Raw genomic sequence first — 173,797 nt, forward strand, 5'->3', positions numbered from 1 at the left:
GAAAATTTCATATGTTCTTCACATTTAGCAATCTGCCACAATGGTTTTGCATGGAACAGCGCGTCCCTTTCCCGCGGATTTCGGTGAGTATGCCCATTGTATTTTGCCGCCGGCTATATTATACTTTAGCCATCCCATAAAGGAGGTATGATTTATGGTTTTCGATATCAAGTTTGACTCCATCGCGGAGCTGGCCACGTTCCAGCAGCTGGCCCTCCAGGCGGATAAGCCCGTATATATTGCCAATGAGGACGACACCATCCGGGTGGACGCCCGCTCTTTCCTGGGGCTTTTCACGCTGGACTTCTCCAAGCCGCTGAAGGTGGTCACCGATTCCCTGTACGTGATGCGCCGCCTGGAAATCCGGCAGCGCGAGCGGGAGAACACCACTGCTTCGATCCGCTGAACTTCAGAGAACGGGAACCCGGGGGCCATCCGACGGAGGGCCCCCTTAGTCATGTCCGGCGCCGGAGTGTGCCGGCGGAGCAAAAAGGAGGATCCCCGGCCTGTACATACAGGCCGGGGATCCTCCTTTTTGTAATCCGGTTCGGCCGGGCCGTCCCTCCGGCCTCAGCGATCCCACTTTTCGATGAGGGCGCGCAGCTGGTCGGCGAACTTGCCCAGATCCTTGTTGGTGCCGCCCTTGTTGTGGGCGATGACCTCCATGAGCCTGCGGCCCACCTCCTCCAGGCGCTGGTACGCCGGGGAGCCTGCGGCCGGGGCGGCCTGCTTCTTCTCCGGGGGCAGGCCGGGGGAGAGCATCCGGTTGGTCAGCAGGTCGTAGACCTCCTCGTAGTTGGGGGCGTGGGCGTCCAGCCCACGCTGGCGCAGGGTGTTGGCGTAGACCTCGGTGACCTCCTGGTCGCCGTGAACCACGAAGACCTGCCGGGGCCTGGGGTTGTAGGCCTCGATCCACCGCAGCAGGCCGTCCCGGTCGGCGTGGGAGGACAGGCCGTGGAAGCGGACGATCTTCGCCCGGACGGCGATCTCCTCGCCGAAGAGCTTGACCGTGCTGACGCCGTTGAGGAGCCGCCGGCCCAGGCTGCCCTCCGCCTGATAGCCCACAAAGACGATGGCGCACTCCGGCCGCCACAGGTTGTGCTTCAGGTGGTGGCGGATGCGGCCGGCGTCGCACATGCCGGAGGCGGAGATGATCACCTTGGGGGCGGGGTCGGCGTTGAGGGCCTTGGACTCCTCGCTGCTCTCGGTGATGGTGAGGCCGGGGAACTGGAACAGGGCCCCGCCCTTCAGGGCGGCGATGGCCTCCTCGTCCAGGTAGCCGTGGAGATCGCCGGAGAAGATGCGGGTGGCCTCGCCGGCCAGGGGGGAGTCCACCACCACGGTGAAGTTGGGCACGCTCTTCACCAGGTTCTGCTCCTTCATCTCCCGGATGAAGTAGAGCAGCTCCTGGGTGCGGCCCACGGCGAAGGAGGGGATGATCACGTTGCCCCCCTGGCCCAGGGTCTCGTCGATGATGGCGGCCAGGTCGGCGGTGTAGTCCGGCTTCTGGCTCATGTCGTGGAGCCGGTCACCGTAGGTGCTCTCGGTGAGGACGTAGTCGGCGTCCCCGATGTACTGGGGATCCCGGATGATGGGCTGATCCCGGTTGCCAATGTCGCCGGAGAACACCACCTTCCGGGTCTCTCCCCCCTCGGTGAGCCACATCTCCACGCTGGAGGAGCCCAGCAGGTGGCCCGCGTCCACAAAGCGGATCTTCACCCCGTCGGCGATCTGGAGGGTGGTGCCGTACTCACAGGTGACCACGTGCCGGACAGCCTCCTCCGCGTCCGCCACGGTGTACAGGGGCTCCACCGGCTCCTCCCCGGCGCGCCGGCCCTTCTGGTTGGCCCACTGGGCATCGCTCTCCTGGATGTGGGCGGAGTCCCGCAGCATGATGCTCAGCAGCTGGCCCGTCAGGCGGGTGCAGTAGATGTTGCCGGCGAAGCCCTGCTTCACCAGCAGGGGGATGCGGCCGGAGTGGTCGATGTGGGCGTGGGTCACCACCACCGCGTCGATGTACCCGGCGTTGAAGTCCAGGGCCTGGTTGTCCTTTTCATCCCGGCCCTGCTGCAATCCGCAGTCCACCAGGATCTTCTTGCCGCCGCACTCCACGCAGTGGCAGCTGCCGGTGACGGCATGGGCCGCGCCGAAAAAGGTCAGTTTCATGGGGCACCTCCTTTTGTATCTTTGGTTCCGTAAGCTCATTGTAACCCCAAAACGGCCCGGTGTAAATACTCATTCAGCACCCGGTAGGAGGGGCAGAGGATCCGCCGCCCCAGGGCGGCGGAGAGGGCCTCGTTCCACTCGGGCAGGGTGTAGGTGTCCAGAGGCAGCACCGTGAACAGGGTGAGCAGCCACGTCACGTCGGGCTGCGCCCCCAGCCGCCCCTCCAGGCGGCGGAGAATCCGGTTTTCCATCTCCATCCCTCCACCTCCATGGTATGCGCGGATGAAAAGGGCGGCCCGGCTTTTCAGCCGGGCCGCCTTAGACTGGCGCAACGGTGGCTTCGCCACCTTTTTGAATGACTTAGAGGCCCTCCTCCACGATCTGGGCCTTGATGAGGTTGGTGGTGCCGGACTGGCCCAGGGGCACGCCGGCGGTGATGACCACCGTGTCGCCCGGCTTGATGGCGCCCTCCTTGCGGGCCACATCCACGGCCAGGGAGAACATCCGGTCGGTGGAGTCCACCTCGCCGGACAGGAAGGGATGCACGCCCCAGGAGACGGCCAGCTGCCGCCGGGTGGACTCGCTCTGGCACAGGGCCACAATGGGGCAGGCCGGACGGAAGCGGGAGATGACCTTGGCGGTGTAGCCGGAGCGGGTGGGCGCCAGGATGCACGTGGCGTTGAGATCCATGGCGGTCAGGCAGCAGGTGTGGGTGATGGCGTCGCTGATGGTGGAGATGGCGGGCAGCAGGCTCCGCTCCCGGAACCGGCCCCAGTAGTCGATGGCCTCCTCCGCCGCCACCACGGTGTCCACCATGGTGGCCAGGGCCTCGATGGGGTACTTGCCGGAGGCGGTCTCACCGGAGAGCATGACGCAGGAGGTGCCGTCGAACACGGCGTTGGCCACGTCGGACACCTCGGCCCGGGTGGGACGGGGGTTGCGGATCATGGAGTCCAGCATCTGAGTGGCGGTGATGACGGGCAGACCGGCGCGGGTGCCCGCCTTGATCATCTTCTTCTGGAGGATGGGCACCTCGTGGGCGGGGATCTCCACGCCCAGGTCGCCCCGGGCCACCATGATGCCGTCGGAGGCGGCGATGATGGCGTCCAGGTTCTCCACGCCCTCCCGGTTCTCGATCTTGGCGATGATGCGGATGTTGTCGCCGCCGTGCTTGTGCAGCTCGGCCCGGATGTCCTCCACATCGCTGGCCTTGCGGACAAAGGAGGCGGCGATGAAGTCGAACTCGTTCTCCACCGCGAACTTCAGATCCTCCCGATCCTTGTCGGTGAGGGAGGGCAGCAGGATGTGCACGTCGGGGATGTTGATGGACTTGTTGCTGGACAGGGAGCCGCCGTTCTCCACCTCGCAGTGGATGGCGTGGCCCTCCACCTTCTGAACCCGCAGCTCGATGAGGCCGTCATCCACCAGGATGCGGCAGCCGGGGCCCACCTCGTTGTGCAGGTTCTCGTAGGTGACGGACACCTGGTGCTCGTCACCGGGCACGTCGTCGGTGGTAAGGGTAAAGGACTGCCCCTGAGCCAGGTTGATGGGGCCGTCGGCAAAGGTTCTGATGCGGATCTCCGGGCCCTTGGTGTCCAGAATGGTGGCCACCGGGGCGCCCAGGGTGTCCCGCACCTTCTTGAACATGGTCAGCCGGGCCAGCTGCTCGGCGTGGGAGCCGTGGGAGAAGTTGAAGCGGGCGGCGTTCATGCCGTTTCGGATGAGCTTCTGCATGGTCTCCGGATTGTCCACCGCGGGGCCCAGGGTGCAGATAATCTTGGTCTTTCTCAGGTTCATATCCATACCTCCGTTGGGTATTTGATCGTCTCTTGCTTTAAGCCGAAATACGGTGCTATCATACACCATCCGGCCCGATTTTGGAAGTGCGATTTTGTAAAAATTTCAGGGCTTGTCTGAAAATTGGCAATGTGCCCAGCAGGGGGGATTTTGGGCCGCCGGCAGGCCGTTTTTTTGCAGAAATCCCGACGGATTTCAAGGAAAAATTGCGCCGTCCAGGGGGCAAAAGGCCCGCCGATTGGGCATGTTGACATGTTTCAAACAAGCCCTAGCCGCTCCGGCCCCTCTTCCTGGGAAGGGCCAGCAGGCAGAGCAGGACGCTGACGCAGCCGCAGGCCACGCACCCGGCCAGCATCCAGTTGGCGCCCCCCAGATCCAGGGTGAAGCCGGCCAGCATGCCGCCCAGCATGCCGCCCAGGCCGTTGGAGGCCACCATCATGATGGTCTGGCCCCGCACCCGGTCGGCAGGGGGCACCGACTCGTTGACGAAGTACACCGACGCGGGGGTGAACAGGCCGTAGCCCAGCATCTGCAGCGGCTGGCACAGCAGCACCCCGGCCAGGTTCCAGGTGAGCAGCAGGGCTACCCCCTTCAGGGTGCAGAACGCCATGCTCAGCACCAGGATCCGCCCGCTGCCCAGCCTCCGCAGCAGCTTGGGGAACAGGAAGGCGGCGGGCAGCTCGAAGCCGCCCATGAGGAACATGGCCAGGCCCAGATCCGCGGCGGTGCCGCCCCGGCTGAGGATCACGTTCACCAGGAAGTTGGACAGAGGGAGCACGGCGGTGAGGCCGAAGAGCACCCCCGCCAGCATGAGGGTGAACCGGGGGTTGCTCCGCAGCAGGGAGAGGGCCGACTGGGGCCGCTCCGCCGCGGCCCGGCCCTCCGCCGGGGCCTTGGGATGCCAGGTGGGGTAGGTGAACACCAGGGCGATCTCCGCCGCGGTCAGGAGCAGGAAGGTGACCAGGGTGGTCTCCACCCCCCACTGCCCCACCTGCAGGCCCAGCAGCACGCACACCACCGCATAGGCCAGGGAGCCCAGCCCCCGGCCCAGGCTGTACCGGATGGGCACGCCGTCGTTGATGAACTGCACGGCCATGGCGTCCATCAGGGGGTAGGAGGACACGCCCAGCCCGCCGATGACCACCCACACCAGGGCGGTCTGGGCCAGGCCCATGGCCGGCTCGGCCCAGTACCACACTCCGGCGGCCAGGGAGAGGGCCAGGGACACGCCCACGATGCCCTTGAGGGGCACGCCGGGGTGCCGGTCGGCAAAGCCGCCCAGCAGGGGCTGGAACACGATGCCCGCCAGGCAGCGCACCGAGGTCATCAGCCCCGCCTCGCCGTTGGTAAAGCCCCGCTCCAGCAGCAAGGCGGTCTGGTAGGCCACGATGGCGGCGAACATGGCCCAGAAGCCCATCTGCATGGCGATGTAGTGCCAGTCCAGCCGCCGCAGGGAGGGGGATTTCACGGTATGCAACAGTTATCCCTCCGTCTTGTCAAACTGGAACATGTTCTCCAGGCCGGTGGTGCTGGCCGTGTAGAGGGTGAGCACCAGGTCGGGGTCGTATGCCCCGATGGTCTCCATCAGATCTCCGTCAAAATGGCGCAGATCGATGGTAATCAGCTCCGAGCAGGACAGGGACAGGAAGGGGGCCAGGGCACAGGCGAAGGAGTCCCGCAGCATGACGATCCGGGGCCCGTCCGGGTTGTTGTGGTTGGTGATGGCGGCGATGGGGTAGTCGCCCCCGGAATAGTAGGTGTAGGGGTTGCCGTTGAACCAGTCCCGCTCCGCCACCCGCTCCGGGAAGCACACGGAGGTCTCGAAGGGGCCGGTGCGGGAGAAGCCGTAGGCCTCACAGGCGTAGGTCAGGTTGGTGTCGAACAGGGGGGTGTAGAGGGTGATGTCGTCCGCCCCGGCATAGAGGGAGCCCACCCGCTTGCCCTGGCTGCCCAGGAAGAAGTCCTCCAGCACCTGGGTGCTCCAGCTGGCGGGGTCGGTCAGGCCCGGGCTGGTGCGGAAGCCGTAGCAGTCCTCCAGCACGCCGGCCAGCTCCTGCCAGGCGAAGAAGGCCGCCTCCGGCTTCCAGTGGTGGTCGGTCTTGAAAAACCAGCTGGAGTAGATGCCGTTGTTCTCAAAGAGGGGGCGGAGATCCAGATAGTCCGTCCCCTGCCTGTCCAGCTCCTCCAGAAAGGCGTCGGCGCTGGCGTTGCCGCTCTCCGCCAGGGGGGCGGGCAGCAGCTGCACCCCCCGCTGGAGCTTCTGGGGGGCACACAGGTAGAGGTAGGGGATGCCCAGCTCCTCCAGCTCCCGGGCAAACGCCGCGGTATTGGCGGCATTTTCCGTGGTCTGGGGGCCCACCCACACGTGGGTGCCCATGTTCACAAAGTTCAGCGCTCCGTTGGACAGCTTTGCCACCGTGTTCTCGCTCACCGCGTCCTCCACGATCCGCCGGCCGGACAGACGCTGGACGCCCCCGTAGAGCTGGATGAACCAGTGCTCCCGATCCAGATCCTGGTTGACGGCGCTCTCCGCCCCGTCCACAAAGGTCATCACGTCCCGCTCCCGGACGAAGCTCTTGAGCAGGGTCTCAAACTTTCCCTCCCCGCCGAAGAAGGAGGTGAGCAGCAGGACAAAGCCCGCCGCCACCGCCAGCAGGAACACCACAGCGGTGATGGTATTGCGTCGTCTCATGGCTCACACTCCTTTAGAAATTGAAGTAGATAAAGGGGTTGTAGGTGCCCTTGATGATGAAGGCGGCGGACACCAGGAACACCGCGGCCGCCCCCACGGCGTAGAGCAGATCCGTCAGGGGCCAGCCCTTTTTGGCCAGCCAGTCCCGCAGCCTGGGGGCCGCCGGCGCGGCGAACACCACCCCGGCCAGCAGCACCGTCCAGTTCTCCCGCAGATACAGCAGGGCCAGGCCCGCCCCGTCGCCGCTGGAAAAGCCGAACATGGCCTGGATATAGTGCCAGGCGGCAGGCAGGCTGTCCGCCCGGAAGATCACCCAGGCGAAGTTCACCATCAGGAGGGTGAACAGCCAGTTCAGCCACACCGGCCAGCCACGGCCCAGATGCCCGTATTTCTCCAGCACCAGCAGCACGAAGTAGAGCAGGCCCCAGGCGATGAAAGTCCAGTTGGCCCCGTGCCACACGCCGGTGAGCAGCCACACCACGAACAGGTTGCGGATGTGCTTCCATTTGGAGCTCACCCGGCTGCCCCCCAGGGGGAAGTACACATAGTCCCGGAAGCAGGTGGACAGGGAGATGTGCCACCGCCGCCAGAACTCGGTGATGGATTTGGAGATGTAGGGGTAGTTGAAGTTCTCCAGGAAGTGGAAGCCGAACATCTTGCCAAGGCCGATGGCCATGTCGGAGTAGCCGGAGAAGTCGTAGTAGATCTGCAGGGTGTAGCAGATGGCCCCCAGCCAGGCAAAACCGGCGGTGAGCCCCGTGTCCCCCCTGCCGAAGGCCCGGTCGGCCACCACGGCCACCTGGTTGGCGATGAGCACCTTCTTGCCCAGGCCGGCGATGAACCGGGCGCAGCCGGCGGCGAAGTCGTCCCAGCTCTCCTGCCGGTGGTCGATCTGCTCGGCCACCGTCTCATACTTGACGATGGGGCCGGCGATGAGCTGGGGAAAGAAGGAGATGTACAGCCCCACCTTCAGGGGGGATTTCTGCACCTGGCCCCGATCCCGGTGGACGTCCAGCACATAGCTCAGGGCCTGGAAGGTAAAGAAGGAGATGCCGATGGGCAGCTCGATGCCGGGGATGACGAAGTGTGCCCCCAGGCTGTTGAGAATCCCCAGGGTAAAGGTCAGGTATTTGAATACAAAGAGGATACCCAGATTGGCCGTCACCGCCGCCACGATGGGGGGCCGGCAGGAGCGGCCCGCCCGCTTGCAGGCGTCCACCCACAGGCCGAAGCCGTAGTTGGCCAGGATGGAGGCGATCATCACCAGCACGAACCAGGGCTCCCCCCAGGCATAGAAGCCCAGGGAGGCCAGCAGGAGGAACACGTTCTGTCCCTGCCGCCACCGCCGCAGGGGCAGGTAGTAGATCAGCAGAACCAGGGGGAGAAACAGGAAGAGGAATACGGAACTGGAAAAGAGCACAGCGACACCGCCTTACATGAGATAGGGCCCCAGCAGGGGGATTTTGGACACCAGCCACGCCGCCGCCAGGGATACCAGCAGCAGCCCCAGCCCCCACGCCAGGGGGGACAGGGCGGCGGGCAGGGAAAACGCCGTCACGCCGAAGTGGTTCAGCAGCAGCCGGAGCAGCCCGGCGAACAGATAGGCGCCCAGGGCAGCCCGGGCCGCGCCGGACATCCGCTGCCGGCGGGAGCGCTCATCGCTCACCCCCAGCACATAGCGGAAGAGCACGCACACCGCCAAAGCGGTGAGGGCCACGCAGGGGCTGGTGAAGCCGCACAGGGCGGTCACCGTCTCCCCCCGCCGGAGGGAGAGGGCCCAGGTGCCCCCCACGGTCACCGCCGCGCCCAGCGCGCCCAGCAGGTAGACCAGATACTCCGCCGGACGGCTCAGGGTGTAGGCCTTCAGATAGTAGCCCAGCACGTAGTAGCCCGCAAAGCCCAGCACCAGGTGGATGTCCAGCTTGTCCAGCCACCGGCTGACCTCCCCGTTGGGCCACAGCTCCAGCAGGGTGGGCAGCAGGAAGGCGATAACAAACACCAGCAGGAAGAACACGTGGAAATCCCCGCGGCCGGCCCCCCGGACAAAGGCCCGGAGCACCGGCGTCACCAGGTAGAGGCCCAGGATGACATAGAGGAACCACAGCCATTCGTGGGTGTCCGCCCTCAGGGCGGCGGACAGGGCGGAGGCCGCCAGCCCCCAGCCGAACCGCCCGCCGGAAAGCAGGCCGTCCGCCAGCCGGTAGACGGCGCCCCACAGCACAATGGCAATCAGCACCCGCAGCACCCGGCCCAGCAGCAGCCGGGGCAGGGTGAGCCCTGTCCTGGGCTCCAGCAGGAACATGCCCGAGAGCATGGCAAAGACGGGCACGCACCAGCGCAGCAGGCTGTTATAAAGCTGATAGGCCTGCCAGGATGCGGAACCCAATGCGCTCCCCGCCAGCCCCTCCTCCGCCAGCCACACCATCAGGCAGGCCAGCAGGGCCGCCATGCGGAGGAGATCCGCCCAGGCCAGGCGGCCGCCTGCCGTCTTACCCATGGCTCACGCCCGCTCCGGGACGATCTCAATCCAGTAGCCGTCCGGATCCTCGATGAAGTAGATGCCCATATCCGGGTTCTCAAAGCAGACGCAGCCCATGGCCCTGTGGCGCGCCAGCAGCTCGTCAAACCGGTCGGTGAGAAAGGCCAGGTGGAACTCCCCCTCCCCCAGGTCGTAGGGCTCGGTGCGGTCTCTCAGCCAGGTCAGCTCCAGGCGGAAGCCGGTCTCCCCGTCCCCCAGATACACCAGCTTGAAGGAGCCGTCGGCGGCGGTCTTCTCCTCCACCGCCTCCAGCTCCAGGGCCTGCCTGTAAAAGGCCAGGGAGCGGTCGAGATCCAGCACGTTGAAATTGAAATGGTTGAATTGCAGCATGGTTTTTTTCTCCTTTTCGCTTCTGCCAAAACGGGCGGCGCGTCAGGGATGCCGCGCCCTACATCTGCTCCGCGATCCTTCTCCCCGTGGGGGTGGCGGCCAGGCCGCCGCCGCCGGTCTCCCGCAGGGAGGCGGGCAGGGCGTCGTTCCCCATGGAACCGTGGGTTCCATGGGGGCCCCGGGCTCTGAATTTGCGCGGCGGAAGTGAATTCCGCCTTGCGCCAAGGTTTTTGCCAGGGCAAAAACGCTTGTTGTGGGCTCCGCCTGCCCGCCCTACATCTGTTCCGCGATTCTTCTGCCCGTGGGGGTTGCAGCCAGGCCGCCGCCGCCGGTCTCCCGCAGGGAGGCGGGCAGGGCGTCGCCCACGGCGCGCATGGCGTCGATCACCTCGTCGCAGGGGATGGCGCTCTCCACCCCGGACAGGGCCATCTCGGCACAGGACAGGGCGTTCACCGCCCCCATCACGTTGCGGTTGACGCAGGGCACCTCCACCAGCCCGGCCACCGGGTCGCACACCAGGCCCAGGGTGTTGGACAGGGCCATGGCGCAGGCGTGGGCCATCTGCTCCGGCGTGCCGCCCATCACAGCCGCCAGTGCGGCGGCCGCCATGCCGGAGGCGGAGCCCACCTCCGCCTGGCAGCCCCCCTCCGCCCCGGAGATGGAGGCCCGGGTGGCGATCACCTGTCCGAAACCGGCGGAGACATAGAGGGCCTGTACCATGGCCTCGTCCTCCAGGCCGTCCCTGGCCTGGAGGGGAATCAGCACCGCGGGCAGCACCCCGCTGGCCCCCGCCGTGGGGGCGGCCACGATGCGGCGCATGCAGGCGTTGCACTCGCCGGTTTTGAGGGCGGCGGCGATCACCTGCCGCAGGAAGGGCGGGCACAGGCCGGGGCCCGGGCCGTCCAGCCTGGCCCCCGCGCCGCCGGTGAGGCCGCTGCGGGAGCGGGCGGCTGGGTCGTACTCCGCCACCGGGGCCTTCATGGCCGTCCACAGGGCGGACATCTGCCTCCAGGAGCGGGCCTCGTCCACCCCCCGATCCCGCAGATCGTCCTCCAGCACCGCCCGCCACAGAGGCTTGTCCCTGGCCGCCTCCAGCAGGCCGGCCACCGAGGAAAAGGCCATGTCACTCTCCCCCTTCCGCCATGTTGAGATAGGTCACCCGTTCAATGCCCGGGCAGGCGCGCAGCTCCTCCACCGCAGCCGCCCAGATGGGCTGGTCGCTCTCGATGACCATCACCGCCAAGCCGCCCCGGGTGTTGCGGTAGAGCTGCATGGTGGCGATGTTCACGCTCCGGCGGGACAGCACCCCGGTGACCTCCGCCACCATGCCGGGCCGATCCTGGTTGCGGATGATGAGGGTGGGCAGCTCGCCGGTGAACCGGGCCTCCAGCCCATCGATGGCGCACACCTGCACCCGGCCGCCCCCCAGGGAGGAGGCGGTGACCTCCAGGCGCTTGCCCGCCTCGTCCTCCACCTTCAGCAGCACCGTGTTGGGGTGGGCCCCCCGCAGCACGGTCTTGCCCAGCTTCAGCTCCATCCCCGCCGCCTCCGCCAGCTCGAAGGAGCGGGGCAGCCGGGCGTCGTCGGGCCGCATGCCCAGCAGGCCGGCCGCCAGGGCCCGGTCGGTGCCGTGGCCCGCCCCGGTGGCGGCAAAGGAGCCGTGGAGCAGCAGCTCCGCCCGCCTGGGCTGGCTCCCCAGCAGCTTCCGGGTCAGATACCCGATGCGGGCCGCCCCCGCCGTGTGGGACGACGACGGCCCGACCATGATGGGCCCCATGATGTCGAAGATGTTCATAGCCGGTCAAGGTTCCTTTCGTATATTCAGGCTTCCGTGGGGCCGTCGTCGGGCGCGGGAGCGCCCCGCGCCTGTGGCGCGTGCGAGCGTTTTGCCAGAGGCAAAACCTCGGCGCAGGCGGAATTCATTTCCGCCGAGCATGTGAAAGTATCTCAGGGAACCCATGGAGCGCCTGCGCTCCATGGAACCGGCCCGACCATGATGGGCCCCATGATGTCGAAGATGTTCATAGCCGGTCAAGGTTCCTTTCGTATATTCAGGCTTCCGTGGGGCCGTCGTCGGGCGCGGGAGCGCCCCGCGCCTGTGGCGCGTGCGAGCGTTTTGCCAGAGGCAAAACCTCGGCGCAGGCGGAATTCATTTCCGCCGAGCATGTGAAAGTATCTCAGGGAACCCATGGAGCGCCTGCGCTCCATGGAACCGGCCCGACCATGATGGGCCCCATGATGTCGAAGATGTTCATAGCCGGTCAAGGTTCCTTTCGTATATTCAGGCTTCCATAGGGCCGTCGTCGGGCGCGGGAGCGCCCCGCGCCAATCGAAGGTGTCCATTTTATGCGGATTTCCCTCCCCTGTCAAGTCCTGGGGAAGCGGCCCGGGCCGGCACGGCGGGGGGCAGGCCCCCGCCTTACTCGTCCTCGTTGGCCTTCTTGTTGATGAACTCCGGCCGGAGCTTGCTGTAGAGGATCTTCTGCTCGCTGTAGAGGCCGTAATAGCCGGAGAGCATGTAGGACACGGCGATGCACACGGCGAAGAGCCCCAGGCTCTGGCCGGTGAACATGCCGTAGCTGTCCCCGGCGAAGAGCTCCAGGGAGAGGAGCAGGGCCGTCAGGGGGCAGTTGGTGACGCCGCAGAACACGCTCACCATGCCCAGCCCGGCGCCAAAGGAGGGGTGGAGGCCCAGCAGGGGGGCCGCGGTGCAGCCGAAGGTGGCGCCGGTGAAGAACACGGGGACGATCTCGCCCCCCTTGAAGCCCGCCCCCAGGGTGATGGTGGTGAAGAGCATTTTCAGCAGGAAGGCCTCCGGCCGGGCCTGCCCCTCAATGGCGGCGTGGAGCACCGCCTCGCCGGCGCCGTTGTAGTCGTAAGTACCCGGGTTCCACAGCCACACCAGGAAGGTGAGGGCGATCACCACTCCGCCGCCCACGGCGGCCCGCACCAGGTGGTTGGGCAGGTACTTGTCGTACAGGTGGGGCGCGGCGTGCATCAGACGGCAGAAGAACACCGACAGCAGGGCGAACAGGATGCCCAGGCCGATGACCTGCACCAGGGTGAGGGGGGTCAGGTTGGGCACCCCGTCCAGGGAGAACTGGGTGGGGGGGACGTGGAAGGCCTGGGCCATCCACAGCCCCACGATGGAGGACAGGACGCAGGGGACGATGGCGGCGTAGTAGAGCACCCCCACGCTGGTGACTTCCATGGAGAACATGGCGGCGGTGAGGGGGGTGCCGAACAGGGCGGAGAAGGCGGCGGACATGCCGCACATGGTGATGATGCGCCGGTCCTTGTCGTCCAGGCGCATCCACCGCCCCACCTTGGAGGAGATGGAGCCGCCGATCTGGAGGATGGCCCCCTCCCGGCCGGAGGAGCCGCCGCACAGGTGGGTGATCATGGTGGCGGCAAAGACCAGGGGGGCGGTGCGCAGGCGGAGGGGCTGATCCTCCCGCACGGCCACCAGCACGAAGTTGGTGCCCCGATCCCCCTCCATGCCGCACACGCGGTAGAGCAGCACGATGGCCACGCCCCCCAGGGGCAGCAGCCACAGCAGCCAGGGGTTGGCGTGCCGCAGGCCGGTAACGGCGTCAAAGGCGTAGTAAAACGCCGTGGCCACCCCGCCGCACAGCACGCCGCTGATGCCGGCAAAAACCAGCCATTTGACAAAGGTGCCCGGCTGCTCCAGAAGCTGCCGCAGGCGCGCGCTCCGATCCATCATCTCTCGCCTCCCCGGGGATAGTCGGAGATATTATAGCATGAAGCGCAACTTTTTTCCTCCCCTATATGGATTTTTTTCAGAAACATGTTATACTACTACTTAGTATGGCATCCGCCATGCAATCTATTTTTTGAGGAGGAATCACCTTGCAACCCCCTTTATGGCCTCAGATATTACTCCAGGTCATACTCATCGCGCTCAACGCCTACTTTGCCGCCACGGAAATCGCGGTCATCTCCCTGAATGAGGCGGTGCTCCGCCGGCAGGCCGAGGACGGCGACAAAAAGGCCGCCCTGCTGCTGAAAATCACCGAGCAGCCCACCGGCTTTCTCTCCACCATCCAGATCGGCATCACCCTGGCCGGCTTCCTGGGCGCGGCCTTCGGCGCCGACAACCTGGCCGGCCGCCTGTCCCAGTGGCTCATCACCGAGTACCACCTGACCGCCGCGGCGGCGGAGGCGGTGCACACCCTGTCGGTGATCCTGATTACCCTGATCCTCTCCTATTTTACCCTGATTTTCGGCGAGCTGGTGCCCAAGCGGGTGGCTATGAAGAAAAGCGACGCCGTGGCCCGCTTCACCTGCCGGGTGGTGGCCTTCCTGGCCGCCGTCATGCGCCCGGTGATCTGGCTGCTGACTGTCTCCACAAACGGCGTGCTCCGGCTGCTACATATCGACCCCAATGAGGAGGACGATGAGGTATCCGAGGAGGGCATCCGCATGATGGTGGACATCGGTGAGGAGAAGGGCGCCATCCAGGCCGGCGAGAAGGAGATGATCGAGAACATCTTCGAGTTTGACAACATGACCGCCGAGGACGTGATGGTTCACCGCACCGACATGGAGATGCTGTGGGTGGACGACACGCCCGAGGAGATCGAGGCCACCATAGAGTCCACCGGCCTGTCCCGGTTCCCGGTGTATGAGAAGGACGCCGACGATATCATCGGCCTGCTCAGCACCCGGGAGTGGCTCATCAATTCCCGCAGGCCGGAGCCCAAGCCGGTGCGGGAGCTGCTCCGGCCGGCCTACTTCGTGCCCGAGTCGGTGCGCGCCGACAAGCTCTTCCGGGATATGCAGAGCCGGAAGGTTCACCTGGCCATCGTCATTGACGAGTACGGCGGCACCGCCGGCCTGGTGACCATGGAGGATCTGCTGGAGGAGATCGTGGGCAACATCTACGACGAATTCGACCCCCTGGAGGATCAGGAGATTGTCCCCCTGGGTGAAAATACCTGGCGCATCGCCGGCTCGGCGGATCTGGACGATGTGGCCGAGGCCCTGGACGTGGACTTCCCCGAAGACGAGGAGTCCGAGACCCTGGGTGGGCTGGTCTTCGCCCAGCTCAACGTGATCCCCGAGGACGGCAGCCACCCCGAGGTGGAGGTCTACGGCCTGCACATCCGGGTGGAGGTGCTCACCGACCGCCGGGTGGAGTGGGCCACCGTCACCAAGCTGCCGCCGGCGGACGCCCCCGGGACGGAGCAGGCGTAATCCAGACATATCACAGAGGCCCCGGAGCCCATTGGGCTCCGGGGCCTTTCCGCCTTTTTGGCAAGCTGCTCAGAATTGGAATACCGCCCCAGCCACCGCCGAGGCGGCGATAAACACGATGGGGTGCAGCTTTTTCAGCGGCCCCGCCTGGAGGCAAAGGAACACGATCACGGCCAGCAGGATGCCCTTCCACTGGAACAGGGCGGCCATGCCCCCGCCGCCGGAGAAGGCGTTCAGGTTGAGCAGGGCGATGGAGCACACCTCCGCCAGGGCGGCGGCGATGAGGGCGGTGGAGGCGGGCCGGATGCCGTAGAACACCGCGTCCACCCCCCGGCTCTCCCGGAACTTTTTCAGAAAGCCGGCAATGATCAGGATGACAAGGATGGAGGGGCAGATCAGGCCCAGGGTGGCGGTGACGCCGCCGGGGATGCCCCGCAGGTGAAAGCCCACATAGGTGGCCATGTTGACCCCCATGGGGCCGGGGGTGGACTCGGAGATGGCGATCATGTTGGCCAGCTCCCCGGAGGTGAACCAGCCGGTGCGGCTGCCCAGGTCGGTGAGGAAGGGGATGGTGGCCAGCCCGCCGCCGATGGAGAACAGGCCCACCTTGAAAAACTCAAAGAACAGGCGCAGGTAGATCATTTCCGCAGTCCCCCCTTCGCCGCCCGGACGCACAGTCCGGCCACGCCGGCGGCCACCACCAGCACAATGGGGGAGGTGATGAAGCCAAGCACGGCCCCCGCCGCACCCTCCGGCACGGTGACAAAGTTCCCCACCACCGCCAGCACCAGCACCGCCGCAAAGATGGCGGTGGTGGGGCCGTCCACCACGCTGGACTTCCGCAGCTTGAGGATGCTGGACAGGATCAGGGCGCACACGCAGGCCCGCACGCCGTTGAAGGCGTGGATCACCACCGGCAGCTCCGCGAAGTTCTGGAGGAAGGCGGCCACAATCATGATGATCACCAGGCAGGGGAACACCAGCCCCAGGGTGGCCGTCACGCCCCCGGCCGCCCCCCGCTGCTTGTGGCCCGCAAAGGTGGCGGTATTGACGGCGATGATGCCGGGGGTGCACTGGCCGATGGCGAAGTAGTCGGACAGCTCCTCCTCCGTGGCCCAGCCCCGCTTCTCCACCAGCTCACGCTGGAGGATGGGCAGCATGGCGTACCCTCCGCCGAAGGTGCACGCGCCGATCTTGGAAAACGTCCAGAATAGATCCAGATAGATGTTCACTTACTCCAATCCCTCCAGTTCCTCCAGCCACAGGGAGGCCACCGCGTCGGAGGGCATTCTCCAGTCGCCCCGGGGGGAGAGGGTGACGGAGCCCACCTTGGGCCCGTCGGGCAGGCAGGAGCGCTTGAACTGCTGGGCGAAGAAGCGGCGGTAGAAGGTGCGCAGCCACTTGAGGATGGTGGCCCGGTCATAGCTGCGGCCAAAGGCGTGCTCCGCCAGGCGGAGCACCTTCCGGGGCGGGAAGGCCCAGCGGATGGCGTAGTAGAGGAAGAAGTCGTGGAGCTCGTAGGGCCCCACCAGATCCTCCGTCTTCTGGGCGATCTGCCCGCCCACGGCGGGGAGCAGCTCGGGGGAGACGGGGGTGTCCAGGATGTCCTCCAGCACGCTGGACAGGGCCTGATCCTCCTCCGCCTTGTCCCCGGCCACGTAGGACACCAGGTGGCGCACCAGGGTCTTGGGTATGCTGGCGTTGACGCCGTACATGCTCATGTGGTCGCCGTTGTAGGTGGCCCAGCCCAGGGCCAGCTCGGAGAGATCCCCGGTGCCCACCACCAGGCCGCCGTACTGGTTGGCGATGTCCATGAGCACCTGGGTGCGCTCTCTGGCCTGGCTGTTCTCAAAGGTCACGTCGTGGTTGTCCATGGACTGGCCGATGTCCCGGAAGTGCTGCTTCACCGCCGCGCCGATGTCGATGCGCTTGAGGGTGGCCCCCAGCCGCCCGGCCAGCTCCACGGCGTTGTCCCGGGTGCGGTCGGTGGTGCCGAAGCAGGGCATGGTGACGGCGATGATGTCGCTGGCCGGCCGATCCAGCAGCTTCATGGCCACGGCGGTGATCAAAATCGCCAGGGTGGAGTCCAGCCCGCCGGACAGGCCCACCACCGCCGCCTTGGCGCCGGTGTGCTCCAGCCGTTTTTTCAGGCCCAGGGCGGACAGGAGGATGATCTCCTCGCAGCGATCCCGCCGCTCCCCCGCGTCCTCCGGGATGAAGGGCAGGGGGCTCACCGGCCTGGTCAGGGTGGTGGTGCACGGCTCCAGGGAGAAGTGAGCCCGGCAGATCCCCAGGCAGTGGGCCTCCCCCATGGGATCCCGCTCCGGGGGGGTGAAGGTGTTCATCCGCCTCCGCTCGTAGGCCAGGCGGCCGACGTCGATCTCACTGACGGTGAGGCCGGAGGCAAACCGCCGCTCGGCCAGGAGGGCGCCGTTCTCGGCGATCAGATTGTGGCCGGAGAACACCAGGTCGGTGGTGGACTCCCCCTCCCCGGCGTTGGCATAGACGTAGCCGCACAGCAGCCGGGCGGACTGGCCGGTGACCAGGGTGCGGCGGTAATCCGCCTTGCCCACCACCTCGTCGGATGCGGACAGGTTAAGGATCACGGTGGCCCCCGCCTGGGCCAGGGCCACGGAGGGGGGCGTGGAGGCCCACAGATCCTCACAGATCTCCACCCCCACCACCAGGTCGGGCATGGTGTCGCAGGCCCAGATCTCCCTGTCCCATATGCTGACCTGCTGGCCGCACAGATTCAAGAGGACATCCAGGTTCTTGCCGGAGGTGAACCAGCGCCCCTCGTAGAACTCCCCATAGTTGGGGACATAGGTCTTGGGCACCAGGCCCAGGATCTCCCCCTTGTGGATGACCGCCGCGCAGTTGTAGAGCTTGCCGTCCCACGGATTTTTCACCGGCAGGCCCAGGGCGGTGAGCATATCCAGGTTCTTGGTGGCCTCCAGAATGGTGGCCAGGCCCTCCTCGGCCCCCTTGAGCAGAGTGTCCTGGAGGAAGAGATCCCCGCAGGTGTACCCGGTGAGGCACAGCTCGGGCAGGGCCAGCACCCGCACCCCCTGCTTGTCCGCCTCCCGCATGAGGGTGAAAATCTGTTCGGCGTTATAGCGGCAGTCGGCCACCCGGATCTCCGGGGTGCCGGCGGCCACTTTGACAAATCCATCGCGCATAGAAAACCGCGCCTCCTTTTTTGCGTATTCATCGGAATCGTATCGGTGTATATGATACTCCAAAACGCCGCTGATTGCAACGATTACAGAGGAAAGAGCGAGGCCGCCGGGCATTGCCCGGCGGCCTCGCTCTCGTGTATTTGCGGTATGGAGTTCAGCCCAGCTGCCTGGCGAAGTCGGCCAGGGCCTCGGAGATTTTCAGCTGCTGGGGACACACCCGTTCGCAGCTGCGGCAGCCGATGCAGGCGGAGGGCCGCTTGTCCTCGGGCAGGGCGCCCACCGCCATGGGGGCGATGAAGCCGCCGCCGGTGAAGGTGTGCTCGTTGTAGAGGGCGAGCAGGTTGGGAATGTCCAGGCCCCTGGGGCAGTGATCCACGCAGTAGCGGCAGGCGGTGCAGGGGAGCGTCCGGCTGTTCACCATGCCGCCGGCCACTTTCAGGAGGGCGTCCATCTCGGCGTCGGTGAGGGGCGTTTCCGTCTCAAAGAGGTTCAGGTTGTCCTCCAGCTGCTCCTGGCTGGACATGCCGGAGAGGATCACCGTCACGCCGGGCACGCTCTGGAGGAAGCGGAAGGCCCAGCCCACGGGGCTCTCGCCGGGCCGCAGGGCGCGGAGCTTCTCCGCCTCCTCCTCGGTCAGCCGGGCCAGGCGGCCGCCCCGCAGGGGCTCCATGACCCAGATGGGGATGTTCCGGCGGTTGAGTTCGGCCGCCTTGTCCCTGGCCTGCTGAAAGTCCCAGTCCAGATAGTTGAGCTGGAGCTGGCCAAACTCCATGTGCTCCCCCACCGCGTCCAGGAACTTCCGGATCACCGGCAGGGCGCCGTGGGCGGAAAAGCCCAGGTGGCGGATGCGGCCGTTCCTCTTCTGCTCCAGCAGATACTCCACCACCCGGTTCTCGGGGTCGAGGTATGGCTCCACGTTGCGCTCGTACACATTGTGGAACAGATAGAAGTCGAAGTATTCCACACCGCAGCGGCGCAGCTGCTCCTCAAAAATGGCCTCCACCTTGTCGGCCCGGATGTTGTCCACATCGTAGCCGGGGAACTTGTCTGCCAGGAAGAAGCTCTCCCGGGGATAGCGGGACAGGGCCTTCCCTATCACCACCTCGGACTTGCCGCCGTGGTAGCCGTAGGCGGTGTCGAAGTAGTTGGCCCCCCGGGCCATGGCGGTGTCCACCATCCTGTCCACCGCGGCCTGGTCTGCATCCTCGTCCCCGCCGCCGGGCAGCAGGGGCAGGCGCATGCTGCCAAAGCCCAGCTGGGGCAGGGTCAGGTTCTGAAATTGCTTGGTAATCACAGGCATACACTCCTCTGGTTTTGTTGTCCCCATTTTACTACATGAAGTTGACTTTAGGTCAAGACCTTTTTGCAGGCAAAATGCCGAAACGCCCCGGCCTTCCGGCCGGGGCGTTTCGGGTGTGTGTGTTGTGCAAAGGTGTTGGAGAGGGATAAGAGAGGAATTGGTTTGGGAGGATGGTCTCACGTTCGATTCATCTCTGAATCTGGGTATATCATACCCAGTAAATAAGGCTAAATCGTGTCTTTAATGTGAATAAACTGTAAATATCAGTTTTGGTGGGAAATTTCCCGGCGCCGCCGGCGGAAACTGGCCCCTTGACTTTCCCCGCCGGGGGTGATATAGTACCTCTGTCAAACCGGCAAAGACGGAGACGAACCCGCACAGCGGCGGACAGAGAGGGGCGCGCACGGTGGAAGCGCCCCACGACACGCGGCGGCTGTACCACTCCCGAGCCGCCCGGGACAACCGGGCCGGGGCTTTCCCGTTACAGAAAGACACAAAGCGGCAAGTGATCACGTTTCGCCTGCTCGCGACGCGCGGCTTCCCTCCGACTCGGGCTGGTGTCCGGGCCTTGCGGCCCTCCCCTCGCCCTCGCTTCGGTCCATCCGCGCTGCTCGCGACGGCTCAAACGCTTCTTGCAAGCAGGGTGGAACCGTGGGACGTATGACGACGCCTCACCCCTGACACACTCAGGGGTGAGGCGTTTTTTGACTTCTTACCCCTCCCGCATCCCCTTTCCGGGCCGCCGAGGGCGGCGGCCCCTACTCTATCAGGAGGTATCACCATGAGCGAAGAGAACAAAAACAACGAATTTTCCTTTGAGAACCCCGAATACCGCCAGACCTACTGGCACACCTGCTCCCACATCATGGCCCAGGCGGTGAAGCGCCTGTGGCCGGAGGTGAAGCTGGCCATCGGCCCCTCCATCGACGAGGGCTGGTACTACGACATGGACGCCCCCTTCGCCTTCACGCCGGAGCACCTGGAGCAGATCGAGGCGGAGATGCGCAAGATCTGCAAGGAGAAGCTGAAGCTGGAGCGGTTTGAGCTGCCCCGGGACGAGGCCCTGAAGTTCATGGAGGAGAAGGGCGAGCCCTTCAAGGTGGAGCTGATCAACGACCTACCCGAGGACGCCCACATCTCCTTCTACAAGCAGGGGGAGTTCACCGACCTGTGCGCCGGCCCCCATCTGGACTCCACCGGCCGGGTGAAGGGCAACGCCCTGAAGCTCACCGCCTGCAACGCCGCCTACTGGCGGGGCGACTCCAACCGGGAGACCCTGCAGCGCATCTACGGCATCGCCTTCCCCAAGAAGGACGAGCTGGACGCGTACCTCCAGCGCATTGAGGAGGCCAAGAAGCGGGATCACCGCAAGCTGGGCCGTGAACTGGGCCTGTTCATGCTGCGGGACGAGGGCCCCGGCTTCCCCTTCTTCCTGCCCAAGGGCATGGTGCTGAAGAACACCCTGCTGGACTACTGGCGGCAGGTGCACAAGAAGTACGGCTATGTGGAGATCTCCACCCCCATCATCCTCAACCGCCAGCTGTGGGAGCGCTCCGGCCACTGGGATCACTATAAGCAGAACATGTACACCACCGTCATTGACGACGAGGACTACGCCATCAAGCCCATGAACTGCCCCGGCGGCATGCTGGTCTACGCCAGCGAGCCCCACTCCTACCGGGAGCTGCCCCTGCGGGTGGGCGAGATCGGCCTGGTTCACCGGCACGAGCTGTCCGGCGCCCTCCACGGCCTGTTCCGGGTGCGCTGCTTCAACCAGGACGACGCCCACATCTTCATGACCCCGGATCAGCTGAAAGACGTGATCCAGGAGACCGTCCGCCTGTTTGACGAGGTGTACTCCACCTTCGGCCTGACCTACACCATTGAGCTGTCCACCATGCCCGAGGATCACATCGGCACTGTGGAGCAGTGGGAGCACAACCAGGACATCCTGAAGAACGCCATCACCGACATGGGCAAGGAGTTCGTCATCAACGAGGGCGACGGCGCCTTCTACGGCCCCAAGCTGGACTTCCATCTGGCCGACTCCCTGGGCCGCACCTGGCAGTGCGGCACCATTCAGCTGGACTCCCAGCTGCCCGAGCGGTTCGAGCTGGAGTACACCGGCGAGGACGGCGAGAAGCACCGCCCCGTCATGATCCACCGGGTGGTGCTGGGCTCCATCGAGCGGTTCATCGGCGTGATCACCGAGCACTTCGCCGGCGCCTTCCCCGCCTGGCTGGCCCCCGTGCAGGTGAAGGTGCTCCCCGTCACTGACCGGGCCGCTGAGTACGCCGACTCCGTGGCCGCCCAGCTGGACGCGCAGGGCTTCCGGGTGGAGGTGGATCACCGCAGCGAGAAGATCGGCAAGAAGATCCGCGAGGCCACCCTGGAGAAGATCCCCTACATGCTGGTGGTGGGCGACCGGGACATGGAGAACGGCACCGTCTCCCCCCGCCGCCGCTCCGGCGAGGATCTGGGCGCCATGGCCCTGGCCGACTTCGCCGCCATGCTGAAGGAAGAAGTGGACACCAAGGCCATCCGGTAATCCATTGTTGCAGAGCCTGGGCCGCCCTGTTGGGCGGCCCAGGCTTTTCTGCATTTCATGGGGGAAAGCCGGCTCAGGCATACATTTCGACAAACTTCTAAATATCTGATTGACAGGCTCCCGGCCGTATGCTATCCTTTATTTAGATAAATATCTAAATGAAAGGAGGGCGGCCGCTGTGGGCTTTCAGGAGACCTTCAAGGCCCTCAGCGACCCCACCCGCCGGGAGATCCTCCGGCTGCTGCGGGACCGGGCCAAGACCGCCGGGGAGATCGGCTCCCATTTCGATATGACCGGGGCCACCATCTCCCACCACCTGTCTGTACTGCGGGAGGCGGGGCTCATCTCCGACCGGCGGCAGGGGAAATATATCTATTACGAACTCAACCTGTCCGTGCTGGATGAGCTCACCGGCTGGATCGCCAGCCTGCGGGGAGGCCCACCTGGCGGCGGGGACCCAGGCGGTCCGCCTGGCATGACGTGAAAGGAGGCTGCGCCTATGAAACGGAGAAAGTATCCACTCCCGCTGTGGCTCCTGGCCCTGTGGCCCCTGGTGCTGGTGGCGATGTACTATCACCTTTCCCTCCGCTGGGGCAGCGGGGAAACGGGCGTCAATGCCTGGCTGTGGCTCCTGGCGGTCCCGGGGCCGATGCTGGCCCTGCTGCCCCGGCTTGGCCGGGGCAGGCTCCGCAGCCGCCTTGAGACCGCCGCCCTGGTTCTCCTGCTCCTCCTGGACGTGTGCACTACTGCCCTGACCGCGGGCCTGTTCCGGCCCGACGAGATCGCCTGGGCCCGGATGGGCATTGCCCTGATCGGCCTGCTGTACCTGTCCCTAGGCTGCGAGGAGGGCAAGTGGAAGCCCAACGAGTACATGGGCATCCGAACCCGCTGGACCCTGACCGACCCGGACGTGTGGAACCGCACCCAGCGGCTGTCGGGCAGGCTGTCCTTCGTCTCGGGCCTGCTGATCCTCCTCTCCTCCCTCCTGATGGGGGCGATCGTCATCATCTTCCTGTTGTTCCTCTGTTCCGTCCTCTGCATTGCGGTGCCTGCGGTCATGAGCCGGGTGTGGTACAAGCGCCTGCATCCCCCCGGCGGCCCGCCGCCCGACGCCTGAAAAATTTCCTCTGTCCTGGGGGGCGCCTGCGCAGGCGCCCCTATTTTTCAAAGAAAAAGGAGGGGGAAAGGGTACCGGGGGTTGCTTTTCCACCGGCCCCCCTAAACGGGAGTTCATGGCGGCGGTGCCCTGCCTCTGAAATACCAAGACAGCCGCAGCATCCGTTTATGGGGCGCACCGAGTCGTCGTGCCCCGCGCCTCTTGCAGCACCTTCCAAAAAGTGCTATGATTCGTGTTTGGATTTTGTGTTGTGAGGTGGCGCGTGTGAAGCTGAGAAACGCCGTGTGGAGCGTGCTGAAATTCGAACTGCTGTGGAAGCTGGTGACCCTGGTGGTCATCAGCCCGCTGCTGCGGGAGATCTACCAGACCTATGTGTCGTCGGTGGGGATCTCCTTCAACGCGGATGTGCTGGGTACCTTCCTGAACCTGAAGGGCGCCTTGATCTTCCTGGCCCTGTTCTTCGCCGCCGGGCTGCTGGCCTTCTATGAGCTGAGCGTGGTCATCCGCCTGGTGGCCCTCGCCCGCCAGGGGGAGGAGGTCGCCGTGCGCCGGGTGATGAAGCAGGCCCTGTGGGCCCTGGGTGCCATGAAGGGCTGGTCTGTGGTGCCAAGCTCCCTGTACTATCTGCTGCTCCTCCCCCTGGCCCAAACGGTGTACCTCCACTCCCTGGTGCCCGCCATCACCATTCCCTGGTTCATCCTGGGGGAGATGATCAACACCGCCGTCGGCACGGCGGGGGTCATCGCCATCTACGCCGCCTATTACGGGGCCCACTTCCTGCTGTTCTTCGTCCCCATCTTTATGGCCCTGCGGCGGGAGAGGTTCGGGCAGGCGGCCCGGAGCAGCGTGGGCTGCCTGCGGCGCATGGGCTGGAAGCGGCTGGCGGTGCTGGCGGGAGGGCTTCTCCTGTGGATGCAGGCCGACTCGGAGCTGGCCCGGTACTGGCGGCGCAACGTACTGGAGCCCGGGGACTTTGACCGGTTTTTCCTGAAATATCTGGTGTACTCCGAGGCCTTCCGCATCGATCTGCTCTACTGGCTGGTCACCACGCTGCTCCACACCGTGCTGATGGCCGCCTTCCTCTATCTGGTTCTGTCCTGGATCCTGTCCCGGGAGAACCTGGCGATTCCGGCGGAGGCCCCGTGGAGCGAGGACAGCCGCACCATCCTGGCCATCTGGTCGAAGCGGTGGGCCCGCTTCAAGGCGGCTGTCCGGGCCCGCTGGGCCAAACGGCGCTGGAAGGCCGTGTCCGCTGCGGTGTGCGCCCTGCTGGCCGGCTACCTGGTCATCAACTGCTACCAGCCGCCGCTGCTCCACGCCCCCATCGTCATGGGCCACCGGGGCAGCATCTACGGCGTGGAGAACACCCTGCCGGCGGTGGAGGCGGCGGCGGACATGGGGGCCGACTACGCGGAGGTGGACATCCAGCTTACCGCCGACGGCGTGCCCGTGGCCTTCCACGACGGAAGCCTCCTGCGGCTGGCGGGGCGGATGGAGAGCGTGTCCGCCCTGACCTGGGAGGAGCTGCGCGCCCTGCCCCTCCACGACGCCTCCAGCTATCAGGACACCGGATACATCGCCTCCCTGGAGGAGCTCATCCGGTTCTGCCAGGCCGATGAGAGCGGCATGGGCCTGCTCATCGAGCTCAAGCCGGAGGCCGGCCAGGGGGAGGCCCTGGCCCGGGCCATCCTGGAGGTGGTGGAGGCCCATGACTTCGGGGAGCGGGCCATCTTCATGTCCCTGGACTACCCCTGCCTCACCACCATCCACGAGACCCACCCGGAGTGGTGGGTGGGCTACTGCGCCTACGCCAGCGCCGGGGATCTGGACGAGACCATCTGGCAGTACGACATCGACTTCCTGGCGGTGGAGGAGAGCCTGGTGAGCAACCGCCTGGTGGCCCAGGCCCGGGAGCTGGGCCTGCCGGTCTACGTGTGGACGGTATACGATACGGATAAGATGGAGCAGTATCTGCAGATGGGCGTCACCGGCCTCATCAGCGACTGGCCGGATCTGGCCGCCGGGGTGGTGGAGGAATACAACGCCTCCCACGGCACCGGCCGGTACCTCTGGCAGGGGGAGGGCCTCCCCGCAGGGGAGATGGCCGCCGCCTGAGGCTCCGCAGGGGGTGGACTTTTCCACCTGCCCATGCTACAATGTGGAGGCCCCTAATTATCATAAAAAAGGATGGATCACTATGGGAACTACCCTCGGCACCCTGAGCAATCTGGCGATCTACATCGGTCTTGTTGTCCTCGGCGCGTTTCTGGGCTCCCGGAAGGCCCTGCGCAGCCGCCCCCTGGTGTGGGTGAGCAAGCTCCAGTTCGTGGCCCTCATGATCCTGATTGTCACCCTGGGCGTGAACCTGGGCGCCAATGACGAGGTGGTCTCCTCCCTGGGGGAGATCGGCCTGTCCGCCCTGGTGATCACCGTGTTCGCCATGGCGGGCTCCCTGGTCGCCCTCACCCTGCTGCGGCGGTTTGTCCTCAAGCTGGATCGCTACGGCCTGCCCCGGGGCAGCGAGGCGGCCCGGGAGGAGGAGGCCCACCAGGCCGGCAAGGCGGACAACTCCCTGACCCTGTGGATCGTCATCGCCGTGGTGCTGGGCATGCTGGCCGGCCGCTTCGTCCTGCCCGCCGCCGTCACCGTCCACTGCGGCACGATCATCAACTTCGGCCTCTACCTGCTGCTGTTCATGGTGGGCATGGACATGGGCAAGCAGGGCACCTTCCTCAGCGACGTGAAGACCGCCGGGTTCCAGGTGCTGCTGGTGCCCGTTGCGGTCTGCCTGGGCTCCCTGGTGTGCGCGGCCATTGCGGGGCTCTTCCTCCCCCTGGGGATCAAGGACTCCATGGCCGCCGCCTCCGGCATGGGGTGGTACTCCCTGGCCCCCACCCTGCTGGCCCCCTACTCCCTGTCGGTGTCCGCCGTGGCCTTCCTGTCCAATGTGATGCGGGAGATCTTCTCCATCATCTCCATCCCCTTTGTGGCCAAGTACATCGGCTATGTGGAGTGCGCCTCCCTCCCTGGCGCGGCGGCCATGGACACGGTGCTCCCCGTGGTGGTGGGCGCCACCCATGAGCGCATCACCATCTACTCCTTCACCTCCGGCGTGGTGCTCTCCCTGGCGGTGCCCATCCTGGTGCCCGCCATCGTGGCCATCCCCTTCTGAGGCGGCGCCCATGGAGATTGAACGCCGCTGGCTGGTAAACGGCTGGCCGGAGGGAACCCCCGCCCAAGTCTGGCACATGGCTCAGGGCTATTTCGCCGTCTGCCCCGCCGTGCGCATCCGCCGGGAGGCCCTGGCGGGCGGGCCGGTACAGTATGTCCTCTGCTTCAAGGGCAAGGGCGGCCTGGTGCGTGAGGAGATTGAGCTGCCGGTGGAGGAGAAGGAATACGCCCGGCTGATCACCCTGCTCTCCGGCCCCATGATCGAAAAAGAGCAGCGCCGCTATCCCCTCCCCGGCGGCCTCACCCTGGAGGTCAACTCGGTGGATCCGGCACTGGAGACCGGCTTCTTCTACGCCGAGGTGGAGTTCCCCGACGAGGACGCCGCCCGCTCCTGGGCCCCGCCTGGGGCGTGGGCCGCCTACCTGTCCCGCGAGACCACCGGGCAGCCCGGCGAGAGCATGGCCGCCTACTGGGCCCGCACCCGGCCACAGCCGTGAGCGGGGCCCGTCCGGCCTGCGCAGAAACTTGACCGACTCTTTACACGAACACGGTGGAGCGCCCCGGCCGCCGCCTTTATACTGGAGGCAGATGCCGCGGTGCATCGGTTGGGAGCGGTTGGATGGAGCGGAGCAGCGGACGGCCCGGAACAGAATATTATGTCCTTTTCATCAGCGCCGGCTTGCGCCCTTACAGGGCGGGCCGGCGCTGATTTTCCGTCCTCCCGCCCACACCAAACAGAAAGGCTGGAGCGATCATGCAGAAAACCTATGTGCTGGACACCAACGTACTCACCCAGGCCCCCTACGCCCTGGAGTCCTTTGAGGACAACCACATTGTGCTGCCCCTGGTGGTGCTGAAGGAGCTTGACCGCCTGAAGGGGGCGGAGGGCGAGCAGGGCGGCAACGCCCGGCAGGTGATCCGCTTTCTGGAGGGGCTGCGCCTGCGGGGCAGCCTGGTGGACGGGGTGCCCCTGGCCGGGGGCGGCACGCTGCGGCTGGAGGTCAACCACGTGGACGTCCCGCTCCCCCGGGGGCTGTCGCCCTACAGCCGGGAGGGCCGTATCCTGAAGGTGTGCCGGGGCCTGCTGGATGAGGGGATCCCCGCCGTCCTGGTCACCCGGGACATCGTCTCCCGCATCCAGGCCCAGATGATGGGGGTGCCGGCGGAGGACTTTACCACCGACCGCATGCCTGACGACGGGCGGCCCTACACCGGCCGGGCGGACGCCTACGTGCCCGACGCCCTGTTCTCCGGCTTCAAGAAAAAGGGGATCCCGGCGCAGGCGCTCTATGCCGCGGACGAGTCCGGGCGGCAGCTCCCCCTGGCCCTGACGGAAAACCAGTTTGTGGTTCTGCACTCGGACACCGCGGAAAAGAAGACCCTGCTGGGCCGGATCCGGGACGGCATGGCCGTGCCGCTGCGCCGCGGCGGCGCGCGCCCCTTTGGCGTCCGGCCCCGCAGCGTGGGGCAGCAGTTCCTGCAGGAGGCCCTGCTCCTCCCCGCCGAAGAGGCACCCCTCACCATCGTCCAGGGGCCGGCCGGCACGGCCAAGACCTTTTACGCCCTGGCCGCGGGGCTGGAGCTGGTGCTGGAGGCGGAGGAGCGGCAGTACCGGAAGATTCTGGTGTGCCGGCCCAACGCCCAGTTTGACCAGGACATCGGCTTCCTCCCGGGCAGTGAGCAGGACAAGATTTCCCCCCTCCTGCGGCCCGTGGTGGATAACCTGGAGATCCTCCTGGATCTGGAGGGCCGGAAGGAAAAGCGCAGCGAGGAGGAGCTGCGCGGCCGCATCGACTATCTCTTTGACACCGGCGTGATCACCGCAGAGGCCATGAACTTCATGCGGGGCCGCTCCATCACCGACACCTGGCTTATCATCGACGAGGCCCAGAACCTCACCCCCCGCCAGGTGAAGGGCATTGTCACCCGGGTGGGGAGGGGAACCAAGGTGGTGCTGCTGGGGGATCCGGCCCAGATCGACCATCCGCTGCTGGATGAGCGCAGCAACGGCCTGACCTACGCCAGCCAGCGCATGAAGGGCAGCCCGCTGTGCGTCCAGCTCACCATGCTTCCGGACGAGTGTGAGCGCTCCGCCCTGGCCCTGGACGCGGCCATGCGGATGTAGGACGGGACGGCCCGGGCGCCGCCGGGCGCGGACAAAAGCCTGCCGGCGTCCGGGGACGCCGGCAGGCCTGTGTCCGAGATATACGGGGCGGGCCTATGCTCTCCGGGGCTGCCGCCGGGCGAGGATGTGATCCAGCAGGGCGTGGGCGGCCTCCTCCTTGTCCAGGATGGGCAGCTCCACGGTCTCATCCCGGGCGATGAGGGTAAGCAGGTTGGTGGAGGTGCCGAAGCCCGCCCCGGGATCCCGCAGGTTGTTGGCGGCGATCAGATCCAGGTGCTTTTTCTCCAGCTTCTTCCGGGAGTTTTCCACCAGATCCCGCGTCTCCATGGAAAACCCGCACAGGAACTGCCCCGGCACCCTGTGCTCCCCCAGCCAGGCCAGAATGTCCCTGGTGCGGGCCAGGGGCAGGGCGGGCACCGAGTCGTCCCCGTCCTTTTTCAGCTTGTCCTCCGAGCAGACCGCGGGCCGGTAGTCGGCCACGGCGGCGGCCTTGATGATGATGTCCTGTCCGGCGGCCCGGGCGGTGACCGCCTCAAACATGTCCTGGGCGGATACCACATCCACCGTGTCCACGCAGACGGGCTTTCTCAGGCCGGTGGGGCCGGACACCAGCGTGACCTCCGCCCCGCGGGCGGCGGCGGCCCGGGCGATGGCGTAGCCCATGCGCCCGGTGGAGTGGTTGGTGAGATAGCGCACCGGATCCAGCGCCTCCTGGGTGGGGCCGGCGGTGACCAGAACCCGCAGGCCCTCCATGTCCCGCCCGTGGCCTATGGCGTGCTCCACGTACTCCAGAAGCTCCTCCGGCTCCGGCATCTTGCCCTTGCCCACCGCGCCGCAGGCCAGCCGGCCGCTGGCCGGCTCAATCAGCTGCCAGCCGTACCGCCGCAGGAGGGCCAGGTTGTCCTGGGTCACCGGGTTCTCATACATGCGGGTGTTCATGGCGGGGGCCGCCAGCTTGGGGCAGTCGCAGGCCAGGATGGTGGTGGTGAGCATATCGTCCGCCAGCCCGTGGGCCAGCTTGGCCAGCACATTGGCCGTGGCGGGGGCCACCAGCACCGCGTCCGCCTGGTCGGCCAGGGCGATGTGCTCCACCTGGAACGGATAGTTCCGGTCGAAGGTGTCCACGCTCACGCGGTTGCCGGTCAGGGACTCAAAGGTGTGGGGGCCGATGAACTCGGTGGCGTTCCGGGTCATCAGCACATGGACATTGGCGCCCCGCTTCACCAGGGCGGAGGCCAGGCCGGCGGATTTATAGCAGGCGATGCCGCCGGTGACGGCCAGCAGCACGGTTTTCCCCTTCAGCATAAAAAAGCACTCCTTTGCCCGGGGCGGGCGCCCCGGCGTCTGGGTTTGTCCAGCATTATAGCAGAAATCCCGGCGGCTTTCCACAATGCCGTTGCATTTTGTGGGCGGATTGCCTATAATGGCTTTGACTGCTTCGGACAGAGGATCTCTGTACTCGGACGCGAGACGGAAGATCCCGCCCCTGCCCGCGGCGGCCGCATAAAATTTTGCGCTGTATCCCGCAGGACGGGAACGGCAGCAGGAGGAAATTGCATATGAAACACACGCAGACCCGCGCGCAGCGCACCCGGCAGGTGCAGAGCCTGGCCATCCTGGCCATGTTCACCGCCATCCTTTTCCTGCTCACCTTCACCCCGCTGGGCCTCATTGATCTGCCGGTCATCAAGGCCACGGTGCTCCACGTGCCGGTGATCATCGGCTCCATCCTGCTTGGGCCGAAGAAGGGGGCGTTTCTCGGCGGCATGTTCGGGCTGGCCAGCCTGCTGAAGAACACCCTGGTGCCCGGCCTGTCCTCCTTCGTCTTTACCCCTCTCATCCCGGCCCCCGGCCTGGATCGGGGCAGCCCCTGGGCCCTGTTCATCTGCTTTGTGCCGCGCATCCTGGTGGGGGTGACGCCCTGGCTGGTGTACGCCCTGTTCCGCCGCCTGCCCGGCAGGCGCGGCGCCGGGGTGCAGGCCGGCACCATGGCCCTGGCCGGCGTGGTGGGGGCCTTCACCAACACCGCCCTGGTGATGGGCTCCATCTGCGTCCTCTTTACCGAGGCCTACGCCGCGGCCCAGGGCATCCCGGCGGAGGCCGTCACCGGCTTTGCCATGGGCATCGTGGCCGCCAACGGCATCCCGGAGGCCGCCGTGGCCGCCGTGGTCACCCCCGCCGTGTGCGTGCCCCTGGTCAAGGCCCTCAAGCTGGAGCGGCGGGTGCTCCCCGCCGCCGGGCAGCCGGTCTGACATGCTGCTGACAGTGGATATCGGCAACACCACCGTGGCCGTGGCCGGCTTTGTGGGGGAGCGGCCGGCCTTCCTGCGCCGCCTGCCCGCCGGCCGGGAGGAGGGGCCCCGGGACTGGGCCGCCGCCCTGAGGGCCCTGCTGGCCGGGGCGGGCCCCTTCCGCGGGGCGGCGCTGTCCTCGGTGGTGCCGGCCCTCACCGGCCCGGTGGCCGATGCCCTCGCCTGCGTCACGGGCGGGCGCGTGCTGACGGTGGGCAGGGATACCCCCACCGGCCTGCCCCTGGGGGACTATGACGGGGCGGCCCTGGGCATGGATCGGGTGGTGGACTGTGTGGCCGCCCTGGCCCGGTACGCCCCGCCCCTGGCCGTGTTTGACATGGGCACCGCCACCACCCTGTCGGTGGTGGACAGGGAGGGGGTGTTCCGGGGCGGCATGATCCTCGCCGGCCTGTCCCTCTCCCTGGACGCCCTCAGCGCCAGGGCGGCCCAGCTTCCCCCGGTCACCCTCTCCCCGCCGGAGGGGCTTGTGGGCACCGATACGGAGCGCTGCATGCGATACGGCGCCATCTACGGCGCCGCCGGGGCCGTGGAGGGGATTGCGGCCCGGCTGGAGGAGCAGTTCGGCCCACTTACGGTGGTGCTCACAGGGGGGAACGGCGCCTATGTGCGCCCCCTGCTGCGCATCCCGGTGGTGTGGGAGCCCATGCTCACCCACCTGGGTCTGCGGGAGCTGTGGCTGCGGCAGGAGCCGTGACGGCCGGCCGGAGGCGCGCGGCCCCTTTGCCGGGTCGGACATGACGGGATTTTGGAAAGGCGGGAGCAGCATGGACGGTTACATATCCATCCGGGAGGCGGCGGAAAAATGGGGCGTATCAGAGCGCCTGGTTCAGAAGCTGTGCACAGAGGGCCGCATCCCCGGGGCCCAGAAATTCAGCGGCTCCTGGGCCGTCCCTGCGGATGCCGGGAAGCCGGAGGATCAGCGGCGGGCCAGGCACAGGGCGGCAGCCCCGCAGGAGGCGCCGGCGGCCACGCCCCACCCGGCGGCCCAGACCGCCGGGCGGACGCTCATGCCCCTGATGAACACCCCCTTTGCGCCCGGCCAGTGCCTTGCCGCCGTGGAGGCCATGGAGGAGGGGCCCCGGCGGGACATCGCCCTGGCGGAGTACCACTATTTCAGCGGGCACCCGGAGGAGGCGGCCAGGGAGGTGAAGGGCTACTTTACCAGCCCGGATCTGGGGACGCGGCTGTCCGCCTGCCTGATTTTCGCCTTTGCCAGCCTGTCCCTGGGGGACATCCCGCAGGCCCGTTCCGCCCTGGGGGAGGTGGAGCGCACCCTGTACGCCGCCGGCGAGGCGTCCCCCACATACCGGGCGGCGGCGGGCTTTGTGGCGGCCACGGCCGCGGTGCTCCTCCACCTGCCCATGCCGGACAGGCTGCCCCCCGCGGAGGACTTCATGTCCCTGCTGCCGCCGGGCCTGCGGGCCTTTGCCCTGTATGTCCATTCCCACTATCTCTATCTCCAGAAGGACTACGGCCGGAGCGCCGGCATGGCGGAGGCCACCCTGGCCATGGGGGCCGCCCAATACCCCATTCCCGCCATCTATCTGAACCTGGTGGCGGTAATGGACTATATGAGCCTGAAGCAGACCGACCGGGCGGAGAGCCATCTGCTGGCCGCCTGGGAGCTGGCCCGGCCCGATGATCTCATCGAGGGCTTCGGGGAGCACCACGGCCTGCTGGGCGGGATGCTGGAGTCCGTGCTCAAGAAGGAGTGGCCGGAGGAGTTCAGGCGGATCATTTCCATCACCTACCGGTTCTCCTGGGGCTGGCGGCGGATCCACAACCCGGACACCGGCCACCAGGTGGCCGACAACCTGACCACCACCGAGTTTGCGGTCGCCATGCTGGCGGCCCGGGGCTGGACGAACGAGGAGATTGCAGGGCACATGGGCATTTCCTCCCATACGGTCAAGCGCCACCTGGCGGAGGCCAAGCGGAAGCTGCAGATCAATACCCGGCAGGAGCTGGGGAAATATATGCTGCAATAGCGCCTCCTCCGCCCGGACTGTCCCGAACAGTTCGCTTTGCCGCACACTGCGGGCGCAGCTTCCGGCCCCGAGCCCTGCTGTTTCCGGGGAACCGGGCCGGCCGCGGAAATCTGTGTTCTCCGGCGGCGGGCCGCCGCGGCGGGGCTGAAAAATGGTCTGATTTTCTCAATTTTATGAAATATGATACTTTTTTGGAAAAAGACGATTTGCGAAAGCCGACAATGTCCCAGGGCGGGACTTCAAAAAGAAAGGAAGGGCCATATCTGTACACACGTGCAGATATGGCCCTTTTTTGGGGGGAAAATGGGCAATAGAACAGGAAAACCCGCTGTATTATAATAAAAGTAAATATAATCTTGCCAAAACCACATTGCGCGGCTGTCCTGGGCCATGACGCCGACCGTACGGAGGAGGATGGGTTCCATGCAGTTTACCATACATATGGGAGATCCCGCGGAGCGCACAGCCCTTCTCCGCATGCTGGAGACCTGGAGAGGGCTCACCTGCGCTTCGGTGGAATTTGCGGACTGGACGCCGGAGCACCGGCCGGAGCCCGGCGGGATCCTCTTCTGGGATCTGGACGACTGCCCCCCGCCGGTCGCCGCCGTCGGGAAGTGCGCGCTGTTTCTCTGCTCCTCCAGCAGCGGGGCGGCCATCGCCAGCTATCCGCTCCATCCCGCCGGCCTTCTGCGGAAGCCCGTCGGGATGGATAAGCTCTGGGCCGCCCTGCACCGCAGCGTCAAGCTCTGGTGGGACTCCCTGGAGCGGCTGGAGATCACCAGCGACCGCTGCCGGATCCGGCTCCCGCTCTGCGACCTGGTCTGGGTGGAGAGCACCCGGCGGAACAGCCTTGTCCACAGCACGCAGGGGCCCATCGCCACCCGGGAGGCCCTGACCGCCCTGGAGGGGCGGTTGCCCAGGGGGCTCTTTCTCCGCTGCCAGCGGAGCTTCCTGGTCAACCTGCGCCATGTCCGGCGCCTGGACAGCGAGGGCCTGTGCATGTCCGACGGGGCCGTCGTCCCGCTGAGCCGGAGCAGCCGGAGCGAGGTTGCGGAGGCGTACCGGCAGTTCTGCCTGCTCTGGGACGGCGGAAAGGGAGACGGGGAGACGCGCTATGGATGAGCTGTGGATCGCCGTCTGTGACGATCTGGAGGAGGAGCGCCGATCCCTGGCCCGGATGATCCACAGCTATGCCCAGCGGCGGAACCGCACGGTGCGGTTTCGCTTCTACTCCAGCGGGGAGGAGCTGCTGGCGTCCGGGCAGCAGGTTGCGGCCTGCCGGATCCTCTTTCTGGACATCTATATGCCCGGCCTGTCCGGCGTGGAGGCGGCCCGCCGGCTCCGCGCCGCCGGCTGCGGCACGGCCATTGTCTTTGCCACCACCAGCCTGGATCACGGACTGGAGAGCTTCGATGTCTGGGCCGCCGACTACCTGACGAAGCCCTTCCGGCAGGAGGATATCGACCGCGCCCTGGACTGGTGCCTGGAGCACCTGCCGGAACCGATGCAGGTTCTGCCCGTCTATACCGAGGGGGAGACCCAGGAGCTTCCCCTGGCCTCTGTCTGCTACCTGGAGGTATATGGACACCATACCCACATCCACACCCTCCAGAGGATTGTGGTGGTGCGGCGGAGCCTGGACGATCTGGAGGCCGCCATCGACAGCCCGGATTTTCTCCGCTGCCACCGCAGCTTCCTGATCAATATGAACCACGTGCAGGGCCTGGAGGGCAGCGATTTCCGCATGTCCGACAGGGCACTGATTCCCATCAGCATCGCCAATCAGCGCCAGATCCGCGGCGCCTTCATTGACTGGACTTACCGCAAGGCTTGGGAGAAGCAATGAACGAATCCTCTCTGATCATGGCGGCCCTGGCAGTCCTGCTGGCCTGGGCGGCAGTTGCCCTGCACCGCCTGCGCCGCGCCCTGCACCGGGAGCGGGCGGAGAACCGCCGCCTGCGGGAGCTGATCCGGACGGGCTCCCGGGAGGCGGACGCAGAGCTGGAACGGGCGAGGCGGCTCCGCCACGATCTGCGCCACTATCTCCAGATTGTGGGCGGAGGGACTCCGCCCGAGGCCCTTCTGCCCGAACTGTCGGCCGGGCAGGAGCGGTCTGCGGCCGACTGGGGAGGCAGCTGGGCGGTCTCCAGCCTGGTCTGCTATTACCAGGCCCAGGCGGAGGCCGAGGGCTTCCTGGCAGATCTCCAGCTGGAACACACCCCTGTCCCGGAGGCGCTGCTCCCCGATGTGTGCCTGGTTCTGAGCAATCTGCTGGAAAACGCGGTGGAGGCCCTCCGGCGGGAGGGAGGCGGCTGGCTCCGGGCCAGAAGCGCCTCCGCCGAGGGGTATCTCACCATTGTGGTGGGCAACGCCTCCTCCGCCAGGCTCCGGTGGGTCAACGGCCGGTGCCTCTCCAGCAAGGCGGAGGGGCGTTTTGGCGTCGGCCTGGCTACCGTTCAGGACATCGCGCGCAAATACGGCGGCCGTGCGGAGTTCTCCGCTGACGGGAAGGAGTTCCGGGCCTCAGTATTTCTGTCCTGCCCGGCTCCGGCGGCGCAGGAGGCCGCCCCCACCCGCGCGGACTACATAGACAGATGATGGGAACAGGGTGGAGCACTCCCTTGGGAGTGTCTCCACCCTGTTGTTTCCAGAACCTATGCCGGCCTTACTTCCAGAACTGCCACCACTTCTTCTGTCCTCTTTTCTTGATCATCTCGTCGTATTGGAGATTGGCGCCCTCCTCCGGCCCATTTTTCCCGGCCATCAGATCCATGTAGGACTTATCCATCCGCCCCGCGATCCCCATGGCCCTCTGCATGTCCTTTCCCTTTTTGGCGGAGGTCACCTGTTTCTGCGCAAACTCCACCGGATCAATGCCGAGCTGGCTGAGCGCCCGGCCCTGAATATCGAAATTGGGTGGGAGGTGCGGTTTCATCTGATGCCGCATGTCACCCAGAGTATTCAACCGCCCCACCAGCTCGTTGTTTTCCAGATAATGCTGGCGGACGCTGGCCTCGTCGGTTCCCAGCGTATCCATATCCAGAGCCATGAGCTGCTGGAAGATGGGGGCGGCCAGGGCGGTATAGCGGTTCATTAACTCGTCCTGACTCTGCCCGGGCCGCAGGCCCTGATCGGGGGTCCAGAACTGTTCCAGCGTCTGGTTATACTGGTCGTCCCCCGGCCGGAACGCGCTGAGATACTGCCGCCCGCCGCTCGTGTCCGTAATGCGGCCATCTCCGGCCATGCTGCCCGTGGATCTGGCGTATGCCTTAGCGGCTGCGCCCTGCTGCTCCCTGGCCTGGTGGGTAGCCATGATCATGTCCCTGCGGGCCCCGATGGCCGGGAAATATTTTTTCTGCTCCTGGAGCTCCCTGTCCGCCTTCTGGCTCTCGCTGGGCTGGAAGAAGGATTTGATGCGGCTCCCGGCGGCCTTTGCCGCCTGTGCGACGCTGTGGCCGAACGCCTTCAGGCGCTTGGGCAGCATCTGCACCTGCCCCGCGGGGGCGGAGACGGTGGGCGCGCTGCTCTCCACCTGCCCCTGCTGGACGGTGTGAACCAGCTCGTGGGCGGCCACGGCGGGGTCAAAGCCCCCCTGGCCGAAGTAGATATCCCGCCCTGTGGCGTAGGCCCGGGCCCCCATATCCTCGGCGGTGCGGAGGGCGCCGGAATCGGCGTGGAAGCGGACGCCGGAGAAGTCGGCCCCCAGCCGCTGGCCCATCCTGGCCTTGACCTCCTCCGGGGTGCGGGCCCCCTGGGCGGCGAAGGCGAGCCGGTCGGCCTCCCGCTCCGCCTCCGGGATCTGGTTGTCCAGAAAATGCTGCCGCATTTTCTCCTGCATCAGTTCGTCCAGCCGGGAGCCCATGCCGCCCCCGTCCAGGCTCAGGCTGCCCTGGTTGACTTCCGGCTGCCGTGCCTTGCTGGATGGGGCGGCCGGCTCCGCGCTGTTCGGCGCTGCCCGGCGGCGCGTCGTATATACCTGAGACATCCGTATTCCTCCTGTCTTCGTACGTGGCGGGCAGGATTCTGCACCGTCTCTGCCGGTTTCGGGTGTCTGGTGCCTGTTTGGAAGATATCAACATGCCTGATCGACGGGCCGTCTGCCCCCTGGACGGTGCAATCTTTCCTTGAAATCCGCCAGGATTCCCGCGGAAAATCCCTCGCCGCCGGGTACATTTCCCGGTTTCAAACAAGGCCTAGGCGGGGTAGTTCCGCCGCATGTGCTTCAGCTTGGCCAGCAGGGCCTCATTTTCCTCTCCGGCCAGCATCTGGCCCAGCAGGGCGTTCATGGAGTCCGCGTCCATCCGCTTTCCGGAAATCCGCTCCAGCAGGTCGTTGTAGGCGCCCTCATCCTCGTCCCGCAGACGGCTGAAATGGCTGGTAAACGCATGCAGCGTGGCCACCATCTCCTGGTTGGTCAGGCCGCTGAGATCCACCGTCCGCCCGCCGTATTTGTTGCCCTGAATGTCCGTCTTGAGTCCGCCGGTGCTGGAGCCCTCCTCGGCCTGGGCGGCCGCGTTGTGCATGTGGCCGGTCTGGTTCATGCGATAGGGGGAGTCCGACTCCAGCCCCACCAGCAGGCCGCCCTTTCGGGAGGCCGTCCCCATTCTCCGGCCGATGTACATATGGCCGCTCCGGCCGTCCGCGTTGATCATCTGGCCCTGGCCGCCCGCTCCGGCGGTTCCCAGGTTGCCCACTCCGCCGATGCCCATGTCCATGCCGAAGTGCTGGTAGTCGGGGTCTGCTTTCGACCCCAGCGCAGCGCCGATGCCGCCCTTTTCCTTGTAGCCGGCCATCCCCTTCCCCGCCTTGGGGGTGTTCATGTGGTGGGTTCCGGCGGCGCGCACATGGACGCCGGCGCCGGCACCGCCCTGGCCGCCGAATACTGCGTCGAAAACCGCGTCGGTTCCCGTTCCGCCTGCCTCCTCGGTGTCCTTCCCGGCAAAGACAAATCCGGTGCGCCCGCCGTGGGAGAAGGCGTTGGCCATGGTCTGATCCCAGGCCCGGCTCGTCTTGGCCTTTTTGGAGCCGTCGGTTCGCTGGAAATTCCCCAGCTGCATCATGAACATCAGCCGCAGCATGGCGTCGCCGGAATTCTGCGCCCGGTCGATATCCGACTGGGCCAGGGCCTGCGCCTCCTGGATAGAGCGGGTGTTCTGCTGCTCCACGTTGGCCAGAGCCTGTTCCCGCGCCGCCACCGCCCCCAGCAGAGTGCCGTCGCCCTCGCCGCCCAGGTAGGTCTTGCCGTGTTTGCTGCGCGCATACTCCTGGGCCAGGCGCTTCTGGTCATCCATGTTCTGGTAATGCTGAACCATCCGCTGTGCCTGCCCGTCGGACACCTTTTTCATGGTGTTCACAATCATCCGCTGATCCATGACCTCTCCGGCCTCCCGGAACTGCCGGCGCTGCGTATCCGGAATCTGAAGCTTTTCATCCCCGGCTATCTGGCTCATGGCCTTTCGGGTGACCGGATTCAGCATCTCCGTTGTGCTGAGCTGCTTCGGATCGGGCATGCCGTTGGCGAGGAACTCGGCCTTTTTTGCGTCCACCATCGCCTGCGCGTCGGCTTTGCGCAGGATGGCAAACTGGCTGTAGTCCCCCTGCTGCGCCTTCGCCAGCGCCTGATCCCGCTGCTCCTCGCTGGGCTTGAGCAGGCCGGCCTTTCCACCCACAAACTCCCCGATTCCGGTTCCAACCTTGGCGAACGAGTGGCCGACGATTTTCAGGGCATGCGCAAGACCGCTCCCGACTGTCCTGGCTCCCTGGGCGATGCCGTTCCCGGCGGCCTTCGCCACCCGCGCAATGCCGCCGCCGACCGTCTTCGCCGCCTGTGCGACGCTGTGGCCAAACGCCTTCAGGCGCTTGGGCAGCATCTGCACCTGCCCCGCGGGGGCGGAGACGGTGGGCGCGCTGCTCTCCACCTGCCCCTGCTGGACGGTGTGAACCAGCTCGTGGGCGGCCACGGCGGGGTCAAAGCCCCCCTGGCCGAAGTAGATATCCCGCCCTGTGGCGTAGGCCCGGGCCCCCATATCCTCGGCGGTGCGGAGGGCGCCGGAATCGGCGTGGAAGCGGACGCCGGAGAAGTCGGCCCCCAGCCGCTGGCCCATCCTGGCCTTGACCTCCTCCGGGGTGCGGGCCCCCTGGGCGGCGAAGGCGAGCCGGTCGGCCTCCCGCTCCGCCTCCGGGATCTGGTTGTCCAGAAAATGCTGCCGCATTTTCTCCTGCATCAGTTCGTCCAGCCGGGAGCCCATGCCGCCCCCGTCCAGGCTCAGGCTGCCCTGGTTGACTTCCGGCTGCTGTGTCTTGCTGGATGGGGCGGCCGGCTCCGCGCCGTTTGGCGCTGCCCGGCGGCGCGTCGTATATACCTGAGACATCCGTACTCCTCCTGTTCCTGTCCGTTAGAGGCGGGATCCTGCGCCGGTCTATGGCCTGGGCTTCTGTAAAAATGCTGAAGGATAGGTCTCCACACAGTATTTCTTTTTACCTATTATACCATGCCGCAGGTTTTCTGGATCTGCCGTATGTCCCTGTTGGTCAATGTTTGGGACAGCACGGCCTTCATTCTGCGCAGATTCAGGAGCTGCGGCTCAGAGACAGAAGTCCCCGCCGGAATCGGCTGATTCCGGCGGGGGCGAAACTGACAGGCAGCTCCAGGCATTTTCTCCAGGAAAATTCCGGTGGCAGCACCCCGGAATAGCAAGAGAGATACAGTTCATGTTCGACACGGTAAGCTAAGATACAGGGGGATTTGAGGGCGTATGCGGAGTCGAATTGACGGGGGACGCGCTTCAAGTGCCTGTTCAGGGCAAGGTATTGCCATGCACTATGATTGACTATAGCACACATTAGATATTTGTTATAGCTTTTACAGATTAACCGCAGCAGAGTTACTTGGAAGCCTTGACGGCGCGGATGGCCTCGATGAGCATGGGGGTGACCTTGTAGAGGTCGCCCACGATGCCGTAGGAGGCAACGTCGAAGATGGGGGCGGTCTCGTTCTTGTTCACCGCGATGATGCACTCGGAGTCCTGCATGCCCGCCAGGTGCTGGATGGCGCCGGAGATGCCCAGGGCCACATAGATGCGGGGGTGCACGGTCTTGCCGGTCTGGCCCACCTGGTGGTCGGCGGAGATCCAGCCCGCGTCAACCACGGCACGGCTGGAGCCAACCACGCCGCCCAGGACGCCGGCCAGCTCCTCGGCCAGCTTGATGCCGCCCTCCACGTCCTTGGAGATGCCGCGGCCCACGGAAACCACCACGTCGGCGCCGATCAGATCCACCATCTTCTTGGCGGCCTTCACGACCTCCACGACCTCCACGTGGATGTCCTCCTTGGACAGCTTCACATCCACGTTCTCGATCACGGTCTTGGCAGCGCCGGCCTCGTCATAGGGCTGGGTCTGCATCACGCCGGGACGCACGGTGGACATCTGGGGACGGAACCGGGGGCAGATGATGGTGGCCATCAGGTGACCGCCGAAGGCCGGACGGGTCATCTTCAGGTTGGTGTTCTCCTCGAACTTGGTGTTGTCCACGTCGATGGTGGAGGTGGTCTTCAGGAAGGCCTTGTACTTCTCCACATCCACATCCAGGTGGGTGCAGTCGGCGGTCAGGCCGGTGTGCAGACGGGCCGCGCAGCGGGGGCCCAGGTCACGGCCGATGTTGGTGGCGCCAATCAGGAAGATCTCCGGCTTCTTGTCCTCCACCAGGTCGCAGATGACCTTGGTGTAGGCGTCGGTGGTGTACACGTCCAGCAGCTCGTGGTTGCAGTAGTAGACCTTGTCCGCGCCGTAGCCGCCCAGCGCCTTCAGGTAGTCCTCCTTGATGTCCTTGCCCAGCACCACGCCGCACAGCTCCACGCCCAGGTCGTTGGCCAGCTTCCGGCCCTCGCTCAGCAGCTGGTAGCTGGTGGACATGATCACGCCCTCGCGCTGCTCACAGAATACCCATACGCCCTTGAAGGCGGCGGTGTCTTTACTATCAAAAGCCATTGTGTTGCTCTCCTTTCAATTAGATGATGTGCTTGTCGTTGAGGATGGAGACCAGCTTTTCCACGGTCGCCTTGTCAGCGCCCTCCATCATCATTCCGGCGCCCTTCACCGGGGGAGAGAAGGACTTGTACACATTCGTGGGAGAGCCCTTCAGACCGATGGTGTCCACATCGATCAGGGGATCGTCCTTCAGCGTCTCGTAGTTGTAGATCTCCAGAGGCTTCTGATAGCACTCCATGATGCCGCCCACGCTCATGTAACGGGCGGTGTTCAGCTCCTTCACGCAGGTGATCAGGCAGGGAGTCTGCACCTTGATGGTCATGTAGCCGTCCTCCAGCAGGCGCTTCACGGTGACGGTCTTGCCCTCCACCTTGATCTCGGCGGCGTAGGACACCTGGGGCAGGTGCAGCTTCTCGGCGATCTGGGGGCCCACCTGGGCGGTATCGCCGTCGATGGCCTGACGGCCGCAGAAGATGATGTCGTCATCCTCCACGCCGATCTTCTTCACAGCGGCGGCGAGGATCTGAGAGGTGGCGTAGGTATCGGAGCCGCCGAACTCACGGGCGGACACCAGCACGGCCTCGTCCGCGCCCATGGCCAGCAGCTCGCGCAGCATGCCCTCGGCGGGCGGGGGGCCCATGGACACCACGACCACCTTGCAGCCGGTGGCGTCCTTGATCCGCAGGGCGGCCTCAACTGCCGCCAGGTCGTCGTGGTTGGTGATGGTCGCCATGGCGGCACGATCCATGGTGCCGTCTTCCTTCACCGCCACCACGCCGGACGTATCCGGAACCTGCTTCACACAAACAATGCATTTCATATTCTTTCGCTCCCCCGTTCTTTACTTCAGGCCCATGTTGCTGGAGATGACGATGCGCTGCACCTCAGAGGTGCCCTCATAGATCTCGGTGATCTTGGCGTCACGCATCATGCGCTCCATGGGATAGTCCTTGGTGTAGCCGTAGCCGCCGAACATCTGGAGGGCCTTGGTGGTGATCTGCATGGCGTTTTCCGAGGTGAACAGCTTGGCCATGGCGGCCTCCACGGTGAAGGGCTTTCCGGCGGTCTTGAGCTCGGCGGCCTGATAGGTCAGCAAGCGGCCGGCCTCCACGGCCACCTTCATGTCCGCGAACACGAACTGGGTGTTCTGGAAGCGGGAAATGGGCTTGCCGAACTGGACGCGGCCCTTGGTGTAGCCGATGGCCTCCTCCATGGCGCCCTCGGTGATGCCCAGGGCCTGGGCCGCAATGCCGATGCGGCCGCCGTCCAGGGTCTGCATGGCGATCTTGAAGCCCTTGCCCTCCTGGCCCAGCAGGTTCTCTTTGGGCACAATGCAGTCGGTGAACACCAGCTCGGCGGTGGGGGAGCCGTGGAGGCCCATCTTCTCCTCGTGCTTGCCCACGGAGTAGCCGGGGAAGCCGCTCTCCACGATGAAGGCGGAGATACCGCGGGTGCCCTTGCTGGGGTCGGTCATGGCGAACACCACGGCCACATCGGCCACATAGCCGTTGGTGATGAAGATCTTGGAGCCGTTGAGGACATAGTGATCCCCGTCCAGCACCGCCGTGGTGGTGCCCTTGGAGGCGTCGGAGCCCGCGTTGGGCTCGGTGAGGGCGAAGGCCCCCACCTTGTGCCCCTCGGTGAGCATCCGCAAGTACTTCTGCTTCTGCTCCTCGGTGCCGTTGCGCAGGATGGGGTCGCAGCACAGGCCGTTGTGGGTGGCCACGATATCGCCGGTGGAGGCGCAGGCCTTGCTCAGCTCCTCAATGGCCAGCGCGGAGGACAGATCGTCCGCGCCGGAGCCGCCATACTCCTTGGGCACGCACATGCCCATAATGCCGTAGCGGAACAGCTTCTCGATGTTCTCCCGGGGATACTCGCAGGACTTGTCCGTCTCGGCCGCGATGGGCTTTACCTCGTTCTCCGTAAAAGCGCGAACCATTTTTTGAATCAGCGTCTGCTCTCTTGTCAGATTAAAATCCACTGTGGTACTACTCCTTTCCTGCAACTCCAGCAACAATCAATTTCCTGTGCATGGTTTTAGTGGTATGTATGAGATTTCACGCATGGGTCTTGCCGGGCGGAATGGTTCAAAGGACACCTCCGGGAAGCAGGCCTCCAGGCTTTGTACCAACGCCGACCGGTCATAGCGGGGATTGCATCCGCCGCAATAGCGGACACCGACAACACAGTTATCCGGCATGCCGCGCCCGGGCCCGCGGCAGCGGTTCTCCGGCATGCCCGGGCGTCCCGCTGCGGCCGCGCAGCCGGGAGCGCACAGCCTCCGCACCTCTGCGATTCATACCGTTTCCCTCCTTGTCCAGATGAGAAAGGGGCGGCGGTCTCCCGCCGCCCCGGGGCTGTGGCTGTTTACTCCTTGATGTGGGCGATGGCCTTGGCCAGTTCTTTTTTGTGCTCCAGGTTGCCCTGGCGTGCGATCATGATGCGCTGGGCCTGGGGAGAGCCGGCGCCGTGCATGGACTCGGTGCGGTAACCCACCGCCGCCGTGCCCAGGGCCAGGTTCTCAATCAGCCGCAGAACCCGCAGACGGTTTTCGGTGGACACGGAGGCCACGCCCCGCAGATACTTGTCGATCACAGGGCCCAGCTTGGGATCGCGGAAGTCCGCCTCGGAGGGGGCGGTGACCACCAGGCCGCCGGCGATGTCCTCGGCCAGGCGGACGATCTCATAGGGGAATCGGGTGACGTTCTGCTTGCACACATTGGCCAGCAGCAGGTCGATGATGTAGTTGCCGCTCTCGGTGGGATGGCCCTCGGCGGAACAGGCGATGCCGCAGCAGTACAGGGTCTCGTTCAGGTGGGTCATCTCGATGAGCTTGTCCTTGATGTGGCTGGCCTTGGCCGCACCGTTGTAGTCGGCGGCCAGGGCGGCGGCGCCGATGAGCACGTCGCCCACGCCCACCTTGCAGCCGCCGTAGCTCTGCCGGTGGTAGCCGGCGAACCGCTCCACCAGCATGCCGGCAAACTCGGCCTCGCCGTTCAGGAAGATTCGCTCATTGGGCACAAACACGTGGTCGAAGACGGTCAGGGCCTCCACCCCGCCGAACTCACTGTTGCCCACGTCCAGCTCGCTGCCCTCCAGCTTGCGGGTGTCGCAGCTCTGGCGGCCGACGATCATGTAGATGCCCGGGGTGTCCGCCGGCACGGCGAAGGAGACGGCGTAATCCCTGTCATCCGGCCCCATGGACTGGGTGGGCATGACAATGACCTCATGGCTGTTGATGATGCCGGTCTGGTGGGCCTTGGCCCCGCACACCACCACGCCGTCAGGGCGGCGCTCCACCACGCGGAGGAACAGATCGGGGTCATCCTGGGCATGAGGCGCCTTGGAGCGGTCGCCCTTGGGGTCGGTCATGGCGCCGTCCACGGTCAGGTCGTTCTCCTGCACGTAGGCGGCAAATTTCCGGAAGTTCTCGTGGTAGCCGGTGCCGTACTTCTGATCCACCTCATAGGTGGTGGAGAACACCGCGTTGAAGGCGTCCATGCCCACGCAGCGCTGGAAGCAGGCGGCGGTCTTCTGCCCCAGCAGCCGCTGCATCTTTACCTTCTTCACCAGATCCTCGGTGGACTGGTGGATGTGGGTGAAGCGGTTGACCCGCTTCCCGGTCAGGGGGGATACCGCGGTCATCAGATCCTGGTACTCCGGCTTCTGCGCCAGATCATAGGTCATGCGCACGCTGTTCAGCGCGGGGCGCAGGATGGGATCGTCCACGGGGTTGTCGATCTTCTTGCCGAACATGTACACCTGCATGTTCAGCTTACGGATGCTCTCGATGTACTGTTCTCCAGTCATAAGGGGCATGGTATCTCGTCCTTTCTGTGCAGAAATTATGGCGGTGACGGCTCAGATGAACGCGGCGAAGGGAGAGAGGGCCGACTCCTCCAGTTCCTCCTTGGTGTACAGGCGGTCAAATCCGCAGATGATCCGGCCAGCAAAGGACTGGCCCGCCGCCAGAGAGAGCCCGTCCTGCAGGAAAGGCCTGACCTCTACGCCGTTCAGGTCGGGCTGAGGGGACACCTGCATGGCGGTCATGGTGCTATACGCGGAGACGGTCAGGGCTGCCTCGACGTGGGATAGCTCCGCCATGGGTTTAATCTCCTCCTTGTCAAAGACAAAGGTCTGGGGGCGGTTCGCCAGGGGGACGAAGGCCAGCTCTCCATAGGAGGTCTGGGCAACGGGAACTTTCTGCCCGCCCAGGAGGACCTCCGGACAGAAGGTGCGCAGCGTATAACCGGCGAATGACGGGGACTCTTGTAGCCGAAGAACTAAGGCGGAGGTGAGGGAGATGCAGGCATCCTGTTCCGGGGTAGCGAACAGGTCAATGACGATCCGGTTCAGGTTGACCCACATGACCCGCGCGCCCAGGGCACAGGCAATGCCCGCCGGGGTGCTCTCTGCCGGGAGGCGGCAGGAGAGAAACAGATGGTTCTCCCCGACTTCCTCCACGTTCCAGTGCCGGTGGGCCGTGGGGAGTGGGTGGCCGTTCAGCGTGCCGGTTACCGCCCCCAGATCCAACCGGCCGGTCTGGTACTCTTCCAGGGTGTCATACCCGCACAGGACGTTGTGCATCTGCCCATCCCTGCCGTGGATGTGGATTCCCTTTATGGTGCATCCATAATCGGAGACCTCAATATAGTCGTTGGTGTTGTTCGGGATCCGGAAGATGGACACCTCCGCCCCGTCGACTGTCCCAAAGTGAGCCGTCACAATCTTCTGCTCCACTGGTACACTCATTCCTTTCTGTCGTTGTGAATTATCTGCGAAAAACCAGCTGTCAATTGAACAAGCATATTTCATGCCAACTATGAAAAGCTGCCGGAAGCAAAAGTTGGCACGAAATGTGCTTATTTCATGAGCAAAGACGCAGGGCAGCCCGCCCACCTCCACGAGGCGGCTGTTCCACCCGGGGGGAAAGCCGGCTGCCTGCTGCGGCTGTGAAAACAGAAAGGATGCGTGACTATGGCTAAAATCATGTACGGGAACTACAACGACCTGCCCTGGATGCCCAACCACAAGAAAGACGTGGATGGCAAGGTGATGTGCTACATGAAGTGTTTCGCCATGGAGGCCGCCAACATGCACATGTGCATCGGCAAGATGTACAACGGCATGCCCATCGGCCCCCACACCCACCCCAACGAGCAGATCGCCACGGTGGTGAAGGGCGAGTGCGACTACTGGGTGGACGGCGTGCCCTACCGTCTGGCCCCCGGCTGCTGGGTCAACGTTCCCCCCCACTATGTCCACTATGCCCACGTCTATCGCTCCCAGGGCCCCTGCTACCAGATGGACATCATGTCCCCTAAGCGCTCTTCTAGCTGCGACGAGTACAAGGCCTGGCTGAAGGCGGAGTTTGACATCGACTGGGACGCCGGTGGACGGGAAGTGCCCGACCTGACCGCGCCCCAGGATCCCAAGGCGGAGGTCAGGGCGTAAATTCCGGCGGGCCCCGCCGCCGGGGCCCGCCTTTTCCCTCATTTTATCCGGCTGCCGGCCGGGAAAGAAAGGAATCTCGTCCGCTATGAAAATGCGTAACTTTGTCAAGGAAAAAATCGCCGCAAACGGGTATGCTTTGGGAGCCTTTGTGGCCTCCGGATCCCCCACCAACTGCGAATTGCTGGGTCTCAACGGCCTGGACTTCATCATCATCGACTGCGAGCACGCCGAGACCAACACCGAGACCATCGTGCAGATGTGCCGGGCCGCTGAGATGTACGGCACCGCCCCCCTGGTGCGGGTGTATGACCCGGACGATGGCCCCATGATGAGCCGGATGCTGGACGTGGGCCTTCACGGGGTCATGGCTCCCCTCATCGGCACCCCGGAGCAAGCACAAAACCTGGTGAATTTCACCAAATACGCCCCCCTGGGCAAGCGGGGCGCCAACGGCGGCCGCGGCCCCCGCTGGGGCCTCTATGAGGACTATATCCACGTCGCCAACGACAACTGCCTGGCCATCGCTCAGTGCGAGTCCATCGAGGGGCTGGAGAATGTGGAGAAGATTGCCGCCACGCCCGGCCTGGATGCCATTTTCATTGGTACGGGTGACCTGTCTCTGGAGATGGGCATCGCCTTCAAGGCCGACTCCTCCGCCAGCCACACGGTGGACGCCCCTCAGATCGTGGCTGCTATTGACCGGGTGCTGGCCGCCTGCCGGAAGAATCATGTCATCCCCGGCATCGTCACCGCCAGCGCAGAAGATGCTGCCCGCCGCATTCGCCAGGGTTTCCAGTTTGTCACCTGCATGAACGATCTGGGATTTTTCCGGAGCCGCAGTGCCCAGCATATCAACACCGTGCGGGAACTGGCCGGAAAATAGACCGCCCTGTTCGGCCGAAACAGCCAAAAAACAGGCGGAAAAAGCCGCCTGTTTTTTGTGTTTTGTGATTTGATTTTGAATTATAGCAATAAAACTGAATTACAGCGGAAAAAACCTGATAGCATTGGAATTTTCCTCGCCGGAGCTGAATTTTGATTCACAATTAAATTATTTGTCGGTTTTCCACAGAAGACTGCGTGATAGGTGAGTATGGGCTCAACAAATCCACAGAACCCTTATATTGCGGGGTTTGCAGAGAACATCCATGTAAAAATTGGATATTGGCACGTTCTTTGCTTCCTTTTATGGTGTCTGTTATAATAACAGTATACATAACAACGTAGCACCGGCGCCGTTCAGTGCCGGGCACGGAGTATGAGAAAGGGAGTGAGAGTCTGTATGGGCCTCAAAGTAGACTACCTCGGGTGGGCGGCCTTTATCCTGACAGGTCCAACTGGGACACGTCTGGTTACCGATCCATATCTGAGTGGGAATCCACAGACCAAGGTGCCGCCCAGCCCTGTGAGGCCGGAGGATGTCCATGTGGATCTGGTCGTCGTTTCACACTGCGCAGGTGATCATTTCGGACAAGCTCTGGAGATTTTGGCCAACTCTGATACCACAAAACTGTTAGGTGACCACAGTACCCTGTGTTTGGCGGAGCGTGCAGGATATGGCGGTACATGGGATCCACGCATGGAATTGACCACCAGCGGTGCTACCTATGTCCAAGGAGATTTTACCATCCACGCCGTGGATGCCCGACACATCGCCTTCAAGCATTTTTCGGATGGCTCCTACATGACCGGCGAACCGCTTTGTTACATCATCCGGGCAAAGGACGGCCCAACCTGCTTCTTCGGCGGTGATACATCACTGACTTACGATATGAAGCTCTGGGGTGAGCTCTTCCATCCGGATGTGGCGTTCCTGGGTATCGGAGGAGTTGATCTGCAAGGAAGAAGCCTGGATGAGATGGATCCCCCTGCCGCCGCGATCTGCGCGGAAATGCTGGGTGTCAAAACAGTCATCCCGATGCACTACCGCACGCAGGAATACCTGGAGCAGTTCCAACAGCATCTCTCAGTGCGCTGCCCCGGGTGCCGCTGCCTCGCTATGAGGGCAGGAGATTCGGTCACTTTATAAGATGCTCAATCCCGTTGACCGCTTTGTCCTGTTTCAGGGCGAAGTGAGAAAAATTATGGAGGAGAAGAACACATGAAAAAAAGATTTGGAAGGATCTTGGCACTGGTCTCTGTTTTCAGCCTGTTGTGTACCAGCTGTTTGGGAGGCGGCGGCACCACAGCCGCTAATGAGACCGACAGCGGCAGCAGTGAGGAACCCAGCGGCAATAGCGAGGTCACAGTAGGCCTGGAGCGCGATGTTTACGCCATTCCCGACTATACCAACGTGGGGGACGACGTGCGGGTGATCCGGATGTCCGTCTCCATGAGTGCCTCTGACTATGGCACCTCTGCCTCCGGCGTGATGGTCAAGACCTTTGTGGACCGGGTGGAGGAACTCTCCGGCGGCAAGATGGTGGTTCAGGTGTTTCCGGCCAACCAGCTGGCCTCCACCACCGACGATATCGTCAACGGCCTGATCACCGGCGCCTTCGAAATGTCTGAGGTCGGTCAGGCCAACTGGGGCGATTACACCACCGCGTTTACCGCTCTGAATGTTCCCTTCCTGTATCCCGATGAACAGACCGCCTATAACATCATGAACAGCGAGATCGGCGATGGCATGCGGGAACAGCTGCTGACCGACACGGGCCTGCGGGCGGTTGGCTTTATGCACCTGGGTATGCGTACCCTCACCAATAATACGAAGGAGATCCACTCCCCCAGCGACATGGCAAACATGAAGCTCCGTGTACAGAGTGATCCCACTCAGATCGCAGCCTTTGAGGAACTTGGCGCTTCTGTCATGACGACCTCCTTCTCCGAGCTGTTCACCGCCCTGCAGCAGGGCCTGTGCGATGGCCAGGACAACCCCATCATCACCATCGTGTCCCAGAAGTTCTATGAGGTGCAGAACTACATCACCATGCTCAACCACCTGCCCAACCTCTCCATGGTGGTCATCAGCGACGCTTATTATCAGTCTCTGTCCGCTGACGAGCAGAGCTGGGTCGACCAGGCCGGCCAGGAGGCCACCGAGGCATGCTACCAGACCATGCTGGACACCACCCAGACCCTGATCGACCAGCTGACGGAGTATGGCATCAATATTACCTACCTCACCGACGAGGAGTATCAGGTCTTCGTCGACTCCGTACCCAACACCTGGGCCCTGTGTGAGGAAACCATGGGTACTGATGCCTGGAACGAGCTGCTGGCCGCCGTGGAGGCCGCCCAGAGCGAGGCATAAGAGATCACTGAACGGCAGGACGGCCGCCCGGGGGGGTAGCTGCCCCGCCTAAAAATCAGAAAGGAAAGGAGTTTGCAAGGTGCGTACAGAGAAAAACTGGGCCAAAGAAATGCTGATGCACTTTGAGACCTATATCGGCTTGGCCGCCTTCCTCTTTATTACCGTAATTCTCACGGTACAGGTGGTGGGCCGGTACATCTTCGGCCATTCCTGGGCCTGGATCGAGGAGACCAGTGTCATCGCATTTGTCATCATGATCTACTGCGGCGTGTCCGGTGCCGTCACCACCCGGCAGAACATGCGCATCGACATGGTGCTCACCGTGGTGCCCTTCATGGCCAAAAAGGTGCTCATGATCCTGGACACCATCATCAACGCCGTCTTTGTGGGTTGGCTGACCTACTACCTGTATGAGATCGTCCTGAACATGCTGGAGTTGAACCAGGTGTACTCCGTCACCCGCATCCCCCGCGTGTCCGTCTATATTTTTATTGTTGTCATGATGGTCCTGGGCATCATCCGCTCTGTCCAGGAGGTCATCAAGCTGTCCAAAGAGAAGGAGAAGGAGCTGGGCAAGGCAGAGCCTGCCTTTGACCTGGACGCCATCTGGGAGAAGGGCAAGGCCGCCCGCGACGCCTACTTCGCCCAGCAGAAACTGAAAGGAACGGAGGGATCTGATAAATGAACGGTACTATGGTCGCGTTCGCGTTCGTCCTGCTGTTCATCCTGCTGTTCATGGGCGTGCCCATCGGCACCTCCCTGGGCATCCCGGTGGCCATCCTGGTGGCCGCCACGCAGATCACCAGCTTTGAGTACATCGCCCAGTTCCTCTACACCAAAATCGCCGACTTCACCATGCTGAGCCTGCCCTTCTTCCTGCTGGCCGGCGACATCATGGATGTGGGAGGCCTGTCAAAACGATTGGTCGCCGTGGCAAACTCCCTCATCGGCAACGTCACCGGCGCCCTGGGCACCGTGACGGTCATCGCCTGCATGTTCTTCGGCGCCGTCTCCGGCTCTGCCCCTGCCACTGTGGCCGCCATAGGCACCATCATGATCCCCCAGATGGTGTACGACGGCTATGACAAGGGTTACGCCGTGGGCCTGGTCTGCGTGGCCGGCGGCCTGGGCATTATCGTGCCCCCCTCCTTCCCCATGGTGCTCTACGGCGTGACCAACGGCGTGTCCATCGGCGACATGTTCCTGGCCGGCTGGGGCCCCTCCTTCGTGGTGGGCGGCGTGCTCATCCTCATCAACTACATCATCTGCAAGAAGCGCGGCTACAAGAGCCCCATCCCCAAGGAGACCAGCCTGAAGCTGTTCGGCAAGGCCCTGTGGGACGGCAAGTGGGCCCTGCTGATGCCCATCATCGTCCTGGGCGGCATCTACACCGGCGCCTTCTCCCCCACCGAGGCCGGCGTGGTCTCCTGTGTGTACGGCCTGATCGTGGGCCTGTTCCTGTACAAGGAACTGGACTATAAGCGAATCCTTCCCATGTTCAAGTCCAAGGTCAACTTCCTGGGCGGCATGATGTTCTGCTTCGCTCCCGCAGGCGCCCTGGGTGCGGTGTTCGCCTACCTGGGCTATACCACCGTCATCAAAAACTTCTTCCTGAACATCTCCAGCAACCCCTACATCATCGTGCTGCTGATCTATGCCTTCCTGTTTGTGGCCGGCATGTTCGTGCAGACCGCCCCCATCATCGTCATCATCTCTCCCCTGCTGCTGCCTGTGGCGGAGGCGGTGGGCATCGACCCCGTCCACTTCGGCATCATCATCACTCTGGCCCTGGCCGTGGCCTTTGTTACCCCGCCCGTGGCCTACAACCTGTTTGTGGGGGCCTCCATGTCGGGCATGAGCATAAACAAGATCTCCCAAGCGGCACTCCCGTTCTTGGGTGGCCTGGTTCTGGCAGAGATTATCGTGGGCTTTATCCCCCAGATCAGTATGTTTACCGTCAACCTGTTTGGTTAGAGGCCGCAGAGACAAACTTGGAGAAGGCCCGGCCGGGCCTTCTCCAAGTATTCCAAGGAGAGCGTTTTGACTTGCGGCCGTTCGTCCGCCCGCTGTTTCTGGCAGACCACCGGAGCTGCGTGTCGCTGTGAACGAGTTTGGGAAAGGAACGTGAGGCCTACGAAAATTGTAGAACCGGAAAAGAAATATGACTTCTGGCTGAGAGGGGGCCATGTGATCGATCCTGCACGGAATCTGGATGATGAGATGGATGTTCTGATTTCAGGATGCAGGATCGTGCCCGTACCCGAAAACGGCCATATCGACCCCGCGGATGTGAAGGAGCTTATTGACTGCTCCGGCTGTTATGTGTTTCCCGGCCTGATCGACCACCATGTCCACTTTTCCTGGAATACCTCTGGGATTACACCGGATCTGTTCTGCCTTCCCAACGGAGTTACCGCAGCCTGCGACGCGGGGAGCATAGGCACCAATGCCTTTGAGAACTTTGTTCGCTTCCGCATCCTGCCGGCCATCACCACCCTGCAGGCCTCGGTCAACGTGACCACCGGAGGTATGGCCGGGGCTGGGTATATGGAGAACATCGACCCGGCTCTCTATGACGAGCGGGCCATGACCTATCTGTTTGACCAATACCGGCCCTATCTCTATGGGTTCAAGCTGCGCATTGGTAAGGACATCTCCGAGGGTATGGGGCTGAAGCCCCTGGAGGAGAGCGTGAAACTGGCCCGCAAGTTTCATACCCGGCTTTCCCTCCACGCCACGTGCCCTCTGGAACCTGTCCCGGAGATCGTGAACTGTCTGGGCCGGGGGGACGTGCTATGCCACACTTTCCAGGCAAAGGGCCCCTACAGTATTCTGGACGAGAACGGCAGCATCTATCCGGAAGTTTGGAGCGCCCGGGAGCGGGGCGTCCTCTTCGACAGCGCCCAGGGCCGCATTCACTGTTCCTTCCGCGTGGCCAGGGCTGCCGTTGAGCAGGGTTTCCTCCCCGATGTGATCAGCACCGACCTGACCACCTTCAGCGTTTATCAGGAGCGTCTGTTCTCTCTGCCTGTCACCATGGCCCGCTTCTTGGCGCTGGGCATGAGCTTATACGATGTGGTTCGCTGCTGTACCGCCACTCCCGCCGAGCTCATGGGGATGGAGGAGAAGATCGGTACCCTTCGCCCGGGGGCTATGGCAGATGTAGCCATCATGAAGCTGGAAACAAGAAAATTTGAATTCCAAGACTCTTATGGCAACCATCTGCCCGCAGCCCAGCTCCTGCTGCCCCAGATGACCATCAAAGCCGGGCGGTGCTGCTGGCGGAACACTGCGTTTGCCGCCTTCTGACGGTGATGGCCTACCACTCCAGTCCGTAAAGCTTGGCCTTCCGGGCCACGGTGGGCTGGGAGGTGTTCAGCGCCTGGGCCGCCTTATAGGTGGTGCCGTAGCGGGTGAGGGCCTCCTTGAGCAGCTTCTTTTCGTAGTCGGCCACCATATCCTTCAAGGAGGAGCCAGAGGGCTCCAGTCGGAGCGCTGCTCCATCTCCGTTCTCCAGGATCGCCATCAAGCGGGAGGCAGTGAGCCAGTGTTCTTCCCCGATGATCACAAGGCGCTCCAGCAGGTTTTCCATCTCCCGGATGTTTCCGGGCCACTGGTATTCCTTCATGATCTGCAGAGCCTCTTCGGTAAACTTCTTCTCTCTGCCGTATTTGGCGTTGAATTTCTCTAGAAAGTGCGTGGCCAGCAGAGGGATGTCGTCCCCCCGCTCCCGCAGCGGCGGGATATGGAGGGGAACCAGGTTGAGACGGTAGTACAGATCCCGGCGGAAGCTGCCCTCCTCCACCATAGACTCCAGGTTCTGGTTGGTGGCGGCGATAAGACGCACGTCAATGGGAATGGTGTTGGTTCCGCCCACCCGGATGATCTCCCGCTCCTGCAGAGCACGGAGCAGCTTGGGCTGGAGTGCACGGGGCAATTCCCCTACCTCGTCCAGCAGCAGGGTGCCGTGGTTGGCCAACTCGAACATACCGGGCTTACTCTTCACTGCCCCGGTGAACGCGCCCCGTTCATAGCCGAACAGCTCGCTCTCCATCAGGGATTCTGGGATGGAGGCACAATTCACCCGGATAAAGGGCTTGCCCTTCCGGTTGCTGCGCTGGTAGATTTCGTTGGTGAGAACCTCCTTGCCCACGCCAGACTCCCCTGTGATAAGCACGGTGACATCCGTACCTGCCACATATTCCACGGTATTCATCAAAGCCAGCATCTGCGGGCAGTTGCCGATCACGTTCTGGGATGCGGCCATCTTGCTGCGGTAGAATTCCAGTTCCTCAGAGATCAGCTTGTTTTTCTCTATGGCGCTTTGCAGATCATCGCACAGCTGGGAAAAGTTGGTCAGATCCCGGCACCAGGTGAGGATGTACTGCAGCCTCCCCTCCTGAAAGAGAGGGATACTGGTGAGCATGAACCGATTTTTAGTAGAAGAATAGGCGAACATGGACACCCGTTTCTGCTTCTGCAGGGCGGTAAGAGCAATGGAGTCGAACATTTTCTGGTCAAAGTGGGTGAACTGGGCGGCTCGGTTGTCCGCATCCTTCTCGATGGAGAAGTAGAAGCCCTGGTTTCCCTTACTGATGGCGTCGTTGATGTAGAGGCCAACAGCGTTTTCCCGGGGCAAACCGATGAGCTGCTCCCAAGCTCGGTTGGCAAATACCAGGATCCCGTCGGTGTTGATGATGTGGATGGGATCCTCCAGCGCGTCCAGAATGGCATACAGGTCGATATTCAGACCGTCAAAATCCATTTCCATCCTCCTGCACATTTTTGTTTAAATTTAATTATAACATTTCTACCCGGGCCTGTCTATGAAATAATTCAATTTTAAATCAAATGCCGCGCCCGGTGCCAATGGCGCGCCGCTGCCCGGCATCTTGCCAAGGAGGTAATTTCTATGGACAGAGAAAAGCTTTTGAAAGGCGTCATCGATATCCACGTGCATGCGGGTCCCTCTGTGGCCGCACGTGAACTGGACGCCGCCGACATGCTGAAGGAGGCGGAGGCTGCCGGTTACCGTGGCTTTCTGGTGAAGGATCACTACTTTCCCAGCATGATGGGCTGCCAAATGGTACAGAACCACCTGGGCAACGGCAGCGTGCAGGTATTCGGCAGCATGTGCCTAAACAACGCCATGGGACTGTTCAACCTGAACGCCGTGGACGTGGCCTACGGCATGGGCGCCAAGATGATCTACTTTCCCACTGTGTCCAGTAAGAATCACATCGATGCCCACAAAGGCCATTTCGCCGGTGCGGGGAAGATGTCCGTGCCTGAGACCCCGGTGGTCTATGTGGACGAGAACGGTCAGTTGGATCCCGCCGCTGTGCGGGTTCTGGAGTACATGGCCGAGAAAGACATGGCCCTGGGCACCGGCCACGGCAGCGCCCGGGAGGTGGACGTCTTGGTTCGGAAAGCGGTGGAAGTTGGCGTGAAGAAGATCCTGGTCAACCACCCTCACTTCCACATCGGCGCTACTTATGAGCAGATGCGCCAGTGGGCCGCTCTGGGTGCCTACATCGAGCTGAACGTGTGTGTGTTCTCCGAGGGCTCCAAGATGGGCCCCCTGCCCACCTCTATCCTGGAGGAAATGCTCTTGGAGGTGCCCCACGACCGGATGGTACTGGACTCTGATATGGGCCAGAAGGGCAATGGCTCCCCCGTGGAGGGCATGTACAACTTTATGTGCCTGATGATGGAGCGTTTCGGGATCACTGAAGAGGAACTGGAGATTATGGCCAAGAAGAACCCAGCCATCCTGATGGGGCTGGAATAGGCCCGCAGACGTGGAGGTGGAGTCCAGATGTCTCAGACTTTCCGCCTGTGGCAGAACGCATGGAGGGACGACCCGGAGGCCTCCGTTATCCTAGAGCTGCCGGAGGACTGGATTGTCACAGAGTACCGGATGCCGGCGGATAACCGCAAACCGCTGACCGGGGAGGAACTGGCTGACCGCATCCGGCATCCAGTGGGCATGCCATCCATTCGATCCTTGGCGGCTGGCGGCCGGGAGGCCGCAATTGTGTTCGACGACCTGAGCCGCGGCACGCCGGCAGGCGTGCTGGTGCGGCTGGTCATTGAGGAACTCCTGACCGGGGGTCTGGGCCGGGAGCACATCCGCCTGCTCTGTGCTCTGGGAAACCATGCACCGCTGACCAGGGCCGACTTCGTACAGAAGCTGGGGGAGGAGCTGGTGGAGCAGTTCCCCATCTATAACCACAACCCCTATGAGAACCTGGTCTGCGTCGGCACGGATCGCTTTGGAGACGAGGTTCTGGTAAACCGAGAGTTCATGCAGTGCGATGTGCGCATCGGCGTAGGCTCGGTTTCCCCTCACCCCATGAACGGCTTCGGCGGCGGAGGAAAGCTGATCTTTCCCGGCCTGGCCGGTATCCGTACCACCCATGCCAACCACACTCGCCGAGAGTTTCGGCCCTTCTCCCCGGAGCCCTGCGGGCTGCGCCGGGATATTGAGACCATGACGGAGATGGTGATGCCCTTCTTCAAGATCGATGCCATTCTCAACTCCCGGCTGGAGATCGTGGAACTCAGGGCGGGCGAGCCCCGACAGGAACACCGACAGGCAGTGGCCCTCTCCATGGAACTGAACGGAATGCACCGGGCGGAGGGCACACGGGATGTGGTTTTTGTCAACGCCAATGCCAAATACAACGAAGCACTGATTGCGATCCGTATTGCTGCCATGGATCTGAAACCCGGGGGTGACGTCGTGCTCGTCAACCACTGCCCGGCAGGGCAGGTGGTCCATTACCTGTACAGCGCCTTCGGCAGCGATTACGGCGGTGGCTGCTGGCAGCCATACGACAGGCGGCCTCGGTCGGAGATCGGGCGGATCATCTACTACACTCCCTACCCGGACGTGGCCAGCCGGATGAGTCTGAGCGAACCTGATAAAGTGGTGTTCGCGAAAACCTGGAACCAGGTAATGTCCCTGTTGAGGGCGCATGGGCCGGAGACGCGGGCCTCCGTCATCACTGACGGAACGATCTCCTGCTTTCTGCCCTCCTGATACCAACCTTAAAAGCAACCGATTCTGAACAAAGGAGCGATTGACATGAAAATTACCAGCATTGACGTGTTCCTTGTCACCATTGGCCAACCCTCCGTCCCTGGAAGCCCTTGGAACCCGGTGGTCGTGCGCATCAACACAGAGGACGGCATCAGCGGCTACGGCGAGGTGGGTCTGGCCTACGGCGACACCAAAGAGTCCGCAGTGGGCATGTGCCGGGATTTTGCCAAGCTGATCATCGGCATGGATGCCATGAACAATGAGGCCATTTGGGCCCGCCTGCACAACACCTTCTGGGGCCTGGGCGGCGGCCCGGTGGTCTACGGCGCCATGAGTGCCATTGACATTGCCCTGTGGGATATCAAAGGCAAGGCGTTTAATACCCCTGTCTACAATCTGCTGGGCGGCAAGACCAATCAGAAGCTGCGGGCCTATGCCAGCCAGATTCAGTTTGACTGGGGCAAGGTGGCCAAGCCTCTTATCTACCCCGAGGAGTATGGCGAGGCCTGCATCAAGGCCAAGGAGGATGGCTATGACTGCGTCAAGGTAGACCCCCTGTGCTTCAACATGCAGGGCAAGTACAAGGGGTGGCCCTGCAGCGGCATCCTCCAGCAGAACCAACTGAAAATCGCCTATGAGCGCGTCAAGGCCATCCGCGATGCTGGCGGCCCTGACATGGACATTATCATAGAGCTCCATTCTCTCACTGATGCCAACTCTGCCGTGCAGCTGGCACGGGCCGTGGAGGAGCTGGGTATCTACTACTACGAGGAGCCCACCATGCCCATGAATGTGGGCAATATGAAGGAGATCGCCCAGCGTATTAACATCCCTGTGGCCAGTGGTGAGCGCATCTACACACGTTGGGGCTACCGGCCCTTCCTTGAGGAGCACGCCCTCCATGTCATCCAGCCGGATCTGGGCAACATGGGCGGCCTCACCGAGGGCAAGAAGGTGTGCGACATGGCCCGCGTGTATGACGTTGGCGTCCAGGTTCACGTGTGCGGCGGTCCCCAGGCTACGGCAGCGGCCCTCCAGCTGGAGGCGGTCATTCCCAACTTCCTGATCCATGAGCACCACCAGGCAGCCCTGCTGGAGGCCAATATCCTTACTGGCACACACGATTACCAGCCTGTCAACGGCTACTTCACTGTACCCGACCTACCCGGCCTCGGCCAGGAGCTGAGTCAGAAGGCGATGGATACCGCCATCAAAGTCACCGTGAAATAGAAAACACCGCGCACATGCCCGGCCGCGCTGCGGGTCACGCAGGGCGGCCGGGCGTTCCAGAAGGAGATTCAGTCATGAAAAAAGTAATTATCACGGCCGCCGTGGTGGGTACCGCTCATATGGCCAGCATGAGTCCGTATTTCCCGGTCAAGCCGGAGGATATCATCCAGCAGGCTGTGGACGCCTGTGCCGCCGGTGCTGCATCCATCCACATCCATGGTCGAGATCGGGAAACGGGGGAGCCAACCTCTGACATCGGCCTGATTCGGGAGGTGGTCAGCGGGATCAAGGAGCGATGTGACGCCATCATCTGCATCACTACGGGTGGAAGCCAGATGATGACGGTGGAGGAGCGTATCTCCGTCGTCCCTGCCCTTAAGCCGGAGTTGGCCTCCTGCAACGCCGGTTCCATGAATTTTGTGCTCTCTGATCTTGTGTCCCACCTGAAGCCGGACGATCCGGAGTGGGAATACGAGTACCTGGGCGGTACCTACGATAATGTATTTGCCAATACCTACTACGGCATTGAGACCTATATCAGAACCATGCAGGAGAACAGCACTGTCCCGGAATTTGAGGTCTACGATGCGGGCATGATCAACAACATCGCCTATTTCCGGAATAAGGGTATCCTTACTGGCCCTGTGTACATCCAGTTTGTCATGGGGATCCAAGGCGGCATCCCCGCTACGGTGGACAACTTGGTTTTCCTGCGAGCCACAGCGGAGCGCCTGCTGGGGGACAGTTTCACCTGGTCTGTGGCCGCCGCAGGGAAGCATCAGATGCCCATTGCCGCAGCAGCGCTTGCCATGGGCGGCAACGTGCGCGTGGGACTTGAGGACAATCTGTATATCCGCCCCCACCAGTTGGCCCGCTCCAACGCCGAGCAGGTGCGCGCGGTTGCCACGATGGCTGGGATTTTGGGACGCGAAGTAGCCACACCGGATGAGGCGAGAGCAATCCTGGGCCTGAAGGGCAAGGATCAGGTCAACTATTAAGGGGGAGTTACCATGGAAAAATACGATTGGACTGACATAACAGGCCGTCTTGCCCGGCTGCTACGGCCCCAGACCACCCCAGTGGGTATGAAGTGGATACGCACGGAGGAGGAACTCGACGCCATCCCCAAGGTGCGTATCCACGACAAGCATCTGCCCCCCTGCACCATCGTCAGCCATGCGGCCCAGTTCAACTGGACCAGTGCGTGCAGGGCTGAAAACGTCCACGCAAACTATTGCCGGGGCATCAACGGCATGTTCGCTCCTGACGAGAAGTGGTATTCCGGCAAGATGTTTGAGAACGTGTGGTACGACAATCTGGAGGCGTCCAGGGCCCACAACCGGGCTTTGGATTGCGTGCCGCCGGAGTACGTGGCCTTGGTGGCCTCCCCTCTGACAGCGGGGCGTATCCAGCCCGACGTATGCGTACTCTATCTCTCGCCCGCCCAGGCATTCCTATTTCTGGCCGGGTACCAGTACCACGAGTACGAGAAGCTGGAGTTCACATTTGTGGGAGAGTCCACCTGCTCGGACTCCTGGGTGCGCACCTTCCTCACCGGCAAGCCCGCCATGGCTCTGCCCTGCTACGCGGACAAGAAGTTCGCCGGCGTGGGAGAGAACGACCTGCGTATCACCGTCACCCCGGCGGGCCTGGTGCGGGCTGTGGAAGGGCTGGAGGGCCTTTACAAAAGCGGACTGCGCTATCCCATTGGCTCTTATAGCCTGACCAGCGACATTCTTGCCGGCCTGCCTGAGCATTATCTGGAATTCTAAATATGCGGGACGGCGTACTTGCTGCGTTCTGTGGGTGAGGATATTAGCCTTATCCTCCTTTTGTGGAAGTGGTATACCTTGTTTTTATGCAAGCCACCTGCCAACTGAAGTATATTTCTGCAGAAAAGAGCAGAGCCTGCAAAAATACAGGTATAACAAGCTTGACGGGCGAGTCCTTCCCGATAGATTTGGGTATTTTTGCACTCAAACGTCCGGAATATTCACTGTGTCCTCAAAGCAAAATGGGATAAACGGGATATCAAATCCCGTTTATCCCATTTTGCTTTGTTTGCCTGAAGGCCCTGACAGTTATCTGTTTGTTCGCTGTAAGAAATCCTCGCCCTGCTGTGTAATGACCGTGCCCGCCCGGCCAGAATTGAGCTGTACAAGTTTTCGAGCGGACAGCGCTATCAGCATTGTGCGCAATTCGTGTTCTGTGAAATAGTATCCCCAGCGCTCCAGGCTCTGGCATAGGCTTCTCCGACCCAGACGGCGATGCTGATGTTTGGCCTCCAGCAGAGCCAGCAAAATAGCCTGTTCCGGCTGCTCGGCCTTTGAAGCTCCGTCCTTGGCTGGCAGTGAAGCCTCCTGAGCCATATAATCGGGCAAATCCGCTGCAGAGATAACAGGTTGGTATAGGTTGCCAAGGTAGTCCACACAGTTGATCAGCTCCCGAACATTTCCATACCATGGATAGTGTAGCAGAAAAGACACGGCATCTGGTGCCAGGACAAAGTGGTATCCACGCTCCTCCTGAAAATGAGCCGTCAACATCGGGATGTCCTCCGGATGTGCACGCAAAGGTGCTAAATGAAGGGGGAGGGCATTGAGACGGTAATAGAGATCTGCCCGAAAGCGATTCTTCTGTACCATTGTAAACAGATCCTTGTTTGTGGCAGCAATAATTCTACAGTCTGTATGGATCACCCGCTCTCCACCTAAACGGACAATTTCCTTTTCCTGAATAGCCCGCAGGAGACGGCCCTGCAGATGAAAAGGGAGATCTCCGATTTCGTCTAGAAACAGGGTACCGTTGTCAGCTAATTCAAACTTTCCTGCTTTGCCCTCCTTGGAGGCACCGGTAAATGCCCCCCGCTCATAGCCGAAAAGTTCGCTCTCTAACAGATTTTGCGGCACAGCGGCACAGTTGATGGCCACAAAATTCTGACTGCGCCGGGCAGACAGATTGTGGATGGCCTGAGCTGCGACCTCTTTCCCTGTACCGGTTTCCCCGGTGATCAGGACAGGTACCGCCGAGAGAGAAAAACGGTGGATCATGCGGCGCTGATCCACCATGACCTGACTGTCTCCCAGCATATTGTCAAGCCCATAGCGTGGCCGATAGATGTTATTGACAAGCTGACTCTTTAACCGGTTCTGCCTGCGTTCGTTTTGAACAAAATCTTCCGTTAAAAGCAGGGCTCCCACGTACTCGCCATTCCGGTACAGAGGGTGGACGGAGACTGAATAATAAAGGCCATTGACCTGTAAAAGATGATTGGAGAGTTCCCGATGTTCCAGCAGACATTGACAGAGATCCGCATCCTGAATCAGGTCTGTGAGCTTTTTCCCTACAATCTCCTGCCTGTTCCGTCCGAGACAGACTTCCTCTGCGCCGTTGATACGGATGACAGTAAAATCTTTGTCTGCAAAAATGACTCCTTTCTCAATCAACTGCATTAACTCGTCTAACTGTCGCTCCATGAACCCTGAGCGGTCCAACAGGGACTCCAACCCAGATTCGCAAACCATAACCGACCGGAAGTAGGCCTGAATATGCTCTTCTTGAAGCAGATCCCGGCGGTTCAGTTTTGTCAGTAGTTCCACCACTGTCTGTGGGGAGATTTCTCTGTGTCCCAGATCGATGACCCGCTCCGCACCCGGCGGTGCATACTGGCTCTCTCCATTTGTGATGATGGTTTTTGCCCTCGGGTAGTGCTTCTTTCCCGGATAATAGAGAGCATAATCCAGATGAGTCAGTCCTAGGTTCTGAAACAGCAGAATGGAGTCCATGGCCATGGCCCGGTTGAGATTGACGTACAGAACTTTTGAATGGTCTTTTACACGCTTTAGAGTCTGATAGGCTTCACAGCTGATTGTGAGATCAATAATAATAATCTGTGTCTGGGAGGGGATTCGACTGGAGACCATCCGATAGTGGGAGTAAACATTGAACATGGCGGCATCCAGCGCTACATTGGGCGGCTGATAAAGGAATTCATCCAGGGAATACTCTGCAAAGTCAAACCACGCTCCGAGAAGACGATCCAATTTATCTTTGTAAAAATTCCGAACGGCGCCGGGGGCTCTTTTTTGCTGGGTTTATGGCCGCGGCCGGCTCCAGAATCCCCGCCGGAGTGTGGAACAGCGGTCTCGGCGGGGAGAGGAGGAGCGGCGGACTGAGGGAGTTCCGCCGTCGACGGCCTCGAAGGGGCTGGAGATTATAGGGCGTTACGGGGACTGCGGCCTGACATCGGCCCGGGGCGCGCAGGGAGACGGCATTGCGGACGAGGACGAGACGGAAAAAGCTCCCGATTCCCAGAAGGAATCGGGAGCTTTTGGCTGACAAGCAGCTCAGGCGGCGGCCTCAGTGCTCTCGGCGGGAGTCTCAGCCGCGGGAGTCTCGGGAACCGCAGCGGCCTCACCACTCTCGGTGGTCAGGTCGCCGAAGTTCACCAGCACCTGGGCGAACTCGGCGCGGGTCAGCTGGCCGTTGGGGTTCAGGTTGCCCTTCTGGTCGCCGGTCATGACGTCGGCGTAGAAGCAGAAGGTCATGCCGTCCAGGCTCTCGGCGGGGATGGAGGCGTAGTCGGGCGCGCTCTCCATGGAGCCGTCGGCCTCAGGGGCGGTGATGCCCTTGTAGGCGGCGTAGTCGGCGATGATGCCGGCGATGCCGGCGCGGGTGATCACGGCGTCGTCGCCGAACTCGGTGCCCTCGAACAGGCCCGCCTGGGCGGCCCAGTTGACGGCGTCGGCATACCACTTGCCGTCTACGTCGGTGACGGTGGAGTTGGCCTCGGGCTGGCCCTCCATGTTGTACAGGGTCTGGTACACAGTGGCGCGGGTGACGGTGCCGCTGGCCTCAAAGCCCTTGTTGGTGCCGTTCATGATGCCGGCGTCCAGAACCTCAACAGCGGCGTTGTAGTACCAGGCGCTCTCGTCCAGGTCGGCGGGATACTGGGTCTCGGGGGTCTCGGGAGTCTCGGCGGAGCCGTCCACGATGGTGATGCGGCCGGCGGGCTCGGCATAGCCGGTGACCACGCCGTTCTCGAAGGACTGGACGTAGTTGGCCAGGACCATGTAGTCCTCCATCACGTAGTCCAGCACGTTGACGGCGCCCTCGAACATGGCGAAGCCGTCGCCCAGGTCGCGCAGGGTGTAGTTGTAGCCGGCCAGGTTGTAGCTGGCGGTCAGATCCAGGGGCTCATAGGCGCCGGTCTCGTTGTTGAGCACCTGCACGTCGGTGACGCGGTACTCGCCGGTGGGGCCGCCGGTCCAAACGCCGATGTCGTCCTGCTGGACGGTGGAGGGGATGGAGGTGTCGATGGTGTAGGTCAGGCCGGAGACCTGGAGGAAGCCGCCGTTCTCCACGGCGCCGTCAGCGGTGACGTCCTTGGCGCCCCACTCCAGGGCGTCCAGGATCTGCTGGCCGGTGACGGTCTGCAGGCAGGCCACGTTGCCGAAGGTGTGGATCTCCTTGCAGGTCAGGTAGGAGATGTCGCCGGTGATGGCCCCGTTGCGGATGCCGCCGCCGTTCATGACGGCCACGTCCACATCCAGGCCCATGTTGTCAAAGAGGTAGTACAGGGCGTCGGCGGCGAAGTCGCCGGTGTTGGTCTCCTGCTTGCGCACCAGGCGGTTGCCCTCGGCGTCATAGTTGTCCAGGGTGTCGGCGGTGGAGCCGATGACCTGGCCCAGCTCGGTGTTGATCTCGGCGATCCAGGCATCCTCAATGGCCTTCACGTCGGCGTCGGGGGTCACGCCGGCCAGATCCTCGCCGGTGAGCAGCTGGGTGGTGATGGTGCCGTCGGCGGAGATGGTCATCTGGCCCAGGGCGTTCAGGTACTCGCCGGTCTGGGTGAGGACCACGGTGTTGCCCTCGGCGTCGGCCACCTCCTGCATCTCCATGGTGGTCTGGGAGTGGCCGTCGATGAAGGCGTCCAGGCCGGTGGTGTTGGCGATGACCTCCTCAGAGGTCCAGGGCTTGGAGGAGGGGTCCACGCCCAGGTGGCCCAGGCCGATGACGTAGTCGGCCTCGGCAGAGGCGGCGTCGATGGCGGCCTGCACGGCCTCGTACAGCTCGGAGCCGTCCTCACCGCCGGCGATGCCGTAGATGTAGTTGCCCGCGTCGTCCTGGAAGTAGGCGGGGGTGGACTTGGTGAAGGACTCGGGGGTGGTGATGCCCACGAAGGCGATCTTCACGCCGTTCACCTCAAACACCACGTAGCTGTCCAGCACGTTGTCGCCCTTCACACCATTCTCCTCGTGGTAGAAGTTGCAGGACACATAGGGGAAGTCGGCGGCCTCGATGGCGGCCAGAGCGCCCTCCATGTCGTAGTCGAACTCATGGTTGCCCAGGGTGGCCACGTCGTAACCGGCGGCGTTCATCAGCTCGATGATGGTGGCGCCCTTGTCCATGGAGCCGTAGGCGGTGCCCTGGATGTGGTCGCCGGCGTCCACCAGCAGAGCGTTGTCCAGGGAGTCCTTATAAGCGGCTACCTTGGAGTAGGTCAGGCCGTTCTCGTTGCCCTCGCCCACATTGTTGTCAATGTAGGTGTGCACGTCGTTGGTGTAGAGCACCACGACGTCGCCGTCGGCCTGCGTCGTTCCCTCCGCCGCCATCGCGGTCCCGAACAGGGAGCACACCATGGCAAGCACCAGGAACAGGGACAGGAATTTGCTTGCGCGTTTTCTCATGGGTTTCTTTCCACCTTTCCTATTTGCCTCTCTCGGAATAAGGCATATTTGGGACAAGCTAATGGTAACAAAATGGTAACAAAATTGCAAGGCCGCGAGGCAAAAAAGTATGCAAAAAAACACACACTTCTGCGGATATTTCCGCAAAAGTGTGTGAATGGAAATTCCTGTTTATTTTTCGGCCCAGACTCCGGTGGCCTCGGCCTTCAGATAGGCGTTGATAAAGCCGTCCAGATCCCCGTCCATGACGGCGTTGATGTTGCTGGTCTCATAGCCGGTGCGGTTGTCCTTCACCAGCTGGTAGGGCATGAATACGTAGGAGCGGATCTGGCTGCCCCACTCGATTTTGAGCTGCACGCCCTTCAGATCGGAGATCTTCTCGGCGTGCTGCTGCATCTTCAGCTCCACCAGGCGGGAGCGGAGCATCTTCATACAGGTGTCCCGGTTCTGGAACTGGCTGCGCTCGGTCTGGCAGGAAACCACGATGCCGGTGGGCTTGTGGATCAGGCGGACGGCAGAGGAGGTCTTGTTGATGTGCTGGCCGCCGGCGCCGGAGGAGCGGAACACCTGCATCTCGATGTCCTCGGGGCGGATATCCACCTCCACGTCGTCGGGGATCTCGGGCATGACCTCCAGCGCGGCGAAGGAGGTCTGCCGCCGGGCGTTGGCGTCAAAGGGGGACACCCGCACCAGCCGGTGGACGCCGTGCTCCCCCTTCAGGTGTCCGTAGGCGTTCTCCCCCTCCACCATGATGGTGGCGCTCTTGATGCCCGCCTCGTCCCCGTCCAGGTAGTCCAGTACCTTGTAGCTGTAACCGTGGCGCTCGGCCCAGCGGGTGTACATGCGGTAGAGCATCTGGGCCCAGTCCTGGGCCTCGGTGCCGCCGGCGCCGGCGTGGAAGGTGAGGATGGCGTTGGAGGCGTCGTACTCCCCGGTGAGCAGGGTGGACAGCTTGGCCTCCTCGATCTCCGCCTCCAGCTTGGCGAAGCCCTCCTCCACCTCGGGCACCAGGCTCTCGTCCTCCATCTCATTGCCCAGCTCGCACAGGGTCATGAGATCGTCCCACTGGGTGCGGCGCTTCTGCTGCCCCTCCAGCTTGTCCCGCAGGTGCTTCACCCGCTGCTGCACCTTCTGGGCCTTCTCCAGGTTGTCCCAGAAGCCGTCGGAGGCGCTCTCCGACTCCAGCATCTCCGCCTCCCGCTGGGCGGCCTCCAGGCCCAGGGCCTGCTCCAGCTCGTCCAGTTCTGGCTTGAGATTGTTGAGTTTTACCTTGTATTCGTCAAATTGAAGCATGATCATTCACTCGTTTCCTCAAATTAGCCCTACTATTATATCCAAGGAAGAGACGCTTGTAAAGGGAAGGAGAGGAAAAAACCGCCCGGAGGCGGGCGGTTTTCTGGATGTCGATAAACCATCCGGCTAAAGGATTCGGAGGGAAGGATAGTGTGAAAGGCTGCCCCCGCAGGGCGTTTCGGAGCGCAACCGCCGCAAAGCGGCGGCACTTGGCGCGGAGATGAACCGTCAGGGTTCCCTTTCGCGTTGGATCAAACAACTTTTTGAAACTTTTTTGAAGTTTCAAAAAGTTCAGCAGCCTGTCGAAAAGACTTTTTCGACAGGCTGAAACCGCCCGGAGGCGGGCGGTTTTATCGTTCGCTGACCGTCCGGCCGGAGTCGGCGCGGAAGATCAGATCGTCAATATCCCCCTTGGGCTTGCCGCCCGGGGCGGTTTCAATGGGCTTGGTCTGCTGCATGCTGTCAGCCTCCTTCGTAAGCGATGTACACACCAGTATATGCAAAAGAGGGCGGCGGATGTGACCGATCCCTGTCGCCGGAAAGCAAAAAATTTCCAGAACAATCCGCCCCTTGCAGGGCGACCGGCGGCCTGCTATACTGAAAAGACCGATACTGTGCAGAAAAGGGAGGAAATGACGATGCAGGTGTCGCCCAAACAGATCCTCAGAATGGCGCCCAACAAGGTGGACTATCTGATCCCCGGGGGCGAGATGATCAACGAGTTCCTGGGGGACGGGCCGGGGGAGAAGGTTTGCTCCCAGCTGTGGCTGGCCTCCCTGGTGACCTCGGCCCTGGCGCCGGGCACCACCACCGGCCTGTCCCGCATCGCGGGGACGGACGAGTTCCTGAAGGACTGCCTGGAGGCCGCCCCGGCGGAGTGGCTGGGGGAGGCCCATGCCGCCCGGTGGGGGGCCAGCCTGGGCTTCCTGCTCAAGCTGCTCAACTCCCGGGACAGGCTGCTCATTCAGACCCACCCGGACGGGGAGCGGGCCCGGAAATACTTCGGTCTGCCCTGCGGCAAGGACGAGGCGTGGTACGTGCTGGCCGCCCGGCCGGAGGCCTGCATCTGGCTGGGCTTCCGCCCCGGCGTCACGCCGGAGCGGTTCCGCGCCCTGATCGAGAAGCAGGATACCGCCGGCCTGCTGGACTGCCTCCACCGGGTGCCCATTCACCCGGGAGAGGTGTACTTCATCCCGGCGGGCACCGTCCACGCCATGGGCAGCGGCTCTCTGGTGGCGGAGATCCAGGAGCCGGTGGACATCACCCTGCGGGCGGAGTACATCCGGCCCGACGGCTCCCGCCTGCCGGTGGAGAGCATGTACGGCCCGGCGGGGATGGACGGCCTGCTGGACTGCTTCAACTTCGACTGCCTGTCCCGGGAGGAGATGCTGTCTGCCCACCTGTCCCGGCCTGAGGAGGAGCCCGGCCAGCCCTGGCGCCGGCGGCTGATCTCCCGGCGGCAGACCGGCCGCTTCTGCATGGATGAGCTCACCGCCCGGGCCGCGGCCCCGGCGGACTGTCCCAACCGGAGCTTCCAGGTGGTGCTGGTGCTGGAGGGGGAGGGCACCCTCCGCTGGGAGGGCGGCAGCCTGCCCGTCAAGCGGGGGGACGAGCTCTTCGTCCCCCACGGCGTGGAAGCCTACCGCTGCGAGACAGAGGGGAGCTGCCGCCTGCTGGCGTGCGGCGTGCCGGAGGAGGGCTAGAAGGTGGAGCCGCTGAGCATCGCGCTGCTGCAGCTCTCGCCCGCCGGCACCGTGGCGGGGAATCTGGAGAAGGGGCTGGCGGCCTGCCGCCGGGCCAGAGCCCTGGGGGCGGACATCGCCCTGTTTCCCGAGATGTGGAGCAGCGGCTACAACATCTGCGGCCGCCCGCCGGAGGTGTGGAAGAGGGAGGCGGTGCCCGCCGGCGGGGACTTCGTCCGCGCCTTTCAGGCCCTGGCGGCGGAGCTGGGCATGGCAATCGGCATCACCTTTCTGGAGGCGTACCAGGGCGGGCCCCGCAACACCCTGACCCTCTTTGACCGGTTTGGCAGAGAGGCGTTCACCTATGCCAAGGTACACACCTGCGACTTCGGGGAGGAGCGGTACCTGACCCCGGGGGATGATTTTTATGTGGCGGAGCTGGACACCGCCAGGGGCCCCGTGCGGGTGGGGGCCATGATCTGCTATGACCGGGAATTTCCGGAGAGCGCCCGGATCCTCATGCTCAAGGGGGCGGAGCTGATCCTGGTGCCCAACGCCTGCCCCATGGAGCTCAACCGGCTCTCCCAGCTGCGGGGCCGGGCCTTTGAGAACATGACGGCCATCGCCACCTGCAACTACCCGGACACGGTGCCCGACTGCAACGGCCGCTCCACCGTCTTTGACGGGGTGGCCTATCTCCCGGATCAGGAGGACTCCCGGGACACCTGCATCCTCCGGGCCGGCGGGGAGGAGGGGATCTGCCTGGCCGCCCTGGATCTGGAGCAGCTGCGGGCCTACCGCGCCAGCGAAGTCCACGGAAACGCCTACCGCCGCCCCGGCAGGTACGGCCTGCTGACCGAGTGTGCAATCGAGCCGCCCTTTGTGCGGCCGGACTACCGGCCCTCCTAGGGCTTGTTTGAAACATGTCAGCATGCCTAATCGGCGGGCCTTTTGCCCCCTGGACGGCGCAATTTTTCCTTGAAATCCGTCAGGATTCCTGCGAAAAAATTGCTTGCCAGCGGCCCAAAATCCCTCGCCGCTGGACACATCGCCAATTTTCAAACAAGCCTTAGGGAAACATGAGGCCGGGAGCGGAACATAGTTCCGCTCCCGGCCTTTTTGTGCCTTGCTTGGGGGCGCTCAACCGCCCAGATATGCCTTTTTGACGGCCTCGTCGGCCAGCAGTTCCTTACCCGGGCCGGTGAGGGTGACCCGGCCGGTTTCCAGCACGTAGCCCCGGTCGGCCACGCTGAGGGCCATCTGGGCGTTCTGCTCCACCAGCAGGATGGTGGTGCCCTTCTGGTGCAGGCGCTGGATGATCTCAAAGATCTGCTCCACCAGGATGGGGGCCAGGCCCATGGACGGCTCATCCAGCATGAGCAGCTTGGGGTTGGACATGAGGGCGCGGCCCATAGCCAGCATCTGCTGCTCGCCGCCGGACAGGGTGCCCGCCACCTGGCGGCGCCGCTCCTTCAGGCGGGGAAACTGGTCGTATACCCGCTCCAGATTGGGGGCGATGGTGGAATTGGGCTGGGTGAAGCCGCCCATCTCCAGGTTCTCCTCCACCGTCATATGCTGGAACACCCGGCGGCCCTCCGGCACCTGGGCCAGGCCCTGGCCCACCAGCTTGGCGGCGGGGACGGACTGGATGGGCTGGCCCAGAAACTCGATGGAGCCGGTGCGGGAGTGGAGCAGGCCGGACACGGTCTGCAGGGTGGTGGTCTTGCCGGCGCCGTTGGCGCCGATGAGGGTGACAATCTCCCCCTCGTCCACGTGGAAGGAGATGTCCTTGACGGCGTGGATGGCGCCGTAATATACATTGATGTTCTTCACATCCAGCATCACAGCCATGCCGTCACACCTCCTTTCCGTTGCCCAGGTAGGCCTTGATGACCTCCGGGTTGTTCTGGATCTCCGTGGGGGTGCCCTTGGCGATGATCTGGCCGAAGTTGAGCACGCAGATGCCCTCGCAGATGCCCATGACCAGGCTCATGTCGTGCTCAATGAGCAGGATGGCAATCTGGAAGGTGTCGCGGATCTTGACGATGTTCTCCATCAGCTCCGCCGTCTCGGACGGGTTCATGCCCGCCGCCGGCTCGTCCAGCAGCAGCAGGGAGGGGTTGGTGCCCAGGGCCCGGACGATCTCCAGCCGCCGCTGGGCGCCGTAGGGGAGTGAACCCGCCTTGGCGTTGGCCAGATCCTGCATGTCAAAGAGGGAGAGCAGCTCCAGCGCCCGCTGGTGGGCGATCTTCTCCTCCCGCCAGTAGGAGGGCAGGCGGAGCACGCTGCTGAGCATGCCGGAGTGGATGGTGTTGTGCATGCCGATCTTCACGTTGTCCTCCACGGACAGGTTGTCGAAGAGGCGGATGTTCTGGAAGGTGCGGGCGATGCCCATGCGGTTGACCTGGGCGGTGGTCTTGCCGGCGGTGTCCAGCCCGTCCAGCAGGATGGTGCCCCGGGTGGGCTGGTACACCTTGGTCAGCAGGTTGAACACCGTGGTCTTGCCCGCGCCGTTGGGGCCGATGAGGCCGGCAATTTCGGTGCGGCCGATGGCCATGTTGAACTCGTTGACGGCGGTGAGGCCGCCGAAGTCAATGCCCAGGTGCTGGGCCTCCAGGATGGGGCTCTTGTCCACGTCCCGCTCGGGGATCTTGTTGACGCTGGGCACGGGAACCAGCTTGGTCTCCGGACGCTTGTTACTCATGGCTGCCGCCTCCTTTCACCGCGCGGACGGCAGAGCCGTCCTCCTTCTCCCGCCGGAACAGGCGGGTGAAGAAGCTCCGCAGGATGGGGTTGTGGGTGGCCAGCATCACCAGGATCAGCACGATGGCATACACCAGCATGCGGTAGTCGGAGAACTGGCGCAGGGCCTCAGGCAGGACATAGAGCACCACCGTGGCGATGATGGAGCCCCACATGTTGCCCAGCCCGCCCAGCACCACGTAGACCAGCACCAGAATGGAGGTGTTGAAGTCGAACTGGGCGGCGCTGACGCTGGAGTAGTTCAGGCCGAACAGGGCGCCGGCGGCCCCCGCCAGGGCGGCGGAGGTGACGAAGGCGATGAGCTTGTATTTGGTCACGTTGATGCCCACGCTCTCGGCGGCGATGCGGTTGTCCCGGATGGCCATCACCGCCCGGCCGGTGCGGGAGCGCACCAGGTTGAGCACCACAATCAGGGTGATCATCACCAGCACAAAGCCCACCACGAAGGTGGCGATGCGGTCGTTGCCGGAGGCGCCCTGGGCGCCCTTGATGATCTCAATGCCGTTCTCGCTCAGGCCCAGGCTGTCGATGCTCTTGGTGCCGTCAAAGTTCAGAGCGATGTGCAGGCCCCGCTCGTCCCAGCCCACCAGCAGGCAGTTGATGATATCCTTGATGATCTCACCGAAGGCCAGGGTGACAATGGCCAGGTAGTCGCCCCGCAGGCGGAGCACCGGGATGCCCACCACCAGGCCCACCACGGCGGCGAAGATGGTGCCCACCACCAGGGAGAGCACGATGCGCACCAGCTCGCTGGACACGGAGGCGGACAGGCACATGGAGGTGATGATGCCGGTGAAGGCACCCACGCTCATGAAGCCGGCGTGGCCCAGGCTCAGCTCGCCCAGCACGCCCACCGTCAGGTTCAGGGACAGGGACATGCAGATGTAGCAGCAGATGGGCACCAGCATGCCGGTGATTGACCGGCTCAGCAGCCCCATGGACTGGCAGAGCATCACGATGACAAATGCCAGCACAACCCCCGCATAGGTGGCGTAGTCCACCTTGGTGGCGGTTTTCATAGTCTTGAAATACTGTTTCATATCCCGGCCACCTCACACTTTCTCCGGCACGTACTTGCCCAGCAGGCCGGACGGCTTCACCAGCAGCACCACGATGAGCACCGCGAACAGGATGGCGTTGGACAGCTGGGTGGAGATGTACGCCTGGGCTATGGCCTCAATGATGCCCAGCAGGATGCCGCCCAGGAAGGCCCCGGGGATGGAGCCGATGCCGCCGAACACGGCGGCGGTGAAGGCCTTGATGCCGGGCATGGAGCCGGTGGTGGGCTGGAGCACCGGGGAATAGGAGCACATCAGCACGCCGGCGATGGCCGCCAGGGCGGAGCCGATGGCAAAGGTCATGGAGATGGTGGAGTTGACGTTGATGCCCATGAGCTGGGCCGCCCCCTGATCCTCGGAGCAGGCCCGCATGGCCTTGCCCATCTTGCTCCGTCCGGTAAAGAGGGTCAGAGCCACCATGATGACCACGCAGGCCACGATGGTCAGCAGGGCCACGAAGGAGATGCGCAGCTGCCCGCCGAAGAGGGTCAGCTGCCCGCTGACCACGGGGGTGAAGTTCTTGGGGTTGGCCCCGAAGAGGAGCTGGGCCGCGTTCTGGAGAAAATAGCTCACGCCGATGGCGGTGATGAGCACCGCCAGGGAGCCGGCCCGCCGCAGGGGCTTGTAGGCCAGGGCCTCAATAATGACGCCCAGCACGCCGCACACCACCATGGCCAGGATCACGCACACCAGGGTGGACAGCCCGGAGGCCAGGGCGGAGGGATTGTCCCCCAGCAGGCTGCTGCGCGCAAAGTTGGTGGCGTAGAACACCACATAACCGCCCACCATGATGACGTCGCCGTGGGCGAAGTTGAGCATCTTGGCGATGCCGTACACCATGGTGTAGCCCAGGGCGATGATGGCGTAGATGCTCCCCAGACTGATGCCGTTGATCAGGTAGGATAAAAATTCCATTCGCTCTTACACCTCTCTCTTTCCTGGCAGAGGCCGGGGCGGCGTGAACGACGGACGCCGCGCCGCTCCGGTTTCTGTCAGGAAACGCAGAGAGCTGCCGGGCTACCCCGGCAGCCTGCTCTGCGCTTGTTTGATTTCTGTTGCGGGGAATCAGGGGGTGACGTAGACGCCGTTCTCGATGATGACGGCGGCGGGATCCTTGGACACGGCGCCGTTGTCGTCCCAGGTCATCTCGGATCCGGCGCTGGTCAGGCCCACCACGGACAGGTCGCCCATGGCGGCGATCAGCGCGTCACAGATCTCCTCGTTGGACATGTCGGAGGTGACGCCGGCGGCCTGGATGGCCTCATAGATGATGTAGATGCCGTCATAGGCGTCGGCGGCGAACTGGTTGGGGATGTCCTCGAAGCGGCTCTGATACTCCGTCACGAAGGCCTGGGTGGCCTCGTCCTCCGCGTCGGCGGAGAAGGGGGTCAGCAGGTACACGCCCTCGGCCAGGCTGGTGTCGAAGCCGTCCACGGTGAGGATGCCGTCCATGCCGTCCACGCCGAAGAAGGTGGGCTCATAGCCCATGGCGTTGGCCTGGGTCAGGATGACGGAGGCGGGGGTGTAGTAGATGGGCAGGAAGATCATATCGGCCCCCGCGGACTGGGCAGCGGTCAGCTGGTTGTTGAAGTCGGTCTGGCTGGCCTCGGTAAAGGTGCCCTCATAGACGATGGACATGCCCCGGTTCTCCGCCTCGGCCACGAAGTTGTCCCGGATGCCCTGGGAGTACTGGTCGTCGTTCTTGTAGATGATGGCGATCTGGGGATTCTCAAAGTTCTCGTCGATGTACTGGGCGGAACGGGTGCCCTGGTTGGAGTCGGTGAAGCACACCTGGTACACGTTGTCGTTGCCCTCAATGACGTCGTCGCCGGAGCCGGAGGGGGTCAGGGTGAACACCCGCTCGTCATAGGTGTAGGGCACCACGGCCAGGGCGGGCTGGGTGGTGACGGTGCCCAGCAGAATCTGCATCCCCTGATCCATCAGGTTATTGTAGGCGTTGACGGCGGTCTCGGCGTCGTTGGTGTCGTCCTGGGTGATCAGCTCGAGCTGGACAGGGCCGCCCAGGGCGTTGATCTCCTCCACGGCGATCTGGGCCGCATTGGCCACGGCGGTGCCGTAGATGGCCGCGCCGCCGGTCAGGGGGCCGATCATGCCGATGGTAAAGGTGCCGCTGGCCTCGCCGGCGGCGGCGGAGCTGGTGTTCTCCGCGGCCGGAGTCCCGGAAGCGGGGGTCTCAGACGTGCCGCCGTTTCCGCCGCCGCAGCCGGCCAGCAGGGACAGACACAGCGCGCCCGTCATGGCAAGAGACAGGATGCGAGTCTTTTTCATGGTATCTTCCTCCTTGATGAAGTTGTTGACAATTATATGCGCCGCAGGGGGAATTGTCAACCTGCAAAATGCACAATGGCGTCCCGGGGCGGGACGCCATTGTCGGAAATATGAACAATTTGTAAAAAGCACCTCAGATGACCAGCCCGCCGTTGGGGGCGAGCACCTGCCCGGTGACAAACCGGGCCGCGTCCGAGGCCAGGTACCACATGGCCTCCGCCACATCCTCCGGCGTGCCGATGGTGCCCAGGGGGGTCTCCTCCGCCAGGGCGGCCATGGTCTCCCCGTCCAGATGGGCGTTCATGTCGGTCTGGATGACCCCCGGCGACACACAGTTCACCGTGATCCCAGAGGGCCCGAGCTCCTTGGCCAGAGCCTTTGTAAGCCCTATCACAGCGGCCTTTGCGGCGGAATAGGCCGCCTCGCAGGAGCCGCCCACCTGTCCCCACATGGAGGACACGGTGAGGATCTTCCCCGCCTTCCGGTGGATGAAGTGGGGCAGGGCTGCCCGGATGGTGTGGAACACCCCGTCCACATTGACCGCGAAGATGCGCCGCCAGTCCTCGTCGGTCAAATCGCCAAACAATTTCTGCTGGGCCACCCCGGCGTTACATATCAGAATGTCAAGTTGACAAAATTTATCCAACACATTGTCAACCATTTTCCCCACCTGAACCGGGTCGGACACGTCGGCCTGCACCGCCCAGCCGCCAATCTCCGCCGCCAGGGCCTCCGCCTGCTCCCGGGAGCGGTGGTAGTTCACCACCACCCTGCACCCCCCGGCGGCGAACCGCCGGGCCGCCGCCGCGCCGATGCCCCGGCTGGCGCCGGTGATCAGCACCACCTTCTGCTCCATGTCAGCTCCGTCCTTTCAGCCAGTCCACGCACAGCCCGTGCCAGGCCGCCGCGTGGGCGTTGTAGTGGGCCTCGTCCCGGGCGCTCTCCCGGTCGGCCAGCCCCATGGCGTGGGGCCCGTCCTGGAAGAGGTGCAGCTCGAAGGGCACCCCGTTTTCCCGCAGCGCCCGGGCGTAGTCCAGGGTGTTCTCCGCCGGCACCGTGGCGTCCCCAGCCGTGGCCCACAGAAAGGCGGGGGGGTGGTCGGGCCGCACCCGCCGATCCAGCCGCAGCGCCTCCCCGCCGCCCAGGGGGGAGAGGTAGCGCCCCTCGTTCACCACCGGGTAGCACAGGATGGACGCGTCGGGCCGCACCTGCGCCGGGGCCAGGCCCGGTGCCTCCTTTAATATAATGTGATCCCACAGGCAGGACAGGCACCCCGCCAGGTGCCCCCCGGCGGAGAAGCCGCACACCGCCACCCGGTCGGGCCGGAAGCCGTACGTCCCGGCGCGGCTCCGCAGCCAGGCCAGGGCCGCCGCCCCCTCCAGAAACTGCCGGGGCCACCGGGCGGGCAGCACGCTGTAGGACAGCACAAAGGCCTGCACTCCCGCCGCTGCGAAGGCCAGGGCCACCGGCTCCCCCTCCGCCGGGGCGATGCGCTCATACCCCCCGCCGGGGAGGATCAGCACCGCCCACCGCGCCCCGTCGTCGGCCAGCAGCCCCGTCCGGCCCCGGCAGTACGCGGTGAGCACCGCCTCCGTCTCCAGCCCCGGGCAAAGCTCCGCCAGGGGCATCCGCTCACCCAGCATCGGCGCTCCCTCCTCTCCTGATCAGATCTGGACAATCCGAGTATATCAGCCCCCGGCCCTGTTGAAAAGGGGAAAATGAAAAAATGTAGGTTTGTCAAACATATTGGACAGTGAATTCGTTCGGAGAAAGCCAACTAAGCGGTCTCATGGGGAAGTTGTTGGAGCGGCGGTTGTGGACAGCGAGCTGTCTGGCGAAGTCATCCAGGGAGTAAAAACTGTGGCAGGAATAGAAGCGTTTCTGGTCCTCACGGTGGCTGCGCTCCACCTTGCCGTTGTGGCGAGGCGTATAAGGCCGGATGAGCTTGTGGCGGATACCCAGTTGGGCGGCGGCGGACTCAAACAGAGTAGGGAGATCCCGCTTGCTGTTGGAGAAACGATTGGTAAATTCAAAGCCATTATCCGTCTGGACACATTCCACGCGGATTCCCCGGCGGGCGTACCATTTGGACAGCTTTTTCAGAAAGTCAGCGGAGGAAAAGGTGGACTGCTCCGGGTAGGCGGCCAGGAAGCGCAGGCGGGTGAACTCATCAATGGCGGTGTACTGAAACAGGCGGAGTTCCGAGTCGGTGATGCAGCGGCGGGGGACCACCTTCACATCTACCTGAACCCGCTGGCCGGGATAGGTCATCTGCTGGTAGGGCTTTGGCTTGTAGGCCGTTTTCTTCTCTTTAGGTGAGAACAGCCCCAGCTTTCTCATCACCCGGAACAGGCTCTCTGGGCGGCGGGTGTAGCCTCGCTGCCGCAGCCGGTGCCACAACTCCACCATACCCAGATTCGGATTGCGGCGGCGCATATCCCGGATCAGTTTTAGTTCTGCTTCTGTGTGCTGGTTTGGATGGCTGTGGGGCCGCCGGGACTGGCAAACCAGGGATTCTGCTCTGCCGTCCCAGCGTTTCTTCCAAAAGTAGATATACGACCGGCTTTTGTTATACTTCCGGCTTGCCCGGCTGACGCCGTATTTCTCCGCGTACTTCATCAGGGATTGCCGATATGCCATGTCCTGTGTTATACTCTTGCTCATGAAGGATATGGCCCCCTCTCGTCAAGTTGTTGTCTGCAACTCCAACTTTAACCGATGAGGCCTTATCCTTCATCCTTTTTTATTCTTCTGTCCAATATGTATTGTACTCCTACACTGTTGAAAAGGGGAAAATGAAAAAAACTATTGACAAGCCGTCCTGCTGCCGGTATAATAGTCTACGCTGTCCGGACGATTAGCTCAGCTGGTAGAGCATCCGCTTGACGTGCGGGAGGTCACAGGTTCAAGTCCTGTATCGTCCACCAAAATAACCACACCGGAAGGTGTGGTTATTTTTATGGATACGATTCGGAAAGCCGGACGACCCCGCCTGCGGGCCCTGCCCGCCCAGAGAGGAGTGTTTTGACCGATGGGAGAGAATGCCTTCCGCACCCGCGGGTATCTGCGCATCTTTGCCTCCTACTATAAGCCCCACTGGAAGCTGTTTGCCCTGGACATGGTGTGCGCCCTGTGCATCTGCCTGGTGGATCTGACCTTCCCGGTGGCCTCCCGGTACTCCATGCAGAACCTGCTGCCCGGCCGGCAGTTCGGGGCCTTTTTCGCCGTCATGGCGCTGCTGGCCCTGGCCTACGTGCTCAAGGGCGTGTTTTACTACATCATCACCTACTGGGGGCACCTGCTGGGCGTGCGGATGGAGGCGGACATCCGCCGGGATCTGTTCACCCACATGCAGAAGCTGTCCTTCTCCTTTTACGACAAGAACCGCACCGGCCAGCTCATGAGCCGGGTCACCGGCGATCTGTTCGAGATCACCGAGCTGGCCCACCACGGCCCGGAGGATCTCTTCATCTCCTCCGTCACCATCCTGGGGGCCTTCTGCATCATGCTGACCATCCAGTGGCAGCTGGCGCTGATCGTGTTCGCGGTGATCCCCCTGTTTGTCCTCTTCACCGCCCTGAGCCGCAAGAAGATGATGCAGGCCTCCACCGAGGTGAAGGCCAAGCTGGCGGGCATCAACGGGGAGGTGGAGTCCTCCATCTCCGGCATGCGCACCGCCAAGGCCTTCGCCAACGAGGAGGCGGAGAGCGCCAAGTTCAACGCCGCCAACGACCAGTTCCGGGGGGCCAAGCGGGGCTACTACCGCACCATGGCCTTCTATCAGTCGGGCATGGAGTTCTTCATGGGCATCCTGTCGGTGCTGGTGATCGCCTTCGGCGGCTTCCTCATCATGCGGGACGGCATGGACTTCATCGATCTCACCACCTTCGCCCTGTACGTCACCACCTTTATTACTCCCGTGCGCAAGCTGTCCGCCTTTGTGGAGCAGTTCATGCAGGGCATGGCGGGCTTCAAGCGGTTTGTGGAGCTGATGCGGGTGGAGCCCGCCGTCCAGGACGCCCCCGACGCCGAAGAGCTCACCGCCGTGCAGGGGGACATCCTGGTGGACGACGTGACCTTCCGCTACGAGACCTCCCCCGAGCCGGTGCTGGAGCACGTCACCCTCCACGTCCGCCCCGGGGAGACGGTGGCGGTGGTGGGGCCCTCCGGCGGGGGCAAGTCCACCCTGTGCCAGCTCATCCCCCGGTTCTACGACGTGACCGGCGGGCGCATCCTGGTGGACGGCCGGGACGTGCGCACCCTGACCCAGCGCTCCCTGCGGGAGAACATCGGCATCGTGCAGCAGGACGTGTTCCTCTTTGCCGGCACCATTTACGACAACATCCGCTACGGCCGGCCCGACGCCACCGAGGCGGAGGTTGTGGAGGCCGCCAGGCGGGCGGAGATCTACCAGGACATCCTAGACATGCCCGACGGCTTCCAGACCCAGGTGGGGGAGCGGGGCGTCATGCTCTCCGGCGGGCAGAAGCAGCGGGTGTCCATCGCCCGCATTTTCCTGAAGAACCCGCCCATCCTCATCCTGGACGAGGCCACCTCCGCCCTGGACACCGTCACCGAGGAGCGTATCCAGTCCGCCTTTGACGAGCTGGCCCGGGGCCGCACCACCCTGATCATCGCCCACCGGCTGTCCACCATCCGCTCCGCCGGCCGCATCATCGTCATCGACGGCTGCGGCATCCAGGAGGAGGGCACCCACGAGGAGCTCATGGCCCTGGACGGGGAGTACGCCAGGCTCTACCGCACCCAGCAGGCCCTCCGGTGAGGGAGAAACGCCGCGGCCCGGCCCCCGGAAACAGGGGGCCGGGCCGCTTCTGCACCCCCGCCGGCCGGGCGGAGAAAAAATTTCAAAAAACGGGGAAAAACTATTGACAGCGGCGGGGTTTTCGGGTATTATACTAGAGCGCCTGTTTAGGGGCGCAGTCTGCGATGATGCGGGAGATTGCGGCGAAAGCCGGTAACTTCCGCGGAGTATGTCCGAGCGAGAATCGGGCGGCTGAGGAATCCGTGCGCGGCGTATATCGCCATGCGGGGAGCAAACCGGCCTGCTTGTGCCGGTTTTCTTCATGTCATGGAGTGATACGCACGGAAACGTGTACGAAGATTTCTCACCGTACGAAGCGTGCTCAACCCACCACTTCGTATGTTTTAAGGAGGAACCACAAATGGCAGCTCAGAAAGAAATGATCCGCATCCGCCTGAAGGCCTACGACCATCAGCTCATCGACCAGAGCGCTGAGAAGATCGTGGAGACCGCCAAGCGCACCGGCGCGTCCGTGTCCGGCCCCATCCCCCTGCCCACCAAGAAGGAGGTTGTGACCATCCTGCGCGCCGTCCATAAGTACAAGGACTCCCGGGAGCAGTTCGAGCGCCGCACCCACAAGCGCCTCATCGACATCCTCAAGCCCTCCCCCAAGACTGTGGAGGCCCTGATGAGCCTGGAGCTTCCGGCCGGCGTGGAGATTGAGATCAAGCTGTAATCACCGCCTTTTTCCGCCATACGGCGTTGGGCCGCCTTGCCGTACACCCGGTACTGTCTGCGGCGGCCCGCCTTGTCTGACGAAAAAAACGCCGATTACAGCGGCGGGTATCAATATAACCCGCTTTGACATCGTTTGAACCGCAGTCCGCCGCGTTTTGAGGCGGACGGGTCAAGTTGGCGGAGCAATGGGGAGCCAATGCCCCACCTACGTCAACCAATAACCTTATTTAAGGAGGAAACAGTATGGAAAAGGCCATTATCGGCAAGAAGGTCGGCATGACGCAGATCTTTGACGCCGACGGCAAGGTCATCCCGGTCACCCTCATCGAGGCAGGCCCCTGCACCGTGGTGCAGAAGAAGACCGAGGAGAAGGACGGCTACAGCGCCGTTCAGCTGGGCTACGGCGACGTGGCCGAGAAGAAGCTCACCAAGCCCGAGCTGGGCCACCTGAAGAAGGCCGGCGACGTGCGCAAGAAGACCCTGAAGGAGTTCCGCCTGGCCAACTGCGACGCCCTGAACGTGGGCGACGAGGTGAAGGCCGACGTGTTCGCCGAGGGCGACCGCGTGGACGTGACCGGCATCAGCAAGGGCCACGGCTACCAGGGCGTCATCAAGCGCCACGGCGCCCACCGCCTGAAGGAGTCCCACGGCACCGGCCCTGTGCACCGCCACGCCGGCTCCATGGGCCCCGCCACCGATCCCTCCCGCATCTTCAAGGGCAAGATCGGCGCCGGCCAGATGGGCAACGAGCAGGTCACCGTCCTCAACCTGGACGTGGTGAAGGTGGATACCGAGCTGGGCCTGATCGCCGTGCGCGGCGCCATCCCCGGCCCCAAGGGCGGCATCGTCACCGTGCGCAACTCCGTGATCAACGTCAAGGAGAAGGGCGCCGCCGCCGGTATCTCCAGCAACCCGCAGAAGGCTTCCGCCCGCGTCAATCCCCAGAAGGCTTCCGCCCGTAACAAGTAAGAAAGGAGAGAACCCAAATGCCTAAGGCAATCGTTGTGAACATGGCCGGCACGCAGGTCGGCGAGATGGAGCTCTCCGAAGCTGTGTTCGGGATCGAGCCCAACCAGACCGTCGTCCACGAGGTGGTCAAGAACCACCTGGCCAACTGCCGGCAGGGCACCCAGAGCGCCCTGACCCGCGCCGAGGTCTCCGGCGGCGGCATCAAGCCCTGGCGCCAGAAGGGCACCGGTCACGCCCGTCAGGGCTCCACCCGCGCCCCCCAGTGGACTCACGGCGGCATCGTGTTTGCCCCCAAGCCCCGGGATTACAGCTACACCGTCAACAAGAAGGTGAAGCGCCTGGCCCTCAAGTCCGCCCTCTCCGCCAAGGCCGCCTCCGGCGACGTGGTGGTGGTGGACGGCCTGAACCTGGACGCCATCAAGACCAAGAACATGAAGGGCTTCCTGGACGCCGTCGGCGCCAAGAAGGCCGTGGTGGTCACCCCCGAGGTGAACCAGAACGTGGTGCTGTCCGCCCGGAACATCCCCGGCGTGGTCACCACCACCGCCAAGGTGCTGAGCGTGTACGACATCGTCAACGCCGGCAAGTTTATCGTGGACAAGGCGGCCCTGGCCGTCATTGAGGAGGTGTTTGCGTAATGGCTACCACCGCTTATGATATCATCAAGCGCCCCATCATCACCGAGCAGTCCATGGCGGAGACCGAGGCCAAGAAGTACACCTTCGAGGTGGCCAAGGACGCGAACAAGATCGAGATCGCCAAGGCGGTCGAGGAGATCTTCGGCGTCAAGGTGGCCAAGGTCAACACCCTGAACATGCAGGGCAAGGCCAAGCGCACCGGCCGGTTCCCCGCCGGCCGCCGGGCCAACTGGAAGAAGGCCATGGTCACCCTCACCGAGGATTCCAAGACCATCGAGTTCTTCGAAGGCATGGTGTAAGGAGGAGATAGAAAATGGCGATTAAAACCTATAAGCCCACAACCCCCTCCCGCCGTCACATGACCGTGTCCGCCTTCGAGGGGATTGACAAGAAGGCCAAGCCCGAGCGCAGCCTGACCGAGAACCTGAAGAAGAACGCCGGCCGCAACAGCTACGGCCGCATCACCGTCCGCCACCGCGGCGGCGGCAACAAGAAGAAGTACCGCATCATCGACTTCAAGCGGGACAAGAACGGCACCGCTACCGTCATCAACCTGCAGTACGATCCCAACCGCTCCGCCAACATCGCCCTGATCCAGTACGAGGACGGCGAGAAGCGCTATATCCTGGCCCCCGTGAACCTGAAGGCCGGCCACAAGATCATGACCGGCCCCGACGCCGACATCCTGCCCGGCAACTGCCTGCCCATCGCCAACATCCCCGTGGGCGAGCTGATCCACTGCATCGAGCTCTACCCCGGCAAGGGCGCCCAGCTGGTGCGCGCCGCCGGCGAGGCCGCTCAGCTGATGGCCAAGGAGAACGGCATGGCTCAGGTTCGCCTGCCCTCCGGCGAGGTTCGCTATGTCCGCGAGGAGTGCAAGGCCACCATCGGCCAGGTGGGCAACACCGACTGGTCCAACATCCAGATCGGCAAGGCCGGCCGCAAGCGCCACATGGGCTGGCGTCCCACCGTCCGCGGCTCCGTCATGAACCCCAATGACCACCCCCACGGCGGCGGCGAGGGCAAGAGCCCGGTGGGCCGTCCCGGCCCTGTGACCCCCTGGGGCAAGCCTGCCATGGGTTACAAGACCCGCAAGCTGAAGAACCGCACCGAGAAGTTCATCGTCAAGCACCGCAACGCGAAGTAAGGGAGGCAGTCATAGATGAGCAGAAGTATCAAGAAGGGCCCCTTTTGCGCTCCCGAGCTGCTGAAGCGGGTCGATGAAATGAATCAGACCGGCGAGAAGAAGGTGCTGAAGACCTGGAGCCGCGCCTCCACCATCTTCCCCTCCTTTGTCGGTCACACCTTTGCCGTGCACGACGGCCGCAAGCACGTGCCCGTCTACGTGACCGAGGACATGGTGGGCCACAAGCTGGGCGAGTTCGCCCCCACCCGCACCTTCCGCGGCCACGCCGGCAGCAAGACTGGTAAGTAAGGAGGAGGAGAGAACATGGAAGCCAAAGCACATCTGAGATATGCCCGTATCTCTCCCCGTAAGGTGCAGATCGTCTGCGACCTGATCCGCGGCAAGAGCGTGGCCCAGGCCACCGCCATCCTCATGGGCACCCCCAAGGCCGCCTCTGAGCTGCTGCTGAAGCTCCTCAAGAGCGCCGCCGCCAACGCGGAGAACAACCACCAGATGGATCCCGAGAAGCTGTATGTCTCCCAGGTGTTCGCCACCCCCGGCCCCATCCTGAAGCGGATGATGCCCCGGGCCCAGGGCCGCGCCTATCGGATCAACAAGCGCACTTCTCACATCACCATCGCGGTGGCCGAGCGCTAAGGGAGGAGGAAGAATATGGGACAGAAAGTGAATCCCCACGGCCTGCGCGTGGGTGTCATTAAGGACTGGGACTCCCGCTGGTACGCCCGCAATGAGAAGGTGGGCGACCTGCTGGTGGAGGACAAGAAGATCCGGGACTACCTGAAGAAGACCCTGTATTCCGCCGGTATCCCCAAGATCGAGATTGAGCGCGACAACGCCAAGGTGCGCATCTACCTGCACTGCGCCCGCCCCGGCGTGGTCATCGGCAAGGGCGGCGAGCAGATTGAGCAGTACCGCCAGACCGTGGAGAAGATGATCGGCAAGCCTGTGGCCCTCAACATCGTGGAGGTCAAGCAGGTGGACACCAACGCTCAGCTGGTGGCCGAGAACATCGCCCAGCAGCTGGAGAAGCGCATCGGCTTCCGCCGGGCCATGAAGAACGCCATGGGCCGCGCCATGCGCATGGGCGCCCGCGGTATCAAGACCCAGGTGTCCGGCCGTCTGGGCGGCGCCGAGATCGCCCGCACCGAGCACTATCACGACGGCACCATCCCCCTGCAGACCCTGCGTGCCGACATCGACTACGGCTTCGCTGAGGCCGCCACCACCTACGGCCGCATCGGCGTGAAGGTGTGGATCTACAAGGGCGAGGTGCTGACTCAGACCCTGCGCACCACTCCCCGCACCATCGACACCAAGAACTTCAAGGAGCGCTCTGAGCGTCCCCGCCGCGACCGCCGCGACGGCGACCGCAGAGGCGGCTTCAACCGCAATGGCGGCGGCTTCAACCGCAACGGCGGCCGGCCCCAGGGCGGCTTCAACAACAACCGTCCCCAGGGCGGCGCGAACCGTCCTCAGGGCGGCGCCCGTCCCGCTGCTCCCAAGGAAGGAGGCGCCAACTAATGCTGCTGCCTAAGAGAGTGAAATACCGCCGCGTTCACCGCGGTCGCATGAAGGGCAAGGCCCTGAAGGGCAACACCGTGACCTACGGTGAGTTTGGCCTGCAGGCCACCGAGCCCAGCTGGATCACCAGCAACCAGATCGAGGCCGCCCGTATCGCCATGACCCGCTACACCAAGCGCGGCGGCAAGGTCTGGATCAAGATCTTCCCCGACAAGCCCGTCACCGAGAAGCCCGCTGAGACCCGAATGGGTTCCGGTAAGGGCTCCCCCGAGTACTGGGTGGCCGTGGTCAAGCCCGGCCGTGTTATGTTCGAGATCGCCGGCGTCTCCGAGGAGATCGCCCGCGAGGCCCTGCGTCTGGCCTCCCACAAGCTGCCTGTCAAGTGCAAGATTGTGGCGAAGCAGACCGCCGAGAGCGAGAATGGTGGTGAATGAAGATGAAGGCTACTGAAATCCGTAAGATGAGCGCCGCCGAGCTGGAGACCAAGCTGGGCGACCTGAAGAAGGATCTCTTCCAGCTGCGTCTTCAGCACGCCACCAATCAGCTGGATAACCCGGTGAAGATCGCCGAGGTCAAGAAGGACATCGCCCGGGTCAAGACCATCATCCGCGAGCAGCAGCTCGCAGGCCGATAAGAAGGAGGAGCTAGAACATGGAGAACAGAACTTCTTCCCGCAAGACCAGAGTCGGCCTGGTGGTTTCCGATAAGATGGACAAGACTGTGGTGGTGGCCATTGCCGACCGTGTGGCCCACCCCCTGTACAAGAAGATCGTCAAGAGCACCTACAAGCTGAAGGCGCACGACGAGAAGAACGAGTGTGGCATCGGCGACCGCGTGCGGGTCATGGAGACCCGGCCCCTGTCCAAGGACAAGCGCTGGCGCGTCGTCGAGATCATCGAGAAGGCGAAGTAAGGAGGTGTCGGTATGATTCAGCAGGAGACCTATCTGAAGGTGGCCGACAACACCGGCGCCAAGGAGATCAAGACCATCCGCGTGCTGGGCGGCTCCAGCCGCAAGTTCGGCAACATCGGCGATGTGATCGTCGCCTCCGTCCGCAAGGCCCAGCCCGGCGGCACGGTGAAGAAGGGCGAGGTGGTCAAGGCCGTCATCGTCCGCTCCGTCAAGGGCGTGCGCCGCTCCGACGGCAGCTATGTCCGCTTTGACGAGAACGCCGCCGTTCTGATCAAGGACGACAAGAATCCCCGCGGTACCCGTATCTTTGGGCCCGTGGCCCGCGAGCTGCGCGACAAGGATTACATGAAGATCCTGTCCCTGGCTCCCGAAGTGCTGTAAGGGGGTAGGAGATAACATGAAGAAGATGAGCATTCGCAAGGACGACATGGTCGTCGTCCTGTCCGGCAAGGACAAGGGCAAGCAGGGCAAGATCCTGGAGGTTATGCCCAAGGAGGGCAAGGTGGTCGTGGAGAAGATCAACGTGGTCTCCCGCCACACCAAGCCCCGCAAGCAGGGCGACCAGGGCGGCATCCTGAAGAAGGAGGCCCCCATCTACGCCTGCAAGGTGCAGCGCGTGTGCCCCAAGTGCGGCAAGCCCACCCGCGCCGCCCACAAGGTGCAGGCCGACGGCAAGAAGGTTCGCATCTGCAAGAAGTGCGGCGCCGAGATCTGAGAGAGGAGGAGTGAACAACAATGGCTGATAAGAAAGTGCCCAACCTGAAGGCGAAGTACCAGGCCGAGGTCGCTCCTGCTCTGATGCAGAAGTTCGGCTACAAGAGCACCATGCAGATCCCCAAGATCGACAAGATCGTGGTCAACTGCGGCTGCGGCGAGGCCCGCGACAACTCCAAGGTGCTGGAGGCCGTGGTGGGCGATCTGACCAAGATCACCGGCCAGAAGGCCATCATCACCAAGGCCAAGAAGTCCGTGGCCAACTTCAAGCTGCGTGAGGGTATGCCCATCGGCGCCAAGGTCACCCTGCGCGCCGACCGTATGTGGGAGTTCCTGGACCGCCTGTTCAACGTGGCCCTGCCCCGCGTGCGCGACTTCCGCGGCATCAACCCCAACTCCTTTGACGGCCGCGGCAACTACGCCCTGGGCATCAAGGAGCAGCTGATCTTCCCGGAGATCGAGTACGACAAGATCGACAAGATCCGCGGCCTGGACGTGGTCATCTGCACCACCGCCCACACCGACGAAGAGGCCAAGGAGCTCCTGTCCCTGATCGGCGCTCCCTTCGCCCGCTAAGGAGGAGAACGAAATGGCTAAGAAGTCTATGATTCTGAAGCAGCAGGCGGAGCCCAAGTTCTCCACCCGCCGCTACAACCGCTGCAAGATCTGCGGCCGCCCCCACGCCTACCTGCGGGACTACGGCATCTGCCGTATCTGCTTCCGCGAGCTGGCTTATAAGGGCCAGATCCCCGGCGTCAAGAAGGCGTCTTGGTAAAATAAACGCCCGCAGGCGTCAGAACGGCCGCTTGCCGTGCAACAAGCACTGCCTGCGCGTCCGTTCTTTGCCTGCGTACGTTTCTTTCACCAATCCCGTGCGGTTTTCGATTGCATGCAATCGTGGATCGATATTTCCCCGCCGGCGGCAACAGGTCGCAGCTGCCTAACTGCGATACCTTGCCGCTGCCACCGGCAATGCCGGTAATTTTAACAGGAGGTAAACATCATGCACATTACGGATCCCATTGCGGATATGCTCACCCGCATCCGCAACGCGAACAACGCCAAGCATGACACCGTGGACGTGCCTGCGTCCAACATGAAGAAGGCCATCGCGCAGATCCTGCTGGACGAGGGCTATATCAAGAACTTCCAGCTCATCGACGACGGCACCCAGGGCGTTATCCGCGTTACCCTGAAGTACAACCCCGGCAAGGAGAAGGTTATCACCGGCCTGCGCCGCGTCTCCAAGCCCGGCCTGCGTGTCTATGCCGGTGCTGACGAGCTGCCCCGCGTTCTCCGCGGCCTGGGCATTGCCATCGTGTCCACGTCCAAGGGCGTCATGACCGACAAGGCCGCCCGCGCGGCCCATGTCGGCGGTGAAGTCCTGGCGTTTGTCTGGTAAGGAGGGAGAGTAGAATATGTCTCGTATCGGAAGAATGCCGATCTCCATCCCCGCCGGTGTGGACGTGAAGATCGAAGCCGGTAACCTGGTTACCGTGAAGGGGCCCAAGGGCACCCTGACCCAGCAGCTGCACCCCGCCATGACCATCACCCAGGAGGGCGAGGTCATCCACGTGACCCGTCCCAACGACGCCAAGGAGAACCGCAGCCTGCACGGCCTGACCCGCAGCCTGCTGCACAACATGATCGTGGGCGTCACCGAGGGCTTCAAGAAGGAGCTGGACGTCAACGGCGTCGGCTACCGTGTGGCCAAGGAGGGCAACAAGCTGGTCATGAACCTGGGCTATTCCCACCAGGTCACCGTGGAGGAGACCGACGGCATCAGCATCGAGTGCCCCAGCGCCAACAAGATCGTCATCAGCGGCGTCGACAAGCAGAAGGTCGGCCAGTTTGCCGCCGAAGTCAGAGAGAAGCGTCCGCCTGAGCCTTACAAGGGCAAGGGCATCAAATACACCGACGAGGTCATCCGCCGCAAGGAAGGCAAGACCGGCGTCAAGAAGAAATAAGGAGGTGTGCCACAATGATCAACAGACCCGATACCAACGCTCAGCGGCTTAAGCGCCACAAGAGAGTGCGCGGCAAGATTTCCGGCACGCCCGAGCGTCCCCGCCTGAACGTGTTCCGCAGCAACACCAACATCTACGCCCAGGTCATCGACGACGTGACCGGCAAGACGCTGGCGTCTGCTTCCTCCCTGGAGAAGGGCTTTGAGGGCAAGGGCTCCGACTGTGAGGCCGCCAAGAAGGTGGGCCTGACCGTCGCCGAGCGCGCCAAGGCCGCCGGCATCGAGACCGTCGTGTTTGACCGCGGCGGCTACGTGTACCACGGCCGCGTGCAGGCCCTGGCCGAGGGCGCCCGCGAGGGCGGCCTGCAGTTCTAAGGGAGGAGGAAACGAGATATGCCTAGATTTGAAAGAGAACCCAGCGAGTTCACCGAGAAGCTGGTTGCCCTCAACCGCGTGTCCAAGACCGTCAAGGGCGGTCGCGTCATGAAGTTTGCCGCGCTGATGGTCGTGGGCGACGAGAAGGGCCGCGTGGGCTTCGGCACCGGCAAGGCCGCCGAGGTTCCCGAGGCCATCCGGAAGGGCATTGAGGACGCCAAGAAGAACATGGTGACCATCACCCGCTCCGGCACCACCATCCCCCACGAGGTGATCGGCGAGTTCGGCGCCGGCCGCGTGCTCCTCAAGCCCGCCGCCCCCGGTACCGGCATCATCGCCGGCGGCCCCGTCCGCGCCGTCATGGAGGCCGTGGGCATCCGTGACATCCGCGCCAAGTGCCTGCGCTCCAACAATCCGCAGAACGTGGTCTCCGCCACCTTTGAGGGCCTGAAGTCCCTGCGTGGCCCCGAGGAGATCGCCCGCATCCGCGGCAAGAGCGTCAGCGAGATCGTAGGTTAAGGAGGGCCGTGAACATGGCTAATCTGAACATCAAGCTGGTTAAGAGCCTGAACGGCCGGATCGCCAAGCATAAGGCCACCGCCGAGGCTCTGGGCCTGCGCAAGATCGGCGACACCACCGTGCAGCCCGACAACGAGGCGACCCGCGGCAAGATTGCCCACATCGGCTACCTGCTGCAGGTCACCGAGGAACAGTAAGGAGGTGCGCGAAATGAATCTGCATGAGCTTTCTCCCGCTGCCGGCTCCAACCCCAAGGCCTACCGCAAGGGCCGCGGCCACGGCTCCGGCAACGGCAAGACCGCCGGCCGCGGCCAGAAGGGCCAGTGGGCCCGTTCCGGCGGCGGCGTGCGCGTGGGCTTTGAGGGCGGCCAGATGCCCCTGACCCGCCGCATCCCCAAGCGCGGTTTCCACAACATCTTTGCAAAGCCCCTGGAGGCCATCAACGTCTCCGCCCTGAACAAGTTCGAGGACGGCGCCACGGTCAACGTGTGCGACCTGCTGGAGAAGGGCATCCTCTCCAAGTGTGAGTACGGCTACAAGGTGCTGGGCAACGGCACCCTGACCAAGAAGCTGATTGTCCGTGCCTCCGCTTTCTCCGCCTCCGCCAAGGAGAAAATCGTCGCGGCAGGTGGAAAGTACGAGGTGGTATAAGTGATCGAGACCATCCGAAACGCGTGGAAGATCCCGGAGCTGCGCAAGAAGATCCTCTTCACGGTGTTCGCCCTGCTGGTGTTCCGGCTGGGCTCCGTGGTGCCCGTGCCCTTCATCGACAGTAATGCGCTGAGCCAGACCATGAACAGCATGGGCGGTATCTTCTCCCTGCTGGGCGCCATGAACGGCACCGCCTTCTCCATCGCGGCCGTGTTCGCCCTGGGCGTGCAGCCGTATATCAACAGCTCCATTATCATCCAGCTGCTCACCGTCGCCATCCCCGCTCTGGAGCGCCTCCAGAAAGAGGGCGGCGAGGAGGGCCGGAAGAAGATCGCGGCCATCACCCGCTACGTCACCGTGGCCATCGGCCTGCTGCAGGGCTTCGGTTACTACACCCTCATCCGCAGCTACGACGCCACCACGCCGATGCTGGATACCGCCGGCCTGCCCGGCTGGTGGGCGGCCATCGTCATCATCCTGTGCTTCACCGCCGGTTCCGCCTTTGTCATGTGGCTGGGTGAGCAGATCACCGAGTTCGGCATCGGCAACGGCATCTCCATCATCCTGTTCGCCGGCATCCTGTCCCGGGTGCCCGGCGCGGTGAGCACCATGTACCGCGGCATCCGCAACAACATGGACGGCGTCACCGGCCAGTTCAACCTGCCCTGGTGGGGTGCCATCCTCATCGTCATCGGTGTGCTGGCCATCGTGGTTCTGATTGTGTTCATCCAGAACTCCGAGCGCCGCATCCCCGTCCAGTACGCCAAGCGCGTGGTGGGCCGCAAGATGTACGGCGGTCAGTCCAGCCACATCCCCCTGAAGGTGAACATGAGCGGCGTTATGCCCATCATCTTCGCCCAGGCCATCGCCTCCCTGCCCGCCACCATCGGCATGTTCGTGCCCGCGGCCCAGCAGGAGGGCACCGGCTGGTACACCTTCCTCCAGATCTTCAACACCACCAGCGTCATCTATATCGTGGTGTACTTCCTGCTGATCATCGGCTTCAGCTACTTCTACTCCACGATGCAGTTCAACCCCGTTGAGGTGGCCAACAACCTGAAGAAGAACGGCGGCTTCATTCCCGGCTTCCGTCCCGGCAAGCCCACCGCCGACTTCATCCACAAGGTGCTCAACCGCATCACCATGTTCGGCGCCCTGTACCTGGCCATCATCGCCATCGCCCCCATTGTCACCGGCGCCATCCTGGGTCAGAGCGGCCTGGCCATCGGCGGCACGTCCATCATCATCGTGGTGAGCGTTGCCCTGGAGACCACCAAGGCCCTGGAGGCCCAGATGCTCATGCGCCACTACAAAGGCTTCCTTGAGTAAGGGGTTATCAGAATGAAAATCATTCTTCTCGGCGCCCCCGGCGCCGGCAAGGGCACCCAGGCGGAGATCATCAGCCGCAAGCTGGGCATCCCCACCATCTCCACCGGCAACATCCTCCGCGCGGCCGTGAAGGAGGGCACTCCCATCGGCCTGCAGGCCAAGAGCTATATGGATGCGGGCAAGCTGGTTCCCGATGAGGTCATCATCGGCATCATCCAGGAGCGGCTGGCCCAGCCAGACTGCGCCGGCGGCTTCATCCTGGACGGGGTGCCCCGCACCATCGCCCAGGCCGAGGCCCTGGAGCGCCACGGCATCAACTTCGACGCCGTCCTCTCTCTGGAGATCAGCGACGACGTCATCGAGGCCAGGCTCACCGGCCGGCGCACCTGCCACGCCTGCGGCGCCACCTACCACGTGGTCACAGCCCCTCCCCAGAAGGAGGACATCTGCGATAAGTGCGGCGGCGTGCTGGAGCAGCGCAAGGACGATCTGCCGGAGACCGTCAAGCACCGCCTGGAGGTCTACCACAGCGAGACCGAGCCGCTCAAGGGCTTCTATGAGGGCAAGGGCGTGCTGAAGCGGGTGCCCGATCTGGGCGGCATTGACGAGACCAACGCAAAAATCATGGAACTGCTGGGGAAGTGAACGAGATGGAAATGATCTCTCTCAAATCCCCCCGCGAAATCGAGTGCATGCGCCGGGCCGGGCGGCTGACCGCCCAGGCCCGGGCGCTGGCCGGTTCCCTGGTGCGGCCCGGTGTGACCACCCACGAAATCGACACCGCCGTGCGCAAGTTCATCGAGAGCCACGGGGCGAAGCCCTCTTTCCTGGGCTACGGCGGCTTCAAGGGCTCGGCCTGCATCTCCATCAACGAGGAGGTCATCCACGGCATCCCCGGCCCCCGGAAGCTGAAGGAGGGCGACATCGTCAGTGTGGACGTGGGCGCCTATCTGGACGGCTTCCACGGCGACTGCGCCGCCACCTTCCCCTGCGGGGAGGTGAGCCCGGAGGCCCTGGAGCTCATCCGGGTCACCGAGCAGAGCTTCTGGGAGGGCATACGCCTGGCCCGCGCCGGCAACCGGGTATTCGACATCTCCCACGCCGTGCAGCAGTACGTGGAGTCCCACGGCTGCTCCGTGGTGCGGGACTTTGTGGGCCACGGTGTGGGCGCCAAGCTCCACGAGGCCCCCGAGGTGCCCAACTTCGGCCCCGCCGGCCACGGCCCCCGGCTCCAGCCGGGCATGACCATCGCCGTGGAGCCCATGGTGTGCGCCGGCGACTGGCGGGTCAAGGTGCTCAAGGACGGCTGGACTACCGTGTCCGCCGACGGCAGCCTCACCGCCCACTACGAGAACACCATCCTCATCACCGACGGTGAGCCGGAAGTGCTCACCTGGGCGGAGGACTGAGTATGGCGGACGCCTGCGGGCAGATTGTCCGCTCCCTGGCCGGACACGACAAGGGGGCGCTGTTCTGTGTCCTGGACACAGACGGCGGCTACCTGCTGCTGTGCGACGGGAAGCGGCGGAGGCTGGAGCGGCCCAAACGGAAGAAGGAGAAGCACACCCAGCTCCTGGGGACGCTTCCCCAGCCCCGCCTGGCGGAGTTTCAGGCGGGCATCAACCGATCCAACCGAGACATACGGAGGGCGCTGGCCGCTTTCCGAGCTGAGGAACTAAGGAGGGTATGACGCTTTGGCAAAGGACGATATGATCGAAGTGGAGGGCGTCGTGACCGAGTCCCTTCCCAACACCACGTTCCATGTGGACATCGGAAACGGCCACATCATTCTGGCCCACATCTCCGGCAAGCTGCGCATGAACTTCATCCGCATCCTGCCCGGAGACAAGGTGACGGTTCAGATGTCTCCTTATGACGTAACCAGGGGCCGGATTACCTGGAGATCCAAGTAATCCGCGCCATTCACCGCGGCGGAATGGAATTCCGCCGGCCTCCCGGACGGGAGGCACCATCAACGACCGGTGCGGGTCAGCGGGGCCTTGCCTCCGCCGCGCCGGGGCCATCAGGCTGACAGGAGGTTTATGACATGAAAGTTAGACCGTCCGTGAAGCCCATGTGCGAGAAGTGCAAGATCATCAAGCGCAAGGGCAAGGTCATGGTAATTTGCGAAAATCCCAAGCACAAGCAGAGACAAGGTTAACAGGAGGTGCTGAAACAGTATGGCACGTATTGCTGGCATTGATTTGCCGAGAGAGAAGCGGGTCGAGATCGGCCTGACCTATATTTACGGCATCGGGCGCACCAGCGCCAACAAGATCCTGGCTGAGGCCGGTATCAACCCCGACACCCGCGTGAAGGATCTGACCGAGGCCGACGAGGCCAAGCTGCGCGAGATCATCGGCCACAGCTACACTGTGGAGGGCGACCTCCGCCGCGACGTGGCGATGGACATCAAGCGCCTGACCGAGATCGGCTGCTACCGGGGCATCCGGCACCGCAAGGGCCTGCCCGTCCGCGGTCAGCGCTCCAAGACCAACGCGCGCACCCGCAAGGGCCCCAAGCGCACCGTCGCCAATAAGAAGAAGTAAGGGAGGGAGAGACACATGGCTACCGCTACCAAGGGTAAGAAAGTTATCCGCAAGCGCCGCGAGCGCAAGAACGTTGAGAAGGGCCAGGTGCACATCCGCTCCTCCTTCAACAACACCATGGTTACCGTGACCGACATGGGCGGCAACGCCCTGTCCTGGGCCTCCTCCGGCGGCCTGGGCTTCCGCGGTTCCCGTAAGAGCACCCCCTTCGCCGCGCAGACCGCCGCCGAGACCGCCGCCAAGGCGGCCATGGAGCACGGCCTGAAGACCGTGGAGGTGTACGTGAAGGGCCCCGGCGCCGGCCGTGAGGCCGCCATCCGCGCCCTGCAGGCCGTGGGCCTGGAGGTCACCCTGATCAAGGACGTGACCCCCATCCCCCACAACGGCTGCCGTCCGCCGAAGCGCCGCCGCGTGTAAGAGAAGGAGGAAGATCAAATGGCTAAGAATATGCAGCCTATCGTGAAGCGCTGCCGCGCGCTGGGCATTTCTCCCGCCGCCATGGGCTACGCCGGGAAGAGCAAGCAGGAGTCCAACCGCAACCCCGGCGGCCAGATGCGGAAGAAGAAGAGCGAGTACGCCCTCCAGCTGACCGAGAAGCAGAAGGTCAAGTTCGTCTACGGCATCATGGAGAAGCAGTTCCGCTCCTACTATGAGAAGGCCGCCCGCATGCCCGGCAAGACCGGCGAGAACCTGCTGGTTCTGGTGGAGCGCCGCCTGGACAACGTGGCGTACCGCCTGGGCTTCGCCATGACCCGCCGTGAGGCCCGTCAGCTGGTGGGCCACGGCCACTTCACCGTCAACGGCCAGCGGGTGGACATCCCCTCCTACCTGGTCAAGGCGGGTGACGTGATCGAGGTGAAGGAGTCCAGCCGCTCCTCCGCCAAGTTCAAGCGCCTGACCGGCGAGGACGCCCCCACCGTTCTGGTTCCCAAGTGGCTGGAGCGGGACAAGAACGCGCTCAAGGGCACTGTGCTGCAGATGCCCACTCGCGAGGACATCGACCTGCCTGTCGAGGAGCACCTGATCGTCGAGCTGTACTCCAAGTAATGCTGCTTGTACCCTCGATTATTGGTGAGCTGTATCAGGCCGCGGGCAGAGGCCCGCGGCCGCAAAAAGGAGGGTAACACATGGTAGAAATCGAGAAGCCCCGCATCGAATGTGTGGAGAATCCCGGCGACGGTTCCTACGGCAAGTATGTGGTGGAGCCCCTGGAGCGCGGGTACGGCACAACCCTGGGCAACTCCCTGCGCCGCATCCTGCTCTCCTCTCTGCCCGGCACGGCGGTCACCTCTATCAAGATCGCCGGTGTGCAGCACGAATTCTCCACCATTCCCGGCGTGAAGGAGGACGTGACCGAGATCGTCCTCAACGTAAAGAGCATCATTGCCAAGCTCCACTGTGAGGGAGTCAAAACGGTCTATATTGAGGCCTCCGGCGAGTGCGAGGTCACTGCCGGCGACATCAAGGCCGACGGCGAGGTGGAGATCCTCAACCCGGAGCTGCACATCGCCACCCTGGGCCCTGACGCCAGCCTGAACATGGAGCTGACCCTGTCCCACGGCCGGGGCTATGTCCCCGCCGACCGGAACAAGCCGGCTCAGACCATCATCGGCCTGATCCCGGTGGACTCCATCTACACGCCGGTGCGGAAGGTCAACTACACGGTGGAGAACACCCGTGTGGGCGATGCGACCGACTACGACAAGCTGACCCTGGAGGTGTGGACAAACGGCACCATCACCGCCCGGGACGCGGTCAGCCTGGGCGCCCGCATCCTCTGCGACCACTTCGTCCTCTTCACCGACCTCTCTGAGACCATGGGCTCCAAGTCCACGGTGGTGGAGAAGGCGGAGACCCAGCGGGACAAGGTGCTGGAGCTGACCATCGAGGAGCTGGATCTGTCTGTCCGCTCCTTCAACTGCCTCAAGCGTGCCAACATCAACACGGTGGAGGATCTGATCTCCAAGACCGAGGACGAGATGATGAAGGTGCGCAACCTGGGCCGCAAGAGCCTGGAAGAGGTCATCAACAAGCTGGCCATGATGGGCCTGCACCTGGCCGACGAGGAAAACTGACGGCCAGAGGGGCGGGAAGCCCGGGGGCACGTAACGTCCCCTCCCGGGCCCCGGCCGCATGCGTCGTCCCGCCCCGGAGGCTCAGGCCTCCCCGGACGAATTGACTGACGGAGTTCGCCTTGGCGGCTCCCATAGGAGTGTGCAAGTTATGTCTCATTATCGGAAACTGGGCAAGCCCACCGACCAGCGTGTGGCTATGCTGCGCGCCATGACCACCTACCTGCTGGAGAACGGCCAGATCAAGACCACCGTCTCCCGCGCCAAGGAAGTGGCTCCCATCGCTGAGAAGATGATCACCCTGGCCAAGAACGCCAACCTGGCCAACTACCGCCGCGCCCTGTCCTGGCTGACCAAGGAGGACGTGGCCAAGAAGCTGTTTGACGAGATCGGCCCCAAATACGCCTCCCGCAACGGCGGCTACACCCGCGTGGTGAAGATCGGCCCCCGCCGCGGCGATGCCGCTGAGATGGCCATCGTGCAGCTGGTGTAACATCCCGGACGAGAAAGCCTCTGCCATATGGCAGGGGCTTTTTTGTCGCCATGGGGCGCCGCCCGCGGCACGGACAGCGGAATGGAGCGGTTTACCCTTGCATAACGGCCGCGGCTGTGCTATACTATCTCCAATACATGATTAAAGGAGACGGTGAGCCCTCGTGGACGAACCTCCGCCTAGTAACAGCTACATAGGGAAACCGTTCAGGGACAGCCTTACCCGAGAGGGATAGGGTTGTCCTTTTGCGCGTTTCCACACCCAGAACAACAGGAGTTGATTGTGTTCTTATGTTAGACAGTGCCAGTATCGGGATGATTGCCGCCATGGTGGTGATGGTGATCTGCTCCGCCTATTTCTCCGCCACCGAGACCGCCTTTACCTCCCTCAACCGCATCCGCCTCAAGAGCAAGGCCGACGCCGGCGACCGCCGGGCCGCCAGGGCCCTGGCGCTGGTGGACAAGTACGACAACCTGCTGTCCACCATCCTGGTGGGCAACAACATCGTCAACCTGACGGCATCCTCCCTGTCCACCCTGTTTTTCACCGTGGGGCTGCACCTGCAGAACGGCGCGGTGGTGGCCACGGCGGTGATCACCATCGTGGTGCTCATCTTCGGTGAGGTCTCCCCCAAGAGCATGGCCAAGGAGTTCCCCGAACAGTTCGCCATGTTCTCCGCCCCCATCATTGGCACGCTGATGGTGATCCTCACCCCGGTGAACTGGTTCTTCGCCGCGCTGAAAAAGGGCCTGTCCAAAATCATGCGCAGCAAGGACAAGGAGGGCATCACCGAGGAGGAGCTGGTCACCATGGTGGATCAGGCCGAGAGCGAGGGCGGCCTGGATCAGCACGAGAGCAAGCTTATCCGCGCGGCCATCGAGTTCCACGACCTGGAGGTGGAGGAGATCCTCACTCCCCGGGTGGACATGGTGGCGGTGAGGGACACCGACCCCATGGAGGACATCGCCCACGCCTTTGCCGAGAGCGGCTACTCCCGCCTGCCCGTCTACCACGAGGACATCGACAACATCATCGGCGTCATCCACGAGAAGGACTTCCACGCCGCCCGCTACCGGGGCATCAGCGACGTCAGGCAGTTCCTGGGCCCCGTACTCTACACCACCGGCAACACCAAGATCTCCGAGCTGCTGCGCATCCTCCAGAAGGAGAAGGCCCACATGGTCATCGTGGTGGACGAGTACGGCGGCACCGAGGGCCTGGTCACCCTGGAGGACATCGTGGAGGAGCTGGTGGGCGAGATCTGGGACGAGCACGACGAGGTGATTGAGGAGTTCCGCCGGCAGAGCGACGGCAGCTACCTCATCTCCTGCTCCGCCGATCTCACCGACCTGTTTGACCTGTTCGCCATCAAGGGGGAGTGCGACGCCAACACCATCTCCGGCTGGGTCATGGAGCGCATCGGCAAGGTGCCCGAGGAGGGGGATCACTTTGTCTCCGACGGCCTGGACGTGACCGTCACCCGGGTGGATCACCGCCGGGCGCTGGAGATCCGGGTGGAGGTGCTCCCGCCGGAGGCGGAGAGCGCCGACAAGGGAAAGGAGAAGCCTGCCGCGGAAAAGGGAAAAGAGAAGTTCCAGGACAAGGGAAAGGAAAAGAATCATGAGTGACGAACGGCTTGATCTGGCGGTGCAGCTGCGCCATGCCCTCCACGCCCACCCGGAGCTGTCCGGCCGGGAGTTCTGGACGCGGCAGACCCTGATGGACTTCCTTCGGGCCCATACCCGGCTGGAGGTGGTGGATCGGGGCAGCTGGTTTTACGCCCGGTGCAGGGGCCGGGGGGAGGGGAAAGTGGCCTTCCGGGCCGACTTTGACGCCCTGCCCATGGAGGAGACCCTGCCGATCCCCCACCGTTCCCGCTGCCCCGGCGCCGCCCACAAGTGCGGCCACGACGGGCACAGCGCCGCCCTGGCCCTGCTGGGCCTGACCCTGGATGAAGAGGGGGCGGCGCGGGACACCTACCTGATCTTCCAGCCCGCCGAGGAGATCGGCGGCGGGGGAGAAGCCTGCGCCGCCTTCCTGCGGGAGGAGGGCATCGGGGAGGTGTACGCCTTCCACAACATGCCCGGCTATCCCCTGGGGGCGGTGGCCCTGCGCTCCGGCACCATGAACTGCGCCTCCAAGGGGCTGATCCTCCGCTTCACCGGCGTACCCACCCACGCCAGCACCCCGGAACTGGGCCGCAACCCGGCCTCCGCCGTGGCGGCGGTGGTGTCCGCCATCCCGGAGCTGACCCGGCCGGAGGAGCACCGGGGCCTGGTGCTGTGCACCGTGGTGGGCATCGACCTGGGGGAGCGGGCCTTCGGCATCTCCGCGTACCAGGGGGAGCTGCTGCTCACCCTCCGGGCCCAGTACCAGGAGGAACTGGACGCCCTCCAGGAGGCCCTGCTGGCGCTGGCCAGGGAGCAGGCGAAGGAGTACGGCCTGACCCTGGAGCGGGCGGAGAAGGACGTGTTCCCCGAGACAGCCAACCACCCCGCCGCCGTGGACAAGGTGCGCCGGGCGGCGGAGGGCCTTGGCCTCACCGTCATCGACATGCCGGAGCCCATGCGGGGCTCCGAGGACTTCGGCTGGTACCTGCGGCAGGCGGAGGGGGCCATGTTCCTGCTGGGGGACGGGGAGGACTGCCCGCCCCTGCACAGCGACGGCTTCGACTTCCCCGACGCCCTGCTGCCCACCGCCTGCGCCCTGTTCCGGGCGCTGATCTGAAAAAAGAAACCGGCACGGTCATAGACCGTGCCGGTTTTGATTTTGCTATTCCATGGGGGTGCACAGATACCACTCGTTGTTGTATTGGACGGCTAGGCCGTCCGCCGTCACCGCGTAGGGCATCCCCAGCTCCCGATTGAAGTTGGTCTCGCCGTTCTGCTCCGGGAATGTGTCCGTGTAGGAGGAGGTATATCCGGTGATCGCCTCCTCAGCCACCTCCGCGGGGGAGGGCTGGTCGGGCAGCAGATAGACCACATCGTCCACCATGATGGCGGCGGGGTAGTCGGCGGCAGACCCGCCGGAGGAGCAGCCCGCCAGGGCCAGGGCGCAGAGCAACAGCGCGCATACGGTCAGTCGCCTCATCATGGACAACTCCTTTCCGTTCCAAAGGCCGCATATGGCTTTCTGAGTCCATGATATCCCATTCCCGGAGGGCTGTCAACCGGCCTGTGCTCCCCTCAGCCGGAAGATCTTCCGCAGATCCACCCCCTGGGCCTGGAGGGCGGCTAGGTAGAGGACGGTGCCGAAGACCAGGCAGGCCGCCGCCCCGGAGAGGGGGGACATGCCCGCGTCAGAGAGCACCTGCCGGAGCAGGTTGGTCACCAGCCCGGCCAGCAGGGCGGACAGGCCGGGGGCGGTGAGCCACTGGAAGAGCCGGGGCCGCAGGCCGGTGCACCGCCGCACGTCCCGCCAGTTGAGGAGCAGACCCAGGGCGGTGGACACCAGGAAGCCGGCCACATAGCCCCGCAGCCCCAGGCCGGGCAGGCCCATGAGGATATAGACGCAGGCCAGCTCCACCGCGCCGGAGAGGATGGCGTTGCGGGCGGCGGCCTGGGGCCTGCCCAGACCGTTGAGGGCGCTGGCCAGCACCGACTGGTAGCAGGACAGGGCTACCCCCGCCGCCAGGGGGAGGATGTACCGGCCCGCCGCGGGCTCCCCGAAGAGGGCGGCCCCCAGATCGGGGCCCACCGCCGCCAGCAGGGCCATGGCGGGCAGGATGAGCACCGACGTGGCCAGCAGGGAGCGGCCCACCCGGCGGCGTACCAGCTCCGGCCGCCCCAGGGCCACCCCCTCCGCCAGCTTGGGCACCAGGACGAGGCCCAGGGCGCCGATGAAGGCGGTGGGCAGGCACAGCATGGGCAGGGTCATGCCGCACAGCACGCCGAAGGCCTCCATGGCCTCCGACACCTGGGCCCCGGCGTGAACCAGCCGCTGGGGGATGAGCACCGACGTGGCCGAGCCCATCAGGTTGCCCAGCAGGCTGGTCAGGCCGATGGGCACCGCGATGGAGGCGATGCGGCGGTTCAGGTGCCGCCCCTCCTCCCGGGAGCCCGCCCGGCTCAGCCGCCGCCGGGTTAGGAAAAAGAGGGTGACGGCGGAGAACACCTCGCAGGTGATCATGCCCAGGACGATGAGCCCCACGGTGCGCTCCGGGTTCTGGGGCAGGAAGAGCACCAGCAGGCCCAGCACCGCACCGGTGCGGATAAACTGCTCGCACAGCTCCACCGCCGCCGGGGGGCGGATGCTGCCCGTGCCGTAGAAGTAGTGCTTGTGCAGGTTCTCCACCCCGGTGAGCAGGACGCAGGGCAGCAGGAGCAGCAGCCCCAGCTGGGTGCGGGCATCCCCCAGCAGATAGACCGAGATGGGGTCGTAGAGCACCACCACCACCGCCGCCACGGCGGCGAACAGCAGGAGGAAGCACGCCAGGCAGCGGCGGAGCACCTGCCCGATCACGGCGGGGCGGCCCATGGCGTGGTACTGGGAGGACAGGTTGGACACCGCCGCCGTCAGCCCCACGGCGGTGAGGGAGAGGAGGACGGAGAACACCGGCATGATCAGCTGGTAGAGCCCCATCACCTCCGCGCCGATGAGCCGGGAGAGGAAGATGCGGTAGACGAAGCCGAGAAATTGGGAGACGATGCTGGTGAGCGTCAGCACCAGCGTGCCGTAGAGCATGGACGTGCGGTCGAGTTTCAAGGCGCGGCCCCCTTCCGAGCGGGTATCCGGGACAATTACACCCTATTCACCACGGGTTGTCCGCCATGCCTGGGGAAAAGTTTTGACAAACCGGGCCGGAGCGTATATGATAGACACATTATCACATTGCAGTACGAAAGTGAGTGAGCGCCTTGCCCGCAACCTTCATCAATGTAGCACTGATCCTGCTGGGCAGCCTGCTGGGGCTGCTTTTCCGCGGCCGCATCCCGCCCCGGTTCTCCTCGGGGCTCACCTTTGCCCTGGGCCTGTGCGTGCTGGGCATCGGCATCTCCAATATGATTGCCACCGCCGACACCCTGTGCGTCATCATCTGCATGGTGGTGGGAACCCTGCTGGGGGAGGCCATCAACATTGAAAAGCGGATGGAGGGGGCGGGGGAGCTGCTCCGCCGCAGGCTGATCCGGGGCGAGGGAAACAGCCGCTTTGTGGAGGGCTTCGTCAACGCCACCGTCCTGTTCTGTGTGGGCGCCATGGCTATCAACGGGGCCATGGCCGCCGGCATGCAGGGGGACTACAGCATCCTCATCTCCAAGTCGGTGATCGACGGCGTCACCGCCGTTACCTTTGCCGCCGCCATGGGCGTCGGCGTGGCCTTCTCCGCCCTCCCCATCCTGGTGTACGAGGGGGGCATGACCCTGATCTTCGGCGCGGTGGGCCAGGGCATCGACCCGGCCATCGTCACCGAGATGTGCGCTGTGGGAGGCACCATCATCGTGGGCATCGGCCTGAACATGCTGGGCCTGCCCAGGGAGAAGCTCCGCGTGGGCAATATGCTGCCCGCCATCTTTCTGCCGCTGGCCTATGTGCCGCTGAGCGGCTGGCTGAGCGGGCTGACGGGGTAGTGGGGCAGCGGATTGCCCACCCCGCGCAGCGGGACGGCGCCTGCGCCGTCAAGCGTTTTGGCGGAGCCAAAACCTTGCAATCGCCGGAATTCACTTCCGGCGCTTTGGATGGAATCAAGGGCTCCCGCCGGATGGGACATCCGGTGGGAGCAATATGCTGCCCGCCATCTTTCTGCCGCTGGCCTATGTGCCGCTGAACGGCTGGCTGAGCGGGCTGGCAGGATAGAGGGGACGGCAGATTGCACAGGGCCGGCCCGGGGCAGGGGAAGTGCCGCGTGCGAGTTTTGTTCCAAAACGAATTGGTTTACAAATTATTCCGAGGAGATTAGGATGATTTTTTAGTAAATTGTGCAGAATGACCATATTCTTTGATAAAAAAATAACGCTTTTTTCTCGCATTTTGCTTGCCTGTTTGGTTGGAAAGCGGTATACTTATAAGGAAGGTTTGTGTTAAAAAAATAACAATTAGCAATTCCATCCCGAGAGAGCAAGGAGGCAGAACGAATGGGCTTTGTAAAGCTGGAAAAGCAGGGCCATGTGGGCATCGTCACCATCGACCGCCAGGAGGCTCTGAACGCACTGAACAGCCAGGTGCTGGACGATCTGGACGCGATGATCGACCAGGTGGCTGCGGACGACGAGATCTACGTGATGATTCTGACCGGCGCGGGCCGTTCCTTTGTGGCGGGCGCCGACATCGGCGAGATGAAGGGCTTCTCCTCCATCGACGGCAAGAAGTTCGGCGTGCACGGCGGCGGCGTGTTCCTCAAGCTGGAGAACATGGCCAAGCCCGTCATCGCCGCGGTAAACGGCTTCGCCCTGGGCGGCGGCTGCGAGCTGTCCATGGCCTGCGACATCCGCCTGGCCAGTGAGAAGGCCCGGTTCGGCCAGCCCGAGGTGGGCCTGGGCATCACCCCCGGCTTCGCCGGCACCCAGCGGCTGCCCCGCATCGTGGGCGTCAGCAAGGCCATGGAACTGATTCTCACCGCCAAGACCATCAAGGCCGACGAGGCCAAGGCCATCGGCCTGGTCAGCGAGGTGTACCCCGCCGAGGAGCTGATGCCCAGGGCTATCGAACTGGCCCAGGCAATCTGCGCCAACGCCCAGATTGCGGTGCAGGAGTCTAAGCGGTGCATCCGCATGGGCATGCAGACCGACATCGCCACCGGCTCCGCCTTTGAGGCCGAGGCCTTCGGCGTCTGCTGCGGCACCGCCGACAAGGACGAGGGCATGGGCGCGTTCCTGGAGAAGCGTACCGAGAAGCATTTCCAGAACAAATAAGTGCCAAGCCCGCGCCCATGCCCTGACCAGCGGGGCCCCCGCCGAAGCCCAGCGAAGTGGGTTCGGTGGGGAAAGGACGAGCAAGGGAGTGGTGTGGAGCTTTCGCCGCAAGGCGGAAGCGGAACACAGCGGACTTTGCGAGGACGCGGGCGCGTTCCTGGAGAAGCGCGCAGAGAAACATTTCCAGAACAAGTAAATGCGAATATCAGCTCAGTCCCAGTTGGGACAATGAGAAACAGCTAGGAGGTTACATACTATGAAAAAGGTAGTTGTCATCGGCGGCGGCACCATGGGCCTGGACATCGCCCAGGTGTTTGCCCGCAGCGGCTATGATGTGGTGGTTCGCGACATCAATGACGAGATCATCCAGAAGTCCGAGGCCCGTCTGAACAAGGGCCTGGACAAGCTGGTTGCCAAGGGCAAGATGGACGAGGCCGGCAAGAAGGCCATCACCGACAAGATGACCTTCACCACCGATCTGAATGCTGCCGCCGATGCCGATCTGGTCGTGGAGGCCGCCATCGAGAACCTGGACATCAAGAAGAGCATCTTTGCCGAGCTGGACAAGATCTGCAAGAGCGAGACCATCCTGGCCTCCAACACCTCCTCCATCTCCATCACCGCCATTGCCGCGGCCACCCAGCGCCCCGACAAGTTCATCGGCATGCACTTCTTCAACCCCGCCACGGTCATGAAGCTGGTGGAGGTCATCCGCGGCGCTCACACCTCCGACGAGACCTACAACACCATCGCCGAGCTGGCGAAGGCCATCGGCAAGGAGCCCGTTGAGGTCAACGAGGCCCCCGGCTTTGTGGTGAACAAGATTCTGATCCCCATGATCAACGAGGCCTGCGACCTGGTGTACACCGGCGTGGCCAGCGTGGAGGGCGTTGACACCGCCATGAAGCTGGGCGCCAACCACCCCATGGGCCCCCTGGCCCTGGGCGATCTGGTGGGCCTGGACGTGTGCCTGGCCATCATGGACACCCTGTACAACGAGACTCACGATCCCAAGTACCGCGCCTCCCTGCTGATGCGCAAGATGGTGCGCGCCGGCAAGCTGGGCCGCAAGACCGGCGTGGGCTTCTACGACTACACCAAGAAGTAAGTTCATTTCTGTGCGAGCGATGACGGGCGGGAGCCCAAAAAACTCCCGCCCGCCGTTCTGAAATATAAATCTAGGAGGAAGGCAACAAATGGATCTGCACCTTTCCAGAGAGCAGGAAATGCTCCGCAAGATGTACCGTGACTTCGCCGAAAACGAAGTCAAGCCCCTGGCCGAGTGGGTGGACGAGAACGAGGCGTTCCCCGAGGAGACGGTGAAGAAGATGGCCAAGCTGGGCATGCTGGGCATCTACTTCCCCAAGGAGTATGGCGGCGCCGGCGCCGACGTGCTGAGCTATGCCATGTGCGTGGAGGAGCTGAGCAAGGTGTGCGGCACCACGGGCGTTATTGTGTCCGCCCACACCTCCCTGTGCGCAGCCCCCATCTATGAGAACGGCACCGAGGAGCAGAAGCAGAAGTACCTGCCCAAGCTGTGCTCCGGCGAGTGGCTGGGCGCCTTCGGCCTGACCGAGCCCGGCGCGGGCACCGACGCCCAGGGCCAGCAGACCGTGGCCGTGCTGGACGAGAAGGGTGAGAACTGGATTCTCAACGGCTCCAAGATCTTCATCACCAACGCCGGCTATGCCAACGTGTTCGTGATTATCGCTGTGACCGGCATCACCACCGACAAGCGCGGCCGGAAGAAGAAGGAGATCTCCGCCTTCATCGTGGAGCGCACCGACCCCGGCTTCTCCGTGGGCAAGCACGAGAAGAAGATGGGCATCCGCGGCTCCTCCACCTGCGAGCTGATCATGGAGGACTGCGTGATTCCGAAGGATCGTCTGCTGGGCAAGCAGGGCAAGGGCTTCGCCATCGCCATGAAGACCCTGGACGGCGGCCGTATCGGCATTGCCTCCCAGGCTCTGGGCCTGGCCGAGGGCGCTATTGAGGAGACCATCAAGTACACCAAGGAGCGCGTGCAGTTCGGCAAGCGCATCTCCCAGTTCCAGAACACCCAGTTCCAGCTGGCGGACATGCACGCCAAGACCGAGGCGGCCAAGTGGCTGGTGTATTCCGCGGCGATGAAGAAGCAGAACCACGAGCCCTACACCGTGGACGCGGCCATGGCCAAGCTGGTGGCGGCCGAGACGGCCAGCGACGTGACCCGCCGCTGCGTGCAGCTGTTCGGCGGCTACGGCTACACCCGTGAGTACCCCATGGAGCGCATGATGCGTGACGCGAAGATCACCGAGATCTACGAGGGCACCAGCGAGGTTCAGCGGATGGTCATCTCCGCCAACCTGGGCGTGAACTAAACGGAACTGGAGGGAAATTAACGATATGAAATGCATTGTTTGTGTCAAGCAGGTTCCGGATACGTCCGGCGTGGTGGCGGTGAAGGAAGACGGCACCATGGATCGTGCCGCCATGGCGACCATCACCAACCACGACGACCTGGCGGCAGTTGAGGCCGCCCTGCGGATCAAGGACGCCACCGGCTGCAAGGTGGTCGTGGTGTCCATGGGCCCCCCGCCCGCCGAGGGCATGCTGCGCGAGCTGCTGGCCATGGGCGCGGACGAGGCCGTGCTGGTGTCCGCCCGTGAGTTCGGCGGCTCCGATACCTACGCCACCTCTCAGATCCTCGCCGCCGCTGTGAAGAAGATCGGCGTGGAGGATGACGACATCATCTTCTGCGGCCGTCAGGCCATCGACGGCGATACCGCCCAGGTGGGCCCCCAGATCGCCGAGAAGCTGCACCTGCCCCAGGTGTCCTACGCCGCCGAGATCAAGGTGGAGGGCAAGACCGTCACCGTGAAGCGCCTGCTGGAGGACGGCTACATGACCATCAAGGTGCAGACTCCCTGCCTGATCACCTGCGTGAAGGAGCTGAACACCGCCCGTTACATGAGCGTGGGCGGCATCATGGAGTGCTATCAGAAGCCTCTGGAGATCTACAACTACGAGACGCTGAAGGACGATCCCCTGATCGATGTGGACACCATCGGTCTGAAGGGCTCTCCCACGAATGTGTACAAGTCCTTCTCTCCCCCGGTGAAGGGCGCCGGAATGATGATGGAGGGCGCTGACAAGGCGACCGTGGAAAAGCTGGTCTCCATCCTCAACGACAAGCACATCATCTAATTGAAAGGAGAGCAACACAATGGCTTTTGATAGTAAAGACACCGCCGCCTTCAAGGGCGTATGGGTATTCTGTGAGCAGCGCGAGGGCGTGATCATGTCCACCAGCTACCAGCTGCTGAGCGAGGGCCGGAAGCTGGCCAACGACCTGGGCGTGGAGCTGTGCGGCGTGGTGCTGGGCAAGGACATCAAGGAGGACTACCTGAAGGCGCTGGGCGGCTACGGCGCGGACAAGGTCTACTACTGCAACCACGAGCTGCTGGACGTGTACACCACCGACGCCTACACCAAGGTCATCTGCGACCTGGTGGAGGACAAGAAGCCGGAGATCTTCCTGATTGGCGCCACCAACATCGGCCGTGACCTGGGCCCCCGCTGCGCGGCCCGTCTGCACACCGGCCTGACCGCCGACTGCACCCACCTGGATGTGGATGTGGAGAAGTACAAGGCCTTCCTGAAGACCACCTCCACCATCGACGTGGACAACACCAAGTTCGAGGAGAACACCAACCTGAAGATGACCCGTCCGGCCTTCGGCGGTCACCTGATGGCCACCATCATCTGCCCCCGGTTCCGTCCCCAGATGTCCACCGTGCGTCCCGGCGTGATGCAGACCCAGCCCTATGACGAGGCCGGCGCTGCCAAGACCGTGATCGAGAACGTGGATGTGAAGCTGTCCAAGGAGGACATCCACGTGGAGGTCGTGGAGGTCGTGAAGGCCGCCAAGAAGATGGTGGATCTGATCGGCGCCGACGTGGTGGTTTCCGTGGGCCGCGGCATCTCCAAGGACGTGGAGGGCGGCATCAAGCTGGCCGAGGAGCTGGCCGGCGTCCTGGGCGGCGTGGTTGGCTCCAGCCGTGCCGTGGTTGACGCGGGCTGGATCTCCGCCGACCACCAGGTGGGCCAGACCGGCAAGACCGTGCACCCCCGCATCTATGTGGCCCTGGGCATCTCCGGCGCCATCCAGCACCTGGCGGGCATGCAGGACTCCGAGTGCATCATCGCGGTGAACAAGAACGAGACCGCCCCCATCTTCGACGTTGCCTCCTACGGCATCGTGGGCGACCTCTACAAGGTCACCCCCATGCTCATCGAGGCCATCCGCGCCGTCAAGGCTTCCAAGTAAGACAAGCCCTGCTGAACAATCATCGAGGGCCGGCACTGCCGGCCCTCGATTTTTTGTCCCGCACTTGTACCGGCCGGCCGCCTCTGCTATACTGTTGGAAAAGGGAAAGGAGGAGAGATGCGTGGGGACGAGCCGCAGCAAGCTGATTCTGATGGTGGGGGTGCTGGGCATCTCCGCCTCCGCCATCCTGGTGCGGTTCTCCCGGGCCCCGTCGGGGGTGCTGGCGGTGTACCGGCTGGGATGGACGGTGCTGCTTCTGCTGCCGGTGGTGCTCCTCCGGTACCGGGCGGAGCTGAAACGGGTCACTGGGCGGGACGTGCTCCTGTGCGCGGCCAGCGGGATCTGCCTGGCCATTCACTTTCTGGCCTGGTTCGAGTCCCTGCGTCTTACCAGCGTATCCGCCTCCACCGTGCTGGTGAGTACAGAGGTGATTTTTACCGCCATCGGCTTTGCCCTGTTTCTCAAGGGGAAGATCCCCCGGCTGGGGGTGGCGGCCATCCTCCTGGCCTTCGGGGGCAGTGCGGTGCTGGCCCTCTCCGGCGGGGTGGAGGCGGGGGAGCTGTCCGGCAACCTGCTGGCCCTGGCCGCCGCCGTGGCCTCTGCCCTCTACACCCTCATCGGCCGGGTGCAGCGGGGCCACCTGTCCACCACGGTGTACACCTTTTTGACCTACCTGGCCTGCTTCGTCACCCTGGTGGCGCTGACGGCGGGGACGGGTACGCCCTTGGTGGGCTACGGAACCCGGGAGCTGTTCATGGGCCTGGCCCTGGCGGTGCTGTGCACCCTGCTGGGCCACAGCCTGTTCAGCTGGTGCCTCAAGTATCTCTCCCCCTCCTACGTCTCAGCCGCCAAGCTGTGCGAGCCGGTGTTCTCCACCCTGGCGGCCATCCCCCTGTTTCACGAGGTGCCCACCCCCCTCCAGCTCTTCGGCGGCGTGGTGGTGCTGGGCTCGGTGCTCCTCTACACCCGGGCGGAGCGGCCGGAGACAGACGAATAGCACAGAACAGGCCCCCGGCGCATGCCGGAGGCCGTCGTATTTTCTCAATTGTCCTTCTGTCCCAGCTTGGCCAGGGTGTCCAGCCGGGCCTGCTCCCGCAGGGCGGCCAGGGGCGGGAAGGGGGCGGCCTCGGGGATGCCGTAGGTCTGGTTCAGCTCCCGCTCCAGAGGCAGCCAGGTGTCCAGGGGGGCCTCGTTGTGCTGCACCACCACCTCCAGCTTGTCCAGGGCCTTGTAGACCCGGGCCTCCGGGGTGGCCAGGGCGTCCATCTCGGCGAACAGTGCCGTCAGCTCCCCCCGCAGCCCGTCGGGCAGGGGGGCGAGCAGCCCGGCGATGGCCTGCCGCTCGGTCTCCTCGTTGTCCTCGGTTTTCTCAAAGGAGGGGATGTCGCCGGTGACCGCCTCCCCGATGTCGTGGAGCAGGCACATGCGCAGCACCTTGTCCATGTCCACCCCGGGCAGCTCGTTTTTCAGCAGCAGGGCCATCACCGCCAGCCGCCAGGAGTGGGCGGCCACCGTCTCGTGCCGGCCGGTGGAAGTCCAGGAGTGGCGGGTGTTGCACTTGAGCTTCTCCAGCCTGCCCAGAAAGGCCAGAAATTCCTTGGGTTCCATGTCTCACATCTCCTTTTCCAGCTTGAAGCGCCACCAGAGGGTGTAAAACTGGATGAACAGATAGACCGCCACCATCACCAGGGTGAGGAGCAGATCCGCCTCCATCAGGGCGGAGAACAGGAGCATGGCCCCGAAGGCGAAGGTCATCAGGTCGTAGCCCCTGGCCTTGGCGGCGTTGCCGAGAGCCACGTTGCGCTCGTCCTTCTGGTTGATCTCCTGCTGCTTTTGCAGTTCGGGGTGCTTCTTCATGGCCTGGGCGGCCAGCAACTCCCCGGCGCCGCTGCCGAACAGCCCGCAGCCCACTCCCAGGGCCAGGAAGGGCACCACCCGCCAGTGTTCCGCGTCCAGGCCGGGAATCAGCTTCAGCAGCAGCCAGGCGCCCAGCAGCAGGGCCAGGCCCAGCAGGAAGGGCACCCAGCCCTGATTTCTCCGCTTCTTCATTGCGCATCCTCCTCATACAAAAAGATATCCTCGATGCTCTGCCCGAAGTACCGGGCAATTTTGAAGGCCAGCAGGATCGAGGGGTTGTACCGGCCCTTCTCCAGGGAACTGATGGTCTGGCGGGAGACCTCCAGCAGGGCGGCCAGCTCCTCTTGGGTGATCCCCCGCGCCTTCCGCAGTTCCTCCAGTCGGTTTTTCACGGGAATCCCTCCTTTGGAAAGCTTGCTTTCCATTTATGTTATAGCACACCGGTCTGTGGATGTCAAGTAAACTTTCCAATAAGAGAGAAAAAGAGCCCGCGGCCTCCGCCGCGGGCTCTGGTGTGCAGACTCAGAAATTGTAGTCGATGATCAGCCAGTCCAGGTTGTTGAAGTCGTCCTCGTTGAGGCTCCAGTAGTTGTCATCCCCCAGGGTGACCTGCACCACCAGGCTCTGCTCCTCCAGATAGCCCAGGCTGGGGATCAGCTCCCGCAGGGTGTCCAGCACCAGCTGGAACCAGGCGATCTCGTACTCGTAGTACTGGGCGTCGTCCATGGTGTCGGGGTACTGGGCGTTGAACTCGGTGAAGGTGGTGCCGTTGCTCACCTCGTCCATGAGCTGGTGGAAGATGTCGATGGGGGCCACCGTAACCTTCACGCCGTAGGTGGTCTCGTCGATCTCCGTGGCAGTGTCCACGGTGTAGGAGGCCTTGGCGTAGATCTCCTTGTACAGCTCGATGAGCTCGCTGCGCTGCTCCTCTGTGGGTGCGTTGTCCATGAGGGAGCCGATGAGGAAATCGGCCTCCACCTCGATGCTGTTCTGATAGATCTCCTGGGCCTCGGTCTCCGTGCTGTCGATCATCTCCAGGAACTTGGCATCATAGATGCCCTTGTAGTTTTCGTCCAGGATCCCCTGGATATAGGTGGTGGCATCGTCGGGGGAGAGGCCGCCGCCGCAGGCGGCCAGGGGAATCAGCAGGGCCAGGGACAGGGTCAGGGAGATGACGCGTTTCCACAGCTTGTACATACAGATTCCTCTCTTTCTTCCTGATAGATTGGCGAGCTTACATTATCCGCACAGGTCGATGATGGCTTGGGTGAAGATTTTTGCCGCGGTGAGCTGATCCGCGATGCAGGTGTGCTCGTCCGCCCCGTGCATGTTGCCGTTGAAGCCGGGCATGGCGCAGCCGAAGGCCACGCCGCCGGGGATGTGGTGGACGTAGGTGCCGCCGCCGATGGCCAGGCACTCGCCCTTCTGGCCGGTGAACTGCTCGTAGCACTTGAGCAGGGTGGACACAAAGGGGGTGTCGGCGGGGGTGTGGTGGGGGGCCTCCATCTCGCCGGAGGCGGTGAAGCCGAATTTGGCAAAGGCGGCCTCCGCCGCGGCCTTGCAGTTGGCCTCATTGGCGCAGATGGGCACCCGGCTGTCGAACTGGCCGGACAGGCCGGTGGGGGTGACCTCCAGCAGGGAGAAGGCCAGGGTCAGGGGGCCGGAGATCTCGTCGGCCTGGGCGATGCCCAGGGCCTTGCCGGCGCAGTCCCCGTGGGGGAAGAGGACGGCCAGGGCGCGGAGGGCGGCAGTGGAGCCCACCTTGGCCAGGGGCAGAAGGGTCAGCAGGTGGAGCAGGGCGGTGATGGCGTTGTTGCCCTCCTCCGGGGTGGAGGCGTGGGCGCCGGTGCCGTGGCAGAGGATGCGGAGATCGTCCCCCTCCTCCCGCAGCTCGAAGGACGCGCCGGTGTGGGCGGCGGCCTGGTCGCAGCAGGACTGGGCCGCCTGGGCGGACAGGCCGGCGATGACGCACTCCGCCTCCGGCGGCAGCACGTTGATGCGGAAGCCGCCGTGGAACTCCTTCACCCGGGGGGTGGCGGTCTCCGCCTCCCAGGTCTTGGTGAACACCGGCTTGTAGCTGCCCTTCTCGATGTTGATCACCGGGAACTCCCCGTCGGGGGAGAAGGTGCAGGGGGCGTAGGGCTCCTTCCCATAATAATACTCAATGTCGCTGGAGCCGCTCTCTTCGTCGGTGCCCAGAAGCAGCCGGGCGTTGTGCTTCAGGGGCACACCCAGCTCGCGCACCGCCTGCATGGCCAGCAGGGCGGCCACGGCGGGGCCCTTGTCGTCATCGGTGCCCCGGCCGTAGAGCATGCCGTCCACCTCCTTCGGCTCGTAGGGCTCCGTCACCGTCCAGCCGGTGCCCTCCCCCACCACGTCCAGGTGACAGAGGATGTGCAGGGCGGTGTCCTTGTCATTGAGATCCACCGCGCCCACATAGTTGTCGTAGTTTTTGACGGCAAAGCCCAGCTCCCCGGCCAGCTTCAGGGCCTCGTCCAGGGCGGCGGCGGGGCCGGGGCCGAAGGGCATGCCGGGCTGGGGCTCCTCCCGGACGCTGCGGATGCGCACCAGCCGGGAGACGGCCTCCACCAGCTGCGCCCGGCGGGCGGGAGCGTCAAAATAGGCGTTGATCTGCTGCTCGTACACGGAGTGTACCTCCTTAATATATAGATATGGAATCAGTTGGAATCGGTTTCTTCCTCGTCCGCCTCCTCCGGCTGGGCGCCGGACAGCTCCCCCAGGTACTTGTACACCGTGTACCGGGACACCTGGAGGCGCTTGGCCACAAAGGGCACGGACTTGCGGAAGGAAAAGGCGTTTTTCTGATCCAGCAGGGCGATGATCTTCATCCGATCCCGCTTGTTCAGGGCGTTCACCGGCTTGCCCACGGCGGTGAGGCACTCGTCAAAGATGTCGGCCAGCCGGCTGTCCCCCCCGTGCCACATGGCGCTCTGGAGATCCGCCTCAGCGCTCATGAGATCCACCAGGATCCGGTTGGCGTACACCAGGGAGGAGTAGTCGAAGTTGATGCCCAGGGCCAGATTGAAGCCGTCCCCAATGAGGTGAAAGGTGCTGCTCTTGACCTGCTGGCCCGAGGGGGTGGTGGCATACAGATTGACAAAGTCGGTGACCAGGGCGTCGTGATCCAGCTCCTTGGCGGTGCCCAGGATATCCAGGGTGGAGCCCACCGTGCGGCCGGACACGTGTCCGTTGTAGATAGAGAGGATGGGGTGGCGGGGATCCCCCATGTCGTGTACCAGGGTCTCGCAGCTGGAGCCGAACATCTCGGCGATGCCCCGGGCCGTCCGGTCGAGAAATTCAAAGGCCTCCTCCCGCGTCATGGCTCCGCCTCCTTCCGTTCAGAATCGCACCCCTATTCTAACGCGATGCGAAGGAAAAAGCAAGGTGATTTACAGCGGGTGGGGAAGCTGATATACTGGAGGGCAGAAAGGGGGAATGGGCAGATGACAGGCATCAGTGCCCAGGAGCGTCGGCGGGCGGTGGCCCGGGCGCTGGAGGAGGCGGACGGGCCGGTGAGCGCCACCGCCCTGGCCGAGCGGTTTTCCGTCAGCCGGCAGATCATCGTGGGGGACGTGGCCCTGCTGCGGGCGGGGGGTGCGGACATCGCGGCCACCCCCCGGGGCTACCTGCTGGGCCGGGGAAGCTCCGGCATCGAGCGGCGGGTGGCCTGCGTCCACGCGCCCGGGGATATGGAGCGGGAGCTCAACGCCATCGTGGACGCCGGGGGTGAGGTGGTGGACGTGATCGTGGAGCACCCGGTCTACGGCCAGCTCACCGGGCTGCTGGGTGTGCGCTCCCGGTACGACGTGCAGGAGTTCCTGACCCGGGTGGAGGCCCACGGAGCCCGCCCGCTGTCCGATCTGACGGGCGGAATCCACCTCCACACCATCCGCTGCCCGGACGAGAAAACGTTCCAGCGGGTGGAAAGATCCTTGCAAAATGAGAACATTTTGCTGAAAATGTGAGGTTTAGCACATTAAAGTGTGATTGAATTTATTAAAATTGCCCAAAAAGTATTGCCAAATTGTGAATAATGGTGTATTATAGGGTACGAATCCTAGGGTTGGGGAGGCTTATAGGATTCACACAAAAAAAGGGAGGGTTATTATGAACTCACCACGAATGCAACGCTTTGGAAGGTTCCTGCTCGTCGTATTCGCCCTGGCATGCGTCATGGTCACCGTGGCTTTTGCCGAGGGTGAGACCCCTGACAGCGTCGCGTACAACACCATCTTTTCCATCCTGCCGCCCGTGGTGGCAATCGTCCTGGCACTGATCACCAAGGAAGTGTATTCGTCCCTGTTCCTGGGCATCTTCGTCGGATGCCTGCTGTACGTCAACGGCAACCTGCTGGCCGCCCTGCAGGACTTCGTTGACCGTCTGTGCACCAACGTGGGCGGCAACGCCTCCATCCTGATGTTCCTGGTTCTGCTGGGAACCCTGGTGGCCCTGATGATCCGGGCCGGCGGCTCCAAGGCCTACGGCGACTGGGCTGTTGCCCACATCAAGACCAAGTCCGGCGCCCTGTGGGCCACCTTCATCCTGGCCATCGTGCTGGGCGTGGACGACTACTTCAACAACCTGACCACTGGTAACGTGATGCGCCCCGTGGCGGACGGCCACCACATCTCCCGCGCCAAGCTGTCCTACATGTGCGACGCCACCGCCGCTCCTGTTTGTATCATGATGCCCGTGTCCTCCTGGGCCGCGGCCGTCACCGGCGTTATCGGCAACGAGGAGGTGGGCTTCCAGATCTTCCTGAAGGCCATCCCCTACAACTATTACGCCATCCTGACCATGGTGTTCATCATCGTGATGACCTGCATGAACATCGACTACGGCCCCATGAAGACCCACGAGGACAACGCCGCCAAGGGTGACCTCTACACCACCGAGCACCGGCCCTATGCCGATGCCTCCGAGATGAAGTTCAACCCCAACGGCAAGACCATTGACCTGGTCATCCCCGTCATCATCCTGATCATCTGCTGCGTGGCCGGCCTGCTGATCGTCGGCTTCCAGGGCGGCGGCCATGACATCCTCACCGCCTTCGCCAACACCTCCGCCGGCCCCGCTCTGGCTCTCGGCGGCCTGGTTGCCCTGATCATCGACATGGTCTACTTCATGATCCGCCGCTCCATGAACTTCACCGAGCTGATGGACTGCCTGCCCGAGGGCTTCAAGCAGATGGTTCCCGCCATCCTGATCCTCTGCTTCGCCTGGACTATCGGCGACATCACCAAGGCTCTGGGCGCTCCCGAGTTCGTGGCCGACTTCGTCCGCAGCTTCGGCTCCAGCCTGCAGAACTTCCTGCCCGCCGTGGTCTTCATCATCGCCTGCGGCCTGGGCTTCGCCACCGGCACCTCCTGGGGTACCTTCACCATCCTGCTGCCCATCGTGATCCCCGTGTTCGCCGGCGTCAGCGCCTCTGAGCTGACTGCCGCTGACATCGGCCCCGGCCACGACATCCTGATGATCGCCATCGCGGCCACCCTGGGCGGCGCGGTTATGGGCGACCACTGCTCCCCCATTTCCGATACCACCATCATGGCCTCCACCGGCGCTCAGTGCTACCACCTGAACCACGTGGCCACTCAGATGCCCTACGCGGTCACCGTGGCGGCGGTTGCCTTCGTCAACTACATCATCGCCGGCCAGATCCAGAACGTGGTGATCGACCTGATCATCGCCGTGGTCTCCATGGTGGCTGTCCTGCTGATCATCGGCAAGCTCAACCACTCCATGAACCTCCACTCTCAGCGCGATTAACCGGCATTTTCAAACCTTACACCTACTGGAAGCAAGACCCGCCCGCCTGGGCGGGTCTTGCTTTACGCTTTTGTGCGTATTATGCAAATTTGCTGCCAAGAGGACTGCTGAATTGGTGATAAATGAAAGAAAATGGAGGATACTGGAACTAAACTCCCGGTTTTTGTGCGGGCCTTACAAAAAATTTGTGGATAAACTGTGAAGCGCTTACAAACTTTTTGTAAAACGCAAAAAAATATTGCCAAATTGTTGACGATCCGCTATGATGTTCAACGAGTCCTTGGGTTGGGGAGCTTTAAGGATTCAGAGATTGAATAGGAGGATTGTTATGAGCTCACCGCGCAAGACACAATTCGGCAAATTTCTGTTAGTCCTGTTCGCCCTGGCTTCCATCCTGGTCACCGTGGCCTTCGCAGAGGGTGACGCGCCCACCAGCGCTGCCTGGGGGACTGTCGTGTCCCTGCTGCCCCCTGTGGTGGCAATCGTTCTGGCCCTGATTACCAAGGAAGTGTATTCGTCCCTGTTTCTGGGCATCATGGTCGGCTGCTTCCTGTATGTGAACGGCAACCCCCTGTTTGCCCTGCAGGACTTTGTTGACCGCCTGACCGGCAATGTGGGCGGCAACGCCGGCATCCTGATGTTCCTGGTCATCCTGGGCACCATGGTGGCCCTGATGATCCGGGCCGGCGGCTCCAAGGCCTACGGCGAGTGGGCTGTCAAGCACATCAAGACCAAGTCCGGCGCCCTGTGGGCCACCTTCATCCTGGCCATCGTGCTGGGCGTGGACGACTACTTCAACAACCTGACCACCGGCAACGTGATGCGCCCCGTGGCAGACGGCCACCACATCTCCCGCGCCAAGCTGTCCTACATGTGCGACGCCACCGCCGCGCCCGTGTGCATCATGATGCCCGTGTCCTCCTGGGCCGCGGCCGTCACCGGCATCATCGGCAATGAGGAGGTGGGCTTCCAGATCTTCCTGAAGGCCATCCCCTACAACTACTATGCCATCCTGACCCTGGTGTTCATCATCGTGATGACCTGCCTGAACATCGACTACGGCCCCATGAAGACCCACGAGGACAACGCCGCCAAGGGTGATCTCTATACCACCCCCGAGCGCCCCTTTGCCGGTGCCGAGGAGATGAAGTTCAACCCCAACGGCAAGGTGTATGACCTGGTCATCCCCGTCATCATCCTGATCATCTGCTGCGTGTCCGGCCTGCTGATCGTCGGCTTCCAGAACGGCGGTACCGACATCCTCACCGCCTTCGCCAACACCAGCGCCGCGCCCGCCCTGGCTCTGGGCGGCCTGATTGCCCTGATCATCAACATGATCTTCTTCGCCATCCGCCGCTCCATGAGCTTCACCGAGCTGATGGACTGCCTGCCCGAGGGCTTCAAGCAGATGGTTCCCGCCATCCTGATCCTGTGCCTGGCCTGGACTATCGGCGACATCACCAAGGCCCTGGGCGCCCCCGAGTTCGTGGCCGGTATCGTGGAGGGCTTCGGCTCCAGCCTGGCCAACTTCCTGCCTGCCGTGGTCTTTGTTATCGCTGCCTTCCTGGGCTTCGCCACCGGCACCTCCTGGGGCACCTTCACCATCCTGCTGCCCATCGTGATCCCCGTGTTCGCCGGCGTCAGCGCCTCTGAGCTGACCGTGGCCGACATCGGCCCCGGCCACGACATCCTGATGATCGCCATCGCGGCCACCCTGGGCGGCGCGGTCATGGGCGACCACTGCTCTCCCATCTCCGACACCACCATCATGGCCTCCACCGGCGCCCAGTGCTACCACCTGAACCACGTGGCCACCCAGCTGCCCTACGCGGTCACTGTGGCGGCAGTTGCCTTCGTCAACTATATCATTGCTGGTATGATCCAGAACGTGGTGATCGATCTGATCATCGCCGTGGCCTCCATGGTGGTTGTCATGCTGATCATCGGCAAGGTCAATCACTCCATGAACATCCACTCTCAGCGCGACTGATCAAACAGCACATACACATAAGAGAAATCGGCCCCCGCTCCAATGGAGCGGGGGCCGATTCAGTGTGTCGAAAAAGCCTCGCAGAGTTCGCGCCCGCAGGCGCGAAAAAATTAAAATCTGTTTTCTCCGGCGACATGTGCGTCGGAGAAAACACTTCTCAGGCCGCAAGTGAGGGATTTGTCCGGCTCAGGCGGACAAATCCTGCGCGCGGCGGACTGCATCCTGCTCGAAAAAGTGGCAAAGCCACTTTTTCGACGGCCTCAATCGGCCCCCGCTCCATCGGAGCGGGGGCCGATTGTTTTCTGCCCGGGGTCTGGCGGAGGGGCCTTACCGGGTGATCCAGAACAGGTTGCCGTCGGTGACGAAGTTGGGCACGCTGTAGAGCACCAGGGCCTGGTCGATGCCGTTCTGCTCCACATAGTCCTTCACAGACAGGTGGTAGTACCGGGGGTCGATCAGGTGGATCTCGGAGTAGTGGGCGGTGAGGAAGGGCACCAGGGAGTCGGCGTAGGAGTCCCGGATGATCAGCAGCTTGGGGCCGTCCGGGTTGTTGGTGTTGGTCACCACACCCAGGGACTGGTTGCCGCCCAGGAACATGGAGTACTTGTCCTTCACGGACAGGAAGGACTCCACATAGAGGGCCCGCTGCTCCTCCACGGGGTTGCCGCTGTTGTCGTAGGTGTGGCTCACCACGGTGATGCCGTCGTCGGGCACGTAGGTGGTGATGGTGTCCGGCTTCACCCACCGCACGCCGGAGGAGGAGAACACGGTGCCGTAGAACTCGGTGGAGCGCACCGTGGGGGTGTACTCGCTGAGGGGGACGGGGGTGTACCCCAGGGCGGAGGCCAGGCCGGTGTAGCCGTAGTAGGCGCCCAGGCTGGTCCAGTGGTGGTCGGTGCGGTAGAAGATGTCCTCGTCCTTGTGCTCCATCAGGGGGGTGTACACGTCCGCCCAGGTTGCCCCGGTGACAGCCCCCTGGGCCTGGGCCATCAGGTCGGTCTGGCTGGCGTTGGGGGCGCCCTCGGGCAGCCGGTCGGCCCAGATGCAGGCCTGGGTGGGAATCAGGGAGAACACCACGGGGATGTCCACATTTTCCACAAACTTGTTCACATAATTCAGGTTTTCTGTCACCCGGTCGGCGGCGGGCTGGTCGAAGCGGGTAATCAGCGTGTCGTTGTCGGCGAAGTAGACGTTGTTGTTCTCCTTCTTGCCCAGGGCCCGCTCCGTGCGGGCCTTCAGATCCACCCATGCGTCCCGGTCGATGAACTGGTCGGTGGTATAGGTCTCAAAGTCCCGCATGAACTGGCCGTTGAAGAAGTTCCCGTCCCGGAAGAGCTTCTCCGGCGTGCCGAAATCCACGGCGGGCAGCTGCTCCAGGTTGCGGTTTTCCACCTCAGAGAAGGTGCGGTCGGGGGAGACGGCGTTGGCTACCAGGAACACCCCGATGAAGGCGCAGAACAGGGCGGTGATGAAAATGCAGTAGCGCTTGGTCATGGTGGTTCCTCCTTATGTCAGAATCGGAAATACAGGAAGGGGTTGTAGGTGGCGTCCACCAGATAGGCGGTGGAGAACACCAGCCCCGCCAGAAGCACCACCGGCAGGGCCGCCTTGACGGCCTTCACCGGCAGCTTTTTCCACAGCTTGGTCACCAGCGGCGTGGAGGCCACGGCGGCGATGATAAGCATGGGCAAAAACGAGGTAAAATAATACCAGACGTTATCGTTGGTGAGGCCGCCGGGAGCCATGCCGAACATGGAGCGCAGGTAGACGCCCATGTGGGAGAAGTCCTCCACGGCGAAGATGGCCCAGCTCACCAGCACCAGGAAGAGGGTGTAGATGTGCTGCACGGCGGCGGGCAGCTTCTCCAGCAGCCTGCCCAGGAAGGCCTTCTCCAGGATGATGAGCACCGCGAAGTAGAGGCCCCAGATCAGGAAGTTCCAGCTGGCCCCGTGCCAGATGCCGGTGGCCGCCCATACCAGGAACAGGTTGAAGTACAGCCGGGGCTTGCTCACCCGGTTGCCCCCCAGGGGGATATACATATACTCCCGGAACCAGGAGCCCAGGGAGATATGCCACCGCCGCCAGAACTCGGTGACCGACTTGGAGATATAGGGGTAGTTAAAGTTGCGGAGAAACTCGAAGCCCAGCATCCGGCCCAGGCCCACGGCCATGTCGGAGTAGCCGGAGAAGTCGAAGTACAGCTGCAGGGAGAAGGCCACCACACCCAGCCACGCCCCCGCCACGGTGAGCTGATCGGCGGGCAGGGCCAGGATGGAATCCCACAGCTTGCCGATGTTGTTGGCCAGCAGCACCTTTTTGGCCAGGCCCACGGTGAACACCTGCACGCCGGAGGCGAACTGCTCCGGCGAGTGGGTGCGGTAGTTCATCTGGTCGGCCAGCTCCTTGTACTTGATGATGGGGCCGGCGATGAGCTGGGGGAACAGGGTGACGAAGGTGCCGAAGCTCACCAGGTTTTTGGGCAGCTCCGCGTCTCCCCGGTAGATGTCCACCGGGTAGGTCATGGTCTGGAAGGTGTAGAAGGAGATGCCGATGGGCAGGGTCAGTTCGAAGGTGGGCACCATGATGCCGAAGCCCTGGAGAGTAGTGGCCATCAGCACCCAGTATTTGAAGAAGAACAGGATGGCCAGGTTCAGGCCCAGGGAGATGCCCACCGCCCACCGGGCCCCCTTGTCGTTGCCCCTGGCCTTGCACCGGTAGACGATGATGCCGGCAAAGTAGTCCAGCACAATGGTGAAGAGCATCAGCAGGATGTAGACCGGCTCACCCCACCCGTAGAACACCAGGTTGACCACCAGCAGCCACGGATTGCGCCATTTCAGGGGGGTAATATAGTAGACAAGCAATACAATGGGTAGATAGAGGAACAGAAAATACAGACTGGAAAAGACCAACGGGGCATCATCCCTTCTCTTTGTACTCGGGCCGGGAAAACGCCCGGCAGGTGGCCCTGCCGGGCGCGTCACATTACCTTATTATACCCGCTAAAACTCAGTTTGTATAGCTGTTAAATGCGGAAACCGCCTGGTCGGCGTACTCGCTGATGGCAAAGAGGATGTAGTTGCCGCTGGTCACCAGCTGGTAGTTCTCCACCAGCTCCAGCTGCTCGGGCAGGTACTGAGACCACTGCTGCACCAGATCGGCCTGCCGCTTCTCCACGGCGGCCTTCACCGCGTCCATCTTGCCGTCCTTCACCTCGGCGATGAAGAACTCGGTGGCCTGGACGCTGATGGCGGGCATCTTGCAGACATAGGACACCAGATCATCGGTGTTGATGCCGTACAGGGCGGAGAGGGTCTCCGCGTCCACGTCGGACAGGGAGGGGATATCCAGCTGGGAGATGGCGTTCCAGGTGGACTGCACCACGTCCACCGTGGGCTCCGGCTCCACAGGAGCGGGGTGGGAGTGGGCTGGTGGAGGGGCGGAGGAGGAGGCGCGGAGGGCTTGGTGGAAGGCTTGGCACTGGGGTGTCGGAGGCTCCTCGAGGGCTCTCCTCCGCCGGCGGGTGGTCTCGGGCAGGACGGTCTCCTCCGGGGTGGGGTGGGCTCGGTCTCCGGGGTGCCGGTGGGCTCTCCACTGCGGGGTGTCGGTCTCGGGGCGGGCTCTGATTGCGCCGCAGGCGGTGAGCAGGCCCAGGCTCAGAACCCCGGCCAGGGCCAGGGAGAGGATTCGCTTGTTCATGGATCATTCTCCTTTTTTCTTGGTTTGCCCTTTCTTGGACGGCACTCACCGGAAAAAAGTTCCCTCTTTTCCGCAAATTTTTACAGGGGAATCCGCACCACGCCCAGCACGCCCCGCGCTCCGGCGCGCAGCTCCAGCCCGCCGCTGTGGGATTTTGCGATCTGCTCCACCAGCTTCAAGCCCGTGCCGTGGGCCGCCCCGCCGTCGGCGGCCAGGGCGGAGCCGCCCTTGGCCGGGGCGGGAACCGTCCCGCCCCCGTCGTCCTCCACCCACAGGACGCAGAACTTCCCGTCGGCCCGGGCCCCCAGGGTGATGGAGCACCCCTCCGGGTTGTGATTGACGCAGTTGTTCACCAGGTTGAGCAGAGCCCGGCGGAGCAGGGGGCCGTCGGCCTCCAGGGTGAGGGCCTCCGCCTCGGGGGGCAGATCCACCTCCAGGGCGTACCCCTCCTCCAGCCCGCCGTTGAGCACGTCGGCCGCCACCTGCCGCACCAGGGCGGCGGGGTGGAGGGTGCCCCGGCGGAGGGGCTGCATCTCGTAGTCCAGGCGCATGGTCAGGTTGAGATCGTTGACCAGCTCCCGCAGGGTCTGGCTCTGGCGGCGGATCACCGCCGCCTGCTCCCGCCGGGCGGGGGAGAGGTCGGGGGCGGCCTCCAGCTGCCCGGCGTAGCCCATGATCATGGACAGGGGGGTGCGGATGTCGTGGGACACGCCGTTGATCCAGTCGGAGCGGGCGGTGTCCCGCTCCCGCTGCTCCCGGCGGAACTGGCGGCTCAGCACCAGAGCGGTGAGGCCCAGCACGCACAGCAGGGCCAGCAGGAACAGCCCCGCGAACCAGAGGGGCACGGTGGCAAGCACCTCGGTGTCCAGGATGAAGGGGTGCTTCCAGGTGCTGCCCTTGGGGCTCCCCGCCACCAGCAGGCCGTCGGGCCGGATGCGCACCTGCACCGGGTAGTCGTTGAGGTACCACCGGGTGAAGGAGGCCACGTCGGCGAGGGTGTAGTGGCTTGGCACGTCCTCCGGCTTGCCCTGCTGCCACACCACGTCGCCGTTCTCGTCGATGAGCATGGCCCACAGCTCCTTCTCCGCCAGGTAGTCGGCGGCGGTGAAGGTGTACCCGTCCTCCGTCTCGGTCAGGGCGGCGGACAGATCCGCCACCGAGGCGTTCCACGAGCTGCTCACCCCGGCGGAGGCCACGATGAAGGCCAGCAGGCCCCCCAGGGCCAGGATCAGCACCAGCACCGCCGAGGCGGCCACCAGCCCGGCCGCCACCAGGGTGCGGCGGAGGTTGCGGCCCCTCACGGCCGCTCCTCCCGGGCCAGGCGGTAGCCCAGCCCCCGGACGGTGAGCAGGTATTTGGGGTGGGAGGGGTCGGCCTCAATCTTCTCCCGCAGGCGGCGTATGTGCACCATCAGGGTGTTCTCATAGCCCACCATGGGCCCCTCCCACAGCGCCTCGCACAGGGCGTCGATGGTGACGATGTTCCCCCGGTTGGCCGCCAGCTTTTTCAGCAGGGCGTATTCCTTGGCGGTGAGGGTGGCCTCGGTGCCGTCGGCCCGGCGCACCGTGCCGGGGCCCCAGTGCACCTCCGTGTCCCCCAGGCGGAGCACCTCCCGGGCCGGGCCGCCGTACACCCGGCGGAGTACCGCCCCCAGCCGGAGCAGCAGCTCCTGGGGCAAAAAGGGCTTGGTGATGTAGTCGTCCGCCCCCAGGCCCAGGCCCTGGAGCCGCGCCTCGTCCTCGTCCCGGGCGGAGAGAAAGAGCACCGGCACGTCGCCCCCGTCCCGCCGCAGCTCCCCCAGCAGGGCAAACCCGTCCCCGTCGGGGAGCATCACGTCCAGCAGGGCCGCGTCCGGCCGCTGCCGGGCCCAGGCGGCCCGGGCCTGGGCGCAGTCGGCGGCCAGGGTGACGGCATACCCCGCCCCCTCCAGCAGCTCCCCCACCATGCGCCGCAGCTCCGGCGCGTCGTCCACCAGTAAAATGTGATAGGCCATGTTGATCTTCTCCTCCTGCGGGCGTATCCCGCCCGGCAAACGGCGCGTCTGGGAAGCCGCGCCCTACGGAGAGGTGTATCCGGGAACCCTCCCCGCCGTCCCTCCTATTATATCTTACTTGTCCACCCTTTGCACCCGACCTGTGGAAAACGTAAGGTAACCGTAAGGCTGGCTTCATGGGGACGTAAGGGAGAGGCCCTATCCTTGTCTTGTAACAAGGAGGTGTCCCTTATGAACATCGTGGAGACCCGGGGCCTGTGCAAGCAGTACGGCCAGGCCATGCGGGTGAAGCAGCTGAATCTCTCCGTGCCCGAGGGCGCGGTGTACGGCTTTTTGGGCCCCAACGGGGCGGGCAAGTCCACCACCCTGAAGATGGTGCTGGGCCTTGCCAAACCCACGGCGGGGGAGATCACCGTCTTCGGCAAACATGTGAACCCCCATAACCGCATCGCCATCCTGAAACAGGTGGGCAGCCTGATCGAGAGCCCCAGCTACTACGGCCACCTGACAGGGGAGGAGAACCTGCGCATCGTCCAGACCCTCCGGGGTGCGCCGGAGAAGGACATCCAGGAGGTTCTGTCCATCGTCCGGCTGGACGGCCAGAAGGGCAAGCAGGTGGCCCACTACTCCCTGGGCATGAAGCAGCGGCTGGGCCTGGCCGCCGCCCTGCTGGGCTTCCCCAAGCTGCTGATCCTGGACGAGCCCACCAACGGCCTGGATCCGGCGGGCATCCAGGAGATGCGGGAGCTGATCTGCTCCCTGCCCGGCCAGTTCGGCATGACGGTGCTGGTGTCCAGCCACCTGCTCTCCGAGATCGACCAGATGGCCGACCACGTGGGCATCATCCGGGAGGGGGAGCTGGTGTTCCAGGACACCCTGGCCGCCCTCCACGCCCGGAGCCGCCACCACCTGGCCCTGCGCACCACCGACAACGGGGAGGCCGCCCGCCTGCTGGGGGAGAGCAGGATCCCCTGCACCCTGGAGGAAGGCTATCTGATCCTCCCCCTGCTTACCGACGCCGACGCGGCCAAGCTGTCCCGCTTCCTGGCCGCCCACCGGGTGGATCTGCTCCGCATGGAGGAGCGGCAGAAGAGCCTGGAGGACATCTTCCTGGAGCTCACGGGAAAGGCGGCGAGCCTGTGAAGCTGCTGAGACTGGAGTTCTACAAGTGCCGCCGCCGGAGGATCACCCTGATCTGCGCCGGTATCCTGGCGGCCCAGCTGCTGTGGTTCGGGGCCTACCTGACCCGGCAGGATCCGGAGGATCTGGCCCAGGGGTGGATGCTCATGCTCTACAACCTGGCCCTGGTGGACGCCATCCTCCTGCCCGTGGGCACGGCGGCGGTAGCCAGCCGAAACTGTGAGATCGAGCACAAGGGGGCCGCCCTCAAGCTGCTGGAGACCGCCATCACCCCCGGCCGGCTCTACGGCGCCAAGCTGGCCTGGGGGGCCCTGGTGCTGCTGGCCCTGGTGGCCGTGCGCACCATTCTGTTCACCGCCCTGGGCGTGTGGATGGACTTCCCCGGCGGGGTGCCCTGGGGGCGGATGGGGGTATTTACTCTTATCTCCTGGGCGGTGTCCATGATGCTCTACGCCCTCCAGCAGGGCCTGTCCCTCCGCTTTGCCAACCAGGCGGTGGCCCTGGTGTGCGGCATCTTCGGCAGCTTTGTGGGCCTCATGTCCATGCTGTTCCCCGTGTGGGTGCAGCGGTGCGCCCCCTGGGGGTACTACGGCCTGCTCTCCCTGACCCGGATGAACTGGGACGAGGCCACCCGGATCACCGACTTCTACTGGCGGTGGCCGGAGCCGGTGGATGTGGTGCTGCTCTGCCTGTGGGCGGCGGTCTTTCTGACGGTGGGACGGACCCTGTTCGTCCGGAAGGAGGTGTGAGCCATGCTGCTGCGCGCGATCAAGGCCGAGGTGCTGAAGTGCTGCCGGGCGCCGGTGTGGCTGGCCTTCCTGGTGCTGCCCGTCTTTCCGGCGGTGCTGGGCACCTTCAACTACCTGGGCAACCTGGAGGTGCTGGAGGATCAGTGGTACAGCCTGTGGAGCCAGCACACCCTGTTCTCCTCCATGTTCTTCCTGCCCGCCCTGTTCGGGGTGTTCTGCGCCTGGCAGTGGCGGCTGGAGCACACCGATCACAACTGGAACGCCGCCCTCACCGCCCCTGTCCCGGTGGGGACCCTCTACCTGGCCAAGCTGGCGGTGGACGCGGTGGTGTCCCTGCTGGCCATGGCCTTCATCGGGGTGCTGTTTGTGCTCAGCGGGAAGGTGGCCGGCATCACCGCCCCCCTGCCGCCGGAGCTGCCCCGGTGGCTGCTCTTCGGGGCCCTGGGCGGCGTGGTGGTGTGCGCCGTGCAGCTCTTTTTCAGCCTGGCCATCCGGGCCTTCGCCCCGCCGGTAGCCATGGCCCTGGTGGGGGGCGTCTTCGGCCTGATGGTCACCAGTCAGGGCTGGGGCGCCGCCTTCCCCTACTCTCTGCTGGCCCTGGGCATGGCGGCCAACAATCCCCGGATGGAGCTGCCCCTGCCCGCCTTCCTGGCCGGCTGCGCCGTGTATCTGGTGCTGGCCGCCGCCCTGTCCATCCGCTGGCTGTCCCGCCGGGACGTCAGCACCGCCTGAGCGCCCGTCCATGCAATACGTCCCCGCAGGAGATCCCGCGGGGACGTATTTGTCTGCGTTACAGCTTCCGGTCGAAGTAAGCCAGGGCGATCAGCTCCGTGACAAAGAGAATCAGGTACATGAGGCCGAAGGCGATGGTCAGAGCGGCGCAGATCTCCCTCCCGAACAGCCCCACGGGCAGGCGGCTGAGAATCAGCAGGGCCAGGCAGAGCCACTGGCTCCAGGTGAGGGCGGCGCTCTTGCTGCGCAGCTTCACCAGCCGGTTGCGCTCGTCCAGCTCGGCCAGCTTGTCCTCCCGGCTCAGGGCGTGGGAGAGGCTGCGCCCCAGAAAGGTGGCGCCCAGCACCAGACAGGCCGCCATGAGGATCGTGCCCTTGATGTCGAAGCCCGTCCAGATGCTGGTGGCCAGCATGGCCAGGCCAATGGCGGTGAGGAAGAGCCCCCAGCCGAAGTTGGTCTTGTTATAGATTTTCATACATGCGATCCTCCAGTTCCTTGTTTTCCTCCAGACAGCACAGCTCCTCCACCGTGGTGTGGAACACCAGGGCGATGCGGTAGGCCAGCATCAGGGAGGGGCTGTACTGCCCCTTCTCCAGGGAGATGATGGTGCGGGACGACACGTGAACCAGGTCGGCCAGCTGCTGCTGGGTCAGGCCGGCGGCCTGGCGCAGCTCGCGCACGCGGGTTTTCAAGAGATCACCTCCGGGGCGGGATATGAAGTATACTTCATGAAGCTAGCTTCATATTACACGATGCGCACAGGCCTGTCAAGGGGGGAAGCAAAATTTTATGGGAGGAGCGGAACAGACAGACAGCGTGTCGAAAAAGCGGCTTTGCCGCTTTTTCGAGAAAGGCCACATGGCGGAAGGGGTTCGTTTTCTTGCGAAAAAGTCACCCCTTCCGCCATGAGAAGTGTCATTTCCGAGGCGCATGTCCCCGGAAATGACGAATTTTGATTTGATTCCTGCGGCTGCGGCCGCAGGAACTCTGCGAGGCTTTTCCTCACGGAGGGTTTTTCGACAGCCTGAGAGCGCCCGCCTTCCGGGGAAGGCGGGCGCTCCGCGTGTGGAAAAAGCGGCTTTGCCGCTTTTTCCGCATGTTCAGAGGGTGAGGCCCCGGTGGAGGATGACGGCCATCTCCGCCCGGGTGAGGGTGCCCTGGGGGTTGAGCCGGCCCACCTGATCCCCCTTGATGACGCCGGCCTGGGCCATGGCGGCCACGGCGGGCCGGGCGGCGGCGGACACGGCCGCGCCGTCGGGGAAGCGGGTGAGGAAGCTGTCCTGGGCGGAGGAGATCCCCCGGCCCGCCTTCTGCATGGCCCGGTAGAGGAACACCATGGCGTCCTCCCGGGTCACCGGGGCGGTGGGGCGGAAGGTGTTGCCGGCCTCGGCCTGGGCGATGCCCAGGGCCTTGGCGGTGGCCAGGGCGGAGGCGTAGTAGCTGCCGGCGGGCACGTCGGCGAAGTTGTCGGAGCCGGCGGCGGTGAAGCCGAAGGTGCGCACCAGCATCAGCAGGTAGTCGCAGCGGGTGAGCTGGTCGGCGGGGGAGAAGGTGGCGCCGGTGCCGGTGCCGGTGGTGATGCCGTAGCGGGCCAGGAACTCCACCCCGGGGGCGGCCCAGCCGTAATTGCCCATGTCGCTGAAGCGGGGGGCGGAGGCGGGCGGGGTGACGGTGATCTGTACCACGCCCTGGTAGGTTGCGCCGGTGGAGTCAGTGCCCACGTAGGGAACCACCACCGTGCCGCTGAACTCGGCCTTGGGCTGGAAGGCCACCTTGTCCAGGGGGTAGACGCCGCTGGCGGCATAGTCCAGATTGGCGTCCACGGTGCCCCGGTACCGGGCGGGGCCGGTGTAGTCAAAGTACAGCCGGCCGCCGTTGAGGTTGGGGGTGGAGAAGCGGACGGAGCGCAGGGTTCGGCCGCCCCGGGCGGCGCAGGCGGCGGCGAAGTCGCCGGAGCGGAGGTTCACGGCGGTGCCGTCGGAGGTGTAGCGGATCACGTCGGGCTCCCGCAGGGCGGTGAACTGGATTACCAGCGCGCCGGAGAAGGTCTTGCCGCCGGTGTTCCGGCCGGTGAAGGGGATGGTCACCCGGTTCTCCGTGGCGGAGCCGGGCACAAAGGTCAGGTCGGACAGGCTGGGGGAGCCGCTGCGGTAGTATCTGGCGGAGCCCGCCGCCTGCTCGCCGGCCCGGTCGTACAGGTAGTAGAGCTGGCCCGTCCGCCGGTCGCCGCCCCAGTCAAAGGTGAGGTAGTCCAGGCGGTCGCCGGTCTCGTCCCGGCAGAAGCGCTCCAGCTTCTCGGCGTCCAGGCGCACCGGCTGGCCGGCGGCGCCCTCCAGGGTCAGGCTGGCGGAGACGCCGGAGCCCACCTTGAAGGCCAGGGTGCCGGTGAAGTCCTTGCCGGAAGTGCTCCGGCCGGTGAAGCTCAGGGAGACGGTGCCCTCATAATCCCTGGCGGGAACGAAGGTCAGCTCGTCCAGATAGGGGGCGGCGGAGCGGTAGTAGCGGGCGTTCCGGTCGGCCTCCCGCTGGCCGGACTTGTTGTACTGGTGGTACAGGGTGCCCTTGGCGGAGGAGGGCAGGTCGTTAAAGCGGATATAATCCAGGGTGCCGCCCGCCGCGTCCCGGCACAGGTCGTTGAAGTCCCGGTCGTCCAGCGCCACGGAGCCGTTGACCGGCACCTTGTAGGTCACGTCGCCCTTGCCGGCGGTGCCCACGGTGAGCTCCACCGTGCCGGAGAAGGTCTTGCCGCTGGTGTTCCGGCCGGTGAAGGGGATGGAGACCTTGCCCTCAAATTTCCGGTCGGGGACAAAGGCGACGGTGTCCAGGTCGATCTGCCTGCGGCTGGGGCTGTAGTAGCAGGCGTCCTTGTCCCGCAGGGCCGTGCCCTCCCCGGTGCGGCTGTTGAAGTTGCAGTACAGGGTGCCCTTGGAGGAGGCGGGACGGCTGAAGGTGACGAAATCCAGGGTGCCGCCCACGGCATTCCGGCAGGCGGACTGGAAGTCGTTCCGGTTGAACAGGGCGGCCCCGCCGGTGGGGGCGGCGTATTTGATGACGCTGCCGGCGGCGGACAGGGCCAGCTTGACCGTGCCGGAGTAGGTGTTGCTGCCCGTGTCCACGGCGTCGTAGCTCACGGTGACCGCGCCGGTGCTCCCCGAGGAGGCCTGGATGGAGACCCGGTTCAGATCGGCGGCGGAGAAGGTGCTGTTGGACAGGGACACGGCCTTGCCGTTGTAGAGCAGCTCGCCGCCGCTCACCTTGCGGAAGGTGACGGATTTCAGATCATAGCCGTACACGGCCCGGCACACGCTCTGGAAGTCCTGCTGGCGGAGGGCCTGTTCGCTTCCGGCCTGGGTGCTCTTGTAGGCGATATCCTGGACGGAGCCGGGATTTACCGTCACCTGGCAGGTGAGGCGGGTGCGCTGGCCGCTGTAACTCACGTCGGCGGTCACCGTCACCAGGTTGGATTTGCCGGACAGCTGGCCGCCGGTGGCGGTGACGGTGGCCCCGGAGGAGCCGGACAGGCGGAGGGCGGCGTTTCCGCCAGACCAGGACACGGTGGCCCCGGCGGGCAGGCCGCTGACGGTCAGGTTGACGCTCTGGCCCACCCGCACGGCGGCGGACTGGGGCAGGGTGGGGACGGCGGCGGGGGTAACGGTGACGGTGCAGGTGTCCCGGTAATTGGTTCCGTTGTAATTGAAGGTGGCGGTGATGACGGCGGCGCTCTGGCGGACAGGGGCCTTGGCGGTCACCCGGCCGGTGGAGGGATCCACCTCCGCCACGCTGGAGTCACTGGTGCTCCAGGTGACCTCCTGGCCCTGGGGCACGGTGACGGCGGAGAGGGTGATGGTCTGCCCGGGGGCCAGGGTCTGGCTCTTGGGGGAGACGGTCACGCCGGCCTGCAGCGGCTGGTTGACGGTGACGGTGCAGGAGGCGGTTTTCCCGCCGTCGCTGGTGGTGGCGGTGATGATGGCGGTACCAGCGGCCCTGGCGGTGACCATGCCGGTGCTGGAGACCGAGGCCACATCCGGCCGGTCGCTGTCCCAGCGGATGCCCTTTTCGGCGGCATCGTCCGGCTGTACGGTAGCCCGCAGCGTTTCCGCTTCCCCGACTGAGAGGCTCAGGCTGGACTTGTTCAGGCTGACGCTGGTGACAGGCACGGGCTTGGGCTCGGGCGTGGGGAGGGAAGGCTCGGCAGGAGGGGTGGAGTTCCGATTCGGAGGGGTGGGAGACTCGGTGGGCTGTGCCGTGAGGGTGACCGGCCCGCTTGTATCGGTGAGGACTCCCGGTTCCGCTGCCAGGGCGGCGGGAACCAGCCCCACCACCAAGAGCAGAGCCAGACAGGCCGACAGGAGCCGTTTTGCAGCATGCTTCATAGGAACATCTCCTTTTCTGGATATTCGCGCCGTTCGGCGCGGGGCTGTTCAGGGCTCCATGATACCCCGGCGGAGGGAAACAAATCCAGCTTAAAAGTTACAAAACATCTTACGTTATTCTTACGCGGCCGATGTAAAATGTAAGGAATGTTACGGGAAATGGAAAAAGAGCATAAAACTCCAAGGGGGTGTGCGCCGGCGGCGGACGGGAAGCGGCCGGCGGGGACTGGCAAAATGGGGCGGGCTGTGCTATGATGGGGGCAAATAAAGCCCATAGGGGGAAAAGGAGGCACGGTATGCGTATTCTGGTGGTGGAGGACGAGGCGGATCTGAACCTGCTGCTGTGCAAGGTGCTGACCCGCGCCGGGTACACGGTGGACGGCTGCATGGACGGGGAGGAGGCGGAGCTCCACCTGATGGGGGCGGAGTACGACGGCATCCTGCTGGACGTGATGCTGCCCAAGAAGGACGGGTATACCCTGGTGCAGGAGCTGCGGGCCAAGGGGGCGGACACCCCGGTGCTCTTCCTCACCGCCCGCGACAGCGTGGCCGACCGGGTGCGCGGCCTGGATCTGGGGGGCGACGACTACCTGGTGAAGCCCTTCGACTTTGACGAGCTGCTGGCCCGCATCCGGGCCATGACCCGCAAGCACGCGGGCCAGCGCACCAACCGCTTCACCGCGGGCGACCTGGTGCTGGATGTGGAGGCGCGGCGGGTGACCCGGGGCGGGGAGGAGATCCCCCTGCTGCCCAAGGAGTTCTCCATCCTGGAGTACCTGATGCGCAACAAGGAGAAGGTGGTCTCCCGGGAGCAGATTGAAGACCGCATCTGGAACTACGAGTTCACAGGCAGCTCCAACAACGTGGACGGGTATATGAGCCGCCTGCGCAAGAAGATCGACGAGGGCCGGCCCCACAGACTCATCCACACCCTGCGGGGGGTGGGCTGGGTGCTGCGGGAGCCGCCCGAGGACGGGGAGGGCACACCGTGAAGCGGATGAGCGTCAAGGTTAAGATCACCGTCTGGTATGTGCTCCTCATGGCACTGATGGCCGGGCTGCTGCTGGCCTTCCTGCTGGGCATCAGCGGCTCGGTGTCCTCCCAGACTGCCGTGAACCAGCTGGACGCCGCGGTGCGGGCCAACCTGACCCAGGTGGAGGTGGCCGACGACGGCTCCCTCCGGCTGGGGGAGGGCTTCCAGTTCTATGTCAACGGGGTGTACACCCTGGTATACAGCCAGGGGGAGTCCCTGCTGGCCGGGCAGGTGCCCGTGTCCTTCACCGCCCAGGAGCCCTTTCAGAACGGCCTGACCCGGGCGGTGGACACCGCCGCCGGCCGCTATTACGTGCTGGACTTCTGGGTGCCCTCCGGCTGGGACGGGGGCGTGTGGGTGCGGGGCCTGCTGGAGGCCCCGGACAATCCCCAGGCCATCACCAACCTGCTGCTCATGGCGGTGGTGACCATGCCCCTGTTCATCCTGCTGGCCGCCCTGGGGGGTTACCTCATCGCCCGGCGGGCCTTCCGGCCCCTGGAGCAGCTCACCGCCACCGCCGACGCCATCAACGAGGCCGCCGATCTGTCCCAGCGGGTGGAGGTGCCGCCGGGCAGCAACGAGTTTTCCCGGCTGGCGGGCACCTTCAACGGCATGTTTGCCAGGCTGGAGCGGGCCTTTGAGGCGGAGGCCCAGTTCACTGCCGACGCCTCCCACGAGCTGCGCACACCCGTGTCTGTGATCAAGAGCGCCTGCGAGTACGCCGAGAAGTACGGCGACACCCCCGAGGAGCAGCGGGAGACCATCGCCATGATCCACCGGCAGGCCGACCGCATGTCCGCCCTCATCGGCCAGCTGCTGAGCATCACCCGGCTGGACCAGGGCACCGAGCAGGCCAAGCTGACCCGGCTGAACCTGTCGGAGCTGGTGGAGCAGGTGTGCGCCGAGCAGCCCTGCCCCCGGGAGCGGCTGCTGACAGAGGCGGAGCCCGGCATATTCGTCCAGGGGGACGCCGCCCTGCTCACCCGCCTGCTCCAGAACCTGATCGACAACGGCTTCAAGTACGGCAGGCCGGAGGGCCATGTGTGGGTGGAGCTGCGCCGGGGGGAGGACGAGGTGCGCCTGCGGGTGCGGGACGACGGCATCGGGATCGAAAAGGAGGCTCAGGAGAAGGTGTGGCAGCGCTTCTTCCAGGCCGAGTCCTCCCGCACCGGGGCCTCCGGCGCGGGGCTGGGCCTGTCCATGGTGCAGAAGATCGCCCAGCTCCACAGCGGGCACATGACCCTGGAGAGTGTCCCCGGCCTGGGCAGCGCCTTCACCCTCCACCTGCCCCCGGAAAAAAAGTAGAAATTGTTTTTCCATTTCATGTTCATTTCATGTTTCTCTGCTAGGATATCACCAGCAAGAGAAAAGGAGGCTTACAGATATGAAGCGCAAAGCAATTCCCGCCCTGTGCGCGGCCGGCCTGCTGGCTCTGGCCCTCACCGGCTGCGGCGGCGGCACCGCCGGCGGCCAGGCGGAGTATATCGGCATCGACGCGGCCAAGGCCGTTGCCCTGGAGGCCGCCGGCGTGGCGGAGGATGACGCCGTCTTCTCCACCGCCGGCCTGGACAAACGCAACGGCATGGACTACTACGCGGTGGACTTCACCGCCGGCGGACAGAGCTACGAGTACGACATCGACGCCGTCACCGGCGTGGTGATCGACAGCAGCAGCGGCGGCGGCACCGTCGAGACCCCCGCCGCCGGAGACGACGACGGCACGGCGTCCGCCCCGGCGGCCGCCAGCCCCAGCCCCTCGGCCGGGCAGACCACCGGGGGCCAGGCCGCGGCCGTCACCGAGGAGCAGGCCAGGGAGACCGCCCTGAGCCACGCGGGCCTCACCGCCGACCAGGTGACCTTCGTCCGCAGCGAGCTGGATCGGGACGACGGCCGGCTGATGTACGACGTGGAGTTCTACACCAGCGACTACAAGGAGTATGACTATGAGATCGACGCCGCCACCGGCGAGATCCTCTCCTACGATTACGACGCGGAGGGCTACAGCTATCAGCCCAACGCCACCCCCGGCACCGCCATCACGGCGGAGCAGGCCCGGGCCATCGCCCTGGCGGAGGTGCCCGGCGCCGCGGAGAGCGACATCTATGAGTTCGAGACCGACCGGGATGACGGCCGCCTGGAGTACGAGGGCAAGATCATCTACAACAACACGGAGTATGAGTTCACCATCGACGGCTACAGCGGCGCCATCCGGGAGTGGGACGCCGAGCCCTTCCATTGGTAACCCCGCAGCAGCCTGAAACAAGATCTTTCACTGTTCAGAAACAAGGAGGAAAGACATTATGAAGAGAAATTCCATCGCCAAGCGGGTGGGTGCCCTGGTACTCTGCGCCGCCCTGACCGCCGGCTCCCTGGCCGTCGCCGCCGGCGCCGCCCAGTCCAGCAGCGTCACCGCCCAGCTCTCCCCCAACATCTCCATCGTGGTGGACGGCACGGAGCGCACCTTTTACAATGTCTCCGGCCAGGAGGTTCACCCCATCACCTACAACGGCACCACCTATCTGCCCATCCGCTCCATCGGCGAGCTCATGGGCAAGAACGTGAACTGGGATCAGTCCACCCTCACCGTCTCCCTGACCAGCCCCCGCACCGCCGACGCCGCCTCCGGCACCCCGGACGGCTCCGCCTCTGCCCGGCAGATCGCCGCCGAGCTCCACCCCGAGTACACCATCACGGTGGACGGCACCGCCCGCACCTTCAGCGACGCCAACGGAAAGGCCGTCTATCCCCTGCTCTATAACGGCTCCATCTACCTGCCCATCCGGGCCATCGGCCAGCTCATGGGCAAGACCGTGAGCTGGAACGGCACCTCCAGCACCGTCACCCTCACCGGCGGAAGCGACGTCACCGACGCCGACAGCTTCAACCAGAGCGGCACCGGCAGCGCCACCGCCTCCATCACCGCCGAGCGGGCCAGGGAGATCGCCCTGAACCACGCGGGCCTCACCGCAAGCCAGGTGACCTTTGCCCGTGCCGACCTGGATCGGGACGACGGCCGGCTGGTATACGACGTGGAGTTCTACACCAGCGACTACAAGGAGTACGACTACGAGATCGACGCCTCCACCGGCGCGGTGCTCTCCTATGACTACGACGCCGAGTACTACAATGGCGGCACCGGCAGCACCACCGCCTCCATCACCGCCGAGCGGGCCAAGGAGATCGCCCTGAACCACGCGGGCCTCACCGCAAGCCAGGTGACCTTCGCCCGTGCCGACCTGGATCGGGACGACGGCCGGCTGGTATACGACGTGGAGTTCTACACCAGCGACTACAAGGAGTACGACTACGAGATCGACGCCTCCACCGGCGCGGTGCTCTCCTACGACTATGACGCCGAGCACTACAGCCGCCCCTCCAACGGCGGCAGCACCAGCACCGGCGCCGCCATCAGCGAGGCACGGGCCCGGGAGATCGCCCTGGCCCAGGTGTCCGGCGCCGCTGACAGCAACATCCGGAAGGTGGAACTGGATCGGGACGACGGCCGGCTGCAGTATGAGGTGAAGATCATCTACAACAACATGGAGTATGACTTTGACATCGACGCCTCCACCGGCACCATCCTCTCCCGGGACGTGGAGTCCGTCTGGGACTGAGCCAACCAATGTTCCGGCCCCGGCACACCGCCGGGGCCGGAGATCTGAAATGGAGGGAATCATGAAACAGAAACAGAGCTGGTTTCAGCTGTATCCGGAGAGCAATCGGGCCTCCAACCTGTCCATCGCCGGCGGCGCGGTGCGCCTGCTCTCCCTGCTGCTCCTCATCGCCGCCATCGGCGCTACCCTGGTGCTCCTGCTGGCCGGGGCGCGGTGCTGGTGTGCCGCTACGCCGCCTGCGTGCTTCAGAGCAAGGCCGAGTTGCTGGCCCGGCCCCGGGAGGCCGCCGCGGAGCCCACCGCAGACACGGCCCCGGCGGAATGACAGCACGAAAGAGCCGAAGGCCGGGAGGGGATTTCCCTCCCGGCCTTCGGCCTTGATTTATCTGCCTTACACTGATATAATCAAGGCGGCCGGGAGAAGGCTCCCGGCTCACCTGTTCTGGTGCTGTGAGCGGCGTTCTTAGCGGGGCGGCCGCTCACTTTCCGGATCAGGGCTCGGATCAGGATAAAAACGGGGATAAAAATGACAACGAACAGGATATAATTCACGGTTGCCTTCTTGACTGTAGGGTGAAGATATTTTATAGTTGGGGTGCGGAGGTTGGGGCCTCCGCACCCCTGGCCTTTACCAGTCCAGCAATTTGAGAATTGCTGCTGTGATCAGGCCGGAGATTGTACCAGCGAGAATGTCGGCTGCCAGGCTTTCCATTCTGCTGGGCGCCGTAGGCTTTCGCCTGCGGCGTTTTTCTTGCCCATTTTCATCATCCCCTTTCTGTGAATTATAATATACTTATAGCAGCATAAAAGATGTGATACAATGAGGACGAGGTGATAGAAATGGGAACCGCCGAGACCAAGGCAAAGAACAAGTACAACGCGAAAGCATACGACCAGATTCCGCTCCGGGTGAAGGCCGGGGAAAAGGAGAAAATACAGGCACACGCCCAAAAGAAGGGATTGAGCCTCAACGCCTATATCGTGGGGCTGATTGAGAAGGATATGAAAGCAGCGGGAGACACCTGAGCTTAGGTGTCTCCCGTGCGTTTTCCCATGGGCACAGAAAAATTAGTGCCCCCCAAAGTGCCCCGAAGCGCCCCGGATTTGCCCCCAAAGGCAGTTAAAAAGAAGGCGAGAGATGAAAAGAAATACATAGAAAAAACCCTGTAGTCGTTGAGACTACAGGGTTTTTCGTGGTGGAGACGACAGAACTCGAATCTGTGACCCCTTGCGTGTGAAGCAAGTGCTCTACCGGCTGAGCTACGCCTCCATATTGGTGACCCGTACGGGACTCGAACCCGTGTTACCGCCGTGAAAGGGCGGTGTCTTAACCACTTGACCAACGGGCCAGGTTGCCCAAGCGGGGTGGAACCGCTGAAAGGGAAGTCCCAAAAGACGGCGGCGCCGTCTTTTGGGTTCTGGTAGCGGCACCTGGATTTGAACCGGGGACACTGCGGGTATGAACCGCATGCTCTAGCCAACTGAGCTATGCCGCCGTGTTACCCCTGCCGAACAGGGCAAGAGTTAGTATACTCGATGATTCCGCCTTTGTCAACACTTTTTTTCAAATTCTAATCAATTTTATATCCCACGCCCCAGACGGTCTTGATAAACCGGGGGTTGCGGGAGGGCTCTCCCATCTTCTCCCGCAGGCGGCGGATGTGCACCATGACGGTGTTGTTCCGATCCAGATACTTCTCCCCCCACACGCTCTCAAAGAGCCGCTCGGCGGAGATCACCTGCCCCCGGTTTTCGCAGAGCATCCACAGGATGTCGAACTCGATGGGGGTGAGGTTCAGCTCCTGGTCGTAGAGGGAGCACTCATGGGTGGCCCGGTTGATCACCAGGCCGTTGAAGTCGATGATGTCCCGGCTGTCCACGGCCTTGTCCGGCTCGTTATACCGGGTGTACCGCCGCAGCTGGGCCTTCACCCGGGCCATGAGCTCCAGGGGATTGAAGGGCTTGGTCATGTAGTCGTCCGCCCCGATGGTCAGGCCGGTGATCTTGTCCATGTCGTCGGCCTTGGCGGTGAGCATGAGCACGGGGAAGTGGTGCTCCTTCCGGATCTCTCCGCACAGGGTCAGGCCGCTGATGTCGGGCAGCATCACGTCCAGAATGGCCAGATCCAGCGGCTGCTCCCGCACCACGGCCAGGGCCTCGGTGCCGGTGCCGCACTTGAACACGGTGCAGCCCTCGCTTTTCAGATAGACCTCCACCAGATCGGCGATCTCCGGCTCGTCGTCCACCACCAGGATCCGCGCGTCCATGGCATCCACTCCCTTCTTTCGCCCATTATAGCCGCCGGGGGGAGGGCAAGTCAAGAGCAGGGCGAAAACGTAAGAAAACCGTCACAACTGCGGGGGCCCGGGCGGGCCCCCGCGGCGGTCATGCGCCCGCCTGCCGCAGCCTCTGGAGGGTCATGGTGGTGGTCACCGAGGAGGAGGAAGCACTGCTGTTGTAGGTCAGGGAGAAGGCACCCCCGGAGGGCAGGCAGAAGGCGAAGGTGCGGGAGCCCCCGGCGGAGGTGTTCCCCGCGGCAGTGCGGAAATAGACCCCCAGGGCCACCTGGGCCTGGCCGCCCACGGAGGGGGTGACCTGGAGGTAGCCAGGCGCGGCCAGGACGGCGGACACGTCAAAGGTGGCCAGGTAGCACCCGGGCTGGAGCTGGAGGGACTGGTAGTCCGCTGCCGGGATGATGGCCCCGGCGGGGTCGGCCAGCAGGGGATAGAGGGGGATGGCGGAGCCGTTGGGCAGGGTGCGCACGTCGGAGTAGAAAGAGGCGAAGGCGTCCGTCCCCGGGCCGGCGGGGCCCTGGGGGCCCGTGGCCCCGGTGGGGCCTGTGGGGCCGTCCCGGCCTGGAACGCCCTGGGGCCCGGTGGGGCCGGGGATGCCCTGGGGGCCCGCTTCGCCGGCGGGGCCTGTCGCGCCGGCGGCTCCGGGGACGCCCTGGGGGCCGGTGGGCCCTGTGGCACCGGCAGAACCCGCCGCTCCGGCGGGCCCGGTGGGGCCCCGCTCCCCCGCAGGGCCGGTGGAACCCGGTGCGCCGGCAGGGCCCTGCGGGCCTGCGGCACCGGCTGGGCCGGGCAGTCCCTGGGGCCCCGGCTCTCCCTGGGGCCCCGTGGGCCCTGTGGGGCCGGTTGCGCCGCCTGGGGGCGGGCAGGGGGGCGGACAGGGACAGAAGGGATGATAGGTGTGCATGGCAATAACCTCCCGGGCCATGCTATGCGGGGGCAATCGACCTAGTGACTTTTTGGAAAAAGGGTGGTACAATCATGGAGATCCCGGATTGGAGGCATCCTGATGAATGACTTTGACGCGCTGCTGGCGCGGGTGGCCGGCCAGGCCATGGCGCTGGGCCTGCCGGTGTCGCGCCGCATCGACCCCCATGTGGCGGTCAACCGCCGGGCGGTGACCCGCTTCGGCTGCTGCATCCAGAGGGGGAAGGGCTACACCATTGAGCTGTCCGAGCGGCTGCTCACCGCCCCGGAGGGGGCCTGCCTCCAGACCCTGGCCCACGAGGTGCTCCACACCTGCCCCGGCTGCCGCAACCACGGGGCGCGGTGGAAGGAGTACGCCCGGCGGATGAACGAGGCCTACGGCTATGCCATCTCCCGCACCGGCAGCTGTGAGGCCCTGGGGGTGGCGGACACCCGGCCGGTGCGCCACCTGGTGGTGTGCACCCGCTGCGGCATGGAGTTCCCCCGCAGCCGGCGCTCGCCCCTGGTAGACCACCCGGAGCGCTACCGTTGCCGCTGCGGCGGGGTGCTCCAGCGGAAATTCTGAGACGGGAGTGGGGTTTTTACGGAAAAGCAGAGGAAAAGGGCCCTGTTCAACCGCATTTTCTCCCTGGCTGGGCTGGGCATCGGCGGGGGGATTCTGGCTGCGCTGTGCGTCTATGTGGGGCGCACCATGGATCTGCGTGCCCTGCTGGCCCAGCTCCAGCCCGCCTGGCTGGTGTGCGCGGCCCTGTGCGTGCCCTTCGCCGAGAGCGTGGACGCGCTGATCTTCTACGGCATGGGGCGCGCGGCGGGCTGCCCCGTGAAGCTGGCCGGGTGCTTCGACGCGGCCTATATCGGGGAGTTCTACTACAAGCTGGGCCCCGCCGGGGCGCCGGTGCAGCTCAAGCTCATGTACGACGCGGGGATGAGCGCCACCTACACCGCCTCCATCTATATCTGGAAGGCGGTAGCCAACACCCTGGTGTACACCGGCTACGCCGTGACCGCCCTGCTGTTCGAGCTGCTGTGGCGTCAGGAGGGCCTGGGCCCCGCCGTGGCCGGGGCGGGCGTGCTCATTGCCCTGTACGTGTTCCTGTGCGGCCTGGCCTTCTTCACCGCCGTGCGGCCGGCACCCATCCAGCGGCTCATCCGGCGCATCCTCACCTTCCTGTCCCGCCGCTGGAGGGTGATGGCCCGGCCGGGCATGGTGGACAAGGGCATGGCCAAGGTGGAGGAGTTCTGCCGGCAGCTGGCCGCCCTCAAGGACAACAAAAGGATGCTGGCCGGGGTGTTCGCCGGCATGTTCGTGGAGCTCACCGCCCTGTACGCCATCCCCTGGTTCCTCTACCGGGGGCTGGGGCTGACGGGGACGCCCTTCTGGGAGCTGCTGCTGGTGCAGTGCCTGGTGCTGGTGCTCTCCCGCGTCATCATGCTCCCCGGCAACGCCGGGGGCGCGGAGGGCAGCTTCTTCCTGTTCATGGGGCCCATATTCGGGGGGCACCTGGCGGTGGGGCTGGTGCTTTGGCGGTTCGCCGCCTTTCTGGAGGTGCTGCTGCTGGGCGGGGCCTGGTCGGTGCTCCGCTTTGCCCGGCGGTCTGCCGCCGCACGTCTGACATAGGGGGGAAGGCCGTGGACGGGAAATACACCCGGTTAAAGCTGAAAATGCTCCTGCTGGTGGTGCTGGGCACCGTGATTGCCGGGGCGGTGGGCATCTTCCTGCTGGAGGTGGTCATCGACGGGGTGCTGCAGGATCCCTTCGCCCGCTTTTTCCAGTGGGCGGCCATCACCCTGTTCGGCCAGAGCGAGGAGAGCGCCCTGGAGCTCTACGACCGCTATATCCGGGCCAACAAGCAGGAGATCCTCACGGTGGCCACCATGGTGCTCATGCTCATCGCCTTTTATCTGGCCATGGGCCGGTTCACCCGCTGGCTGGACGACATCCGCACCGCCACCCGCCGGGTGGTGGAGGATCACGAGCAGCCGGTGGTGCTGCCCCGGGAGCTCGCCCCCATCCAGGAGGATCTCAACGCCATCCAGCGGCAGCTCCGGGCCCGGGAGGAGGCCGCCCGGGAGAGCGAGCAGCGCCGGGGGGATCTGGTGGCCTTCCTGGCCCACGATCTCAAGACCCCGCTGACCTCGGTGATGGGCTACCTGACCCTGCTGAAGGACGACCCGGGCCTGACGCCGGAGCAGCGGGCCAAGTACACCGGCATCGCCCTGGACAAGGCCAAGCGGCTGGAGGAGCTGCTGGGGGAGTTCTTCGACATCACCCGCATGGATCTGGACAGCACGCCGGAGCAGCGCCAGCCCATCCAGCTGTCCATGCTGCTGGAGCAGCTCGCCGACGAGTTCTACCCCCTCTTCGCGGAGAAGGAGCTCCAGTGCAGCGTGGAAATCCAGCACCACCTGGTGGTGCCCGGAGACCCGGACAAACTTGCCCGGGTCTTCGATAACGTACTGAGAAACGCCGTCAGCTACAGCGCCCCCGGCGGCCGGGTGGACATCCACGCCCGCTCGGTGGGCCGGCAGGCGGAGATCACCATCCGCAACGAGGGGCTGGAGATCCCCGAGGGGGAGCTGGCCAACATCTTCCAGAAGTTCTACCGGCTGGACGCCGCCCGCTCCTCCCGCACCGGCGGGGCGGGGCTGGGCCTGGCCATCGCCAAGGAGATCGTGGAGAGCCACGGGGGCACCATCCGGGCGGAGAGCAACGGCCGCCTGACCAGCTTTGTCATCTCTCTGCCCCTGTATCGGGAAAAGAAGGAGGAGCGACATGGAGGCAAACGAAGCCGCGCTGACCTATCTCAGCCAGAATAAGCTGCTGTATCTGAACATGCTGGAGGTGCTCCGGCGGGGGTCGGCGGAGCTGCTCTATGCCGGGGAGGACGGCGTGCTCCTCTACGACCGGGGGGCGGAGGCCCACATGCTCTCCGCCCGGAACCGGGGCGCCCTGGAGAAGTTCCTCCCCTTCCTGGAGGGCAGCGACACGGTGGTGGGCCATGAGGACTGGTACCGGGAAGAGCTGACGCAGCGGCTGGGGATGTGGCAGGAGACGCCCTGCTACCAGGCGGCCTGGCTGGCGGAGGAGCCGCCGGAGCTGCCCCCCTTTGACGGGGAGCTGCGCCCCCTGGGCCTGGAGTGGGCCCCCTTCATCTTTGCCCACTACGGCAAGAGCGACCTCGGCGGCCTGCCCATGATCGAGAGGGCCGTCCAGCGGGGAATGCTGGGGGCCTTTGTGGACGGGGAACCGGCCGGCTTTGCGGGGTTCCACTCGGAGGGGAGCATCGGCTTTCTGGAGGTGCTGCCCCCCTACCGGCGCCGGGGGCTGGGCGAGGTGCTGCTGCTGGGGATGGTGCGCCTGGCCCTGGAGCGGGGGCAGTATGCCTTCGGCCAGGTGCTTGTGGACAACGGCCCCTCCCTGGCATTGCAGAAAAAGGCGGGCCTCACCGTCTCAGAGGACACCCTCTACTGGCTGTTCCGCCCGGAGAGCTGAAACAACAAGGCCGGCGGCCCGAAAACGGGGCCGCCGGCCTTCCTGCCGGTTCTCGCTCTATCTCTGATCCAGGGGCACGAAGGTGCGCATGGGGGCCACGGCCTTGTAGGCCGGGCGGATGATGCGGTTGCCGGGCTGATAGACCTCCTCGATGCGGTGGGCGCACCAGCCCACCATCCGGGCCACGGCGAAGAGGGGGGTATACAGTTCCATGGGGATGCCCATCATCTTGTACACCAGGCCGGAGTAGAAGTCCACATTGGCGCAGACCACCTTTTCCTCCCCCTTGACGGAGAGGAGCACCTCCGGGGCCAGCCGCTCCACCCGCTCAAACAGCTCAAACTCCTCCAGCATGCCCTTGCTCTCGGCCAGCTTGCGGGCGAAGCGCTTGAGCACCACCGCCCGGGGGTCGGACAGGGTGTAAATGGCGTGGCCGATGCCGTAGATGAGCCCCGAGCGGTCTCCCGCCTCCTTCCGCAGCAGGCGGGCCAGGTAGTCCCGCACCGCGTCGTCGTCGGCCCAGTCCTTCACGTCCGCCTCCAGGCCGCCGAACATCTCCATGACCTTCTTGTTGGCGCCGCCGTGGCGGGGGCCCTTCAGGGAGCCCACCGCCGCCGCGATGGCGGAGTAGAAGTCGGTGCCCGAGGAGGAGAGCACCCGGCAGGCAAAGGCGGAGTTGTTGCCGCCGCCGTGCTCGGCGTGGAGCACCAGGCACAGATCCAGCAGCCGGGCCTCCTCGGCGGTGTACTGGTTGTCGTGGCGGACGGAGTAGAGGAAGTTCTCCGCCACGCTCAGCCCCTCCTGGGGCCGGTGGAGGTAGAGGGACTCGTTGTCATAGTAGTGCCGCTTCACCGCAAAGGCGTGGGCCACGATGGTGGGCACCCGGGCGATGAGGCCCACCGCCTGCCGCAGCTGGTTGGCCAGGGACAGGTCGTCGGGGTTGTCATCGTAGGAGTACAGGGCCAGCACCGAGCGGGCCAGCTTGTTCATCACGTCGGGGCTGGGGGCCTTGATGATCATGTCCTCGGTGAACATGGGGGGGAGGGTGTGGTGATGGTTCAGCAGGGCCTGGAAGCCCTCCAGCTGCGCCCGGGTGGGCAGGGAGCCCATGAGCAGCAGGTAGGCCGTCTCCTCAAAGCCGAAGCGGCCCTCCCCCACAAAGCCGTCGATGAGGGCCTCCACGTCGATGCCCCGGTAGATCAGCTTGCCGGGGGCGGGCACCCGCTCCCCGTCCTGGACATAGTAGCCCATGACGCTGCCGATCTGGGTCACCCCGGCCATGACGCCGGTGCCGTCCGGGTTGCGCAGGCCCCGCTTGACCTGGTAGCGCTCATAGTCCGCCGGGTCGATCTGGTTATGCCTGCGGTATTCGCCGCATAGACTGTCCATAAAGGCGGTGTCCGCCGCCCATACCTCATTCTGCATGTTCCGTCACTCCTTTGCCCAATTTCGTTGTGTATTATTGTAGCCTTTTTTGCGGCCGCAGTCAATCTAAAATACAAAGCTGGGGGAAACCTGCATGGCAGTGAAGAAAAACTTGCAAAAAGGAGGCGGGGGCCCGCGCATGCGGCAGGTGGTGGCCGCCGCCCTGGCCCTGCTGCTCACCCTGTTTCTCCTCCCCCTGCTCCTGCTGGGGGAGGGGGAGGCGCCGGAGGAGATCCCCACCGGCACCCTGCCCATCGACCGCACGGTGGTCACCCCCGGCGTGACGGCGGACAGCCGGGTTTCGGTGAAGGTGCAGGTGGGGGAGGGGGAGGTGCTCACCCTGTCCATGGACAAGTATCTGTGGCGGGTGGTGGCCGCCGAGATGCCCGCCTCCTTCGAGCCGGAGGCCCTCAAGGCCCAGACGGTGGCCGCCCGCACCTATACCCTGTCCAAGCTGGCGCGCACCTCGGAAAAACATCCGGACGCGGATGTGTGCACCGACATCACCTGCTGCCAGGCCTACATCACCCCCGAGGAGGCCGCCGTCAACTGGGGGGACAACGCCCGGGCCTACACCGACAAGATCGCCGCCGCCGTGGCGGACACCGACGGCCTGGCCGCCCTCTGGCAGGGACAGCCCATCCAGGCCCTGTTCTTCTCCTCCGCCGCGGGGAAGACGGTGGACGCGGTGGAGGTGTGGGGCAACTCGGTGCCCTATCTCACCAGCGTGGATAGTCCGGAGGGGGAGGAGGTGCCCAACTACCACACCACCGTCACCGTGCCGGTGGAGGAGTTCAGGGCCAAGCTGCTGGAGCAGTATCCCGACGCCGATCTCTCCGGGGAGCCGTCCGGTTGGGTTGCCAACCTGACCAACCGCTCCGGCGGCGGGGTGGAGAGCGTGGACGTGGGGGGCGTCACTGTGGCGGGCACCGCCCTGCGCACCCTCTTCGGCCTGCGCTCGGCCAGTTTCACCGTCACCGCCGACGCCGCGAACGTCACCTTTTCCGTCACCGGCTACGGCCACGGGGTGGGCATGAGCCAGTACGGGGCCAATGCCCTGGCCAGGGAGGGAAAGAGCTTCGAGGAGATCCTCAAGTGGTACTACACCGGCATCGACGTGGCCCCCTACACCCCGGAGGAATAGGGGATAGGCATAAAAAGGTTCCGGCCCAGCGGGCCGGAACCTTCAGCGTGTCGAAAAGGTCTCGCAGAGTTCGCGCCCGCAGGCGCGAAAAAATTGGAATTTGTTTTCTCCGGCGGCATGTACGTCGGAGAAAACACTTCTCAGGCCGCAAGTGTGGGATTTGTCCGCCTGAAGCGGACAAATCCTGCGCGCGGCGGACTGCATCCCGCTCGAAAAAGCGGCAAAGCCACTTTTTCGACAGTCAAAAAGGTTCCGGCCCGCTGGGCCGGAACCTTTTTCCGTATCGTATTAGAAGAAGCCGCTCAGCGCCGGCCGCCCCTGCGGGAGCTGCGGCGCTCCGACTGGCGCAGCTCAGACAGCTTGCTGTCGGAGGAGGCCATGAACTGCTTGAGGCGATCCTCAAAGGTGGTGGGCTCCGCCGGGGCGGGCTTGCCCCGGAAGCCGCCGCCGCTGTGCCCGCCGGGCCGGCCGCCGGGCCTGCCCTGTCCTGCGGGGCGGGGCGGGGGATCCATGGCCTTTTTGATGGAGAGGTTGATGCGGCCGTTCTCGTCGATGCCGATGACCTTGACCTTGACCTCCTGCCCTTCCTTCAAATGATCCTTCACGTCGTTGACGTAGGAGTAGGCGATCTCAGAGATGTGCACCAGACCCGACTTGCCTTCCGGCAAGGAGACGAACGCGCCGAACTTTGTGATGCCTGTGACCTTTCCTTCCAGAATCGAACCAACACCAAACTCCATAGCTGCCTGTAAAATCCCCTCTCAAAAGTTTCAGTCAGTGAAACGGAAGATGTACTCGCCCGGCTCCACCAGGCCCAGCTTGCTCCGGGCCAGGTCGGCCTGCCGCTCGGGATCACCGCTGTTTTCCACGGCGTCGGCCAGCTCGGCGTTGACCTGCTTCTGCTCGGCCACCCGGGACTGGGCCTCGGTCAGATCCGCCTCGGCGGTGAGAATCTGCTGGCGCAGATTCAGCAGCCCGGTGGCGGCGCCGATGAGCAGAGCCAGAACCACCAGCTTGGTCAGAAGGGACGCTTTCTTGAGTTTCATGATCCGGCCCTCCCTCCGCCGCCGGTTGATCCGAACGGTGCAGTCCATCCATTTCCCTGTGTAGTACACCTATTTTATACCACTTGCGGCGATAATGGAAGGATTTTTTTGCGTTTTTTTCGATTTTTTTACCCAGGCGGGCCAGAAGCACAAGGGGTAGTGTCACCAGCCCCCACACAAGCCCAAGAAAATCCGCCAGGCGGTAGCCCAGCCAGAGAAACCACCGGCTGAGCAGCCAGAAATAGGCCGCCGCCCCGCCCAGCACGGCCAGCACCAGGTAGCCCCGCACCTCTCCGCTGCCGGCGGTGACGGTGTAGAGGAACAGGGCGGCGGTGACCACCAGCCAGAACAGCAGATCCAGAATCCCCCCCAGCAGGGGCAGGCGCAGACGCACCCGCAGGATGCGGAATATGTCGTAGAGCACCCCCACCGCCACACCCAGGCCCAGCGCGCCGGTGAAAAACAGCACCTGGGCCGCCATGGATACCGTCATCTCAGCCGAAGAGGCGGGAGAACAGGCCGCCCCGCTCCCGCCCGCCGTCCTCATAGGTCAGGGAGTCGATGGAGCCCTCCACCCGGAGGTCTCCGCCGTCCAGGCTCAGCTTCTCGATGTGCAGCTCCTCCCCCCGCACCACCAGGGTGCCCCGGCTGGTGAGCATGACGATGGTGTTCTCGTCAAAGCTCTCCACCTCCTCCACCCCGGAGACCGAGAGCTGCTCCCGCTCCTCCAGGATGATGTGATGGGCCGCCTCCGGCCCCGGGCGCTTCTCCTCATAGGGCATACCCCACCCCGCCTTTCCATAGTCTTACCCCATGTATATGGGACAGGGGGGCGGCTTATGCCCGGGCGGCACGGGGCTACGCCGTGCGCCGGGCCAGGGCGGCGGCCAGCCGCCGGCTCAGGACGACGGCCAGGGCCAGCTTGGCCAGGTCGGGGAGGACGAAGGGGAACACGCACCACCCCAGCACGGCGGCCAGCCCCACAGGGCCGGAGGCGGCGGCATACACCGCCGCGAACCACACCGAGCCGAACAGGTAGCACAGGGCCAGCCCCAGCAGGCAGGACACCAGGAACACCGGCGCGGACTTGCCCAGCCGCCGCTCCGCCCCCCACACCGTCAGCGCGGTGAGCAGGAAGCCGGCCAGGTAGCCGCCGGTGGCCCCCAGCAGGGCCCCCAGGCCGCCCTGGAACCCGGCGAATACCGGCAGGCCCACCGCGCCCAGCAGCAGGTAGACCGCCACCGACAGGGTGCCCAGCTTTCCCCCCAGCACCCCCAGGGCCAGAAACACGGCGAAGGTCTGGAGGGTGAAGGGGACGGCGGTGGGGATGGAGATCCAGGAACAGATGGCAATGAGGGCGGCGAACAGGGCCGCCCGGGCCAGCTCTTGGGTGCGCATGGGTGGTTCCTCCTGATTGTAAACTTTGCCTTAAGTATAGTTTACAATATGCTGTTTGTCAACTTGATTTTTGAATCGGTTGACAAATAAAACCGGTACAGGTACAATGGAGGCAACCAATCAAGGAGGGATGTCCATGCTGCGGGACGAGGTGCTCTCCCTGCTGAAGTCGGGGGAGGAGCTGTCCGGGGAGACCATGAGCCAGACCCTGGGGGTGAGCCGGGCGGCGGTCTGGAAGGCCATCGAGACCCTGCGGGGGGAGGGGTACGCCATCTCCTCCGCCCCCCGGCGGGGCTACAGGCTGGAGGGCTCGCCGGATCTCCTCTCCGCCGGGGAGCTGGCGGCGGCGGTGGCCGGCCGCCGGGTGGGGAAGGAGCTGGTCTGCCTGGAGACGGTGGACTCCACCAACAACGAGGTCAAGCGCCGGGCGGTGGACGCCGTGCCCGACGGGCTGGTGGTGCTCGCCGGGGAGCAGACCGGGGGCCGGGGCCGCCGGGGCCGCTCCTTTGTCTCCCCGGCGGGGAAGGGGCTGTACCTGTCCGCCCTGCTGCGGCCGGACTGCCCCCTGGAGCAGGTGTCCGCCCTGACGGCGTGGACGGCGGTGGCGGTGTGCGACGCGGTGGAGGAGCTGTGCGGTACCCGCCCCGGCATCAAGTGGCCCAACGACGTGATCCTGGACGGCCGCAAGCTGTGCGGCATCCTCACCGAGCTGGAGCTGGAGGCGGAGACCGCCGCCCTGCGCTATGTGGTGGTGGGCCTGGGCCTCAACGTGAGCCAGACGGCGGCTGATTTCGGCCCGGAGGTGGCCCCGGTGGCGGTCTCTCTGGCCCAGGCCCTGGGGAGAGCACCCCGCCGGGCGGAGGCGGCCGGGGCGGTGATCGCCGCCCTGGATCGGATGGCCGCCGACTTCCCCCGCCGGTGGGCAGAGTGGCTGGAGCGCTACCGGGCGGACTGCCTCACCCTGGGCAGACCCGTGCGGCTCCTCCGCGCCGGCGGGGAGGAGGAGGCCGAGGCCGAGGCCGTCGACGAAACCTTCGCCCTGGTGGTGCGCTGCCCCGCCGGCCGGCGGGAGACGGTGTCCTCCGGCGAGGTGTCCGTCCGGGGCCTGCTGGGGTACGTGTAGGCACGCAAATGCAAAAGCGGCTTTGAAATTCCGTACGATGGGAGGAAATACAGTGGACGAGCTGTGGCTGAACTGGGCGGTGGAGCTGCAGAGCCTGGCCCAGGCCGGGCTGACCTACGGCAAGGACGTGTACGACCGGGAGCGGTATGAGCGGATCCGGGAGATCGCCGCCGAGATGGTGGCCCACAGGACGGACATCCCCCTGGAGAAGGTGAAGGGCCTGTTCTGCAATGAGACGGGGTACCAGACCCCCAAGCTGGACACCCGGGCCGCCATCTTCCGGGACGGGAAGATCCTCCTGGTGCAGGAGCGGGACGGCCGGTGGGCCCTCCCCGGCGGCTGGGTGGAGGTGAACCTGTCCGTGGGGGAGAACACCGTCAAGGAGGTCAAGGAGGAGGCCGGCCTGGACGTGACCGCCGACCGGATCATCGCCGTCCAGGATCGGGCCAGGCACAATCTGCCCCGGTATGCCTACGGCGTGTGCAAGATCTTCGTGCTCTGCACCCTCCTGGGCGGGGAATTCCGGGAGAACAGCGAGACCCTGGGCTTTTCCTGGTTCTCCGAGGACAACCTTCCAGAACTGGCCGGGGAGAAGAACACCGCGGAGCAGGTACGCCTGTGCTTTGCGGCCCACCGGGCGGAGCACTGGGTCACCCAATTCGACTGACCGCCCTCCGCAACCCCCGGTTGCGGAAGTTCCAGCCACGGCTGGTTGCGCCGCAACCGGCCTCTGGGGTATGCTCATGGTGGAATCCAGACCAGATCACACCAGGAGGTGGCAGTGATGAAGCTGTCCGAGAAAATTCTCTACTACCGCAAAAAGGCCGGGCTGTCCCAGGAGGAGCTGGCCGGACGGGTGGGGGTGTCCCGCCAGGCGGTGAGCAAGTGGGAGCTGGGCGACGCGGCGCCGGAGGTGGACAAGCTCCGTGCCCTGGCCCGGGAGTTCGGCATCACGGTGGACGAGCTCCTCTCCGAGGAGGCGCCCAGGGAGCCGGAGCAGGCCCCGCCGCCCCGTCATTCGCCCACGGCGGGCTGGCTGGGCCGCATGGTGGGCCGGTGGGGCTGGCTGGCCGGGGTGTACATCGCCCTCAGCGGGCTGGGGGTGGCCCTGGTGGGCGGCCTGGCCCGGTTTGCCTTCTCCCGGATGTTCCGGATGGTGTCCGCCGGGTGGGGCGCCATGGATCCCTTCGGCTCCGGCGGGTGGGAGCTCGTCCTCCCCGACGGCACGGTCACATCCGGCGGTATGTCCGGCATCTCCTCCATGGGGCAGGCCTTTGTCACCATCGCCACCGTCATCCTGGCGGTGGGGCTGGCCATCACCCTGGCCGGGGCGGTGCTGGCGGTGGTGCTCTACCGGAAGGGCCGCAAAAACCGCTGACCGCCCTCTCTCCCCGCGTCAAAAAAGCCGCAGGTCTGAAAAATTCAGGCTTGCGGCTTTTTGCCGTCTGTATTATAATAGGCCAAGTCACGTGTCAAGACACCTGTAAAGGGAGAGAGATTATGGGAAGCGTCAAGGAGTTCTGCAAACGGAAAAATATTGTCATCTCGGCCAGGCGGTACGGGGTGGACGCCCTGGGGGCCATGGCCCAGGGGCTGTTCTGCTCCCTGCTCATCGGCACCATCCTCAACACCCTGGGCACCCAGCTGGGCCTGCCCTTTCTGGTGACGGTAGGGGGATACGCCTCGGCCATGAGCGGCGCGGCCATGGCCGTAGCCATCGGCTACGCCCTCCAGGCCCCGCCCCTGGTGCTCTTCTCCCTGGTGACGGTGGGCTACGCCGCCAATGAGCTGGGCTCCACCACCCTCTCCGGCGGCAGCGGGGCCGGCGGGCCCCTGGCGGTGCTCTTCATCGCCGTCATCGCCGCCGAGCTGGGCAAGGCGGTGTCCAAGGAGACCAAGATCGACATCCTGGTCACCCCCCTGGTGACCATCCTAGTGGGGGTGGGCCTGTCCGCCCTGTGGGCCCCGGCCATCGGCACCGCCGCCTCCGCCGTGGGGGACTTCGTCCGCTGGGCCACCGTGCTCCAGCCCTTCTGGATGGGCATCCTGGTGTCGGTGGTCATCGGCGTCGCCCTCACCCTGCCCATCTCCTCCGCGGCCATCTGCGCCGCCATCGGCCTCACCGGCCTGGCGGGCGGGGCGGCCGTGGCGGGCTGCTGCGCCAACATGGTGGGCTTCGCCGTCCTCTCCTTCAAGGAAAACCGCTGGGGCGGCCTGGTGAGCCAGGGCCTTGGCACCTCCATGCTCCAGATGGGCAACATCGTCAAGAACCCCCGCATCTGGCTGCCCGCCATCCTCACCTCCGCCGTCACCGGCCCCCTGGCTACCTGCGTATTCCGGCTGGAGATGAACGACCCGGCCTCCGCCGTGGCCTCCGGCATGGGCACCTGCGGCATGGTGGGCCCCATCGGCGTCTACGCCGGGTGGGTTAACGACGTGGCCACCGGCGTCAAGGCCGCCATCACCGGCTTCGACTGGCTGGGGCTGGTGCTCATCTGCTTTGTCCTTCCCGCCGTCCTCACCTGGCTGTTCGGCCTGTTCTTCCGGAAAATCGGCTGGATCAGGGAGGGAGATCTCACTCTGGAGTAGAGTGAATCGTGAATAATTGCGGGGCGGCGGCCCGTGGGGCGCGACGACCCGGCGCGCCCGCCAGCGGGGCACAAAAAACGGTGCGGCATCTGCCGCGCCGTTTTTTTACGGGGAAATTGACAGATCTGGCCCCGCTGTGTTGTTATTAGGGTGAAGGGGGTGAGGGCCGTGGAGAGCCAGCGGGCGGAATATCTGGTACACACCTACGCCGACGCCATCCTCCGCATCGGGTACACCTGGCTGGGGGACATGGACGACGCCAAGGACATCTGCCAGACGGTGCTCATCGGCCTGCTGGAGGACGGCAGGACATTCCCCGACGTGGGACAGGAGCGGGCATGGGTGGTGCGGTGCGCCGTCAACGCCTGCAAGAACTGGAAGAAGAGCGCCTGGTTCCGCCGCCGGGCGCCCCTGGAGGAGGGCCTGCACCTGAGCGCGGAGATGCCGGAGCCGGGGGAGAGCCCCCTGCTGGAGCAGGTGAACGCCCTGCCCCCCAAGTACCGGCAGGTGCTCTACCTGCGGTATTATGAGGGATACCAGGTGAAGGAGATCGCGGAGCTGCTGGGCCAGAGTCCCGCCCTGGTGAGCACCCACCTGGCCCGGGCGAGAGCAAAGCTGCGGCAGCGGCTGGAAGGGAGCTGTTATGATGGATAACCGCTATCGGGAAGAGCTGGACCGGATCCGGCTGACCGACGAGAGCAAGGGGACGCTGATTCACGCCCTGGCGGCGCGCCGGAGCGCGCCGGAGAGGCGGAGCCGTCGGACTCCCCTGCGGCGGCTGGCCGCCCTGGCGGCCTGTGTGTGCCTGGTACTGGGGCTGATGAACTACCCGGCGATAGCCGCCGGGGCGGAGCGGGTGTTCCGCTATATCCTCGGCGTGGGGGCGGCGGAGACCAGCGCCTCCCTGCTGGTACAGGGGGAGGGGATCAGCCATGAGGACGGGGACTTCCTCTACCTCATCGACGGGGCCTACCAGCGGGACGGAGTGCTCACCGTGCCCCTGGACGTGGTGTCCCGGAACTGGATCTCCGACGAGGAGGAGGTACAGCTCAGCTACCGCCTCACCATTTACAGCGCCGGCGGGGAGAAACTGACCCAGGTGGAGCCCGTCGGGGACGGGACGGGGGAGGGGTTCCGGGCGGCGGGCGCCCAGCCCTATGACCTGCGCAGCTTTGAGACCACCTCCGACTGGCTGAGCCAGACCTATCAGCCCCAGGGCTATGTGAGCGGCGGCAGCGGCTGGCACATGGCGGCGGTGCCCCAGGGGGAGAGCGGCCCCTACACCTTTGAGGTGGACGCCTATACCTCCGACGGCTGGTGGCGCGGCACCGTGTGGAAGGGCGGCGTGCTGGAGCTGGACACCCCCCGGGCCGTGGAGACCGCCCAGGCCAGCCGCGCCTTTGCCGAGGGCACCGTCACCGCCCTGGTGGGGGCGGACGGGCGCAGCGTGTCCTTCTACGGGGAGCTGTCGCCCCTACTTGCCCGGCAAGGGGAAACGCTGATTCAGCTGAGTGTGCCCACGGTCTGGTTTGTGGACGAGCGGGGGAACCGCTATCCCTGTGACCAGCTCCGGTGGTCTTTCTCGGAGGTGTTCTGGCCGGAGTTCCGGCTGGCGGAGCAGACGGAGGGGGAGATCGTAGCCATCGAGGTGAACGATATATACTTCAACATCGTCCGCACCGACCAGCCCCAGGACAGCCCCCAGCGCCAATATATGCCGGATTACAACGACCTGGGCTGGGTCATTGATCTGACCTGAACTGTAGATGCAAAACCCGCGAAGGGAATCCCCTTCGCGGGTGAGGCTGTCAATAAAACCTCCAGCCGAAGGATTCGGAGGGAAGGATAGTGTGAAAGGCTGCCCCGCAGGGCGTTTCGGAGCGCAACCGCCCCGAGGGCGGCACTTAGCGCGGAGATGAACCGTCAGGGTTCCCTTTCGCGTTGGATCAAACAACTTTTTGAAACTTTTTTGAAGTTTCAAAAAGTTCAGCAGCGTGTCGAAAAGACTTTTTCGACACGCTGAACCCGCGAAGGGAATCCCCTTCGCGGGTTTTTGGCGCTCCGGCGGCGGTCAGGAGATGGCCTCGGCCCCTATCGTATAGCTCCAGGTGCCGTCGGCATCCTGGACGGCGGTGCAGTCGGAGAAGACATAGGCCCCCAGGCCGGAGGCCCACTTCCGGGCGGTAAAGCCCTCCTCCGCGCTGCCGGTCAGGGAGAAGAGGCAGCCGTTCTCCCAGCGGTAGAGGGCCACGCTGTCCTCGTATCCCTCCGCCGATTCCGTCATGGGGGTGAGGCAGCCCGCCTGCCAGAGCTCCTCCAGGGTGCCGGTGATGGGCATGAGGCCGTGGGCATTGCCGAACACCCAGGCCAGGGCCGACTTCTCGCTCTCGGTCAGGTCGGTGAGGCCGGAGAAGTCCACCCCCAGCTCCTCCAAATCCGTGTTGAGGCCGGGATCCACCTCCCACAGATCCTCCAGCACCTGGAGGTAGAGGCCGCAGCGGTCATCCACCGGCTGCTCCGTCACCCGCACGCCGGTGACGCCGCTGAATTGGGCCGGATAGCTTTCCATGACGGCGCCGTCAAAGCGCACCTCCACCACGGCGCCGTCGGCCAGCTCCCCCTCCACGGCCAGCTCCGCCGTGCCCAGGGTGTACACATCCCCCGCGCCGCCGTCCAGCCCGGCCAGCACCAGAGTGTTCGTCCCCGCGCCGTCCACCACCCGGCAGCGAGCCACGGCCACAGGTTCCTCCTGGGAAAGGCTCTCGGCGGCGGAGTAAGCGTCTCCCCCGCCGGGGCGGCGGAGCACCCGGCCAGCAGGAGCGCCAGCGCCAGAACCAACAGGCTTTTTCTCATGGAAAATCCCTCCTTTACCCTGTTGGACGAGGAGGACGCAAAAAAGTTCCGAAAATGCACAGGTTCCTCTTGACAGAGGAGGGGGATAAGCATATGATTACAGCATAAAGATTTGTTTAGGAGGCGAGGCCATGACCCAGCGGGAACGGCAGATTCTCCGGTGGATTGAGGAGAACCCCCTGATCTCCCAGCAGGAGCTGGCAGACAAGGCGGGCATCACCCGCTCGTCGGTGGCGGTGCACATCTCCAACCTGATGAAGCAGGGCCACATCGCCGGCAAGGGCTACATCGTCCGCACATCTCCCTACGCGGTGGTGGTTGGCGGCGTCAACATGGACATCGGCGGCCGGCCCCACGGGAAGCTGGTGGGAGCCGACTCCAACCCCGGCCAGGTGCGCATGAGCCTGGGGGGCGTGGGGCGGAACATCGCCCACAACATGGCCCTGCTGGGGGTGGACGTGCGCATGCTCACCGCCTTCGGCGACGACATGAACGCCCAGCGCATCGCCGCCTCCTGCGGGGAGCTGGGCATCGACATCTCCCACTGCCTGACGGTGCCCGGCGGGGCCACCTCCACCTATCTGTTCATCGCCGACGAGCACGGTGACATGGCCCTGGCGGTCAGCGACATGGACATCTACGACCACGTGACCCCCGCCTTTCTCTCCGGCCGGGCCCGGCTGCTCCAGAACGCCCAGCTCATCGTGGTGGACACCAACATCCCGGCTCAGTCCATCGCCTGGCTGGCGGAGAATATCCGCCTGCCCATCTTCGCCGACCCGGTGTCCACCGCCAAGGCGGAGAAGCTGCGCCCCGTGCTGGGGAAGCTCCACACCCTCAAGCCCAATCGGCTGGAGGCGGAGCTGCTCTCCGGCGTGGCCATCACCGACCAGGCCAGCCTGGACAGGGCCGCGGACGTTCTGCTCTCCACCGGCCTGCGGCGGGTGTTCATCAGCCTGGGGGGCGACGGCATCTACGCCGCCGACCACAACGAGCGGCTCCACGTGCCCTGCTGCCCCGGCACCATGGTGAACACCACCGGCTGCGGCGACGCGGGCATGGCCGCCATCGCCTGGGCCTACCTGGAGGGCACCGATCTGGCGGGCACCGCCAGGGCGGCCATGGCCGCCGGCGCCATCGCCATGGAGAGTTCTGAGACCATCAACCCGTCCATGAGCGCGGAGCTGCTCCGTCGGCGGGCGGGCTTCCCCGGGGCCGGCGGGGCGGAGACGGGAGGGAGCGCCACGTGAGCTTCTGGCTGGCACAAGTGCTGGGGCTGGTGGGATCCCTGATCTCCTTCACCTCCGTCCAGACCGGCAGCCGGAAGAAGATCCTCCTGCTCCAGCTGCTCTGCTGTGTGCTGTGGATCGTCCAGTACAGCCTGCTGGGGGCGTGGACGGGGGTGCTCATCAACCTGCTGGGCCTGGCCCGTGGGACGGTGTGCGCCTTCAACGACCGGCCCTGGGCCTCCAGCCGGTGGTGGCTGGTGCTCTTCCTGGTGTGCTACGGGGTGTCCCCCCTGCTGACCTGGGACGGGCCCTACTGCCTGCTGCTGGGGTTGGCCATGATGCTCACCACCGTGGCCCTGTGGAGCCGGAACATGCGCCTGACCCGGCTGCTGTTCCTCCTCAACTCCCCGCCGGTGTTCCTCTACAACCTCATCGCCGGCTCCTACACCAGCGCCGCCATCGAGGTGGCCGCCTTCTGCTCCTTCGTGCTGGCGGTCTGGCGCTTCGACATCCGCCCCGGCCTGGCCCGCACCCGCCGGGAATCCTGAAATTCCATTCCACACTGTATATCATATCAGTCTGATAACTGGAGGTAAACGATTATGGATCTCAACAAGTATCTGGACGTGGCCCCCGAGGTGGCCCAGGCCGTCGCTGCCGGCAAGCCCGTGGTGGCCCTGGAGTCCACCATCATCTCCCACGGCATGCCCTATCCCCAGAATGTGGAGACCGCCCTCAAGGTGGAGCAGATCATTCGGGACAACGGCGCGGTGCCCGCCACCATCGCCATCCTGGGCGGCCGCCTGAAGGCCGGCTGCACCAAGGAGGAGATCGAGTACCTGGGCAAGCAGGGCCAGGCCGTCACCAAAGCCAGCCGCCGGGATCTGGCGGTGCTGTGCGCCCGCAAGGCCGACGGCGCCACCACCGTCACCACCACCATGATGATCGCCCACATGGCGGGCATCCAGATCTTCGCCACCGGCGGCATCGGCGGCGTCCACCGGGGCGCGGAGACCACCATGGACATCTCCGCCGACCTGGAGGAGCTGGCCAACACCCCCGTCATGGTGGTGTGCGCCGGCGCCAAGTCCATCCTGGATCTGGGCCTGACCCTGGAGTACCTGGAGACCCACGGCGTGCCCGTGCTGGGCTACGGCACCAAGGAGCTGCCCGCCTTCTACACCCGCAAGAGCGGCTTCGAGGTGGACTACCAGGTGGACACCCCCGCCGAGCTGGCGTCCATCTTCCACGCCTCTCAGGAGCTGGGCCTCAAGGGCGGCATGCTGGTGACCAACCCCATCCCCGAGGAGTTCTCCATGGATCACGAGGTGATCAACCGCGCCATCGACGAGGCCATTGCCGCCGCCAACGCCCAGGGCATCCACGGCAAGGCCACCACCCCCTTCCTGCTGGCCAAGGTGAAGGAGCTCACCGGCGGCGACAGCCTGGACTCCAACATCCAGCTGGTGTTCAACAACGCCCGCCTGGCCGCCCAGACCGCCTGCGAGCTGTCCAAGCTGTAATACCTCCCCGCTGTGCCGCGTCCTCCGGGCCCGTTTTCGGGCCTGGAGGACTTTTTTCGCGGAAGATTCTGCCCGCTATGTTTCTTTTTCTTAACATTGCGGCGCCATCCGTTGCGTTCGGGAGCCTGCGGCGTTATAATGCCCACGAGAATATCTTTCCCATTCTGGGAGAAATGAGGCGATTTGAATGGCGCGGAAGCGGCATTTTCTCAAACTTGTTTGGGCGGCGCTGCTGAGCGCGGCCCTGCTGGCCGCGCCTGTGGCCGCGGCCGCGGCGGAGCCCTCCGGGGAGACGGAGGCCCGGGGCCCTGTCCTGGCCATCTACACCACCGGCGACATGGCCGGCCGGGTGTACCGTCAGGATCCCCTGACCGGTGAGCGGGTGGCGGCGGGCTATCAGAACGTGGCCTCCGCCATGGAACAAGAGCGGGAGCAGGTGGACGCCGCCCTGCTGCTGGACAGCGGCGACGCGGTGGACAACAGCCTGCTCCAGGACGGCGGGGAGGCCGAGGCCCTGGCCCTGCGCGCCATCGGCTACGACGTGCTGGTGCCCGGCCTGAATGAGTTCCGCCTGGGCCCCGACGCCCGGGACGGGTTCTTTGACGCCCTCACGGCTGAGGAGGAGACCGCCCCCGTCCGGGTTCTCTCCGGCAACTATCTGGACGGGGAGAGCCAGGAGCCGGCCGCCGAGGGCTATGCCGTCCTCACCGCAGAGGTGGGCGGCCGGGCGGTGCGCGTGGGCGTGCTGGGCCTGGGGGCCATCGACGGGGCGGAGCGGCTGCCCGCCTCCTACTGCGAGGGCGTGGACTTTGCCCACGGGGACAACACGGAGAACAGCTACGTCTGGGAGTGGACGGAGTACTGGCAGGAAAAGCTGGAGGGGGAGAACTGCGACCTGGTGGTGGTGGTCTGCCACGCCGACCGGGATGTGGCGGCGGACTTTGCGGCCCAGACCACCGGCATTGACCTGGTGGTGGGCGGCCACGGCTCCGCCTACGCGGATACGGTTCAGAACGCCGCGGGGGAGAACGTGTCCCTGGTCAGCGGCGGCGGCACCGACCTGACCCGCACCACCGTCACCTTCTCCGCCGCCGGCACGCCGGAGGTGGGGGAGAGCACCCTCCTCTCCCTGGAGGACTATGCGCCCGACGACACGCTGGCCGGTCAGGTGGCCGACGAGCTGGAGAAGGCGGAGAAACAGGCCGGCGAGCGGGTGGCCGTCCTGACCGGCGACTGGATCGGCGAGACTGAGCCCCAGTACGGCCCCACCCCCACGGCGACCCTGGCCGCGGCCTCCATGCTGTGGGCCACCGGGGCCGACGGCGCCCTGCTCTGCCCCCGCAGCCTGGGGGATACCGACGCGGCCGCCCTCTTCGAGGAGGGGGCGAACACGGCCGTCCTCTCCCTGGACGGCTGCGCCGCCCTGCTGTCCGACCCGACGCCCCTGGCGGCGGTGGAGCTCACCGGCGCCCAGCTGAAGGCGTGGCTGGACATCTGCGCGGAGTCCTACACGGCGGAGGAGGACGGCTCCATCTCCGGCGGCGAGACCGCCGATACCCTCTACGGCCTGGACTACACCCTCTATCTGGGCGCCCCGGCGGGGGAGCGGGTGGACGGCCTCACCCTGGACGGTGAGCCGGTGGAGGACGACCAGGTGCTCACGGTGGTGGTGTCCGCCCGCCGTCTGGACGACCCCGACTTCCCGGAGGGGAAGGTGGTGTGGCGCTCCGATCTGGACGAGCGGTTTGCCGCCCAGGGCGGCACGCCCGCCGCGGTGCTGGCCGCCTGCGCCTCGGAGCTGAACCGGCTGGTGCCCATGCAGCTGGGCAGCTGGGCCGTGTATGCCGGCTCGGTGGGCGGCCCGCTGAACCGCCTGGAGTTCATCACCATGCTCTATGAGCTGGCCGGCAGTCCCCAGCCCGGCGCCTCCGCCGCCTTCATCGACGTGGGCGACAGCAGCGCGGCGGTGTGGGCCGCCGAGACCGGCGTGGTCAGCGGCGACGGCAAGGGCCGGCTTCTGCCCACCCAGGCCGTCACCCGGGAGCAGGCCGCGGTGATGCTCTACAACTATGCCCGCTCCCTGGAGCTGTCCGCCCCCGAGGACGGCCCCGCCGCGGCGGAGCTGGCCGACGCGGCCGACGTGGCCGCCTGGGCCCGGCCCGCGGTGGAGTTCTGCCTCCGCACCGGCACCCTGACCGCGGATGGGAGCGGCCGCTTCCTCCCCGGCGATACCATCACCCGGGAAGAGGCCGCCGAGGCCCTGGAGGCATTTGCCCTCTATGTGGAGGCCAATCAAGCCCGGTAACCCGGAAGAAGGAGCAATACACGGCGCCCCGCAGTCCCTGACTGCGGGGCGCCGTTTTGCGCGGTTTCCGCGCCGGAGAGGGGAAATCCGGCATTTTTTCTTGACGGAAACCCGCCCGGGCTGGTAAGATGGGATCCAACAGGAAAGGAGCCAGGCTGACATGGCAGAGCGAATTTCAGAGGGACTGTACCGCATCCCGGTGCCCCTGCCGGGCAACCCGCTGCGGGAGCTGAACAGCTATCTGCTCACCGGCGGGGAGCGCGCGGTTTTGATCGACACCGGTTTCCGGCAGGAGGCGTGCCGCCAGGCCCTCCTTGCCGGCCTGGACGAGCTGGGGGTGAACCGGCGGGACGTGGATGTGGTGCTCACTCACCTCCACTCCGACCACGCCGGCCTGGCGCCGGAGGTGGTGGGGGACACCGGGTGGATCTACGCCAGCGGCCCTGACCGGGACTACCTGGAGCACGCGGACGACGCCCACTGGGCCCGGCGGGACGAGCGGTTCCGCGCCGAGGGCTTCCCGGCGGAGCTGCTGGCCCAGAACACGGCCAACCCCGCCCGGGCCCTGGCCCCCGGATTTACCGACCGCTACCGCACCCTGGAGCCGGGCGCCGTGGTGGAGGCGGGCGCCCGCCGGCTGCGGTGCATCCCCGTGCCCGGCCACACGCCGGGTCAGATGTGCTTCTGGGACGAGGCGGAGGGCATCCTCTTCACCGGCGACCACGTCCTCTTTGACATCTCCCCCAACATCACCTCCTGGCTGGAGATGGAGGACGCCCTGGGCAGCTATCTGGACAGCCTGCGCGCCGTGCGGGATCTGCCCGTCCGGCTGGCCCTGCCCGGACACCGGGGCCGGGGGGAGCTGGCCCCCCGGGTGGACGCCCTGCTGGAGCACCACGCCCGCCGCCTGGAGGAGCTGCGCGCCATCCTCCGGAAGGAGCCGGGACTCACCGCCTACCAGGCCGCCGGGCGGATGCGCTGGCGCATCCGGGCCAGCAGCTGGGAGGACTTCCCCCTGGCCCAGAAGTGGTTCGCGGTGGGGGAGTGCATGGCCCACCTGGACTACCTGCGCCTGCGGGGGCTCACCGCCCGGGACTGGGACGGGGCGGTGTGGCATTACCGGGCGCTGTGAACAGATTTCTGACACAGGAGGAGAGCGGCCGATGGAAGTTCGGGAGACCTATGAGACGCCGGAGCAGGTGCTGGAGGACATGCGCCGCGGCTATGCCCGCTTCGTGGAGGGCCTGGAGGAGGCCCGCAGCACCGGCATGATGGAGCTGTTCAGCAACTATCTGCGGGGGGATGGAAATCCCCGGGTCAATCAGCTGGTGGACGCCTTTGCCCAGGTGCTGGGCGGCTGGGTGGAGGCCCTGGCGGCTTTGCTGCCCGGTCTGGCGCCGGAGGAGGCGGACGGCTATGCCGTCCGGGCCCTGGAGCAGATGCTTTTTTATCCCAAGCCCGCCGACCAGAGAACGGAGTTCACCCTGCTGGCCTTTGAGGGGTACGCCGTCCCCCTGGTGGGCCTCCTCACGGACGGGTGCCGGGCGGAGGTGGCGGAGCGGTACAAAAAGCGCACCCCGCCCCGGCGGATGATGCCCAATCAGAAGAAGCTGTGGAGGGCCCTCACCCGCCATTGAGAGACAGGAACGCCCCCGCGTCCGGCATGAGCCGGGCGCGGGGGCGTGTGCGTTCTGCGCCGTTACTGGTTCAGGCGCTCCATGAACTCCTCGCCGGTGATGGTCTCCTTCTCCAGGAGGTACCCGGCCAGGGCGTGGAGCTTGTCCTCATTCTCCCGCAGCAGGGCCAGGGCCTTCTGGTGGGCGGTCTTGACGGTGGCCACCACCTGCCGGTCGATCTCCGCGGCGGTGTCGGCGGAGCAGGCCAGGGAGGTGTCGCCGCCCAGGTACTGGTTGGTGACGGTCTCCAGGGCCACCATGTCGAACTGCTCGGTCATGCCGTAGCGGGTGATCATGGCCCGGGCCAGCTTGGTGGCCTGCTCGATGTCGTTGGAGGCGCCGGTGGTCATGTTGTCCGCGCCGAAGATCAGCTCCTCGGCGGAGCGGCCGCCGGTGAGGGTGGCGAGCTTGTTGAGCAGCTCGGTGCGGCTCATCAGGTTGTGCTCGCCGGAGTCCACCTGCATGGTGTAGCCCAGGGCGCCGGAGGTGCGGGGGACGATGGTGATCTTGGTCACCGGGGCGGAGTGGGTCTGGAGGGCGGCCACCAGGGCGTGGCCCACCTCGTGGTAGGCCACGATCTTCTTCTCCTCCGGGGAGATGACGGCGTTCTTCCGCTGGGCGCCGGCGATGACGGTCTCCACGCTCTCCTCCAGATCCGCCTGGGTGACGGTCTTCCGCCCCTGGCGGACGGCCCGGAGGGCGCCCTCGTTGATGATGTTGGCCAGCTCCGCGCCGGAGGCGCCGGCGGTGGCCCGGGCGATGGCGCCCCAGTCCACATCCCCGTCGATGTGCACGTCCCTGCCGTGGACTTTCAGGATGGCGATGCGGCCCTGGAGATCGGGCAGCTCCACCGGCACCCGGCGGTCAAACCGGCCGGGCCGCAGCAGGGCGGGATCCAGGGTCTCCGGCCGGTTGGTGGCAGCCAGGAGCACCACGCCCTTGCTGGAGTCGAAGCCGTCCATCTCGGCCAGCAGCTGGTTCAGGGTCTGCTCCCGCTCGTCGTTGCCGCCGTAGCCGCCGGTGTCCCGCTTCTTGCCGATGGCGTCGATCTCGTCGATGAACACGATGCAGGGGGCCTTCTCATTGGCCTGCTTGAACAGATCCCTGACCTTGGCGGCCCCCATACCCACGAACATCTCCACAAACTCCGAGCCGGAGATGGAGAAGAAGGGCACCTTTGCCTCCCCGGCCACGGCCTTGGCCAGCAGGGTTTTGCCGGTGCCCGGCGGGCCCACCAGCAGCACGCCCTTGGGCAGCTTGGCGCCGATGGCGGCGTACTTCTCCGGCTCGTGGAGGAAGTCCACCACCTCCATCAGGGCCTCCTTGGCCTCGTCCTGGCCGGCCACGTCGGCAAAGGACACGCCGGTGGAGGCCTCCTCCACGTAGACCTTGGCGTTGGCCTTGCCGAAGGTCATGGCATTGCCCATGCCCCCGGGCAGGCCGCCCATCTTCTTCATCATCCAGCGGGAGAGCAGCTCGCCCAGGAGGATAAAGATAAAGATGGGCAGAATCCAGCTCACCAGGACAGAGAGGATGGGGTTGGCCTGGGTGGGGATTTCAGCGGTAAACTGGATGTCCTCGTTTTCCCGCAGCTGACTGAGCAGCCGCTGTCCGTCGTCGGGCCAGATCCCCGTTTGATAGACGGCCTCGCTGCCGCTCTCATCCGTGGCCAGGAACACGATCTCCCGGTTGGTCTCGTCCAGGGCCACCTGGGTCACCCGGCCGTCGTCCACCATGTCCAAAAACTGGCTGTACGGCACCTCATACACCTGCCGCTCCAGCATGGAGGGGAACAGGAACACGTTGAGGAGCATCAGCACGATCAGGGCCACCAGATAGTAGAAAAACAGTGGCTTTTTCGGGGGTGAAGGCTTCACGTCGCTGTCTTTGATCTCTTTCATATGGATTTCCTCCGAAGTGCGAATTATTATTTCGTGTGCTAACCATATGATAAGAGCGCGCCCCGGAAAAGTCAACGCATCCGCTCCGCATTTTACACAATGTTCACAGTCCCGGGCAGAAAAACGGGCGGCCCCAGCGGGGCCGCCCGTCCTGTACTGTGATTCAGTTGAGGCCCAGCCACTGCTTGAGATCCCACAGGGAGTCGGCCATGTGGTCGCAGGGCACCCGGGCGGCCAGGAACTCCTCCGCGCCGGTGGTTCCGTTGAGCACCGCGCAGAAGTGAGTGCCCGCACGGCGGGCGGTCTTCCCGTCGATGGTGGTGTCCCCGCAGAAGAGCACCTCCTCCGGAGCCAGGCCCAGGGCGTTCACGGAGGCCAGCAGCCCCTGGGGATCCGGCTTGGGGGCGGACACCTGGTCGCCCCCCACGATGGAGGTGAGCAGGTGGGCCACGCCCCGGGCCTCCAGCACGTCCTGGAGGGTGCCGGTCTTTTTGGTGCTGACGATGCCTGCGGGGATGCCCTGTCGGTGCAGGGCGGTGAGCAGCTCCGCCGCGCCGGGGAAGAGCCGGGTGCTCTCCACCTGGAGGGGGCCGGCCTTCTCGGTGTACAGCTTCCGGAAGCGGGCGCGGTTTTCCGGGCCGCTGTCGCCGGTGAGGACGGTGTACTCGTCCTCCAGCATCATGCCGATGGTGCGGCGCACCGCCTCCCGCTCCGGCTCGGGCAGGCCCATTTTGGCAAAGGCGTACTGAAACCCGGCCACGATGGCCTCGGTGGCGTCGCCCAGGGTGTAGTCGAAATCAAAAAATACAGCTTTGTAGTCCATTGTGTATCCTCCTCCGCACACGGGGGCTGAATATGCCTCATCCAGGCGGCCCGGCCGCCTGGATGAGACGCGATTTATTCGTAGAGCTTCCGCCCGGCGGTGCTGGGAATGTGCAGCTCGTCCCGGTACTTGGCCACGGTGCGCCGGGAGAGGGTGCAGCCCTGGGCGGCCATGAGCTCGCAGAGCTTCTGGTCGGACAGGGGCTTTTTCTTGTCCTCCCCGGCGATGAGCTTTTTCAGCAGGGCCTTGGCCGCGTCGGGGGAGGCGGCCTCCTCCCCGCCGGCGCCGGAGGCGCCCAGGCTGCGGGAGAAGAAGTAGCTCAGGGGATACACCCCCATGGAGCACTGGATGTACTTGTCCTTCACCGCCCGGCTCACCGTGGACTCGTGGACGCCGATGCGCTGGGCCACGTCGGCCAGGGACAGGGGCACCAGGTGGCCCGGCCCCTTGCGGAAGAAGTCCTCCTGCAGCTCCAGAATGCACTCGGCGCAGGACATGAGGGTGGAGCGGCGCTGCTCGATGGCCTTGACCATCCATTTGGCCTGGCGCACCTTGCCGGTCAGGTAGTCCTTCACCTGCTCGTCGTCGCTCTCCTTGAGCAGGCGGGTGTAATACCCGCTGATGTTCAGGGTGGGGAAGTAGTAGTCGTTGGTGAGCAGCTCAAAGTGATCCTGGAAGCTGACCACGATGATGTCCGGGTTGATGTAGGTCAGGTTTTCCCGGGCGGCAAAGCCGGTGCCCGGCCGGGGGTTGAGGGAGCGGATCAGATCACAGGCCGTCCGCACCTCCTCCTGGCTGGCCTTCAGCTCCCGGGCGATCAGGCCGTAGCGGTTCTTGGACAGGGCGTCCAGGTAATGCTCCGCAATGGTCACCGCCAGCTGGTTCACCGGCTGGCGGCGCACCAGCTGAAGCTTGAGGCACTCAGACAGGCTCCGGGCCCCCACGCCGGCGGGCTCCAGGGACTGCACCACCTCCAGGGCCTTCTCCATGGTCTCCGGCGGGCAGCCGCAGTCGGCGGCCAGGGCGTCCAGGGGCTCGTCCAGCCAGCCGTTCTGGTTCAGACTCTCCACCAGGAAGATCCCGGCGTCCATCACCTCCGGCGCCAGCTCCAGCACCTTCAGCTGGGAGAGGACATAATAGTAAAGGTTTTCGTCGTCGTCCTCCACCGTGCCGTAATTTTTCAGGGGGTTGTCCTCCTCCTCGGTGTCCTGCTGGTGGTAGTACCGGTTCTGGGGGTCGGTGGACTCCAGCCACTCCAGCTTGCGCTGCAGGGTGGAAAACTCGTCCTGCTTGTCGTAGGACTCCTCCGGCTCCAGCACCGGGTTCTCCTGTACCGCCTCCTCGATGTATTCCAGAAGCTCCTGGGAGCCCATCTGCAGGATTTCCATGGACTGCATCATCTGGGGCGACAGGGTCTGCGTCTGCTTCTGAGAGAGATTGAGTTCCAATGTGCTGGCCTCCCTTTGCGAAAAAACGGGGAATTTCGTACGGGAGACAGTATATCATGGAATGGGCCCTTATTTCAACACAAGAACGGGCCCGGGGATGTAGAAAATGCGCCGGCGCTAATTGCCGGGGCTGAGAAAAGCCCCCGCGCCGTAGCGCAGGCAGCGGCGCAGCCGGGCCTCCCCCCGCTTGATGGTGCGGGCCACGGTGGAGCGGCTCACCCCCAGCTTCTCCCCGATCTCCCGGGTGTTGAGCCGCTGGCCGTAGTAGAGCAGCAGCACCTCCCGCTGCCGGGGGGTCACGTCCTCCTGCAGAGCCCGAACCAGATTGCGCTTGACGATGCTGAGCTGCTCGGAGTTGTCCCCGGCCATGGCCTGGGCATAGCGGGCCATGTCGGCGGCATAGGCGCCGCCCCGCCTATAGCGTATACCGGGCATTGCGGCGATACCCCCTCTCATAGTAGTGCTCGCACAGGACGGCCAGATCCCTGGCCTCCCGCCACATGGCGCGCAGCTGCTGGATGCGGCTGTCCAGCAGGCGGCCGGCCTGCTCCGGCTCACTCCGCCGCCGGCCCTCCAGCGCCAGCGCCCGCTCCCGCAGCGCCGCGGCATTGGCGCGGTACTGCACGGAAAGCTCCATCAGTGTCATCGGTTGTATCCTCCTCTCCATCTCCGCCGGCTGTCAGGGCGCGGCAGGCGGGGCACAGCCCCGCCTCCCCGCCGTAGAGCTCCCCCCGGCACCGGCGGCACCAGCCCCGCGGGGGCAGCCGCTGGCTGTCCCGCAGGGGCCGGAGCCAGATCCGCCGTCGAATCCTCTCCGCCCCCTCGCAAAAAAGTGTAAAAAAACAAAAACTTCTACTTGACAAATCACCTCACGCTTGGTAAAATAACATACGCTGTGGACGAGCTGGTCTGCTGGTGTAGCTCAGTTGGTAGAGCAGTTGATTTGTAATCAACCGGTCGGGGGTTCGAGTCCGTCCACCAGCTCCATCGTCGGTGCAGGCTTCGGATCACTCGCTTCCGTGCAGGCACGAAAGCTCGATCCATCCGCTGCACCTCCTCTCCAAATCGAACCCGCTGTGCTGGGCTTCGATTTGGATGACGGGGCACAAACTGAATATGGAGGAGTTCCCGAGTGGCCAAAGGGGGCAGACTGTAAATCTGTTGCGATTCGCTTCGGTGGTTCGAATCCACCCTCCTCCACCAACAAACGTCCCGCCAGCAGGTGGGGCGTTTTTTATTGTGGATTCGAAAGGCGGTTCTTGGAAACGCGCCGGCATCCCCAAACGGTGATAAACGGGGAACGAAATAGAACATTTGTTCGATTGCTTGGCTATCATAACACCAAACGGAGATAATAGTCAAGAGATTTTTCTGAATTTATATTGCAATTGGTGATGAAATGTGATAGGATAGCCCAAAGTATGGGACAGGAGGGACGGCGGCATGGAGCAGGAGAGTACCTTCGGCGCCCGCCTGCGGGGCCTGATGGAGGAGCGGGGGCTGAGCTATGAACAGCTGGGAACCCTGCTGGGGCGCAATCCCCAGACCCTGAACCGCTATGTGCTGGGCCGGCGGGAGCCCAAAATCGGCACCGCCGCCGCCATTGCCCGGGCCCTGGGGGTGGATCCCCTGTGGCTTCAGGGCTATGACGTGCCCCGCACCCCGTCGCCGGCCGGCGGCGGGATGGTGCCGGTGCTGGGCACCATCCGGGCGGGCCTGCCCATGGCCGCCCGGCAGCAGGCGGAGGGCTGGGCCGCCGCCGACGTGTCCGGGCCGGAGGATCACTTTTACCTGCGGGTGACGGGGGACAGCATGGTCAACGCCGGCATCCGTCCGGGGGATCTGGTGCTCATCCGGCGGCAGGATACGGCGGAGAACGGCCAGATCGTGGCCTGCCTGGTGGACGGGGAGGACGCCACCCTCAAGCGATTCCGGGTGCAGCGGGGCATGGTGATCCTCCAGCCGGAGAACCCGGCCTATGAGCCCAGGCTCGTCCCCCTGCGGGATTTTGAGACCGGCGCGGCCCGCATTGTGGGCGTGGCGGTGCGCCTGGTGCGCAATTTATAAGGAGGGAAAGCCATGCTGACCGAGGACTGGATGATGCGCCAGGTGGAGGCCCTGGCCCGCTCCATCGCCTATCTGGTGTTTCAGAAGGAGGATACGGCCTACACCCCCACCGGGGCGGCGGAGGACGCGGAGATTGACGAGCTCTACCGCACCCTGCTGGAGAAGGTCAACGCCGGGGACATCGGCGGGGCGGAGGACCTGCTCTACCAGCGGGCGGAGCCGGAGGACAGGCGCTATCTGGAGCTGGCGGTGGATTTCTACAGCCGCCTCAACGATCTCAGCGACGAACAGCTGGAGCAGGGGGGCTTCGCCCGGGATGAGGTGCAGGACGGCCTGCGGAACCTGGCGGCGCAGTTCGGCGTCTCCCTGCTGTGAGAAGAGGAGGATTTTGTCATGAAGCTGGACTTTGAGGCCATGGAGGAGACCGCCATCCCCCGCTTCCGGGACGGGGAAAAGACCACCTACGCCCGCATGTTTGTGGACGGGAACAACCGCATCATGAGGGGCCGGCTGGAGCCGGGGGCCTCCATCGGCCTGCACCCCCACCAGGGGAGCAGCGAGATTGTCTATATCCTCTCCGGCACGGGGAAGGCCCTGTACGACGGGGGAGAGGAGGCCCTGGCCCCCGGCGGCTGCCACTACTGTCCGGAGGGGCACACCCACTCCCTGGTCAACGACGGCGGCGAGGATCTGATCTTTTTCGCCGTGGTGCCCCGGCACGGGGACGGCGGCTGAGAAGGGGACAACAAAACGGCGGCGCGCATCACAGATGCGCGCCGCCGTTTTTCTGCCTGTGTCCGGGTTCAGCCCTCCGTCCCGTCGGGAATGGCGCCGAAGTGGTCGAAGGGCAGGATGATCCACAGTGCCCGCCCCAGCACATACCGCTCATCCACCGCGCCCAGGGTCACGTCCCGGCTGTCGGAGGAGTGGTTGCGGTTGTCGCCCATGACGAAGATGGAGCCCTCCGGCACCTCCACATGGGTGGCGTGCTCGTAGTTGGACGGGGGCGCCATGATCTCCTCGGGGTTGATATAGGGCTCGTCCAGCACCTGGCCGTCCACCGAGACGGTGCCCGCCTCGTAGTCGATGTCCACCGTCTGCCCCCCCACGGCGATCACCCGCTTGACGATGGGGCCGTCGGAGGCGTCAAACTCCTTGGTAAGCACCACCACGTCCCCCTGTTTGGGCTCATAGCCCACGCTCTGGAGGAGGAGCAGATCTCCGTTGTGGAGGGTGGGGTACATGGAGTCCCCGTCCACGCCGATGATGCGCCCCACAAAGGTGAAGAGGAGAATCAGGGTGATGAGGGCGGCCACCAGGGCCTGGAGCCAGAAGAAGAGATCCATCTTGAAGGAGTCCTCGCTGGACAGCTCCTCCTTCTCCTTTTCGTCCGTTTTTTTGCTTTTTGCCAATGGTATCAGCTCCATGCACATACAAAGTTAAGGGTATTATACCCTGATCCGCTCACGATTGCAAGGTCTGGATGGACACGCCCGGATGTTCCGCCAGCAGGGCGGCCTCCCGGGTGTGGCAGGTGAACAGGAGAATCTGCCGCTCCCTCCCCAGCTCCTCCAGCAGCGCCAGGGCCAGGGCGCAGCGGCCGTCGTCAAAGTTGGCCAGGGCGTCGTCCAGCACCAGGGGACAGGGGTCGTCCCCGGGCAGCACCAGCCCGCACACCGCCAGGCGCACCGCCAGATAGAGCTGGTCGGCGGTGCCCTGGGACAGGGCCAGCGCCCGCCGGGGCGTCAGGCCGTCGTGCTCCTCCGCCAGGGCCTCAAACTGCTGGGTCAGGGCCACCTTGTCGTACTTGCCGCCGGTGAGCCGGGAGAGCAGCTCCCCGGCCCGGCGGTTGAGGGCCGGGGAGAACCGGGCCTGGAGCTGGCCGTGGGCCCCCTCCAGGGCGGCCAGGGCGGCGGCGATGGCGTCGTACTCCGCCCGGCGGCGCTCCAGCTCCTCCGTGACGGCCTCCCGCCGGGCGCGGAACTCCTCCGGCGCCCCCAGGGTATTCAGCTCCCCCTGGGCCATGGCCAGGCCGCCCCGCAGGCGGGAGAGCTCCCCCTCCGCGGCGGTGAGCCTTGCCGCCGTCTCGGCGGGGTCGAACCGGGGCTCCACCCCGGGGTCGGCGGCGGTGTCCTCCGGCCGGGGCAGGCTGTCGGCCAGCTTTTTGGCCCCCTCCAGGCGCACCCGGGCGGTGGACAGCTTCTCGTCCAGATTCAGCGCCCGGGAGAGAGCGGCGGACACGCCGAAGGAGTCGGTCACGCCGGGGGCGAAGGGGTGCACCAGCTCCAGCAGCCTGGAGCGGGTGGCCTCGTCCCGCTGGTTCAGCTCCGACAGGGTGCGCTCCAGCTCCTCCCGCTTTTTGGCGGCCTGCTCCGCCACTACCCGGGATTCCCGGTAGGAATTGGCCCGGCCCAGAATGTCCTGGGGGGTCTCCGCCTCATAGCGGGCCAGAATCTCCGCGGCCGCCGCGGCCGCCCGCTTTTTGGCGGTTCCGGCGGCGGCCAGCAGGGCGGCTCCCGCCGCCAGACCCACGCCGCACAGGGCCAGCCCCATCCACAGGGCGGGCAGCACGCCGGCAATTCCCAGCACCAGGGCCCCGGCTCCCGCCGCCAGCAGGATGCCGCCCCCGGCGTACAGGCCGCCGGTGCGGGGCGTCCGCTCCGCCGCCTCGGCGTCTTCGCTGGCCTGCTGCCAGGCCTGGTCGGGGGTCAGCTCGGGGAACAGGGGGTCTTCCGCCGCCGCTTCGGCCTCTGCCTCGGCGGCGCGGGCCTCCTCCAGCTGGCTCTCCGTCAGCCTGCGGCTGGTGTGGAGGGCGTTGAGGGCGTTGAGCTCCTCCTGGGCCTTTTTCAGGGTGTCCCGATCCGGCGGCGGGCCGTGGCGGGTGTGCTCAGCCTCCAGATTGTCCACCTGCCCCTGGGCCTGGGCCAGGGCGGCCTGGGCCGCCTCCCACCGCTCCCGGCGCTGGGCCATGGCCCGGGCCAGATGGGCGTCCCGCTCGGCCTCCAGCAGCCTGTGCTCGGCCTGGAGCCGGTCGATCTCTCTTTTGGCCTCCTGGGAGAGCCGGAAGGCCTTGGCCTGCCGGGCCAGGGCGGCGTCGATCTCCGCCAGCTCGCCCTCCAGCCTGGGGATCAGGCCGGTCTTGTTGTGCTTTCTCCGGTTGACCCAGTCCCGCAGGCGGCGCTCCACCTGGGAGTAGGACACGTCCTCCTCCCCGCTGGAGGCCAGGGCGGCGATGCGGGCCTCCAGGGCGGGGGCGCCGTCGATGGCCGCGCCCCCCTGGCCCACAAAGGCGGAGCGCTCAAAGACCTCTCTCGGCACGCCGGTGAGCACCTCCCCGGCGTTGGCCCCGGTGAGGCCGGGCACCGGCTCCTGGGTGTCGGTGTACACCGCCTCAAACTGGCCGAAGGGGGTGCTCCCCTTGGCGGAGCGCCGGAGGGTGATGGACTGGCCCTGCCAGATCAGCTCCACGCTCCCCTCCATGGGCCCGCCGCCCCAGGGCTGGTAGCGGTTCTTCTCCGCGATGTACCCCTGCCTGTCCCGCTCCTTGGTGTTGACGCCGTAGAGCATGGCGCGCAGGAAGGCCGACCAGGTGGACTTGCCCCCCTCGTTGGGGGCCTCTATGATGTTCAGCCCCTCCCCCAGCGCCAGCTCCCGGTTTCGGAGCCCGCCGAAGGAGGCTTTCATACGTACGATTCTCATGGGCAGGGATCCTCCCCGTTTTCCAGGGCCGCCAGGCCGAATTGGGCGGCCAGCTCCAGCCCCTCCGGCTGCCCGCTTTTCAGGGTGCGCAGGAACAGGCCGGTGAGGCTGTCCTCCCCCGAGCGGGCCCACAGCTCCCGCCGCTGGCGGGTGTGATCCCGGAGGGTGACGCTGTAGTAATACGGCTCCGCCAGGGCGGTGAGAGCGGCGATTTCCGGAGGTGTGTCCCGCTCGCCGGTGAGCACGATGCGGCAGCAGTCGCCGGTGGGGGCGGCGGGCAGGGCGGCCTCCAGGGCCGCCGCCGGGCTCTCCGCCCCGGTGACGTCCACCGTCAGAATCTCATACCGCCGCCCGGCCAGGGGGACAAACTCGGCGGACACCGCGCCCCCGTCGTCCACGGTCACGGCCAGCACGCCCTTGTCCCCCGTCTCGTCAAAGCCCCGCCCCTCGGGGCAGCCGGGGTAGGCCCAGAATGTATCCCCCGCCCTTTGCAGTCCGGAGCAGGCGTGGACGTGGCCCAGGGCCAGGTAGGTGAGATTGCTGGCGGCGATGTCGGCCAGGGTGATGGGGCCGTAGCGGCTCCGGTTTTCCACATCCCCGTGGAGCACCATCAGGTGGGTGTTCCCGTCCCGGGGGGCGGAAAAGCCCATCAGCGGGGAGCGGTCGGCCTGGGGCGTGGTGAAGGCCGCCCCGTGCACCACGCAGCTGAGGCCGGGCAGCTCCACCGACTCCACCGCCACGGTGGAAAAGATGTGGACGTTGTCCGGCCAGGCCGTCCCGGCGTACACCGAGCGGGCGTCGTAGTAGTCGTGGTTGCCCGGCGCGATGAACACCGGGCAGGGGAGGGCGCCCAGGCACCGGGCCAGGGCCTGCACCGTCTCCTGGTAGGTCTCCCCGCCGTCCAGCAGATCGCCGGACAGGAGCACCAGGTCGGCCCGCCGCGCCTCCACCAGGTCGGCCAGGCGGTTCAGCAGCTCCCGCTGCTCCCCCCGGCGCTCCCTGGCCTTGTCCGCCGGCAGGGCCGCGAAAGGGGCGTCCAGATGGAAGTCCGCCCCGTGGATGATGGTCAGCATGGTTTCAGATTCCTTTCTGCGGTGGGACGTAGGCGGCCCGTCCGCCGTTTAATCGCGGATGTCCACCCGCTCCACGGACAGGCACCTGCCCGCGTCCACGTCGATGGAGAAGAGCACGCTCTCCAGCTTGCAGGGGCCGGGGGCGGGCTCAAACCGCCGAGGCAGGCCGCCCAGAAAGCGGTTGATGGCCTGCTCCGGCCGGATGCCCAGCACGCTCTGGGACGGGCCGGTCATGCCCAGGTCGGTGACGAAGCCAAGCCCCTTGGGGAGCACCTGGCAGTCGGCGGTGGGCACGTGGGTGTGGGTGCCCCAGACGGCGTGGGCCCGGCCGTCCAGGTACCAGCCCATGGCCCCCTTCTCGCTGGTGGCCTCGGCATGGAAGTCCACCAGCACCACGTCGGTGCCCTCCATGCGCTTGAGCACCCGGTCGGCGGTGGTGAAGGGGTTTTCAAAGTTGCTGTCCATCTCGCACCGGCCGATGAGGTTGATCACCCCGATGCGCACCCCCCTGGGGCCGTCGTACACGCCCCAGCCCCGGCCGGGCACCCGGCTGGTGTAGTTGGCGGGACGGAGGGTGTAGCGGTCGCTCTCCAGGAAGTCGGCGATCTGGATGCGGTTCCAGGTGTGGTTGCCCAGGGTGACCACGTCGGCCCCGGCGTCGAAGATCTCACGGGCCTGCCGGGGCAGAATGCCCACGCCGGAGGCGTTCTCCCCGTTGACCACGGTGAAGTGGACGTCCTTGAGCTTTTTCAGCTCCCGCAGGTGGCGGCCCAGGTATTCCACCCCGGAATCCCCCACCACGTCGCCCACGGCCAGTACGTTCAGTATCATAGTGCTCCTCCCTCTGTCACAAACAAAACAACAAACAAGTTATATTATATGTGATTTCCCGCAAAAGGGCAAACCGTTTTTTGCAAAGCGGCCCTGTAACCCGCTGTCATTGCCTGTAACCGGATTGGAACCGCCCCTGTAACCCAATTTCCCGCCGCGGGTGTTATCATAGTAGGACAAAAGGAGGATATTCTCTATGAAAAAGCTGCTTTTTACCGGCCTGTCCGCCCTGACTCTGGCGGCGCTCCTGGCCGCCTGCGCTCCGGAGGCCCCGGCCCCCGTCCAGACCACCCCGCCGCCGGAGACCACCCCGGCCCAGACGGAGAACCAGGCCGCGGGCGATTCCTTCCTGGCGCTCCCCGTCACGGAGGAGAGCATCCGCGCCTTCTACGGCCAGGAGGGGTATGAGGTGCGGAAGCTGACCCCCTACGAGGGGGATTTCCTGGTGGAGTACGGCTACGCCAGCGACCCGGACACCTCCATGCTGGACTGGGTGTTCGGCGCCACCGGCCGGCGGGTACAGCTCACCGCCATGGACCAGTTTGAAGCCTATGAGATCATCGCCGCGGGGCAGGTGAGGTGCACCACCACCGGACAGAGCGCTGTCGTCCCCTGGAAGGGCCTGCCGGAGACCTATACGGTCCGGGTGCTGGGGGATCAGGACGGCGTGATCGACAGCAATTGGACAGAGACCGAGACCACACACGAGACCGCCTGGCTGGATCCGGCGGAGCCCCTCTATCTGGGGTACTGGGACGGGGATGGGCCCGCTGCAAGCGACCGCTGGGAGCAACTCTACGACGCCCGCATCGACGCCGACGGGCTCTCCTTCTCCTTTATCCCTAACGGGGACAGCCTGGAGCGGTTCCAGTCCTTCTTCCCGGCGGCCACCACCACCCCAAGCCTGGAGACCAGCTATGACCCGGACACCCGGCGGTTCACCCTGCGGCTCTACAACACCAGCCTGGAGAGCGGGACTACCGGCTCCGCGCTGAACGGGGATCTGGCCGCCATGGGCTACCCGGAGAACCTCTACCCCTGCTCCTTCCCGGCGGGCTCTCTGGGCCGGGACAGCCACTTCCTCACCGATGTGACCATTCAGGAGGAGGGGGAGGACGTGGTGGTGTCCGCCGTCCTCACGGAGCGGGCCTACCGCTTCACGGTGGAGACCTCCAACCTGGGCTACGACAATATCCCCAGCTTCCGAATCATCTTCCGGGAGCAGAATCCGGACATGGACGGGAGGGACTGAGCGGATGAAAAAGCGTATGTTTTCCCTGCTGGCCGCCCTGACTCTGGCGGTGCTCCTGACCGCCTGCGGGCCGGAGGCCCCGGCCCCTGTGGACACCACCCCGCCGCCGGAGACCAGCCCGGCATCAGAGCCCGCCCGCGCGCTGACCCAGGAGGAGGTGGCGGCGGTCAACGAGGCCTTTGCCTCCTGGACGGAGGAGAACGGCGTCACCATTGCCACCCCGGTGAGCGGCTTTTTCACCAGTTATTATGATGACGTGACCCGGCTGGACTTTGCCGCCTTCCTCCAGTACTTCCCGGACGACGGTACCCTGAGCGCCGGGGATGAGGCGGAGGCCGCCGCGCTGGCCGCCCTGCCCGGCTATCCCTGGGGCATCTCGCCGGGCTCCGTGCCCATCCACCGCATCACCCGCGCCTCGGTGGATGCGGCCCTGGAGCGGTACGCCGGCATCACCTCCGCCGGCCTGGCCGACACCTCTGGCGTTCCCTATCTGGAGGACTACGACGCCTGGTACACCTTCACCAGTGACTTCGGCCCCGGTATGTTCGTGTGCGCCGGAGGCCAGGTGGACGAGGCCGCCGGTACCGCCCTGCTGTGGTCGGAGCCCTGGGCGAACGGCCATCGGGCCGAGCTGACCCTGCAGAAGGACGGGGAAAACTGGCACATCCGCGCCCACAGGAACACCGCCGACCAGGCCCTGCTGGAGCGGCTGGCTAACCTGACGGCGGAGGACATCGGGTATGTGAGCTGGTACGGCTCCAACGAGCCCCCCTCGGCGGAGGAGCTGGCCGAGCTGCTCCGCCAGGCGGCGGAGCACCCCATCGACCACGACAGCCTCACCCTGAACGGTTCGGCCACCGACGTGGTGTGGACGCTGGACTGCTACCTGGCCCCCAAGGATCAGGAAACTTATTCCGGAGACGACGCCCTCTATCTGCAGGCGGGACTGGAGGAGAACGTGGTGGAGGTGTTCGGCGGGGCCAACCTGCCCGGCGGACGGCTCCACCTGGAGAACGAGGCCCTCTACCAGCTCCTTCGCACCAGCATGGACACGCCGGACGATCTGCTGGCCGACCCGGCCTCCTACGCCCCCTATCAGGACGCCATCGCCGCCCATCTGGACCGGGTGTGCGCCTCGGCCTGGGATGGCCGCTATACCAGCTGGGACATTGTGGAGTTCGCCAGGGAGGACGGATGGACCGGCTTTGCGGACGGCAGCGCGCTGGAGGTCTATTGGGTCAAATCCGCCTTCCGCACCGAACCGCCGGAGGATGCCGCCCAGCTGCTGGCCGGGGGCATGTATGTGGACAGCCAGCTCCGGGCCTATGGGCTGGATGCCAACCCCCTCCTGGTGGTGGCCGTGCCGCCGGAGGGCGAGCCCTACCCTCTGGCCTTTGTCCCCTGGGACTGGTGGGGAGAGCTGCCCCTGGCGGGACTGGACACGCTGGAGGAGGCCATCCCGGTGCTCGACCAGGCCGGGGAGCTGTGTGTGGAGCTCAAGTAAATGGCACAAAAGCGGAAATTTCCTGTGGTTTTCCATCCACCGAGAGGTCGAACTGTGCTACAATAGGGGAAAACAGAGAGAAAGAGGTCGATTTTCCTTGAAACGAAGCGTGTTTGCCTGTGTGCTGGCCCTGGCCCTGCTGCTGGCGGGGTGCGGCGGGACACGCCCGCTCCGGCGGAGGCCGCTGTGCCGGAGACCGCCCTGCCGTCCCCACTCCGACCCCACGCCCACCCAGACGCCGGAGCCTACGCCAACCCCAAGCCGCCCTGACGGACGGGGAGCTGGCCGCCTTCGTGGAGGCGGCGGCGGAGCACCACGGGGCGGTGAGCGTCCAGGCGGCGGTGATTGAGGACGGCACCGTCACCGCCCAGGCCGCCTGGGGCTGGGCCACCCTGAACAGCGACCCCATGACCACCGACCACAAGCTGCGGGTGGCCTCCCTGACCAAGGTGGTGGTGGGCATGTGCGCCATGCTGCTCTCCGAGGACGGCACCGTCACCCTGGACGAGCCCATCGGCACCTGGTGGGACACCACCTCCGTCAACCCCTGGTATCCGGACACGCCGGTGACCATCGACACCCTGCTCACCCACACCTCGTCCCTGGCCGCCAGCGACAGCCTGTCCGCCCGCACCTACTCCGGCGCCCGCAGCCGCATCTCCGGCAGCGGCTACCGCGCGGTGGAGCCCGGCGATCCCGCCGGCTGGGCCTACAACAACTACGGCTTCGCCGTGCTGGGCATGACCCTGGAGCTGGCGGCGGACACCTCCCTGGACTACGTGCTGGCGGAGGGTCTGCTGGATCCCCTGGGCATCGACGCCGCCTTTGAGGGGGGCAGCGTGGACAACACCGATCTGCTGGCCACCCTGTACTACTACGGCGGCTCCCTGGCCCGCTCCACGTCGGAGCAGCGGAGCTACACCCTGGACTACGCCCCCGGCCACAAGGGCAACTTCTTCGACGGGGGCTTCACGTGCAGCGCCGGGGATCTGGCCAAGCTGGCGGCCGTGCTGGCCAACGACGGGGCATATGAGGGGCAGGTTCTGCTCTCCCCGGAGTCGGTGGTCTGGATGGAGACGCCCCTGGACACCCCCGTGTCCGACGGCCGCTCCACCTTCCTCCAGTGCCGCCCCCTGCGGTACCAGGAGGAGCTGTACGGCCGGGACGGGCTGTACTACCACACCGGCTCGGCCTATGGCCAGTATGCCCTGCTCTCCTATGACCCGGACACCGGCGACGGGGTGGTGGTGCTCACCTCCGGGGCCGACGGCGTGGTGGACGAGCACGGCATCTACGCGATATGCGGCGAAATTGCCCAGGCGGTCTATGCCGCCGTGGAGGAGGATACCTGATTGAAAAAAACCTGGACGGGCCTCTGTCTGGCCCTGCTTATGCTGGCGGGGTGCGCCCCCGCCGCCCCGGCGGAGACGCCCGCCCCTCCGCCCACGGCGGAGGGGCGGGCGTC

Annotated in this window: 173 protein-coding genes and 6 tRNA genes; 108 read left to right on the forward strand and 71 right to left on the reverse strand. The window is 64.7% G+C overall.

Annotated features, from left to right (window positions below; translation table 11 throughout):
• Positions 1–154: 154 nt before the first annotated feature.
• On the forward strand, positions 155–406 hold the full coding sequence (locus B5E42_RS14310) for a hypothetical protein (protein ID WP_087240843.1): 252 nt from the start codon (positions 155–157) through the stop codon (positions 404–406).
• 164 nt (positions 407–570) lie between these two features.
• On the opposite strand, the gene B5E42_RS14315 is transcribed toward B5E42_RS14310, so the two are convergent.
• From B5E42_RS14315 to B5E42_RS14365, 11 genes are all read right to left on the reverse strand, one after another.
• Positions 571–2,166 (reverse strand): MBL fold metallo-hydrolase, encoded by a 1,596-nt coding sequence (locus B5E42_RS14315; protein ID WP_087240844.1) that lies wholly within the window; start codon positions 2,164–2,166, stop codon positions 571–573.
• A gap of 35 nt (positions 2,167–2,201) precedes the next feature.
• Positions 2,202–2,417 (reverse strand): hypothetical protein, encoded by a 216-nt coding sequence (locus tag B5E42_RS14320; RefSeq protein WP_087241148.1) that lies wholly within the window; start codon positions 2,415–2,417, stop codon positions 2,202–2,204.
• 109 nt (positions 2,418–2,526) lie between these two features.
• Positions 2,527–3,963 carry a pyruvate kinase gene (pyk, locus tag B5E42_RS14325; RefSeq protein WP_087240846.1) on the reverse strand — a complete coding sequence of 479 codons (1,437 nt, stop codon included), beginning with the start codon at positions 3,961–3,963 and terminating at the stop codon, positions 2,527–2,529.
• 268 nt (positions 3,964–4,231) lie between these two features.
• Positions 4,232–5,431, reverse strand: a complete 1,200-nt coding sequence (locus B5E42_RS14330) for an MFS transporter (RefSeq protein ID WP_242967177.1) — start codon at positions 5,429–5,431, stop codon at positions 4,232–4,234.
• Positions 5,432–5,443: 12 nt separating this feature from the next.
• Positions 5,444–6,655, reverse strand: coding sequence for a DHHW family protein (locus B5E42_RS14335; RefSeq protein ID WP_087240848.1), 1,212 nt, complete (start codon positions 6,653–6,655; stop codon positions 5,444–5,446).
• Positions 6,656–6,668: 13 nt separating this feature from the next.
• Positions 6,669–8,075 carry an MBOAT family protein gene (locus B5E42_RS14340; protein ID WP_087240850.1) on the reverse strand — a complete coding sequence of 469 codons (1,407 nt, stop codon included), beginning with the start codon at positions 8,073–8,075 and terminating at the stop codon, positions 6,669–6,671.
• A gap of 12 nt (positions 8,076–8,087) precedes the next feature.
• Entirely contained in the window at positions 8,088–9,152 is a 1,065-nt protein-coding gene (locus tag B5E42_RS14345; protein ID WP_087240852.1) for an acyltransferase family protein, read from the reverse strand.
• Positions 9,153–9,155: 3 nt separating this feature from the next.
• Positions 9,156–9,524: a VOC family protein gene (locus B5E42_RS14350; RefSeq protein WP_087240854.1), complete on the reverse strand. Its 369-nt coding sequence runs from the start codon at positions 9,522–9,524 to the stop codon at positions 9,156–9,158.
• 273 nt (positions 9,525–9,797) lie between these two features.
• Positions 9,798–10,646 (reverse strand): L-serine ammonia-lyase, iron-sulfur-dependent, subunit alpha, encoded by an 849-nt coding sequence (gene sdaAA / locus B5E42_RS14355; RefSeq protein WP_087240856.1) that lies wholly within the window; start codon positions 10,644–10,646, stop codon positions 9,798–9,800.
• Between the two features lies 1 nt (position 10,647).
• Positions 10,648–11,319 (reverse strand): L-serine ammonia-lyase, iron-sulfur-dependent subunit beta, encoded by a 672-nt coding sequence (sdaAB, locus tag B5E42_RS14360; protein WP_087240858.1) that lies wholly within the window; start codon positions 11,317–11,319, stop codon positions 10,648–10,650.
• A 624-nt stretch (positions 11,320–11,943) separates the two neighbouring features.
• Positions 11,944–13,245: a chloride channel protein gene (locus tag B5E42_RS14365; protein WP_242967158.1), complete on the reverse strand. Its 1,302-nt coding sequence runs from the start codon at positions 13,243–13,245 to the stop codon at positions 11,944–11,946.
• 149 nt (positions 13,246–13,394) lie between these two features.
• On the opposite strand from B5E42_RS14365, the gene B5E42_RS14370 reads away from it, so the two are divergent.
• Complete coding sequence (locus tag B5E42_RS14370) at positions 13,395–14,741, forward strand: hemolysin family protein (RefSeq protein ID WP_242967159.1); 1,347 nt, start codon at positions 13,395–13,397, stop codon at positions 14,739–14,741.
• 69 nt (positions 14,742–14,810) lie between these two features.
• Here the strand turns inward: B5E42_RS14370 and B5E42_RS14375 are convergent, their stop codons facing one another.
• The 4 genes from B5E42_RS14375 to B5E42_RS14390 form a co-directional block, all read right to left on the reverse strand.
• Complete coding sequence (locus tag B5E42_RS14375) at positions 14,811–15,383, reverse strand: chromate transporter (RefSeq protein WP_087240862.1); 573 nt, start codon at positions 15,381–15,383, stop codon at positions 14,811–14,813.
• The gene (locus B5E42_RS14380; protein WP_087240864.1) at positions 15,380–15,973 is read right to left on the reverse strand and encodes a chromate transporter; all 594 of its coding nucleotides are present in this window, start codon (positions 15,971–15,973) and stop codon (positions 15,380–15,382) included. The genes B5E42_RS14375 and B5E42_RS14380 overlap by 4 nt, the downstream gene beginning before the upstream one ends.
• Positions 15,974–17,920 carry an NAD(+) synthase gene (locus B5E42_RS14385; RefSeq protein WP_087240866.1) on the reverse strand — a complete coding sequence of 649 codons (1,947 nt, stop codon included), beginning with the start codon at positions 17,918–17,920 and terminating at the stop codon, positions 15,974–15,976.
• A gap of 154 nt (positions 17,921–18,074) precedes the next feature.
• Positions 18,075–19,214, reverse strand: a complete 1,140-nt coding sequence (locus B5E42_RS14390; protein WP_087240868.1) for an aldo/keto reductase — start codon at positions 19,212–19,214, stop codon at positions 18,075–18,077.
• 787 nt (positions 19,215–20,001) lie between these two features.
• Between B5E42_RS14390 and thrS the strand changes: the two genes are divergently transcribed.
• The 7 genes from thrS to B5E42_RS14425 all read left to right on the forward strand — a co-directional run bounded on the left by thrS (position 20,002) and on the right by B5E42_RS14425 (position 28,181).
• Entirely contained in the window at positions 20,002–21,768 is a 1,767-nt protein-coding gene (gene thrS, locus B5E42_RS14395) for a threonine--tRNA ligase (RefSeq protein WP_087240870.1), read from the forward strand.
• Between the two features lie 178 nt (positions 21,769–21,946).
• Positions 21,947–22,252 carry an autorepressor SdpR family transcription factor gene (locus B5E42_RS14400; RefSeq protein WP_087240872.1) on the forward strand — a complete coding sequence of 102 codons (306 nt, stop codon included), beginning with the start codon at positions 21,947–21,949 and terminating at the stop codon, positions 22,250–22,252.
• Between the two features lie 15 nt (positions 22,253–22,267).
• Positions 22,268–22,885 carry an SdpI family protein gene (locus tag B5E42_RS14405; protein ID WP_087240874.1) on the forward strand — a complete coding sequence of 206 codons (618 nt, stop codon included), beginning with the start codon at positions 22,268–22,270 and terminating at the stop codon, positions 22,883–22,885.
• A gap of 264 nt (positions 22,886–23,149) precedes the next feature.
• A complete protein-coding gene (locus tag B5E42_RS14410; RefSeq protein WP_162613997.1) occupies positions 23,150–25,000 on the forward strand; it encodes a glycerophosphodiester phosphodiesterase family protein in 1,851 nt (616 codons plus the stop codon).
• Positions 25,001–25,082: 82 nt separating this feature from the next.
• The gene (locus B5E42_RS14415; protein ID WP_087240878.1) at positions 25,083–26,057 is read left to right on the forward strand and encodes a lysine exporter LysO family protein; all 975 of its coding nucleotides are present in this window, start codon (positions 25,083–25,085) and stop codon (positions 26,055–26,057) included.
• A 10-nt stretch (positions 26,058–26,067) separates the two neighbouring features.
• Positions 26,068–26,553, forward strand: a complete 486-nt coding sequence (locus tag B5E42_RS14420) for a hypothetical protein (protein ID WP_087240880.1) — start codon at positions 26,068–26,070, stop codon at positions 26,551–26,553.
• Positions 26,554–26,810: 257 nt separating this feature from the next.
• Positions 26,811–28,181: a PhoH family protein gene (locus B5E42_RS14425; protein ID WP_087240882.1), complete on the forward strand. Its 1,371-nt coding sequence runs from the start codon at positions 26,811–26,813 to the stop codon at positions 28,179–28,181.
• A 93-nt stretch (positions 28,182–28,274) separates the two neighbouring features.
• Here the strand turns inward: B5E42_RS14425 and coaBC are convergent, their stop codons facing one another.
• A complete protein-coding gene (gene coaBC, locus B5E42_RS14430) occupies positions 28,275–29,486 on the reverse strand; it encodes a bifunctional phosphopantothenoylcysteine decarboxylase/phosphopantothenate--cysteine ligase CoaBC (protein WP_087240884.1) in 1,212 nt (403 codons plus the stop codon).
• A 254-nt stretch (positions 29,487–29,740) separates the two neighbouring features.
• Here coaBC and B5E42_RS14435 point away from each other — a divergent pair, with 254 nt between their 5' ends.
• The 6 genes from B5E42_RS14435 to B5E42_RS14460 all read left to right on the forward strand — a co-directional run bounded on the left by B5E42_RS14435 (position 29,741) and on the right by B5E42_RS14460 (position 35,079).
• Positions 29,741–30,433, forward strand: coding sequence for an ECF transporter S component (locus tag B5E42_RS14435; RefSeq protein WP_087240886.1), 693 nt, complete (start codon positions 29,741–29,743; stop codon positions 30,431–30,433).
• Between the two features lies 1 nt (position 30,434).
• Complete coding sequence (locus tag B5E42_RS14440; RefSeq protein ID WP_087240888.1) at positions 30,435–31,187, forward strand: type III pantothenate kinase; 753 nt, start codon at positions 30,435–30,437, stop codon at positions 31,185–31,187.
• Positions 31,188–31,257: 70 nt separating this feature from the next.
• The gene (locus tag B5E42_RS20060) at positions 31,258–32,481 is read left to right on the forward strand and encodes a LuxR C-terminal-related transcriptional regulator (RefSeq protein WP_087240889.1); all 1,224 of its coding nucleotides are present in this window, start codon (positions 31,258–31,260) and stop codon (positions 32,479–32,481) included.
• Between the two features lie 423 nt (positions 32,482–32,904).
• A complete protein-coding gene (locus B5E42_RS14450) occupies positions 32,905–33,603 on the forward strand; it encodes a LytTR family DNA-binding domain-containing protein (protein ID WP_162613998.1) in 699 nt (232 codons plus the stop codon).
• The gene (locus B5E42_RS14455; protein WP_087240893.1) at positions 33,596–34,327 is read left to right on the forward strand and encodes a LytTR family DNA-binding domain-containing protein; all 732 of its coding nucleotides are present in this window, start codon (positions 33,596–33,598) and stop codon (positions 34,325–34,327) included. Before B5E42_RS14450 ends, B5E42_RS14455 begins: the two co-directional genes overlap by 8 nt.
• Positions 34,324–35,079: a GHKL domain-containing protein gene (locus B5E42_RS14460; protein ID WP_087240895.1), complete on the forward strand. Its 756-nt coding sequence runs from the start codon at positions 34,324–34,326 to the stop codon at positions 35,077–35,079. The genes B5E42_RS14455 and B5E42_RS14460 overlap by 4 nt, the downstream gene beginning before the upstream one ends.
• A gap of 67 nt (positions 35,080–35,146) precedes the next feature.
• Here B5E42_RS14460 and B5E42_RS14465 read toward each other — a convergent pair whose 3' ends face one another.
• The 7 genes from B5E42_RS14465 to B5E42_RS14495 form a co-directional block, all read right to left on the reverse strand.
• Positions 35,147–36,466 (reverse strand): DUF4157 domain-containing protein, encoded by a 1,320-nt coding sequence (locus B5E42_RS14465; RefSeq protein ID WP_087240897.1) that lies wholly within the window; start codon positions 36,464–36,466, stop codon positions 35,147–35,149.
• A 208-nt stretch (positions 36,467–36,674) separates the two neighbouring features.
• Positions 36,675–38,852, reverse strand: a complete 2,178-nt coding sequence (locus tag B5E42_RS14470) for a DUF4157 domain-containing protein (RefSeq protein ID WP_087240899.1) — start codon at positions 38,850–38,852, stop codon at positions 36,675–36,677.
• Between the two features lie 513 nt (positions 38,853–39,365).
• On the reverse strand, positions 39,366–40,469 hold the full coding sequence (gene acrA / locus B5E42_RS14475; RefSeq protein WP_087240901.1) for an acryloyl-CoA reductase electron transfer subunit beta: 1,104 nt from the start codon (positions 40,467–40,469) through the stop codon (positions 39,366–39,368).
• Between the two features lie 19 nt (positions 40,470–40,488).
• Positions 40,489–41,289, reverse strand: a complete 801-nt coding sequence (acrB, locus tag B5E42_RS14480; RefSeq protein WP_087240903.1) for an acryloyl-CoA reductase electron transfer subunit gamma — start codon at positions 41,287–41,289, stop codon at positions 40,489–40,491.
• Between the two features lie 21 nt (positions 41,290–41,310).
• Positions 41,311–42,453 carry an acyl-CoA dehydrogenase gene (locus B5E42_RS14485; RefSeq protein ID WP_087240905.1) on the reverse strand — a complete coding sequence of 381 codons (1,143 nt, stop codon included), beginning with the start codon at positions 42,451–42,453 and terminating at the stop codon, positions 41,311–41,313.
• A gap of 386 nt (positions 42,454–42,839) precedes the next feature.
• Positions 42,840–44,291: a 4-hydroxyphenylacetate 3-hydroxylase family protein gene (locus tag B5E42_RS14490; protein ID WP_087240907.1), complete on the reverse strand. Its 1,452-nt coding sequence runs from the start codon at positions 44,289–44,291 to the stop codon at positions 42,840–42,842.
• A 42-nt stretch (positions 44,292–44,333) separates the two neighbouring features.
• Positions 44,334–45,212 carry a hypothetical protein gene (locus B5E42_RS14495; RefSeq protein WP_087240909.1) on the reverse strand — a complete coding sequence of 293 codons (879 nt, stop codon included), beginning with the start codon at positions 45,210–45,212 and terminating at the stop codon, positions 44,334–44,336.
• A gap of 237 nt (positions 45,213–45,449) precedes the next feature.
• On the opposite strand from B5E42_RS14495, the gene B5E42_RS14500 reads away from it, so the two are divergent.
• The 7 genes from B5E42_RS14500 (at position 45,450) to B5E42_RS14530 (ending at position 52,491) form a co-directional block, all read left to right on the forward strand.
• Positions 45,450–45,926 (forward strand): cupin domain-containing protein, encoded by a 477-nt coding sequence (locus tag B5E42_RS14500; protein ID WP_087240911.1) that lies wholly within the window; start codon positions 45,450–45,452, stop codon positions 45,924–45,926.
• 85 nt (positions 45,927–46,011) lie between these two features.
• Positions 46,012–46,809 carry an aldolase/citrate lyase family protein gene (locus tag B5E42_RS14505; RefSeq protein ID WP_087240913.1) on the forward strand — a complete coding sequence of 266 codons (798 nt, stop codon included), beginning with the start codon at positions 46,012–46,014 and terminating at the stop codon, positions 46,807–46,809.
• 399 nt (positions 46,810–47,208) lie between these two features.
• Positions 47,209–47,955 (forward strand): MBL fold metallo-hydrolase, encoded by a 747-nt coding sequence (locus tag B5E42_RS14510; protein ID WP_162613999.1) that lies wholly within the window; start codon positions 47,209–47,211, stop codon positions 47,953–47,955.
• A gap of 72 nt (positions 47,956–48,027) precedes the next feature.
• Positions 48,028–49,182: a TRAP transporter substrate-binding protein gene (locus B5E42_RS14515; RefSeq protein WP_087240917.1), complete on the forward strand. Its 1,155-nt coding sequence runs from the start codon at positions 48,028–48,030 to the stop codon at positions 49,180–49,182.
• A 79-nt stretch (positions 49,183–49,261) separates the two neighbouring features.
• Positions 49,262–49,867, forward strand: a complete 606-nt coding sequence (locus tag B5E42_RS14520) for a TRAP transporter small permease (protein ID WP_087240919.1) — start codon at positions 49,262–49,264, stop codon at positions 49,865–49,867.
• Positions 49,864–51,156 (forward strand): TRAP transporter large permease, encoded by a 1,293-nt coding sequence (locus B5E42_RS14525; protein ID WP_087240921.1) that lies wholly within the window; start codon positions 49,864–49,866, stop codon positions 51,154–51,156. The genes B5E42_RS14520 and B5E42_RS14525 overlap by 4 nt, the downstream gene beginning before the upstream one ends.
• A gap of 276 nt (positions 51,157–51,432) precedes the next feature.
• Positions 51,433–52,491, forward strand: a complete 1,059-nt coding sequence (locus B5E42_RS14530) for an amidohydrolase family protein (protein ID WP_162614000.1) — start codon at positions 51,433–51,435, stop codon at positions 52,489–52,491.
• A gap of 10 nt (positions 52,492–52,501) precedes the next feature.
• Here B5E42_RS14530 and B5E42_RS14535 read toward each other — a convergent pair whose 3' ends face one another.
• Entirely contained in the window at positions 52,502–53,947 is a 1,446-nt protein-coding gene (locus B5E42_RS14535; protein ID WP_162614001.1) for a sigma 54-interacting transcriptional regulator, read from the reverse strand.
• Between the two features lie 147 nt (positions 53,948–54,094).
• Between B5E42_RS14535 and B5E42_RS14540 the strand changes: the two genes are divergently transcribed.
• From B5E42_RS14540 to B5E42_RS14560, 5 genes are all read left to right on the forward strand, one after another.
• Positions 54,095–54,973, forward strand: coding sequence for a DUF6282 family protein (locus B5E42_RS14540; protein ID WP_087240926.1), 879 nt, complete (start codon positions 54,095–54,097; stop codon positions 54,971–54,973).
• A gap of 27 nt (positions 54,974–55,000) precedes the next feature.
• Positions 55,001–56,227, forward strand: coding sequence for a lactate racemase domain-containing protein (locus B5E42_RS14545; protein ID WP_087240928.1), 1,227 nt, complete (start codon positions 55,001–55,003; stop codon positions 56,225–56,227).
• A gap of 45 nt (positions 56,228–56,272) precedes the next feature.
• Positions 56,273–57,457: a mandelate racemase/muconate lactonizing enzyme family protein gene (locus B5E42_RS14550; protein WP_087240930.1), complete on the forward strand. Its 1,185-nt coding sequence runs from the start codon at positions 56,273–56,275 to the stop codon at positions 57,455–57,457.
• Positions 57,458–57,531: 74 nt separating this feature from the next.
• Complete coding sequence (locus tag B5E42_RS14555) at positions 57,532–58,455, forward strand: 3-keto-5-aminohexanoate cleavage protein (protein WP_087240932.1); 924 nt, start codon at positions 57,532–57,534, stop codon at positions 58,453–58,455.
• Positions 58,456–58,467: 12 nt separating this feature from the next.
• A complete protein-coding gene (locus tag B5E42_RS14560; protein ID WP_087240934.1) occupies positions 58,468–59,229 on the forward strand; it encodes a DUF169 domain-containing protein in 762 nt (253 codons plus the stop codon).
• A 309-nt stretch (positions 59,230–59,538) separates the two neighbouring features.
• Here B5E42_RS14560 and B5E42_RS14565 read toward each other — a convergent pair whose 3' ends face one another.
• The 3 genes from B5E42_RS14565 to prfB all read right to left on the reverse strand — a co-directional run bounded on the left by B5E42_RS14565 (position 59,539) and on the right by prfB (position 65,439).
• A complete protein-coding gene (locus B5E42_RS14565; RefSeq protein ID WP_087240936.1) occupies positions 59,539–61,500 on the reverse strand; it encodes a sigma 54-interacting transcriptional regulator in 1,962 nt (653 codons plus the stop codon).
• A 303-nt stretch (positions 61,501–61,803) separates the two neighbouring features.
• A complete protein-coding gene (locus B5E42_RS14570; protein ID WP_087240938.1) occupies positions 61,804–64,146 on the reverse strand; it encodes a 5'-nucleotidase C-terminal domain-containing protein in 2,343 nt (780 codons plus the stop codon).
• A 171-nt stretch (positions 64,147–64,317) separates the two neighbouring features.
• Positions 64,318–65,439 carry a peptide chain release factor 2 gene (gene prfB / locus B5E42_RS14575; protein ID WP_087241154.1) on the reverse strand — a complete coding sequence of 374 codons (1,122 nt, stop codon included), beginning with the start codon at positions 65,437–65,439 and terminating at the stop codon, positions 64,318–64,320.
• A gap of 638 nt (positions 65,440–66,077) precedes the next feature.
• Between prfB and B5E42_RS14580 the strand changes: the two genes are divergently transcribed.
• Entirely contained in the window at positions 66,078–67,142 is a 1,065-nt protein-coding gene (locus tag B5E42_RS14580; protein WP_087240940.1) for a type I phosphomannose isomerase catalytic subunit, read from the forward strand.
• Between the two features lie 3 nt (positions 67,143–67,145).
• Entirely contained in the window at positions 67,146–68,030 is an 885-nt protein-coding gene (locus B5E42_RS14585) for a carbon-nitrogen hydrolase family protein (RefSeq protein ID WP_087240941.1), read from the forward strand.
• Positions 68,031–68,261: 231 nt separating this feature from the next.
• Here the strand turns inward: B5E42_RS14585 and B5E42_RS14590 are convergent, their stop codons facing one another.
• From B5E42_RS14590 to B5E42_RS14625, 8 genes are all read right to left on the reverse strand, one after another.
• Positions 68,262–68,963, reverse strand: a complete 702-nt coding sequence (locus tag B5E42_RS14590) for an ABC transporter ATP-binding protein (protein ID WP_343214200.1) — start codon at positions 68,961–68,963, stop codon at positions 68,262–68,264.
• Between the two features lie 13 nt (positions 68,964–68,976).
• Positions 68,977–69,825 (reverse strand): ABC transporter ATP-binding protein, encoded by an 849-nt coding sequence (locus tag B5E42_RS14595; RefSeq protein ID WP_087240946.1) that lies wholly within the window; start codon positions 69,823–69,825, stop codon positions 68,977–68,979.
• Entirely contained in the window at positions 69,818–70,924 is a 1,107-nt protein-coding gene (locus tag B5E42_RS14600) for a branched-chain amino acid ABC transporter permease (protein ID WP_087240948.1), read from the reverse strand. Before B5E42_RS14600 ends, B5E42_RS14595 begins: the two co-directional genes overlap by 8 nt.
• Positions 70,925–70,936: 12 nt before the next feature.
• Positions 70,937–71,857, reverse strand: a complete 921-nt coding sequence (locus tag B5E42_RS14605) for a branched-chain amino acid ABC transporter permease (protein ID WP_087240950.1) — start codon at positions 71,855–71,857, stop codon at positions 70,937–70,939.
• A gap of 150 nt (positions 71,858–72,007) precedes the next feature.
• Positions 72,008–73,231 (reverse strand): ABC transporter substrate-binding protein, encoded by a 1,224-nt coding sequence (locus tag B5E42_RS14610; protein WP_087240952.1) that lies wholly within the window; start codon positions 73,229–73,231, stop codon positions 72,008–72,010.
• Positions 73,232–73,364: 133 nt separating this feature from the next.
• Positions 73,365–74,087 carry a 3-oxoacyl-ACP reductase FabG gene (gene fabG, locus B5E42_RS14615; protein ID WP_087240954.1) on the reverse strand — a complete coding sequence of 241 codons (723 nt, stop codon included), beginning with the start codon at positions 74,085–74,087 and terminating at the stop codon, positions 73,365–73,367.
• Position 74,088: 1 nt separating this feature from the next.
• Positions 74,089–74,874 carry an alpha/beta hydrolase gene (locus tag B5E42_RS14620; protein WP_087240956.1) on the reverse strand — a complete coding sequence of 262 codons (786 nt, stop codon included), beginning with the start codon at positions 74,872–74,874 and terminating at the stop codon, positions 74,089–74,091.
• A gap of 94 nt (positions 74,875–74,968) precedes the next feature.
• Positions 74,969–75,871 (reverse strand): DDE-type integrase/transposase/recombinase, encoded by a 903-nt coding sequence (locus B5E42_RS14625; RefSeq protein ID WP_242966978.1) that lies wholly within the window; start codon positions 75,869–75,871, stop codon positions 74,969–74,971.
• A 211-nt stretch (positions 75,872–76,082) separates the two neighbouring features.
• On the opposite strand from B5E42_RS14625, the gene B5E42_RS14630 reads away from it, so the two are divergent.
• The 36 genes from B5E42_RS14630 (at position 76,083) to B5E42_RS14805 (ending at position 97,313) form a co-directional block, all read left to right on the forward strand.
• Positions 76,083–76,158, forward strand: a tRNA-Val gene (locus B5E42_RS14630).
• Positions 76,159–76,262: 104 nt separating this feature from the next.
• Positions 76,263–78,014: an ABC transporter ATP-binding protein gene (locus B5E42_RS14635; RefSeq protein WP_087240958.1), complete on the forward strand. Its 1,752-nt coding sequence runs from the start codon at positions 76,263–76,265 to the stop codon at positions 78,012–78,014.
• Positions 78,015–78,414: 400 nt separating this feature from the next.
• Positions 78,415–78,729, forward strand: a complete 315-nt coding sequence (gene rpsJ / locus B5E42_RS14640; RefSeq protein ID WP_006573401.1) for a 30S ribosomal protein S10 — start codon at positions 78,415–78,417, stop codon at positions 78,727–78,729.
• Positions 78,730–78,974: 245 nt separating this feature from the next.
• Entirely contained in the window at positions 78,975–79,700 is a 726-nt protein-coding gene (rplC, locus tag B5E42_RS14645) for a 50S ribosomal protein L3 (protein ID WP_087240961.1), read from the forward strand.
• Between the two features lie 17 nt (positions 79,701–79,717).
• Positions 79,718–80,338 carry a 50S ribosomal protein L4 gene (gene rplD, locus B5E42_RS14650; RefSeq protein WP_087240963.1) on the forward strand — a complete coding sequence of 207 codons (621 nt, stop codon included), beginning with the start codon at positions 79,718–79,720 and terminating at the stop codon, positions 80,336–80,338.
• Positions 80,338–80,637 carry a 50S ribosomal protein L23 gene (rplW, locus tag B5E42_RS14655; protein ID WP_087240965.1) on the forward strand — a complete coding sequence of 100 codons (300 nt, stop codon included), beginning with the start codon at positions 80,338–80,340 and terminating at the stop codon, positions 80,635–80,637. Before rplD ends, rplW begins: the two co-directional genes overlap by 1 nt.
• A gap of 14 nt (positions 80,638–80,651) precedes the next feature.
• Positions 80,652–81,485: a 50S ribosomal protein L2 gene (gene rplB / locus B5E42_RS14660; RefSeq protein WP_087240967.1), complete on the forward strand. Its 834-nt coding sequence runs from the start codon at positions 80,652–80,654 to the stop codon at positions 81,483–81,485.
• A 15-nt stretch (positions 81,486–81,500) separates the two neighbouring features.
• Positions 81,501–81,773, forward strand: coding sequence for a 30S ribosomal protein S19 (gene rpsS / locus B5E42_RS14665; RefSeq protein ID WP_007494656.1), 273 nt, complete (start codon positions 81,501–81,503; stop codon positions 81,771–81,773).
• Positions 81,774–81,788: 15 nt separating this feature from the next.
• Entirely contained in the window at positions 81,789–82,121 is a 333-nt protein-coding gene (rplV, locus tag B5E42_RS14670; protein WP_087240969.1) for a 50S ribosomal protein L22, read from the forward strand.
• 15 nt (positions 82,122–82,136) lie between these two features.
• Positions 82,137–83,006: a 30S ribosomal protein S3 gene (gene rpsC, locus B5E42_RS14675; protein ID WP_087240971.1), complete on the forward strand. Its 870-nt coding sequence runs from the start codon at positions 82,137–82,139 to the stop codon at positions 83,004–83,006.
• The gene (gene rplP / locus B5E42_RS14680; protein ID WP_087240973.1) at positions 83,006–83,440 is read left to right on the forward strand and encodes a 50S ribosomal protein L16; all 435 of its coding nucleotides are present in this window, start codon (positions 83,006–83,008) and stop codon (positions 83,438–83,440) included. The genes rpsC and rplP overlap by 1 nt, the downstream gene beginning before the upstream one ends.
• Before the next feature lie 2 nt (positions 83,441–83,442).
• Positions 83,443–83,640 (forward strand): 50S ribosomal protein L29, encoded by a 198-nt coding sequence (gene rpmC / locus B5E42_RS14685; protein WP_191380284.1) that lies wholly within the window; start codon positions 83,443–83,445, stop codon positions 83,638–83,640.
• A 17-nt stretch (positions 83,641–83,657) separates the two neighbouring features.
• Complete coding sequence (gene rpsQ, locus B5E42_RS14690; protein ID WP_007494646.1) at positions 83,658–83,918, forward strand: 30S ribosomal protein S17; 261 nt, start codon at positions 83,658–83,660, stop codon at positions 83,916–83,918.
• 12 nt (positions 83,919–83,930) lie between these two features.
• A complete protein-coding gene (rplN, locus tag B5E42_RS14695) occupies positions 83,931–84,299 on the forward strand; it encodes a 50S ribosomal protein L14 (RefSeq protein WP_087240977.1) in 369 nt (122 codons plus the stop codon).
• A gap of 16 nt (positions 84,300–84,315) precedes the next feature.
• On the forward strand, positions 84,316–84,633 hold the full coding sequence (gene rplX / locus B5E42_RS14700) for a 50S ribosomal protein L24 (protein ID WP_087240979.1): 318 nt from the start codon (positions 84,316–84,318) through the stop codon (positions 84,631–84,633).
• Between the two features lie 20 nt (positions 84,634–84,653).
• The gene (rplE, locus tag B5E42_RS14705; protein WP_087240981.1) at positions 84,654–85,208 is read left to right on the forward strand and encodes a 50S ribosomal protein L5; all 555 of its coding nucleotides are present in this window, start codon (positions 84,654–84,656) and stop codon (positions 85,206–85,208) included.
• Between the two features lie 13 nt (positions 85,209–85,221).
• Positions 85,222–85,407 carry a type Z 30S ribosomal protein S14 gene (locus B5E42_RS14710; RefSeq protein ID WP_006573415.1) on the forward strand — a complete coding sequence of 62 codons (186 nt, stop codon included), beginning with the start codon at positions 85,222–85,224 and terminating at the stop codon, positions 85,405–85,407.
• A gap of 228 nt (positions 85,408–85,635) precedes the next feature.
• Positions 85,636–86,034 (forward strand): 30S ribosomal protein S8, encoded by a 399-nt coding sequence (rpsH, locus tag B5E42_RS14715; RefSeq protein WP_087240983.1) that lies wholly within the window; start codon positions 85,636–85,638, stop codon positions 86,032–86,034.
• 16 nt (positions 86,035–86,050) lie between these two features.
• Positions 86,051–86,599 (forward strand): 50S ribosomal protein L6, encoded by a 549-nt coding sequence (gene rplF / locus B5E42_RS14720; RefSeq protein WP_087240985.1) that lies wholly within the window; start codon positions 86,051–86,053, stop codon positions 86,597–86,599.
• Positions 86,600–86,613: 14 nt separating this feature from the next.
• Positions 86,614–86,973 carry a 50S ribosomal protein L18 gene (gene rplR / locus B5E42_RS14725; RefSeq protein ID WP_087240987.1) on the forward strand — a complete coding sequence of 120 codons (360 nt, stop codon included), beginning with the start codon at positions 86,614–86,616 and terminating at the stop codon, positions 86,971–86,973.
• A gap of 18 nt (positions 86,974–86,991) precedes the next feature.
• Positions 86,992–87,492 (forward strand): 30S ribosomal protein S5, encoded by a 501-nt coding sequence (gene rpsE, locus B5E42_RS14730; RefSeq protein ID WP_087240989.1) that lies wholly within the window; start codon positions 86,992–86,994, stop codon positions 87,490–87,492.
• A 14-nt stretch (positions 87,493–87,506) separates the two neighbouring features.
• Positions 87,507–87,689 carry a 50S ribosomal protein L30 gene (gene rpmD / locus B5E42_RS14735; protein WP_087240991.1) on the forward strand — a complete coding sequence of 61 codons (183 nt, stop codon included), beginning with the start codon at positions 87,507–87,509 and terminating at the stop codon, positions 87,687–87,689.
• Between the two features lie 13 nt (positions 87,690–87,702).
• Positions 87,703–88,143, forward strand: coding sequence for a 50S ribosomal protein L15 (gene rplO / locus B5E42_RS14740; RefSeq protein ID WP_087240993.1), 441 nt, complete (start codon positions 87,703–87,705; stop codon positions 88,141–88,143).
• Positions 88,144–89,472, forward strand: coding sequence for a preprotein translocase subunit SecY (secY, locus tag B5E42_RS14745; protein WP_087240995.1), 1,329 nt, complete (start codon positions 88,144–88,146; stop codon positions 89,470–89,472).
• Between the two features lie 12 nt (positions 89,473–89,484).
• Positions 89,485–90,117, forward strand: coding sequence for an adenylate kinase (locus tag B5E42_RS14750; RefSeq protein WP_087240997.1), 633 nt, complete (start codon positions 89,485–89,487; stop codon positions 90,115–90,117).
• Positions 90,118–90,128: 11 nt separating this feature from the next.
• Positions 90,129–90,881 (forward strand): type I methionyl aminopeptidase, encoded by a 753-nt coding sequence (gene map, locus B5E42_RS14755; protein WP_087241156.1) that lies wholly within the window; start codon positions 90,129–90,131, stop codon positions 90,879–90,881.
• A gap of 2 nt (positions 90,882–90,883) precedes the next feature.
• A complete protein-coding gene (locus B5E42_RS14760; protein WP_087240999.1) occupies positions 90,884–91,162 on the forward strand; it encodes a KOW domain-containing RNA-binding protein in 279 nt (92 codons plus the stop codon).
• Between the two features lie 4 nt (positions 91,163–91,166).
• Positions 91,167–91,385, forward strand: coding sequence for a translation initiation factor IF-1 (infA, locus tag B5E42_RS14765; RefSeq protein WP_009258089.1), 219 nt, complete (start codon positions 91,167–91,169; stop codon positions 91,383–91,385).
• A gap of 134 nt (positions 91,386–91,519) precedes the next feature.
• Positions 91,520–91,633, forward strand: coding sequence for a 50S ribosomal protein L36 (gene rpmJ / locus B5E42_RS14770; RefSeq protein ID WP_006573428.1), 114 nt, complete (start codon positions 91,520–91,522; stop codon positions 91,631–91,633).
• A gap of 19 nt (positions 91,634–91,652) precedes the next feature.
• Positions 91,653–92,021 carry a 30S ribosomal protein S13 gene (gene rpsM / locus B5E42_RS14775; RefSeq protein WP_087241001.1) on the forward strand — a complete coding sequence of 123 codons (369 nt, stop codon included), beginning with the start codon at positions 91,653–91,655 and terminating at the stop codon, positions 92,019–92,021.
• Between the two features lie 15 nt (positions 92,022–92,036).
• Positions 92,037–92,438 carry a 30S ribosomal protein S11 gene (gene rpsK, locus B5E42_RS14780; protein WP_007494608.1) on the forward strand — a complete coding sequence of 134 codons (402 nt, stop codon included), beginning with the start codon at positions 92,037–92,039 and terminating at the stop codon, positions 92,436–92,438.
• An 18-nt stretch (positions 92,439–92,456) separates the two neighbouring features.
• Positions 92,457–93,068 carry a 30S ribosomal protein S4 gene (rpsD, locus tag B5E42_RS14785; RefSeq protein ID WP_087241003.1) on the forward strand — a complete coding sequence of 204 codons (612 nt, stop codon included), beginning with the start codon at positions 92,457–92,459 and terminating at the stop codon, positions 93,066–93,068.
• Positions 93,069–93,148: 80 nt separating this feature from the next.
• The gene (locus B5E42_RS14790; protein ID WP_087241005.1) at positions 93,149–94,096 is read left to right on the forward strand and encodes a DNA-directed RNA polymerase subunit alpha; all 948 of its coding nucleotides are present in this window, start codon (positions 93,149–93,151) and stop codon (positions 94,094–94,096) included.
• Between the two features lie 148 nt (positions 94,097–94,244).
• Positions 94,245–94,586, forward strand: a complete 342-nt coding sequence (gene rplQ / locus B5E42_RS14795) for a 50S ribosomal protein L17 (RefSeq protein ID WP_087241008.1) — start codon at positions 94,245–94,247, stop codon at positions 94,584–94,586.
• Positions 94,587–94,876: 290 nt separating this feature from the next.
• Entirely contained in the window at positions 94,877–96,214 is a 1,338-nt protein-coding gene (locus B5E42_RS14800) for a hemolysin family protein (protein WP_087241010.1), read from the forward strand.
• Positions 96,207–97,313, forward strand: a complete 1,107-nt coding sequence (locus B5E42_RS14805; protein ID WP_087241012.1) for an amidohydrolase — start codon at positions 96,207–96,209, stop codon at positions 97,311–97,313. The genes B5E42_RS14800 and B5E42_RS14805 overlap by 8 nt, the downstream gene beginning before the upstream one ends.
• Positions 97,314–97,358: 45 nt before the next feature.
• Here B5E42_RS14805 and B5E42_RS14810 read toward each other — a convergent pair whose 3' ends face one another.
• A complete protein-coding gene (locus B5E42_RS14810) occupies positions 97,359–97,676 on the reverse strand; it encodes a hypothetical protein (RefSeq protein ID WP_087241014.1) in 318 nt (105 codons plus the stop codon).
• A 75-nt stretch (positions 97,677–97,751) separates the two neighbouring features.
• Positions 97,752–99,290: a polysaccharide biosynthesis C-terminal domain-containing protein gene (locus tag B5E42_RS14815; RefSeq protein WP_242967160.1), complete on the reverse strand. Its 1,539-nt coding sequence runs from the start codon at positions 99,288–99,290 to the stop codon at positions 97,752–97,754.
• A 152-nt stretch (positions 99,291–99,442) separates the two neighbouring features.
• Between B5E42_RS14815 and B5E42_RS14820 the strand changes: the two genes are divergently transcribed.
• The 7 genes from B5E42_RS14820 (at position 99,443) to B5E42_RS14850 (ending at position 106,740) form a co-directional block, all read left to right on the forward strand.
• Positions 99,443–100,153 (forward strand): DUF554 domain-containing protein, encoded by a 711-nt coding sequence (locus tag B5E42_RS14820; RefSeq protein ID WP_162614002.1) that lies wholly within the window; start codon positions 99,443–99,445, stop codon positions 100,151–100,153.
• 504 nt (positions 100,154–100,657) lie between these two features.
• Positions 100,658–101,434, forward strand: a complete 777-nt coding sequence (locus B5E42_RS14825; RefSeq protein WP_087241020.1) for an enoyl-CoA hydratase-related protein — start codon at positions 100,658–100,660, stop codon at positions 101,432–101,434.
• A 256-nt stretch (positions 101,435–101,690) separates the two neighbouring features.
• Entirely contained in the window at positions 101,691–102,542 is an 852-nt protein-coding gene (locus B5E42_RS14830) for a 3-hydroxybutyryl-CoA dehydrogenase (RefSeq protein WP_087241022.1), read from the forward strand.
• 88 nt (positions 102,543–102,630) lie between these two features.
• Entirely contained in the window at positions 102,631–103,794 is a 1,164-nt protein-coding gene (locus B5E42_RS14835) for an acyl-CoA dehydrogenase (RefSeq protein WP_087241024.1), read from the forward strand.
• Between the two features lie 25 nt (positions 103,795–103,819).
• Entirely contained in the window at positions 103,820–104,620 is an 801-nt protein-coding gene (acrB, locus tag B5E42_RS14840; RefSeq protein WP_087240903.1) for an acryloyl-CoA reductase electron transfer subunit gamma, read from the forward strand.
• A gap of 19 nt (positions 104,621–104,639) precedes the next feature.
• A complete protein-coding gene (acrA, locus tag B5E42_RS14845; RefSeq protein ID WP_087240901.1) occupies positions 104,640–105,743 on the forward strand; it encodes an acryloyl-CoA reductase electron transfer subunit beta in 1,104 nt (367 codons plus the stop codon).
• A gap of 121 nt (positions 105,744–105,864) precedes the next feature.
• Positions 105,865–106,740 carry a DMT family transporter gene (locus B5E42_RS14850; RefSeq protein ID WP_343214199.1) on the forward strand — a complete coding sequence of 292 codons (876 nt, stop codon included), beginning with the start codon at positions 105,865–105,867 and terminating at the stop codon, positions 106,738–106,740.
• Between the two features lie 44 nt (positions 106,741–106,784).
• Here B5E42_RS14850 and B5E42_RS14855 read toward each other — a convergent pair whose 3' ends face one another.
• From B5E42_RS14855 to B5E42_RS14880, 6 genes are all read right to left on the reverse strand, one after another.
• On the reverse strand, positions 106,785–107,351 hold the full coding sequence (locus tag B5E42_RS14855; protein ID WP_087241026.1) for an HD domain-containing protein: 567 nt from the start codon (positions 107,349–107,351) through the stop codon (positions 106,785–106,787).
• A 3-nt stretch (positions 107,352–107,354) separates the two neighbouring features.
• A complete protein-coding gene (locus B5E42_RS14860; RefSeq protein ID WP_087241028.1) occupies positions 107,355–107,792 on the reverse strand; it encodes a hypothetical protein in 438 nt (145 codons plus the stop codon).
• The gene (locus tag B5E42_RS14865) at positions 107,789–107,992 is read right to left on the reverse strand and encodes a helix-turn-helix transcriptional regulator (protein ID WP_087241030.1); all 204 of its coding nucleotides are present in this window, start codon (positions 107,990–107,992) and stop codon (positions 107,789–107,791) included. The genes B5E42_RS14860 and B5E42_RS14865 overlap by 4 nt, the downstream gene beginning before the upstream one ends.
• A 130-nt stretch (positions 107,993–108,122) precedes the next feature.
• Entirely contained in the window at positions 108,123–108,797 is a 675-nt protein-coding gene (locus tag B5E42_RS14870) for a hypothetical protein (protein ID WP_087241032.1), read from the reverse strand.
• A gap of 42 nt (positions 108,798–108,839) precedes the next feature.
• Positions 108,840–110,246, reverse strand: a complete 1,407-nt coding sequence (locus B5E42_RS14875) for a Sapep family Mn(2+)-dependent dipeptidase (RefSeq protein WP_087241034.1) — start codon at positions 110,244–110,246, stop codon at positions 108,840–108,842.
• A gap of 32 nt (positions 110,247–110,278) precedes the next feature.
• Positions 110,279–110,941 (reverse strand): PAS domain-containing protein, encoded by a 663-nt coding sequence (locus tag B5E42_RS14880; RefSeq protein ID WP_087241036.1) that lies wholly within the window; start codon positions 110,939–110,941, stop codon positions 110,279–110,281.
• A gap of 123 nt (positions 110,942–111,064) precedes the next feature.
• Here B5E42_RS14880 and B5E42_RS14885 point away from each other — a divergent pair, with 123 nt between their 5' ends.
• The 3 genes from B5E42_RS14885 (at position 111,065) to B5E42_RS14895 (ending at position 115,380) form a co-directional block, all read left to right on the forward strand.
• Entirely contained in the window at positions 111,065–111,586 is a 522-nt protein-coding gene (locus B5E42_RS14885; RefSeq protein WP_087241038.1) for a transcription repressor NadR, read from the forward strand.
• Between the two features lie 142 nt (positions 111,587–111,728).
• Positions 111,729–113,390, forward strand: a complete 1,662-nt coding sequence (locus B5E42_RS14890; protein ID WP_087241040.1) for a Na+/H+ antiporter NhaC family protein — start codon at positions 111,729–111,731, stop codon at positions 113,388–113,390.
• Positions 113,391–113,718: 328 nt separating this feature from the next.
• Entirely contained in the window at positions 113,719–115,380 is a 1,662-nt protein-coding gene (locus B5E42_RS14895; protein WP_087241042.1) for a Na+/H+ antiporter NhaC family protein, read from the forward strand.
• A 327-nt stretch (positions 115,381–115,707) separates the two neighbouring features.
• Here the strand turns inward: B5E42_RS14895 and B5E42_RS14900 are convergent, their stop codons facing one another.
• The 5 genes from B5E42_RS14900 to B5E42_RS14920 form a co-directional block, all read right to left on the reverse strand.
• The gene (locus tag B5E42_RS14900) at positions 115,708–116,874 is read right to left on the reverse strand and encodes a DHHW family protein (RefSeq protein WP_087241044.1); all 1,167 of its coding nucleotides are present in this window, start codon (positions 116,872–116,874) and stop codon (positions 115,708–115,710) included.
• Between the two features lie 17 nt (positions 116,875–116,891).
• Positions 116,892–118,292, reverse strand: coding sequence for an MBOAT family O-acyltransferase (locus B5E42_RS14905; RefSeq protein ID WP_087241046.1), 1,401 nt, complete (start codon positions 118,290–118,292; stop codon positions 116,892–116,894).
• A gap of 97 nt (positions 118,293–118,389) precedes the next feature.
• The gene (locus tag B5E42_RS14910; protein ID WP_087241048.1) at positions 118,390–119,079 is read right to left on the reverse strand and encodes a DUF4358 domain-containing protein; all 690 of its coding nucleotides are present in this window, start codon (positions 119,077–119,079) and stop codon (positions 118,390–118,392) included.
• An 80-nt stretch (positions 119,080–119,159) separates the two neighbouring features.
• Positions 119,160–120,380: a HAMP domain-containing sensor histidine kinase gene (locus tag B5E42_RS14915; protein ID WP_087241050.1), complete on the reverse strand. Its 1,221-nt coding sequence runs from the start codon at positions 120,378–120,380 to the stop codon at positions 119,160–119,162.
• Positions 120,377–121,072 (reverse strand): response regulator transcription factor, encoded by a 696-nt coding sequence (locus tag B5E42_RS14920; RefSeq protein ID WP_087241052.1) that lies wholly within the window; start codon positions 121,070–121,072, stop codon positions 120,377–120,379. Before B5E42_RS14920 ends, B5E42_RS14915 begins: the two co-directional genes overlap by 4 nt.
• Before the next feature lie 231 nt (positions 121,073–121,303).
• Here B5E42_RS14920 and B5E42_RS14925 point away from each other — a divergent pair, with 231 nt between their 5' ends.
• From B5E42_RS14925 to B5E42_RS14935, 3 genes are read left to right on the forward strand one after another with little or no spacing between them, the layout of a single operon-like run.
• Positions 121,304–122,215, forward strand: coding sequence for an ATP-binding cassette domain-containing protein (locus B5E42_RS14925; RefSeq protein ID WP_087241054.1), 912 nt, complete (start codon positions 121,304–121,306; stop codon positions 122,213–122,215).
• The gene (locus B5E42_RS14930; RefSeq protein WP_087241056.1) at positions 122,212–122,961 is read left to right on the forward strand and encodes an ABC transporter permease; all 750 of its coding nucleotides are present in this window, start codon (positions 122,212–122,214) and stop codon (positions 122,959–122,961) included. The genes B5E42_RS14925 and B5E42_RS14930 overlap by 4 nt, the downstream gene beginning before the upstream one ends.
• Positions 122,962–122,964: 3 nt before the next feature.
• Positions 122,965–123,693, forward strand: coding sequence for an ABC transporter permease (locus tag B5E42_RS14935; protein ID WP_087241058.1), 729 nt, complete (start codon positions 122,965–122,967; stop codon positions 123,691–123,693).
• Between the two features lie 58 nt (positions 123,694–123,751).
• Here B5E42_RS14935 and B5E42_RS14940 read toward each other — a convergent pair whose 3' ends face one another.
• The 3 genes from B5E42_RS14940 to B5E42_RS19990 all read right to left on the reverse strand — a co-directional run bounded on the left by B5E42_RS14940 (position 123,752) and on the right by B5E42_RS19990 (position 128,066).
• On the reverse strand, positions 123,752–124,168 hold the full coding sequence (locus B5E42_RS14940; RefSeq protein ID WP_087241060.1) for a hypothetical protein: 417 nt from the start codon (positions 124,166–124,168) through the stop codon (positions 123,752–123,754).
• On the reverse strand, positions 124,155–124,385 hold the full coding sequence (locus tag B5E42_RS14945) for a helix-turn-helix transcriptional regulator (RefSeq protein ID WP_087241062.1): 231 nt from the start codon (positions 124,383–124,385) through the stop codon (positions 124,155–124,157). Before B5E42_RS14945 ends, B5E42_RS14940 begins: the two co-directional genes overlap by 14 nt.
• 408 nt (positions 124,386–124,793) lie before the next feature.
• The gene (locus B5E42_RS19990; RefSeq protein ID WP_087241064.1) at positions 124,794–128,066 is read right to left on the reverse strand and encodes an S-layer homology domain-containing protein; all 3,273 of its coding nucleotides are present in this window, start codon (positions 128,064–128,066) and stop codon (positions 124,794–124,796) included.
• A 296-nt stretch (positions 128,067–128,362) separates the two neighbouring features.
• On the opposite strand from B5E42_RS19990, the gene B5E42_RS14955 reads away from it, so the two are divergent.
• The 5 genes from B5E42_RS14955 (at position 128,363) to B5E42_RS14975 (ending at position 133,738) form a co-directional block, all read left to right on the forward strand.
• Complete coding sequence (locus tag B5E42_RS14955) at positions 128,363–129,058, forward strand: response regulator transcription factor (RefSeq protein WP_087241066.1); 696 nt, start codon at positions 128,363–128,365, stop codon at positions 129,056–129,058.
• 5 nt (positions 129,059–129,063) lie between these two features.
• Entirely contained in the window at positions 129,064–130,404 is a 1,341-nt protein-coding gene (locus B5E42_RS14960) for a HAMP domain-containing sensor histidine kinase (protein WP_242967180.1), read from the forward strand.
• Positions 130,405–130,483: 79 nt separating this feature from the next.
• Positions 130,484–131,341, forward strand: coding sequence for a PepSY domain-containing protein (locus B5E42_RS14965; protein WP_087241070.1), 858 nt, complete (start codon positions 130,484–130,486; stop codon positions 131,339–131,341).
• Between the two features lie 58 nt (positions 131,342–131,399).
• Positions 131,400–132,713, forward strand: a complete 1,314-nt coding sequence (locus B5E42_RS14970) for a PepSY domain-containing protein (protein WP_087241072.1) — start codon at positions 131,400–131,402, stop codon at positions 132,711–132,713.
• 839 nt (positions 132,714–133,552) lie between these two features.
• A complete protein-coding gene (locus B5E42_RS14975) occupies positions 133,553–133,738 on the forward strand; it encodes an antitoxin (RefSeq protein WP_087241074.1) in 186 nt (61 codons plus the stop codon).
• Between the two features lie 168 nt (positions 133,739–133,906).
• On the opposite strand, the gene B5E42_RS14980 is transcribed toward B5E42_RS14975, so the two are convergent.
• The 5 genes from B5E42_RS14980 to B5E42_RS19995 form a co-directional block, all read right to left on the reverse strand.
• Positions 133,907–133,982, reverse strand: a tRNA-Val gene (locus tag B5E42_RS14980).
• Between the two features lie 4 nt (positions 133,983–133,986).
• A tRNA-Glu gene (locus tag B5E42_RS14985) sits at positions 133,987–134,061 on the reverse strand.
• A gap of 70 nt (positions 134,062–134,131) precedes the next feature.
• A tRNA-Met gene (locus B5E42_RS14990) sits at positions 134,132–134,208 on the reverse strand.
• 75 nt (positions 134,209–134,283) lie between these two features.
• Positions 134,284–134,979, reverse strand: a complete 696-nt coding sequence (vanR, locus tag B5E42_RS14995; protein ID WP_087241076.1) for a VanR-ABDEGLN family response regulator transcription factor — start codon at positions 134,977–134,979, stop codon at positions 134,284–134,286.
• Between the two features lie 118 nt (positions 134,980–135,097).
• A complete protein-coding gene (locus B5E42_RS19995; protein WP_087241078.1) occupies positions 135,098–135,910 on the reverse strand; it encodes a hypothetical protein in 813 nt (270 codons plus the stop codon).
• Between the two features lie 102 nt (positions 135,911–136,012).
• Between B5E42_RS19995 and B5E42_RS15005 the strand changes: the two genes are divergently transcribed.
• The 4 genes from B5E42_RS15005 to B5E42_RS15020 all read left to right on the forward strand — a co-directional run bounded on the left by B5E42_RS15005 (position 136,013) and on the right by B5E42_RS15020 (position 139,423).
• Positions 136,013–136,495 (forward strand): SprT-like domain-containing protein, encoded by a 483-nt coding sequence (locus B5E42_RS15005; protein WP_087241080.1) that lies wholly within the window; start codon positions 136,013–136,015, stop codon positions 136,493–136,495.
• Between the two features lie 72 nt (positions 136,496–136,567).
• Positions 136,568–137,548 (forward strand): lysylphosphatidylglycerol synthase domain-containing protein, encoded by a 981-nt coding sequence (locus B5E42_RS15010; RefSeq protein ID WP_255397039.1) that lies wholly within the window; start codon positions 136,568–136,570, stop codon positions 137,546–137,548.
• An 11-nt stretch (positions 137,549–137,559) separates the two neighbouring features.
• The gene (locus B5E42_RS15015) at positions 137,560–138,747 is read left to right on the forward strand and encodes a HAMP domain-containing sensor histidine kinase (protein WP_242967162.1); all 1,188 of its coding nucleotides are present in this window, start codon (positions 137,560–137,562) and stop codon (positions 138,745–138,747) included.
• Positions 138,704–139,423: a GNAT family N-acetyltransferase gene (locus B5E42_RS15020; RefSeq protein ID WP_242967164.1), complete on the forward strand. Its 720-nt coding sequence runs from the start codon at positions 138,704–138,706 to the stop codon at positions 139,421–139,423. The genes B5E42_RS15015 and B5E42_RS15020 overlap by 44 nt, the downstream gene beginning before the upstream one ends.
• 57 nt (positions 139,424–139,480) lie before the next feature.
• Here B5E42_RS15020 and B5E42_RS15025 read toward each other — a convergent pair whose 3' ends face one another.
• Positions 139,481–140,848, reverse strand: a complete 1,368-nt coding sequence (locus B5E42_RS15025; protein ID WP_087241084.1) for a citrate/2-methylcitrate synthase — start codon at positions 140,846–140,848, stop codon at positions 139,481–139,483.
• Positions 140,849–140,942: 94 nt separating this feature from the next.
• On the opposite strand from B5E42_RS15025, the gene spoIID reads away from it, so the two are divergent.
• Positions 140,943–141,992, forward strand: a complete 1,050-nt coding sequence (spoIID, locus tag B5E42_RS15030) for a stage II sporulation protein D (RefSeq protein WP_242967166.1) — start codon at positions 140,943–140,945, stop codon at positions 141,990–141,992.
• 302 nt (positions 141,993–142,294) lie between these two features.
• Here the strand turns inward: spoIID and B5E42_RS15035 are convergent, their stop codons facing one another.
• The 4 genes from B5E42_RS15035 to B5E42_RS15055 form a co-directional block, all read right to left on the reverse strand.
• On the reverse strand, positions 142,295–142,732 hold the full coding sequence (locus B5E42_RS15035) for a S1 RNA-binding domain-containing protein (RefSeq protein WP_087241088.1): 438 nt from the start codon (positions 142,730–142,732) through the stop codon (positions 142,295–142,297).
• A 30-nt stretch (positions 142,733–142,762) separates the two neighbouring features.
• Positions 142,763–143,038, reverse strand: coding sequence for a septum formation initiator family protein (locus B5E42_RS15040; protein ID WP_087241090.1), 276 nt, complete (start codon positions 143,036–143,038; stop codon positions 142,763–142,765).
• Between the two features lie 494 nt (positions 143,039–143,532).
• Positions 143,533–143,820 (reverse strand): sporulation protein YabP, encoded by a 288-nt coding sequence (gene yabP / locus B5E42_RS15050; protein WP_087241094.1) that lies wholly within the window; start codon positions 143,818–143,820, stop codon positions 143,533–143,535.
• Between the two features lie 76 nt (positions 143,821–143,896).
• On the reverse strand, positions 143,897–144,436 hold the full coding sequence (locus B5E42_RS15055; RefSeq protein ID WP_087241096.1) for a biotin transporter BioY: 540 nt from the start codon (positions 144,434–144,436) through the stop codon (positions 143,897–143,899).
• A 136-nt stretch (positions 144,437–144,572) separates the two neighbouring features.
• Here B5E42_RS15055 and B5E42_RS15060 point away from each other — a divergent pair, with 136 nt between their 5' ends.
• The 6 genes from B5E42_RS15060 to B5E42_RS15085 all read left to right on the forward strand — a co-directional run bounded on the left by B5E42_RS15060 (position 144,573) and on the right by B5E42_RS15085 (position 149,907).
• A complete protein-coding gene (locus B5E42_RS15060; RefSeq protein WP_087241097.1) occupies positions 144,573–145,559 on the forward strand; it encodes a biotin--[acetyl-CoA-carboxylase] ligase in 987 nt (328 codons plus the stop codon).
• A gap of 37 nt (positions 145,560–145,596) precedes the next feature.
• Positions 145,597–146,226 (forward strand): NUDIX hydrolase, encoded by a 630-nt coding sequence (locus B5E42_RS15065; RefSeq protein WP_162614004.1) that lies wholly within the window; start codon positions 145,597–145,599, stop codon positions 146,224–146,226.
• 117 nt (positions 146,227–146,343) lie between these two features.
• Positions 146,344–146,937: a helix-turn-helix transcriptional regulator gene (locus B5E42_RS15070; protein WP_087241101.1), complete on the forward strand. Its 594-nt coding sequence runs from the start codon at positions 146,344–146,346 to the stop codon at positions 146,935–146,937.
• 122 nt (positions 146,938–147,059) lie between these two features.
• Positions 147,060–148,148, forward strand: a complete 1,089-nt coding sequence (locus B5E42_RS15075; protein WP_087241103.1) for a PTS sugar transporter subunit IIC — start codon at positions 147,060–147,062, stop codon at positions 148,146–148,148.
• Between the two features lie 168 nt (positions 148,149–148,316).
• A complete protein-coding gene (locus tag B5E42_RS15080) occupies positions 148,317–148,802 on the forward strand; it encodes an RNA polymerase sigma factor (RefSeq protein WP_141242554.1) in 486 nt (161 codons plus the stop codon).
• Entirely contained in the window at positions 148,795–149,907 is a 1,113-nt protein-coding gene (locus B5E42_RS15085) for an RNA polymerase subunit sigma-70 (protein WP_141242555.1), read from the forward strand. Before B5E42_RS15080 ends, B5E42_RS15085 begins: the two co-directional genes overlap by 8 nt.
• A 312-nt stretch (positions 149,908–150,219) precedes the next feature.
• Here the strand turns inward: B5E42_RS15085 and B5E42_RS15090 are convergent, their stop codons facing one another.
• Entirely contained in the window at positions 150,220–150,888 is a 669-nt protein-coding gene (locus tag B5E42_RS15090) for a hypothetical protein (RefSeq protein ID WP_162614005.1), read from the reverse strand.
• Positions 150,889–151,132: 244 nt separating this feature from the next.
• Here B5E42_RS15090 and B5E42_RS15095 point away from each other — a divergent pair, with 244 nt between their 5' ends.
• The 6 genes from B5E42_RS15095 to B5E42_RS15120 all read left to right on the forward strand — a co-directional run bounded on the left by B5E42_RS15095 (position 151,133) and on the right by B5E42_RS15120 (position 157,695).
• On the forward strand, positions 151,133–152,251 hold the full coding sequence (locus tag B5E42_RS15095) for a PfkB family carbohydrate kinase (protein WP_087241107.1): 1,119 nt from the start codon (positions 151,133–151,135) through the stop codon (positions 152,249–152,251).
• Entirely contained in the window at positions 152,248–152,778 is a 531-nt protein-coding gene (locus tag B5E42_RS15100) for a YgjV family protein (protein ID WP_087241109.1), read from the forward strand. The genes B5E42_RS15095 and B5E42_RS15100 overlap by 4 nt, the downstream gene beginning before the upstream one ends.
• 54 nt (positions 152,779–152,832) lie before the next feature.
• Complete coding sequence (locus B5E42_RS15105) at positions 152,833–153,753, forward strand: pseudouridine-5'-phosphate glycosidase (RefSeq protein ID WP_087241111.1); 921 nt, start codon at positions 152,833–152,835, stop codon at positions 153,751–153,753.
• Between the two features lie 187 nt (positions 153,754–153,940).
• Positions 153,941–156,058, forward strand: coding sequence for an S-layer homology domain-containing protein (locus B5E42_RS15110; protein WP_087241113.1), 2,118 nt, complete (start codon positions 153,941–153,943; stop codon positions 156,056–156,058).
• 160 nt (positions 156,059–156,218) lie between these two features.
• On the forward strand, positions 156,219–157,190 hold the full coding sequence (locus B5E42_RS15115) for an MBL fold metallo-hydrolase (RefSeq protein WP_087241115.1): 972 nt from the start codon (positions 156,219–156,221) through the stop codon (positions 157,188–157,190).
• A 31-nt stretch (positions 157,191–157,221) separates the two neighbouring features.
• Complete coding sequence (locus B5E42_RS15120) at positions 157,222–157,695, forward strand: hypothetical protein (protein ID WP_087241117.1); 474 nt, start codon at positions 157,222–157,224, stop codon at positions 157,693–157,695.
• Positions 157,696–157,757: 62 nt separating this feature from the next.
• Here the strand turns inward: B5E42_RS15120 and ftsH are convergent, their stop codons facing one another.
• The 5 genes from ftsH to B5E42_RS15145 all read right to left on the reverse strand — a co-directional run bounded on the left by ftsH (position 157,758) and on the right by B5E42_RS15145 (position 162,552).
• A complete protein-coding gene (gene ftsH / locus B5E42_RS15125) occupies positions 157,758–159,635 on the reverse strand; it encodes an ATP-dependent zinc metalloprotease FtsH (RefSeq protein WP_087241119.1) in 1,878 nt (625 codons plus the stop codon).
• Between the two features lie 163 nt (positions 159,636–159,798).
• Entirely contained in the window at positions 159,799–160,458 is a 660-nt protein-coding gene (locus B5E42_RS15130) for an HAD family hydrolase (protein ID WP_087241120.1), read from the reverse strand.
• A gap of 74 nt (positions 160,459–160,532) precedes the next feature.
• On the reverse strand, positions 160,533–161,906 hold the full coding sequence (rpoN, locus tag B5E42_RS15135; RefSeq protein ID WP_087241122.1) for an RNA polymerase factor sigma-54: 1,374 nt from the start codon (positions 161,904–161,906) through the stop codon (positions 160,533–160,535).
• Between the two features lie 117 nt (positions 161,907–162,023).
• Complete coding sequence (locus tag B5E42_RS15140; RefSeq protein ID WP_242967167.1) at positions 162,024–162,341, reverse strand: sigma-70 family RNA polymerase sigma factor; 318 nt, start codon at positions 162,339–162,341, stop codon at positions 162,024–162,026.
• On the reverse strand, positions 162,322–162,552 hold the full coding sequence (locus tag B5E42_RS15145) for a hypothetical protein (protein WP_087241124.1): 231 nt from the start codon (positions 162,550–162,552) through the stop codon (positions 162,322–162,324). Before B5E42_RS15145 ends, B5E42_RS15140 begins: the two co-directional genes overlap by 20 nt.
• Positions 162,553–162,817: 265 nt before the next feature.
• On the opposite strand from B5E42_RS15145, the gene B5E42_RS15150 reads away from it, so the two are divergent.
• From B5E42_RS15150 to B5E42_RS15170, 5 genes are all read left to right on the forward strand, one after another.
• A tRNA-Thr gene (locus B5E42_RS15150) sits at positions 162,818–162,893 on the forward strand.
• 131 nt (positions 162,894–163,024) lie between these two features.
• Positions 163,025–163,109: transfer RNA gene (locus B5E42_RS15155), tRNA-Tyr, on the forward strand.
• Positions 163,110–163,349: 240 nt separating this feature from the next.
• The gene (locus B5E42_RS15160; protein ID WP_087241126.1) at positions 163,350–163,973 is read left to right on the forward strand and encodes a LexA family transcriptional regulator; all 624 of its coding nucleotides are present in this window, start codon (positions 163,350–163,352) and stop codon (positions 163,971–163,973) included.
• 12 nt (positions 163,974–163,985) lie between these two features.
• Positions 163,986–164,348 (forward strand): DUF6483 family protein, encoded by a 363-nt coding sequence (locus tag B5E42_RS15165; RefSeq protein WP_087241128.1) that lies wholly within the window; start codon positions 163,986–163,988, stop codon positions 164,346–164,348.
• 18 nt (positions 164,349–164,366) lie between these two features.
• Entirely contained in the window at positions 164,367–164,708 is a 342-nt protein-coding gene (locus tag B5E42_RS15170) for a cupin domain-containing protein (protein WP_087241130.1), read from the forward strand.
• A gap of 68 nt (positions 164,709–164,776) precedes the next feature.
• On the opposite strand, the gene lepB is transcribed toward B5E42_RS15170, so the two are convergent.
• The 4 genes from lepB to B5E42_RS15190 are packed head-to-tail and all read right to left on the reverse strand — an operon-like array spanning position 164,777 to position 169,576.
• Positions 164,777–165,385 carry a signal peptidase I gene (lepB, locus tag B5E42_RS15175; protein WP_242967172.1) on the reverse strand — a complete coding sequence of 203 codons (609 nt, stop codon included), beginning with the start codon at positions 165,383–165,385 and terminating at the stop codon, positions 164,777–164,779.
• Between the two features lie 52 nt (positions 165,386–165,437).
• A complete protein-coding gene (locus B5E42_RS15180; RefSeq protein WP_087241132.1) occupies positions 165,438–167,672 on the reverse strand; it encodes an AAA family ATPase in 2,235 nt (744 codons plus the stop codon).
• Positions 167,669–168,745, reverse strand: a complete 1,077-nt coding sequence (locus B5E42_RS15185) for a DNA repair exonuclease (protein WP_087241134.1) — start codon at positions 168,743–168,745, stop codon at positions 167,669–167,671. Before B5E42_RS15185 ends, B5E42_RS15180 begins: the two co-directional genes overlap by 4 nt.
• A 48-nt stretch (positions 168,746–168,793) precedes the next feature.
• Entirely contained in the window at positions 168,794–169,576 is a 783-nt protein-coding gene (locus B5E42_RS15190; RefSeq protein ID WP_087241136.1) for a TIGR00282 family metallophosphoesterase, read from the reverse strand.
• Positions 169,577–169,772: 196 nt separating this feature from the next.
• Between B5E42_RS15190 and B5E42_RS15195 the strand changes: the two genes are divergently transcribed.
• The 3 genes from B5E42_RS15195 (at position 169,773) to B5E42_RS15205 (ending at position 173,684) form a co-directional block, all read left to right on the forward strand.
• Positions 169,773–170,828 (forward strand): hypothetical protein, encoded by a 1,056-nt coding sequence (locus B5E42_RS15195; RefSeq protein WP_242967173.1) that lies wholly within the window; start codon positions 169,773–169,775, stop codon positions 170,826–170,828.
• A gap of 4 nt (positions 170,829–170,832) precedes the next feature.
• Positions 170,833–172,332 carry a hypothetical protein gene (locus B5E42_RS15200; RefSeq protein ID WP_087241138.1) on the forward strand — a complete coding sequence of 500 codons (1,500 nt, stop codon included), beginning with the start codon at positions 170,833–170,835 and terminating at the stop codon, positions 172,330–172,332.
• A 119-nt stretch (positions 172,333–172,451) separates the two neighbouring features.
• The gene (locus B5E42_RS15205; protein WP_162614006.1) at positions 172,452–173,684 is read left to right on the forward strand and encodes a serine hydrolase domain-containing protein; all 1,233 of its coding nucleotides are present in this window, start codon (positions 172,452–172,454) and stop codon (positions 173,682–173,684) included.
• Positions 173,685–173,797 lie beyond the last annotated feature (113 nt).

Origin of the sequence: Flavonifractor sp. An10 (assembly GCF_002161215.1) — a bacterium.
Lineage (GTDB): Bacteria > Bacillota > Clostridia > Oscillospirales > Oscillospiraceae > Flavonifractor > Flavonifractor avistercoris.

What these genes read in the sequence shown, in the direction of transcription:
- rplF (WP_087240985.1), top strand. Translation starts at nt 86,051, where the DNA reads ATGTCTCGTATCGGAAGAATGCCGATCTCCATCCCCGCCGGTGTGGAC.
- B5E42_RS19990 (WP_087241064.1), bottom strand. Translation starts at nt 128,066, where the DNA reads ATGAAGCATGCTGCAAAACGGCTCCTGTCGGCCTGTCTGGCTCTGCTC.
- B5E42_RS14805 (WP_087241012.1), top strand. Translation starts at nt 96,207, where the DNA reads ATGAGTGACGAACGGCTTGATCTGGCGGTGCAGCTGCGCCATGCCCTC.
- B5E42_RS14910 (WP_087241048.1), bottom strand. Translation starts at nt 119,079, where the DNA reads ATGAACAAGCGAATCCTCTCCCTGGCCCTGGCCGGGGTTCTGAGCCTG.
- B5E42_RS14550 (WP_087240930.1), top strand. Translation starts at nt 56,273, where the DNA reads ATGAAAATTACCAGCATTGACGTGTTCCTTGTCACCATTGGCCAACCC.
- B5E42_RS14510 (WP_162613999.1), top strand. Translation starts at nt 47,209, where the DNA reads ATGGGCCTCAAAGTAGACTACCTCGGGTGGGCGGCCTTTATCCTGACA.
- rplP (WP_087240973.1), top strand. Translation starts at nt 83,006, where the DNA reads ATGCTGCTGCCTAAGAGAGTGAAATACCGCCGCGTTCACCGCGGTCGC.
- rpmC (WP_191380284.1), top strand. Translation starts at nt 83,443, where the DNA reads ATGAAGGCTACTGAAATCCGTAAGATGAGCGCCGCCGAGCTGGAGACC.
- B5E42_RS14365 (WP_242967158.1), bottom strand. Translation starts at nt 13,245, where the DNA reads ATGGATCGGAGCGCGCGCCTGCGGCAGCTTCTGGAGCAGCCGGGCACC.
- B5E42_RS15180 (WP_087241132.1), bottom strand. Translation starts at nt 167,672, where the DNA reads ATGAGAATCGTACGTATGAAAGCCTCCTTCGGCGGGCTCCGAAACCGG.
- B5E42_RS15075 (WP_087241103.1), top strand. Translation starts at nt 147,060, where the DNA reads ATGGGAAGCGTCAAGGAGTTCTGCAAACGGAAAAATATTGTCATCTCG.
- B5E42_RS15130 (WP_087241120.1), bottom strand. Translation starts at nt 160,458, where the DNA reads ATGGACTACAAAGCTGTATTTTTTGATTTCGACTACACCCTGGGCGAC.
- rplN (WP_087240977.1), top strand. Translation starts at nt 83,931, where the DNA reads ATGATTCAGCAGGAGACCTATCTGAAGGTGGCCGACAACACCGGCGCC.
- B5E42_RS14960 (WP_242967180.1), top strand. Translation starts at nt 129,064, where the DNA reads ATGAGCGTCAAGGTTAAGATCACCGTCTGGTATGTGCTCCTCATGGCA.
- B5E42_RS15060 (WP_087241097.1), top strand. Translation starts at nt 144,573, where the DNA reads ATGCTGCGGGACGAGGTGCTCTCCCTGCTGAAGTCGGGGGAGGAGCTG.
- B5E42_RS15120 (WP_087241117.1), top strand. Translation starts at nt 157,222, where the DNA reads ATGGAAGTTCGGGAGACCTATGAGACGCCGGAGCAGGTGCTGGAGGAC.
- B5E42_RS14625 (WP_242966978.1), bottom strand. Translation starts at nt 75,871, where the DNA reads ATGGCATATCGGCAATCCCTGATGAAGTACGCGGAGAAATACGGCGTC.
- B5E42_RS15085 (WP_141242555.1), top strand. Translation starts at nt 148,795, where the DNA reads ATGGATAACCGCTATCGGGAAGAGCTGGACCGGATCCGGCTGACCGAC.
- rplR (WP_087240987.1), top strand. Translation starts at nt 86,614, where the DNA reads ATGATCAACAGACCCGATACCAACGCTCAGCGGCTTAAGCGCCACAAG.
- B5E42_RS14310 (WP_087240843.1), top strand. Translation starts at nt 155, where the DNA reads ATGGTTTTCGATATCAAGTTTGACTCCATCGCGGAGCTGGCCACGTTC.
- rpsM (WP_087241001.1), top strand. Translation starts at nt 91,653, where the DNA reads ATGGCACGTATTGCTGGCATTGATTTGCCGAGAGAGAAGCGGGTCGAG.
- rpmD (WP_087240991.1), top strand. Translation starts at nt 87,507, where the DNA reads ATGGCTAATCTGAACATCAAGCTGGTTAAGAGCCTGAACGGCCGGATC.
- B5E42_RS15035 (WP_087241088.1), bottom strand. Translation starts at nt 142,732, where the DNA reads ATGGAGTTTGGTGTTGGTTCGATTCTGGAAGGAAAGGTCACAGGCATC.
- B5E42_RS14830 (WP_087241022.1), top strand. Translation starts at nt 101,691, where the DNA reads ATGAAAAAGGTAGTTGTCATCGGCGGCGGCACCATGGGCCTGGACATC.
- rpsC (WP_087240971.1), top strand. Translation starts at nt 82,137, where the DNA reads ATGGGACAGAAAGTGAATCCCCACGGCCTGCGCGTGGGTGTCATTAAG.
- B5E42_RS14800 (WP_087241010.1), top strand. Translation starts at nt 94,877, where the DNA reads ATGTTAGACAGTGCCAGTATCGGGATGATTGCCGCCATGGTGGTGATG.
- B5E42_RS14335 (WP_087240848.1), bottom strand. Translation starts at nt 6,655, where the DNA reads ATGAGACGACGCAATACCATCACCGCTGTGGTGTTCCTGCTGGCGGTG.
- rplQ (WP_087241008.1), top strand. Translation starts at nt 94,245, where the DNA reads ATGTCTCATTATCGGAAACTGGGCAAGCCCACCGACCAGCGTGTGGCT.
- B5E42_RS14515 (WP_087240917.1), top strand. Translation starts at nt 48,028, where the DNA reads ATGAAAAAAAGATTTGGAAGGATCTTGGCACTGGTCTCTGTTTTCAGC.
- rpmJ (WP_006573428.1), top strand. Translation starts at nt 91,520, where the DNA reads ATGAAAGTTAGACCGTCCGTGAAGCCCATGTGCGAGAAGTGCAAGATC.
- B5E42_RS14465 (WP_087240897.1), bottom strand. Translation starts at nt 36,466, where the DNA reads ATGTCTCAGGTATATACGACGCGCCGCCGGGCAGCGCCGAACAGCGCG.
- thrS (WP_087240870.1), top strand. Translation starts at nt 20,002, where the DNA reads ATGAGCGAAGAGAACAAAAACAACGAATTTTCCTTTGAGAACCCCGAA.
- B5E42_RS14580 (WP_087240940.1), top strand. Translation starts at nt 66,078, where the DNA reads ATGCAGGTGTCGCCCAAACAGATCCTCAGAATGGCGCCCAACAAGGTG.
- B5E42_RS14600 (WP_087240948.1), bottom strand. Translation starts at nt 70,924, where the DNA reads ATGAAACAGTATTTCAAGACTATGAAAACCGCCACCAAGGTGGACTAC.
- ftsH (WP_087241119.1), bottom strand. Translation starts at nt 159,635, where the DNA reads ATGAAAGAGATCAAAGACAGCGACGTGAAGCCTTCACCCCCGAAAAAG.
- B5E42_RS14860 (WP_087241028.1), bottom strand. Translation starts at nt 107,792, where the DNA reads ATGAAGAAGCGGAGAAATCAGGGCTGGGTGCCCTTCCTGCTGGGCCTG.
- B5E42_RS19995 (WP_087241078.1), bottom strand. Translation starts at nt 135,910, where the DNA reads ATGCACACCTATCATCCCTTCTGTCCCTGTCCGCCCCCCTGCCCGCCC.
- vanR (WP_087241076.1), bottom strand. Translation starts at nt 134,979, where the DNA reads ATGGACGCGCGGATCCTGGTGGTGGACGACGAGCCGGAGATCGCCGAT.
- rplB (WP_087240967.1), top strand. Translation starts at nt 80,652, where the DNA reads ATGGCGATTAAAACCTATAAGCCCACAACCCCCTCCCGCCGTCACATG.
- sdaAB (WP_087240858.1), bottom strand. Translation starts at nt 11,319, where the DNA reads ATGAACATCTTCGACATCATGGGGCCCATCATGGTCGGGCCGTCGTCG.
- B5E42_RS14855 (WP_087241026.1), bottom strand. Translation starts at nt 107,351, where the DNA reads ATGGAACCCAAGGAATTTCTGGCCTTTCTGGGCAGGCTGGAGAAGCTC.
- B5E42_RS14760 (WP_087240999.1), top strand. Translation starts at nt 90,884, where the DNA reads ATGGCGGACGCCTGCGGGCAGATTGTCCGCTCCCTGGCCGGACACGAC.
- B5E42_RS14790 (WP_087241005.1), top strand. Translation starts at nt 93,149, where the DNA reads ATGGTAGAAATCGAGAAGCCCCGCATCGAATGTGTGGAGAATCCCGGC.
- B5E42_RS15145 (WP_087241124.1), bottom strand. Translation starts at nt 162,552, where the DNA reads ATGACACTGATGGAGCTTTCCGTGCAGTACCGCGCCAATGCCGCGGCG.
- B5E42_RS14605 (WP_087240950.1), bottom strand. Translation starts at nt 71,857, where the DNA reads ATGGAATTTTTATCCTACCTGATCAACGGCATCAGTCTGGGGAGCATC.
- rpsE (WP_087240989.1), top strand. Translation starts at nt 86,992, where the DNA reads ATGCCTAGATTTGAAAGAGAACCCAGCGAGTTCACCGAGAAGCTGGTT.
- B5E42_RS14540 (WP_087240926.1), top strand. Translation starts at nt 54,095, where the DNA reads ATGGACAGAGAAAAGCTTTTGAAAGGCGTCATCGATATCCACGTGCAT.
- B5E42_RS15170 (WP_087241130.1), top strand. Translation starts at nt 164,367, where the DNA reads ATGAAGCTGGACTTTGAGGCCATGGAGGAGACCGCCATCCCCCGCTTC.
- B5E42_RS14900 (WP_087241044.1), bottom strand. Translation starts at nt 116,874, where the DNA reads ATGACCAAGCGCTACTGCATTTTCATCACCGCCCTGTTCTGCGCCTTC.
- coaBC (WP_087240884.1), bottom strand. Translation starts at nt 29,486, where the DNA reads ATGCTGAAGGGGAAAACCGTGCTGCTGGCCGTCACCGGCGGCATCGCC.
- B5E42_RS14500 (WP_087240911.1), top strand. Translation starts at nt 45,450, where the DNA reads ATGGCTAAAATCATGTACGGGAACTACAACGACCTGCCCTGGATGCCC.
- acrB (WP_087240903.1), top strand. Translation starts at nt 103,820, where the DNA reads ATGAAATGCATTGTTTGTGTCAAGCAGGTTCCGGATACGTCCGGCGTG.
- B5E42_RS14375 (WP_087240862.1), bottom strand. Translation starts at nt 15,383, where the DNA reads ATGATCTACCTGCGCCTGTTCTTTGAGTTTTTCAAGGTGGGCCTGTTC.
- rplC (WP_087240961.1), top strand. Translation starts at nt 78,975, where the DNA reads ATGGAAAAGGCCATTATCGGCAAGAAGGTCGGCATGACGCAGATCTTT.
- B5E42_RS14710 (WP_006573415.1), top strand. Translation starts at nt 85,222, where the DNA reads ATGGCTAAGAAGTCTATGATTCTGAAGCAGCAGGCGGAGCCCAAGTTC.
- B5E42_RS14440 (WP_087240888.1), top strand. Translation starts at nt 30,435, where the DNA reads ATGCTGCTGACAGTGGATATCGGCAACACCACCGTGGCCGTGGCCGGC.
- B5E42_RS15115 (WP_087241115.1), top strand. Translation starts at nt 156,219, where the DNA reads ATGGCAGAGCGAATTTCAGAGGGACTGTACCGCATCCCGGTGCCCCTG.
- B5E42_RS14545 (WP_087240928.1), top strand. Translation starts at nt 55,001, where the DNA reads ATGTCTCAGACTTTCCGCCTGTGGCAGAACGCATGGAGGGACGACCCG.
- rpsJ (WP_006573401.1), top strand. Translation starts at nt 78,415, where the DNA reads ATGGCAGCTCAGAAAGAAATGATCCGCATCCGCCTGAAGGCCTACGAC.
- B5E42_RS15160 (WP_087241126.1), top strand. Translation starts at nt 163,350, where the DNA reads ATGGAGCAGGAGAGTACCTTCGGCGCCCGCCTGCGGGGCCTGATGGAG.
- B5E42_RS14490 (WP_087240907.1), bottom strand. Translation starts at nt 44,291, where the DNA reads ATGCCCCTTATGACTGGAGAACAGTACATCGAGAGCATCCGTAAGCTG.
- map (WP_087241156.1), top strand. Translation starts at nt 90,129, where the DNA reads ATGATCTCTCTCAAATCCCCCCGCGAAATCGAGTGCATGCGCCGGGCC.
- B5E42_RS14420 (WP_087240880.1), top strand. Translation starts at nt 26,068, where the DNA reads ATGGAGATTGAACGCCGCTGGCTGGTAAACGGCTGGCCGGAGGGAACC.
- B5E42_RS14890 (WP_087241040.1), top strand. Translation starts at nt 111,729, where the DNA reads ATGAACTCACCACGAATGCAACGCTTTGGAAGGTTCCTGCTCGTCGTA.
- B5E42_RS14620 (WP_087240956.1), bottom strand. Translation starts at nt 74,874, where the DNA reads ATGCTGGGTGAGCGGATGCCCCTGGCGGAGCTTTGCCCGGGGCTGGAG.
- B5E42_RS15140 (WP_242967167.1), bottom strand. Translation starts at nt 162,341, where the DNA reads ATGCCCGGTATACGCTATAGGCGGGGCGGCGCCTATGCCGCCGACATG.
- rpsS (WP_007494656.1), top strand. Translation starts at nt 81,501, where the DNA reads ATGAGCAGAAGTATCAAGAAGGGCCCCTTTTGCGCTCCCGAGCTGCTG.
- B5E42_RS14435 (WP_087240886.1), top strand. Translation starts at nt 29,741, where the DNA reads ATGAAACACACGCAGACCCGCGCGCAGCGCACCCGGCAGGTGCAGAGC.
- B5E42_RS14405 (WP_087240874.1), top strand. Translation starts at nt 22,268, where the DNA reads ATGAAACGGAGAAAGTATCCACTCCCGCTGTGGCTCCTGGCCCTGTGG.
- B5E42_RS14535 (WP_162614001.1), bottom strand. Translation starts at nt 53,947, where the DNA reads ATGGATTTTGACGGTCTGAATATCGACCTGTATGCCATTCTGGACGCG.
- B5E42_RS14450 (WP_162613998.1), top strand. Translation starts at nt 32,905, where the DNA reads ATGCAGTTTACCATACATATGGGAGATCCCGCGGAGCGCACAGCCCTT.
- B5E42_RS14595 (WP_087240946.1), bottom strand. Translation starts at nt 69,825, where the DNA reads ATGAGTAACAAGCGTCCGGAGACCAAGCTGGTTCCCGTGCCCAGCGTC.
- pyk (WP_087240846.1), bottom strand. Translation starts at nt 3,963, where the DNA reads ATGAACCTGAGAAAGACCAAGATTATCTGCACCCTGGGCCCCGCGGTG.
- B5E42_RS14415 (WP_087240878.1), top strand. Translation starts at nt 25,083, where the DNA reads ATGGGAACTACCCTCGGCACCCTGAGCAATCTGGCGATCTACATCGGT.
- B5E42_RS14635 (WP_087240958.1), top strand. Translation starts at nt 76,263, where the DNA reads ATGGGAGAGAATGCCTTCCGCACCCGCGGGTATCTGCGCATCTTTGCC.
- rplV (WP_087240969.1), top strand. Translation starts at nt 81,789, where the DNA reads ATGGAAGCCAAAGCACATCTGAGATATGCCCGTATCTCTCCCCGTAAG.
- acrB (WP_087240903.1), bottom strand. Translation starts at nt 41,289, where the DNA reads ATGAAATGCATTGTTTGTGTGAAGCAGGTTCCGGATACGTCCGGCGTG.
- B5E42_RS14835 (WP_087241024.1), top strand. Translation starts at nt 102,631, where the DNA reads ATGGATCTGCACCTTTCCAGAGAGCAGGAAATGCTCCGCAAGATGTAC.
- B5E42_RS14920 (WP_087241052.1), bottom strand. Translation starts at nt 121,072, where the DNA reads ATGGCCTATCACATTTTACTGGTGGACGACGCGCCGGAGCTGCGGCGC.
- B5E42_RS14315 (WP_087240844.1), bottom strand. Translation starts at nt 2,166, where the DNA reads ATGAAACTGACCTTTTTCGGCGCGGCCCATGCCGTCACCGGCAGCTGC.
- B5E42_RS14320 (WP_087241148.1), bottom strand. Translation starts at nt 2,417, where the DNA reads ATGGAAAACCGGATTCTCCGCCGCCTGGAGGGGCGGCTGGGGGCGCAG.
- B5E42_RS15195 (WP_242967173.1), top strand. Translation starts at nt 169,773, where the DNA reads ATGAAAAAGCTGCTTTTTACCGGCCTGTCCGCCCTGACTCTGGCGGCG.
- spoIID (WP_242967166.1), top strand. Translation starts at nt 140,943, where the DNA reads ATGGCAGTGAAGAAAAACTTGCAAAAAGGAGGCGGGGGCCCGCGCATG.
- rpsH (WP_087240983.1), top strand. Translation starts at nt 85,636, where the DNA reads ATGCACATTACGGATCCCATTGCGGATATGCTCACCCGCATCCGCAAC.
- B5E42_RS14975 (WP_087241074.1), top strand. Translation starts at nt 133,553, where the DNA reads ATGGGAACCGCCGAGACCAAGGCAAAGAACAAGTACAACGCGAAAGCA.
- B5E42_RS14425 (WP_087240882.1), top strand. Translation starts at nt 26,811, where the DNA reads ATGCAGAAAACCTATGTGCTGGACACCAACGTACTCACCCAGGCCCCC.
- B5E42_RS15055 (WP_087241096.1), bottom strand. Translation starts at nt 144,436, where the DNA reads ATGCGCACCCAAGAGCTGGCCCGGGCGGCCCTGTTCGCCGCCCTCATT.
- B5E42_RS15105 (WP_087241111.1), top strand. Translation starts at nt 152,833, where the DNA reads ATGGATCTCAACAAGTATCTGGACGTGGCCCCCGAGGTGGCCCAGGCC.
- B5E42_RS14955 (WP_087241066.1), top strand. Translation starts at nt 128,363, where the DNA reads ATGCGTATTCTGGTGGTGGAGGACGAGGCGGATCTGAACCTGCTGCTG.
- B5E42_RS15065 (WP_162614004.1), top strand. Translation starts at nt 145,597, where the DNA reads ATGGGAGGAAATACAGTGGACGAGCTGTGGCTGAACTGGGCGGTGGAG.
- B5E42_RS14965 (WP_087241070.1), top strand. Translation starts at nt 130,484, where the DNA reads ATGAAGCGCAAAGCAATTCCCGCCCTGTGCGCGGCCGGCCTGCTGGCT.
- B5E42_RS15110 (WP_087241113.1), top strand. Translation starts at nt 153,941, where the DNA reads ATGGCGCGGAAGCGGCATTTTCTCAAACTTGTTTGGGCGGCGCTGCTG.
- B5E42_RS14570 (WP_087240938.1), bottom strand. Translation starts at nt 64,146, where the DNA reads ATGAGAAAACGCGCAAGCAAATTCCTGTCCCTGTTCCTGGTGCTTGCC.
- B5E42_RS14940 (WP_087241060.1), bottom strand. Translation starts at nt 124,168, where the DNA reads ATGAAAATCTATAACAAGACCAACTTCGGCTGGGGGCTCTTCCTCACC.
- acrA (WP_087240901.1), bottom strand. Translation starts at nt 40,469, where the DNA reads ATGGCTTTTGATAGTAAAGACACCGCCGCCTTCAAGGGCGTATGGGTA.
- B5E42_RS14455 (WP_087240893.1), top strand. Translation starts at nt 33,596, where the DNA reads ATGGATGAGCTGTGGATCGCCGTCTGTGACGATCTGGAGGAGGAGCGC.
- B5E42_RS14870 (WP_087241032.1), bottom strand. Translation starts at nt 108,797, where the DNA reads ATGTACAAGCTGTGGAAACGCGTCATCTCCCTGACCCTGTCCCTGGCC.
- B5E42_RS15185 (WP_087241134.1), bottom strand. Translation starts at nt 168,745, where the DNA reads ATGCTGACCATCATCCACGGGGCGGACTTCCATCTGGACGCCCCTTTC.
- sdaAA (WP_087240856.1), bottom strand. Translation starts at nt 10,646, where the DNA reads ATGGCCTTTTCCTCGGTGGCCGGCCTGCTGGAGGCGGCCAGGGACAAG.
- B5E42_RS15190 (WP_087241136.1), bottom strand. Translation starts at nt 169,576, where the DNA reads ATGATACTGAACGTACTGGCCGTGGGCGACGTGGTGGGGGATTCCGGG.
- B5E42_RS14345 (WP_087240852.1), bottom strand. Translation starts at nt 9,152, where the DNA reads ATGGGTAAGACGGCAGGCGGCCGCCTGGCCTGGGCGGATCTCCTCCGC.
- rplO (WP_087240993.1), top strand. Translation starts at nt 87,703, where the DNA reads ATGAATCTGCATGAGCTTTCTCCCGCTGCCGGCTCCAACCCCAAGGCC.
- prfB (WP_087241154.1), bottom strand. Translation starts at nt 65,439, where the DNA reads ATGCTTCAATTTGACGAATACAAGGTAAAACTCAACAATCTCAAGCCA.
- B5E42_RS14610 (WP_087240952.1), bottom strand. Translation starts at nt 73,231, where the DNA reads ATGAAAAAGACTCGCATCCTGTCTCTTGCCATGACGGGCGCGCTGTGT.
- B5E42_RS15095 (WP_087241107.1), top strand. Translation starts at nt 151,133, where the DNA reads ATGACCCAGCGGGAACGGCAGATTCTCCGGTGGATTGAGGAGAACCCC.
- acrA (WP_087240901.1), top strand. Translation starts at nt 104,640, where the DNA reads ATGGCTTTTGATAGTAAAGACACCGCCGCCTTCAAGGGCGTATGGGTA.
- B5E42_RS14555 (WP_087240932.1), top strand. Translation starts at nt 57,532, where the DNA reads ATGAAAAAAGTAATTATCACGGCCGCCGTGGTGGGTACCGCTCATATG.
- rplX (WP_087240979.1), top strand. Translation starts at nt 84,316, where the DNA reads ATGAAGAAGATGAGCATTCGCAAGGACGACATGGTCGTCGTCCTGTCC.
- rplE (WP_087240981.1), top strand. Translation starts at nt 84,654, where the DNA reads ATGGCTGATAAGAAAGTGCCCAACCTGAAGGCGAAGTACCAGGCCGAG.
- B5E42_RS15165 (WP_087241128.1), top strand. Translation starts at nt 163,986, where the DNA reads ATGCTGACCGAGGACTGGATGATGCGCCAGGTGGAGGCCCTGGCCCGC.
- B5E42_RS14895 (WP_087241042.1), top strand. Translation starts at nt 113,719, where the DNA reads ATGAGCTCACCGCGCAAGACACAATTCGGCAAATTTCTGTTAGTCCTG.
- B5E42_RS14505 (WP_087240913.1), top strand. Translation starts at nt 46,012, where the DNA reads ATGAAAATGCGTAACTTTGTCAAGGAAAAAATCGCCGCAAACGGGTAT.
- B5E42_RS15020 (WP_242967164.1), top strand. Translation starts at nt 138,704, where the DNA reads ATGGAGGCAAACGAAGCCGCGCTGACCTATCTCAGCCAGAATAAGCTG.
- B5E42_RS15200 (WP_087241138.1), top strand. Translation starts at nt 170,833, where the DNA reads ATGAAAAAGCGTATGTTTTCCCTGCTGGCCGCCCTGACTCTGGCGGTG.
- B5E42_RS14925 (WP_087241054.1), top strand. Translation starts at nt 121,304, where the DNA reads ATGAACATCGTGGAGACCCGGGGCCTGTGCAAGCAGTACGGCCAGGCC.
- B5E42_RS15005 (WP_087241080.1), top strand. Translation starts at nt 136,013, where the DNA reads ATGAATGACTTTGACGCGCTGCTGGCGCGGGTGGCCGGCCAGGCCATG.
- B5E42_RS14825 (WP_087241020.1), top strand. Translation starts at nt 100,658, where the DNA reads ATGGGCTTTGTAAAGCTGGAAAAGCAGGGCCATGTGGGCATCGTCACC.
- rplD (WP_087240963.1), top strand. Translation starts at nt 79,718, where the DNA reads ATGCCTAAGGCAATCGTTGTGAACATGGCCGGCACGCAGGTCGGCGAG.
- B5E42_RS14885 (WP_087241038.1), top strand. Translation starts at nt 111,065, where the DNA reads ATGACAGGCATCAGTGCCCAGGAGCGTCGGCGGGCGGTGGCCCGGGCG.
- rpsK (WP_007494608.1), top strand. Translation starts at nt 92,037, where the DNA reads ATGGCTACCGCTACCAAGGGTAAGAAAGTTATCCGCAAGCGCCGCGAG.
- B5E42_RS14935 (WP_087241058.1), top strand. Translation starts at nt 122,965, where the DNA reads ATGCTGCTGCGCGCGATCAAGGCCGAGGTGCTGAAGTGCTGCCGGGCG.
- B5E42_RS15040 (WP_087241090.1), bottom strand. Translation starts at nt 143,038, where the DNA reads ATGAAACTCAAGAAAGCGTCCCTTCTGACCAAGCTGGTGGTTCTGGCT.
- rpsD (WP_087241003.1), top strand. Translation starts at nt 92,457, where the DNA reads ATGGCTAAGAATATGCAGCCTATCGTGAAGCGCTGCCGCGCGCTGGGC.
- B5E42_RS14525 (WP_087240921.1), top strand. Translation starts at nt 49,864, where the DNA reads ATGAACGGTACTATGGTCGCGTTCGCGTTCGTCCTGCTGTTCATCCTG.
- B5E42_RS14880 (WP_087241036.1), bottom strand. Translation starts at nt 110,941, where the DNA reads ATGACGCGGGAGGAGGCCTTTGAATTTCTCGACCGGACGGCCCGGGGC.
- rpsQ (WP_007494646.1), top strand. Translation starts at nt 83,658, where the DNA reads ATGGAGAACAGAACTTCTTCCCGCAAGACCAGAGTCGGCCTGGTGGTT.
- B5E42_RS14470 (WP_087240899.1), bottom strand. Translation starts at nt 38,852, where the DNA reads ATGTCTCAGGTATATACGACGCGCCGCCGGGCAGCGCCAAACGGCGCG.
- yabP (WP_087241094.1), bottom strand. Translation starts at nt 143,820, where the DNA reads ATGCCCTATGAGGAGAAGCGCCCGGGGCCGGAGGCGGCCCATCACATC.
- B5E42_RS14970 (WP_087241072.1), top strand. Translation starts at nt 131,400, where the DNA reads ATGAAGAGAAATTCCATCGCCAAGCGGGTGGGTGCCCTGGTACTCTGC.
- B5E42_RS14350 (WP_087240854.1), bottom strand. Translation starts at nt 9,524, where the DNA reads ATGCTGCAATTCAACCATTTCAATTTCAACGTGCTGGATCTCGACCGC.
- fabG (WP_087240954.1), bottom strand. Translation starts at nt 74,087, where the DNA reads ATGGAGCAGAAGGTGGTGCTGATCACCGGCGCCAGCCGGGGCATCGGC.
- B5E42_RS14750 (WP_087240997.1), top strand. Translation starts at nt 89,485, where the DNA reads ATGAAAATCATTCTTCTCGGCGCCCCCGGCGCCGGCAAGGGCACCCAG.
- B5E42_RS14810 (WP_087241014.1), bottom strand. Translation starts at nt 97,676, where the DNA reads ATGAGGCGACTGACCGTATGCGCGCTGTTGCTCTGCGCCCTGGCCCTG.
- B5E42_RS14460 (WP_087240895.1), top strand. Translation starts at nt 34,324, where the DNA reads ATGAACGAATCCTCTCTGATCATGGCGGCCCTGGCAGTCCTGCTGGCC.
- B5E42_RS15070 (WP_087241101.1), top strand. Translation starts at nt 146,344, where the DNA reads ATGAAGCTGTCCGAGAAAATTCTCTACTACCGCAAAAAGGCCGGGCTG.
- B5E42_RS14560 (WP_087240934.1), top strand. Translation starts at nt 58,468, where the DNA reads ATGGAAAAATACGATTGGACTGACATAACAGGCCGTCTTGCCCGGCTG.
- B5E42_RS20060 (WP_087240889.1), top strand. Translation starts at nt 31,258, where the DNA reads ATGGACGGTTACATATCCATCCGGGAGGCGGCGGAAAAATGGGGCGTA.
- rplW (WP_087240965.1), top strand. Translation starts at nt 80,338, where the DNA reads ATGGCTACCACCGCTTATGATATCATCAAGCGCCCCATCATCACCGAG.
- B5E42_RS14590 (WP_343214200.1), bottom strand. Translation starts at nt 68,963, where the DNA reads ATGCTGGATGTGAAGAACATCAATGTATATTACGGCGCCATCCACGCC.
- B5E42_RS14385 (WP_087240866.1), bottom strand. Translation starts at nt 17,920, where the DNA reads ATGCGCGATGGATTTGTCAAAGTGGCCGCCGGCACCCCGGAGATCCGG.
- B5E42_RS15025 (WP_087241084.1), bottom strand. Translation starts at nt 140,848, where the DNA reads ATGCAGAATGAGGTATGGGCGGCGGACACCGCCTTTATGGACAGTCTA.